At 69.9% G+C, this 227,978-nt stretch carries 209 protein-coding genes, 8 tRNA genes and 1 other RNA gene (2 of these 218 cut by a window edge); 67 read left to right on the top strand and 151 right to left on the bottom strand.

All coding sequences use genetic code 11. The annotated features are described in order from the left end of the window. Both AC2DGY_RS09050 and lnt read left to right on the top strand, forming a co-directional pair. Positions 1 to 2,438, top strand: partial view of a DEAD/DEAH box helicase gene (locus AC2DGY_RS09050; RefSeq protein WP_484509358.1) — the 3' portion only. Its footprint begins 49 nt before the window's first position; the window shows 2,438 of its 2,487 coding nt (coding positions 50-2,487); the start codon falls outside the window, past its left edge; it ends in the stop codon at positions 2,436 to 2,438. 28 nt (positions 2,439 to 2,466) lie between these two features. After that, positions 2,467 to 4,017, top strand: coding sequence for an apolipoprotein N-acyltransferase (lnt, locus tag AC2DGY_RS09045; protein ID WP_484509357.1), 1,551 nt, complete (start codon positions 2,467 to 2,469; stop codon positions 4,015 to 4,017). Positions 4,018 to 4,096: 79 nt separating this feature from the next. On the opposite strand, the gene AC2DGY_RS09040 is transcribed toward lnt, so the two are convergent. The 4 genes from AC2DGY_RS09040 to AC2DGY_RS09025 form a co-directional block, all read right to left on the bottom strand. After that, a complete protein-coding gene (locus AC2DGY_RS09040) occupies positions 4,097 to 4,474 on the bottom strand; it encodes an RNA polymerase-binding protein RbpA (protein WP_484509356.1) in 378 nt (125 codons plus the stop codon). Positions 4,475 to 4,580: 106 nt separating this feature from the next. Beyond that, complete coding sequence (locus AC2DGY_RS09035) at positions 4,581 to 5,357, bottom strand: glycerophosphodiester phosphodiesterase family protein (protein ID WP_484509355.1); 777 nt, start codon at positions 5,355 to 5,357, stop codon at positions 4,581 to 4,583. Positions 5,358 to 5,363: 6 nt separating this feature from the next. After that, positions 5,364 to 6,422 (bottom strand): SPFH domain-containing protein, encoded by a 1,059-nt coding sequence (locus AC2DGY_RS09030; RefSeq protein WP_484509354.1) that lies wholly within the window; start codon positions 6,420 to 6,422, stop codon positions 5,364 to 5,366. Next, entirely contained in the window at positions 6,419 to 6,892 is a 474-nt protein-coding gene (locus AC2DGY_RS09025) for an NfeD family protein (RefSeq protein ID WP_484509353.1), read from the bottom strand. Before AC2DGY_RS09025 ends, AC2DGY_RS09030 begins: the two co-directional genes overlap by 4 nt. Positions 6,893 to 7,016: 124 nt before the next feature. Here AC2DGY_RS09025 and AC2DGY_RS09020 point away from each other — a divergent pair, with 124 nt between their 5' ends. Both AC2DGY_RS09020 and AC2DGY_RS09015 read left to right on the top strand, forming a co-directional pair. Beyond that, positions 7,017 to 7,781 (top strand): SDR family oxidoreductase, encoded by a 765-nt coding sequence (locus AC2DGY_RS09020; protein WP_484509352.1) that lies wholly within the window; start codon positions 7,017 to 7,019, stop codon positions 7,779 to 7,781. Between the two features lie 2 nt (positions 7,782 to 7,783). Then, complete coding sequence (locus AC2DGY_RS09015) at positions 7,784 to 9,772, top strand: S9 family peptidase (protein ID WP_484509351.1); 1,989 nt, start codon at positions 7,784 to 7,786, stop codon at positions 9,770 to 9,772. Between the two features lie 9 nt (positions 9,773 to 9,781). Here AC2DGY_RS09015 and AC2DGY_RS09010 read toward each other — a convergent pair whose 3' ends face one another. The 5 genes from AC2DGY_RS09010 to AC2DGY_RS08990 all read right to left on the bottom strand — a co-directional run bounded on the left by AC2DGY_RS09010 (position 9,782) and on the right by AC2DGY_RS08990 (position 13,578). Further along, complete coding sequence (locus AC2DGY_RS09010; protein WP_484509350.1) at positions 9,782 to 10,339, bottom strand: HdeD family acid-resistance protein; 558 nt, start codon at positions 10,337 to 10,339, stop codon at positions 9,782 to 9,784. Between the two features lie 94 nt (positions 10,340 to 10,433). Continuing rightward, entirely contained in the window at positions 10,434 to 11,351 is a 918-nt protein-coding gene (locus AC2DGY_RS09005; RefSeq protein ID WP_484509349.1) for an AEC family transporter, read from the bottom strand. Positions 11,352 to 11,414: 63 nt separating this feature from the next. Beyond that, positions 11,415 to 11,969, bottom strand: coding sequence for a hypothetical protein (locus tag AC2DGY_RS09000; RefSeq protein WP_484509348.1), 555 nt, complete (start codon positions 11,967 to 11,969; stop codon positions 11,415 to 11,417). Further along, positions 11,966 to 13,186 carry a serine/threonine-protein kinase gene (locus AC2DGY_RS08995; RefSeq protein ID WP_484509347.1) on the bottom strand — a complete coding sequence of 407 codons (1,221 nt, stop codon included), beginning with the start codon at positions 13,184 to 13,186 and terminating at the stop codon, positions 11,966 to 11,968. Before AC2DGY_RS08995 ends, AC2DGY_RS09000 begins: the two co-directional genes overlap by 4 nt. Before the next feature lie 131 nt (positions 13,187 to 13,317). Continuing rightward, complete coding sequence (locus AC2DGY_RS08990; protein WP_484509346.1) at positions 13,318 to 13,578, bottom strand: DUF6458 family protein; 261 nt, start codon at positions 13,576 to 13,578, stop codon at positions 13,318 to 13,320. A 173-nt stretch (positions 13,579 to 13,751) separates the two neighbouring features. On the opposite strand from AC2DGY_RS08990, the gene AC2DGY_RS08985 reads away from it, so the two are divergent. Next, positions 13,752 to 14,318: a dihydrofolate reductase family protein gene (locus tag AC2DGY_RS08985; RefSeq protein ID WP_484509345.1), complete on the top strand. Its 567-nt coding sequence runs from the start codon at positions 13,752 to 13,754 to the stop codon at positions 14,316 to 14,318. Here AC2DGY_RS08985 and AC2DGY_RS08980 read toward each other — a convergent pair. The 3 genes from AC2DGY_RS08980 to AC2DGY_RS08970 form a co-directional block, all read right to left on the bottom strand. After that, positions 14,299 to 15,060 (bottom strand): SGNH/GDSL hydrolase family protein, encoded by a 762-nt coding sequence (locus AC2DGY_RS08980; RefSeq protein WP_484509344.1) that lies wholly within the window; start codon positions 15,058 to 15,060, stop codon positions 14,299 to 14,301. The genes AC2DGY_RS08985 and AC2DGY_RS08980 overlap by 20 nt on opposite strands. 33 nt (positions 15,061 to 15,093) lie before the next feature. Then, a complete protein-coding gene (locus AC2DGY_RS08975) occupies positions 15,094 to 16,458 on the bottom strand; it encodes an MFS transporter (protein WP_484509343.1) in 1,365 nt (454 codons plus the stop codon). A 67-nt stretch (positions 16,459 to 16,525) separates the two neighbouring features. Continuing rightward, a complete protein-coding gene (locus tag AC2DGY_RS08970) occupies positions 16,526 to 17,569 on the bottom strand; it encodes an LLM class flavin-dependent oxidoreductase (RefSeq protein ID WP_484509342.1) in 1,044 nt (347 codons plus the stop codon). A gap of 116 nt (positions 17,570 to 17,685) precedes the next feature. On the opposite strand from AC2DGY_RS08970, the gene AC2DGY_RS08965 reads away from it, so the two are divergent. Further along, the gene (locus AC2DGY_RS08965) at positions 17,686 to 18,315 is read left to right on the top strand and encodes a phosphoribosyltransferase (protein WP_484509341.1); all 630 of its coding nucleotides are present in this window, start codon (positions 17,686 to 17,688) and stop codon (positions 18,313 to 18,315) included. Between the two features lie 7 nt (positions 18,316 to 18,322). Here the strand turns inward: AC2DGY_RS08965 and AC2DGY_RS08960 are convergent, their stop codons facing one another. Further along, a complete protein-coding gene (locus tag AC2DGY_RS08960; protein ID WP_484509340.1) occupies positions 18,323 to 19,996 on the bottom strand; it encodes a DUF885 domain-containing protein in 1,674 nt (557 codons plus the stop codon). Positions 19,997 to 20,051: 55 nt separating this feature from the next. Next, a complete protein-coding gene (polA, locus tag AC2DGY_RS08955) occupies positions 20,052 to 22,688 on the bottom strand; it encodes a DNA polymerase I (protein WP_484509339.1) in 2,637 nt (878 codons plus the stop codon). A gap of 56 nt (positions 22,689 to 22,744) precedes the next feature. Here polA and AC2DGY_RS08950 point away from each other — a divergent pair, with 56 nt between their 5' ends. Beyond that, on the top strand, positions 22,745 to 23,176 hold the full coding sequence (locus tag AC2DGY_RS08950; protein WP_484509338.1) for a hotdog fold thioesterase: 432 nt from the start codon (positions 22,745 to 22,747) through the stop codon (positions 23,174 to 23,176). 30 nt (positions 23,177 to 23,206) lie between these two features. Here the strand turns inward: AC2DGY_RS08950 and AC2DGY_RS08945 are convergent, their stop codons facing one another. From AC2DGY_RS08945 to AC2DGY_RS08840, 22 genes are all read right to left on the bottom strand, one after another. Then, positions 23,207 to 23,818 (bottom strand): ANTAR domain-containing response regulator, encoded by a 612-nt coding sequence (locus AC2DGY_RS08945; RefSeq protein ID WP_484509337.1) that lies wholly within the window; start codon positions 23,816 to 23,818, stop codon positions 23,207 to 23,209. 56 nt (positions 23,819 to 23,874) lie between these two features. Further along, positions 23,875 to 23,957: transfer RNA gene (locus tag AC2DGY_RS08940), tRNA-Leu, on the bottom strand. A 72-nt stretch (positions 23,958 to 24,029) separates the two neighbouring features. Beyond that, on the bottom strand, positions 24,030 to 25,478 hold the full coding sequence (pyk, locus tag AC2DGY_RS08935) for a pyruvate kinase (protein ID WP_484509336.1): 1,449 nt from the start codon (positions 25,476 to 25,478) through the stop codon (positions 24,030 to 24,032). A 55-nt stretch (positions 25,479 to 25,533) separates the two neighbouring features. After that, positions 25,534 to 27,000 (bottom strand): glutamate synthase subunit beta, encoded by a 1,467-nt coding sequence (locus AC2DGY_RS08930; RefSeq protein WP_484509335.1) that lies wholly within the window; start codon positions 26,998 to 27,000, stop codon positions 25,534 to 25,536. Continuing rightward, positions 26,993 to 31,570: a glutamate synthase large subunit gene (gene gltB / locus AC2DGY_RS08925; RefSeq protein WP_484509334.1), complete on the bottom strand. Its 4,578-nt coding sequence runs from the start codon at positions 31,568 to 31,570 to the stop codon at positions 26,993 to 26,995. Before gltB ends, AC2DGY_RS08930 begins: the two co-directional genes overlap by 8 nt. Before the next feature lie 55 nt (positions 31,571 to 31,625). Continuing rightward, a complete protein-coding gene (gene lgt, locus AC2DGY_RS08920) occupies positions 31,626 to 32,609 on the bottom strand; it encodes a prolipoprotein diacylglyceryl transferase (RefSeq protein WP_484509333.1) in 984 nt (327 codons plus the stop codon). 36 nt (positions 32,610 to 32,645) lie between these two features. Then, complete coding sequence (gene trpA, locus AC2DGY_RS08915) at positions 32,646 to 33,431, bottom strand: tryptophan synthase subunit alpha (RefSeq protein ID WP_484509332.1); 786 nt, start codon at positions 33,429 to 33,431, stop codon at positions 32,646 to 32,648. Beyond that, positions 33,428 to 34,690 carry a tryptophan synthase subunit beta gene (gene trpB, locus AC2DGY_RS08910; RefSeq protein WP_484509331.1) on the bottom strand — a complete coding sequence of 421 codons (1,263 nt, stop codon included), beginning with the start codon at positions 34,688 to 34,690 and terminating at the stop codon, positions 33,428 to 33,430. The genes trpA and trpB overlap by 4 nt, the downstream gene beginning before the upstream one ends. Continuing rightward, the gene (trpC, locus tag AC2DGY_RS08905; protein ID WP_484509994.1) at positions 34,687 to 35,496 is read right to left on the bottom strand and encodes an indole-3-glycerol phosphate synthase TrpC; all 810 of its coding nucleotides are present in this window, start codon (positions 35,494 to 35,496) and stop codon (positions 34,687 to 34,689) included. Before trpC ends, trpB begins: the two co-directional genes overlap by 4 nt. Before the next feature lie 32 nt (positions 35,497 to 35,528). Further along, on the bottom strand, positions 35,529 to 35,759 hold the full coding sequence (locus AC2DGY_RS08900) for a DUF6704 family protein (RefSeq protein WP_484509330.1): 231 nt from the start codon (positions 35,757 to 35,759) through the stop codon (positions 35,529 to 35,531). Between the two features lie 123 nt (positions 35,760 to 35,882). Further along, on the bottom strand, positions 35,883 to 36,467 hold the full coding sequence (locus AC2DGY_RS08895; protein ID WP_484509329.1) for a Trp biosynthesis-associated membrane protein: 585 nt from the start codon (positions 36,465 to 36,467) through the stop codon (positions 35,883 to 35,885). After that, a complete protein-coding gene (hisI, locus tag AC2DGY_RS08890) occupies positions 36,464 to 36,823 on the bottom strand; it encodes a phosphoribosyl-AMP cyclohydrolase (RefSeq protein ID WP_484509328.1) in 360 nt (119 codons plus the stop codon). The genes AC2DGY_RS08895 and hisI overlap by 4 nt, the downstream gene beginning before the upstream one ends. Beyond that, positions 36,820 to 37,584 (bottom strand): imidazole glycerol phosphate synthase subunit HisF, encoded by a 765-nt coding sequence (hisF, locus tag AC2DGY_RS08885; protein WP_484509327.1) that lies wholly within the window; start codon positions 37,582 to 37,584, stop codon positions 36,820 to 36,822. Before hisF ends, hisI begins: the two co-directional genes overlap by 4 nt. Before the next feature lie 16 nt (positions 37,585 to 37,600). Next, positions 37,601 to 38,443 (bottom strand): ATP phosphoribosyltransferase, encoded by an 843-nt coding sequence (hisG, locus tag AC2DGY_RS08880; protein WP_484509326.1) that lies wholly within the window; start codon positions 38,441 to 38,443, stop codon positions 37,601 to 37,603. 43 nt (positions 38,444 to 38,486) lie between these two features. After that, the gene (locus tag AC2DGY_RS08875) at positions 38,487 to 38,750 is read right to left on the bottom strand and encodes a phosphoribosyl-ATP diphosphatase (protein ID WP_484509325.1); all 264 of its coding nucleotides are present in this window, start codon (positions 38,748 to 38,750) and stop codon (positions 38,487 to 38,489) included. A gap of 35 nt (positions 38,751 to 38,785) precedes the next feature. Further along, positions 38,786 to 39,478, bottom strand: a complete 693-nt coding sequence (rpe, locus tag AC2DGY_RS08870; RefSeq protein ID WP_484509324.1) for a ribulose-phosphate 3-epimerase — start codon at positions 39,476 to 39,478, stop codon at positions 38,786 to 38,788. Between the two features lie 20 nt (positions 39,479 to 39,498). Then, positions 39,499 to 40,866 carry a transcription antitermination factor NusB gene (locus AC2DGY_RS08865; RefSeq protein WP_484509993.1) on the bottom strand — a complete coding sequence of 456 codons (1,368 nt, stop codon included), beginning with the start codon at positions 40,864 to 40,866 and terminating at the stop codon, positions 39,499 to 39,501. Positions 40,867 to 40,868: 2 nt separating this feature from the next. Continuing rightward, positions 40,869 to 41,789 (bottom strand): methionyl-tRNA formyltransferase, encoded by a 921-nt coding sequence (gene fmt, locus AC2DGY_RS08860; RefSeq protein WP_484509323.1) that lies wholly within the window; start codon positions 41,787 to 41,789, stop codon positions 40,869 to 40,871. An 8-nt stretch (positions 41,790 to 41,797) separates the two neighbouring features. Beyond that, on the bottom strand, positions 41,798 to 43,768 hold the full coding sequence (locus AC2DGY_RS08855) for a primosomal protein N' family DNA-binding protein (protein WP_484509322.1): 1,971 nt from the start codon (positions 43,766 to 43,768) through the stop codon (positions 41,798 to 41,800). 27 nt (positions 43,769 to 43,795) lie between these two features. Beyond that, complete coding sequence (gene metK, locus AC2DGY_RS08850; protein WP_484509321.1) at positions 43,796 to 44,989, bottom strand: methionine adenosyltransferase; 1,194 nt, start codon at positions 44,987 to 44,989, stop codon at positions 43,796 to 43,798. Positions 44,990 to 45,124: 135 nt separating this feature from the next. Then, positions 45,125 to 45,379, bottom strand: a complete 255-nt coding sequence (rpoZ, locus tag AC2DGY_RS08845) for a DNA-directed RNA polymerase subunit omega (protein WP_484509320.1) — start codon at positions 45,377 to 45,379, stop codon at positions 45,125 to 45,127. Positions 45,380 to 45,481: 102 nt separating this feature from the next. Continuing rightward, positions 45,482 to 47,068 (bottom strand): gamma-glutamyltransferase, encoded by a 1,587-nt coding sequence (locus AC2DGY_RS08840; protein ID WP_484509319.1) that lies wholly within the window; start codon positions 47,066 to 47,068, stop codon positions 45,482 to 45,484. Positions 47,069 to 47,246: 178 nt separating this feature from the next. On the opposite strand from AC2DGY_RS08840, the gene AC2DGY_RS08835 reads away from it, so the two are divergent. Beyond that, positions 47,247 to 48,230 (top strand): DUF418 domain-containing protein, encoded by a 984-nt coding sequence (locus AC2DGY_RS08835; protein ID WP_484509318.1) that lies wholly within the window; start codon positions 47,247 to 47,249, stop codon positions 48,228 to 48,230. 46 nt (positions 48,231 to 48,276) lie between these two features. Here AC2DGY_RS08835 and gmk read toward each other — a convergent pair whose 3' ends face one another. The 23 genes from gmk to AC2DGY_RS08720 form a co-directional block, all read right to left on the bottom strand. Then, positions 48,277 to 49,173 carry a guanylate kinase gene (gene gmk, locus AC2DGY_RS08830; RefSeq protein WP_484509317.1) on the bottom strand — a complete coding sequence of 299 codons (897 nt, stop codon included), beginning with the start codon at positions 49,171 to 49,173 and terminating at the stop codon, positions 48,277 to 48,279. After that, the gene (gene pyrF, locus AC2DGY_RS08825) at positions 49,166 to 50,014 is read right to left on the bottom strand and encodes an orotidine-5'-phosphate decarboxylase (RefSeq protein ID WP_484509316.1); all 849 of its coding nucleotides are present in this window, start codon (positions 50,012 to 50,014) and stop codon (positions 49,166 to 49,168) included. Before pyrF ends, gmk begins: the two co-directional genes overlap by 8 nt. After that, positions 50,011 to 53,298 (bottom strand): carbamoyl-phosphate synthase large subunit, encoded by a 3,288-nt coding sequence (carB, locus tag AC2DGY_RS08820; protein ID WP_484509315.1) that lies wholly within the window; start codon positions 53,296 to 53,298, stop codon positions 50,011 to 50,013. The genes pyrF and carB overlap by 4 nt, the downstream gene beginning before the upstream one ends. Beyond that, a complete protein-coding gene (carA, locus tag AC2DGY_RS08815) occupies positions 53,291 to 54,451 on the bottom strand; it encodes a glutamine-hydrolyzing carbamoyl-phosphate synthase small subunit (protein WP_484509314.1) in 1,161 nt (386 codons plus the stop codon). Before carA ends, carB begins: the two co-directional genes overlap by 8 nt. Beyond that, positions 54,448 to 54,945, bottom strand: coding sequence for a PH-like domain-containing protein (locus AC2DGY_RS08810; protein WP_484509313.1), 498 nt, complete (start codon positions 54,943 to 54,945; stop codon positions 54,448 to 54,450). The genes carA and AC2DGY_RS08810 overlap by 4 nt, the downstream gene beginning before the upstream one ends. Beyond that, positions 54,942 to 56,252 carry a dihydroorotase gene (locus AC2DGY_RS08805; RefSeq protein WP_484509312.1) on the bottom strand — a complete coding sequence of 437 codons (1,311 nt, stop codon included), beginning with the start codon at positions 56,250 to 56,252 and terminating at the stop codon, positions 54,942 to 54,944. Before AC2DGY_RS08805 ends, AC2DGY_RS08810 begins: the two co-directional genes overlap by 4 nt. Continuing rightward, a complete protein-coding gene (locus AC2DGY_RS08800; protein WP_484509311.1) occupies positions 56,249 to 57,217 on the bottom strand; it encodes an aspartate carbamoyltransferase catalytic subunit in 969 nt (322 codons plus the stop codon). Before AC2DGY_RS08800 ends, AC2DGY_RS08805 begins: the two co-directional genes overlap by 4 nt. Positions 57,218 to 57,221: 4 nt before the next feature. Then, on the bottom strand, positions 57,222 to 57,755 hold the full coding sequence (gene pyrR, locus AC2DGY_RS08795; protein ID WP_484509310.1) for a bifunctional pyr operon transcriptional regulator/uracil phosphoribosyltransferase PyrR: 534 nt from the start codon (positions 57,753 to 57,755) through the stop codon (positions 57,222 to 57,224). A 271-nt stretch (positions 57,756 to 58,026) separates the two neighbouring features. Next, the gene (locus AC2DGY_RS08790; protein WP_484509309.1) at positions 58,027 to 59,589 is read right to left on the bottom strand and encodes a Rieske 2Fe-2S domain-containing protein; all 1,563 of its coding nucleotides are present in this window, start codon (positions 59,587 to 59,589) and stop codon (positions 58,027 to 58,029) included. A 32-nt stretch (positions 59,590 to 59,621) separates the two neighbouring features. Then, on the bottom strand, positions 59,622 to 62,672 hold the full coding sequence (locus tag AC2DGY_RS08785) for a DEAD/DEAH box helicase (RefSeq protein WP_484509308.1): 3,051 nt from the start codon (positions 62,670 to 62,672) through the stop codon (positions 59,622 to 59,624). Positions 62,673 to 62,713: 41 nt separating this feature from the next. Next, a complete protein-coding gene (gene nusB / locus AC2DGY_RS08780) occupies positions 62,714 to 63,124 on the bottom strand; it encodes a transcription antitermination factor NusB (protein ID WP_484509307.1) in 411 nt (136 codons plus the stop codon). A 15-nt stretch (positions 63,125 to 63,139) separates the two neighbouring features. Continuing rightward, positions 63,140 to 63,700 (bottom strand): elongation factor P, encoded by a 561-nt coding sequence (gene efp / locus AC2DGY_RS08775; protein ID WP_484509306.1) that lies wholly within the window; start codon positions 63,698 to 63,700, stop codon positions 63,140 to 63,142. A gap of 85 nt (positions 63,701 to 63,785) precedes the next feature. Continuing rightward, complete coding sequence (aroQ, locus tag AC2DGY_RS08770; RefSeq protein ID WP_484509305.1) at positions 63,786 to 64,244, bottom strand: type II 3-dehydroquinate dehydratase; 459 nt, start codon at positions 64,242 to 64,244, stop codon at positions 63,786 to 63,788. A gap of 104 nt (positions 64,245 to 64,348) precedes the next feature. Next, on the bottom strand, positions 64,349 to 65,422 hold the full coding sequence (aroB, locus tag AC2DGY_RS08765) for a 3-dehydroquinate synthase (RefSeq protein ID WP_484509304.1): 1,074 nt from the start codon (positions 65,420 to 65,422) through the stop codon (positions 64,349 to 64,351). Further along, the gene (locus AC2DGY_RS08760; RefSeq protein ID WP_484509303.1) at positions 65,419 to 65,949 is read right to left on the bottom strand and encodes a shikimate kinase; all 531 of its coding nucleotides are present in this window, start codon (positions 65,947 to 65,949) and stop codon (positions 65,419 to 65,421) included. The genes aroB and AC2DGY_RS08760 overlap by 4 nt, the downstream gene beginning before the upstream one ends. Then, positions 65,936 to 67,165 carry a chorismate synthase gene (aroC, locus tag AC2DGY_RS08755; protein ID WP_484509302.1) on the bottom strand — a complete coding sequence of 410 codons (1,230 nt, stop codon included), beginning with the start codon at positions 67,163 to 67,165 and terminating at the stop codon, positions 65,936 to 65,938. Before aroC ends, AC2DGY_RS08760 begins: the two co-directional genes overlap by 14 nt. 4 nt (positions 67,166 to 67,169) lie before the next feature. Continuing rightward, complete coding sequence (locus tag AC2DGY_RS08750) at positions 67,170 to 68,024, bottom strand: shikimate dehydrogenase family protein (RefSeq protein ID WP_484509301.1); 855 nt, start codon at positions 68,022 to 68,024, stop codon at positions 67,170 to 67,172. Further along, positions 67,994 to 69,454 carry an endolytic transglycosylase MltG gene (mltG, locus tag AC2DGY_RS08745; RefSeq protein ID WP_484509300.1) on the bottom strand — a complete coding sequence of 487 codons (1,461 nt, stop codon included), beginning with the start codon at positions 69,452 to 69,454 and terminating at the stop codon, positions 67,994 to 67,996. The genes AC2DGY_RS08750 and mltG overlap by 31 nt, the downstream gene beginning before the upstream one ends. A gap of 1 nt (position 69,455) precedes the next feature. Further along, positions 69,456 to 69,929, bottom strand: coding sequence for a Holliday junction resolvase RuvX (ruvX, locus tag AC2DGY_RS08740; RefSeq protein ID WP_484509299.1), 474 nt, complete (start codon positions 69,927 to 69,929; stop codon positions 69,456 to 69,458). Further along, entirely contained in the window at positions 69,926 to 72,592 is a 2,667-nt protein-coding gene (gene alaS / locus AC2DGY_RS08735) for an alanine--tRNA ligase (RefSeq protein ID WP_484509298.1), read from the bottom strand. Before alaS ends, ruvX begins: the two co-directional genes overlap by 4 nt. 67 nt (positions 72,593 to 72,659) lie before the next feature. Further along, positions 72,660 to 73,166, bottom strand: a complete 507-nt coding sequence (locus AC2DGY_RS08730; RefSeq protein WP_484509297.1) for a hypothetical protein — start codon at positions 73,164 to 73,166, stop codon at positions 72,660 to 72,662. 76 nt (positions 73,167 to 73,242) lie between these two features. Beyond that, positions 73,243 to 73,872 (bottom strand): 30S ribosomal protein S4, encoded by a 630-nt coding sequence (gene rpsD / locus AC2DGY_RS08725; RefSeq protein ID WP_484509296.1) that lies wholly within the window; start codon positions 73,870 to 73,872, stop codon positions 73,243 to 73,245. 192 nt (positions 73,873 to 74,064) lie between these two features. Further along, on the bottom strand, positions 74,065 to 75,348 hold the full coding sequence (locus AC2DGY_RS08720) for a replication-associated recombination protein A (RefSeq protein ID WP_484509992.1): 1,284 nt from the start codon (positions 75,346 to 75,348) through the stop codon (positions 74,065 to 74,067). Positions 75,349 to 75,915: 567 nt separating this feature from the next. Here AC2DGY_RS08720 and AC2DGY_RS08715 point away from each other — a divergent pair. Next, positions 75,916 to 77,385, top strand: a complete 1,470-nt coding sequence (locus tag AC2DGY_RS08715) for a DUF349 domain-containing protein (protein ID WP_484509295.1) — start codon at positions 75,916 to 75,918, stop codon at positions 77,383 to 77,385. Positions 77,386 to 77,475: 90 nt separating this feature from the next. Next, positions 77,476 to 78,024, top strand: a complete 549-nt coding sequence (locus AC2DGY_RS08710) for a hypothetical protein (protein ID WP_484509294.1) — start codon at positions 77,476 to 77,478, stop codon at positions 78,022 to 78,024. Here the strand turns inward: AC2DGY_RS08710 and AC2DGY_RS08705 are convergent. From AC2DGY_RS08705 to AC2DGY_RS08670, 8 genes are all read right to left on the bottom strand, one after another. Beyond that, positions 78,003 to 80,258 carry a RelA/SpoT family protein gene (locus AC2DGY_RS08705; RefSeq protein ID WP_484509293.1) on the bottom strand — a complete coding sequence of 752 codons (2,256 nt, stop codon included), beginning with the start codon at positions 80,256 to 80,258 and terminating at the stop codon, positions 78,003 to 78,005. The two genes, AC2DGY_RS08710 and AC2DGY_RS08705, sit on opposite strands and share 22 nt — an antisense overlap. A 56-nt stretch (positions 80,259 to 80,314) precedes the next feature. Continuing rightward, positions 80,315 to 81,304 carry a protein translocase subunit SecF gene (gene secF, locus AC2DGY_RS08700; RefSeq protein ID WP_484509292.1) on the bottom strand — a complete coding sequence of 330 codons (990 nt, stop codon included), beginning with the start codon at positions 81,302 to 81,304 and terminating at the stop codon, positions 80,315 to 80,317. Continuing rightward, positions 81,304 to 83,025 (bottom strand): protein translocase subunit SecD, encoded by a 1,722-nt coding sequence (gene secD, locus AC2DGY_RS08695; RefSeq protein ID WP_484509291.1) that lies wholly within the window; start codon positions 83,023 to 83,025, stop codon positions 81,304 to 81,306. Before secD ends, secF begins: the two co-directional genes overlap by 1 nt. A 32-nt stretch (positions 83,026 to 83,057) precedes the next feature. After that, positions 83,058 to 83,504: a preprotein translocase subunit YajC gene (locus tag AC2DGY_RS08690; RefSeq protein ID WP_484509290.1), complete on the bottom strand. Its 447-nt coding sequence runs from the start codon at positions 83,502 to 83,504 to the stop codon at positions 83,058 to 83,060. A gap of 82 nt (positions 83,505 to 83,586) precedes the next feature. After that, complete coding sequence (gene ruvB / locus AC2DGY_RS08685; RefSeq protein WP_484509289.1) at positions 83,587 to 84,612, bottom strand: Holliday junction branch migration DNA helicase RuvB; 1,026 nt, start codon at positions 84,610 to 84,612, stop codon at positions 83,587 to 83,589. After that, positions 84,605 to 85,225, bottom strand: coding sequence for a Holliday junction branch migration protein RuvA (ruvA, locus tag AC2DGY_RS08680; protein ID WP_484509288.1), 621 nt, complete (start codon positions 85,223 to 85,225; stop codon positions 84,605 to 84,607). Before ruvA ends, ruvB begins: the two co-directional genes overlap by 8 nt. 9 nt (positions 85,226 to 85,234) lie before the next feature. Then, positions 85,235 to 85,837 carry a crossover junction endodeoxyribonuclease RuvC gene (gene ruvC / locus AC2DGY_RS08675; protein ID WP_484509287.1) on the bottom strand — a complete coding sequence of 201 codons (603 nt, stop codon included), beginning with the start codon at positions 85,835 to 85,837 and terminating at the stop codon, positions 85,235 to 85,237. Positions 85,838 to 85,886: 49 nt separating this feature from the next. Further along, on the bottom strand, positions 85,887 to 86,645 hold the full coding sequence (locus AC2DGY_RS08670) for a YebC/PmpR family DNA-binding transcriptional regulator (RefSeq protein WP_484509286.1): 759 nt from the start codon (positions 86,643 to 86,645) through the stop codon (positions 85,887 to 85,889). 239 nt (positions 86,646 to 86,884) lie between these two features. Between AC2DGY_RS08670 and AC2DGY_RS08665 the strand changes: the two genes are divergently transcribed. After that, positions 86,885 to 88,264 (top strand): pyridoxal phosphate-dependent decarboxylase family protein, encoded by a 1,380-nt coding sequence (locus AC2DGY_RS08665; protein WP_484509285.1) that lies wholly within the window; start codon positions 86,885 to 86,887, stop codon positions 88,262 to 88,264. On the opposite strand, the gene AC2DGY_RS08660 is transcribed toward AC2DGY_RS08665, so the two are convergent. From AC2DGY_RS08660 to pdxS, 3 genes are read right to left on the bottom strand one after another with little or no spacing between them, the layout of a single operon-like run. Beyond that, positions 88,248 to 88,781 carry a DUF1697 domain-containing protein gene (locus AC2DGY_RS08660; RefSeq protein ID WP_484509284.1) on the bottom strand — a complete coding sequence of 178 codons (534 nt, stop codon included), beginning with the start codon at positions 88,779 to 88,781 and terminating at the stop codon, positions 88,248 to 88,250. The two genes, AC2DGY_RS08665 and AC2DGY_RS08660, sit on opposite strands and share 17 nt — an antisense overlap. A gap of 28 nt (positions 88,782 to 88,809) precedes the next feature. Continuing rightward, positions 88,810 to 89,403 carry a pyridoxal 5'-phosphate synthase glutaminase subunit PdxT gene (pdxT, locus tag AC2DGY_RS08655; RefSeq protein ID WP_484509283.1) on the bottom strand — a complete coding sequence of 198 codons (594 nt, stop codon included), beginning with the start codon at positions 89,401 to 89,403 and terminating at the stop codon, positions 88,810 to 88,812. Between the two features lie 2 nt (positions 89,404 to 89,405). After that, positions 89,406 to 90,290 (bottom strand): pyridoxal 5'-phosphate synthase lyase subunit PdxS, encoded by an 885-nt coding sequence (gene pdxS, locus AC2DGY_RS08650; protein ID WP_484509282.1) that lies wholly within the window; start codon positions 90,288 to 90,290, stop codon positions 89,406 to 89,408. A 116-nt stretch (positions 90,291 to 90,406) separates the two neighbouring features. On the opposite strand from pdxS, the gene AC2DGY_RS08645 reads away from it, so the two are divergent. Beyond that, the gene (locus AC2DGY_RS08645) at positions 90,407 to 91,732 is read left to right on the top strand and encodes an aminotransferase class I/II-fold pyridoxal phosphate-dependent enzyme (RefSeq protein ID WP_484509281.1); all 1,326 of its coding nucleotides are present in this window, start codon (positions 90,407 to 90,409) and stop codon (positions 91,730 to 91,732) included. 7 nt (positions 91,733 to 91,739) lie between these two features. Next, positions 91,740 to 92,591, top strand: a complete 852-nt coding sequence (gene pdxY, locus AC2DGY_RS08640; protein WP_484509280.1) for a pyridoxal kinase PdxY — start codon at positions 91,740 to 91,742, stop codon at positions 92,589 to 92,591. Positions 92,592 to 92,594: 3 nt separating this feature from the next. On the opposite strand, the gene AC2DGY_RS08635 is transcribed toward pdxY, so the two are convergent. The 4 genes from AC2DGY_RS08635 to AC2DGY_RS08620 form a co-directional block, all read right to left on the bottom strand. Then, a complete protein-coding gene (locus AC2DGY_RS08635) occupies positions 92,595 to 93,164 on the bottom strand; it encodes a hypothetical protein (protein WP_484509279.1) in 570 nt (189 codons plus the stop codon). Positions 93,165 to 93,338: 174 nt separating this feature from the next. Beyond that, positions 93,339 to 93,908 (bottom strand): HIT family protein, encoded by a 570-nt coding sequence (locus AC2DGY_RS08630; RefSeq protein ID WP_484509278.1) that lies wholly within the window; start codon positions 93,906 to 93,908, stop codon positions 93,339 to 93,341. Then, positions 93,905 to 95,911, bottom strand: a complete 2,007-nt coding sequence (gene thrS / locus AC2DGY_RS08625) for a threonine--tRNA ligase (RefSeq protein ID WP_484509277.1) — start codon at positions 95,909 to 95,911, stop codon at positions 93,905 to 93,907. The genes AC2DGY_RS08630 and thrS overlap by 4 nt, the downstream gene beginning before the upstream one ends. Positions 95,912 to 96,134: 223 nt before the next feature. After that, entirely contained in the window at positions 96,135 to 96,821 is a 687-nt protein-coding gene (locus tag AC2DGY_RS08620; RefSeq protein ID WP_484509276.1) for a FadR/GntR family transcriptional regulator, read from the bottom strand. A 185-nt stretch (positions 96,822 to 97,006) separates the two neighbouring features. On the opposite strand from AC2DGY_RS08620, the gene AC2DGY_RS08615 reads away from it, so the two are divergent. The 5 genes from AC2DGY_RS08615 to AC2DGY_RS08595 all read left to right on the top strand — a co-directional run bounded on the left by AC2DGY_RS08615 (position 97,007) and on the right by AC2DGY_RS08595 (position 101,780). Continuing rightward, positions 97,007 to 98,272 (top strand): aminotransferase class V-fold PLP-dependent enzyme, encoded by a 1,266-nt coding sequence (locus AC2DGY_RS08615; RefSeq protein ID WP_484509275.1) that lies wholly within the window; start codon positions 97,007 to 97,009, stop codon positions 98,270 to 98,272. Positions 98,273 to 98,355: 83 nt separating this feature from the next. Next, a complete protein-coding gene (locus AC2DGY_RS08610; RefSeq protein ID WP_484509274.1) occupies positions 98,356 to 99,639 on the top strand; it encodes an ABC transporter substrate-binding protein in 1,284 nt (427 codons plus the stop codon). 5 nt (positions 99,640 to 99,644) lie between these two features. After that, positions 99,645 to 100,613 (top strand): carbohydrate ABC transporter permease, encoded by a 969-nt coding sequence (locus tag AC2DGY_RS08605; protein WP_484509273.1) that lies wholly within the window; start codon positions 99,645 to 99,647, stop codon positions 100,611 to 100,613. Next, positions 100,610 to 101,446, top strand: coding sequence for a carbohydrate ABC transporter permease (locus AC2DGY_RS08600; protein ID WP_484509272.1), 837 nt, complete (start codon positions 100,610 to 100,612; stop codon positions 101,444 to 101,446). Before AC2DGY_RS08605 ends, AC2DGY_RS08600 begins: the two co-directional genes overlap by 4 nt. A 181-nt stretch (positions 101,447 to 101,627) precedes the next feature. Further along, positions 101,628 to 101,780 carry a hypothetical protein gene (locus tag AC2DGY_RS08595; protein WP_484509271.1) on the top strand — a complete coding sequence of 51 codons (153 nt, stop codon included), beginning with the start codon at positions 101,628 to 101,630 and terminating at the stop codon, positions 101,778 to 101,780. Between the two features lie 16 nt (positions 101,781 to 101,796). Here AC2DGY_RS08595 and AC2DGY_RS08590 read toward each other — a convergent pair whose 3' ends face one another. Together AC2DGY_RS08590 and AC2DGY_RS08585 are read right to left on the bottom strand one after the other, a co-directional pair. After that, positions 101,797 to 102,291 (bottom strand): hypothetical protein, encoded by a 495-nt coding sequence (locus AC2DGY_RS08590; protein WP_484509270.1) that lies wholly within the window; start codon positions 102,289 to 102,291, stop codon positions 101,797 to 101,799. A gap of 104 nt (positions 102,292 to 102,395) precedes the next feature. Then, a complete protein-coding gene (locus tag AC2DGY_RS08585; RefSeq protein ID WP_484509269.1) occupies positions 102,396 to 103,292 on the bottom strand; it encodes a LysR family transcriptional regulator in 897 nt (298 codons plus the stop codon). Positions 103,293 to 103,397: 105 nt separating this feature from the next. Between AC2DGY_RS08585 and AC2DGY_RS08580 the strand changes: the two genes are divergently transcribed. Then, positions 103,398 to 104,642, top strand: coding sequence for an MFS transporter (locus tag AC2DGY_RS08580; RefSeq protein ID WP_484509268.1), 1,245 nt, complete (start codon positions 103,398 to 103,400; stop codon positions 104,640 to 104,642). A gap of 67 nt (positions 104,643 to 104,709) precedes the next feature. On the opposite strand, the gene AC2DGY_RS08575 is transcribed toward AC2DGY_RS08580, so the two are convergent. After that, positions 104,710 to 105,054: a hypothetical protein gene (locus AC2DGY_RS08575; RefSeq protein WP_484509267.1), complete on the bottom strand. Its 345-nt coding sequence runs from the start codon at positions 105,052 to 105,054 to the stop codon at positions 104,710 to 104,712. 108 nt (positions 105,055 to 105,162) lie between these two features. On the opposite strand from AC2DGY_RS08575, the gene AC2DGY_RS08570 reads away from it, so the two are divergent. Continuing rightward, positions 105,163 to 105,984, top strand: coding sequence for a zinc-ribbon domain-containing protein (locus AC2DGY_RS08570; protein ID WP_484509266.1), 822 nt, complete (start codon positions 105,163 to 105,165; stop codon positions 105,982 to 105,984). Between the two features lie 78 nt (positions 105,985 to 106,062). On the opposite strand, the gene AC2DGY_RS08565 is transcribed toward AC2DGY_RS08570, so the two are convergent. From AC2DGY_RS08565 to AC2DGY_RS08550, 4 genes are all read right to left on the bottom strand, one after another. After that, the gene (locus AC2DGY_RS08565) at positions 106,063 to 106,410 is read right to left on the bottom strand and encodes a hypothetical protein (protein ID WP_484509265.1); all 348 of its coding nucleotides are present in this window, start codon (positions 106,408 to 106,410) and stop codon (positions 106,063 to 106,065) included. A gap of 265 nt (positions 106,411 to 106,675) precedes the next feature. After that, a tRNA-Val gene (locus tag AC2DGY_RS08560) sits at positions 106,676 to 106,747 on the bottom strand. Positions 106,748 to 106,773: 26 nt separating this feature from the next. Then, positions 106,774 to 106,847 (bottom strand) — tRNA-Cys (locus tag AC2DGY_RS08555). Between the two features lie 63 nt (positions 106,848 to 106,910). Next, positions 106,911 to 106,983, bottom strand: a tRNA-Gly gene (locus tag AC2DGY_RS08550). 147 nt (positions 106,984 to 107,130) lie between these two features. Between AC2DGY_RS08550 and AC2DGY_RS08545 the strand changes: the two genes are divergently transcribed. Further along, positions 107,131 to 107,206, top strand: a tRNA-Val gene (locus tag AC2DGY_RS08545). Between the two features lie 56 nt (positions 107,207 to 107,262). Here AC2DGY_RS08545 and AC2DGY_RS08540 read toward each other — a convergent pair. The 4 genes from AC2DGY_RS08540 to zapE form a co-directional block, all read right to left on the bottom strand. Continuing rightward, positions 107,263 to 107,631: a hypothetical protein gene (locus tag AC2DGY_RS08540; RefSeq protein ID WP_484509264.1), complete on the bottom strand. Its 369-nt coding sequence runs from the start codon at positions 107,629 to 107,631 to the stop codon at positions 107,263 to 107,265. A gap of 307 nt (positions 107,632 to 107,938) precedes the next feature. Continuing rightward, positions 107,939 to 108,331, bottom strand: a complete 393-nt coding sequence (locus AC2DGY_RS08535) for a type II toxin-antitoxin system PemK/MazF family toxin (RefSeq protein WP_484509263.1) — start codon at positions 108,329 to 108,331, stop codon at positions 107,939 to 107,941. Positions 108,332 to 108,536: 205 nt separating this feature from the next. Continuing rightward, positions 108,537 to 109,805 (bottom strand): ammonium transporter, encoded by a 1,269-nt coding sequence (locus AC2DGY_RS08530; RefSeq protein ID WP_484509262.1) that lies wholly within the window; start codon positions 109,803 to 109,805, stop codon positions 108,537 to 108,539. Positions 109,806 to 109,982: 177 nt separating this feature from the next. Beyond that, positions 109,983 to 111,023: a cell division protein ZapE gene (gene zapE / locus AC2DGY_RS08525; RefSeq protein ID WP_484509261.1), complete on the bottom strand. Its 1,041-nt coding sequence runs from the start codon at positions 111,021 to 111,023 to the stop codon at positions 109,983 to 109,985. 119 nt (positions 111,024 to 111,142) lie between these two features. Here zapE and AC2DGY_RS08520 point away from each other — a divergent pair, with 119 nt between their 5' ends. From AC2DGY_RS08520 to AC2DGY_RS08510, 3 genes are all read left to right on the top strand, one after another. Next, a complete protein-coding gene (locus AC2DGY_RS08520) occupies positions 111,143 to 112,048 on the top strand; it encodes a sulfurtransferase (protein ID WP_484509260.1) in 906 nt (301 codons plus the stop codon). A gap of 69 nt (positions 112,049 to 112,117) precedes the next feature. Further along, complete coding sequence (locus AC2DGY_RS08515) at positions 112,118 to 112,558, top strand: SufE family protein (protein ID WP_484509259.1); 441 nt, start codon at positions 112,118 to 112,120, stop codon at positions 112,556 to 112,558. Positions 112,559 to 112,565: 7 nt separating this feature from the next. Next, the gene (locus AC2DGY_RS08510) at positions 112,566 to 113,294 is read left to right on the top strand and encodes a dihydrofolate reductase family protein (RefSeq protein WP_484509258.1); all 729 of its coding nucleotides are present in this window, start codon (positions 112,566 to 112,568) and stop codon (positions 113,292 to 113,294) included. Here AC2DGY_RS08510 and AC2DGY_RS08505 read toward each other — a convergent pair. Continuing rightward, entirely contained in the window at positions 113,236 to 114,459 is a 1,224-nt protein-coding gene (locus tag AC2DGY_RS08505; protein WP_484509257.1) for an alpha/beta hydrolase family protein, read from the bottom strand. The genes AC2DGY_RS08510 and AC2DGY_RS08505 overlap by 59 nt on opposite strands. Before the next feature lie 25 nt (positions 114,460 to 114,484). Between AC2DGY_RS08505 and AC2DGY_RS08500 the strand changes: the two genes are divergently transcribed. The 4 genes from AC2DGY_RS08500 (at position 114,485) to AC2DGY_RS08485 (ending at position 119,693) form a co-directional block, all read left to right on the top strand. Next, complete coding sequence (locus AC2DGY_RS08500; RefSeq protein WP_484509256.1) at positions 114,485 to 115,075, top strand: DUF3000 domain-containing protein; 591 nt, start codon at positions 114,485 to 114,487, stop codon at positions 115,073 to 115,075. Further along, on the top strand, positions 115,068 to 116,264 hold the full coding sequence (locus AC2DGY_RS08495) for a ribonuclease D (protein ID WP_484509255.1): 1,197 nt from the start codon (positions 115,068 to 115,070) through the stop codon (positions 116,262 to 116,264). Before AC2DGY_RS08500 ends, AC2DGY_RS08495 begins: the two co-directional genes overlap by 8 nt. A 72-nt stretch (positions 116,265 to 116,336) precedes the next feature. After that, the gene (locus AC2DGY_RS08490; protein WP_484509254.1) at positions 116,337 to 117,542 is read left to right on the top strand and encodes a thiolase family protein; all 1,206 of its coding nucleotides are present in this window, start codon (positions 116,337 to 116,339) and stop codon (positions 117,540 to 117,542) included. A 6-nt stretch (positions 117,543 to 117,548) separates the two neighbouring features. After that, positions 117,549 to 119,693: a 3-hydroxyacyl-CoA dehydrogenase NAD-binding domain-containing protein gene (locus AC2DGY_RS08485; RefSeq protein WP_484509253.1), complete on the top strand. Its 2,145-nt coding sequence runs from the start codon at positions 117,549 to 117,551 to the stop codon at positions 119,691 to 119,693. Positions 119,694 to 119,764: 71 nt separating this feature from the next. Here the strand turns inward: AC2DGY_RS08485 and dxs are convergent, their stop codons facing one another. From dxs to dut, 5 genes are all read right to left on the bottom strand, one after another. Then, positions 119,765 to 121,723 carry a 1-deoxy-D-xylulose-5-phosphate synthase gene (gene dxs, locus AC2DGY_RS08480; RefSeq protein WP_484509252.1) on the bottom strand — a complete coding sequence of 653 codons (1,959 nt, stop codon included), beginning with the start codon at positions 121,721 to 121,723 and terminating at the stop codon, positions 119,765 to 119,767. A gap of 168 nt (positions 121,724 to 121,891) precedes the next feature. Next, positions 121,892 to 124,759 (bottom strand): aconitate hydratase, encoded by a 2,868-nt coding sequence (locus tag AC2DGY_RS08475; protein ID WP_484509251.1) that lies wholly within the window; start codon positions 124,757 to 124,759, stop codon positions 121,892 to 121,894. Between the two features lie 131 nt (positions 124,760 to 124,890). Then, a complete protein-coding gene (locus tag AC2DGY_RS08470; RefSeq protein ID WP_484509250.1) occupies positions 124,891 to 125,661 on the bottom strand; it encodes a DUF3159 domain-containing protein in 771 nt (256 codons plus the stop codon). Continuing rightward, positions 125,658 to 126,254 (bottom strand): DUF3710 domain-containing protein, encoded by a 597-nt coding sequence (locus AC2DGY_RS08465; protein WP_484509249.1) that lies wholly within the window; start codon positions 126,252 to 126,254, stop codon positions 125,658 to 125,660. Before AC2DGY_RS08465 ends, AC2DGY_RS08470 begins: the two co-directional genes overlap by 4 nt. Then, positions 126,251 to 126,706, bottom strand: a complete 456-nt coding sequence (dut, locus tag AC2DGY_RS08460; RefSeq protein ID WP_484509248.1) for a dUTP diphosphatase — start codon at positions 126,704 to 126,706, stop codon at positions 126,251 to 126,253. The genes AC2DGY_RS08465 and dut overlap by 4 nt, the downstream gene beginning before the upstream one ends. Before the next feature lie 12 nt (positions 126,707 to 126,718). Between dut and AC2DGY_RS08455 the strand changes: the two genes are divergently transcribed. Further along, the gene (locus AC2DGY_RS08455) at positions 126,719 to 127,210 is read left to right on the top strand and encodes a DUF3093 domain-containing protein (protein WP_484509247.1); all 492 of its coding nucleotides are present in this window, start codon (positions 126,719 to 126,721) and stop codon (positions 127,208 to 127,210) included. Here AC2DGY_RS08455 and AC2DGY_RS08450 read toward each other — a convergent pair. After that, complete coding sequence (locus AC2DGY_RS08450; protein WP_484509246.1) at positions 127,185 to 127,478, bottom strand: DUF4193 domain-containing protein; 294 nt, start codon at positions 127,476 to 127,478, stop codon at positions 127,185 to 127,187. The two genes, AC2DGY_RS08455 and AC2DGY_RS08450, sit on opposite strands and share 26 nt — an antisense overlap. A gap of 221 nt (positions 127,479 to 127,699) precedes the next feature. Between AC2DGY_RS08450 and sepH the strand changes: the two genes are divergently transcribed. Beyond that, entirely contained in the window at positions 127,700 to 128,719 is a 1,020-nt protein-coding gene (gene sepH / locus AC2DGY_RS08445; protein ID WP_484509245.1) for a septation protein SepH, read from the top strand. A 4-nt stretch (positions 128,720 to 128,723) separates the two neighbouring features. Here sepH and AC2DGY_RS08440 read toward each other — a convergent pair whose 3' ends face one another. After that, positions 128,724 to 129,851, bottom strand: a complete 1,128-nt coding sequence (locus AC2DGY_RS08440; RefSeq protein WP_484509244.1) for an alkaline phosphatase family protein — start codon at positions 129,849 to 129,851, stop codon at positions 128,724 to 128,726. 84 nt (positions 129,852 to 129,935) lie between these two features. Here AC2DGY_RS08440 and AC2DGY_RS08435 point away from each other — a divergent pair, with 84 nt between their 5' ends. Continuing rightward, complete coding sequence (locus AC2DGY_RS08435; protein WP_484509243.1) at positions 129,936 to 132,395, top strand: DNA gyrase/topoisomerase IV subunit A; 2,460 nt, start codon at positions 129,936 to 129,938, stop codon at positions 132,393 to 132,395. A gap of 276 nt (positions 132,396 to 132,671) precedes the next feature. On the opposite strand, the gene AC2DGY_RS08430 is transcribed toward AC2DGY_RS08435, so the two are convergent. Next, on the bottom strand, positions 132,672 to 134,741 hold the full coding sequence (locus AC2DGY_RS08430; RefSeq protein ID WP_484509242.1) for a DNA gyrase/topoisomerase IV subunit B: 2,070 nt from the start codon (positions 134,739 to 134,741) through the stop codon (positions 132,672 to 132,674). 167 nt (positions 134,742 to 134,908) lie between these two features. Here AC2DGY_RS08430 and AC2DGY_RS08425 point away from each other — a divergent pair, with 167 nt between their 5' ends. Next, on the top strand, positions 134,909 to 135,133 hold the full coding sequence (locus AC2DGY_RS08425; RefSeq protein WP_484509241.1) for a DUF7455 domain-containing protein: 225 nt from the start codon (positions 134,909 to 134,911) through the stop codon (positions 135,131 to 135,133). A gap of 61 nt (positions 135,134 to 135,194) precedes the next feature. On the opposite strand, the gene AC2DGY_RS08420 is transcribed toward AC2DGY_RS08425, so the two are convergent. Genes AC2DGY_RS08420 through AC2DGY_RS08410 form a run of 3 tightly spaced genes read right to left on the bottom strand, consistent with a single transcriptional unit; the run spans position 135,195 to position 137,940 of the window. Further along, a complete protein-coding gene (locus AC2DGY_RS08420) occupies positions 135,195 to 136,244 on the bottom strand; it encodes an alanine racemase (RefSeq protein ID WP_484509240.1) in 1,050 nt (349 codons plus the stop codon). Next, the gene (locus tag AC2DGY_RS08415) at positions 136,232 to 136,882 is read right to left on the bottom strand and encodes an alanine racemase (RefSeq protein ID WP_484509239.1); all 651 of its coding nucleotides are present in this window, start codon (positions 136,880 to 136,882) and stop codon (positions 136,232 to 136,234) included. The genes AC2DGY_RS08420 and AC2DGY_RS08415 overlap by 13 nt, the downstream gene beginning before the upstream one ends. A gap of 26 nt (positions 136,883 to 136,908) precedes the next feature. Then, a complete protein-coding gene (locus AC2DGY_RS08410; protein ID WP_484509238.1) occupies positions 136,909 to 137,940 on the bottom strand; it encodes a sugar-transfer associated ATP-grasp domain-containing protein in 1,032 nt (343 codons plus the stop codon). Between the two features lie 89 nt (positions 137,941 to 138,029). Here AC2DGY_RS08410 and AC2DGY_RS08405 point away from each other — a divergent pair, with 89 nt between their 5' ends. Beyond that, positions 138,030 to 139,064: a sugar-transfer associated ATP-grasp domain-containing protein gene (locus AC2DGY_RS08405; protein ID WP_484509237.1), complete on the top strand. Its 1,035-nt coding sequence runs from the start codon at positions 138,030 to 138,032 to the stop codon at positions 139,062 to 139,064. A gap of 39 nt (positions 139,065 to 139,103) precedes the next feature. On the opposite strand, the gene murJ is transcribed toward AC2DGY_RS08405, so the two are convergent. From murJ to AC2DGY_RS08385, 4 genes are all read right to left on the bottom strand, one after another. Then, positions 139,104 to 140,702: a murein biosynthesis integral membrane protein MurJ gene (gene murJ, locus AC2DGY_RS08400; protein WP_484509236.1), complete on the bottom strand. Its 1,599-nt coding sequence runs from the start codon at positions 140,700 to 140,702 to the stop codon at positions 139,104 to 139,106. A gap of 56 nt (positions 140,703 to 140,758) precedes the next feature. Continuing rightward, positions 140,759 to 141,457, bottom strand: coding sequence for a coenzyme F420-0:L-glutamate ligase (locus tag AC2DGY_RS08395; protein WP_484509235.1), 699 nt, complete (start codon positions 141,455 to 141,457; stop codon positions 140,759 to 140,761). Positions 141,458 to 141,469: 12 nt separating this feature from the next. Then, positions 141,470 to 142,822, bottom strand: a complete 1,353-nt coding sequence (locus tag AC2DGY_RS08390; protein WP_484509234.1) for an RNA polymerase sigma factor — start codon at positions 142,820 to 142,822, stop codon at positions 141,470 to 141,472. 213 nt (positions 142,823 to 143,035) lie between these two features. Beyond that, the gene (locus AC2DGY_RS08385; protein WP_484509233.1) at positions 143,036 to 143,971 is read right to left on the bottom strand and encodes a proteasome assembly chaperone family protein; all 936 of its coding nucleotides are present in this window, start codon (positions 143,969 to 143,971) and stop codon (positions 143,036 to 143,038) included. Between the two features lie 84 nt (positions 143,972 to 144,055). Here AC2DGY_RS08385 and AC2DGY_RS08380 point away from each other — a divergent pair, with 84 nt between their 5' ends. Genes AC2DGY_RS08380 through sucB form a run of 3 tightly spaced genes read left to right on the top strand, consistent with a single transcriptional unit; the run spans position 144,056 to position 148,742 of the window. Continuing rightward, positions 144,056 to 145,525: a leucyl aminopeptidase gene (locus AC2DGY_RS08380; protein WP_484509232.1), complete on the top strand. Its 1,470-nt coding sequence runs from the start codon at positions 144,056 to 144,058 to the stop codon at positions 145,523 to 145,525. Beyond that, complete coding sequence (lpdA, locus tag AC2DGY_RS08375; RefSeq protein ID WP_484509231.1) at positions 145,522 to 146,895, top strand: dihydrolipoyl dehydrogenase; 1,374 nt, start codon at positions 145,522 to 145,524, stop codon at positions 146,893 to 146,895. Before AC2DGY_RS08380 ends, lpdA begins: the two co-directional genes overlap by 4 nt. A 56-nt stretch (positions 146,896 to 146,951) precedes the next feature. Then, the gene (gene sucB / locus AC2DGY_RS08370; protein ID WP_484509230.1) at positions 146,952 to 148,742 is read left to right on the top strand and encodes a 2-oxoglutarate dehydrogenase, E2 component, dihydrolipoamide succinyltransferase; all 1,791 of its coding nucleotides are present in this window, start codon (positions 146,952 to 146,954) and stop codon (positions 148,740 to 148,742) included. On the opposite strand, the gene AC2DGY_RS08365 is transcribed toward sucB, so the two are convergent. Beyond that, entirely contained in the window at positions 148,743 to 150,017 is a 1,275-nt protein-coding gene (locus tag AC2DGY_RS08365) for a hypothetical protein (RefSeq protein WP_484509229.1), read from the bottom strand. 121 nt (positions 150,018 to 150,138) lie between these two features. On the opposite strand from AC2DGY_RS08365, the gene AC2DGY_RS08360 reads away from it, so the two are divergent. Next, complete coding sequence (locus AC2DGY_RS08360; protein ID WP_484509228.1) at positions 150,139 to 150,849, top strand: DUF4191 domain-containing protein; 711 nt, start codon at positions 150,139 to 150,141, stop codon at positions 150,847 to 150,849. Between the two features lie 51 nt (positions 150,850 to 150,900). Here the strand turns inward: AC2DGY_RS08360 and AC2DGY_RS08355 are convergent, their stop codons facing one another. After that, entirely contained in the window at positions 150,901 to 151,302 is a 402-nt protein-coding gene (locus tag AC2DGY_RS08355; RefSeq protein WP_484509227.1) for an RDD family protein, read from the bottom strand. Between the two features lie 136 nt (positions 151,303 to 151,438). Between AC2DGY_RS08355 and glnA (AC2DGY_RS08350) the strand changes: the two genes are divergently transcribed. Further along, positions 151,439 to 152,863 (top strand): type I glutamate--ammonia ligase, encoded by a 1,425-nt coding sequence (glnA, locus tag AC2DGY_RS08350; RefSeq protein WP_484509226.1) that lies wholly within the window; start codon positions 151,439 to 151,441, stop codon positions 152,861 to 152,863. Positions 152,864 to 152,980: 117 nt separating this feature from the next. On the opposite strand, the gene AC2DGY_RS08345 is transcribed toward glnA (AC2DGY_RS08350), so the two are convergent. Beyond that, complete coding sequence (locus AC2DGY_RS08345; RefSeq protein ID WP_484509225.1) at positions 152,981 to 153,868, bottom strand: glycerophosphodiester phosphodiesterase; 888 nt, start codon at positions 153,866 to 153,868, stop codon at positions 152,981 to 152,983. Between the two features lie 248 nt (positions 153,869 to 154,116). Between AC2DGY_RS08345 and AC2DGY_RS08340 the strand changes: the two genes are divergently transcribed. Further along, on the top strand, positions 154,117 to 154,461 hold the full coding sequence (locus tag AC2DGY_RS08340) for an avidin-fold protein (RefSeq protein ID WP_484509223.1): 345 nt from the start codon (positions 154,117 to 154,119) through the stop codon (positions 154,459 to 154,461). Positions 154,462 to 154,465: 4 nt separating this feature from the next. On the opposite strand, the gene AC2DGY_RS08335 is transcribed toward AC2DGY_RS08340, so the two are convergent. Beyond that, entirely contained in the window at positions 154,466 to 154,999 is a 534-nt protein-coding gene (locus AC2DGY_RS08335; RefSeq protein WP_484509222.1) for an Lrp/AsnC family transcriptional regulator, read from the bottom strand. 172 nt (positions 155,000 to 155,171) lie between these two features. On the opposite strand from AC2DGY_RS08335, the gene AC2DGY_RS08330 reads away from it, so the two are divergent. Genes AC2DGY_RS08330 through AC2DGY_RS08310 form a run of 5 tightly spaced genes read left to right on the top strand, consistent with a single transcriptional unit; the run spans position 155,172 to position 160,419 of the window. Next, a complete protein-coding gene (locus AC2DGY_RS08330; RefSeq protein ID WP_484509221.1) occupies positions 155,172 to 156,758 on the top strand; it encodes an ABC transporter substrate-binding protein in 1,587 nt (528 codons plus the stop codon). 1 nt (position 156,759) lies between these two features. Beyond that, a complete protein-coding gene (locus tag AC2DGY_RS08325) occupies positions 156,760 to 157,824 on the top strand; it encodes an ABC transporter permease (RefSeq protein WP_484509220.1) in 1,065 nt (354 codons plus the stop codon). Then, positions 157,821 to 158,753, top strand: coding sequence for an ABC transporter permease (locus AC2DGY_RS08320; protein WP_484509218.1), 933 nt, complete (start codon positions 157,821 to 157,823; stop codon positions 158,751 to 158,753). The genes AC2DGY_RS08325 and AC2DGY_RS08320 overlap by 4 nt, the downstream gene beginning before the upstream one ends. After that, positions 158,750 to 159,574 carry an ABC transporter ATP-binding protein gene (locus AC2DGY_RS08315; RefSeq protein ID WP_484509217.1) on the top strand — a complete coding sequence of 275 codons (825 nt, stop codon included), beginning with the start codon at positions 158,750 to 158,752 and terminating at the stop codon, positions 159,572 to 159,574. Before AC2DGY_RS08320 ends, AC2DGY_RS08315 begins: the two co-directional genes overlap by 4 nt. Beyond that, complete coding sequence (locus tag AC2DGY_RS08310; RefSeq protein ID WP_484509216.1) at positions 159,571 to 160,419, top strand: ABC transporter ATP-binding protein; 849 nt, start codon at positions 159,571 to 159,573, stop codon at positions 160,417 to 160,419. The genes AC2DGY_RS08315 and AC2DGY_RS08310 overlap by 4 nt, the downstream gene beginning before the upstream one ends. A 3-nt stretch (positions 160,420 to 160,422) precedes the next feature. Here AC2DGY_RS08310 and AC2DGY_RS08305 read toward each other — a convergent pair whose 3' ends face one another. Genes AC2DGY_RS08305 through AC2DGY_RS08290 form a run of 4 tightly spaced genes read right to left on the bottom strand, consistent with a single transcriptional unit; the run spans position 160,423 to position 166,020 of the window. Beyond that, positions 160,423 to 161,403, bottom strand: coding sequence for an epimerase (locus AC2DGY_RS08305; protein WP_484509215.1), 981 nt, complete (start codon positions 161,401 to 161,403; stop codon positions 160,423 to 160,425). Further along, the gene (locus tag AC2DGY_RS08300; protein WP_484509213.1) at positions 161,396 to 164,392 is read right to left on the bottom strand and encodes a bifunctional [glutamine synthetase] adenylyltransferase/[glutamine synthetase]-adenylyl-L-tyrosine phosphorylase; all 2,997 of its coding nucleotides are present in this window, start codon (positions 164,390 to 164,392) and stop codon (positions 161,396 to 161,398) included. Before AC2DGY_RS08300 ends, AC2DGY_RS08305 begins: the two co-directional genes overlap by 8 nt. Positions 164,393 to 164,404: 12 nt before the next feature. After that, on the bottom strand, positions 164,405 to 165,745 hold the full coding sequence (glnA, locus tag AC2DGY_RS08295) for a type I glutamate--ammonia ligase (protein ID WP_484509212.1): 1,341 nt from the start codon (positions 165,743 to 165,745) through the stop codon (positions 164,405 to 164,407). Between the two features lie 20 nt (positions 165,746 to 165,765). Continuing rightward, complete coding sequence (locus AC2DGY_RS08290) at positions 165,766 to 166,020, bottom strand: SPOR domain-containing protein (protein WP_484509211.1); 255 nt, start codon at positions 166,018 to 166,020, stop codon at positions 165,766 to 165,768. Between the two features lie 46 nt (positions 166,021 to 166,066). Here AC2DGY_RS08290 and ppgK point away from each other — a divergent pair, with 46 nt between their 5' ends. Next, positions 166,067 to 166,861: a polyphosphate--glucose phosphotransferase gene (gene ppgK, locus AC2DGY_RS08285; RefSeq protein ID WP_484509210.1), complete on the top strand. Its 795-nt coding sequence runs from the start codon at positions 166,067 to 166,069 to the stop codon at positions 166,859 to 166,861. Between the two features lie 365 nt (positions 166,862 to 167,226). Here the strand turns inward: ppgK and AC2DGY_RS08280 are convergent, their stop codons facing one another. The 5 genes from AC2DGY_RS08280 to AC2DGY_RS08260 all read right to left on the bottom strand — a co-directional run bounded on the left by AC2DGY_RS08280 (position 167,227) and on the right by AC2DGY_RS08260 (position 171,388). Beyond that, positions 167,227 to 167,988, bottom strand: a complete 762-nt coding sequence (locus AC2DGY_RS08280; RefSeq protein WP_484509209.1) for a hypothetical protein — start codon at positions 167,986 to 167,988, stop codon at positions 167,227 to 167,229. A gap of 106 nt (positions 167,989 to 168,094) precedes the next feature. Beyond that, positions 168,095 to 168,478: RNase P RNA component class A (gene rnpB, locus AC2DGY_RS08275), an RNA gene on the bottom strand. Between the two features lie 39 nt (positions 168,479 to 168,517). Further along, positions 168,518 to 170,233, bottom strand: a complete 1,716-nt coding sequence (locus AC2DGY_RS08270) for a bifunctional 3'-5' exonuclease/DNA polymerase (protein ID WP_484509208.1) — start codon at positions 170,231 to 170,233, stop codon at positions 168,518 to 168,520. After that, positions 170,220 to 170,660: a reverse transcriptase-like protein gene (locus tag AC2DGY_RS08265; protein ID WP_484509207.1), complete on the bottom strand. Its 441-nt coding sequence runs from the start codon at positions 170,658 to 170,660 to the stop codon at positions 170,220 to 170,222. The genes AC2DGY_RS08270 and AC2DGY_RS08265 overlap by 14 nt, the downstream gene beginning before the upstream one ends. Beyond that, positions 170,657 to 171,388, bottom strand: a complete 732-nt coding sequence (locus AC2DGY_RS08260; protein WP_484509206.1) for a zinc ribbon domain-containing protein — start codon at positions 171,386 to 171,388, stop codon at positions 170,657 to 170,659. Before AC2DGY_RS08260 ends, AC2DGY_RS08265 begins: the two co-directional genes overlap by 4 nt. A gap of 86 nt (positions 171,389 to 171,474) precedes the next feature. Between AC2DGY_RS08260 and AC2DGY_RS08255 the strand changes: the two genes are divergently transcribed. Then, entirely contained in the window at positions 171,475 to 172,971 is a 1,497-nt protein-coding gene (locus AC2DGY_RS08255) for a deoxyguanosinetriphosphate triphosphohydrolase family protein (protein WP_484509205.1), read from the top strand. Positions 172,972 to 172,992: 21 nt separating this feature from the next. Here AC2DGY_RS08255 and AC2DGY_RS08250 read toward each other — a convergent pair. Then, positions 172,993 to 173,065: transfer RNA gene (locus tag AC2DGY_RS08250), tRNA-Val, on the bottom strand. Positions 173,066 to 173,125: 60 nt separating this feature from the next. Here AC2DGY_RS08250 and AC2DGY_RS08245 point away from each other — a divergent pair. Both AC2DGY_RS08245 and AC2DGY_RS08240 read left to right on the top strand, forming a co-directional pair. Next, positions 173,126 to 173,749: a bifunctional 4-hydroxy-2-oxoglutarate aldolase/2-dehydro-3-deoxy-phosphogluconate aldolase gene (locus tag AC2DGY_RS08245; protein ID WP_484509204.1), complete on the top strand. Its 624-nt coding sequence runs from the start codon at positions 173,126 to 173,128 to the stop codon at positions 173,747 to 173,749. Beyond that, positions 173,746 to 174,699: a sugar kinase gene (locus tag AC2DGY_RS08240; RefSeq protein WP_484509203.1), complete on the top strand. Its 954-nt coding sequence runs from the start codon at positions 173,746 to 173,748 to the stop codon at positions 174,697 to 174,699. The genes AC2DGY_RS08245 and AC2DGY_RS08240 overlap by 4 nt, the downstream gene beginning before the upstream one ends. A 9-nt stretch (positions 174,700 to 174,708) precedes the next feature. Here the strand turns inward: AC2DGY_RS08240 and AC2DGY_RS08235 are convergent, their stop codons facing one another. Genes AC2DGY_RS08235 through AC2DGY_RS08215 form a run of 5 tightly spaced genes read right to left on the bottom strand, consistent with a single transcriptional unit; the run spans position 174,709 to position 180,027 of the window. Next, a complete protein-coding gene (locus AC2DGY_RS08235; protein WP_484509202.1) occupies positions 174,709 to 175,461 on the bottom strand; it encodes an IclR family transcriptional regulator in 753 nt (250 codons plus the stop codon). A 30-nt stretch (positions 175,462 to 175,491) separates the two neighbouring features. Then, a complete protein-coding gene (locus AC2DGY_RS08230; protein ID WP_484509201.1) occupies positions 175,492 to 176,256 on the bottom strand; it encodes an SDR family NAD(P)-dependent oxidoreductase in 765 nt (254 codons plus the stop codon). Next, the gene (locus AC2DGY_RS08225) at positions 176,253 to 177,611 is read right to left on the bottom strand and encodes a mannitol dehydrogenase family protein (protein ID WP_484509200.1); all 1,359 of its coding nucleotides are present in this window, start codon (positions 177,609 to 177,611) and stop codon (positions 176,253 to 176,255) included. The genes AC2DGY_RS08230 and AC2DGY_RS08225 overlap by 4 nt, the downstream gene beginning before the upstream one ends. Continuing rightward, positions 177,608 to 178,963, bottom strand: coding sequence for an MFS transporter (locus AC2DGY_RS08220; RefSeq protein WP_484509199.1), 1,356 nt, complete (start codon positions 178,961 to 178,963; stop codon positions 177,608 to 177,610). The genes AC2DGY_RS08225 and AC2DGY_RS08220 overlap by 4 nt, the downstream gene beginning before the upstream one ends. After that, positions 178,960 to 180,027: an Ldh family oxidoreductase gene (locus tag AC2DGY_RS08215; RefSeq protein WP_484509198.1), complete on the bottom strand. Its 1,068-nt coding sequence runs from the start codon at positions 180,025 to 180,027 to the stop codon at positions 178,960 to 178,962. The genes AC2DGY_RS08220 and AC2DGY_RS08215 overlap by 4 nt, the downstream gene beginning before the upstream one ends. Positions 180,028 to 180,292: 265 nt before the next feature. Here AC2DGY_RS08215 and aceE point away from each other — a divergent pair, with 265 nt between their 5' ends. The 6 genes from aceE to AC2DGY_RS08185 all read left to right on the top strand — a co-directional run bounded on the left by aceE (position 180,293) and on the right by AC2DGY_RS08185 (position 187,866). Beyond that, positions 180,293 to 183,019: a pyruvate dehydrogenase (acetyl-transferring), homodimeric type gene (gene aceE, locus AC2DGY_RS08210; RefSeq protein WP_484509197.1), complete on the top strand. Its 2,727-nt coding sequence runs from the start codon at positions 180,293 to 180,295 to the stop codon at positions 183,017 to 183,019. Positions 183,020 to 183,026: 7 nt separating this feature from the next. Next, positions 183,027 to 184,247: a PucR family transcriptional regulator gene (locus tag AC2DGY_RS08205; RefSeq protein ID WP_484509196.1), complete on the top strand. Its 1,221-nt coding sequence runs from the start codon at positions 183,027 to 183,029 to the stop codon at positions 184,245 to 184,247. A gap of 82 nt (positions 184,248 to 184,329) precedes the next feature. Further along, positions 184,330 to 185,250, top strand: coding sequence for an ACP S-malonyltransferase (locus tag AC2DGY_RS08200; RefSeq protein WP_484509195.1), 921 nt, complete (start codon positions 184,330 to 184,332; stop codon positions 185,248 to 185,250). Beyond that, the gene (locus AC2DGY_RS08195) at positions 185,247 to 186,248 is read left to right on the top strand and encodes a beta-ketoacyl-ACP synthase III (protein ID WP_484509194.1); all 1,002 of its coding nucleotides are present in this window, start codon (positions 185,247 to 185,249) and stop codon (positions 186,246 to 186,248) included. The genes AC2DGY_RS08200 and AC2DGY_RS08195 overlap by 4 nt, the downstream gene beginning before the upstream one ends. A gap of 75 nt (positions 186,249 to 186,323) precedes the next feature. After that, positions 186,324 to 186,572, top strand: a complete 249-nt coding sequence (locus AC2DGY_RS08190) for an acyl carrier protein (RefSeq protein WP_124293295.1) — start codon at positions 186,324 to 186,326, stop codon at positions 186,570 to 186,572. A 55-nt stretch (positions 186,573 to 186,627) separates the two neighbouring features. Then, on the top strand, positions 186,628 to 187,866 hold the full coding sequence (locus AC2DGY_RS08185; protein ID WP_484509193.1) for a beta-ketoacyl-[acyl-carrier-protein] synthase family protein: 1,239 nt from the start codon (positions 186,628 to 186,630) through the stop codon (positions 187,864 to 187,866). A 138-nt stretch (positions 187,867 to 188,004) separates the two neighbouring features. Here the strand turns inward: AC2DGY_RS08185 and AC2DGY_RS08180 are convergent, their stop codons facing one another. The 3 genes from AC2DGY_RS08180 to AC2DGY_RS08170 all read right to left on the bottom strand — a co-directional run bounded on the left by AC2DGY_RS08180 (position 188,005) and on the right by AC2DGY_RS08170 (position 189,711). Continuing rightward, the gene (locus AC2DGY_RS08180) at positions 188,005 to 188,508 is read right to left on the bottom strand and encodes a DUF3145 domain-containing protein (RefSeq protein ID WP_484509192.1); all 504 of its coding nucleotides are present in this window, start codon (positions 188,506 to 188,508) and stop codon (positions 188,005 to 188,007) included. Positions 188,509 to 188,671: 163 nt separating this feature from the next. Beyond that, complete coding sequence (locus tag AC2DGY_RS08175; protein ID WP_484509191.1) at positions 188,672 to 189,196, bottom strand: DUF1269 domain-containing protein; 525 nt, start codon at positions 189,194 to 189,196, stop codon at positions 188,672 to 188,674. Next, the gene (locus tag AC2DGY_RS08170; protein ID WP_484509991.1) at positions 189,193 to 189,711 is read right to left on the bottom strand and encodes an Hsp20/alpha crystallin family protein; all 519 of its coding nucleotides are present in this window, start codon (positions 189,709 to 189,711) and stop codon (positions 189,193 to 189,195) included. The genes AC2DGY_RS08175 and AC2DGY_RS08170 overlap by 4 nt, the downstream gene beginning before the upstream one ends. A gap of 379 nt (positions 189,712 to 190,090) precedes the next feature. On the opposite strand from AC2DGY_RS08170, the gene AC2DGY_RS08165 reads away from it, so the two are divergent. Together AC2DGY_RS08165 and AC2DGY_RS08160 are read left to right on the top strand one after the other, a co-directional pair. Further along, complete coding sequence (locus tag AC2DGY_RS08165) at positions 190,091 to 190,516, top strand: Hsp20/alpha crystallin family protein (RefSeq protein WP_484509190.1); 426 nt, start codon at positions 190,091 to 190,093, stop codon at positions 190,514 to 190,516. A gap of 40 nt (positions 190,517 to 190,556) precedes the next feature. Continuing rightward, the gene (locus tag AC2DGY_RS08160) at positions 190,557 to 190,700 is read left to right on the top strand and encodes a hypothetical protein (RefSeq protein ID WP_484509189.1); all 144 of its coding nucleotides are present in this window, start codon (positions 190,557 to 190,559) and stop codon (positions 190,698 to 190,700) included. Positions 190,701 to 190,777: 77 nt separating this feature from the next. On the opposite strand, the gene AC2DGY_RS08155 is transcribed toward AC2DGY_RS08160, so the two are convergent. After that, complete coding sequence (locus tag AC2DGY_RS08155; protein ID WP_484509188.1) at positions 190,778 to 191,551, bottom strand: hypothetical protein; 774 nt, start codon at positions 191,549 to 191,551, stop codon at positions 190,778 to 190,780. A 217-nt stretch (positions 191,552 to 191,768) separates the two neighbouring features. On the opposite strand from AC2DGY_RS08155, the gene AC2DGY_RS08150 reads away from it, so the two are divergent. From AC2DGY_RS08150 to AC2DGY_RS08130, 5 genes are all read left to right on the top strand, one after another. Next, complete coding sequence (locus tag AC2DGY_RS08150; RefSeq protein ID WP_484509187.1) at positions 191,769 to 193,784, top strand: DUF262 domain-containing protein; 2,016 nt, start codon at positions 191,769 to 191,771, stop codon at positions 193,782 to 193,784. Positions 193,785 to 194,111: 327 nt separating this feature from the next. After that, entirely contained in the window at positions 194,112 to 194,408 is a 297-nt protein-coding gene (locus AC2DGY_RS08145; protein ID WP_484509186.1) for a putative quinol monooxygenase, read from the top strand. Next, positions 194,405 to 195,160: an SDR family oxidoreductase gene (locus tag AC2DGY_RS08140; RefSeq protein WP_484509185.1), complete on the top strand. Its 756-nt coding sequence runs from the start codon at positions 194,405 to 194,407 to the stop codon at positions 195,158 to 195,160. Before AC2DGY_RS08145 ends, AC2DGY_RS08140 begins: the two co-directional genes overlap by 4 nt. A gap of 36 nt (positions 195,161 to 195,196) precedes the next feature. Beyond that, on the top strand, positions 195,197 to 196,024 hold the full coding sequence (locus AC2DGY_RS08135) for an SDR family oxidoreductase (protein ID WP_484509184.1): 828 nt from the start codon (positions 195,197 to 195,199) through the stop codon (positions 196,022 to 196,024). Positions 196,025 to 196,123: 99 nt separating this feature from the next. Further along, complete coding sequence (locus tag AC2DGY_RS08130) at positions 196,124 to 197,041, top strand: LysR family transcriptional regulator (protein ID WP_484509183.1); 918 nt, start codon at positions 196,124 to 196,126, stop codon at positions 197,039 to 197,041. A gap of 32 nt (positions 197,042 to 197,073) precedes the next feature. On the opposite strand, the gene AC2DGY_RS08125 is transcribed toward AC2DGY_RS08130, so the two are convergent. From AC2DGY_RS08125 to AC2DGY_RS08110, 4 genes are all read right to left on the bottom strand, one after another. After that, positions 197,074 to 197,631 (bottom strand): TetR/AcrR family transcriptional regulator, encoded by a 558-nt coding sequence (locus AC2DGY_RS08125; protein WP_484509182.1) that lies wholly within the window; start codon positions 197,629 to 197,631, stop codon positions 197,074 to 197,076. A gap of 145 nt (positions 197,632 to 197,776) precedes the next feature. Beyond that, complete coding sequence (locus AC2DGY_RS08120) at positions 197,777 to 198,526, bottom strand: SDR family NAD(P)-dependent oxidoreductase (protein ID WP_484509181.1); 750 nt, start codon at positions 198,524 to 198,526, stop codon at positions 197,777 to 197,779. A gap of 234 nt (positions 198,527 to 198,760) precedes the next feature. Further along, positions 198,761 to 198,834: transfer RNA gene (locus tag AC2DGY_RS08115), tRNA-Ile, on the bottom strand. A 65-nt stretch (positions 198,835 to 198,899) separates the two neighbouring features. Next, on the bottom strand, positions 198,900 to 199,889 hold the full coding sequence (locus AC2DGY_RS08110) for a DMT family transporter (protein ID WP_484509180.1): 990 nt from the start codon (positions 199,887 to 199,889) through the stop codon (positions 198,900 to 198,902). Between the two features lie 42 nt (positions 199,890 to 199,931). Here AC2DGY_RS08110 and def point away from each other — a divergent pair, with 42 nt between their 5' ends. From def to AC2DGY_RS08095, 3 genes are all read left to right on the top strand, one after another. Beyond that, complete coding sequence (gene def / locus AC2DGY_RS08105) at positions 199,932 to 200,498, top strand: peptide deformylase (RefSeq protein WP_484509179.1); 567 nt, start codon at positions 199,932 to 199,934, stop codon at positions 200,496 to 200,498. Between the two features lie 107 nt (positions 200,499 to 200,605). Then, positions 200,606 to 201,256 carry an HAD family hydrolase gene (locus AC2DGY_RS08100; RefSeq protein WP_484509178.1) on the top strand — a complete coding sequence of 217 codons (651 nt, stop codon included), beginning with the start codon at positions 200,606 to 200,608 and terminating at the stop codon, positions 201,254 to 201,256. Positions 201,257 to 201,309: 53 nt separating this feature from the next. Next, a complete protein-coding gene (locus AC2DGY_RS08095) occupies positions 201,310 to 201,567 on the top strand; it encodes a hypothetical protein (RefSeq protein ID WP_484509177.1) in 258 nt (85 codons plus the stop codon). A 28-nt stretch (positions 201,568 to 201,595) separates the two neighbouring features. Here the strand turns inward: AC2DGY_RS08095 and AC2DGY_RS08090 are convergent, their stop codons facing one another. From AC2DGY_RS08090 to dusB, 6 genes are all read right to left on the bottom strand, one after another. Continuing rightward, a complete protein-coding gene (locus tag AC2DGY_RS08090; protein ID WP_484509176.1) occupies positions 201,596 to 201,805 on the bottom strand; it encodes a hypothetical protein in 210 nt (69 codons plus the stop codon). A gap of 185 nt (positions 201,806 to 201,990) precedes the next feature. After that, positions 201,991 to 202,063: transfer RNA gene (locus tag AC2DGY_RS08085), tRNA-Asn, on the bottom strand. A gap of 62 nt (positions 202,064 to 202,125) precedes the next feature. Next, positions 202,126 to 202,899 carry an ATP-binding cassette domain-containing protein gene (locus AC2DGY_RS08080; RefSeq protein ID WP_484509175.1) on the bottom strand — a complete coding sequence of 258 codons (774 nt, stop codon included), beginning with the start codon at positions 202,897 to 202,899 and terminating at the stop codon, positions 202,126 to 202,128. A gap of 33 nt (positions 202,900 to 202,932) precedes the next feature. After that, positions 202,933 to 204,798: a DNA primase gene (gene dnaG / locus AC2DGY_RS08075; protein ID WP_484509174.1), complete on the bottom strand. Its 1,866-nt coding sequence runs from the start codon at positions 204,796 to 204,798 to the stop codon at positions 202,933 to 202,935. Further along, on the bottom strand, positions 204,798 to 206,138 hold the full coding sequence (locus AC2DGY_RS08070) for a deoxyguanosinetriphosphate triphosphohydrolase (RefSeq protein ID WP_484509173.1): 1,341 nt from the start codon (positions 206,136 to 206,138) through the stop codon (positions 204,798 to 204,800). Before AC2DGY_RS08070 ends, dnaG begins: the two co-directional genes overlap by 1 nt. Then, positions 206,128 to 207,312: a tRNA dihydrouridine synthase DusB gene (gene dusB / locus AC2DGY_RS08065; RefSeq protein ID WP_484509172.1), complete on the bottom strand. Its 1,185-nt coding sequence runs from the start codon at positions 207,310 to 207,312 to the stop codon at positions 206,128 to 206,130. Before dusB ends, AC2DGY_RS08070 begins: the two co-directional genes overlap by 11 nt. A gap of 53 nt (positions 207,313 to 207,365) precedes the next feature. On the opposite strand from dusB, the gene AC2DGY_RS08060 reads away from it, so the two are divergent. Next, positions 207,366 to 207,866, top strand: coding sequence for a glutathione peroxidase (locus tag AC2DGY_RS08060; RefSeq protein ID WP_484509171.1), 501 nt, complete (start codon positions 207,366 to 207,368; stop codon positions 207,864 to 207,866). Position 207,867: 1 nt separating this feature from the next. Here AC2DGY_RS08060 and AC2DGY_RS08055 read toward each other — a convergent pair whose 3' ends face one another. The 3 genes from AC2DGY_RS08055 to recO form a co-directional block, all read right to left on the bottom strand. Then, positions 207,868 to 208,581, bottom strand: a complete 714-nt coding sequence (locus tag AC2DGY_RS08055; protein WP_484509170.1) for a DsbA family oxidoreductase — start codon at positions 208,579 to 208,581, stop codon at positions 207,868 to 207,870. Positions 208,582 to 208,661: 80 nt separating this feature from the next. Further along, the gene (locus AC2DGY_RS08050) at positions 208,662 to 209,465 is read right to left on the bottom strand and encodes an isoprenyl transferase (RefSeq protein ID WP_484509169.1); all 804 of its coding nucleotides are present in this window, start codon (positions 209,463 to 209,465) and stop codon (positions 208,662 to 208,664) included. Continuing rightward, positions 209,462 to 210,190 carry a DNA repair protein RecO gene (gene recO, locus AC2DGY_RS08045; RefSeq protein ID WP_484509168.1) on the bottom strand — a complete coding sequence of 243 codons (729 nt, stop codon included), beginning with the start codon at positions 210,188 to 210,190 and terminating at the stop codon, positions 209,462 to 209,464. The genes AC2DGY_RS08050 and recO overlap by 4 nt, the downstream gene beginning before the upstream one ends. Before the next feature lie 73 nt (positions 210,191 to 210,263). Here recO and AC2DGY_RS08040 point away from each other — a divergent pair, with 73 nt between their 5' ends. After that, positions 210,264 to 210,953, top strand: a complete 690-nt coding sequence (locus AC2DGY_RS08040; protein ID WP_484509990.1) for a trimeric intracellular cation channel family protein — start codon at positions 210,264 to 210,266, stop codon at positions 210,951 to 210,953. Positions 210,954 to 211,091: 138 nt separating this feature from the next. On the opposite strand, the gene leuA is transcribed toward AC2DGY_RS08040, so the two are convergent. The 14 genes from leuA to AC2DGY_RS07970 all read right to left on the bottom strand — a co-directional run bounded on the left by leuA (position 211,092) and on the right by AC2DGY_RS07970 (position 226,841). Next, positions 211,092 to 212,852 carry a 2-isopropylmalate synthase gene (leuA, locus tag AC2DGY_RS08035; protein ID WP_484509167.1) on the bottom strand — a complete coding sequence of 587 codons (1,761 nt, stop codon included), beginning with the start codon at positions 212,850 to 212,852 and terminating at the stop codon, positions 211,092 to 211,094. Between the two features lie 222 nt (positions 212,853 to 213,074). Next, positions 213,075 to 214,433, bottom strand: coding sequence for an FAD-binding oxidoreductase (locus AC2DGY_RS08030; RefSeq protein ID WP_484509166.1), 1,359 nt, complete (start codon positions 214,431 to 214,433; stop codon positions 213,075 to 213,077). A 157-nt stretch (positions 214,434 to 214,590) separates the two neighbouring features. Then, on the bottom strand, positions 214,591 to 215,484 hold the full coding sequence (gene era / locus AC2DGY_RS08025) for a GTPase Era (RefSeq protein ID WP_484509165.1): 894 nt from the start codon (positions 215,482 to 215,484) through the stop codon (positions 214,591 to 214,593). After that, the gene (locus AC2DGY_RS08020) at positions 215,477 to 216,820 is read right to left on the bottom strand and encodes a hemolysin family protein (protein ID WP_484509164.1); all 1,344 of its coding nucleotides are present in this window, start codon (positions 216,818 to 216,820) and stop codon (positions 215,477 to 215,479) included. The genes era and AC2DGY_RS08020 overlap by 8 nt, the downstream gene beginning before the upstream one ends. Beyond that, positions 216,817 to 217,284 carry an rRNA maturation RNase YbeY gene (gene ybeY / locus AC2DGY_RS08015; protein WP_484509163.1) on the bottom strand — a complete coding sequence of 156 codons (468 nt, stop codon included), beginning with the start codon at positions 217,282 to 217,284 and terminating at the stop codon, positions 216,817 to 216,819. The genes AC2DGY_RS08020 and ybeY overlap by 4 nt, the downstream gene beginning before the upstream one ends. Continuing rightward, on the bottom strand, positions 217,281 to 218,387 hold the full coding sequence (locus AC2DGY_RS08010) for a PhoH family protein (protein WP_484509162.1): 1,107 nt from the start codon (positions 218,385 to 218,387) through the stop codon (positions 217,281 to 217,283). Before AC2DGY_RS08010 ends, ybeY begins: the two co-directional genes overlap by 4 nt. Further along, positions 218,362 to 218,712 carry an HIT domain-containing protein gene (locus tag AC2DGY_RS08005; protein ID WP_484509161.1) on the bottom strand — a complete coding sequence of 117 codons (351 nt, stop codon included), beginning with the start codon at positions 218,710 to 218,712 and terminating at the stop codon, positions 218,362 to 218,364. Before AC2DGY_RS08005 ends, AC2DGY_RS08010 begins: the two co-directional genes overlap by 26 nt. Positions 218,713 to 218,753: 41 nt before the next feature. Beyond that, complete coding sequence (locus AC2DGY_RS08000) at positions 218,754 to 219,485, bottom strand: 16S rRNA (uracil(1498)-N(3))-methyltransferase (protein WP_484509160.1); 732 nt, start codon at positions 219,483 to 219,485, stop codon at positions 218,754 to 218,756. A 3-nt stretch (positions 219,486 to 219,488) separates the two neighbouring features. Beyond that, on the bottom strand, positions 219,489 to 220,613 hold the full coding sequence (dnaJ, locus tag AC2DGY_RS07995) for a molecular chaperone DnaJ (RefSeq protein WP_484509159.1): 1,125 nt from the start codon (positions 220,611 to 220,613) through the stop codon (positions 219,489 to 219,491). Between the two features lie 51 nt (positions 220,614 to 220,664). Beyond that, a complete protein-coding gene (hrcA, locus tag AC2DGY_RS07990; RefSeq protein ID WP_484509158.1) occupies positions 220,665 to 221,705 on the bottom strand; it encodes a heat-inducible transcriptional repressor HrcA in 1,041 nt (346 codons plus the stop codon). A gap of 82 nt (positions 221,706 to 221,787) precedes the next feature. Next, positions 221,788 to 223,005 (bottom strand): radical SAM family heme chaperone HemW, encoded by a 1,218-nt coding sequence (hemW, locus tag AC2DGY_RS07985; protein WP_484509157.1) that lies wholly within the window; start codon positions 223,003 to 223,005, stop codon positions 221,788 to 221,790. Beyond that, complete coding sequence (locus AC2DGY_RS07980) at positions 223,005 to 223,655, bottom strand: DUF1990 domain-containing protein (protein WP_484509156.1); 651 nt, start codon at positions 223,653 to 223,655, stop codon at positions 223,005 to 223,007. The genes hemW and AC2DGY_RS07980 overlap by 1 nt, the downstream gene beginning before the upstream one ends. A gap of 162 nt (positions 223,656 to 223,817) precedes the next feature. Then, a complete protein-coding gene (gene lepA, locus AC2DGY_RS07975) occupies positions 223,818 to 225,674 on the bottom strand; it encodes a translation elongation factor 4 (RefSeq protein WP_484509155.1) in 1,857 nt (618 codons plus the stop codon). A gap of 12 nt (positions 225,675 to 225,686) precedes the next feature. Continuing rightward, entirely contained in the window at positions 225,687 to 226,841 is a 1,155-nt protein-coding gene (locus tag AC2DGY_RS07970) for a pyridoxal phosphate-dependent aminotransferase (protein ID WP_484509154.1), read from the bottom strand. A 218-nt stretch (positions 226,842 to 227,059) separates the two neighbouring features. Here AC2DGY_RS07970 and AC2DGY_RS07965 point away from each other — a divergent pair, with 218 nt between their 5' ends. Then, on the top strand, positions 227,060 to 227,978 hold the 5' portion of the coding sequence (locus AC2DGY_RS07965; protein WP_484509153.1) for an ExeM/NucH family extracellular endonuclease. The gene runs 3,734 nt beyond the window's last position; the window shows 919 of its 4,653 coding nt (coding positions 1-919); it begins with the start codon at positions 227,060 to 227,062; the stop codon falls past the right edge of the window.

Genomic DNA, 227,978 nt, shown 5'->3' with positions numbered 1-227,978 from the left:
CGCAGCATCCCCTCACCACCGCGTTCGCCGCCGCCCAGCGGTTCGACCTCGACGAGTTCCAGATCGCCGCATGTCAGGCTCTCGAAGAGGGCCGGAGCGTTCTCGTCGCCGCCCCCACGGGTGCGGGGAAGACCATCGTGGGCGAGTTCGCGGTGCACCTGGCGATGAACGAGCCGGGGGAGAAGGCGTTCTACACCACGCCCATGAAGGCGCTGTCGAACCAGAAGTTCCGCGAACTGGTCGAGGTCTACGGCGCCGACGAGGTGGGCCTTCTCACCGGCGACACCAACATCAACGCGTCGGCGCGGATCGTGGTGATGACCACGGAGGTGCTCCGCAACATGCTCTACGCCGATTCCTCGGCGCTGCGGGGCCTCCGCTACGTCGTGATGGACGAGGTGCACTATCTCGCCGACCGATTCCGCGGCCCCGTGTGGGAAGAGGTCATCCTGCACCTCCCGCCCTCGGTGCGGCTCGTCTCGCTCTCGGCGACGGTGTCCAACGCCGAGGAGTTCGGCGACTGGCTCGACACGGTGCGCGGCGACACGCAGGTGATCGTGTCGGAGGTGCGTCCGGTGCCGCTCGAGCAGCATGTGCTCGTCCGGGGCGACCTGCTCCCGCTGTTCGACGACCGCGCGGGTGTCGCCACCGCACAGGTCAACCAGGAGCTGATGCGGATCCGGTCGGGGTCGGGGTCGACGTACGAGAACAACCGGCGGGCGCAGTCCTACCGGTCGGCACAGCAGACCGGCTCCGCGCCGCACGGCCGGCGCCCGCCGCGGGGCGGACAGCGTCCGGTGCGCTCGGCCAACGTCCAGCGCGTCGAACGTCTCGACCGCCCGGAGGTCGTCGGGCTCCTCGAACGCGCCAACCTGCTCCCGGCGATCTTCTTCATCTTCAGCCGGGCCGGGTGCGATGCGGCGGTGCAGCAGATGCGCCGGGCGAAACTGCGGCTGACCACGGAGGAGGAGCGCCGGGAGATCCGCGAGATCGTCGAGGAGCGCACGCGGACTCTCCGTGACGAGGACCTGGCGGTGCTGGGGTTCTGGGAGTGGCGGGAGAACCTCGAGCGGGGCGTCGCCGCCCACCACGCGGGGCTCCTCCCGGCCTTCAAGGAGGTCGTCGAGTACCTCTTCCAGCGCAAGCTCGTTAAAGCCGTCTTCGCGACCGAGACCCTCGCGCTGGGCATCAACATGCCGGCCCGCACCGTGGTGCTGGAAAAGCTGGAGAAGTTCAACGGCGAAGCCCGGGTGGCGATCACGTCGGGGGAGTACACGCAGATCACCGGCCGCGCCGGTCGCCGCGGCATCGACGTCGAAGGTCACGCCGTCATCCAGTGGACCGAAGGTCTCGACCCGCAGGCGGTCGCGGCTCTCGCCTCGCGCCGCACCTACCCGTTGAACTCGAGCTTCCGCCCGACCTACAACATGGCCGTGAACCTCCTCGACCAGTTCGGCCGGCCACGCTCGCGCGAAATCCTGGAGTCGTCGTTCGCGCAGTTCCAGGCCGACCGGTCCGTGGTCGGCCTCGCCCGCCAGGTGCGCGAGAACGAAGAATCCCTCGCGGGGTACGAGAAGGCGATGACGTGCGACCGCGGGGACTTCCGCGAGTACTCCGCCATCCGCCGCGACCTCTCCGAAGCCGAGAAGCTGAACCGCCGCGACGCGACGGCATCCCGTGCCACCCGCGAGCAGCGCCTGCGCGAGATCGCGTCGCTGCGCAAGCGGATGCTGCGGCACCCGGCCCACTCGTGCCCCGACCGGGAGAACCACGCGCGGTGGGGCGAGCGGTACTGGAAGCTCAAGCGCACGACCGACAAGATCCGCGCGCAGATCCAGACCCGCACCGGCACGGTCGCCCGCATCTTCGATCGGGTCGTGGACGTTCTCACCGAACTGCAGTACGTCGCGGTGGATGAGGACGGCGCCACGCACCTCACGCCCGCCGGACGGACGATGCGGCGCATCTACGGCGAACGCGACCTGCTTGTGGCCGAATCGCTTCGCCGTGGCCTGTGGACCGGACTGGATGCCCCGGCCCTCGCGGCGATCGCGTGCTCGCTGGTCTACGAGCCGCGCCGCGACGACGCCGGCCCGGGGGAGTACGGGCTGCCGCGCGGCGCGTTCCGTCCCGCGCTGGATGCCACCCAGACGCTGTGGCAGGAGCTCGACGACCTCGAGCGCGAGCACCGGCTCCCCGGCACCGAGCCGATCGCGGCGGGGCTGGCCAGCGCCATGCACCAGTGGACCCGCGGCGCACCGCTTGACCGGGTGCTCGCCGACGCCGATATGGCGGCGGGCGACTTCGTGCGCTGGGCCAAGCAGACCATCGACCTGCTCGACCAGCTGTCGCTGGTCGCCGACGCCCCCGTAGCAACGGTGGCCCGCCGCGCGCTGGACGGCGTGCGCCGGGGCATCGTGGCCTACTCCACCGTGTGACACAGCCGGTAGTCAGCATCCCGAAGCTATGGTCGAATCCGTGCCCGCCCCCCTCCCGCTGCTGCCGCTGTGGGCAGCGGTGCTCACGGCGGGCGTGGGCGGTCTCGCGCTGGATGCGGCCTTCCCCGACATCGGCTGGTGGCCCCTCGCGTTCGTCGGAGTCGCGTTCGCCCTCGCGTCGCTGATCGGCCGGAGCGTCGGCGGTGCGCTGCTGGTGGGAGCCGTCTTCGGCGCCGCCTTCTGGTTCGTCCACGTCTCGTGGACCACCCGCTACCTCGGGGTCATCCCGTGGTTCGGTCTGGCCGGGGCAGAGACCGTGTTCTGGGCGGTGGGCTCCGTGCCGATCACCCTCGCGTACCGGTGGCTTCCGCGGGTCCTCCCGGGGCGGTGGTCGCGTCTGCTCCTCCTGCCGGTGCTCGTGGCCGGTCTGTGGACGATGCGCGAGCTCGTGATGGGCTCGTGGCCGTACACGGGATTCCCATGGGGGCGCATCGGGATGACCCAGTCCGAAAGCCCCCTGGGCTCGCTCACGTCCTGGGTCGGTGTGACCGGGCTGACCTTCCTCATGGTCGCCTTCGCCGCGGCGGTGCTGGAATGGGCCCGGATCGGGCGGTTCCGCGATGTGCGGACGGCCCTCCCCGCCGTGGCGCTGGCCGTCGTCCTCGTCGCCGTCCCCTCCTTCCCGACCGCGGCGGCCGGGACGCTCCGGGTAGGAAGCGTCCAGGGGAACGGACCGACGGGGTACTTCGACCCGCGCGGACCGGGAGACGTCCTCAACGCGCAGCTGGAAGCGACGTCGCCGCTGTTCGGCGAGGAGCTGGATCTCCTGGTCTGGCCGGAGGGGGGCGTGGATGCCGACCCCCTGACGAACGCGGGAACGGAGCGCACGCTGGACGCTCTGGCCGAACGCGTCGGCGCGCCGTTGCTGGTCAACGCCGCCACGGCCCGTGGCGACGACGTCTTCAACACCTCGATGCTGTGGACCGCGGGCGAAGACGCCCCGCAGCTCCACGACAAGACGCATCCGGTGCCCTTCGGCGAGTATGTGCCCGACCGGTGGTTCTTCCAGGCGGTCGCGCCCGACCTCGTCGGTCTCATCGGTCGGGAATACTCGCCGGGGACCAACCCGCCGGTGGTCGATCTCGGCGGGATCGCCATCGGCCTGGCGATCTGCTTCGACGTCATCTACGACGACGTGCTGTGGGACGGCGCGCGCGAGGGCGCTCAGCTCTACGTCTTCCAGACGAACAACGCCGACTTCCGCGATACGGACGAGAACCTTCAGCAGCTGGCCTTCGCACGGATGCGGGCCATCGAGACGGGGCGGGCGGTGGTAAACATCTCCACGGTCGGCACGAGTCAGGTGATCGCCCCGGACGGCAGCGTCATCGACGCTCTCCCGGCGGGTGAGGCGGGCACCATGCTCACCGAGGTGCCGCTGCGGGAGGGGCTGACGCCCGCCGTGGTCCTCGGATCCGCCCTGCAGGCGATCATCGGGTGGGGGAGTGTGCTCGCCCTCGCCGCCCTCGGCGTCGCCGCCACGCTCCGGTCACGTCAGCGGGTGGCCCACCACCGATGACCTCGCCGGGGAGCGGAACACCGGCGGAGACACGACGACGCCGACCCCGAAACGGGGCCGGCGTCGGTGGTGCCTGGACTCAGGCTGAGATCTTTTCCGTGGCATCTCCGCCACCGCGGCGCGCGCGGATGTAGGCGAGACGCTCTTCGAGAAGCTCTTCCAGCTCGGGCATCGTGCGCCGCTCCAGGAGCATGTCCCAGTGCGTGCGGGCGGCCTTGTCTTCGCTGTGGTCGACGGTGGCGGTGCCCTCACCGATGCGAAGCAGCGCCTCGGCGCCGCACGTGCGGCACTCCCAGGACGGGGGTACTTCCGCGTCGGCGGCGAACGTCAGTGTCGTGTCACGTCCACAGGACGTGCAGGTGTAGATGTGCTGTGCGCGGTCGTGGAACACGACGCCCTCTTCGCTTTGTAGGCTCTGGGCGCCGAGTCGGACTCCGCGCAGACTGCGGTCTGCCATTTTATGGTCCTCTCGTCGCTGTCCAGGTATAACGTTCTGACCTGGGCGATCCATCCGAACGGGCGCGCGTCGTCGCGCATTCACAGAGGATGCTCAGCGGGAGCGGTCACGCGACGAGCGTCAGCGCCACATCGGCGCGATCGGTCACGAGGCCGTCCACACCGGTCGCGAGCAGACGCTCCATGTCCGACAGGTCGTTCACGGTCCAGACATGGACCTCCACGTCCCTCGCGTGGGCGGCGTCGATCAGGCGGGGAGTGAGGACCCGTCTCCCGCGGTGCCGCTCCGGAATCTGCAGGGCGTCCACTCCGCGCAGCGCGGCATCCACGCCGCGGCGGCTGCGTACGGCGAGCGCCGCGAGAAGCTGTGCGAGCACGCGGGATCCGGGTGCGGTCGCCGGGAGGATCGGGGCACCGGCCCGTTCGGCGGCGGCGAGCGCGGCACGGCGACGCGCGTCCGAGAAGCTCGTGAGCAGCACCCGCTCGGCGTGCGGGGCGACCAGACGTCCGACCGCATCCTCCGTACCGGCGACCTTCACGTCGAGGTTGAACCGCAACGTCGGGAACGACTCCAGCGCCTGCTCGAGCGTGAGCAGCCCGCCTCGCTCCGCGAGCATCTCCATCAGTTCGGGCAGGGCCACCTCCGCCACGCGGCGGGGATCGTGGGCCACGCGGGTCAGATCCTCGTCGTGCAGGAGCACCACGACGCCATCGGAGGTGAGGTGGCAGTCCGACTCTATGTACTCCACCCCCGTGGCGTGAGCCGCCGCCACGGCCGCGAAGGAATTGTCCACGACGCCGGAGGCGGCAGCATCCGCGGTGAGCAGTCCTCGGTGAGCGAGGATCCGCGGCGTTCGGGTGCCGCGGAGGTAGGGATGGGTCACGACGATTCACGCCCCGCCGAGATCGCCCGACCCGGCGGGCATCGTGGAGCGCGCCTGCGCCGCGATGTCATCGGCCGCTGCGGCCGCTTCGCGCGCGGCCTCGACGGCCTCGTCCGCTCCGCCGCTTCGGGGCGGGGGAGTACGCGGCGAACGGCGGAGATCCGCTCCGCTCTGCCGCCCGCCGAAGGCGTCCCCGATCCCCTTCAGGGCCTCCGTCAGTTCGCTCGGGATGATCCACAGCTTGCTCGACGGGCTCTCGCTGATCTTCGGGAGGGTCTGCAGGTACTGGTAAGCCAGGAGCTTCTCGTCCGGGTCTCCGGCGTGGATCGCGGAGAAGACCATCTGGATCGCTTCGGACTCTCCCTGCGCGCGCAGCACGGCGGCCTGCTTGTCGCCTTCGGCTCGGAGGATCTCGGCCTGCCTGCGGCCCTCGGCCTCCAGGATCTGCGACTGCTTGGATCCCTCGGCCGTGAGGATCGCCGCCCGCCGGTCGCGCTCGGCGCGCATCTGCTTCTCCATCGAATCCTGGATGGAGTGCGGTGGGTCGATGGCCTTGAGCTCCACGCGGCCGACGCGGATGCCCCATTTGCCGGTTGCCTCATCCAGCACCACGCGCAGCTGGCCGTTGATGTTGTCTCGGCTGGTGAGCGCCTCTTCGAGGTTCAGCCCGCCGACGACGTTGCGCAGCGTCGTGGTGGTCAACTGCTCCACCGCACCGAGGTAGTTGGCGATCTCGTAGGTGGCGGCCCGTGCGTCGGTCACCTGGAAGTAGACGACGGTGTCGATCGAGACGACGAGGTTGTCTTCGGTGATGACCGGCTGCGGGGGGAAGGAGACCACCTGCTCGCGCATGTCGATGAGCGGACGGACGCGGTCGATGAAGGGGACGAGGAGGTTCAGGCCCGGCTGGAGCGTCTTGTGATAGCGGCCGAGACGCTCCACCACCCCCGCCCTGGCCTGCGGGATGATGCGGATGGCGCGGAAGAGCACCACCACGACGAAGACCAGGACGGCGACCGCCAGCGCCCAGCCGATGACGGCCGGGATGACCTCTTGTGCGGTCATTCGGGGACCTCCTCAGGTCGGGGGTGGACGTACGCGGTCGCGCCGTCGATCCGCGCGACGCGCACCGGCGTGCCCGGCTCGATCTCACCCCGTGCGTCGCTGCGTGCCGTCCAGACGTCGCCGTTGGCGAGCTTCACCTGACCGGTGACGGTCGTGACGGTGGCGAGCACCCGGCCCTCCAGGCCCAGGAGCGCCTCCATGTTCGACGGGCTCGCGTCGGATGCGCGGTGGAGTCGTCGCAGCAACGGGGGCCGGAGGGCGAACAGCAGGACCGCCGCGACGCCGGCGGCCACGATCACCTGCAGCCAGAGCGGGGCGCCGAGGAGATCGGCGCCGAGGCCGGCCAGTCCGCCGACCGACAGCATCAGGAAGGTCAGGTCGAGGGTGAGCATCTCCACGACCAGGAAGATCAGCATGAGCACCACCCATCCGATCCATGCCCACTGGCCGATGGTCTGGAGCAGCTCCATGGTGCGCCTCCTTGCCCGCAGACGGTCCCACGCACGGTCGTGCGCGAGCACGGATTGGTAGGGTCGAACAGCCCGCGCGAACGGCCGCCGCGGTGCAGGAAACCGCCGACTTCAGGAGCTCCCCGTGTCCCAGATTCTCCCGCCCGACTCGCTTCGCGGCAAGACCGCCCTCGTCACAGGGTCGTCCCGCGGGATCGGCGCGGACACCGCGCGCTACCTCGCCGAGGCCGGTGCGAACGTCGTGATCAACTACCGCAACAAGGCGCCCCGCGCCGAGAAGCTCGCCACGGAGCTCCGCAGCCTCGGGGTGCAGGTGCTGGTGGTGGGAGCAGACCTCACCGATCCCGCCTCCGTCGAGGCGATGGCCTCGGAGGTGGAGCGGGCGTTCGGAGCCCTCGATGTGCTCGTGCTCAATGCGTCCGGCGGCATGGAGGCGGGGATGGGCGAGGACTACGCGCTCCAGCTGAACCGCGACGCGCAGGTGCGGGTCCTCGAGGCGGCTCTGCCGCTCCTCGGGGACGGCGCCCGCGTGGTGTTCGTCACGAGCCACCAGGCCCACTTCATCCGGACCACCCCCACGATGCCGGAGTACGAGCCGGTCGCCCTGTCCAAGCGTGCCGGGGAGGACGCCCTGCGCGAGTTCATCCCCGAGCTCGCCGAGCGCGGCATCGGATTCGTCGTGGTCTCGGGAGACATGATCGAGGGGACCATCACGGCGACCCTGCTCGAGCGCGCGAACCCCGGAGCCATCGCCACGCGCCGCGAGTCGGCGGGGCGGCTCTACAACGTCGCGGAGTTCGCCGCCGAGGTCGCGCGCGCGGCGATCGAGCCGATACCGGCTGACAACACGCGTCTCATCGGCGACACCTCGTCCTTCGAACCCGAGTGAGCATGCGCCCGACGGACATCGACGCACTGGTCCGGGTGGGCCGGCCCGCCATCGCGAGCGACGGTTCGTTCGCGGTGTTCGCCACGTCGCGCCCGGATGTCGCGGCCAACCGCAATGTCGGGCAACTGTGGCGGATCGACCTTCCCGGGGGAAAGCCGCGCCGGTTCACGCGCGGCACCGCCGACGCGAGCCCGGCACTCACCCGCGATGACGCGCACGTCGCCTTCCTGCGCGCCGATGCCCAGGGCCGCACGCAGGTGTTCGTCGTCGGAGCCGGGGGAGGGGAACCCGTGCAGGCCACCGACGCCCCCTCCGGTGTGGAGGACTTCGCGTGGTCACCCGACGGCACGCGGATCGCGTACACGGCGCGGATCGCCGAGCCGGGCCGGTACGGCACCGTCAAGGGCCTCGACGCCGCCGCCGAGGCGCCCCGGCACATCACCGGCGTCCGCTGGCAGGCCGACGGCCTGGGCTACCTCGCCGATCGGCCCGCCCAGCTCTTCCTCATCGACGCGCCCGCCGTGGACGGCGAGCCGTTCTATGAGCCGGCCTCGCGCGTGCTGGCCGAGGGGGAGGACCAGCCGACGACCACCGTGGTGGCTGCGGAGGCCGTCGCCCTCACCGAGGGACCGGCGAGCTGGCACGGCGCCGTGTGGACCTCCGACGGCCGGGAGATCCTCGTCGTGCCGGACGTGATCGAGCACGACATCCGTGACCTCCGCAGCCGCGTCGTGGCCGTCGCCGTCGACGGCGGGGGGATGCGGGAGGTGCTCCCCAGGTCCGCCAACCTCTCGGTCGGCGACGTGGCGGTCGCCGATGACGGCACCGTGTTCCTCCTCGCGAACGACGTGGGGCCGCGCGGGACCGACTTCGTGGCCCCCGGCGTCGCCCTGTGGATGCTGGGGCCGGCTGGTCCGCATCTTCTCACCGAGCCCGAGACGATCGACCTGGGCGAGGTCGGCAGCCGGGCCACCCCGGTCGGCGACGACGTGCTGGTGCAGGACCGCACCCGCGGCCGCATGCGGATCCTCCGTGTCACGAGGGACGGAACGGTCTCTGAGCTGCTCGGCGGCGACGTCGGGGCGAGCGGGGTGGCGGCCGCCGGGCAGCGGATCGTCGCATCCGTCAGCACCCCGGACTCGTACGGCGAGCTGGTGCTGCTCGAGCCCGGCGCGCCCGCGCGCGTCCTCACGCACTTCGGCCGCGCACTGGGGGAGACGGGCATCACCACCCCGCAGGAGCGGGAGGTTCCGGGCCGGGACGGCTACCCCGTCCATGGCTGGGTGGCCGTGCCCGAGGGCGAGGGACCCTTCCCGGTGATCCTGCAGATCCACGGCGGACCGTACGCGACCTACGGGGTGCACGTCTTCGACGAGACCCAGGTGCTCGTGGACGCCGGGTACGCCGTGGTCTACTGCAACCCGCGCGGCAGCGCCGGGTACGGACGCGCCCACGGCCGCGCCATCCGGGGCGCGATGGGCACCGTCGACTACACCGACATCATGGACTTCTTCGACGGGGCGCTGGTCGCGGACGCCCGCCTGGATGCCGAGCGCGTGGGTGTCATGGGCGGCTCGTACGGCGGTTACATGACGGCGTGGGTCATCGCGCACGACACGCGGTTCGCCGGCGCGATCGTAGAGCGCGGGTTCCTCGATCCGGTGTCATTCCAGGGCACGAGCGACATCGGCAGCTTCTTCGGCGACGAGTACGTCGGCACCGACCCGGACGCGGTGCGCGCGCAGAGCCCGCTCGCGGTGGTGGATCGTGTCACGACACCGACCTTCGTGATCCACTCCGAGCTCGACTTCCGGTGCCCGCTGGAGCAGGCCACGCGGTACTACACCGCGCTGAAGCGTCAGGGGACCGAGGCGGAGATGCTCATCTTCCCCGGCGAGAACCACGAACTCTCGCGAGCAGGTCAGCCGCGGCATCGCGTCGAGCGGTTCACCGCCATCCTGGACTGGTGGCGGCGATACCTGCCCGCTTGAGGAGCGCCGTCAGACGATGCCCCGCCCGATGGTGACCGCACGCACGATCCCGACGATGCCGAGGACGATCAGCGCGATGCCGAGGAACACCCACAGCAGCCCCACGTACATCGGCGTGAACAACAGGATGAGGCCGGCGACGATGCTGAGGACGCCCGAGAAGATCGCCCAGCCCTTCGACCCCGACGCGCCCAGGGTCGTCAGCGTCACGATCCCCTCCACGATCCACAGGGCTCCCACGATCACCCCGAGGACGATGGTGAAGCCGACGGTGGCGGCCGCGAGGTTGACCAGCGCCACCACCCCGGCGATCACGAACAGGGCACCCAGGACGACATAGCCGACGCGGACCCAGCCGGAGAACACGCGGACCAATATGCCCACCCCGGCATACACCAGACCGGCCGCGACCGCCCACACCGCGATGATGGCGACCGCGACTTCGGCCGTGCGCCCCGGCCAGAAGACGATGAGGAGCCCGACGATGAGGGACAGCGCGCCCGAGACCCCGAGCGCCGTCCGGATCGTCGTGAGGGCACCGCGCGCGAACGACTGGTCCACGGACATGGCGTCTGCCTTCCTGGGAGCAGGCTGAGTGCCGCCCGGGGCCCACTGTAGGGCACAGGGCGGGAGGAGACGAGGGACCTTGGACCCGGTCGGATCAGTGCAGGAGCGCCGCGGCGAGGAACAGGACGGGGATGCAGCCGAGGGTCGTGACGAAGATGGTGTCGCGGGCGATGATCTCGCCGACGCCGTAGCGCTGAGAGAACAGGAAGGCGTTCTGCGCCGTCGGCAGGGCGGCGAGCACGACGACGATCCGCGTCTGCTCGGGGGAGAGGCTGAACGCGGTTGCCAGAAGCCACGCCACCAGCGGCATCGCCACGAGCTTCAACGCCGACGCCAGGAGGACATCCACCCGCCGACCGGCGGCCGTGAGGACCCGCTGGCCATGCAGCGTCATCCCGTAGGCGATGAGCATGACGGGGATGCACGCGTCGGCGAGGAGGGAGAGGGGATCGAGCACGATGGGCGGCAGTTCGAGTCCGCTGAGTGCGACGAGCACTCCGAGGGCGGCACCCCACAGCATCGGATTTCTCACGGTCTGAGCGGCGATGCGCCGCCACGACCGGGTGCCCGCGGTGGCCGCATCCAGCAGCGCGAGGGTGACCGGCATGAAGACGAGGAGCTGGAAGAGCACGACGGGAGCCGAGTAGGCGGCGTCGCCGAGGATGTACAGCGACAGCGGTATGCCGATGTTGTTGGCGTTGACGTAACCGCTGGAGAACGAACCCACCACGGTCTCGCCGAGCCCTCGCCGCAGTACGAGCGCACCGATCAGCGCGTAGACGGCGAACATCGCCAGGGCGGTGAGCGCCGACACCGGCAGCAGGGCCGAGAAGAGGGTCTGCACGTCGGCGCCGGCCAGGATGACGAACAGCAGGAACGGCGAGAGGACGAAGAAGGTGAGGCGGCTCAGCACGCGCTGGCCCGCCGCACCCAGCAGGTCGGTCCGGCCCAGGACGTAGCCGACAACCACCGCCAGGCCCACGACGGCGAAGCCGGTGAGAACGCCGGTCATGCGTGCGCGCGCGGGGGAAGCGAGGGGCGGGGGCGCGTCGTCACGGAACGAGCTTAGGGGGCCTCACCCGTGCGACTTGCCTTTGCCCGGGCCCGGGCCGCTTCCCTCGTTCCCCTTGCCGCCGCCGGGGCCCTTCTCCTTGTCCTTCTCTTTGTCTTTCTTCTCCTCCGGGCCCCCGCCGTCGTTGCCGCTGTCTTCGCCGTCGGGGGAGTCGACCGGGGTCTCGACGGGGGTGTCGTCGACGGGGGCCTCGACGGGAGTGTCGTCGACGGGGAGCGGCTCTTGCGGGGCCTGTTCGGCGGGCTGCTCGGGCTGGGGCGTCGGCGCCGAGGGGGGCGCGAGTGCGGCCAGCTCGGCTCGGATGAGCGAGATCGTCTCGAGGATCGCCTCGGCCTCCTGGGCTGTCAGATCGCCGGCGGTCTGCTCGGCCGCCACCTGTGTCTCGATCTCGTCGATCGATGCGGATGCCCCGGTCAGGTCGCCCGCGGCGGCGGAATCGGCGGCCGCCACCACGAGGGTGCGCAGATCCGGTTCGGACGGGGGAGTGCTCGCGCATCCGGCGAGCGCGAGGGATGCGGCCACGGCGAGGCCGACGAGGGCCGGGGTGCGCCGGTTCACGGCCGCACCTGCTCGAGGAGCCGGCGAAGATGCTCGCCCAGGGGCTCGGGGAGCGCCGGGAGAGTGGGATCGGGGGTCGGAGACCCTCCGGGCAGCACCATCAGCGCGAACACCAGCCCGATCGCGGCGGCCAGGACCACGGCGCCGAGACCGATCCACCAGCCGCGATGCGACCGGGACGCAGGTGCCGGGTCGCCCGGCGTGTCCGACAGGATGGCCGTGGGCGCGGCGGGGCGCAGCTCCACCGTAGGGCGATCCGAGGTCGAGGCGCCGGTGGCAGCGGGCATGGTGATCGCCGCACCGTCGGGCATGGTGATCGCCGCACCGTCGGGCATGGTGATCCCCGCGGGGTCGTACCGTGCCGCGGCGGGCTCGGTCTGGAGGAGGAGGGCGGCGCGCCGGACGGCGTGAGCATCGGGCCGTTCGGCGGCGTCCATCGACGTCATCGCCCCGAGGAGCCTGCGCCATCCTTCCGGCAGCGTCGAGGGGATCTCCGGCGCGCGGAGGAGCCGAGCCACGAGCGCCTCGTGCGGCGTGTTCTGTGCGTAGGCCCGACGCCCCGTGATCGCCTCGAGCAGCACGAGACCCAGGGAGTAGATGTCGGCGGCGGGTGCGGGTGGTGCGCCGCGGGCCTGCTCGGGGCTCAGGTACGCCGCAGTGCCGATGAGCGTCCCGGTGGCCGTGACGCGGGCGGAGTCGATGAGGTATGCGATGCCGAAGTCGGCCAGCGTGGCGCGCGGGGGCTCGAACGGCAGCGGCGCCGGACGCAGCAGCACGTTGGAGGGTTTGAGGTCGCGGTGGACGATGCCGCGCGCGTGGATGACGTGCAGAGCCTCGGCCAGGTGCGCCGCGAACGTGGCGGTCAGAACCGGGTCCACCGGGCCCTCGGTGAGGCGCTGCGTGAGGGTCGGCCCCTCGATGAGCTCCATGACGAGGTACGGCGGGTCCTCGTCCAAGCGGGCGTCGAAGAGCGTGACCAGCGACGGGTGGGTGAGGGACGCCAGCACGCGGGTCTCGGAGGCGACGCGTGCGCTGTCGGATTCTCCGGTGGCGTTGGCCGCGAAGATCTTCAGGGCGACCGAGCGCTCGAGACGCTCGTCGGTGGCTCGGTACACACTGGCGTATCCGCCGCGCCCGATGACTGTCTCCAGGCGATAGCGTTCGCCCAGGACAGCGCCGTCGGCGGGGACGGCGGGAGGATCGATGACACCTGTCATCGTGCGCCTCCCGCCCACCCGGAGCAATTGCCGATAATGCACATTATGTCAGTTTGCTCGTTGCTTATGTCAGTGTGATCGTTGCTTATGTCAGTTTGACCGCTCCTCCACCGAGGAGCGCGCACGTGGCGTCAGACGACGTCGTCGCCGCTGGTGCGCGTGGACTGACGGGTGACGCGCTCGCCCGCGGCCGGGTCGACGGCGGTGCGCGTGACAGTGTCGCTGGACCGGCGGCGCATCATCAGCACGAGTCCGATCACGAAGACGACGACGCCGGCACCCATGAGGATGTAACCGATGAGGTCGAGGTTGATGACATCGAGCTGCACGTTCACGGCGAACGCCAGGATGGCTCCGATGACGAACAGCGCGATTCCTGCTCCGATGCTCATGGCTCTCCCCTTTCCGGACGCCGGACACGTGCGACGTCCTTGCGGCACGGTGCCGCGGTCCCATGATGGTCTCACGCGTGGAGGGGTCCTGAGGGCTTGACATCCGGCCGGTCCCCCGGACCTGTTATGGAACCGGTTCCATGGGTGTCGCCGGCGCCGCCTAGTCTCGACGCATGGGTGCCACCGTCTTTCACACGGCCGTCACGCTCAATGGCTTCCTGGCGGACGAGAACGATTCGCTCGCGTGGCTGTTCGCCGTGCCCGGCGCCGATGACGCCGAGAACGACATGGCGTCGTTCCTGGCGACGGTGGGTGCGTTCGTGATGGGCGCGGCCACGTACGAGTGGGTCCTGAACATGGAGGAGCACGAACGGCCCGGCATGTGGGCGGAGTCCTACGGAGCACTCCCCTGCTTCGTCGTCACGCACCGCGACCTGGCGGTGCCTGCCGGAGCCGACATCCGGTTCGTGCAGGGTGATGTCGCCTCCTTCTGGCCGGAGGTCGCCGACGCCGCCGGCGACGGTGTCATCTGGCTCGTCGGCGGCGGCGACCTCGTCGGTCAGTTCGACGACGCGGGCCACCTGGATGAGATCCGTCTGTCGGTGGCGCCGGCTCTTCTGCCGGCAGGAAAGCCGCTCCTCCCCCGCCGGATCGGCCCTGAACGTCTTCATCTGGAGTCCGTGCGGCGGGCCGGGCAGTTCGCCGAGCTGGTCTACCGTGTCACGCGGAGGCCGGCGTGACGGTCACCGGAGTGGGGAATTTCGCCGTGCGGCCGTCTCCGGAGGAGGTGCCGGTGAGGCGACGACGCACCCACGGCCCCACGTGCGTGCGGTAGTAGGCGGCGCCGGCAAGGCGTTCCTGCATCGTGTCGGGAAGCGACCACCACCCGGCGGGTACGTCCAGACCGAGAGCTTCGAGGACGCGGGCTGCGACGCGATGGTGACCGCGCGTGTTCATGTGCAGCCGATCCACCGCCCAATACGCGGGAGACGACAGCTCGCGGTCAGGCCAGTTCAGCGCGCGCGCGACGTCCGGCCACTCCTCGAGGCGGCCGTCGACGGCGGCTGAGAGTGCGTCGCCGCGCCGCTGCACCATGCGGCCGAGCGGCAGTTGCGCGGATGGATTCGCCCCCGAGAGCAGGATGAGGCGGACGCCTTCTTCGTCGCAGCGGCGCAGCACCGTGGTGAAGGCGTCGGCGATGCGCGGGATGTCCGGGCGCGGGCGGATCATGTCATTGCCGCCGCCGTTGAACGACAGGTGCGTGGGCTTCAGTGCGAGGGCGGGCTCGAGCTGCTCGCGGATTATCGGCCACACGAGTTTGCCCCTGATGGCGAGATTGGCGTACTCGATCGGCTCGTCGATCGCCGTCGCCCACTGCTGGGCAACGAGGTCGGCCCATCCGCGGACGGTCCCGTCCGGCAGCTCATCGCCCACCCCCTCGGTGAAGGAGTCGCCGATGGAGACCAAGCGTACGGATGCCACCCCGCTACCCTACGGGTCGCGGGGGCGAGGACCTCACCGCTCGTCCAGCGCGCGCCCCCGCCGGTCGGCGAGACCCCACGTCGCGACAACGGCCACCGCGAAGAAGCCGGCGAAGACGATGAACAGGACCGGCGCGCCGCCGGCGGCGAGCAGGGGCGGCACCGCGAGCGGCGCGATGATCGACGCGATGCGTCCCACTCCGGCTGCCCATCCGCTTCCGGTTGCGCGCACGGACGTGGGATAGGTCTCCGGCGATACGGCGTAGAGAGCTCCCCAGGCGCCCAGGTTGAAGAAGGACAGGGCCATGCCGGTGAGGATGACCATTCCCTCACTCGTCGCGGTACCGAACAGGACGGCCGACACGGCGGAGCCGGCGAGGAACGCCGCCAGCGTTGCGCGGCGTCCCCACACCTCGATGAGCCAGGCAGCGACCGCGTATCCGGGGAGCTGTGCGAGGGTGATGATCAGCGTGAAGCCGAACGAGCGGACGAGGTCGTACCCGGACGCGACGAGGATCGTGGGAATCCAGATGAACGCTCCGTAGTACGAGAAGTTGACGCAGAACCACACGATCCACAGGCTCGCGGTGCGGAGCCGGAATTCGCGCGACCACAGGGTGGCCAGGCGCTCCCCCGCTCGAGCGGCCGATGGCGGCGCGGCCGATGCCGGCGTGGGAGGTGCCGGCGAAGCCGCTGCCTCTCCCCTGCCGGCGCCGCCTTCGAAGGCCGTCAGGATGCGCTCCGCCTCCGCGGAACGGCCCTGGCGTGCGAGCCAGCGGGGGGACTCGGGAAGGCCCCAGCGCACGACGAGCGCGTAGACGGCCGGGACCGCGCCCAGCGCGAACGCCCATCGCCATCCGTCGGCCGACGCCGGGATGACGAAGTAGCCGATCAGCGCCGACGCGGTCCATCCCACCGCCCAGAACGCCTCCAGGATCACGATGAGCCTGCCGCGGATCCGCGCGGGCGCGAACTCGCTCACGTAGGTGGAGGCCACCGGAAGCTCAGCGCCGAGCCCGAGGCCGACCACGAAGCGCAGCACGATGAGCACGGCGAGCCCGCCGGCCAGGGCGCTCGCGCCGGTAGCGACCCCGTAGATCAGGAGGGTCACCGCGAACACCTGGCGCCTCCCGAAACGGTCCGCGAGGAGTCCGCCGATGGTGGCGCCGACAGCCAGGCCGACGAATCCCGCCGATGCGATCCATGCCGTCTGCCCCGGTTGCAGCGACCACTGCTGCGCGAGCACGGCGATCACGAAGGAGATGAGCCCGACGTCCATGGCGTCCAGGGCCCAGCCGATCCCCGATCCGGTCAGCACACGCATGTGGCCGCGGCCGAGGGGCAGCCGGTCGAGGCGCTCCGACACAGTGGTGGGCGAGGTCGTGGCCGCGTCGGTCATGACGCCATGTTAGAGAGCGCGGGAGGGGTGTCGGGTCGCACGCGCGTTCTCGTACGCGCGGCGCCGGTCAGGCGGTTTCCGCAAGCATGTCGTGGACCAGGGGCAGAACGCGCGTGCCGTACAACTCGATGCTGTGGAGCACCTGTTCCTGGGGCAGTCCGCCGGTGCCGATCTTCATGTCGAACCGGTCGGCGCCGAGCGTGCGGACGGTGTCGGCGATCTTGCGCGCCACCGTCTCGGGAGACCCCACGTACATCGATCCGTCCGGACCGACGTCGTGCTGGAACCGGAGACGGTTGTAGGCCGGCCACCCCCGCTCACGTCCGATGACGGTGTAGTTGTGCTCTACGCCCGGGTAGGCCTGCTCCCACGCCTCGGCGTCGGTGTCGGCGACGTGCCCGGGCGAATGGACGCCGACGGGGAGCCGACCGCGCTCGAACGAGTCCAGCGCGCGGTGGTACAGATCCACCAACGGGCGGAACCGGTGGGCCGGTCCGCCGATGATCGCGAGCATCAGAGCGAACCCGTGTCGCGCGGCGCGGACGACGGATTCGGGGCTCCCCCCCACGCCCACCCACGCGGTGAGCCCCGATTCCGTCTTGGGATACACGTCGGCGCCGTCGAGCGCGGCGCGGGTCGTTCCCGACCAGGTCACCGGCCTCTCATCCAGAAGCTGCCGGAACAGCGCGAGCTTCTCGTCGAACAGCACCTCGTAGTCGGCGAGGTCGTAGCCGAACAGCGGGAACGACTCGATGAACGACCCCCGCCCGAGGATGACCTCCGCCCGCCCGCGGGACACCGCATCCAGCGTCGCGAATCGCTCGTACACTCGCACGGGATCATCCGAGGACAGCACCGTCACGGCGGTGCCGAGATGGATGCGTTCGGTGCGGGCCGCCGCGGCGGCCAGGACGATCTCCGGGCTCGACACCGCGAATTCCGGACGGTGGTGCTCCCCCACCCCGAAGAACGACAGACCCACCTCGTCGGCGCGAACGGCCTGCTCCACGACGTCCCGGATGGTTTCGGCGTCGCTGGATCGTGACCCGCCGGTGGCGATCGCGACGTCTCCGAACGTGTCGAGGCCGAGTTCCACCTGCTGTGCGCTCATGAGCGCCTCCCGTCTTTTTATTCAGTCGCATGCAACGGCCCCGTGTCCGTTGATATTCCGCCCCGGTGAACGCGTGCGGACGAGGGCGGCCGGAGCGGCCAGAGTATCCTCGCGGCATGGCGTTGTTCGCCGACCGGGTCGACGCAGGCACGCAGCTCGCGGCATCCCTCCGCCCGTGGCGGGGGCGGGATGCGGTCGTGCTCGGCATCCCGCGGGGCGGTGTCGTCGTCGCGGCCGTCGTCGCGTCGGCGCGCGGCTGGCCGCTCGATCGGGTCCCGGTGCGCAAGCTCGGGGCGCACGGCAACGCCGAGCTCGCCGTGGGGGCGATCGCCGAGAACGTGCGGGTCGTCTCGGAGCGGGCGCTGCGGCTCAGCGGTACGACGCCCGCCGAATTGGAGCGGGTGGAGGAGGCCGAGCGCGCAGAGCTTGCGCGGCGGACGGCGGCGTACCCGTCGCCGGGGATCGACCTGACCGGTCGCGTTGCGATCGTGGTCGACGACGGGATTGCGACCGGGTCGACGGCGCGGGCCGCGTGCCGCGCGGTACGCCGCCGGGGTGCCGGCGAGGTCGTCCTGGCCGTCCCGGTCGCGCCCTATGACTGGGCGCCGGAGGAAGGCGTCGCCGACGCCTTCGTGTGTCCGCACCGACCGCGCGACTTCCGCGCGGTCGGGCAGTTCTACGCCCGCTTCCCGCAGACGACCGACGGGGAGGTCGCGCGCCTGCTGGCGCCCGACCTCCCCGCCTGAGGCCGCGTCAGGGCAGGAGCGCTTCCCGCAGCGTATCCAGGCCCACTCCCCCGAGGTCCAGCGCCTGCTTGTGGAACACCTTGATGTCGAAGGCGTCGCCCTGTGCCTCGGCGTACCCGTCGCGGATCTGCTCCCAGATGCGCTGACCGACCTTGTACGCGGGCGCCTGGCCCGGCCACCCGAGGTAGCGGTTGACCTCGAAGCGGACGAACTCCTCGGGCATGTTGACGTTGCGCAGCATGAACTCCAACGCGTACGCGTGATCCCACGTGCCCTCGCCGTCCAGGCGCGGCTTCTCCAGGTGCACGCCGATGTCGAGCACCACCCGGGCGGCACGCATCCGCTGGCCGTCCAGCATGCCGAGCCGGTCGGCCGGGTCATCGAGGAACCCGATCGACTGCATCAGGCGCTCGGCGTACAGCGCCCAGCCCTCGGCGTGCCCCGACGTCCCCGCCAGAAGGCGCCGCCACGAGTTCAGCTGCGCGCGGTTGTAGACCGCCTGGGCGACCTGGAGGTGGTGCCCGGGGACGCCCTCGTGGTACACGGTGGTCAGCTCGCGCCAGGTGTCGAAGTCGTCGACGCCCTCCGGCACCGACCACCACATGCGCCCGGGGCGCGAGAAGTCGTCGGTGGGGCCGGTGTAGTAGATCCCGCCTTCCCGCGTGGGCGCGATCATGCACTCCAGCCGGCGGATGGGGTCGGGGATGTCGAAGTGCGTCGCTCCCAGCTGCTCGATCGCGCGGTCGCTGGTGGTCTGCATCCACTCCTGCAGTGCATCGGTGCCGTGGAGACGGCGCGCGGGGTCGGCCTCGAGGTGCGCGACGGCCTCTTCCACGCTCGCACCGGGGAGGATCTCGTTCGCGATGGACTCCTGCTCGGCGACCATGCGCGCGAGCTCCTCGACGCCCCACTCGTACGTCTCATCCAGGTCGATCGTCGCGCCGAGGAAGCGGCGGGAGTGCAGTGCGTACAGCTCGCGCCCGACGGCGTCCCTGTCGCCGGCTGCCGGGCCGAGCTCGCTCGTGAGGAAGGATCCCAGCTGGCCGTACGCGACCCGTGCGGCGTTGGCGTGGTCGGCGAGCTCGCGCGCGAGGGATGCGGGAAGCTGGCCCTGCGCCGGTGCGGCGTCGGCGGCGAACTGGGCGAAGAACCCGCTGTCGGCGGTGTAGCGGCCGATCTGCGTCGCCACTTCGCGCACCTGCCGGCGGGCGGGGACGATGCCCTGGGCGATCCCCTCCCGGAGGGTCGCGGTGTATCCCTCGAGGGCGGCGGGCAGAGCCTTCAGGCGCGTGGAGATGACCGCCCAGTCGTCCGCCGTCGCGGTGGGCATCAGGTCGAACACCATGCGGATGTCCTGGGCGGGCGAGGCGATGACGTTGAGGTCGCGCAGGTGCCAGCGCGCGTCGTACAGGTCCAGGCTGAGGCGCAGTTCCCGCGCGAGGTCGGCCTTCGTCACCTCGTCGATCTCGTCGGCCGGTTCGGCCGCCTCGAGGGCACTGAGCGTGTCGCGCACGGCCGAGGCCATCCGATCGTGCCCGGCCGGCGAATAGTCCCCGAACCGGTCGTTGTACTCGGAGCGGCCGATGTAGGTGGCGGCGGTCGGCTCGAGTTCGGCGAGGGTGTCCACCCACGCATCGGCGATCTGGTCGATCGACGTAGGAGTGCGGGATACGTTCGTCATACGTCGAGCCTACGGACGCCCCCGCCGCGCGACCAAGCCCGCGGCGCAGGCGGCGTCAGTGGCCCGCGACGGACCAGTCGGGACCGCGGCCGATCTGCACGTCCAGCGGCACCGTCAGCTCGGCCGCGTCGCCCATCCGGGTGCGGACGATCCGCTCCGCAGCATCCCACTCCCCCGGTGCGACCTCGAGCACGAGCTCGTCGTGGATCTGCAGCAGCACGCGCGAACGCAGGTCGGCGGCGGCCAGGTCGTGGTGGATGTGGAAGAGCGCGATCTTCATGATGTCGGCCGCGCTTCCCTGGATGGGGGCGTTCAGGGCCGCGCGCTCGGCATTCTCGCGCAGCACGCGGTTGGGGCTGACCAGGTCGGGGAACGGGCGCCGCCGTCCGAAGATCGTCTCGGTGTACCCGTCGACGCGCGCCTTCTCCACCGATGTGCGCAGATAGTCGCGCACCGCCCCGAACCGGGCGAAGTACTCCATCATGAGTTCGCGGGCCTCGGTCTGCTCGATGCGCAGCTGCTTGGACAGGCCGAATGCCGAGAGCCCGTAGACGAGGCCGTACGACATCGCCTTCACCTTCGTCCGCATCGCGGGGGTGACCTCTTCCGGGGCGACGCCGAACACGCGGGCACCCACGAAGCGGTGCAGGTCTTCCCCGGAGTTGAAGGCCTCGATGAGGCCGGGGTCACCGGACAGGTGCGCCATGATGCGCATCTCGATCTGCGAGTAGTCCGCCGTCAGGAGCGTCTCGTACCCCTCACCGACTTCGAAGGCGGCACGGATGCGGGTGCTCTCCTCGTTGCGGATCGGGATGTTCTGCAGGTTCGGGTCGGTGCTGGAGAGCCGCCCGGTCTGGCTGCCGGTCTGCAGGTAGGTGGTGTGGATGCGGCCGGTGTCGTCGATCGCGACGTCCAGCGACTCGATGATCTGCCGGAGCTTGGTGGCCTCGCGGTGCTGGAGGAGAAGCGCGAGGAACGGATGCGGGTGGGTCTCCTGCAGATCGGCGAGGGCTGCCGCATCCGTGGAGTACCCCGACTTGGTCTTGCGGGTCTTCGGAAGCTCCAGCTCGTCGAAGAGGACCTCCTGGAGCTGCTTGGGTGAGCCGAGGTTCACCTCGCGGCCGATCGCGGCGTACGCCTCCTGCGCGAGGCCTTCGGCCCGGGCGGCCAGTTCGCCGGAGAACGTCGAGAGCTTGTCATGCGAGACCGCCACGCCGGCCAGCTCCATCGCCGCGAGCGCCGTCAGGGTGGGCAGCTCGATGTCGGTGAGCACGGTGGCGACCGGTGCGGGCAGCTCGGCTCGGAGCGCGTCGGCGACCCGCAGCAGGAACCAGGAGATCTGTCCGGGGGTGGCCCCTTCGGTCTCGGGGACGAGCTGGGTGGGGTCGGCCTCGGGCAGCTTCTCACCGAGGTAGCGCGCGACGAGGTCGGCGAGCGTCTTGTCGGGGAAGCTGGGGCGAAGGAGCCAGCCGGCGAGGATGACGTCCAGCGCGAGGCCGCCGACCTCGATCCCGTCGCGCAGCAGCGCCTTCACCTGCGGCTTGGCGTCGGCGAAGGTCTTCGGCCGGTCCGATGCGAACCAGTTCGCGAGGGCGTCGCGAACCCCCGGCGTCCAGTCTGCTTCGACCGCGCCGGATGCGGTGGCCAGCCCGACGCGCGTCGGGACCCCGCCGGCGAGGACGAGCGTGACGCCCACCTCGCCGTCGGCGGATTCGGCGAACGCGGCCAGGGCGGCAGGATCGGATTCGGCGGCGGCCGGCGCCTCGGCGACGGGGATGCTGGCGTCCGAACCGGTCGCGTCGGCGCCCGCGGCTTCGAACACGCGCGGGAGGAGCGTCCGGAATTCCAGGCGGGCGAAGATGTCGCGGACCGCCTGAGCGTCGATGGGACGTACGACCAGGTCGGCGGGCGTGACCGGCAGCTCGACGTCTCGCAGCAGCCGGTTCAGCGTGCGGTTGCGGCGCACGTCGTCCAGGTGCTCCCGCAGGTTGTTGCCGACGACCCCGGTGACCTTGTCGGCGTTGTCGAGGAGGGCCTCGAGCGACCCGTACTGGGTCAGCCACTTCACCGCGGTCTTCTCGCCGACCTTGGGCACACCGGGGAGGTTGTCGCTCGTCTCCCCCACGAGGGCGGCGATCTCGGGGTACTGCGCCGGCGGCAGCCCGTACTTCTCCACGACGGCGGCCGGGTCGTAGCGCTTCAGCTGAGACACGCCCTGCACGTTGGGGTACAGGAGCGTCACGTCGTCGGTGACCAGCTGGATGGTGTCGCGGTCGCCCGAGCACACCAGCACGTGGAAGCCCTCGGCTGCGCCCTGGGTGGCGAGGGTGGCGAGGATATCGTCGGCTTCGATGCCTTCCTTCTGCAGCACCGGGATGCTCATGGCGGCCAGGCAGTCCTGAAGGATGGGGATCTGCCCCTTGAACTCGCTCGGCGTCTCGGACCGGTTCGCCTTGTACTCGGGGTACTGATCGGTGCGGAACGAGTGCCGGGCCATGTCGAACGCGACGGCGATGTGCGTGGGCTTCTCGGCCTTGATCAGGTTCACCAGCATCGACAGGAAGCCGTAGATGCCGTTGGTGTGCTGCCCGTCCTTCGTGGAGAAGTTGTCGACGGGCAGCGCGAAGAACGCCCGGTAGGCGAGCGAATGGCCGTCGACGACGAGAAGGGTAGGCTTTGCGGAGTCCGTCACCTGTTCAGCCTAACGACGGGAGCGGACATCATTTCCCGCTCGAGACGAAGGCGACGATGACGACCACTCCCCCCCACGCCGCATCCGGAGTCGACTGGGCGATCCAGCGGGGCATGGGCGCGCTGGCGGAGAAAATGGGCATCCAGTGGGTCGAGTTCTCCGTCGACCGCGCCGTGGCGACGATGCCCGTCGAGGGCAACACGCAGCCGGTGGGGCTCCTCCACGGCGGCGCCTATGTCGTGCTGGGTGAGTCGCTCGGGTCGATGGCGGCGAACCTCTACGCGGGACCGGGCCGCCTCGCCGTGGGCGTGGACATCAACGCCACGCATACGCGGTCGGCCACCTCCGGGGTGGTGACGGGCGTGTGCACGCCGATCCACCTCGGACGGTCGCTCACCGTGCACGAGATCGTCGTCACCGACGAGCAGGGCCGGCGATGCTCGACCGTGCGCATCACCAACCACCTCAAGGATGCGCCGGGCGCGTGACGCCCCGCAGCCGGTCGCCGCGGGCGCCGGTCAGGACTTCTTCGGGGCCAGCTGCTCGATGATGGCCTTGGCGACGTCCTGCATGGTCAGGCGGCGGTCCATCGACGCCTTCTGGATCCAGCGGAACGCCTCCGGCTCGGTGAGACCCATCTTCTCGTTGAGGAGGCCCTTCGCGCGGTCGACGAGCTTACGCGTCTCGAAGCGCTCGACCATGTCGGCGACCTCGGCTTCGAGCGTGATGATCTGCTCGTGACGGGCCAGCGCGATCTCGATCGCGGGAAGCAGGTCGTTGGGCGTGAAGGGCTTGACGACATACGCCAGCGCCCCGGCCTCGCTCGCTCGCTCGACGAGCTCCTTCTGGCTGAACGCGGTGAGGAGCACGACGGGTGCGATGTGGTTCTTGCTCAGTCGCTCGGCGGCGCTGATTCCGTCCAGCTGCGGCATCTTCACGTCCATGATCACGAGGTCCGGGCGCAGCTCGGTGGCCAGCTGCACGGCGGTCTCGCCGTCACCTGCCTCGCCGACCACGTCGTACCCGTTATCGCGGAGGATCTCCACGATATCGAGGCGGATCAGCGACTCGTCCTCGGCCACGACGACGCGGCGAGGGGCGGATGCGGCGGGGGGTTCTTGCTCGGTCACGTGTCCATCCTAGAACTGGGGGGTCAGGTTCCCGCCGACTCGGGGGAAAGAGTTCGTGCCGGTGGTGGGATTCGAACCCACACGCCCTTGCGGACAGAGCATTTTGAGTGCCCCGCGTCTGCCATTCCGCCACACCGGCCTGCACGTCCGATCGACCCTAGCGCACGCGCCCGAACGCCTCCTCAACCGCGACGCGCTCGCGCGCGGGACGTCAGAGGTCGGCCTGGTAGATGGGAGCGGCGCCGTGCACGGCGTCGCCCACGAGGTGCACGCGCAGGTCGTTGGTCGAGCCGGCGATCCCGGGAGGGGATCCGGAGATCACGACCACCTTGTCGCCGACCTTGGCCAGGTCGCGTCCGAGGAGGTAGTCGTCGACCTGGATGAACATGCGGTCGGTGTGCGACACGTGCTCCACGAGGGTCGCGCGTACGCCCCACGTGAGAGCGAGACGCCGGCGGATGCCGGGCTCGGGGGTGAAGGCGAGCATCGGGATCATCGAGCGCAGGCGCGCCAGGCGCCGTGCCGAATCGCCGGACTCGGTGAACACGCACAGGAACTTCGCTCCGACGAAGTCGGCGACCTCGACCGCGGCCAGGGTGATCGCCCCGCCCTGCGTGCGCGGCTTGTTCGTCAACGGCAGGATGCGCTCGAGCCCGTGCTCCTCGGTGGAGGCGACGATCCGCGCCATGGTCTCCACGACGGTCACCGGGTATTCGCCGACACTCGTCTCGCCGGACAGCATGACCGCGTCCGCGCCGTCCAGCACGGCGTTGGCGACGTCACTGGTCTCGGCACGCGTGGGGACGGGGCTGGAGATCATCGACTCGAGCATCTGCGTCGCGACGATGACGGGCTTGGCCATCCGGCGCGCCAGCTCCACGGCGCGCTTCTGCACGATGGGAACCGCCTCCAGGGGGAGCTCGACGCCGAGGTCGCCGCGGGCGACCATGATCCCGTCGAAGGCGTCGATGATGCTCTCGAGGTTGTCGACGGCCTGCGGCTTCTCGATCTTGGCGATGATCGGGACGTGGCGTCCCTCCTCCCCCATGATGTCGCGCGCCCGGTCGGCGTCCGCGGCGGAGCGGACGAAGGACAGCGCGATGAGGTCGGCCCCGATCCGCAGACCCCAGCGGAGGTCCGCCTCGTCCTTCGCGCTGAGCGCGGGAACGTTCACGGCGACGCCGGGAAGGTTGATGCCCTTGTTGTTGGACACGGGGCCGCCCACGACCACCTCGGTCGTGACCGTGGTGTCGTCCGCGGCGATGACGCGCACCCGCACCTTGCCGTCGTCGATGAGGAGGAAGTCGCCGGCCTTCACGTCCTGGGGCAGGCCCTTGAACGTCGTGGAGACGAGATCCTTCGTGCCGATCACGTCGTCGACCGTGATCCGGAAGATGTCGCCCGGCGCCAGATCGTACGGGCCGTTCTCGAAGCGACCCAGCCGGATCTTCGGCCCCTGCAGGTCCACCAGGATGGCGACGGGCTTGCCCGCGTCATCCGCCGCCTTCCGCACGTTGGCGAAGTTCGCCTCGTGGACGGAGTAGTCGCCGTGGCTGAGGTTCAGGCGGGCCACGTCCACCCCGGCGTCGATGATGGCGCGAACCATCTCGTACGACGAGGTCGCGGGGCCCAAGGTGGCGACGATCTTGGCGCGTCTCACTGTGTGTGATCTCCAGGAGGAAGAAGGGGAGGGTGGCCGGGCGGCCTCGGCAAGCCTACGCGGGCTGCAAGCCGATCGCGACATCGACCGGGCGCACCGGAGACGGCAGCGCGGTGGTGCCCATCAGGAAGCGATCGACCTCCGCGGCAGCGGCGCGACCCTCGGCGATCGCCCACACGATGAGCGACTGGCCACGGCCCGCGTCGCCCGCCACGAACACGCCCGGAGCGGTCGTCGCATAGGTGTCGTCGCGCTCGACGATGCCGCGCCCGGTGAACTGCGCGCCCAGCTGCTCTTCCAGCAGCGTGCGCTCGGGGCCGGTGAAGCCCAGGGCGATGAGCACGAGGTCCGCCGGGATCTCGCGCTCGGTTCCGCTCTTGGGCACGCGTCGTCCGTCGAGGAACTCGGTCTCGGCGACCCGCAGCGCCCGCACTTCGCCGGCGCCGTCGCTGAGGAACTCCACCGTCGAGGCGAGGTAGGTGCGCTCGCCACCCTCCTCGTGCGCCGTGGACATCTCGAACAGGGTGGGGGTCATCGGCCACGGCTGGTGCGAGGGACGCACCTCGGGCGGCTGCTGGCCGATCGCGAGGTTGGTGACGCTGAGCGCGCCCTGTCGGTGTGCGGTGCCGATGCAGTCGGCGCCGGTGTCACCGCCGCCGAGGACGATGACGTGCTTGCCGTGCGCGCTGATCTGGGAGGGCACCTGGTCGCCGGCGACGGCCTTGTTCGACTCCACGAGGTACTCCATCGCGAAGTGCACTCCCGCGAAGTCCCGTCCCGGGATGGGCAGGTCGCGCGGCACGGTGGCGCCGATGGCGACGACGACCGCGTCGTAGCGGTTGCGGAGGTCTGCCCAGGAGATGTCCACGCCGATCTCGACGCCGGCGCGGAATCGCGTGCCCTCGTCGCGCATCTGCCGCAGTCGGGCCTCGAGGTGGCGCTTCTCCATCTTGAAATCGGGGATGCCGTAGCGCAGAAGTCCGCCGATGCGGTCCTCGCGCTCGTACACCGCCACGGTGTGCCCGGCGCGCGTCAGCTGCTGGGCGGCGGCGAGGCCGGCCGGTCCCGATCCGACCACCGCGACGGTCTTGCCCGTCAGGCGCTGGGGAGGCTCGGGCTCGACCCAGCCGTGGGAGAAGGCCTCGTCGATGATCGAGACCTCGACCTGCTTGATCGTGACCGCGGGCTGGTTGATGCCCAGCACGCACGAGCTCTCGCACGGGGCGGGGCACAGGCGCCCGGTGAACTCGGGGAAGTTGTTCGTGGCATGCAGGCGCTCGATGGCTGCGCGACCCTCGCCGCGCCACATGAGGTCGTTCCACTCGGGGATGAGGTTCCCGAGGGGGCAGCCCTTGTGACAGAACGGGATGCCGCAGTCCATACAGCGGCCCGCCTGGCGCCGGACCATCGCGGGGTCCGCGGCCTCGTAGACCTCTTTGTAGTCCATGATGCGCACGGGCACGGGTCGCCGTGGTGGCAGTTCGCGCTGCGTGGTCTTGAGAAAACCCTTCGGGTCAGCCACCGGTCACCTCCATGATGCGGTTCCAGACGACGTCGCCGTCCGGGTCGAGTCCCTCGTCCAGCGCTGCCCGACGCGTTTCCAGCACCGCGGCGTAATCCCGCGGCACGACGCGGACGAAGTTCTCCGACTCGACGTCGAATTCCTCCAGCAGCCGCTGCGCGAGAGCGGATCCGGTTTCGGCGACGTGCTCGGCGAGCAGGTCGCGGAGGATCTCCGCATCCCCCGATCCGAGGGGTCCGAGGACCAGTTCGCCGGAGGCGAGCGCCTCGCGGTTGACCAGCGCGCGGTCGAGCTTGTACACGTAGGCGGTTCCGCCGGACATCCCGGCGCCGAAGTTGCGTCCGGTCGCACCCAGGATCACCGCGAGACCACCGGTCATGTACTCCAGAGCGTGGTCGCCGACACCTTCGACGACGGCGGTCGCCCCGGAGTTGCGGACGAAGAACCGCTCCCCCACGGCGCCGCTGAGGAACATCGAGCCCTGAGTGGCGCCGTAGCCGATCACGTTCCCGGCGATCACGTTCTCGGATGCGGCGAAGGTCGACGCCCGCGGGGGCCGGATGACGATCTTGCCGCCGGAGAGCCCCTTACCGACATAGTCGTTGGAGTCGCCCTCCAGACGCAGCGTGATGCCGGCGGGCATGAACGCCCCGAAGGACTGCCCGGCCGAACCGGTCAGCGACACGTCGATCGACCCGGCGGTCAGCCCGTTCTCGCCGTGCGCACGGGTGACGCGGTGCCCGAGCATCGTGCCCACGGCGCGCGCGGTGTTGCGGATGGGCATCTCGATCGACACCGTCCCCCCGTGCGCGATGACGTCCTGCGCGCGCTCGATGAGGGCGACGTCGAAGTGCTCGTCCAGTTCGTGCTTCTGGGGGCGCAGCGAGCGTCGCGGCTCGTCGTCGGCGAACCGAGGACCCTCCAGGATCGGGCTGAGATCCAGCCCGCCGGCCTTCCAGTGCTCGATCGCCCCGTCGATGTCGAGGAGTTCGGCGTGGCCGATCGCCTCCTCCAGCGAGCGGAACCCGAGGGCGGCGAGGTACTCGCGCACCTCCGTGGCGATGAACTCCATGAAGTTCACGACGAACTCCGGCTTGCCGGTGAACCGGGCGCGCAGGACGGGGTTCTGCGTCGCCACTCCCACCGGGCAGGTGTCGAGGTGGCACACGCGCATCATGACGCAGCCGGAGACCACCAGCGGTGCGGTCGCGAAGCCGAACTCCTCCGCGCCCAGGAGCGCGCCGATGATGACGTCGCGGCCGGTCTTGAGCTGTCCGTCGACCTGCACGACGACACGATCGCGCATGCCGTTGAGCATGAGCGTCTGCTGCGTCTCGGCCAGGCCCAGTTCCCACGGGGTGCCGGCGTGCTTGAGCGAGTTGAGCGGGCTGGCACCGGTTCCGCCGTCGTGACCGGAGACGAGGATGACGTCCGACAGCGCCTTGGCGACGCCGGCGGCGACGGCGCCGATGCCCGACTGGCTCACGAGCTTGGTGTGGATGCGAGCGCTGGGGTTGGCGCGCTTGAGGTCGAAGATCAGCTGCTTGAGGTCTTCGATCGAGTAGATGTCGTGGTGCGGCGGGGGCGAGATGAGGCCGACGCCGGCCGTCGCGTGGCGTGTGCGGGCGACCCACGGGTACACCTTCGCCGGCGGCAGCTGGCCGCCTTCGCCGGGCTTGGCGCCCTGGGCCAGCTTGATCTGGATGTCGTCGGCCTGCGTGAGGTACAGGCTCGTGACCCCGAACCGGCCCGAGGCGACCTGCTTGATCGCGCTGCGGCGCTCCGGGTCCAGGAGCCGGTCGACGTCCTCGCCGCCCTCGCCCGTGTTGGACTTCCCGCCGATCCGGTTCATCGCGATGGCGAGCGTCTCGTGCGCCTCCTTCGAGATCGAGCCGTAGCTCATCGCCCCGGTGGAGAAGCGCTTCACGATCGACGAGATCGGCTCGACCTCGTCGATCGGCACGGCGGGGCGCGCGTCGGTGCGGAGGTGGAACAGCCCGCGGAGGGTCTTCAACTCGTGCGCCTGGTCATCGACCAGCCGCGTGTACTCGCGGAAGATGTCGTACCGGCGCTCCCGCGTCGCGTGCTGCAGCCGGAAGACCGTGTCGGGGTTGAACAGGTGCGGGGAGCCGTCGCGGCGCCACTGGTACTCGCCGCCGGTCCACAGCCGCTCGTGCGCGCGCACCGCCTCATCCTCGGGATAGGCGAAGTCGTGGCGGGCCTGGTTCTCCGCGGCGACCTGCTGGATGCCGATGCCGCCGAGCTTGGTCTCGGTGCCGGTGAAGTACTTCTCGACGAACTCCTCCGACAGCCCGACGGCCTCGAAGACCTGCGCTCCGGCGTAGGACGACACCGTCGAGATTCCCATCTTCGACATGATCTTCAGCACGCCCTTGCCCAGGGCGTAGATGAGGTTCTTGACGGCCTTCTCGGGGGAGATCCCGGTGATGAAGCCCGCGCGCACGAGGTATTCCACGGTCTCCATGGCGAGGTAGGGGTTCACCGCGGATGCGCCGTACCCCAGCAGCGTCGCGACGTGGTGGACTTCGCGTACATCACCGGCCTCGACCACGATGCCCACCTTCAAGCGGTTCTGCCGCCGGATGAGGTGGTGGTGCACCGCGGAGAGGAGCAGAAGCGACGGAATCGGGACCTGGTCCTTGTTCGAGTCGCGGTCGCTCAGGATGATGAATTCCGCGCCGTCCGCGATCGCCTCGTCGGCCTCGGCGCAGATGGCGTCGAGACGCTTTTCGAGCGCGCGGCGTCCCTGATCGAAGTGATAAAGACCCCTGATCGTGACGGAGCGCCGCCCGGGAAGCGCCTTGTCGATGTTCTGGAGCTTCGCGAGCTCGTCGTTGTCGATGACCGGGAAGTCCAGGGTGACGACGCGCGTGTGATCGGGGCCCCAGTCCAGCAGGTTGCGCTCAGGGCCGAGACCGAGGCTGAGCGAGGTCACGACCTCTTCACGGATCGAGTCCAGCGGCGGGTTCGTCACCTGCGCGAATTGCTGCACGAAGTAGTCGAACAGCAGGCGGGGTCGCTCGCTCAGGACGGCGACAGGCGTGTCGCTTCCCATGGCGCCCAGAGGTTCGGCGCCGGTCTGGCCCATGGGGGTGAGAAGGATCCGCACCTCCTCCTCGGTGTAGCCGAACGTGCGCTGGCGGCGCGTGATCGAGGCGATCGGGTGCACGATGTGCTCGCGCTCGGGCAGCTCGCTCAGCTGCACGCGCCCCGCATCCAGCCACTCCTGCCACGGCTGCATCCCGGCGAGGTCGGCCTTGATCTCTTCGTCCTCGATGATCCGCTGCTGCGCGGTGTCGACGAGGAACATCCGTCCGGGGCGCAGGCGCCCCCGCCGCTTGATGCGGGCCGGCTCGAAATCGAGCACCCCCGTCTCGCTGCCGATCACGATGAGACCGTCGGTCGTCTCGGTCCAGCGGCCCGGGCGCAGGCCGTTGCGGTCGAGCGTGGCGCCGACGAGCGTGCCGTCGGTGAAGATGAGGGCGGCGGGGCCGTCCCACGGCTCCATCTGCATCGAGTGGTATTCGTAGAACGCCCGCAGCTGCCCGTCCATGTCGGGCTGCTTCTCGTACGCCTCCGGGACCATCATCATCATCGCGTGCGGGAGACTCCGCCCGGTGAGGGTGAGGAGCTCGAGGACCTCGTCGAAGGAGGCAGAGTCACTGGCCCCTGTCGTGCAGATCGGCAGCAGCGGCGAGATGTCGCCCAGCAGCTCGGACTCGAGCTGCGACTGGCGGGCGCGCATCCAGTTGCGGTTTCCGTTGACGGTGTTGATCTCGCCGTTGTGTGCGAGCATGCGCAGAGGCTGCGCGAGCGGCCACGACGGGAACGTGTTCGTGGAGTACCGCGAGTGCACCACGGCGAGCTCCGACGCGAACCGCTCGTCCTGCAGATCGGGGTAGAACGGCTCGAGCTGGAGCGTGGTGACCATGCCCTTGTAGCCGAGCGTGCGGCTGGACAGCGACACGAAGTACGCGTTCAGCTCATGTCCCGCGCGCTTGCGGAGACGGAACACCCGGCGATCCAGGGCGATCCCCGACAGCGCCGGGGCGTCGCCGACGGCGGGGCGGGAGACGAACAGCTGCTCGAACGCGGGCCGCGCCTGGAAGGCGAGCTTGCCGAGGTGATCGGCGTCGACGGGGACCTCGCGCCAGCCGAGGATGACGAGGTTCTCGCTCTGGGCGAGCTGCTCGATCCCGGCCTTCTGCGCGGCGCGCTCTTGCGCATCCAGCGGCAGGAAGGCCATGCCGGCGGCATACTCCCCCACCGGCGGCAGGTCGAAGTCGACGACCTCGCGCAGGAAGGCGTCGGGCATCTGCGTCAGGATGCCGGCGCCGTCGCCGGTTCCCGCGTCGGAGCCGATCGCGCCGCGGTGCTCGAGGTTGCGCAGCGCCGTCAGAGCGAGGTCGATGATGTCGTGACCCGGCTCACCGCGCAGGGTCGCGACCATCGCCAGGCCGCAGGCGTCCTTCTCGAACGCCGGGTTGTACATGCCCTGCCGGGGAGGCAGAGCTCCTCCGACGGTGCCGGAACGGGGGCTCGAAGCCATACCAACCGTCCTCACGTTGATGCTCAAGATGGGACGACGTCGGCCCAGGTGTTTCCTAACTCGTGGCGGTGGTGCTTGTGGCAGTGCCGACGCGGGTCTCCGTCGCGGGCGGCTCGCTCACGTCGACGAAGTCGTTGGGGTCGGTCGATTGTACAGCCGCTTTGCCCTGAGCTTGCCGACCGGGCACGTACGGCGACGGTTCGAGGCCGGGATGACGGCGCCGCTGGACGAAGAAGATCACCAGCCCCAGGATCACGCCGGCGATCGCTGCCCACACGTTGGTGCGGAGGCCGAAGTAGATCTCGCTGGGGTCGATCCGGATCGACTCCCACACGATGCGCCCCGCGCTGTACCAGATGAGGTAGACCGCGAACAGGCGTCCCCACTGCAGGCGGAACCGTCGCCCTGCCCACAGGAGCACGGCGACTCCCAGAAGGTTCCAGATCACCTCGTACAGGAAGGTGGGGTGGAACAGGGTGCCGGGCTCGAGCCCGGCGGGGAACGCGGCGTTGTCGCTGTCGATCTCCAGCCCCCACGGTAGGTCGGTGGGAACGCCGAACAGTTCCTGGTTGAACCAGTTGCCGAACCGACCCAGGGCCTGCGCGAGGAGCAGTCCCGGCGCGATCGCGTCGGCGAGGGTCCAGAATCGGATCCCCGTCCAGCGGCATCCGAGCCACGCGCCGACGGCGCCGCCGATGAGCGCACCGTAGATCGCGATGCCGCCCTCCCAGATGCGGAAGACGGCCCAGATGTCGGCGCCCTCCCCGAAGTAGAACCCGGGGTGGGTGAGCACGTGGTAGATCCGCGCGCCGATGATCGCGAGCGGCACGGCCAGCAGCGCGATGTCGATGACGATCCACGGCTCGGCCCCGCGGCGGGTCAGGCGCGCGTTGGTGAGCAGGGTCGCCGCGATGATTCCGGCGATGATGCACAGGGCGTAGAAGTGGATGCGCACCGGGCCCAGATCGATGAAGCTGATCTCGGGGCTCGGGATGCTGCCGAGCACGCCACTGAGGGCGCTCGAGGAGGCGAACGTCATGCGACCGAGTCTAAGCGTGCCGCGGGAAGGTCCGCGTCAGCGGGCGGTGCCGGCCGAGAGGGCGCGGGCCGTCTCGGCCAGGCCGTCCAGGCCGTTGTCGCGCAGGGCGCGGACCAGGGCGGTGCCGACGATGGCCCCGTCGGCGTAGTCGAGGACGGCGCTCACCTGGTCGGGAGTGGAGATGCCGATGCCCACGCACGCGCGCTCGGCGCCGTGCGCGCGCAACCGTCCGACGAGCGTACGGGCGGCAGCATCCAGCTGTGCACGCTCGCCGGTGATGCCCATGGTCGAGACGGTGTAGACGAAGCCGGTGGATGCGGCGGCGATCATCTCCAGGCGCTCGTCGCTCGAGGTGGGCGCAGCCAGGAACACGCGGTCCAGGCCCGTTCGCCTGCTCGCGGCGATCCAGTCCTCCGCCGATTCGGGGGTGATGTCGGGCGTGATGAGCCCCGCGCCGCCGGCGGCGAGGAGGTCGTCGGCGTACCGGTCCACGCCGTACTGCAGCACGGGGTTCCAGTACGTCATCACCAGCACGGGCACATCCACGCGGCTCGTGATCTCCGCGATCGCGGGGAAGAGATCGGGCAGGCGGAAACCACCGGCCAGCGCCGCCTGCGTGGCCTCCTGGATGATCGCACCGTCCATGACGGGGTCGCTGTAGGGCGGGCCGATCTCCAGCACGTCCGCGCCGTTCTCCGCCAGGGTCACCGCCGCTTCGATGCCGGTGCGCAGGTCGGGGAACCCGGCGGGAAGATACCCCACGAAGGCCCCGCGCCCCTCGGCGTGGGCGGCATCGATGGCCGCAGCCACGCGCGAGGTCACAGCTCCACGCCCTCTCCGCTGGCGGCGTCGTCGGCCGGCGGTACGTTCACGATCTCGGCCTGCTGCGCGTCGTACAGCTCGAAATAGCGCGCGGCGGTGTCCATGTCCTTGTCGCCGCGTCCGGAGAGGCAGACGGCGATCACGGCGTCGGGGCCCAGCTCCCGGCCGATCCGCAACGCCCCGGCGAGGGCGTGTGCAGACTCGATCGCGGGGATGATGCCCTCGGTCTCCGACAGCAGCCTCAGCGCCTGCATGGCCTCATCGTCCGTGGCCGGGATGTACTCGGCGCGGCCGATCGATGACAGCCACGCGTGCTCCGGTCCCACGCCGGGGTAATCGAGTCCCGCCGAGATCGAGTGCGACTCCGTCGTCTGGCCGTCCTCGTCCTGCAGCACGAACGTGCGGGCGCCGTGCAGAACGCCCGGGCGGCCCCGTTCGATGGATGCCGCGTGGCGGGGGGTGTCCACCCCGTCCCCGGCGGCCTCCACGCCGTAGAGGCGCACGTCGGCGTCGTCGAGGAAAGCATCGAACATGCCGATCGCGTTGGATCCGCCCCCCACGCACGCGAAGACGGCGTCGGGGAGCCGCCCGGCCTCGTCCAGGAGCTGCGCGCGCGCTTCCTCGCCGATGACCTTCTGGAAATCGCGCACCATGGCGGGGAACGGGTGGGGGCCGGCGGCGGTGCCGAAGATGTAGTTGGTGGTCTCGACGCTCGCGACCCAGTCGCGGTAGGCGTCGTTGATGGCGTCCTTGAGGGTGCGTGAGCCCGTGCGGACGGGGATGACCTCGGCACCGAGGAGGCGCATGCGCGCGACATTCAACGCCTGGCGCTCGGTGTCGACCTCGCCCATGTAGATCGTGCACGCGAAGCCGAACAGCGCCGCGGCCGTCGCCGTGGCGACCCCGTGCTGCCCCGCGCCGGTTTCGGCGATCACGCGCGTCTTCCCGAGCCGCCGGGTCAGCAGAGCCTGGCCGAGCACGTTGTTGATCTTGTGCGAGCCGGTGTGGTTGAGGTCCTCCCGCTTGAGGAAGACGCGTGCGCCGCCGGCGTGCGCGGCGAAGCGCGGCACCTCGGTGATGGGAGACGGGCGGCCGGCGTAGCTGCGCAGCAGGTGATCGAGCTCGTCGTGGAAGGCGGGGTCGGCCATGGCCGACTCGTACTCCGCCGTGAGTTCGTCGATCGCCGCGATGAGGGATTCCGGCATGAAACGCCCGCCGAAATCGCCGAAGAACGGACCGGATTCTGCACGAAGGCTCACATCGTCCCCCTGGGGCCGGCGGACGGGTGGTTCGAGGCGGCGGCGAGGAATCCGCGGAGCGTCGCCACGGGGTCGCCGGTGACCAGCGCCTCCCCCACGAGCACCGCGTCGGCGCCGGCCGCGCGGTAGTGTGCGACGTCCGCGGGGCTCAGCACGGCGGACTCGGCGACCTTGACCGCGTCGGCGGGGAGGGAGTCCGCGAGCCGCCCGAACAGGTCGCGGTCCAGCTCGAAGGTCGACAGGTCACGGGCGTTGACGCCGACGAGGCGCGCGCCGAGGTCGGAGGCCCGCGCGACCTCGACGGCGGAGTGCGTTTCCACGAGCGGAGTCATGCCCAGGTCGAGGACGAGGGCGTGGAGCTCTGCCAGTACGCGCTGCTCGAGAGCGGCGACGATGAGCAGGACGAGGTCGGCGCCGGCGGCCCGCGCCTCGAGCACCTGGTACGGGGTGGCGATGAAGTCCTTGCGCAGTACCGGGAGGGAGACGGCATCCTTGACCGCCTCGAGGTCGGCGAGGCTTCCCTTGAAGCGACGCCCCTCGGTCAGCACGGAGATCACTGACGCGCCGCCCTCCTCGTAGAGCGAGGCCTGGCGGGCAGGATCGGGGATCTCGGCGAGGTCACCGCGCGAGGGGCTCGCCCGCTTCACTTCGGCGATGATCTTGACCCGGTCGGCCGGGGCCAGGGCGGTGAGCGCGTCGCGCGCGGGCACCTGGCTGAGGGCGGTCCGTTCGACCTGCGCCAGCGGCCGGCTCAGCGCGCGTTCCGCGGCGTCTTCCACCGCGCCGGCCGTGAGGTCGGCCAGCAAGTTCCGGCTCGGCGCTCGCTCGGAACCCGTGCTCAATGTTCTTTCGCGACGGTTTTCGCGCCGCCCACGCCATATCCGGCGCGGGACATGCCCCAGCCCACGAGCAGACCGACCACCAGCAGACCGGCGGAGGCCCACACCAGCCACTGGGCGTCGAAGAAGAACGCGGTGGTTCCGATCGTGACGGCGACGAGCATGATCGTCACGGCCGTCCACGCGGCCGGCGAGTGTCCGTGGCCGGGGTCGCCGATGTTGCTGCTCATGGGTCTCCTTCGGGGCGGGCACGACGTGTCGTGTGCGGTGTCCAGTCTATCGGTGACCCCGTCGGCTCCGAATCACCGCCGCGGCCCCGTCACCGCGTCGGCCCCGTCAGCGCGTCGGCCCCGTCAGCGTGTCGGGTCGTCGCCTCGCGAGAGGTCGTCCCAGGAGTCGACCGCGTCGGCCGGGCGCGATCCCGCCGCATCCGGCGCCGTCCGGTACCGGCGGTCCGCTCCCCCGCGCCATCGACGGGCGGTGACGAGGACGAAGGCACTGACGAGGGCAAGCAACACCTCGGCGACGAGCGTGACCCACGGCCACGGGGTCGACCCGATGTTGTCGACCAGCCCCGAGACGGCGTCCACCCCGGCGATCCCGGTGGCCGCCGTGACGGTGGAGGCCACCGCCGATACCGGAGGAGCGAACGCGAGGGGGGCGGTGAACCACGCCAGGACGACGGCGAGGCACAGGCCCAGGGCGCCGAAGATCACGCGCACCACCGTGCCCACGATCGACAGGGCCGCGCCGAGGGCGAGCACCGCGAGGCTGAGCGGAGTCAGCACGGGCAGGGCGGCCGTCCCCGGCACCAGGAGAGGTGCGCTCGCGCCGTCCGAGAGCACCACGGCGAACCAGGTCTGGGTGCCCGAGATCACGCCGATCGCGCCGGCGGCCAGGGTCGTGACGACAGCGAGCAGGCGTGCGCGGCGGATCATCGCGTGGCGTCGGTCACGGGGTCGAGGTCGTCCGCGTCGAAGCAGGTGCGCGTTCCCGTGTGACAGGCCGGGCCTACCTGCTCGACCCGGATGAGCAGGGCGTCGCCGTCGCAGTCCAGGCGGGCTCCGCGAACGAGCTGGATGTTGCCGGAGGTGTCGCCCTTGCGCCAGTACTCCTGTCGCGAGCGCGACCAGAAGGTGACCCGACCGCTGGTGAGGGTGCGGCGCAGGGCTTCGGCATCCATCCAGCCGAGCATCAGCACCTCACCGGTGTCGTGCTCCTGGATGATCGCGGGCGCGAGCCCCTCGGGGGTGAACGCCACCCGCGCGATCCGCTCCTCGACGCTCTCGCTCATGCGCGCACCTCGATCCCGTCGGCCCGGAGGGCCGCCTTGACGTCGCCGACGGAGAGCATGCCGGAGTGGAACACCGAGGCCGCCAGGACGGCGTCGGCTCCCGCGCGGATCGCGGGGGCGAAGTGCTCGACGGCACCGGCACCGCCAGAGGCGATGACGGGGACGCGGGCGACCTCGCGCATGAGGGAGACCAGCTCCAGGTCGAACCCCTCTTTCGTCCCGTCGGCGTCGATGGAGTTCACCAGCAGCTCCCCCGCTCCCCGTTCGATCGCTTCCGCGGCCCAGGCCAGAGCATCCAGCGTCGTCTCGGTCCGGCCGCCGTGGGTGGTCACGACGAATCCGGATTCCGTCGCCGGGGAGCGCTTGACGTCCAGCGACAGCACGAGCACCTGGGCGCCGAACCGGTCGGCGATCTCGTTCAGGAGGGCCGGACGCGCGATCGCGGCGGAGTTCACCCCGATCTTGTCGGCTCCCACCGCGAGCAGCCGCGCGACGTCGTCGACCGTGCGCACGCCCCCGCCGACGGTGAGCGGAATGAACACCTCTTCGGCCGTCCGCCGCACGACGTCGTAGGTGGTGGCCCGCTGGTCGACCGTGGCGGTCACGTCGAGGAAGGTGATCTCGTCGGCGCCCTGGTCGAAGTACAGCCGCGCGAGCTCGACCGGGTCGCCCATGTCGCGGAGGTTCTCGAAGTTCACTCCCTTGACCACGCGCCCGCCGGCGACGTCGAGGCACGGGATGACACGGCGTGCGAGAGACATCGTCACCACCCCTTCGTCACAGGCGTGCCGCGTGGATCTCGGTCACCAGGATGGCGCGCGCACCGATCGCGTACAGCGCGTCCATCACCTGGTTGACGCCGCGGCGCGGGCTCATGACTCGCACCGCCACCCACTCGGGGTCGCGCAGCGGCGAGATCGTGGGCGACTCGATGCCCGGCGCCACCGCCACCGCGTCATCGACCAGACGCGCAGGCAGGTCGTAGTCGATGAGCACGTAGCGGCGGGCCACGAGCACACCGCGCAGGCGCCGGAGAAGGGTATCGGTGCCGTCCACATCGTGCGGCCCGGCGATGAGCACCGCCTCGGACTGCAGCAGCGCCGGCCCGAAGACCTCCAGGCCCGCTTGGCGCAGCGTCGTGCCCGTCGAGACCACGTCGGCGACGGCATCGGCCACGCCCAGCTGCACGGCGGATTCGACGGCACCGTCCAGCGGCACCAGATCCACGGCGATCCCGCGCTCATCGAGGAAGGCGTCGACGAGGCCCGGGTAGGCCGTGGCCACGCGGACGCCTTCGAGGTCGGTGAGTTCGGTGAAGCGCCCGGCCGGCGCGGCGAAGCGGAACGTCGAGTCGGCGAAACCCAGTGCCTCGATCTCACGGGCGCCGGGCATGCGGGCATCCAGCAGCAGGTCGCGGCCGGTGATGCCGACATCCAGCGCGCCCGAGCCGACGTAGGTGGCGATGTCGCGGGGGCGCAGGTAGAAGAACTCGACCTCGTTGGCGGGGTCGATCACGTGGAGGTCCTTGGGGTCTCGCCGGCCGGTGTATCCGGCCTCGGAGAGCATCTCGGAGGCGGTCTCGGCGAGCGAGCCCTTGTTCGGCACGGCGATGCGCAGCATGGCGGGGCTTTCGTGTGGGGCGGCGAACGGGCGGGTGGGTCGCTCAGAGATGTCGGTAGACGTCCTCGAGGCTGAGCCCCTTCGCGAGCATGAGCACCTGCAGGTGGTACAGCAGCTGGGAGATCTCCTCGGCGGTCGCGGCGTCGGACTCGTACTCCGCAGCCATCCACACCTCGGCGGCCTCTTCCACGACCTTCTTGCCGATGGTGTGGATTCCGGCGTCCAACTGCGCGACAGTGCCTGAGCCGGCAGGGCGCTCGATCGCCTTCGCACTCAGCTCGGCGAACAGGGCGTCGAACGTCTTCACTCAGCCAGGGTATCGAACCTCGGGCGGCCGCCGGGTCAGGCCACCGAATAGTGGCGGCGTGCGAGGGAGCGCAGGTGCGCGATCGCCGCATCCGGGTCGCCCGAGCCGAACACCGCGGAACCCGCGACGAACGTGTCCGCTCCGGCCTCGGCGGCCTCGGCGATCGTGGATTCGGAGATGCCGCCGTCGACCTGGAACCACACCGACGACCCGCGACGGCGCGCCTCGTCGACGAGCGCGCGGAGTTTCGGCATCGTCTCCGGGCGGAAGGACTGTCCCCCGAACCCGGGCTCGACGGTCATCACGAGGACCTGGTCGAACTCGTCGAGGACTTCCAGCAGACCCTCGCCGGGGGTGTCGGGTTTGATCGCGACGCCGGCGCGCGCCCCGATGTCACGCAGACGCCGGGCGAGGGTGACCGGCTCGGCGGATGCTTCGAGATGGAACGTCACGGACGCTGCCCCGAGCTCCGCGTACGCCGGTGCCCAACGCTCGGGCTCGTCGATCATGAGGTGCACGTCCAGCGGCACGGGGCTGGTGTCCTGGATGCGGCCCACCATCTGCGGGCCGAACGTGAGGTTCGGGACGAAGTGGTTGTCCATGACGTCCACGTGCACGAAGTCGGCCCCGGAGATGCGCGCCAGCTCCGACTGCATGTTCACGAAGTCGGCGGCGAGGATGCTGGGGTTGATCCGGACGATATCGCCGGAGTCGCGGGGAGGGGCCACGGCTCCATTATGACCAGCGCTCATCCGGCCGTCTTGCGCAGGAGCGCGATCGACATCGCGTCGGTGCCGTGGCGGTGCGGCCACAGCTGCGCGCGACCCGATCCGTCGGTCTGCTCCGGCAGCTCGATCGGCGAGCGGGAGATCGCCCGGAGCACCTCTCGCGCGTCGAGTTCCTCGACGGTGTCGCCGAGCTCGCGGCGGACGTCGGCGAGAACTCCGGCCGTCTCGGCGAGGTGCGGCGAGCACGTGACGTACGCGACGATGCCCCCGGGCTTGAGGCCAGTGACGGCGGCGAGGACCAGCTCACGCTGGAGGGCGGCGAGCCCGGGCACATCGGCGGGGCTCTTCCGCCACCGCGCCTCCGGACGACGCCGGAGGGCGCCGATGCCCGTGCACGGCGCGTCCACGAGGATCCGGTCGTAGGAGCCGGGCGCGGATGCGGCGCGGACACGGCCGTCCTCCTCCGACACGGGCACGTCCAGCGGGATGCCGGCGACGGCGCGGCGCACGAGCTCTGCCCGGGCCGGTGCGACCTCGTTGGCCTCCAGGGACGCGCCGGTGGCGAGCGCTTCGGCTGCCAGCAGCGCGGTCTTACCCCCCGGCCCCGCGCACAGATCGAGCCACCGCTCCCCCGCCTGCACCGGGGTGGCACGGCTGAGAGCGAGGGCAGCCAGCTGCGACCCCTCATCCTGGACGCGGATGGCGCCGCCACTCCCGCTGACGGTCGCCTCCGGGTCGCCTCCGGCCAACGGATAGGCGTAGGGCGAGTAGCGGCCGACCGGGGCGTCGCGGGGCACGTCCGCCAGGCCCGGGAGCGCCGCCAGCGTCACCCGCGGGGCGTCGTTGTCGGCCAGGAGAAGGTCGCCGAGCTCGTCGGCGCGGCCCTCGGCGGCGAGGGCACGCCGGAGCGCCCGCACGATCCACACCGGATGCGACGAGGCCAGCGAGATCCGCTCGTCGTTGGAGCGCGCGGCCTCGCTCACCCGCGCGAGCCAGGTCCCGGGGGTGTCGCGGGCCACGCGGCGGAGGACCGCGTTGCCGAATCCGGCGGGGCCGCGCCCGGCGACGCGGCGGATGAGCTCCACGGATTCGTTGACGGCGGCGTGGGACGCCACTCGCGTGGAGAGGAGCTGGTGGACCCCCAGCCGCAGCGCGTCGCGCACCGGAGGATCGATGTCGTCGGCGGGGCGGTCGGCGGCCAGGGCGATGACGGCGTCGTAGGTCCCGCGGCGCCGGAGCGTGCCGTAGGTCAGCTCCGTCGCCAGCGCCGCATCCTTCGTGTCCAATCCGGCGCGCTGGATCGCGTGCGGCAGGAGCAGGTTGGCGTACGCGTCAGCCTCATCGACGGCGCGCAGCACGTCGTAGGCGACCTGCCGCGCTTTCTGCACGCTCACGCTCCCGCCCTCGGCCGGTCTGCGCGCAGCCCGCGCCACCAGTCGGGAGCGGCCATGGCGCCGCGTCCGGCGGGCTGGACGGTGATCAGTTCGACCGGGTCGGTGCCGGTTCCCACCAGCACCCGCCGGTCCACCAGCGCGATGTCACCGGCCGGGAGGGGCGGCACGTCGGCGGGCGGTGAGGATGCCCGCGCGACCTTCACCCGCGCACCGTCCACGGTCGTGTGCGCACCCGGCTCAGGGGTGGCTCCACGGATGCGGGCGAGCACCGCGGCCGCGTCCGCGGTCCAATCGATGACGCCGTCGGCGAGGGTGAGCTTGGGGGCGAAGGTCGGCTCCCCCGCCTGCGGCACCGCGGTCGCGCGTCCCGCGGCGATGTCGTCCACGACGCGGGCGAGGAGGCTCGCGCCCGAGGAGGCGAGGGCATCGAGCGCCTCGCCGGCGGTCGCCTCCGCCGCGGGGAAGGGCTCCTCCGCGAACACGGGACCCGCGTCCAGCTCCGGGACGAGTTGGAACACGCTGGCACCCAGTGTGTCGTCACCGGCGAGCAGCGCACGCTGCACGGGAGCGGCACCTCGCCAGCGCGGCAGGAGGGAGAAATGCAGGTTGATCCAGCCGTGCGCGGGCGCGGAGAGCAGCGGTTCGCGCACGAGCGCGCCGTACGCCACGATCACGCCGAGATCAGGGGCGAGCTCGGTCACCGTGCCGGTGACCTCGTCGTCGAGACGGTCGGCCTTCACGACGGGGAGGCCCAGCTCGACGGCGGTCTGAGCCACCGGCGATGGCGTGAGGACGCGTTTACGGCCGAGCGGTGCGTCCGTCCGCGTGAGCACCGCGACGACGTCGTGCGGCCCGGCCGCGAGGGCGCGCAGGGAAGGGACGGCCGCCGCAGGCGTGCCGGCGAAGACGAGGCGCATGGTTCTCCTCACAGGTCCGGCTCGGGGATGTCGAACCGGACTCTGAGTGTATTGCGGGCACGTGTGCCTTTGCCGCGCGCACGGGCACGCGCCTGGACGGCATCGGCGATGACGCTCGCCCGCAGGCTCTCGGCCACGGCGCGCCCCGCCGCGTAGTCGAACCGCACGAGAGCGCGGGCGGCGGGCGCGTCGGCGTCGGCGGTGCGGATGACGGGGCCGAGGATCGCGTCGGCAACGAGATCGGGGACGTCGGCGCGGAGCCGGTCGAGCGCGGTGTCGACGGCCTTCGGCGGACCCTCCACCGAGGCCAGCCGGGACGCGGGAGGCATGTGCAGCGGCGCCCGCTCTGCCAGCTCCCCCCGCGCGTAGGAGGGCTGAGTCCACGTCGCCAGTGCCCGGGCGACCGGGCCGGTCACCCCCACCAGGTGCACGGGCGCCCCCGGGGAGGCCTGGGCGGCCGCGTTGGACCACCACCGCAGGCAGTCCTCGCCGATGTGCAGAGCCTCGGACATCAGCATCCGCTCGCCGTCCAGCAGGACCACCGCGGCGTATCCGCCCGGGGCGAAGGGCTCGGCACCCCGCGTGGCCACGACCAGCGCGGGCCTCCCGTCGACCTCGGCGACGGGATGCGCACCGTCGGAGACGATCACCCGCACCCCCGGGAAGGCACGGCCCAGCTCGTCGGCCGTGCGCTCGCTGCCCGAGGAGGCCATCCGTACGGTCTTCGCCTCGCAGTGCGGGCACACCCACCCGTGGGCGCTGCGTCCGCACCACGCGCAGGTGGGCGTGGCCCCGGGGCGCGCAGCGCGCAGCGGCCCGGCGCAGAACGCACAGCGGGCGGGGCGGCGGCACTCCCCGCACACCAGCGACGGGGCGTACCCGGGGCGGGAGACCTGGATGAGCACCGGCCCGTGCGCGACCGCATCCCGGGCCGCCTGGAACGCCGCAGAGGGAACGCGGGATCCTCGTTCGCCCTCGCGCATCGCGCTGAGGACGACGCGGGGCGACGCGCGCCGGCTCGCGGTGATCTCCCGCACCCAGCGCACCTCCACCAGACGCTGCACGTCGGTGGTGCGCGTGTGCCCGGCCAGCAGCAGGGCGGAGCCTTCCAGCTCCTGCCGCACGAGGGCCGCGTCGCGAGCGTGCACACCGGGGCTGAGCGGTTCCGACAGCAGCGGGTCGCCGTCGTCCCACACGGCGACGAGTCCTGCGCGAACCGGCGCGTACACCGCCGAGCGGCGCCCGATCACGATGCACGGTGCATCGTCGAGCATGCGCAGGAACTGCGCGTACCGCGCCGGGCCCGACTGGTCGGCATCGTCGCGGACGACCGCCTCGGCGGAGACGAAGGCCGCCAGTGCCCGTTCGAGCTCGGCCTGGTCGCGGTAGTCGGGCACGACGAGGATGGCGCTCCGCCCCTCCGACAGGGTGCGGGCGGCGGCGGCGGCCAGGAGCACCGCCCACGCACCGGCCGCGATGGTGCGAGAAGGTCGTGGCGGTGCATCCACGGCCATGCGTTCGCCCGCGGCGATGCCGGCGACCAGGCCGGGATACTCGCCGAGGGCGAGGTCGGCGCGGGCGAGGGCGTCCGCGTCCGGTGCGGCGGCGACCGGGGCGTCGGCGGCCAGCCACGCCTTCTCCGCCCGCACCATGCGTTTGGGGATCGTGAGGCGCAGGATGTCGGCGGCCGACCCCGCCGCGCGGTCGGCCACGCGTCGCGCGAGAGCGTAGAGCGGGGCGGGCAGTACGCGGACCGGGGAGACCACCGCGTCGATCTCCGACAGCGGCCGGTCGCCGTCGTCCTCGTCGTCGATCTCCACGACGTAGCCGTCGATGATCCGCCCGGCCGAGCGCAGCGGCACGCGGACGCGGACGCCGGGGGCAACGTCCGCGTCGCCGGGGATCGCGTAGTCGAACAGGCGGTCCAGCTGCGGCAGCGGCGAATCCAGCAGCACGCGCGCCACGCGCCGGGTGGTCATCCGGCCGGCCCGCCGAGCGCGGTCACGTCACATCCCGGCGGCGGCACGCAGCTCGTCGACGCGGTCGGTGCGCTCCCACGTGAAGTCGGGGAGCTCGCGGCCGAAGTGCCCGTACGCGGCCGTCTGCGCGTAGATGGGGCGGAGCAGGTCGAGGGAGTCGATGATCGCCTTGGGGCGGAGATCGAAGACATCCAGGATCGCTCGTGTGATCGCCTCGTCGTCGATGCGGCCCGTGCCGAAGCTCTCGACGTACAACCCCACCGGGCTCGCCTTGCCGATGGCGTAGGCCACCTGCACCTCGAGACGGTCGGCCAGGCCCGCCGCGACGGCGTTCTTGGCGACCCAGCGCATCGCGTACGCGGCGGAGCGGTCGACCTTGGAGGGATCCTTGCCGCTGAACGCTCCCCCGCCGTGGCGGGCCGCTCCCCCGTACGTGTCGATGATGATCTTGCGGCCGGTGAGCCCGGCGTCGCCCTTCGGTCCGCCCACGACGAAGGGGCCGGCCGGGTTGATGTAGTACTTCACATCCGGCAGGTCCAAGCCCGTGTCGGCCAGCACGGGGTCGATGACCTCCGCCCGCACGCGCTCGCGCAGGTCTTCCTGGGAGATGTCCGGGTGGTGCTGGGTGGAGAGCACGACCGACTCCACGGTGCGCGGCGTCTGACCGTCGTAGCCGAGGGTGATCTGCGTCTTCCCGTCGGGGCGGAGGAACGGCAGCCGCCCGTCGCGCCGGACTGCCGCCAGGCGCTCGGCCATGCGGTGCGCCGTCCAGCTGGCCATCGGCATGAGCTGAGGGGTCTCGGTGGTGGCGAAGCCGAACATGATGCCCTGGTCGCCCGCGCCCTGCTCGTCCCGCGGGTCGATCGACCCGCGCTCGCGCTGCTCGAAGGCGCGATTGACGCCCGCGGCGATGTCGGAGGACTGCGCGCCGATCGATACGCTGACCCCGCACGACTCCCCGTCGAAGCCGGTGTCGCTCGAGGTGTAGCCGATGCGGTTGACGACGTCCCGCACGATCGCGGGGATCTCGACGTACGCCCGGGTGGAGACCTCCCCCGCCACGTGCACGAGACCCGTGGTCACGAGCGTCTCCACCGCGACGCGGCCCGTCGGGTCTTCGGTGAGGATGGCGTCGAGGATGCTGTCGGAGATCTGGTCGCAGATCTTGTCGGGGTGCCCCTCGGTGACGGACTCGGACGTGAACAGCCGAAGCTCGGTCATGCATGCTCCCTCGGGGGCAGAAGCTGATTCGGGTGAGTGGAACGGACACGAGTATGCCCCGGAGGGCGGACACCGGCTGAGCGAACGTCAGCGTGGCGAAACGCCCGTCCGGGGCGACTCATGCCCCGCGCGAGGTCACTCGACGTGACGCAGGCGCAGCTTGTCTTCGTGGATCTCGTGCAGCGCGATGGTGAGGGGCTTGTCCTCGACGGTCGAGTCCACGAGGGGGCCGACGTTGTCGAACAGGTTGCCCTCGTGCAGGTCCGAGTAGTAGTCGTTGATCTGACGCGCCCGCTTGGATGCGTAGATGACGAGCTGGTACTTGGAGTCCACCTTCTCGAGCAGGCTGTCGATGGGGGGATCGATGATGCCCTGGTTCGTTCCGGCCATGGCGAAACCTCCTGATTAAGCGACGGTCGTCGCGCAGTGAAGCGGCGCGATCGGCGCCGAAGCGTCCCCCCAGTGTACCGTGCCCGGTTGGGAGCCGGCGTGTCATCCGCCCTGTTCGAGGAGGGCGAATCCCGCGGTGCGACGGTCGTCGGCGTGACCATGCACGGTACGGGTGTTCCAGTCGACGGCGAGCGCCTGAACCGACCCGAACCGCGCTTGTCGCCCGACCGAGGTCGCTGAGTAACCCAGCGCCCGCAGGTCCGCGGCGAGCGCGGCGTCCTCCGTCGTGATGGAGCCGTCCGGTTCGCCGTGGAATCGCCCGCTCTGCACCGCCTGGTCGAGGGGGAGCCTGTGCAGCGCCCACAGCGTCGTGACCTGGGCGACCGCGTTGAGGATCTGCCGTCCCCCGGGCGAGCCGACGACGAGGGCCACGCGCCCTTCGTCGTCCAACAGGATCGTCGGAGTCGACCAGCTCACCGGGCGTGCGCCCGCGCGAGCCGGATCGGGCGTCTGCCCGAATCGGATCAGCTGATTGTTGAGGAAGAATCCGCCGACCCGGGTGCCCGAGCCCCAGAAGTCCATGATCGTGTTGGTCATGGAGACCGCGCGGCCATCGGGGTCGACCACGGAGATGTGCGTGGTATTGCCCGTCGCATCCGGACCCGACGCGATGGCCGACGCGGCGGCGGGTGCGGCGGCCAGAGCGGCGTTCGCCGCGGGATCGGTCAGGTGGTCGGTGGGAACCGGACCGAACGCCGGGTCGCTGAAGGCGCGCACGGACTGTTCCGCGACCCGCCAGGCCCGCGTCTGCGCATCGGCGAACGCCGCGGATCCGGCCGGGACGTCGCCGATCCCCCGCGCTTCGGCGATCTGCAGCTGCTGGATGAGCGCGGCGCCCGCCAGCGCGGGCGACGCGGAGACGACCTCGTACCCGGCGAACGGGCCGCGCGGAGGGTCGGTGCGCTGAACGCGGTACGCGGCGAGGGATTCGGCGTCGATCCCGTCGACCCCGGTGAGAGCCAGGACGAGCGAACCCGTGTAGAAGGCGGCGGGGCCTTCGGACTGCAGCGTGCGGAGCGTCGCGGCGAGCTCAGGCTGGACCAGCACGTCTCCCTCGCGCACGCGAAGGTCGGCGGTCGGCGCCTTCGCGAGGTAGGACGCCACGTACGCGGTCACCACGGCGCCCTCCTCGGCGAGCCGAACGGCGGGTTCGAGGACGTCCGCCCACGGCAGCACGCCCCCGTTCGCGTGCAGGTCTGCCATGCCTGCGACGAATCCGGGGATCCCCGTGAGGCTCGAGGGCATGCGTCCCGACATGCGCAGAGTCTCGCGGAAGTCGACGTTGACCACCTGATCCCCATCGACGACGACCGCGTTGCCGCCGCCGCCGATGCCGGACGCGAAGGGCTGGACGACCGCGTCGGCGAACGCGGCCGCAACGGCCGCGTCCAGCGCCGTCCCACCCGCCGCGAGGACATCGCGTCCGGCCTCAGCCGACAGGGGATGCCCGGCGCTCACGCCGCCCGCGCCCAGCGCGGGCGCCGCCGAGGGCGTTGCCGTGGGCGTGGGTTCTGGTGGCGCGGTGGTCATCGGCGTCGGGGTGGACTGCGGCGCGGCGGCGGTGCAGCCCGACAGCGCCAGGGCGAGGATCGAAAGCACCGCGAGAACCGGTGCGCGTGAGGAGGCCATCGACGGAAGATAACCGCCCTGAGATGGGCCCGCCTGCGAATTCCCCGGTAGAAGCGCGAGACGCACCCGTTTCACAGATCGCGCAAGGTCGACACGCAGGGTCGCCGCTTTCACTGTGGCCGTGCATCTCGAAATGGACGTCCAAGAGCGGTGGCACCGGCAGGGGCATCGAACGAGGATGTCGGCGATCGACGCGGTCCGAGGGCTCGCGGTGATCGGGATGCTTCTGGTGAATGTCCATCCGACCCCCAGCGACGTTCTGCTGTACGAGCTGTACATGCTGCCGGCGGGCCGTGCTTCCGTGCTGTTCGTCGTGGTGGCGGGAATCGGCATGACCCTGGCGCTGCAGCGCGGGATCCAGACGCGGATCGTGCTGTGGCGCGTGGCGGTCCTGCTGGTCCTGGGTGCCGCGCTGCTGCCCCTGCCTCACGACATCAACATCATCCTGCCCGTCTACGCTGCCGCGTTCGTGGTCGCCCTCCTCCTGCGCGGGCTCTCCACCCGAGTGCTCATCGTGTTCGCATCGGTGCTCGCAATCAGCGGCCCGACGCTGCTCCTCAGCGAGCGCATCTCAGGCGCGGCTACGGTGCGTCAATTCGTCGCGAACGACAATCCGTTGCACGCCGTCCTCTTGAGCGGCCCCTACCCGCTCGTGATCTGGCTGGTGCCGTTCGTGGTCGGAATGATCGTGGGGCGGTTGAACCTGTCGGACCACCGCGTGCCTGAGCGCATGGTCACCGCAGGCGCGGTGGCCACGATCCTTCCGCTGGCCGTCGATGCGCTGGCGGGCGACTGCCAAGAAGGCTGGGGGCTCCTTCTGACCGCAGCCGCCCACGGCCAGATGCCCCTGTGGATCATCAGCGCCGTCGGCAGCGCGATCCTGCTGACCGGTGCTCTGCTCCTGGTCCGTGAGCGCGGGCAGAGGCTGCTGGCGCCGCTCGGTATGCTCGGGCGGATGTCGCTGACGATGTACGTCCTGCACGTGCTCCTGCTGGTGCTGATCCGCCCGTTCGGAGATCTCGACGTGCACGGCGCGATCGTCGTCTCGGCTGCGATCCTCGCGGTGATGTTCACCGTGGCAGCCCTGCTGCAGAGCAGGAGCCCGATCGGCCCGCTGGAGTGGCTGAGCCGCGGCAGGTGGCTGCGACCTTCGCCGAGGTGATCATCACGGCGCGGCCAAGGTGGCGACGCCTCGGCCGCGCGGGGGCTCAGCGCGCGACGGCGACGACCTGCTCCGCCGCGGAGGCGACGTCGTCGTTGACCACGTGGTAGTCGAACTCGTTCTGGGCAGCGAGCTCGGTGCGGGCAGTCCGCAGACGCCGCGCACGTTCCTCGGCGTCCTCCGTGCCGCGTCCGACCAGGCGGTTCACCAGCTCGTCCCAGCTCGGAGGCAGGAGGAACACCAGCAGCGCCGACGGGTCGGCGGCGCGCACCTGCCGCGCCCCCTGCAGATCGATCTCCAGGAGTGCCGTGCCGCCGTCGGCGAGCACCTTCTCGATCGGCTCGCGCGGCGTTCCGTAGCGGTACCGGTTGTGCACCGTCGCGTGCTCCAGCAGCGCGCCGGTCTCCACCAGCCGGTCGAACTCGGCGTCGTCGACGAAGTAGTAGTGCTCACCGTCGACCTCGCCCGGCCGCGGCGGGCGCGTCGTCGCCGACACCGACAGATGGATGTCGGGGTGGTGCTCCTTGATGTGCGCGGCGACCGTGCCCTTGCCCACGGCGGTGGGACCGGCCAGCACGATGAGGCGGCTCCGGCCCGGGCGGGGCTTCGGCTCGGGCCACCGGGTGTCCAGGAACTCCTGCAGCGCGCGCCGCTGACGGGCCCCGAGCCCGCCCAGGCGCTTGACCGGCGAGATCGCCAGGTCGGTGAGGATGCGGTCGCGCTTCCCCTCCCCGATCGCCGGGATGGCGGTGAGGAACTCCGGTACGCGCATCGCACCGGCAGCGGAGTCCGGTTCGGCGAGGGCCCGGCGCAGCAGCTCCTGCGGCGTGATCACCCGGGTGGTGACATCCCTTTTCAGCGCCGCGCGCTCGCGCCGCGCCGCCACCGCGCGCCGGGAGGCTGCGGCGCGGTCGACCTCGGGTGGACGGCGGGCGTCAGACATCGATCGCCTCCCGGTAGAGCGCCGACCGTTCGTCGATGCGCTCCGCGAGGCCGGCGGGGCCCGCCGAGAGGATGCTGCGGCTCTCGCTGGCCAGCACCGCCGCAGAACGCGGTCCGAACAGGCTCGGGAGGTCTTGCGGACGAGCACCCTGCGCGCCGAACCCGGGCGCCAGGATCGGCGCGACGGGATGTTCGGTCCCCAGGCCCAGGCCCGCGGCGACGAGGTCGACGGTCGCGCCGATGACGACGCCGATGCTTCCCCACTCCCCCTCGGGCGTCGTCGCGGCGTTGAACGCGGTCACCTGGTCGACCACGAGCGCCGACACGGTGTCGTCGTCGACGTCAGCCCGCTGCAGTTCGCGCGCTTCGGGGTTGCTGGTGGCGGCCAGGACGAAGACGCCCTTGCCCTCAGCGACGGCCTGGCGGAGCGTGCCGGTGAGGGCCTCGACGCCGACGTAGGGGCTGACGGTCAGCGCATCGGCCTCCAGCGGCGCTCCCGCCGTGAGCCACGCGGCGGCGTAGCCGTCCATGGTGGAGCCGATGTCGCCGCGTTTGGCGTCGGCGATGACGATGAGCCCGGCGTCACGGGCCGCCCGGAGGACGTCCTCCAGGGCCGCGAACCCCGCCGAGCCGTAGCGCTCGAAGAAGGCCACCTGCGGCTTGACGATGCCGACCCGTCCCGCCGCCGCGTCCACGACGCGCAGCCCGAACTCGCGTGCCGCGGCCGCCGTGGCATCCATCCCCCACCCGTCCAGCAGGTGCTCGTGCGGGTCGATCCCCACGCACAGCGGGCCATAGGTGTCGCGCGCCGCGCGCAGGCGCGAACCGAAGCTCGCGCTCACGAGCGTTCTGCCCGATCCGCGGCGTACTCCTGGAGGCTCCGCACGCGGAAGCCTTCGCGCAGAACCCCGAGGGCGCTGACGGCGGCTCCCAGCACGGCCATCGTCGTGAACAACGCCTTGTCGGCGGCGACGGCCGCGGCGCGGATCTCGTATCCGTCGGCGCGGGCGAGGCCCCCGCTCGGGGTGTTCACGATCATGTCGATCTCGCCGGTGTTGATGAGGTCGACGATGTTCGTCTCACCCGAGGCCTGCGTCGCGGAGTACTTGTTGACGACGGTGACGGTGATGCCGTTGCGGGCGAGGATCTCGGCTGTGCCCTCGGTGGCCACCAGCGAGAACCCGAGTTCCTGCAGGCGGTGGGCGGGCAGGATGACCGCGCGCTTGTCGGCGTCGGCGACGGAGATGAACACCGTGCCCTCCAGCGGCATGCCGCCGTACGCGGCCTCCTGGCTCTTGGCGAAGGCGGTCGGGAAGTCGCGGTCGATACCCATGACCTCTCCCGTGGAGCGCATCTCGGGGCCGAGCACGGAGTCGACGATCTGCCCGTCCTTCGTGCGGAACCGCTTGAACGGCAGCACCGCCTCCTTCACGGCGACCGGGGCGTCCAGCGGCACCCGCGAGCCGTCACGGGGCGGCAGCATCCCCTCGGCCTTGAGCTCGGCGATCGTGGACCCGGCCATGATGCGGCTCGCCGCCTTCGCGAGCGGGATGCCGAGGGCCTTCGACACGAACGGCACGGTGCGGCTCGCGCGCGGGTTGGCCTCGATGACGTAGAGCACCCCGGCCGAGATCGCGAACTGCACGTTCAGGAGGCCGCGCACCCCCACGCCCTCGGCGATCGCGAGCGTCGCCACGCGCACCCGGTCGATGTCGGCGCGGCCGAGGGAGATCGGCGGGAGGGTGCAGCTGGAGTCGCCGGAGTGGATGCCGGCCTCCTCGAGGTGCTCCATGACCCCGCCGATGTACAGCTCCGACCCGTCGTACAGCGCGTCCACGTCCAGCTCGATGGCGTCGTCGAGGAAGCGGTCGACCAGCAGCGGCATGCCGGGGCCGATGATGGCCTGGTCGGCGATCCGGACGAAGTAGTCGCGGAGGCTCGCCGAGTCGTACACGATCTCCATGCCGCGCCCGCCGAGCACGAAGCTCGGGCGCACCAGCACGGGATAGCCGACCTCTTCGGCGATGATGACGGCGCCGTCCACGTCCACGGCCGTGCCGCTGCGGGGGGCGACGAGGCCCGCCTCGTCCAGGACGCGCGAGAACTGCTCGCGTTCCTCGGCGAGGTCGATCGCGGCCGGGCTCGTGCCGAGGATGCGGTAGCCGGCGGCCTCGATCCCGCGGGCCAGCCCCAGCGGCGTCTGTCCGCCGAGCTGGCAGATGACGCCGAGGATCTCGCCCGAGGCGGATTCGGCGTGGAGCACCTCGAGCACGTCCTCCAGGGTGAGCGGCTCGAAGTACAGGCGATCGGACGTGTCGTAGTCGGTGGAGACGGTCTCCGGGTTGCAGTTGACCATGATGGTCTCGTACCCGGCGTCCGACAGCGCGAACGACGCGTGCACGCACGAGTAGTCGAACTCGACGCCCTGACCGATGCGGTTAGGGCCGGAGCCGATGATGACGACCTTGGTGCGCTCCGACGGGGCGACCTCCGTCTCCACGTCGTAGCTGGAGTAGTGGTAGGGCGTGAGGGCGGGGAATTCGCCGGCGCACGTGTCGACGGTCTTGTAGACCGGGCGGACGCCCAGCGCCGTGCGGACGCCCCGGACCTCGGTCTCGGTGTCGCCGCGCAGCTGCGCGATCTGCACGTCGCTGAAGCCGTGCTCCTTCGCCAGGCGCAGGGTGTCGGCATCCAGTTCGTCCGCCGTGCGCACCGTCTCGGCGACCTCGTTGATCAGCACGATCTGATCGAGGAACCAGGGGTCGATCGCGGTGGCCTCGAAGGCCTGCTCGATCGTCGCGCCCTTGCGCAGGGCCTGCTGCAGCACGACGATGCGGCCGTCGGTGGGGGTCTTCGCGACCTCGAGGAGCTCCTCCATCGAGCGCTCCTCGTCGCCCCAGTGGAAGCTCGATCCGCGCTTCTCGAGGGAGCGCAGCGCCTTCTGCAGCGCGGTGGTGTAGTTGCGTCCGATCGCCATGGCCTCGCCGACGGACTTCATGGTCGTCGTGAGGGTCGTGTCGGCGGCGGGGAACTTCTCGAAGTTGAACCTCGGTACCTTCACGACGACGTAGTCCAGCGTCGGCTCGAAGCTTGCCGGCGTCACCTTCGTGATGTCGTTGGGGATCTCATCCAGCCGGTAGCCGATCGCGAGCTTCGCGGCGATCTTCGCGATCGGGAAGCCCGTGGCCTTGGAGGCCAGCGCCGAGGAGCGCGAGACCCGCGGGTTCATCTCGATGACGATGATGCGGCCGCTGGCGGGGTCGACGGCGAACTGGATGTTGCACCCTCCGGTGTCCACGCCCACCGCGCGGATGATGTCGATGCCGATGTCGCGGAGCTTCTGGTACTCGCGGTCGGTGAGGGTCAGGGCGGGGGCGACGGTGATCGAGTCGCCCGTGTGGACGCCGACCGGGTCGACGTTCTCGATCGAGCACACCACGACGGTGTTGTCGGCCGTGTCGCGCATGAGTTCGAGCTCGTACTCCTTCCACCCGAGGATCGACTCCTCCAGGAGCACCTCGTGCGTGGGCGAGTCATGAAGGCCCGCGCCGGCTATGCGGCGGAGGTCCTTCTCGTCATAGGCGAAGCCGGAGCCGAGTCCGCCCATCGTGAAGGAGGGGCGCACGACGAGCGGGTAGCCCAGTTCGTCGGCGGCAGCGAGCACCTCGTCCATCGTGTGCGCGATCCGGGAGGCCGCGACATCCGCCCCGGCGTCGATGACGAGCTGCTTGAAGATCTGACGATCCTCGCCCTTGTTGATCGCCTCGAAATTCGCCCCGATCAGCTCGACGTCGTACTTCTCGAGGATGCCGTGGTTGTGGAGCTGAATGGCGGCGTTGAGCGCCGTCTGCCCGCCCAGGGTCGGCAGGATCGCGTCGGGGCGCTCCTTGGCGACGATCGTCTCGATGACCTCCCACGTGATGGGCTCGATGTAGGTGGCGTCGGCGAAGTCGGGGTCGGTCATGATCGTCGCCGGGTTCGGGTTGACCAGGATGACTCGCACGCCCTCTTCGCGGAGGACCCGGCACGCCTGGGTGCCGGAGTAGTCGAATTCGGCGGCCTGACCGATGACGATCGGGCCGGAGCCGATGACCAGGACGGAGCGGATGTCGTCGCGCTTAGGCATTGGTTGCTTTCTTGCTCAGGTCGTCGCGGACCATCTCGGCGAAGCGGTCGAAGAGGTAGTTGGCGTCGTGGGGGCCGGCGGCCGCTTCGGGGTGGTACTGCACGGAGAACGCCGGGATGTCCAGTGCTCGCAGCCCCTCGACGACCTGGTCGTTGAGGCCGACGTGGCTCACCTCGACCCGCCCGTAGCCGCTCGGGCTGTCGGTGGGGCCGTCCAGCGGCGCATCGACGGCGAAGCCGTGGTTGTGCGCGGTGATCTCCACGCGCCCGGTGCTCTTGTCCAGCACCGGCTGGTTGATGCCGCGGTGGCCGAAGGGCAGCTTGTAGGTGCCGAACCCGAGGGCGCGCCCGAGGAGCTGGTTGCCGAAGCAGATGCCGAAGAAGGGCACCCGGTCATCCAGCACCGCTCGCAGCAGCTCGACGTGCTCGTCGGAGGCGGCCGGGTCGCCCGGTCCGTTGGAGTAGAACACCGCGACCGGTTCTAGCGCGCGCACCTCCGCGATCGTGACGTCCTGCGGGAGCACGTGCACATCGAACCCGCGCGCGGCGAGGTTATCGATCGTGGACTGCTTGACACCCAGGTCGAGCACGGCGAGGTTGCCGATCCGCTCCCCCACCGCCGGCGTCACCTGTGCTGCAGGGACCGACACCTCGCTGGAGAGGTTGCGGCCGGACATCTCGGGCGCGTCCTGCACGATGCGCACCTGCTCGGCCGGGTCGATGGCTGCCGCGTCTCCGGAGAAGATGCCGCCGCGCATACTGCCGGTCGATCGGATGCGACGGGTCACCGCGCGGGTGTCGATGCCGCTGATCCCCACGACCCCGTCGGAGACGAGCGCGTCATCGAGGGACTCCTCCGCGCGCCAGTTCGACACGACGCGGGAAGGGTCGCGCACGATGTACCCCGAGACCCAGATGCGGCGCGACTCGGTGTCTTCGGCATTCATGCCGGTGTTGCCGATGTGCGGGGCGGTCTGCAGCACGATCTGCCCGGCGTAGGAGGGGTCGGTGAGGGTCTCCTGGTAGCCGGTCATGCCGGTGGCGAAGACGACTTCGCCGAGCGTCGTGCCGCGGGCGCCGTACGCGCGCCCGGGGTAGCGGGTGCCGTCCTCGAGGACTAGGACGGCGGGGTCTAGAGAAAGACGGGAGGTCATGCGTTTCCTGTCGGCAGAAGGGAGCGGATGGTGTCGGTGAGGGTGCGTGCGGACGCATCCTGAGGCCGGAGATAGGTGTCCACGATGGTGTCGTCGTCGATCTGCCACGACACGCGCGCCAGCCCGTCGCGCTCGACGACGCGGTCGATGGCGACGGTGGCCTGCGCGGCGTCGACGATGCGGTCGGTGGGAAGAAACATCCGGGGCTGGCCTGGGAGATCGAGGATGACGCCCGCGTCGGTCACCGTGATGTCGGCGCGCGACCGGAAGCCGAGCCCGCGGATCGCGAGGCGCTCCAGCGGCTGGCCGGCGCGCGTGGTGGCGACGTACAGTCCCGGGAAGGTCCCGAGCACCGCCGCGCCGCCGGGCGCCTCGCCGATCGGCGCCGCCAAGCCGGCGTCGCGGCGCGTACGCCGCATCCACGCCCACACCAGCAGCGCGAGGGCGAGGACGGCCACGCCGATCATGATCGTCAGCGCGCCTTCACGGCTCACGAGTGCACCCCCGGCGTATCCAGAACGCGACCGTCGCCGACCGTGGGAGTGCCGGCGTAGAACGTCCAGCGCACCTCCCCGGGAAGTTCGCGTCCCAGGTACGGCGAGTTGGTGCTGCGCCCATGCAGGTCGTCGCGGCCGAAGGTGCGGTGCGGGCGCGGGTCGTACAGCGTCAGAGAGGCCGGCTGCCCCGCCGCCAGCGGCGTTCCGGCATCGGCACGTCGTCCGATGCGGGCCGGCACGCGCGACATCACCCGCGCGACATCCGCCCACGTGAGCAGGCCGGTGTCGACCATCGCGAGTTGCACGACGCGCAGGGCGCTCTCCAGGCCCACCATGCCGTTGGCCGCGGCCGGCCATTCGCACGCCTTGGCCTCGGCGGGATGCGGGGCGTGGTCGGTGGCGACGATGTCGATCGTGCCGTCGGCCAGGCCCGCGCGGACGGCCATCACGTCCTCCTCGCGCCGCAGCGGCGGGTTGACCTTGAAGCGCGGGTCGTAACCGCGCACGAGCTCGTCCGTGAGGAGGAGGTGGTGCGGGGTGACCTCGGCGGTCACGTCGACGCCGCGCTTCTTGGCCCAGCGGATGATGTCGACCGATCCGGCGGTGGAGAGGTGGCACACGTGCAGGCGCGACCCGACGTGCTCGGCGAGGAGGACGTCGCGGGCGATGATCGACTCCTCGGCGACGGCCGGCCACCCGGCCAGGCCCAATTCCGCGGAGACGGCGCCCTCGTTCATCTGCGCGCCCTCGGTCAGGCGCGGATCCTGCGCGTGCTGGGCGACGACGCCGTCGAAGGCCTTCACGTACTCCAGTGCTCGGCGCATGATCAGCGGGTCCCACACGCAGAATCCGTCGTCGCTGAAGACGCGCACGCGGGCGCGGGAATCGGCCATGGCGCCCAGTTCGGCCAGGCGTTCGCCCTTCTGCCCGACGGTGACCGCGCCGATCGGCTGCACCGACACGTAGCCGGCGGCCTCACCGAGCGCCAGTTCCTGCTCCACGACTCCGGCCGTGTCGGCCACGGGCGAGGTGTTCGGCATCGCGAAGACCGTCGTGAACCCGCCCGCCGCGGCGGCGCGCGACCCGGTGAGGATCGTCTCGGATGCCTCGTACCCGGGTTCGCGCAGATGGCTGTGCAGATCGACGAGCCCGGGGAGGGCGATGAGCCCGTCCGCGTCGATCACCGTCGCGCCGGCGCGGGTCAGGCCGGTGCCGACCTCGGTGATCACGCCGTCGGCGATGACGAGGTCGGCGGTCGCGCCCCCGTCGATGGCGGCGCCGGTGAGGACGAAGGTGTCTGTCATCGGTCGTCCTCTCGTTCGCTTGCGGCGCGCTCGCCTGCCAGCAGCAGGTACAGCACGGCCATCCGCACGGACACGCCGTTCGCGACCTGCTCGAGCACCGTCGAGCGATCGGAATCGGCGGCTTCGGCGGAGATCTCCAGACCCCGGTTCATGGGTCCGGGGTGCATGACAATGCTACCGGGCGGCAGCGACGCCAGCCGCCGCGCATCCAGTCCCCACCGGCGGGAATACTCCCGCTCAGTGGGGAAATACGCGGCATTCATCCGCTCCAGCTGGATGCGCAGCATCATCAGCGCGTCGGGAGCCTGCGCGATCGCCTCATCCAGATCGAACAGCACGCGCACGGGCCAGCGCGACATGTCCTGCGGCACGAGGGTGGGCGGGGCGACGAGCGTCACCTCCGCACCGAGGGTGGTCAGCAGCCACACGTTGGACCGGGCCACGCGGGAGTGCAGGACATCGCCGACGATCGTGACGCGGAGCCCGGCGAGGTCGCGGCCGCGGCTGGCGTCGCCGTGCGTGCGCTTGCGGATCGTGAAGGCGTCCAGCAGCGCCTGGGTCGGGTGCTCGTGGGTGCCGTCGCCGGCGTTGATCACACCCGCGCTGATCCAGCCGCTCGTGGCGAGGGTGCGGGGCGCACCGGAGGCGCCGTGGCGGATGACCACCGCATCCGCGCCCATCGCCTGCAGCGTCTGGGCGGTGTCCTGGAGCGACTCGCCCTTGGAGACGCTGGAGCCCTTGGCGGAGAAGTTGATGACGTCGGCCGAGAGCCGCTTGGCCGCGGCCTCGAACGAGATCCGCGTGCGCGTGGAGTCTTCGAAGAAGAGGTTCACGACCGTCTTGCCGCGGAGGGTCGGGAGCTTCCGCACCTCGCGGCGCTGGGTGTCGGACATGTCCTCGGCCACGTCGAGGATGCGGAGCGCGTCGTCGTACCCGAGGGTCTGCGTGTCGAGCAGATGCTGCATCCGCTCAGTTCCCTTCGATGGTGACGGACTCGGCGCCGTCGGTCTCGGCCAGGCGCACGAAGACGCGCTCCTCGCGGGAGCTCGGCAGGTTCTTGCCCACGAAGTCGGGCCGGATCGGAAGCTCGCGGTGGCCGCGGTCAACGAGCGCGGCCAGGCGCACGGCGGCGGGGCGGCCGATGTCTTGCAGGGCGTCGAGGGCGGCGCGGATGCTGCGACCGGAGAACAGCACGTCGTCCACGAGCACGACGGTCTTGCCGTCGATGCCGCCGGGCGGGATCTGCGTGGGGTGCGGGGCGCGGGTGGGGTTGCGGTGCAGGTCGTCGCGGTACATCGTGACGTCCAGCGCCCCGACCGGCACCTGCACGCCGCTGAAGTCGCTGACCAGGGACGCGATGCGCTGGGCCAGCGGAACGCCGCGCGTCGGGATCCCCAGGATCACCAGGCCCTCCGGCCCGCGGTTGGACTCGAGGATCTCGTGGGAGATCCGAGTCAATGCTCGGGCGATGTCTGCCTCGTGCAGCACGGTGCGCATGCTCATGCCGCTCCCTTCTCCGCCTCACAGGACGGTGTTAAAGGTTGCTCGTCGTCCCCCACCCTACCGCGCCCGCGCGCCCGACCCGCGCCCAGCCCGCGCCCGCCGCCCCACCCCCGCGATACTGCAGCCCCGCGACGAGACCGCGGCTTTATGTCGCGGTCTCGTCGGCTGCGTGCAGTGTCGCGGATGCGGACGCGGGTGACGCGGATCCGCGGTGACCCGGGCGGGGACCCGGACGCGGACGCGGGGGGACGCGGACGCGGCGGCGGGTGGGTCAGGCGGCGGGGGCCGCGGCGGCCGGCTCGGCCTGGGACGAGCGGATGGGGTGGCCCTGGGTCGTCAGGCACTTGCCCGAGGTCAGGTCCCACTTCCAGTCGTGGAGGCTGCACGTGAGCACGCCGTCCTCGATCTTGCCGGTCTTGGAAAGGTCGGCGCGCAGGTGCGGGCAGCGGCGCTGCACGACCCACTCGTCGAGCTGGATGTCTTCGGTCTGGTCGGACTGCTCGGAGTACCAGTTCTCCACGTACTCGATGCGGTCGCGCGACAGGCACTTCAGGAACGTGGTGAGGAACTCGTTGAACTTGCCGCTGCGGCCCACTTCGAACTGCATGGACAGGAAGATCGAGTTCGACCAGTCGATCTCGTGGTCGCGGATGTTCGTCGACACGAGATCGGCGGGGATCGTGTACCAGTAGATGCACTCCTCCCCCGCGTACTCCCGCACCTTGGCCTTGGGGAAGTCGACCACCATGTCGAGGTCGCCGATGCGGAAGCGCACCGCTCCCCCCACACCGTTGCGGATGGTGCGGGCGCGGCGCAGGAGCGGCTCCCACCACTCCTTGATGGCCGCGAGCATCTCCGCCGGCGGCAGCACCTCGGCGCGGGAGGCCTCCTCGGCGCGGATCTCGTCCTGGCGCGTGTCGCTCTGCTCGGCGAGGTAGGCCCACTTGTCGCCGAAGATCCGGTCGATCTCCGCGTCGCTGAAGAGCGTCTGCGTCACCTCGACGGCGCTGCCCCGAACGTCGACCTGCGTGCCGGGAAGGAACAGGTAGCCCTTCTGCCCGGGGCGCTGCTGGGCCATGTGCTCGAGGAACTGGCGCTGGTCGGTGAAGATCGAATCGTTTTCCTGGCCGACCCCGTTGTAGCGGAAGAGCTCCTCGCGCAGGAACATCGGCGGCCCGGCCATGGGGAAGACGTGCTCGGCGTCGACCTTCTCGATGTAGTACATGGCCCGCTTGTTCTGCGCGTCGCGCTTGAGCTGCGCGAAGTTCTGCTTCGCCTCCAGCGGCAGGTCGTAGACCATCGGCCACCAGATCGCACCGGATACCTGCGTGAAGTACGCGTCCGGTTTGCTGAAGCTCAGCAGCTTCTCCAGATCGAGCGGGTGCGAGTCGTTCTGGTTCAGGATGCTGGCCGTGCCGTCGTCCACGCTGAGGGACGAGTCGCCGATGGGTCCGTCGCTGGGGGCACGCAGCGGCGTGACCATGAGCTTCAGTTCGCCGTACTGCAACACCTCGCCGGTGTGCGTGTAGATGATGTTGTCGTAGCCGAGCGCGCGGAGGTCTCGCTCGAGGTCGTCCGTCGGATAGTCCGGCAGCAGTACGCGGATGTCCTTCGAGACGTACTTCTCCAGCAGCGCCGGGTCGAAGTGGTCGCGATGACGGTGCGAGATGTAGAGGAAGTCGGCTTTTCCGAAGCGTTCCCAGTCGAGCCCGCGATTGTCCGGGAAGGGGAACCAGGAGCCGAAGAAGCTCGGCCCGAGAACGGGGTCGCAGAGGATGCTGCCGCCGGCCGTCTCGATGAACATCCCCGCGTGGCCCAGGCCCGTGATCCGCATGTCGCTCCCATCTCCTCTCGAACCCATCGAGTCTACGCGGGGCGTGCCTGGACGTCCGGTGGGCGGGCCGGGGAAACCGATCGGGGTTCGAGGAGGCCGCGGATGTCGTCGGCGTCGAGGGGCTGAGCGAGCGCGTCGGACTCGTCCAGCACCGAGCGGAACAGCTCCGACTTCCGCCGCTGCAGCGCGCCGACCTTCTCCTCGATCGTCCCCGCCGAGAGGAGCCGGTAGACGAAGACGCTCCGGGTCTGGCCGATCCGGTGCGTGCGATCCACCGCCTGGGCCTCCGCCGCCGGGTTCCACCAAGGATCCAGCACGAAGACGTAGTCGGCCTCGGTGAGGGTGAGTCCGAAACCGCCCGCCTTGAGGCTGATGAGGAACACCGGTGCGTCCCCCGTGCGGAAGGCGTCCACCACCTCTCCCCTGCGGGTGGTCGACCCGTCCAGAGACGCGTAGGCGATGCCCGCAGCATCCAGGCGCGCCGCCGCGAGAGCGAGGAACGAGGTGAACTGGCTGAACACCAGGGCACGGTGACCCTCGGCGACGACCTCGGCGAGCCGGTCCAGCAGCGCATCGAGCTTCGCGGAACCGATGTGCGCGTCGCCGGCGGATACGAGGCCCGGGGCGAGGCTGAGCAGGCGGAGGAGCGTGAGCGAGCGGAAGACCACCATGCGGTGGCGGTCGAGGTCGTCCAGGAGGCCCAGTACCTTCTGCCGCTCGCGCTGGAGCACCGCGTCGTACAGCGCCCGGTGCGCCGGCGCGAGCTCGACGTGAACGTCCTGCTCCTGGCGGGGCGGCAGGTCGGGGGCGACCAGTTCCTTGGTTCTGCGCAGCAGGAAAGGGCGGATGCGGCGGCGGAGCCGTTCGAGACGCTCGGCGCGGTGACGGGTCGCGGAAGCGACCGCCAGATCGGTGTTCGCCGCCTCGGGTGCGCGTTCGATGGGACGGACGTACTCCTCGCGGAACCGTCGCGCCGACGGGAGGAGCCCGGGCGCGGTCAGCGAGAGGAGCGCCCACAGGTCGGTCAGGCTGTTCTCCAACGGCGTGCCGGTGATCGCCACCCGCACGTCCGAGCGCAGCGCGGCGACGGCCTGATGGAGTTTGGTCCGCGGGTTCTTCACGAACTGCGCCTCATCCAGCAGCACCCCCGCCCACTCCTGGGCGGCGAAGTCCTCCGCATCCAGGCGCAGGACGGCGTAGGACGTGACGAGGAGGTCGGCGTCCGCGGCGATGTCGGCGACGCGAGCCCCTGTGCGACCGCGTGTCGCGCCGACCGTGCGCACCGTCAGGTGCGGGATGAACCGCGCGGCCTCCTCGGCCCAGGTCGGGAGCACGGAGGTGGGAGCGACGACGAGGAACGGCCGTCGTTCGCCCTCGGCGCGGGCGTGCGCGACGAGCGCGAGCGCCTGAAGCGTCTTTCCGAGTCCCATGTCGTCGGCGAGGATCCCACCGAGGCGGTGGCGCCACAGGAAGGCGAGCCAGCTGAAGCCCGCCTGCTGATAGGGCCGGAGCTGCGCGCGGAGGCCGGCGGGCGGCGGGAGGAGCTCCACCGCGCCGGCGTCGCGGAGCCCTTCTACCAGCCGGCGCCACGCGAGGACCGGCTCGGCCTGGTCGGCGAGGTCTTCGAAGTCGTCCCACAGGCTGATCTGCGTGCGCGCGATGCGAGGACCGGTCTCCCATTCGGCGAGGGCCGCCGCCTCCTCCAGCAGATCCTTGAGCCGGTCCAGCGCCGGATGCCGCAGCGAGAAGTAGGCGCCGTCCGAGAGCATCATCCGGCCGCGCCCCCGGGCCAGCGCCGCGAACAGCGGGCGGAACGGGATCGAGCGCCCGTCGATGGTCACGATGATCCCCAGGTCGAACCAGTCGGGGTCGGGGCTCTCCACCGTCGTGACGGTGATGGCGGGGTCACCGGCCAGCTCGCGGTACGCCGGACGGTTCCCGGTGGTCTCCACGCGGACGCCCTCCACCGCTTCCAGGACGGGCAGGACGCTCGCCGAGAACTCCGCCGCGTCGGCGCCTTTCAGCGTGGCGGCTCCGGCGAACGCGAGGGACGTCGTGCGCGTCCATGTCGCACGCACCAACTCGGCGATCCGGCGTGCGTCGCGCTCGCCCTCGTCACCGTCACCGTGGACGTCGTCGCGCTCGCCACCGTGGGCGTCGTCGCGCTCGCCACCGTCGTCGGCGGGGAGGAAACGGACCGGATGCAGCCCGGGACGGACCCACCACATGTCGTAGGCGACCGTGTGCCCCGGCCGATACGCGACGGCGACCCGGAGCGTGGGGCGCTCCAGCGACGGAAGGACGAGGCCGGGCTCGGCTGCCACCGGGGTGCGCCGGGCCAGTACCGGGTACAGATCGCGGAGGAACTCCGCGGTCTCCTCTGCCGGCACCACGATCCCGGCCGACCCCAGCAGCGCCGGCAGTGGGTCGGGAAGGCGTCCCGGCGCGAGCACCACGGGGATCGGGTCGCGGTCGAGGGTGAAGGAGTAGATGCCGGAGGATCCGAGCGGACGCACCGTGGCCGCATCCACGTCGCCCCCCGGAAGGCTCACACGGGCGCGGAGGTGCAGGCCCCCGTCCGGGGCGGCAGCGAGGAGCACGGAGACCTGCGCGTCGTCGGCGAGGGTCACCTGCTGCTGCGGGTGCGTCGCGACCAGTGCGATGCCGTGCGTTGCCGCGATCCTCAGATGCGGCCACAGGTGCGGGGAGGTCACCGGGTCGAGCGGGATCCAGTCGGGAGCGGTCGAGAAGGCGCCCGTCAGGCGTGGCGAGGAGGCGAGGGCCTGGAGCTCGGTGAACCAGCGTGCCTGTGCGGGACGGAAGCGATCGGGGAACCGGCGGACGACGTCCCACGAGACGTCGCCCTTGATCCATGCGCCGCGCGTGCCGGCCGTCAGCGGGCGGACGGCGAGGGAGAGGTCGTCCTGCCGCTGGGCGAGGGAGCGCGGGGTGACGGCCGAGATCCCGCGGGGGTCCCATCGCGCCGGATCGTACGCGTCGCGCTGGCGCAGCTCGACGCCGAGCGCCAGCGGCGGGCGCTCCGCGTCGCCGGGGTCCGGGATCAGATTCCGCCAGGACGACATCGCCTCATCCTCTCCGAGGCTTCCGACGTCGGTCGCCGCCCTCAGCCGGCGCGGGCGATCCGGCCGAGCACGCCGTGCACGAACGGGCCGGAGTCGTCGGTGGAGAACTCCTTGGCCAGTTCGACCGCCTCGTCGATGGCTACGGCCGCGGGGACGGCGTCGTTGTAGAGGATCTCCCACGCACCGATCCGCAGCAGTGCGCGGTCGACCGCAGGCATCCGTGCGAGGGACCAGTCCTTCGCGAACGTCGTGATCTGCTCGTCGATCTCGTCGTAGTTGTCGATCACGCCGTCGACGATCTCCCGCGCGTAGAGCCATGAGGCCTCGCGCGCCGGCTCGTTGGCCGCTCGCTTGGCCTCAGCGGCGAGGACGGTGGGGAGGTCTTCGCCGCGCACATCGGCGGAGAACAGGATGTCCAGGGCGCGCTTGCGCGCCTTCGTGCGCGCACTCATCGAATCGACGCCACGTCAGTTGACGCGGCCGAGGTAGTCGCCCGTGCGCGTGTCGACCTTGACCTTCGTGCCCGTCTCCAGGAACAGCGGCACCTGGATCTCGTAGCCCGTTTCGACGGTGGCGGGCTTCGTACCCGCCGACGAGCGGTCTCCCTGGAGGCCGGGCTCGGTGTAGGTGATCTCCAGCACGACGGATGCGGGCAGCTCGACGTAGAGCGGGTTGCCGTTGTTGAGCGCGATCTGCACCTGCTGGTTCTCCAGCAGGAAGTTGGAGGCGTTGCCCACGACGCTGGCGGGGACGGTCAGCTGGTCGTAGTCCTCGACGTCCATGAACACGAAGGCTTCGCCGTCGTTGTACAGGTACGTGAAGTCGCGGCGGTCGACGTTTTCGATCTCGATCTTGGCGCCGGCGTTGTAGGTGCGGTCCACCGTCTTGCCGGTGACGACGTTCTTGAGCTTGGTGCGCACGAAGGCGCCGCCCTTGCCGGGCTTGACGTGCTGGAACTCGATGACGTTCCACAGCTGTCCGTCGATGCTGAGGACGACGCCGTTCCTGATGTCTGCGGTGGAGGCCATGGGAAAAGAAGGTCCATTCGTCGGGGAGCCGGGCCGAAGACGGCCCGACAGCATTCTACGGGATGGCGTGTGCCTCGCCGGGGCGTCAGCCCTCGGCCTGACCGGCGATGATGTCGCACAGGAGCGCGACGGCTCGCGCGTAGCCGGGAACCCCTTCGCCGCTCACGTGGACGACGGCGACATCGGCGATGTAGGAGTGCTGGCGGAACGGCTCGCGGGCCGACAGGTCGGAGATGTGCACTTCGGCCACCGGCAGTGCCACGCCCGACAGCGCATCGCGAAGCGCCACGGAGGTGTGGGTGTAGCCGCCGGCGTTGATGACGATCCCGGCGCAGTCCTCGCGCGCGTCATGGATGGCGTCGATGAGAACGCCCTCGTGGTTGCTCTGGACCGCACGCACGTCGAAGCCGCGCTCGGCGGCGGCGTCGGCGGTGACCTGTTCCACGTCGGCGAGGGTCGCGGTGCCGTAGATCTCCGGTTCCCGCGTGCCGAGCAGGTTGAGGTTGGGGCCGTTGACCAGGAGCAGGCGGCGGGCGGTCGTCACCGCTGCACACTACCAGCGGCCCGAGAAACGACGATGCGGACGAGACGGGACGCGGCGCGGCATTTCTCGTCCGCATCGTCGTTTCTCGGCGCTGGGACGCGGCGCTAGGCGGCGACCTCCTGATAGGCGGCGAACAGCAGCGACTCGTCGGGTGCCTGCAGCACGGTGGGGCGGGCGAGGTCGTCCAGGACGATGAAGCGCAGCATCCCGCCGCGGCTCTTCTTGTCGCGCTGCATGGTGGCCAGCAGCTGCGGCCACGCTCCCCCGCGGTAGGTCATCGGCAAGCCGAGGGCGCCGAGGATGTCGCGGTGCCGCTGAACGATCGCATCGGGAAGCCGCCCGGCGAGGCGGGAGAGCTCTGCGGCGAAGACCATGCCGACCGAGATCGCGGCGCCGTGGCGCCACCGGTACCGCTCGGCGTGCTCGATCGCGTGTCCCAGCGTGTGACCGTAGTTGAGCACTTCGCGAAGACCCGCCTCACGGAGGTCCTCGCCGACCACGCGGGCCTTCATGTCGATGGCGAGCTCCAGGGTGCGCCGGAAGGCCTCGCTGCGCGGGTCGACGACGGCGACGGGGTCGGCCTCGATGAGATCCAGGATCTCGGGGTGCCAGATGAACCCGGCCTTGACGACCTCCGCGTATCCGGCGACCCGCTCGTTGGGCGACAGGGAGTCGAGCAGATCGAGGTCGCACACCACGGCCGTCGGGGGCCAGAACGCACCGACGAGGTTCTTCCCCTCGGCCGTGTTGATGCCGGTCTTCCCGCCCACGGCGGCATCCACCATCCCGAGGACGGTCGTGGGCACCTGCACGAGGGCGACCCCGCGCAGCCACGTGGCGGCGACGAAGCCGGCGAGGTCGGTGACCGCTCCCCCGCCGAATCCCACGATCACGTCGGTCCGGGTGAAATCGGCCTGCCCGAGAATCTGCCAGCAGAATGCCGCCACCTCGACGCGTTTGCCCTGCTCGGCGTCCGGAATCTCCGCCAGGAGCACCTCGCGATCGGCCAGGAGCACCTGTCGCAGCTGCTCGGCACGCTCGGCGAGCGTCGGCGGGTGAACGATGAGCACCTTGCGCGCGGCGGCGGGCAGGACCTCGCCCAGCGAGGCGACGAGGCCGTGGCCGACGGTCACGTCGTACGCCGTGGCGCCGGTGACGGGGATGGTCGTGGTGCTCATGCGGGGCTCGATCCGGTCGGGGTGGAGGCGCGCGCCCAGCGGGCGACATCGTCGACGACATCCTGCAGCGGGCCGCGCGACGTGTCGAAGGTCACATCGGCCAGCGTCTCGTACAGGGGGCGGCGGCTCTGGAAGATCTCGGTCCATCGGCCGAGCGCATCATCGCCGCTGAGCAGCGGGCGTGACCCGTCGCGGATGCGGCGGATCACGACGTCCGGCTCGACGGTGAGGTAGACCACGCGACAGGCGGCGAGGTCGGCGCGGGTGTCGGGATGGAGCACCGCTCCCCCGCCGAGCGACACGACGCCGCCGGAGCCGAGGCTTTCGCGGACGACCTCGCGCTCCAGGACGCGGAAGCCGTCCTCCCCGTGCTCGGCGAACAGGGCCGGGACGGGGGCGTGGGTACGCGCGAGGACCGAGTCGGTGTCGGTGAAGCCGAGATCGAGCTGCGCGGCCACGCGACGGCCGATGCTGGATTTGCCCGCCCCCATCGGGCCGATGAGGGCGATGGTGTCAGAGTGCGCCATCGGAGGCGGCCAGCGTGGCGTCGCTGGCGGGTGTCGTCGGCAGCGACGCGGAGACGGCATCGAGGTAGGACAGCAGGTTGCGACGCGTCTCGCCGACGCTGTCACCGCCGAACTTCTCCAGGACCGCCTCGGCCAGCACGACCGCCGTCATGGCCTCGGCCACGACTCCCGCGGCGGGCACCGCGCAGACGTCGGACCGCTGATGGTGGGCTGCCGCGGCCTCACCCGTCTCCACGTCGATCGTGCGCAGTGCATGCGGGACGGTGGCGATCGGCTTCATGCCCGCTCGCACACGCAGGACTGTGCCGGTGGACATCCCGCCCTCGGTGCCGCCGGCGCGATCGGTGGCGCGGGCGATGCCCTCGGGGGTGGCGAAGAGCTCATCGTGCGCCTGGGAGCCCCGTCGCGTGGTGGTGAGGAAGCCGTCTCCGACCTCGACGCCCTTGATCGCCTGGATGCTCATCAGCGCCTGGGCGAGCTTGCCGTCCAGTCGGCGGTCCCAGTGGACGTGCGACCCGAGACCCGGGGGCAGACCGTACGCGAGCACTTCGACGACACCGCCGAGGGTGTCACCGTCCTTGCGGGCGTCGTCGACCTCCGCGACCATCCGCGCGCTCGTCGGAGCGTCGAAGCAGCGGAGCGGATCGGCGTCGAGCGCGTCCACGTCGTCGGGCGCGGGGAGCGGAGCGCCCTCGGGCACGCGGATCGGACCGATCGAGAGGGTGTGGCTGACCAGGCGGATGCCGAGTTCGGAGAGGAACGCGCGTGCCAGGGCGCCGAGCGCGACCCGGGCTGCGGTCTCGCGGGCGCTGGCTCGTTCCAGGACGGGGCGGGCTTCGTCGAAGTCGTACTTCTGCATGCCGACGAGATCTGCGTGCCCGGGGCGGGGGCGGGTCAACGGCGCACCACGTCCGCGGGACTTCTCGGTGAGCTCGACCGGCTCCGCGCTCATGACCTCGACCCACTTGGGCCATTCGGTGTTGCCGATGCGCAGGGCGATCGGGCTGCCCAGACTCAGGCCGTGCCGGACGCCCGAGGAGATCGTGAGCTCGTCCTCCTCGAACTTCATCCGCGAGCCCCGGCCGTAGCCGAGCTTGCGACGCGCCAGGTCGGCGCGGATCGCGGAAGACGAGATCGGCACACCGGCGGGAAGACCCTCCATGATGGCGACGAGTTCGGGGCCGTGCGATTCGCCGGCCGTGAGCACGCGGAGCATTGCCCTAGTCTCCCATGACGGCCTGGCGCATGGCCGCCAGCACGGCGGGCTCGTCCGGGAGGGTCGCCCGCGGGTCGCCGGAGACGAAGATGCGCACCTGCAGCAGGGCCTGGTGCAGCAGCATCCCGAGCCCGGAGCACGCCGTTCGCCCCGCCACCTCCCACGCCCTCCCGAGAGGCGTGGGCCAGTCGCCGTACACGACGTCGACGAGCGTCCCGCCGGTGGCGGCGAACCGCTCGGCCGCCGCCCCGATGTCGGTCCCACCCGGAAGGGTCGCCACCGTGACATCGACGTCGGCGAGCCGGCCGTCGTCGAAGCCGGTCGATGTCACGACCACGCCGAGGTCGGCGCCGAGGCCGGTCAGTCGCGCGACGGCGCCGGGGCGGCGCGCCACGATCTCCACCCGACGCGCGCCCAGCTCCGACAGGGCGACGAGCGCCGACGTGGCCGTCGCACCGGCGCCGAGTACTCGACCGGTGACGACCTCCGCCACGCCCCGCTCGGTGAGGGCACCCACGAGTCCGCCGACGTCGGTGTTGAACCCTCGCGTCTCTTCGCCGAGGAGCAGGGTGTTCACCGCGCCGGTGAGGGCTGCGGGGCGATCCATCGACGCGGCTGCGCGCGCGGCGGCCGTCTTCAGCGGCATCGTGAGGGACAGCCCCCGCCATGTGCTGTCGAGCGCCGCGAGGGCGGTGTCGAAGTCGTCCTCGCCGACGCGCCGGCGACCGTACCCCCAGTCGAGACCGAGGGCGCGGTACGCCGCCGCGTGCAGGCGCGGCGACCGGCTGTGCTGGATCGGGTCGCCCCAGACCGCCAGGCGCGTACCCGTCAGCATCCCGAGTCGGGGTGGTCCTGACACCACTCGATCCACTGGTCCACGGCCTGCTGATGCTCATCGGCAGTGGTCGTGAAGACCGTCTCACCGGTGTCCAGGTTCACGGTCACGAAGAAGAGCCACGGGCCCTCCGCCGGGTGCATGGCGGCGTCGATGGCCTGGTCTCCCGGGTTGGCGATCGGCCCCGCCGGGAGTCCGTCGACCACGTAGGTGTTCCACGGGTTGTCGTCGAACTGCGCTTCGCCCGATGTGCTCGCCGAGCCCTCATGCAGCTCTCCGTAGCCGTATTGCGCGGTGGAATCCATCTGCAGCTGCATGCCCTGGTCGAGCCGGTTCTGGATGACGCGGGAGACCCGGAAGAAGTCCTCCTCGGATCTCGCCTCACGCTGGATGATCGAGGCGACCGTGAGGACGCGCTGCCGCTCCTCGGCGGGCACGCCGGCGGCGTCCAGCGACTCGACCGCGCGATCCACCATCCGTGCGACGACGTCGGTGGCGGTCATCCCCGGGTCGAACGTGTAGGTGGCCGGGAACAGCCAGCCCTCGAGCGAGTCGGCGGCGACGTCGTACGCCGACGGATCGGCCACGGCGGCCTCCAGGTCTTCCAGCGGCATCCCCATCTGCTCGGAGATCGCCTCGATCGACTGCTGCACGGTGAGACCCTCCGGCAGTTGCGCGGTGTTCTCGAGCTTGTTGGCGGGGTCGCGGAGGGCCTCGAGCACGGCCGGTGACGTCATCTCCAGCTGCAGGCGGTACACGCCGGGCTGGAACGTGAAAGCCACCGAGTTCTCCACCATGTAGTCGTAGAGGGACGTCGGGGTCTTGGTGACGCCGGCGTCGTACAGCTTCTGCGAGACCGGCACACCCGTGTCTCCGGCCGCGACCGTGAGCTGCGCCTCCCCGTGCGCCTGACCGGCCTCGAAGTCGTCGGCGCTGCTGCCGGCGAAGAAGCCCTCGATCCGCTCACCGAAGGTGTTCCAGGCCCACACGCCGCCGCCCACAACGCCCCCGATGAGCGCGAGCACGACGATGAGGGCGATCCATCCGCCCGTGCGGCGGCGCTTGTTCGGGCGCGGCGGCGGGGTGCCGAGGTCGTCGGCGGTGCGGGCGCCGGTGAAGAGGTCTTCCAGCGTGCCGGAGGAGGCGCGACGGGCAGGCTCCGCCGCGCGCGAGGCGTGCGCCGACGCGCCCACGCGCGCCGGCTCGCGAGCGCCGACGCGCTCGAGCTCACCGACGGGGTCGGACGGGTGCACCGCCGCAGGCGCGCCGTCGGGTGTATCGCTGCCACGGACAGAGCGTGCGGCGCGCCGGGACGTCGGCGTGGACGCGGGCGTCGGCGTGGACGCGGGCGTCGGCGTGGACGATCCCGCGTCGGACTCGCGGCGGCGCGAATCGGGAAGCTTCGAGTAGAGATCGGCGAACGGGTCGTCGAATCCGGACGTGTTGTCGGGCATATCAGGCGGGCTCCTGTCCCGAAGGTACGGCTGCCCCGGCCGGGTTGCCGGAGCGCCTCTCGACGTCGAGTGCCTGCTGCAGCAGCACCACAGCGGCGACTTGGTCCACAATGCTACGAGACCGACGCTGGGAACGCCCGGCAGATCGCAGCACGTCGTGCGCGGTCACCGTGCTCAGCCGCTCATCCACGAGGCGCACGGGCGTCGCGGATGCGGCGGCAAGCTCCGCCGCGAAGCCCCGCGCGTCGGCGGTGGAGAGGGTATCGGCACCGCTCAGACTCGTCGGCAATCCCACCGCGAACTCCACCGCCTCGTACTCGGCGGCGAGCTCCAACAACCGCGCGATCGTCTTCTCCGATCGCGCAACCGTCTCCACCGGCACCGCGAGCAGTCCATCCGGATCGCTGCGGGCGACACCGACCCGGGCCTTGCCCACGTCGATTCCGAGCCGGATGCCGCGGCGGATGGCGGTCACTCCCCCGTCGTCGCCAGCTCCGCGACCACGGCGTCCAGCGCGCCCGGAAGGGCCGCCGCATCCGTGCCGCCGCCCTGGGCCACGTCGTCGCGACCGCCGCCGCCGCCGCCGAGGCGGGCAGCGGCCGCCCGGGCGAGCGTGCCCGCCTTCGCCCCCACCGCACGGGCGGCGTCGTTGGTGGCCACGACCACGGTCACCCGGTCGCCGAGCGTCGCACCGAGGGCGACGACGGCGGGGCCGTCGCCCATCCGGTCGCGCACCTGCAGAGCGAGCGAACGGACGTCGTCGGCGGATGCGACCGCGCCGAGCGACTGCGCCACCACGCGTACGCGGCCGGCGCTCGCGGCCGTGCCGGTCAGCTGCGGGACGCGGTCGGCCAGCGCGCGCGCCTCGTACTGGGCGATGCGCTTCTCGGCGGCCTTGAGGTTGGCCGTGAGTTCCGCGATCCGAGCGGGCAACTGGTCGCGGGGCGTCTTCAGCGAGGAGGTCAGCTGCGACACGATCGCGCGCTCCGCGGCGAGGTCGCGGAACGCATCCAGGCCCACGAGTGCCTCGACGCGGCGGTTGGATGCTCCGACCGACGACTCGCCCACGAGGTTGATGAGCCCGATCTCGGCGCTCGAGGAGACGTGGGTTCCGGCGCACAGCTCGCGCGACCACGGGCCGCCGATATCGACCATCCGCACGGTGTTGCCGTACTTCTCGCCGAACAGCGCCATGGCGCCGAGCTCCCGGGCCTGATCCAGCGGAAGCACGCGGGTGGTCACCTCGAGGTTGTCGCGCACGGCGTTGTTGGCGATCTCCTCGATCTCCGACCGGGTCTCGGGCGACAGCGACTGACCCCACGAGAAGTCGAAGCGGAGGTAGCCCGCCCGGTTGAGCGAGCCGGCCTGGGTGGCGGTCTTGCCCAGCGTGTCGCGGAGGGCCGCGTGCACGAGGTGCGTGGCCGAGTGCGCCTGCCGCGCGGCGCGCCGGTTCGCGGCATTCACCACGGTCGTGGCCGTCTCCCCCACCGCGACCTCGCCGGTGGCGACCTGCACGGTGTGGCTGACCAGCCCCGGCACGGGCTTCTGCACGTCGAGGACGTCCAGCTCGTACCCCGGGCCGACGATGACGCCCTTGTCGGCCACCTGGCCGCCGGACTCGGCGTACAGCGCCGTCTCGGCGAGGATGACCTCGGCGACCTGCCCCGCGCGGGCGCGGTCGACCGATACGCCGTCCACGAGCACCCCGAGCACGCGGGATTCCGTCTCCAGGTCGGTGTACCCGGTGAAGACGGTCTCGCCGTGAGCGCGGAAGGCGCTGTAGACGCTCTGGTCGGCGATCGTGCGCTTGCGCGACTTCGCGTCGGCCTTGGCCCGGTTGCGCTGCTCGAGCATGAGGCTGTCGAAGGCGGTGCGGTCGACGGAGAGGCCGGCCTCCTCGGCGATCTCGAGTGTCAGGTCGATCGGGAACCCGTAGGTGTCGTGCAGCAGGAACGCCTCGGGACCCGAGAGCGTCGTCCCGCCGGTCTTCTTGGTGTCTTCGACGGCGAGGTCCAGAATCGTGGACCCCGACGCGAGGGTGCGCAGGAAAGTCTCCTCCTCCGCGACGGCGTACTGCGAGATCCGCTGCCAGTCGGTCTCCACCACCGGATAGGCGTCCTTCATCGCGTCGCGGGATGCGGCGAACAGCTCGGGGAAGCTCGGAGCATCCACGCCCAGCAGACGCATCGCGCGCACGCTTCGGCGCATCAGCCGGCGCAGGATGTAGCCGCGGCCGTCGTTGGCGGGGGTGACGCCGTCCGACAGCAGCATGAGCGAGGAGCGGACGTGGTCGGCGATGACGCGGAAGCGCACGTCGTCTTCGGGGTCGGCACCGTACCGCCGGCCGGAGAGCTCCACGGCACGGTCCAGGACCGGTCGCACCTGGTCGGTCTCGTACATGTTGTCGACGCCCTGCTTGATGAAGGCGACGCGCTCGAGGCCCATCCCGGTGTCGATGTTCTTCGCCGGCAGATCGCCGATGATGTCGAAGTCGATCTTGGAGCGCACGTTGTTGATCGCGTACTGCATGAACACGAGGTTCCAGATCTCGGTGAAGCGGTTGTCATCCACCGCCGGTCCACCGTCGCGGCCGTACGCCGGGCCGCGGTCGAAGTAGATCTCCGAGCATGGGCCTGCGGGGCCGGGCTGACCGGTCGACCAGTAGTTGTCCTCGCGGCCGAGGCGCTGGATGCGCTCCACCGGGAGCCCGGCGACCTTCTGCCACAGCTCCGCGGCCTCGTCGTCGTCCTGATAGACCGTGACCCACAGGTCGCGCTCGGCGAAACCGAGGCCGCCGTCGGCCTCCGACGAGGTCAGCAGCTCCCACGCGTAGGAGATGGCGCCTTCCTTGAAGTAGTCGCCGAACGACCAGTTGCCGAGCATCTGGAAGAACGTGCCGTGGCGGGCCGTGTGGCCCACCTCCTCGATGTCGTTCGTACGGATGCACTTCTGCACGTCCGCCGCCCGCTGGAAGGGAGCAGGAACCACCCCGGTCAGGTAAGGGATGAAGGGGACCATCCCGGCGACGGTGAACAGCAGCGACGGATCGTCGGTGACGAGCGATGCCGACGGGACGATGGTGTGGTCGTTCTTCTCGAAGTAATCGAGGTAGCGCTGGGCGATCTCAGCGGTCTTCATGTATCGGGTCTTTCGAGAGGCGCGGTCATCCGGCCCGGCCGAGCCGGGCGGGTGGCGGAGGTGGGGGTCAGTCGGAGGTTCGGGGTGTGGCCGTGGGGGCGCCCTCGGGCGCCGGGTGAGCTGCGGCGACCTCGGCGGGCGTCGGGATGTCGGAGGCCGGTGCGGCGGTCGGGCGAGCGGATGCGTCGTCCGCGGGGGCATCCGAGGTGTCGGTCGCGTCCTGCGTCGCGGCATCGACGGTGTCGGTGGCCGCGGCCGCGGTCGAGGTGGCCACGTCCTTGGCGGCCTCGACCACAGAGGCGGCGGCATCCCTCGCGGTGCTCACGGCGGTTGCGGCCGCTTCCTTGACCTCGGACAGCGGACCGGCGAAGCGGGCCTCCTGCTCGCGGTAGGCCGAGCCCATCCGGTCGGTGAACTCGCTGATGCGGGCGTCGACCTGCGCGAGCACCTGGTGCCCGCGGGGGTCACGGTTCACGAAGTGGGCGGCGACGACGCCGCCGGTGATGCCGAGCAGAAACCAGAGCAGGTTCTTCACGATCGTCACTTCCTCGGATCGGGGCCGCGCGTGCGGCATCCCTTCATCGTAGACGGCATACGACGAAGGGCGCCGGGATAGCCCGACGCCCTTCGTGCGTGCTGTACCGCGTCGCTTAGCGCGCCGCGTAGTACTCGACGACGAGCTGCACGTCACACGTGACGGGCACCTCTGCACGCTTCGGGCGACGCACGAGGCGTGCCTGCAGCTTGTCGAGCTCGACTTCGAGGTAGCCGGGAACGGGGGGCAGCACGTCCGCATGCCCACCGGCGGCGGCGACCTGGAAGGGCTCGAGGCCCTCGCTCTTGGGCTTGACGTGCACGACCTGGCCCGGCTTCACGCGGAAGGACGGGCGGTCCACGAGCTGGCCGTCGACGAGGATGTGGCGGTGCACCACGAGCTGGCGCGCCTGAGCGGTCGTGCGGGCGAGACCCGAGCGGACCACGATGGCATCCAGTCGCATCTCCAGCAGCTCGACCAGGTTCTCACCGGTCAGGCCGTCGACGCGGCGGGCCTCGTTGAAGGCGATGCGCAGCTGCTTCTCGCGGATGCCGTACTGCTCGCGCAGACGCTGCTTCTCGCGCAGACGGACGGCGTAGTCGCTGTCCTGCTTGCGCTTGGTGCGACCGTGCTCACCCGGAGCGTACGGGCGCTTTTCGAGGTACTTGGCTGCCTTGGGGGTCAGCGCGATGCCGAGCGCCCGCGACAGGCGGACCTTACGGCGGTCCTGGGACTTCGTTGCCACGAAGAGTTCCTTCCGAATACGTGGCCGCGCACTTCGCGGCTCACGGACGTATCAACCCCTTCCGCCCGTCCGGTTCGCACGCCGGGGCGCACCGTACGGTGGTTCAGGAAGAGGGGGATGCCCGAAAACTCTGTTTCGAGCCGATCCAGTCTAACAGAGGCCCCCCGCGGCCCGTTTCCGGGCAGGCAGGCGTCACTGCCCGTCGAGGATGCGGCGGATCTTCTCCAGGCGCGCCGCCACATCGCGTTCCTGTCCGTGGTTCGTCGGTTCGTAGTAGCGCCGCCCCCGCAACTCGTCGGGCAGGTACTGCTGCGTCGCGATCCCGATGTCGCTGTCATGCGGGTACTGATACCCCTTGCCGTGGCTGAGTCGCTTCGCGCCGGGGTAGTGCGCGTCGCGCAGGTGCACCGGCACCCGTCCGAAGCCGCCCGATTTGATATCGGCGATCGCCGCGTTGATCGCGTTGTAGGCCGCGTTCGACTTGGCCGTCGTCGCCAGGTACGCCGTCGCCTCGGCCAGCGGGATCCGGCCCTCCGGCATCCCGATGAAGGCGACGGCGTCGGCGGCGGCCACCGCGATCTGCAGGGCCTGCGGGTCGGCGAGCCCGATGTCTTCGGCGGCCGAGATGACCAGCCGCCGGGCGATGAAGCGCGGGTCCTCGCCCGCCTCGATCATGCGCGCGAGGTAGTGGATCGCAGCATCCACGTCGGAACCGCGGATGGACTTGATGAATGCGCTGATGACGTCGTAGTGCTCGTCGCCCTGCCGGTCATAGCGCAGCAGCGCGCGGTCGACGGCCTGCGCGATGTGGTCGGCGCTCACGACCGGCGGCGCCGCATCCTCGGCATCGTCGGCGGCGACGGATGCGGCCGCCTCGAGGGCCGTCAGTGCTCGGCGGGCGTCGCCGGAGGCCAGCCGCACGAGCGCGGCGCGGGCCTCGGGCTCGAGCGTCACCGCGCCGTCCAGCCCGCGGGGGTCGGCGACGGCCCGGTCGATGAGGAGTCCGAGGTCGTCGTCGCCGAGCGGCCGGAGGGTCAGCAGGAGCGACCGCGACAGCAGCGGAGAGATCACGGAGAACGAGGGGTTCTCCGTCGTCGCGGCGATGAGCACGATCCATCCGTTCTCCACCCCGGGCAGAAGCGCGTCCTGCTGGGCCTTGGTGAAGCGGTGGATCTCGTCGAGGAACAGGATCGTGGACTGTCCGTACAGGTCGCGCTGGTTCAGGGCTTCCTGCATCACCTCGCGGACATCCTTCACGCCCGCCGTCACGGCGGACAGTTCGACGAATCGCCTTCCCGAAGAGCGGGCGATCGCCTGCGCGAGGGTCGTCTTGCCGGTGCCGGGCGGCCCCCACAGGATGACCGACACCGACGACGCGGACGCGCTCCCGTCGGAGGACGCCAGCGCGACCAGGGGCGAACCGGGGCGGAGCAGATGGCCTTGACCGGCCACTTCGTCCAGAGAGGTCGGTCGCATCCGCACCGCGAGGGGGGTCTGCCCCCGGAAGAGTGCGGCGGGAGAGGTCACTCCCCCAGGCTATCCGTGCACGCCGACATCGCGGTCGCGCTTTTGGCCGTTGGCGTCGCGGCTGCGTAGGATGCTTCGCGCCCGGGATCACCGGGCCGAGGAGGATGCGGTGGCCGCTGGCGGCAAGGGACGCGACACGCGCGAAGCACGGGAACGCGCGCGGGTTTATCAGGCGCGCCGAGAGCTGCACGAGGGGCAGTCGCGCCGCAGACGACGCGACAATGTGCTCGCGGGCGTGGTCGGCGGGCTCGTCATCCTCGCCGCCATCGGAGGACAGGTCGCGTACTTCACCGCCGGCCCCGGCGCCCCCGAGCCCTCGCCGGCTTCCAGTCCCAGCCCGACGACGTCTCCTGCGCCATCGACCCCGCCGGCGCCGGCCGAGACTCCGGCGCCTACCGACACTCCCCCGCCCGCTCCATAACGACTCGGTCGGTGCCCTGCGCCGTGACCGGGTCAGGTACTAGGCTCGTCCCCGTCCCCAACCGAGGCGGCCCGAGCCGCGATGAGGTGCATTCCGTGACTGCCGACGCCGATACTTCTGACGCCGAGACTTCCGACGCCGCGACCGCCGAGATCGAGACCGCCGAGATCGAGACCGCCGAGATCGTCGAGACTTCCGACAGCGAGACCGCCGAGATCGAGAGCGCCGAGACTTCCGACAGCGAGACCGCCGGGACTCCCGACGCCGAGACCGCCGAGACTTCCGACAGCGAGACCGCCGAGACTCCCGACGCCGAGACCGCCGAGACGAGCCGCGATCTGCAGACGGCGTGGGGCCGCGTCGATGACGACGGCACGGTGTCGGTCCGCGAGGGCGAGACCTGGCGTGTCGTGGGGCAATACCCCGACGGCACCCCGGAAGAGGCGCTCGCCTACTTCCAGCGCAAGTTCACCGACCTCGCCAGCGAAGTGACGCTCCTCGAGGCACGCGTGCGACGGGGTGGTGCTCCGGCAGCCGACCTCCGCTCGACCGCCAAGACCCTGCGCGCGCGCACCGTGGATGCCGCCGCCGTCGGCGACCTCGAGAACCTTCGAACCCGCATCGACGCCCTCACCGAGAAGCTGGCCGAGGCGACCGAGGCCGAATCGGCCGCGGCCAAGGAGGCGGTCGAGGAGGCCGTCCGTGAGCGCACGGCGATCGTCGAAGCGGCCGAGGCTCTGGCCGCCCGCGACCCCGAGACCGTCCAGTGGAAGCAGGCATCCACCGAGTTGACCGCGCTGTTCGACCGCTGGCAGTCCCACCAGCAGAACGGCCCTCGCCTGCCGCGCTCGGTGGGCCAGCAGCTGTGGCGCCGCTTCCGCGACGCGCGGTCGACGGTTGATCGGCACCGCCGGGAGTTCTACGCGAGCCTCGACCAGACGCACAAGGCCGCGCGCGACACCAAGACCCGTCTGGTCGAGCGCGCGGAAGCCCTCGCCCCCCGCGGCGAGGACGGCATCGGCGCCTACCGCGACCTGCTCGACGAGTGGAAGGCGTCCGGCCGGGCCGGCAAGAAGCTCGACGATGCCCTCTGGGCCCGCTTCAAGGCCGCCGGCGACGCCCTGTACGGCGCACGAGCCGAACGGGAAGCCGCCGACACCGAGGCCTCCAAAGAGAAGATCGAGGCCAAGCGCGCCCTGCTGGTCGAGGCAGCGCCGATCGTGGACGAGCGTGACCTCACCCGCGCCCGGTCGCTGCTGACGAACGTGCAGCGTCGCTGGGACGACATCGGCCGTGTGCATCCCCGTGACGTCGAACGCGGGCTGGATGACGACCTGCGCAAGATCGAGCAGAGCGTTCGCACCCGTGAAGAAACCGAGTGGAAGCGCAACAACCCCGAGACCAAGGCCCGCGCCAACGACATGACGCGCCAGCTGACGGAGGCGATCGAGAAGCTCGAAGCCGAACTCGCCGATGCGCAGTCGCGCGGCGACGCGCGTGCCGTCAAGGAGGCCGCCGACGCCCTCGAGGCGCGGCGTACGTGGCTCCGGGCCGTCGGGGGCTGACCCGCCCTCCCCCGCTCGGAAGCAAAACCGGTTGTCCACAGTCCGTCGGGCCCGGCGTGCGCGCCGACGCGCGTGGGTGAGACTGCGGGGATGACCTCGCCCTTCGTGTACTTCGCCGGCGGCCGGCTCTCTCAGGCCGAGCTCACGGCGGCGTGCCTGGACGGTGACCTCATCGCCCTCGGCGAGGGTTTCGTGCCCGCCGACATCGTCGAGTCGGTCGCGCTGCGCGCCGCGAGCCTGGCGCGGATGCTCGGCGACTGTCTCGCGGCGTCGCACGTGAGTGCGGCGTGGGTCCTCGGCGGCATCGACCAGCCGCCGCTCCGGCACAGTGCGCAGCGGGCCGTGCCGCGACGGCTGCACCACATCATCGACCGGCGCCTGATCTACCACGATCCGTGCGTCGCCCCCGAGGATCTGCTGCAGGCCGGAAGCGTCTGGGTGACCACGCGCGCCCGCACCGCCGCCGATCTCGCCCGCACGCCCGGCGCGCCTCACGAGACCGCGCTGCGGTCATGGGTGCACCGCGACCCGGGCATCGCCGACGAGGCGGCGTCGTGGTTCGCCCGGCGCGACCGCATCCCCCATCGGCGGCGTGCGGAGGCGCTGCTCGCGGCGATTCAGGACGAGGTGACGCGGTAGACGTCGTAGACCGCGTCGATCCGCCGCACCGCGTTGAGCACCCGGTCCAGGTGCACCGTGTCGCCCATCTCGAAGACGAAGCGGCTGAGGGCGAGCCGGTCGTTGTTGGTCTGCACGGTCGCGGAGAGGATGTTCACGTGGTGCTCGCTGAGCACGCGGGTCACGTCGCTGAGCAGCCCTGAACGGTCGAGGGCCTCGACCTGGATCTGCACGAGGAAGACGCTCTTGGACGTCGGGGCCCACTCGACCTCGATCATCCGCTCGGGGTCGGCCTCGAGCGACTTGACGTTGGTGCAGTCCGCGCGGTGGACGGAGACACCGCTGCCGCGTGTGACGAACCCGATGATGGCGTCGCCGGGAACGGGCGTGCAGCACTTGGCGAGCTTGACGAGGATGTCGGGCGCGCCCCGCACGAGCACGCCGGAGTCGCCGCCGCGCGGCGCGCGGCTCCGGCCCACCTGGGGCAGCTCGATCGGGCCGGTGGAGGTGTCCTCGGCGGCGCTGACGAGCGCGGTGACCTTCTCGATCACCGATTGCGTGGAGACGTGCCCCTCGCCGACGGCCGCGTACAGCGCCGAGACGTCCTCGTAGCGCAGCTGATGGGCGACCTCGGTGAAGGAGTCCTGGCTCATCAGCTTCTGCAGCGGCAGGTTCTGCCGGCGCATCGCCCGCGCGATGGACTCCTTGCCCTGCTCGATCGCCTCTTCTCGGCGCTCCTTCGTGAACCACCCGCGGATCTTGTTGCGGGCGCGCGTGCTCTGGACGAAACCCAGCCAGTCCTGACTGGGACCGGCGTCGGGATTCTTCGAGGTGAAGACCTCCACGACGTCGCCGCTGGTCAAGGTCGACTCCAGCGGCACCAGGCGCCCGTTGACCTTCGCACCCATGGTGCGGTGGCCGATCTCGGTGTGCACCGCGTACGCGAAGTCGACCGGGGTCGCACCGGCGGGGAGTCCGATGACGCGCCCCTTCGGCGTGAACACGTAGACCTCTTTGGCGCCGATCTCGAAACGCAGCGCGTCCAGGAACTCGCCCGGGTCGGCGGTCTCGGCCTGCCAGTCGGAGATATGCGCGAGCCAGGCCATGTCGGTGTCAGCCGACTTGCCGTCGGCCTTGCCGCCGTTCATCCGTTCCTTGTACTTCCAGTGCGCGGCGACGCCGTACTCGGCCTGCTGGTTCATCTCGTGCGTGCGGATCTGGATCTCCACGGTGCGGCCGCCGGGGCCGATCACGGTGGTGTGCAGCGACTGGTAGAGGTTGAACTTGGGCGTGGCGATGTAGTCCTTGAAGCGGCCCGGCAGCGGAGTCCATCGTGCGTGGATGGCACCGAGCACGGCGTAGCAGTCGCGGACCGTGCTCACGAGGACGCGGATGCCGATGAGGTCGTAGATGTCATCGAACTCACGACCGCGCACGACCATCTTCTGGTACACGGAGTACAGCTGCTTCGGGCGGCCCATCACGCGGCCGCGGATCCGGAGTTCCCGCAGGTCGGCGTCGACGGAGGCGATCACGTTCTGCACGTACTGTTCGCGCTGGGGGGTGCGCTGCTTGACGAGGCTCTCGATCTCGGCGTACAGCTTGGGATGCAGCACCGCGAACGAGAGCTCCTCCAGCTCCGACTTGATCGCCTGGATGCCGAGGCGATGCGCGAGCGGCGCGTAGATCTCGAGCGTCTCGGTGGCTTTCTTCGCCGCCTTCTCCGGGGGCACGAAACCCCAGGTGCGCGCGTTGTGGAGACGGTCGGCGAGCTTGATGACGAGAACACGGATGTCGCGCGACATGGCGACGATCATCTTGCGGACGGTCTCGGCCTGTGCGCTCTCGCCGTATTTGACCTTGTCGAGCTTGGTGACGCCGTCAACGAGCATCGCCACCTCGTCGCCGAACTCCGCCGCGAGCTCGTCGAGCGGGTACCCGGTGTCTTCGACGGTGTCGTGGAGGAGCGCTGCCGCGATCGCCTTCGGACCGAGCCCGAGGTCTGCGAGGATCTGCGCCACCGCGAGCGGGTGCGTGATGTACGGCTCGCCGCTCTGACGCTTCTGACCGGCGTGCTGGGTGTCGGCCACGGCGTAGGCCCGCTCGATGATCCCGAGGTCGCCCTTGGGATGGTGCGTGCGTACCGTGCGGAGGAGCTGATCGACGCCGTCGCGCTTGGCGGAGCGGGAGAAGATCCGCGGCACGAGACGGCGGAGCGACGAGGTCTGGGCGACCGGAGGCGCTGTTTCCGTCATCCGGGCACCTCCTCTGTTCGTTTGGTCGCGATCATCCTACGCCCGCGCCGACGCGCTCAGACCGGCGCGCCGGCGCGCTCGCGAGCCTGGAGCACCCGCGCGTCGCGCTGCTTGATCGCCGGTTCGTTCTCGCGGAGGAGGGAGAACAGCGGGGCGGCGACGAACAGCGTCGAGTATGCCGCGACGATGGTCCCGACGAAGATCGACAGCGAGATGTCGCTGAGCGTGCGCGCGTCGAACCAGATCGCGCCGATGAACAGGATCGCGCCCACGGGGAGCACCGCCACGACGGTCGTGTTGATGGAGCGGATGAGCGTCTGGTTCACCGCGAGGTTGACCGACTCCCCGAAGGTGCGCCCGGAGATCTCGCCGTCGTCCCTGGTGTTCTCGCGAACCTTGTCGAAGACGACGGTGGTGTCGTACAGCGAATACGACAGGATCGTGAGGAACCCGATGACCGCGGCCGGGGAGATCTCCAACCCGGCCAGCGCATACACGCCGACGGTGATGATCAGGACGTCGACGAGTCCGACGATGGCGGCGACCGACATCTTCCACGTGCGGAAGTACAGCGCGAGGATGAGGAAGGTCAGCGCGAGGAAGATCGCCAGGCCCCACAGCGACTGCCGCGTGACGTCGGCGCCCCAGCTCGGACCGATGAAGGACGCGGTGACCTCCGACGTCGACACGCCGTAGACGTCGGCGAGGGCGGCCGAGACCTGGTCGGTCTCGTCGGCGCTCATCTGATCGGTCTGGACGCGGACGGCGGAGTCGCCGACCGTGGTGACGCGCGAGACCGCCTCGGGGACCACGGTCTGCACGGCTTCGGATGCCAGCGTCTGGTCGGGTGCGGTCAGACCCGACACGGTGAACTGCGAACCGCCCGTGAACTCGATCGAGAGCTGGACGGGCCGGATGAGGGGCACCAGCGCCGAGCCGATCACGAGGATGGCGGCGATGATGAACCACAGCCGGCGTCGCCCGACGAAGGGGAACGACGTCTTGCCGGTGTAGAGGTCGTTGCCGAGCTGACCCATGGTGCGCATCAGTCGTCGCCCTTCTTCACGGCGGTGAGCGTATCGCCGCTCGCTCCCTGGGATGCGGCCCGTTCGGCCTGCTTGCGCTCGGCGATCGTCTGACGCCGCTGCGCCTCACCACGCGACCGCGCCGAGCGTCCTCGGTCGGTGGTGACCGGCGCACGGAACTCCGCGCGGCCGCGGTACACCGCGCCGAGCGCCTGCGGGTCCATGCCGGAGAGCGGGTGCCCCGAGCCGAAGAACCGGGTGCGGGCGAGCAGCTGCATCACCGGGTGGGTGAACAGGATGAAGATGAGGATGTCGATGGCCGTCGTCAGCCCGAGGGTGAAGGCGAAACCCTTCACCGTGGCGTCGGCGAGGATGTACAGCACCACGGCGGCGAGGATGTTGATCGACTTCGAGATGTAGATCGTGCGCTTGGCGCGCGCCCACCCGTCTTCGACGGCGCTCGTGATCGACTTGCCGTCGCGGAGTTCGTCGCGGATGCGCTCGAAGTAGACGATGAACGAGTCGGCGGTGAAGCCGATGGTGACGATCAGGCCCGCCACGCCCGCCAGGGACAGGCGGAAGCCCATCCGCCACGCCAGGATGCACAGCGTCACGTAGGTCAGCACCGCCATCACCGCGAGCGAGGCGATGATGACCGAGCCGAGGGCGCGGTAGACCACGAGCGAGTAGATCGCGACGAGGGCGAGCCCGATGAGGCCGGCGATGAGACCGATCTGCAGCTGCTGCGACCCGAGGGTCGCCGAGATGGTGTCGGAGCTGACGACGACGAAGCTCAGCGGGAGGGCGCCGTACTTCAGCTGGTCGGCCAGGACCTGCGAGGTTTCCTGGTCGAAGGACCCGCTGATCGACGGGTTGCCGTCGAGGATGACGCCGTTCATCTGCGGCGCGGAGAGCACCGAGCCGTCCAGCACGAAGGCGAACTGATCCAGCGGCGGCGTCGCGCCGAACATGCGCTCGCTGATGTCGCCGAAGACGCGCGTGCCCTCGTCGTTGAAGTTGAGGTTGACCACCCAGCGGCCGTTGTTGGGGTCGACGCCGTTCGTGGCGTCGTCGATCGAGGTGCCGTCCAGTTCCACGGGGCCGAGGATGTACTTGACCGTCTGCTCGGCGTCGCACGTGATCAGCGGCTGGTCCGCCGGCGCGTTGGCCGGGTCGTTGGCCGGATCCGCGCAGTCGTAGGCGAGGAACTGCGACTGCAGCGCCGGGGTGATCCACGCCTGGTCGCTGCCGTTGGTCGGCGCCACGGTCGGGGTGGCCGGCAGGGCGGGGTCGGCGGAGGGGTACGGGGTCTCTTCGCCGTCCTCCCCCACGAAGGTGGTGGCCGGCGCGCCCGCGAACAGCACGGCTCGGAGTTGCAACTGCGCGGTCGCCTCGATGCGCTCGCGCGTCTCGGCGTCTGCTTCCCCGGGGATCTGCACGACGATGTTGCGGCCACCTTCGGTGGTGATGTCCGCTTCGCCGACGCCCGTCGCATCCACGCGCTGGCGGATGATCGTCACCGCCTGCTGCATCTGCTCAGCCGACGGCTCGGCGCCCTCTGCCGCCTGGGCCTCCAGGACGATCTGCGTGCCGCCCTGAAGGTCCAGTGCGAGTTCGGGAGTCCACGAACTCTGCTGGAAGACGTACACGCCCAGCGCGTTGATCCCGAACAGGATGGCCGTGATGGCCACGAGTCCGGTCAGGGCGCGCCAGGCATGGCGAACGGGGGTGGAAGGCGCCACGTATTCGGCTCTCTGTACGGCGAACGGGGGGATCAGGCCTGGGGCTTGTCCTTGGACTCGCCGTCGAGGTCGTGCGAGCGCTTCTGGTCGTCACTGATCGAGGTGATGTCACGGTCGGCAACGCCGGCGATGTACTCGGCCTCGCTCTCCTCGGACTCGATGAAGTCGTCCTCGGTGACGAAGCCCTCGGTGGGGTTCACGATGCGCAGCACGGCCTGGCTGTGCACCTTGATCTCGACGCCCGGAGCGATCTCGACGCGAGCGGGCTTGTCCAGGTCGTCGGCGTCGTACTCGACGATCGTGCCGTACAGGCCGCCCTGGAGGAGGACCTCGGCGCCGGGAACGGTCTGGCGTGCCTTGGCCTCCTGCTCCTCTTTCTGCTTCTGCATCCGGCGGCGGGAGCTCCAGAACATGAAGACCAGGAGGAGTACGAGCAGGATGATGAGCCCGTAATTGGCGAAGAATTCCGCAAGTTCCATGAGTCGGGGCACCTTTCGGTTTCGGCGCGCCGCTGCGGCACTGCCTTCGAGGAGGGAAGAGGGCGGCGATAGCCTTCAGCGATTATAGGTCATGCAGTCGAAGCGCACCGTCGTCCGCGCGCACTCCCAGATGCGCGGCAGCAGCCGGGGTCGCGACACGACCGCGGGGCGTTCGGCCCATGAAACCGATGCGGACGAGGTAGGGCTCCACCACCGATTCGATGGTCTCCGCCTCCTCGCCGACGGCCACGGCCAGGGTCGACAGCCCCACCGGGCCGCCGCGAAACCTCCGCACGAGAGCGTCCAGCACCGCGCGATCGAGGCGGTCCAGACCGATCGAGTCCACGTCGTACAGGTCGAGCGCGGCGCCCACCGCTGCCAGGTCGGCATCCAGGGCGTCGTGGACGACCAGGTAGTCGCGCACGCGGCGGAGCAGCCGGTTCGCGATGCGGGGTGTGCCCCGGGAGCGCTGGGCGATCTCGGCGCGGGCGCGCGGAGGGAGCGGGACGCCGAGCATCGCCGACGAACGCTCCACAACCCGCTCCAGCTCGGCGGGCTCGTAGTACTCCAGGTGTGCCGTGAACCCGAAGCGATCGCGCAGCGGATTGGGCAGGAGGCCCGAGCGGGTGGTTGCGCCCACCAGGGTGAAGGGCGCCAGATCGAGCGGGATGCTGGTGGCGCCGGCGCCCTTGCCGACCATGATGTCGATGCGGAAATCCTCCATCGCCAGGTACAGCATCTCCTCGGCCGAACGGGCCATCCGGTGCACCTCGTCGATGAAGAGCACCTCCCCCGGTGTGAGGCTCGACAGCAGGGCGGCCAGGTCGCCAGCGTGCTGGATCGCGGGGCCGCTGGACAGTCGCAGCGGGCGGTTGCTCTCATGGGCGACGATCATCGCCAGGGTGGTCTTGCCCAGCCCCGGAGGGCCGGAGAGCAGGATGTGGTCGGGGGAACGCTGCTGGATGCGGGCGGCGTCCAGCAGCAACTGCAGCTGCCCGCGCACCTTGTGCTGGCCGACGAAGTCGGCGAGCGACGTGGGCCGCAGCGCTCCCTCGATCGCGAGTTCGCTGTCGTCCTCCGGCGTCCCGGCGTCATGCACGTCAACCACCGGCGGGCTCCCTGCGCGCAGGTCCCAGCATCCCGAGCGTCAGGCGCAGGAGCGCCTGAACCGACGCGCGGTCGGTGTCGGATGCTCCGTCGGACACGCTCGCGACCGCCTCGATCGCGACTCGCTCCGACCAGCCCAGCCCGACCAGGGCCTGGGCGACCTGCGCCGGGACGGTACCGCTCGGGCGTGCGGTGGCGGGTGCGGCGGTGCGCGGCGCGAGGAGCTTGCCCGCCAACTGCACGACGATGAGTTTCGCCGTCTTCGGGCCGATCCCCGACACGCGCCGGAACGGCGCGTCGTCGTCTGCCGTCACGGCCTCGGCGATCTGCGGCACGGTGAGGGACGACAGCACGCCGAGGGCCGACTTCGGACCCACGCCGGTCACGCTCAGGAGCTGGCCGAACACGAGGAGCTCCTCGCGGGTTTCGAATCCGAAGAGCGACAGGGCGTCTTCGCGGACGATGAGGGTGGTGTGCAGATGGATGTCGGAGCCGATGGCCGACGCGCGAGCCAACTGCGGGACGACGGCGACCGTGAAGCCGACCCCACCCACGACGACGACGATCGCGTCGTCGTCGACGTGCGCGACCGTGCCGGTGACGGAGGAGATCATGCAGCGAGCCTACGGGCGGGTTCGCATCTTTGTTCGACCGACACGCACGGTGCGCTGCTCCGCGTCGCGCCAGGCCTTCTGGGCGGGGGTGAGGGCACCGGTCGTCGTCGACGCGCTTCCCGGTCCGGATCGCCAGGCGTGGCAGAGGGCCAGGGCGAGGGCGTCCGCCGCATCCGCGGGTTGCGGGAGCTCGTCCAGGCGCAGCACGCGCGCCACCATCGTCTGCACCTGTCGTTTGTCGGCGGAGCCGTAGCCGGTCACCGCGGCCTTCACCTCGCTCGGGGTGTGGGTGGCCGCGCGGAGCCCGCGTTCGCCTGCCAGCATGAGGGCGATGCCGCTGGCCTGCGCCGTTCCCATGACCGTGTGCAGGTTGTCCTGGGCGAACACCCGCTCGACAGCCACGACATCGGGCGAATGCGCATCGAGCACCTCGCGGAGGCCCGCGGCGATCGCCGCGAGCCGGAGTTCGATCGGCAGGTCGGGGGCGGATCGGATGACGCCGACATGCACGAGTCGTGCCGAGCGGTCGGGTGCGACGTCCACGATCCCCACGCCGCACCGGGTCAGCCCCGGGTCGACGCCGAGCACGCGGAGGGACGGGCGGGAGGTCACTCCCCCACGCTAAGCGCGGGGGAAGACGGCGGGTGGCAGGCGCGCCTGCTCAGTCGTCTTCTTCGAGCTCGGCCTGCACGTCGGACGTGAGGTCGAAGTTGCTGAAGACGTTCTGCACGTCGTCGCTGTCTTCGAGGGCGTCGATGAGGCGGAAGACCTTCCGGGCGGTGTCGGCGTCGATCTCGACCTTGAGGTTCGGGACGAACTCGACGTCTGCCGACTCGTAGTCGATTCCCGCGTCCTGCAGAGCTGTGCGCACCGTCACCAGGTCGGAGGCCTCCGTGACGACGGCGAATCCGTCGCCGTGGGGCTCGACTTCCTCCGCGCCGGCGTCCAGCACCGCCATCATGATGTCGTCCTCGCTGGTGGCCTCGCCGGAGACGACGATCACGCCCTTGCGGGTGAAGTTGTACGCGACGCTCCCGGGATCGGCGAGGTTCCCGCCGTTGCGGCTCAGCGCCGTGCGCACCTCCGCGGCCGCGCGGTTCTTGTTGTCGGTCAGACACTCGATCATGAGCGCCACGCCGTTCGGGCCGTAGCCCTCATACATGATCGAGGTGTACTCGACCGCTTCGCCGCCGATTCCGGCACCGCGCTTGATGGCGCGGTCGATGTTGTCGTTGGGGACGGAGGTCTTCTTCGCCTTCTGTACGGCGTCGTACAGCGTGGGGTTTCCCGCGAGATCGGCGCCGCCCATCTTGGCGGCGACCTCGATGTTCTTGATGAGCTTGGCGAACGACTTGGCACGGCGAGAGTCGATGACGGCTTTCTTGTGCTTGGTGGTCGCCCACTTGGAGTGGCCGGACATGGAGCCAATTCTACGCGTGGGCCCTCTCGCCTCGCACACACGCGGTGTCCTCGGCCCGGGTCGCGGGTCCCGGCGAGTCGTCGACTGCACGGGTTCCTGCCGAGCGCACGGGGTTTCTGCGCCGATACGCCGTGCGCTCGGCAGGAGGTCGTGCACTCGGCGGATGCGGCGGGGATGCGGCGGCCGGGGCCGCGGGGACGGGTCTTGCTGCCCGGGCGAGGTGGGTCCACACTGTCGGCGTGGACGAACGCGATGAAGCGTTGCACGCCGCGCACGCAGCGGCCTCCGCCTTCCTGGCGAGCCTGCCCGAGCGGGCGGTGTGGCCTCGGGCGACCCTCGACGACATGCTCGCCCGATTCGGGGGCGCCCTCCCGGACGAAGGGATGCCGCCCGCGGCCGTCGTCACCGACCTGGCGGAGGGGGCCGAGCCGGGGCTGGTCGCCATCCCCGGCGGCCGGTTCTTCGGCTTCGTCATCGGTGGCACGCTGCCGGCAGCTCTCGCGGCCGACTGGCTCGTGTCGACGTGGGATCAGAACTCCGGATCGAGCACGATGACGACGGCGACGGTCGCCCTCGAGCGCGTGGCAGGCGAGTGGATCCTCGACCTCCTGGGGCTGCCGCCGGGCGCTTCCGTCGGGTTCGTTACCGGCGCACAGATGTCGAACTTCGTCTGCCTGGCCGCCGCCCGCGCCGCCGTGCTGCGGCGGCGGGGATGGGATATCGCCCGGCACGGTGTGCATGGTGCGCCGCGGGTGCGCCTGGTCGTCGGCGCAGACCGGCACGGCTCGGTCGATCGCGCCGCGCGGTTCCTCGGCATCGGCGAGGACGACATCGTCGTGGCCGCCGGGGACGACCAGGGTCGGATGCTGCCGGATGGGCTCGAGCAGTCGCTCACGCTGTGCGGCGGTGACCCCGTGGTCGTCTGCGTGCAGGCCGGGGAGGTGCACTCCGGCGCGTTCGACCCCTTCGCGGAACTCATCCCCCTGGCACGAGCGCGCGACGCCTGGGTGCATGTGGATGGTGCGTTCGGGGCGTGGGCGGCAGCATCCCCTGCGCTGGCGCACCTGACCGCGGGCATGACCGATGCGGACTCATGGACGACCGACGCGCATAAGACCCTGAACGTGCCGTACGACTGCGGCATGGCGATCGTGCGGAATCCCGCCGACTCGATCGCGGTGTTCCGCACCGGCGGCGACTACCTCATGTACTCGAGTCTCGACCCGTGGGATGTCACCCCTGAGCTGTCGCGCCGCGCGCGCGGCGTTCCGGTGTGGGCCGCGCTGCGGAGCCTCGGCCGGTCGGGGGTGGCTGACCTGGTCGAGCGACTGCACACCCGCGCGCGTGCGCTGGAGGCCGGGCTTCGCCGCATCCCCGGCGTGACGATCATGAATGACGTTGCCTACACGCAGGTGATGTTCCGCCTCGACGATGACGCGGACACCCGGGCGCTCGGAGCGGCGATCCTCGCGGAGGGAACCGCCGCTGTGACCGGAGCGGTGTGGGCGGGGCATGCGGTGCTGCGCTGCTCGATGTCGTCGTGGGTGACGACGCAGGACGACATCGAACGCACTCTCGAGGCGTTCACGCGTCTGGTGGCGCTCACGCGAGGATCTTGAGCACTGTTCGGAGGTTCCGGTTCGTCGTGCGCTCCTTATAGGTGCGCTTGGCGATGAGTTTCGCGAACGCCGTATCGGTGCTGGAGCCTTTCGGGGGGTTCCAGTAGACGACGCCGGGGCCGCCGGCGACGGGGTCGATGGCGGAATCGAGGGATGCGGCGGCGGCGACGAGCTCGTCGCGCGTCGCGTCATCCGCGCAGAAGAGCAGCCACGGCTGCCGGGCGTCGTCGGTCGCGTCGAACGGGAAGTCCTCCGCGGCCGCGGCGAGCGCCGGGCGGGTGAACAGCAGCACCCAGGCCTCATACGCGAACCGGTCGCGGAGCGCCCGTTCGACCCGCCTCTTCAGCGTGTCGCGCTCGCTCGGTCGGTCGCTGCTCGTGAACGTCGCGTTGCCGCTGGCGAGGATCGTGCGGACCCCGGAGAGTTCGAGATCCTCGAGGGTCTCGCGCAGGTCGGCGCTGCGCACCGTGATCCCGCCCACGTTGACGCCGCGCAGCAGCACCGCCCACTCGGTCATGCCGCGAGCCTAGGACGCGCCGCCGACGTCATCCGCGCGCCCGGACGTGCACGAGGAACCGCTCATGGAACCGGGTCTCCCCCGACACCTCCGGGTGGAATGCCGTCCCGAGGAGAACACCCTGCTCCACGGCCACCACTCGGCCGTCGGGAAGGGCGGCGATCGGACGCGCCCGCTCCCCCACCCGCTCGACGATCGGCGCACGGATGAAGGCGGCATGGACGGCCCCGTTGAACCCTTGCACGTCCAGATCGGTCTCGAACGACTCGACCTGACTCCCGAAGGCGTTCCGCGCGACCACGACGTCCAGTCCGCCGAAGGTCTCCTGCCCGGCGATCCCGCCGGTGATCCGGTCGGCGAGGAGGATCAGTCCGGCGCAGGTGCCGTATACCGGCATGCCTCCGGCGATGGCGTCGCGAATGGGCTGCTGCATCCCGAAGGTGCGCGACAGCTTGTCGATGACGCTCGATTCCCCGCCGGGGATGACCAGGCCGTCGACGACGGAGAGTTCCTCGGGCCGGCGCACGAGTGCGACATCTGCGCCCAGGCCGGTCAGGACGCGGGTGTGCTCGCGGACGTCGCCCTGCAGCGCGAGGACGCCGACGCGAGGCCGGTGCGCCACCGTTACCAGCCGCGCGTGGCCAGGCGGTGGGGTGCGGCCAGGTCGGCGACGTTGATGCCGACCATGGCCTCGCCGAGTCCCCTCGACACGTCGGCGATGACCGACGGGTCGTCGAAGAACGTCGTGGCGCGGACGATGGCCGCCGCGCGCTGAGCGGGGTTTCCCGCCTTGAAGATGCCGGATCCGACGAACACGCCGTCTGCGCCGAGCTGCATCATGAGTGCCGCGTCCGCGGGCGTGGCCACGCCTCCCGCGGTGAAGAGGACCACGGGCAGGGCGCCGGTCTCGGCGATCTCGGCCACCAGCTCGTACGGCGCCTGCAGTTCCTTCGCTGCGACGTAGAGCTCGTCCTTGGTCATCGAGCGCAGTTTGTTGATCTCGCCCGTGATCGTGCGGATGTGCTTGGTCGCCTCCGACACGTCGCCGGTGCCCGCCTCGCCCTTGGACCGGATCATCGCCGCGCCTTCGGTGATGCGTCGGAGCGCCTCGCCGAGGTTCGTCGCGCCGCAGACGAACGGAACCGTGAAGCCCCACTTGTCGATGTGGTTGACGTAGTCGGCGGGCGAGAGCACCTCCGACTCGTCGATGTAGTCCACGCCGAGCTCCTGGAGCACCTGCGCCTCCACGAAGTGGCCGATGCGCGCCTTCGCCATCACCGGGATGGATACCGAGGCGATGATCTGGCCGATGAGGTCGGGGTCGCTCATCCGTGCGACGCCGCCCTGCGCGCGGATGTCGGCGGGTACCCGCTCGAGCGCCATGACGGCGACCGCGCCGGCGTCTTCGGCGATTTTCGCCTGGTCGGCGGTGACGACGTCCATGATGACGCCGCCCTTCAACATCTCCGCCAGTCCGCGCTTCACGCGCGAGGTTCCGATCGAGCTCACGACGAGATCCTTTCGAGGGGCCCTGTCCTGGAGCGGCCGGGTGCCGCGGGACGCTGATTGACCTAGGCCAGAAAATAGCATGTTCCACGTCTTAGGATCAGTACCGGAGGACACGCATGGACACGCAGATCGCCGGGAGGTCGGCGGCCGACATCGCCGAGAGCATCCGCGGCCTGCGCGAGCGCGGGTCACTCCGCGCCGGCGATGCGCTTCCTCCCGTTCGCACCCTCGCCGCCGAACTCGGTGTCAACCGCAACACGGCGGTCGCCGCCTACCGGCTGCTGGTCTCCGCCGGCATCGCCGTGACGCGGGGGCGCGGTGGGACCCGCATCGCCGACCCCGGCCCCATCGCGCAGGAGGGTTTCGCCGCCGACACCGTGCTGCGCGACGTGGGTACGGGAAACCCCGACCCCGCGCTCATCCCCGACCCGACGCCGGCGCTGAGCCGCATCGTCGGCCGCCCGGTGCTGTACGGCGAGCCGGTCGTCGACGCCGACCTGGAGAAGTGGGCCGCAGGATGGCTCGCGGCCGACCTGTTGCCGGAAGACCTCCGGGTGACCGTCACGAACGGCGCGGTGGATGCGGTGGAGCGCCTGCTGTCGCAAGCGCTGACCCGCGATGACGCGGTGGCGCTGGAAGACCCCTGCTTCCTCTCGGCGATGCACACGGTGCGCGTCGGTGGCTACCGCCCCGTGGCCGTACCCGTGGACGAGGAGGGGATGACCGTCGAGGGCCTCCGTGCCGCCGTGGACGCCGGCGCGCGGGCCGTTCTGTGCACGCCGCGCGCGCAGAACCCGACGGGGGCGAGTCTGTCACCGCAGCGCGCGGAAGAACTCCGCGGCGTGCTGGCAGAGCATCCCTACGTCCTCGTCATCGAGGACGATCACTACGCGATGCTCTCGCGGCGGCCCTACACGTCGCTGATCGGTCCCGGTCACCGGCGCTGGGCGCTCGTGCGATCGGTGTCGAAGTTCCTGGGTCCCGACATGTGCCTGGCCGTGACGGCGACCGACCCGGAGACGGCGGAGCAGCTCGCGCTGCGGCTACGACCCGGGACCACGTGGGTCAGCCATCTCCTGCAGCGACTGACGCACGCTCAGGTGACCGACCCCGACGTCTCGGCGGCCATCGAGCGCGCGGCCGAGCACTACGCCGAGCGCAACAGAGCGTTCGCCGCGCGGCTGCGCGCGCACGGCATCGCGTGCGAGGCCGGAGACGGGCTGAATCTGTGGGTCGACGTGCAGGCGCCGGCCCGGGCGGTCTCCGAGCAACTCATGCGCCGCGGCTGGCTCGCCCGCACCGGCGACGAGTTCTCGCTCTCCCCCGGCCGTGTCAGCACCCACCTACGACTGACCGTGCACGATCTCGACGACGGCTCGGCCGCGACGCTGGCGAGTGACCTCGCCGCTGCCGCGCGCGCCGCGTCCCCATCCAGAGGATGATGTTCCCGTGAAGATTCTCTCCATCCAGTCCGCCGTCGCGTACGGCCACGTCGGCAATTCGGCTGCTGTTTTCCCGCTCCAGCGGATCGGCGTCGACGTGCTGCCGGTGTACACCGTGAACTTCTCCAACCACACCGGGTACGGCGCCTGGCGGGGCCCGCTGATCGACCCGTCCGATGTCGCCGCGGTGATCACCGGTGTCGAGGAGCGGGGCGTGTTCCCGCAGATCGACGCCGTCCTCTCGGGGTACCAGGGCGGCGAGGGCATCGGAGACGTCATCGTCGATGCCGTGCGCCGCGTGAAGGCCGCGAACCCGGAGGCGCTCTACGCGTGCGACCCGGTGATGGGAAACGCCAAGTCGGGATGCTTCGTGGCCCCGGCCATCCCGGAACTGCTGCGCGAGCGCGTGGTGCCGGTGGCCGACATCATCACGCCGAACCAGTTCGAGTTGGGCTTTCTCACCGGCACCGAGCCCGACACGCTGGAGTCCACACTCGCCTCGGTGGACGCGGCGCGCGCGATGGGACCGCGGACGATCCTCGTCACGAGCGTGGAGCGCCCCGACCGCGAGCCCGACACCATCGAGATGCTCGTAGCCGATGACGCGGGCGCATGGATCGTGCAGACGCCGCTGCTGCCGATGAAGGCGAACGGGTCGGGCGACGTGACCGCCGCGCTCTTCACGGCACACTACGTGCGCACCCGGGATGCCGCGGACGCCCTCGCGCGCACCGCATCCAGCGTGTTCGACCTGCTCCAGCGCACGCTCGATTCCGGAGAGCGGGAACTGCAGCTCGTCGAGTCGCAGGAGGCCTACGCGCACCCGCGGATGCAGTTCACCGTGCGGCAGGTGCGCTGAGCCTCAGCCGTACAGGGTGTCGAACGCGGCCTCCCACTGGGGCGCGTCGGTGGGGCAGATGAACGCGGTGCCGAAGACCATGATGCTCGCCAGCCCCTGGGTGGCGGCGGGGTCTCCACCGGCGATCTCCGTGATCAGCGGGGAGCTGTCGATGTGCATGCGCGCGGTCTCGGCGTCGACCTCGTGGCCGTTGAGGATCGACGTCTCGCAGGCGTCGAGCGTCACGGCGAGGGCGACCCCGTCGTAGACCTCGTCCCACGTGCCGCCCTGGGATTCGATGTAGGCACGCTGCTGCGCGAGAAACTCCTGCTGCTCGGGCGTCTGCGGGGTGGGGAGCGAGCCATCGCTGGGCTGTCCCTGTGCGGCGAAGAACTCGTCGCGCTCGGCCAGGGCGTCGGCGGCGGGTGCCGAGGTGGCCGTCGCCGGGGCCGTCTCCTCCGCCACCGGCTCCCGCGTGTCCGAGGGCTCTGGAGCGGGCTGGACGGCCGTGCACGCGGAGACGCCGAGGGCCGCGGCCGCGGCGAGGACGAGAAGGCCGGCGGCACGCGTGCGGCGGGGCGAGAGGGAGCTCATGCCCTCACGCTAACCCCACCCCCCGACTCGCCCCCGGCTCATCGAAGGGACCCCACGCGGTCCGTGGCTCCGGGCGCTTCGACAGGCTCAGCGACCGGGTTCGTCCAGGGGCTCAGCGACCGGGTGCGCCGAGGGCCTCAGCGCAGACCGGTCCCTGAGCTTGTCGAAGGGACCCTACGCGACTGGGTCAGGGGTGGGCCAGGCGTCGGCGACGGCTTGGCGGACCTCTCCGAGCAGCTGCGGCAGCGCCTTGGTCTTGGCGATGATCGGAAAGAAGTTCGCATCCGTCGCCCACCGCGGCACGACGTGCTGATGCAGGTGGGCGGCGACGCCGGCGCCGGCGACCGCACCCTGGTTCATACCGATGTTGAACCCGTCGCACCGCGACACCGACCGCAGCACGCGCATCGCGGTCTGCGTCATCGCGCCGATCTCGGCCACCTCCTCCGTCGTCGCCTCGTCGTACGTCGCGATGTGGCGGTACGGGCAGATCAGAAGGTGCCCCGAGTTGTACGGAAACAGGTTCAAGAGCGCGTACGCGGTCTTCCCGCGCGCGACGATCAGGCCGTCTTCGTCGCTCTTGAGCGGCGCCTCATCGAAGGGGCAGACCTCGCGCAGCGGCTCCGGGCCCGCCTGGATGTACGCCATCCGATGCGGTGTCCACAGCCGCTGGAACTCGTCGGGCACGCCGGGCAACTCGGCGGCAGCCACGAGCCGCCCGTCGTCATCCGGCGTCGTGCTCACGCGAGGTCCTCCGCGGTGTTCACGAGCGCGTGCGTGTCGATGGCCTCGCGGATGCGGCGGACCGCATCGTCGACCGGCACACCGTTCTCCTGGCTTCCGTCACGGAAGCGGAACGACACCGTACCGGCGGCGCGGTCCTGCTCACCGGCGATGAGCAGAAGCGGCACCTTGTGGGTGGTGTGCGTGCGGATCTTCTTCTGCATGCGGTCGTCGCTGTGGTCGAGTTCGGCACGCACGCCATCGGTGCGAAGGCGATCGACGATGTCCCCGAGATAGTCGGCGTACTCGTCGGCGACGGGGATGCCCACCGCCTGGACGGGGGCCAACCACACCGGGAACGCGCCGGCGTAGTGCTCGAGCAGGATCGCGAAGAACCGCTCGATCGAACCGAAGAGGGCGCGGTGGATCATGATCGGGCGGTGCTTCTCACCGTCCGGTCCGGTGTACTCCAGGTCGAAGCGCTCCGGCAGGTTGACGTCGACCTGAACGGTCGACAGCTGCCACGTGCGTCCGATGGCGTCCTTGGTCTTCAGGTCGATCTTCGGCCCGTAGAAGGCCGCCTCCCCCGGCACCTCGGTCACCTTGAGGCCACTCGAGTGAGCCACGTTCCGCAGCGCGCCGGTCGAGTACTCCCAGAACTCGTCGGTGCCGATCCACTTCGACTTCTCGTCGTCGCGCATCGACAGCTCGAGTTCGAAGTCGTCCAGACCGAAGTCGCGCAGCATCGAGATGACGAACTCGAGCACGCGGGTGGTCTCCGCCTCGAGCTGGTCGGGGGTGACGAACAGGTGCGAATCGTCCTGCGTGAACCCCCGGACGCGAGTGAGGCCGTGCAGCGCACCCGAGAGCTCGTTGCGGTAGACCGTCCCGTTCTCGGCGAGGCGCATGGGCAGGTCGCGGTAACTGCGTGCGCGTTCCTTGTAGATGAGGATGTGCATCGGGCAGTTCATCGGCTTGAGGTAGTAGTCGACGCCCTGCTTCGTGATCTCCCCCGCCGCGTCGCGCTCCTCGTCCAAGGTGATGGGCGGGAACATGCCCTCCTTGTACGTGACGAGGTGGTTCGACTGCAGGAAGAGGTCCTGCTTGGAGATGTGCGGCGTGTACACGTAGGTGTAACCGCCCTGGATGTGGCGGCGTCGTGCGTGCTGCTCCATCTCGCCGCGGACCACCCCGCCCTTGGGATGCCACACAGACAGGCCGGAGCCGATCTCGTCGGGGAAGGAGAAGAGGTCGAGCTCCTTGCCGAGCTTGCGGTGATCGCGCTTGCCCGCCTCTTCGAGACGGTGCTGATAGGCGCGCAACTCGTCCTTGGTCGGCCACGCGGTGCCGTAGATGCGCTGCAGCTGCGGGTTCTTCTCACTGCCGCGCCAATAGGCTCCGGCGACGCGGGTCAGATCCCACCCGTTGCCGATCATGCGCGTGCTCGGCACGTGAGGGCCGCGGCAGAGGTCCTTCCACACGGTCTCGCCCTCGCGGTTGACGTTGTCGTAGATGGTCAGCTCGGTGCCGCCCACCTCCACGTCCGCGCCCTCGGCGGCGGATGACCCGCCCTTCAGGCCGATGAGTTCGAGCTTGAACGGTTCGCCGGCGAGTTCCGCGCGCGCTTCGTCATCGGTCACCACACGGCGGATGAAGCGCTGTCCTTCGCGGACGATGCGCTCCATCTCCTTCTTGATGGCCTTGAGGCTCTCGGGCGCGAACGGCTCGGTGACGGCGAAGTCGTAGTAGAACCCGTCGGTGATCGGCGGCCCGATCCCCAGGTTCGCCTGGGGATCGATGCGCTGCACCGCCTGGGCCAGCACGTGCGCCGTGGAGTGGCGGAGGATCGCGAGCCCGTCAGGACTGCCGATGGTCACCGGTTCGACCTCATCCGAGGCCGTCACGACCGTGGCGAGGTCTTTCAGCTCGCCGTTGACGCGCAGAGCGACGACGGAGCGGTCGGGGAACAGGGCGAACCCGTCGGCGGGATAGGACACATCCGGCGCAGAGGCGGCATCAGTCAAGGGACTCTCCTGGGGTGGCTCGGATCAAGGCTACCGGGCCACTCATCGGGTGCCCGCGCCGGGGAATGTCTCAGCTTCGGGCGCACGTGCGCCCCGCCCGCTCAGGCGCCGGACGTTCGCTTTTCGGCACGCGCGGATGCGGCAGCGCCAGGGGCACGCAGCATCCGGGGTTCCATGGCGCGAGTCTACCGCCGTGCGCCGGGCGAATCGACGCCGAGGTGCGTCACGTCTCCGGGGCGGGCTGCAGGCGCGAGAGCCAGTACTCCGTTCGGGCGACGTGGGAGGCCGCCGCCGCCGTGGCCGCCGCGGGATCGCGCCGCGCGAGGGCTTCGACGATGGCGCGGTGCCCCTCGTCACTGGCCCGCTTGGCGGGCGCGGCGGGTCCGGAATCGAAGATCCGGTAGTGACGTCCACGCGAGCGGACGACGCTGATGAGAGAGGTCACCGTCGGGTTGCCCGCCGCCATGCAGATGGCTTGGTGGAACGCGTCGTCCAGCTCCGCGATGACATCACCGTCGGCGCTGACCTCCATCTCGTCGCACAGCTGGGACAGGCGCGCGACGAGATCGTCCGGGCCGCGGGCTGCAGCCTGCGCCGCGGCGTTTCCCTCCAACGCCCGCCGGATCTCGAAGAGCTGCAGCAGCCCCTCGAGTGGGAGGAGGTCGACCGTCAACGAGAACCCGCGGATGATGTCGGCGGGGTTCAGCCGCGACACATAGGTTCCGGATCCGTGCCGCACCTCGATGACGCCGAGGGTGGCCAGGACCCGGACCGCCTCGCGCAGGGAGCTGCGGGACACGTCGAGTTCGCGGCAGAGCTCTGCCTCGGGCGGGAACTGCTGCCCGGGCGCGAGCGAGCCGGACGAGATCATCTGCCGAAGCCCGTTGAGGGCCGTCATCATCACTGTCATGGGCAACCTCTCTGCGGTGCTCACAGCCAGTCTCCGGCGATAGTCATCAGATGACTAGCCCTATGTCAAATTGGCACTGAAGTTCGATATGGCCGAAAGCAGCGGTTTACACGGTCAGCTCCGTCGCCCTAATGTTTGCGTGAGACCCCTGAGGTCTTATGACTTGTGAAAGTGCGGTGCATGTGATGAAGCCCGACCCGCTGGTGGCGCTTGACGGGCCGCTGTCGGCGAGCGGCGTGCCGGCGCGTGACCTGTGGCCGCTCGACAGGGACGCCGTCCATCTGAATCACGGGTCGTACGGCGCCGTCCCGACGGCCACCACAGACCACCAGCTGGCGCTGATCCGGCTCATGAACGCCGCGCCGGGCCGATGGTTCACCCGCCTGCCGACTCGCGTGGGGGAAGCGCGCCAGAGCATCGCGGAGTTCCTGGGTACGAATCCCGAGCAGACGGCGCTCGTGCCCAATGCCAGCGCCGGGGTGTCCGTCGTGCTCCAATCCCTCGACCTGCCGCGCGGAGCCGAGATCCTCGTCACGGATCACGCCTACGGGGCCGTTCGGATGGCGGCCGAGCGCACCGCCCGGCGGGCCGCCGGCGTCGTGACCGAAGTGTCCATCCCCCTGGAGGCATCGGACGACGACGTCACGGACGCGCTGGTGGACGCCCTCTCCGAGCGCACAGCGCTCGTCATCGTGGATCAGATCTCATCCGCCACCGCCCGGGTGTTCCCCGTGGGCGACATCGCCCGTCGGTTGCGCGGGCACGGCGTTCCGCTCCTGGTGGACGCCGCGCACGCCCCAGGGATGCTGCACAGGCCCGCGGACGACGAAGACGTCGACTACTGGATCGGAAACCTGCACAAGTGGGCCTGCGCCCCCCGCGGCACGGCGGCGCTCGTCGCGTCGCCGCGCATCTCGGACGCGCTCTTCCCGATCATCGACTCGTGGGGCGCGCCGCATCCCTTCCCGATGCGCTTCGACACGCAGGGAACCGTCGACCTCACCTCCTACCTCGCCGCGCCGCACGCCCTTCACCTCGTCGAAGAGGAGTTCGGCTGGGATCAGGTGCGCGACTACGCGACCCGGCTCGCCACCGAGGCGCAGGCGAGCGTCGCCGCCGCCCTGGAAGAGGCCGTGGATGAATCCGCTGCCGTGGACGTCGCCGCCCCCGCGCCGATGATGCGCCTCGTCGCCCTGCCGCCCGGTCTCGTGGCCAGCGCGAGCGACGCGCACGTACTGTCGGCCGCCCTCGCCCGCCTCGGCTTCGAGACGGCGATCACCTCGTGGGGAGGCCGCGGGTTCCTGCGCCTGTCCGCTCACGTGTACAACACCGCGGACGACTACGCCCGCTTCATCGAGCGCGGCGTGCCCGTCATCGCCGCCGGCCACCAGGCCAGAACCGCCACCGGTGGCAGCCTCGAGCAGGCCGTGGCCGATCTCTCCCCGTCTTAACCCGCCGATCGCCGTGACACGGCGATCAACCCTTGAGTGCAACGAAGCCCTAACGACAATCGGAGGAACAGATGAATAAGCGGATGAGTGCGGCGATAGCCGTCACCGCGGCCAGTGCCCTGGCCCTGACAGGATGCTCGGGGTCGTCCGGAGATGACACGGTCAACCTGCGCATGGTCGAGACGCTGACCAACCCGGTACGGCAGGAGATTCTCGGAGAGCTCATCACGCAGTTCGAGGAGGAGAACCCCGGAGTCACCGTGGAACTCGTCTCGCCCCCGAACGAGCAGGCCCTCACCACCGTGCAGCAGATGCTGCAGGCGGGCGACGGCGTCGACGTGCTCGAGGTGCAGGACTCGACCGTGGGCCCGTTCACGGCCAACGACTGGATCTACGACATGAGCGCCGACCTCGAGGACTGGGAGGGCTGGGACGAACTCACCCCGAACGCCGCCTCCTTCGCCAACGAGGGGGGTCCGACCTATCTGATCCCCTATGGCTTCTACGGGCTGAGCCTCTTCTACCGCACCGACCTCATCGCCGAGGCAGGCTTCGACGAGCCGCCCCACAGCTGGGAGGACATGATCGAGATGGCCGCGGCCATCAACGACCCGTCGTCGAACACGTACGGCTACGCGTTCCGCGGCGGTACGAACGGTGCCTCCAACGCCGCCGCCATCATCACCGCCTACGCAGCGGACCTGATCGACCCGGAGAGCGCGTTCCTTCTCGAGGACGGGTCCACGGTCTTCTCGACGCCCGAGGCGCAGCAGGCGATGGACGACTATGTGCAGCTCTTCCAGACCGGTTCCCCGCCCTCGTCGATCGCGTGGGGTTACCCGGAGATGGTGCAGGGCTTCGCGTCCGGCTCGACGGCGTTCCTGTTGCAGGATCCCGAGGTCATCGCGACGATCCGCGACGACTCGACACTCACCGAAGACCAGTGGAGCACCACGCCGCTGCTGGTCGGACCCTCCGGCAAGGCGGCACAGCCGCTCGCCTCGGCCGGATGGGGTGTCGCCGAGAGCAGCGAGCACAAGGAAGAAGCCGTCGAGCTGGTGAAGTTCCTCTCCTCCGGCGAGGCTCCCCTCACCTTCGCGAAGGGCAACTCGCTCATTCCGATCGTGACCTCGGCGCAGGACGACCCGTTCTTCAGCGAGGGACCGTGGGCCACGTACGTCGCGATGAACGAGCAGCCGGACACGTACATGACCGTCATCCAGCCGCGTGGCGTCGCGTGGTGGACCGAGTGGGAAGAGAAGGCCGACCGGGAACTGCAGTCGGTGCTGCTCGGTGACCTCACCACGGAGGACCTGCTGGCCGGGTGGGATGTCTTCTGGTCTGAGAAGTACGCGTCCGAGAGCTGACACGCGTGGTCGACACACTCCGGGAGCGGCGTCCCCCCGCGGACGCCGCTCCCGAGCGCCCCTCGGGTGATCGCGGTTCGCGGCGGCGGGCGTTCACGCGCCGCCGCGCGGGGACGATCGCTCTGTTCCTGGCGCCCGCATTCCTGTTCGTCGCCGTCTTCACCTACTACCCGATGGTCTCCGGCAGCCTCGGGGCATTCCGCACCTGGACGATCTACAACGTCACCGAGCAGCCCTGGACCGGCCTGGAGAACTTCCGCGCCGTCCTGTCCGACCCGCTGTTCTACAACACCGTCGGCAACACGATCGTCTGGGTCGTCGGGTCGATCGTGCCGCAGTTCGTGATCGGCTTCGCACTCGCCCTGTGGATGCGGCGCAAGTTCCGTTTCCGCGGTGTGTACCAGGCGCTGGTGTTCTTCCCGTGGGCGATCTCGGGCTTTCTCATCGGCATCCTCTTCCGCTGGATGTTCAACAGCGAGTTCGGCGTCATCAACGACCTGCTGATGCGGTCGGGCCTGGTCGACAGTCCGCTGCCCTGGCTGGCGACGCCGGCGCTGGCGATGCCCGCGGTGATCATCGCCAACGTCTGGTACGGCGTCACCTTCTTCGCCATCATGATCCTCGCCGCGTTGCAGTCGGTGCCCGATGAGCTCTACGAGGCGGCGGCGCTGGACGGTGCGGGGAAGCTGCGCGTCTTCTGGAACGTCACCATCCCCTACATCCGCACCACCTTGGCGCTGACCGTGCTGTTGCGAACGATCTGGATCTTCAACTTCCCGGATCTCATCTTCGGGATGACCGCCGGGGGTCCCGGGGGTCGCACGCACATCGTCACGAGCTACATGATCGCCACCACACAGCAGGGAGAGTTCGGGCGCGCCAGTGCCCTGGGCCTGATCGTCATGCTCGTCCTCGCGATCTTCGCGGTGTTCTACCTGCTGGCGACGCGGGAGAAGAAGGAGGTCTCCCGGTGATCACCACACAGTCCCGGACCAGCAAGATCGTGCGCTTCGTGGCGCTGGGGATCTGGTTGGTCATCACCCTCTTCCCCCTCTACTGGATCGTCGTGACGGCGCTGAAGCCCCGCAACGACATCTACGCCTTTCCGGTGGAGTACTGGCCGCAGACGTTCTCGTTCGAGAACTTCGAGAACCTGTTCCGGGTGTCGAATTTCGGCACGTACCTGCTCAACAGCATCATCGTGTCCGTCGTGGCCGCGATACTGGTCACTCTGATCTCGCTGTTGTCGGGGTACATCCTGGCCCGCTTCGAGTTCCGTGCGAAGACGACGGTGCTGATGGCCTTCCTCGTCACCCAGATGATCCCCGGCTTCATCGCACTCGGTCCGCTCTACCAGCTGATGGTCGACCTGAACCTCGTCAACGACCGGACGGGACTCGTGCTGGTGTACATCGCCATGTGCATACCGTTCTCCACGATCCTGCTGCGCGGGTTCTTCGAGAACGTTCCCGACGCCCTGGAAGAAGCCGCCATGATCGACGGATGCAGCCGCATCACGGCGCTGTTCCGGGTGATCGTGCCCGTCATGACCCCGGGGATCGTCGCCGCGTTCATCTTCAACTTCGTCAGCTGCTGGAACGAGTTGTTCCTGTCCGTCACGCTGCTGACATCGGACGCGAACAAGACGGTGCCGACGGCGCTGAACGGGTTCATCACCAGTTACAACATCGACTGGGGTTCGATGACCGCCGCCGCCGTGCTGACGATCATCCCGACCATGGTGCTGTTCGCCTTCGCCAGCAAGTACATCGTCCAGGGGCTCACGTCGGGGGCCGTGAAGGGCTGAGAGGGCGCCTCGGCGGTCTGGTCGGCTGCCGTGGTACTGGGCGGTGACGTCACCGTCCGGAACCCGCGGCGCGGGTGATCGCGTCCGCACCGGCGCGATGTGTGCGGGGGCCGTGGACGCCGGGTGTGACGCTGTGGCTGGACGTTCACGGCGCCGTACGCGACCTGTGCGCGGCGCTCGGATGGGGGTCAACGCCCTGGCGTACCGGTTGCGTGGCACGGCGCTGTTCCTCTCCATCGACCCCGCCTCGCGCAGCGACGCGGTGGACGAGGACGTCACCTACCGCTGGGAGCAGCCCTGGGGCGCCACCGACCGGCCCGACGACGCGGAGTGAGCACCCGCATCGCCGCTCAGCCGCAGATGTCGCGCATGCCCTCCGCGGATGTCTGCAGGTCGGCGGCGGCCGTCTGCATTGCGGCGACCTGCTCCTCGGTCGGTGTGCCTGACTGCAGGGCCACCAGCTGATCGGCGAAGGACGCGAACTGAGCCTGGAAGGCGCTGAGGGCCGTTCCCACCTCGTTATTCGTGATCTGCCCCGCGGCGTCGCCGAGGCCGGTCTCGATGGTTTCCAGCGCTGACATCACGGCGGCCTGGTCCGACGGATCGGTGAGCGCGGCGTTCACGTCCTCCTGGACCGACGCCATGGTGTCGTTCGCGATGAGGCATGCCTCCTCGACGGTCTGCTCCCCGGCGGCGGGCGCCGAGCTCTCCGTCGTGGGCTCCTGGCTGGCCGACGTGCTCGGCGTCGGGGTCGGGCTCGGTTCGGCGGGTCCGCCGCATCCGGTCAACGCGAAGACAGCCGCGGCGGCGAGAAGAGTGAGCGTCGGGATCATCGGCTTGCGCATCGGGGGTTCCGTTCGGGGTCTGGGGGGCACGCGTGTACCCCCCACGACTCTGCCAGACCCGGCGGCGCCGCGAAGCGCGTGCGCGTCGGAGAGGGATGCAGCCCTCAGCGGGTGTCGGCGAGCGTTTCTCGGATGAGCTCGATCAGGGCCGCCGCTGCCGCGCTTGGACGACGATCTGCCGGACTGGCGAGCGACATCGGCCACAGGAGTTCGGCGTCGAGGAGGGGAACAGTGCTCACCGCCGCGTCGGCGCGGATGGCGAACCGCGGGAGCAGGGCGATTCCGAGCCCATGCCCGACGAAGTCGCTGATGGTCCCCACGTCCGCGACCTCGATGGTCACCCGGCGGGACACTCCGGCGTCGCTGAAGGCCCGATCGACCAGCGTGCGATTGCCGTAGCCGACGGGAGAGTCGATGAAGTCGAGACCAGCGAGGTCGCCGAGCCGCGCGGAGCCGTGCGCCGCCAGCGCGTGCCCGGTCGGCACGATGAGGTCGATCGGTACCCGGGCGACATCGACCAGCTCGATCGAGGCCGGGCGACCTCCGGGCATCGACACGAGTGCGAGGTCGAGTCGCCTCTCCCCCAGGGCTTCGACGAGCCCCTGCGAACCCCCGCTCGGTGCCGCCGTCACCTGCACCGAGACGTGAGGGTGCCGCACACGGAACCGCCCGAGGATGGCAGCCAGATCGACGATCCCGACCGACGTCATCGTCCCGATCCGGACGGTGCCGCGGATTCCGCCCTGCACAGCGCCGACCGCATCCCGCGCATCTGCGGCAGCCTGCAGGGTCTTGCGCGCCTCCACGAGGAGTGCTGCCCCGGCCTCCGTGAGCTCCACGCGCTTGGTGCTGCGCTCCAGCAGCACCGCGCCCAGCTCTTTCTCCAGCGACTTGATCGCCGCTGAGACCGCCGACTGCACGACGTGCACCCGCGCCGCGCCCCGGGTGAAGCTGCGCTCCTCGGCGACGGCGACGAAATACTCCAGGTGGCGTAACTCCATTCGTCAATTATCGCCGATCGCGATCATCCTCACCGGGATTAGGCGTTGGACTTGATCGGAACCGAAGCGCAGGCTGGTGATCCCACCACTTTTCTGGAGCCCCGCGTGTCCGCTGCCACCGCACCCGTCCCGATCCACCCTGCCCTCCACCGACGGACGCGTACGCACGTGCGCCATCACGCCGGGTTCTGGATGATCGCGTTCGCGTTCTTCGTGGCGATGGCGTTCTCGGCCGTGCCTGCGCCGCTGTATCCCCTGTACCAGGAGCGCGACGGGTTCTCCACGTTCACGATCACGATCATCTTCGCGGCGTACGGGGTGGGGGTCATCGTCAGCCTGATCCTCGCCGGACATGTCTCCGACTGGGTCGGGCGGAAGAAGATCCTCCTTCCCGCCCTCGCGCTGGAGTTGGCCGCTGCCGTCCTCTTCCTCACGGTTCCGGACTTGTGGGCGATCCTCGTCGCCCGCCTCCTCTCGGGACTCGGGATCGGGATGCTGACCGCCACCGCGACGGCGCACCTGCACGACCTGCACGCGAAGCACCGGCCCGATGCGTCCAAGCGCCGCTTCGAGATCGTCTCGACGGCCGCCAACCTCGGTGGCATCGGCTCGGGGCCGCTCATCGCGGGCCTGCTCGCACAGTACGTCGACGCCCCCTTGACCACGCCGTACGTGGTCTTCGCCGTCTTGCTCGTGCTCAGCGTCATCGGGGTGCTGCTCACCCCCGAGACGGTCGAGGAGCGCCTCGTGAAGCCGCGCTACCGTCCGCAGCGGGTGAGCGCGCAGCACGGTGATCGCGTGGCGTTCCTGGGCGCGCTGGCCTCGGGATTCGTCGCGTTCGCCCTGCTCGGACTCTTCACCTCGGTCGCGCCGGGGTTCATCGCCGGGTCTCTGGATGAGTCGTCCCGCGCGGTGGCGGGAGGCGTCGTCTTCGTCGTCTTCGCCACTGCTGCGGTGGCCCAGACCGCGACGACCCGGATGGCGCTCGCGAGCCGACGGCTCTATGGACTCGCCGCCCTCGCGGCCGGCCTCGTCGTGCTCGTCGTCGGAATGGCGGCCGTCAGCCTGCCGGCCTTCCTCGTCGGCGGCATCCTCTCCGGTGCGGGCGCCGGCATGCTCTTCACCGCCGCGGTCGGCACGGTATCGGCGGGGGCGGCCTCGGAGAGGCGGGGCGAGGCGCTCGCGGGGCTCTTCCTGGTCTCCTACCTCGGACTGAGCGTGCCCGCGGTGGGAATCGGCGTGGCCACCCTCGTGGTCACCCCGCTCGCCGCAATGGGCGGGCTCGCGGTCATCCTGCTCCTGGTCATCGTCGGTCTCGGCGTGCTCACCGTTCGCGGCCGACGCGCGTGAGGCGAACCCGGCCGCGAGGCGAACCCGGCCGTGGCGCTGAACCGCCCGTGTGAAACGAATCTCGCTCTCAGGCCGGCGGGTTCGAGCCGGCCGGGCGTTCGACCGCCGAGGCCCATACCCACGTCCGCATCTGCGTCTCGCCCACCCGGAACCGGATGCCGATGGCCCGCGGCGTCCATCGCAGGGCCTCGGCATCCACCCGCACCGGGCTGTCGCCGAAGCGCACCCACGCCCGCACGGGTTCGGGGATCGGCGTGATGGTGAGCGGATGCCGGTCGAGTTCCAGCTCCCCCTGAGACAGCGTCTGCAGCGGCCCATCGCGTGAGACGCGCTCGAGGATGCGGTCATCCATGCGCGCGTCGACGCGATGCGCGTATCGCCGATTCGTCCCCACCGCCCTGCCTCCTGCCACCCCGACCCTAGGTGTGAGCGACGACATGGCCACCGCATCCCGAAGCGTCTGCGGCGACGTCGAGCCGGAGCCGCGTGCCTGGGGGTGGTTGGCGTTATGGTCACGCGCATGGCGGAGCGCGTCGAGCTGTGGTGGGCGCGTCGGCAGCTCTCCAAGGGCGCCGACGTGCCCTATCCGGTGGGGACGTATTGCGAGGCATGGGCGCCCTACCCGATGTTGATCCGGCAGTACCACCCCGACCTGAACGCCGGGATCACTCTCACGCAGATCCCTCCGGCCGCCGATGTGCTGCTGTGCTGGGAGTGCGATGCCGGTCACCGATTCGCCGCGACGCCCGCCGAGCAGCGCTGCCGGCCGGGGCGGGAACGCCGCCGGTCGGCCTGGTGCCCGGACTGCGCCGCGCTGGCCAGGCCCGTGCCCGTCCGAACGCCGGACTCCCCGCCCCGGCCGCCCAAGGCGAAGAGAGTGCTCTGCGCGAAGACGCCGGAGCTGCCCGCCGGTGATGCGTTCGTGAGCGAATGCGCACCGAAACCCGCGTCGGCCGTTGAAGCACGCCTGCGTGCCGAACTGTTCGCGCGCCTCGCTCTCACCCCAGGGCTCAACGCGGTCCGCACCGCGCGACCCTTCTTCGAGCACCTCGAGGTCTGGCCCGACATCCTCCTCCCGGAGCTGCACATCGCCGTGGAGTACGACAGCACCGGCCGCCACGGGCTCGAGCACGTCGGCGCTCGCGAGCAGTCCGACCGGAGGAAGGATCGGCTGCTGCGCACCGCGGGATGGGAGGTCGTGCGCATCCGGACGGGGAAGCTGGAGAAGCTCGGCCCCTACGACCTGCAGCTGAACGCGCTCGGGCAGCGCGGCGTCGATCGCGTCGTGGACACCCTCCGCGACATCCGCGGCCCTCTCGTCGTCGACGCGTACCTGCGGTGACCGCGACGCCGCATCCGGAGGGACGTGGTCGGCTCAGCTTGGTGTGTCAGCCGTGCCATTGCGGAGCGCTGAGGCTCCCTAGAGGTCTTCCTGACGCTCAGATCTCGCCGCGGCCCTCACCTTCCGGCCGTGGATGAAGAGGAGGAGGACCTTTCGCCAGTACGGTTCGCCGACCGGCAATGGGCTGGACCCATGCTCCGCCACGGCGGACAACAATGCCGTGACACCTAGCGCGACAACGAACAGTGGGCCAGCCCACACCGCCTGCGTAAGGTACGGCCAGATCAGAGCGAGGAAGACGACAAAGACCAGAACGAAGCCCACCCACGCCCGGCGGGACTCCGCCTTGATGAGGAGGCCCAGACCGATGCCGAAGACGAGAGACGCCAGGTAGACACCCGCCTCACTCGTCAGAAGTTCACCCATTTCGATTCCTGTTTCAGTGGTCGGTCGAAGGCTGCATACGGCTAGCACTGGGTGTGGCTCATCGCTCCCGGGAGCGATGAGCCACCATGACGTGGAGGGCCCTCTCGCGACAGGTTGTTCGCGGTGGCGGCCTGAACCTGAAGGTAGCCCAACCACGCGCCGCGCGCGATAAGGAGCGTGTGATCTTCACCAGCGCTGCCCCGAACCGGGGGGCGGACGCACGCCGACAACGCAGAAAACCCCCGGAAATCCGGGGGTTTTGTTGTGCGCGATACTGGGATCGAACCAGTGACCTCTTCCGTGTCAGGGAAGCGCGCTACCGCTGCGCCAATCGCGCCTAAGAAGGCTGTTCAGTTGTGTGAGTGGAGGTGGCGACGGGATTCGAACCCGTGTAAACGGCTTTGCAGGCCGGTGCCTAGCCGCTCGGCCACGCCACCGTGTGTGGTTCGACCCACGTGTCGTGATCGGCTTTCGGGTTTCCCCGGGTGGCGATCCACTCGAGCGGATGACGAGACTCGAACTCGCGACCCCAACCTTGGCAAGGTTGTGCGCTACCAACTGCGCTACATCCGCGTATCCAGGTTTCCCCGGGCACTCGAATGACTTTATCCCATCCCGACCCCTCCTTCAAACCAGCACGCCCCGAGCGTGTCGCCGGGCCACGCGGTCAGCGGCGGACGCGGCATCCGGTAATATCGACCACGGCCCTGCGGGGCCGACGGGCGATTGGCGCAGTTGGTAGCGCGCTTCCTTCACACGGAAGAGGTCATCGGTTCGAGTCCGGTATCGCCCACCACCGAGTATCCGCAGGTTGAACCCGCGCGTCGCCGCCAGAACCGCCAGCTATCAGGCTCACTGGTTGAGTCGGTCGACCTCCGCAACCAGTTCGAGGCGGGTCAGCAGAAGCTCGCCGTCAGAGGCCATACCGCCGAGCGCGTAGAAGGCCACCAGGACAGCGACGAACGCAAACAGCGGGACTTGCCGCCATCGCCTCTCCCAGAGTGTGACGCCGAGTGCGGCGGCGGCGGCGAGGATTGCGATGGTCCGGCCGGCGACAGCGGCGAACGCCATTCGAACCGCTGTGTCCTCGGTGAGGGGCCCCCAGCTGTTGCATGCGAGCACGAGCGCGAACGGGATGATGAAGATCCCCAGCGACAGGATGAGCGTCCGGCTGACGCGGCGGCGGCGGTGAGTGGACGGCTCGGCGACGGCAGCGCTCATGCGGCGACCATATCCGGCCCCGGCATACGTAGTGAAGCCCCCGGCTGGCATCCTTGCGGATGTCGGCCGGGGGCTTGGTTGTTCCCGGGTCACCCCGGTCACAGCTCGGTCTGCCGCACGCGCTCAGCTTCTCCCGCAACCCCCAGGCGGTTCGAATCCGATTGCGTGCATTCGGCAGTCCGTCTTTGCCGTTCTCGCCACTCCCCAGTGGCCCGAACGCATTTGCAACGCTAGCGGTCAGCTGGCGCTCATTTGGGCGTCTTCAGGGTTACTTCAGGAAGCATCGCGGATACCTTGCGGAACGCGCTCAGGCGCCGGTGCGCCAGCCGTACCGACGACGCAGACCCTCCGCCACGCGCGCGAAGCGGGCGGCGTCGAGGGCGGATGCTTCGCGACGCATGCCGTGCTCGTGCACGCTGTAGAGCTGGCTGATGTCCACCCAGGAGGGCCGGTGCCGGGCGTCCCACTCCCCCGGGCCGAGCGCCACGTAGTCGGCAGAGCCGTCATGCGCGGTGCTCGTGAGGCGAACGGCGTAGACGCGGTCGGGGCTCTGCCGTCCGATGACGAGCACGGGGCGATCCTTGCCGCGACCGTCGCGCTCCTCGTAGGGAACCCAGGTCCACACGATCTCGCCCGCGTCCGGCGCACCGTCCGCATCAGGGGCGTAGGCGATGACCAGGCCCTGCGCGCCTGGTGGCACCAGCTCCACTGTGGCGGTCGTGCCCGACCCTCCGGGGTCGCCACCTGAAGCCGGCTTCGGCCCCACGGCGCGCCGCGTCGAAGGGCGGAGGAGACGGGTGAGCGCGGAGACCAGTCGAGACGGCACACGCACACCTTAGCGAGCGTGCAGGCACGGCGAAGGGGCGCCGCGGATCACTCCGCGACGCCCCTTCGGACGGTGTGGGTCAGTCCCGGCTGTCGGCCAGAACGTATCCCGCTTCACCGTGGACGATGGTGTCGATGCCGGCGACCTCGTCCTCGTTCTTCACGCGGAAGCCCATGGTCTTCTCGATCGCGAAGCCGATGATGTAGGCCAGGACGAAGGAGTAGACGAGAACCGCGATGGCGGCGATGGCCTGCACGAGCAGCTGCGTGAACTCGCCGCTGTAGACCAGGCCGGTGCCGTTGGCGAAGAAGCCCAGGTAGAGGGTTCCGATCAGACCACCGACGAGGTGGATGCCCACCACGTCCAGCGAGTCATCGAAGCCCCACCGGTACTTCAGCTCCACCGCGAGGGCGCACGCGGCGCCGGCGATCAGGCCCAGCACGATCGCCCAGAACGGCGTCAGCGACGCGCAGGCCGGCGTGATGGCGACGAGGCCCGCGACGGCACCGGATGCGGCACCCACCGACGTCGGCTTGCCATCCTTGAGCTTCTCGACCAGGAGCCAGGCCAGCAGAGCGGCAGCGGGAGCGGCGATCGTGTTGACGAAGGCGAGCGCGGCGGTGCCGTCGGCGGCGAGCTCGGAGCCGGCGTTGAAGCCGAACCATCCGAACCAGAGCAGGCCGGCACCGAGGAGGACGAACGGCGGGTTGTGCGGGACGTGCACGCCCTTCTGGAACCCGACGCGCTTGCCGAGCACCAGCGCGAGGGCGAGGGCTGCGGCGCCGGCGTTGATGTGGACGGCCGTGCCACCGGCGAAGTCGATCGCGCCGACGCCGAACCACTCCTGCATCCCGTAGGTGATCCAGCCGCCGTAGGCGAAGGAGCCATCGTCACCCAGGCCGAAGTTGAACACCCAGCTGGCGACGGGGAAGTAGACGATCGTGGCCCACAGCGCGGCGAAGACCATCCACGCCCCGAACTTGGCGCGGTCGGCGATGGCGCCCGAGACGAGTGCGACGGTGATGATGGCGAAGGTGGCCTGGAAGGCGACGAAGGCCAGCGGCGGGTAGGCCGCGTCCTCCGGAGTCTCCAGCAGGCTCGACAGGCCGAGAGCCGACCAATCGATCGACCAGGGTGCGATGATCCCCTCAGCTCCGGGGAAGGCGATGGCGTAGCCGTAGAGGACCCAGATCACGCCGATGAGGCCCATCGCCCCGAAGCTCATCATCATCATGCTGATGACGCTCTTGGCCTTGACCAGGCCGCCGTAGAAGAACGCGAGTCCTGGGGTCATCAACAGGACGAGTGCTGCCGCTATCAGGATGAATGCTGTGTTGCCTTGATCCATCTTGGAGAGAACCTCTCTGCAGGGACGCAGGTGTCGCGTCGGGTGCCCCCAGTGTCCCCACCGCGGGTTACCACCGCCTTCCGTGCGCTGTTTCCGGCGTGTTACGGGCAGCGCGTGCGGGTAAACATCGTGTTTCGGCGCACCCCGAGGATCACCCGGATCCTTGACCGGCCGGACTCACGCGTGGGTCAGGGCGACCAGACGCGAGATCGCGCGAAGGTACTTCTTGCGGTAGCCGCCCGCGAGCATCTCAGCACCGAAAACCGCGTTCAGCGGGACGCCGGTGGCCCGGAGCGGGATCTGCGCGTCGTAGGCGCGGTCGATGAACGCGACGAGGCGGAGCGCGGCCGATTGGTCCTCCAGCACGGTGACGTCGCGGATCCCGATCAGGGTGACGTCGTCGAGGAGACGGATGAACCGCGAGGGATGCACGCGCGCGAGGTGGGAGACCAGAGCGGCGAACTCGTCGTCGGACGCGACACCGGTCGCGCTGGCCGCCTCGAGCTCGGCCGCGTACTCGTCGGGGGTGCGCACGACGGCCGTGCCGTCGATCGCGCGCTGGCGGTAGTCGGTGCCGTCGATGCGCATCGTGTCGAAACTGGACGCCATCGCGTGGATTTCGCGCAGGAAGTCCTGCGCGGCGAACCGTCCCTCCCCGAGCGCGTTGGGCGGGGTGTTGGATGTCGCGGCCAGACGGGTCCCCGAGGAGACCAGCTCCCCCAGCATCCGCGTCATCACCATGGTGTCGCCCGGGTCGTCCAACTCGAACTCGTCGATGCAGAGGAGGTCGGCGCCGCGGAACAGTTCGACGGTGTTCTGGTAACCCAGCGCCCCCACCAAGGCCGTGTACTCGATGAACGAGCCGAAGTACTTCCGGCGAGCCGGCAGGGCGTGGTAGATCGATGCCAGCAGGTGCGTCTTGCCGACGCCGAACCCGCCGTCCAGGTACACCCCGGGCTTCGTCTGCGGCGCCTTCTTGGCGCGGCGGAAGAATCCGCCGCGGGCCGCGGGCGCTCCCGCGCCGGAGAACGCCATCAACGTCTCCTTCGCCTCCCGCTGCGACGGGTAGGCGTCGTCAGCGCGGTACGAGTCGAACGTCGCCTGGTCGAACTGGGGCGGGGGGACCAGCGCTGCGACCATGTCCGAGCCGGTCACTTCGGGAGTCCGATCCGCCAGATGGACGATCCCGGTCGCGGTGGAGGTGCCTGTCGAGGTCATTCGCCGTCCTGTGTCGCCGTCTTAAGAACGTGGAGCGCGCCCCCCGGAGCGGATCTAGAGTCGAAGGAGGCGTGTCCAGCCTACGCCGAACCACCCACCGTCCCGCCCGAGGAGCCACCATGACCGTCGAGTTCGACACCACGTCCGAGAAGTTCGCCGAGTACGCCGCGCCCGGGCGGCTGGTCACCGGCGAATGGCTCGAGGCGCACCTGGGCGAGCCCGGCCTGGCGGTGGTGGAATCCGACGAAGACGTCCTCCTCTACGAGATCGGCCACATCCCGGGTGCGGTCAAGGTCGACTGGCACACCGAACTGAACGACCCCGTCGTGCGCGACTACATCGACGGCGCGGGCTTCGCCGAACTCATGAGCCGCAAGGGCATCTCCCGCGACGACACCGTCGTCATCTACGGAGACAAGAACAACTGGTGGGCCGCCTACGCGCTGTGGGTCTTCTCGCTGTTCGGTCACGAGGACGTGCGGCTCCTGGACGGCGGACGCGACAAGTGGATCGCCGAAGGACGCCCGATCACCACCGACGCGCCCGCCCCCGCCCCCACCGACTACCCGGTGGTCGAGCGCAACGACGCGCTGCTGCGGGCCTACAAGGAGGACGTGCTCGCCCACCTCGGCCAGCCGCTGGTCGATGTCCGCAGCCCCGAGGAGTACTCCGGCGAGCGGACTACGGCGCCGGCGTACCCCGAAGAGGGCGCTCTGCGGGCCGGTCACATCCCGACCGCGCAGAACGTGCCGTGGGCCAAGGCCGTGGCCGCGGACGGCGGATTCAAGCCGCGCGCAGAACTCGACAAGATCTACCGCGAAGACGCAGGGCTGACGGACAGCGACTCGATTGTGGCGTACTGCCGCATCGGTGAGCGCTCCAGCCACACGTGGTTCGTGCTCCGGCACCTCCTCGGGTTCGAGAACGTGCGCAACTACGACGGCTCGTGGACCGAATGGGGCAGCGCTGTGCGCGTGCCCATCGCCACCGGGAGCGAGCCGGGGGCGCTGCGGCAGGCGCCGTGACCGTCGACGAGGCCGTGGCGTGACGGCGATCCCGTCCGCCACCATGCGGAGCGTGGGATGATAGCGGGGATGTCCGAAACCGCCCTTCCCGCACCGCTGGCCGCCATCCGTGACGAGTTCCTCGAACTCGAGGAGCCGGACCGGCTTCAGCTGCTGCTCGAGTATTCGCAGGAGCTGCCGTCCGTCCCCGCGCAGTACGACGGGCACCCGGAGATGTGCGAACGGGTCGTGGAGTGCCAGTCGCCCGTGTACATCGTGGTGGACGTGGACGCCGACGATCGCGTCGCGATGCACGCCACCGCGCCCGCCGAGGCGCCGACCACCCGCGGATTCGCCAGCATCCTCGTGCAGGGCATGAGCGGGCTCAGCGCGGACGAGGTGCTCGCGATTCCGGACGACTTCCCCCGGAGCATCGGGCTCACCCGTGCGGTCAGCCCCCTCCGCATCGCGGGGATGACCGGAATGCTGCTGCGCGCCAAGCGCCAGGTGCGCGCCAAGCGCGCGGCCTGACATGCGGGTGAGGGAGGTCGTCCCCTCCGCCTCGGGCGACCACGATATCTCCGACGCCGACGGCCGCGCCTGGCTCGAGTCGGTGTACGCGCGGGACGATTCCCGCTACGTGCGTCTGAACATGATCACCTCCCTCACCGGCGCCGCAGCCGGCGCGGACGGCACGAGCAACACCCTCACCAGCCCGACCGACCGGGCGCTGCTCGGAATCATCCGTGCGCATGCGGACGTCGTGGTCGTGGGGGCGGCCACCGTGCGAGCCGAGGGATACCAGGTTCCTCGCCTCGCCCGGCTGGCGATCGTGACGTCGAGCGGCGATCTGGCCGGTCACCGCCTCACGGGCGCCGCCGACCGGGTGCTTCTCGTGTGCCCCGCCGGCCGAGCGGATGAGGTGCGCGCGCGAGCAGATGTCTCCGAGGCCGTGGTTGTGCCTGTCCCCGGCGATGCCGGCGACCTGCACCCGCAGGCGATCGTCGAGGCGTTGGCGGCCCGCGGAATGGGACGGGTCGTCTGCGAGGGCGGGCCGTCACTGGCCGAACGCTTCGCCGCCGCCGGGGCGATCGACGAATACTGCGTTACCGTCGCTCCCGTGCTGGAGGCGGCCAGCACGCCCTTCCTGCCCGTCGCGGCTCGGCTGGACACCGACGTGGTCGGGATGCTCGTCGACGAGGCGGCGTTCAGCTATCTGCGTCTGCGCCCTCGGACGTCAGCCCCTGGCGGCGCAACCACTCCGTGATCGCGGTGGACCACCGTTCCTGGTCGTAGTTCCACAGCTTGGTGTGCCGCGCGACGGAGAAGGTGTGCATCTCCACGAGATCGGGTCGCGCGGCGGCCAGCAGGTGGGATGCGTCGGAGGGCACGAACCCGTCGTCATCGCTGTGCAGCAGGAGGATCGGGTGGTGCAGCTCGGCCGCGCGCGCGACGCCGTCGAGACGGTCGAACGGAATCGCCGTCCCGGTGCGGGCGACAGGAGCTGCCCATTCCGACCCCAGCGCGCTCAGCGCGAGTCCGGTCACGGGAGCCGGGAGGCGCAGCTGACGGGCCTGATACCCGAGCACGACGCGCCAGTCGACCACTGGCGACTCCAGAATCAGTCCGACGATGACGTCCTGGTGGGGCGAGTTCAGTTCCACCTGGAGCGCGATGGCCCCGCCCATGGACCAGCCCATCACCACCACGCGGCGCGCGCCGGCACGGCGCGCGTACCCGATCGCCGCATCCACGTCGCGCCACTCGGTGGCGCCCAGGGTGTAGGTCCCGGTCCGGCTGCGCGGGGCCTCTCCGTCGTTGCGATACGACACCAGCATCGAGGTGTAGCCGAGCGAGTGGAAGAGCGCCACGGCGCGCAGGCCCTCGGCGCGCGTCGTGCCGCGGCCGTGCACCTGGATGACCCACAGGTCCGATTCCTCGGCCGCCGGGAAGATCCACGCGGGGCACGGCCCGACCGAGGCGCCGATCAGTTCACTCCGAAACGGCAGCTGCAGGTCTTCCGGACGATCGAAGTACCAGCCGCTGAACGACGCATCCGGAGACAGGCGAGCCCCGATGCTCACGTGCGTCAGCAGCTTGCGTTTGACGGTGCGCGCGTCTTCGGAGAGCACCGAACCGAGCTTGACGTAGGGCAGCGTGCCGGTCGTGAACAGCCCGTAGCGGCCGGGCAACTCGGTGTCGGGGCTGCGCTCGAGCGTGATGGTCTGCGCGGCCGTGTCCAAGTCGACGATGCGGGTATCGGGCACGCGTGTGGCCGGGGTGACCACTCGACGGGCGACCCGCAGCGAGATCGCCCCGATCGCGGTGGCCACAACGCCGAGCGATAGCGCCGCCAGCGCGATCGAGGTGCGGAGGACGCCCGCGTACCGGGGTGAGGCGCCGGGGCTCGCGGCGCGCCTGGAGGCGTTCATCGAGGCCTCACTCTAGTCTGTCGCCGTGACCGACCTTCCTCCCGACGGGTCTTCGTCGGCGTTCGCGCACGCAGCCGAAGAACTGCGATCCCTCGCGTTCCGCTCCGACTTCGCCGTCCGGGAGATCCCCGCGCCCGCAGGCCTCGCACCCGACGCCCTCGCGCTGGCCGGTGACGTGCGCCCGGAGGACGGAGTCACCGACTCGCCGTACGGCACGGGGCGCTTCATCCTCCTCCACGACCCCGACGAGCCCGAGCCGTGGGAAGGGGCCTGGCGCATCGTGTGCTTCGCGCAGGCGCCCCTGGAGACGGAGATCGGCACCGACCCGCTGCTGGCGGATGTCGCGTGGTCATGGCTGACCGACGCACTGGCATCTCGCGGTGCGGTGTACCACTCGGCGTCGGGGACGGCGACCAAGACGCTGTCGAAGGGCTTCGGGTCGCTCGCGGCCCAGGGCGACGGCGCGCAGATCGAATTGCGTGCGTCCTGGACCCCACAGGGTTCGTTCGGGCCGCACGTGCAAGCATGGGCGGAGCTCGTATGCATGCTGGCCGGTCTACCGCCGGGCTCAGAGGGAATCGCCGTGTTCGGCGCGCGGAGGTCTGTAGGTGACTGAATATGCCGTGATCGCCGACGCGGACGGGTTCTCGGCGGCTGTCGCCGCGCTTCGTAACGGAACCGGGCCCGTGGCCGTCGACGTCGAGCGGGCTTCGGGCTTCCGCTACTCGCAACGCGCCTACCTCATCCAGGTCTTCCGCCGGGGGGCTGGGATCTATCTGTTCGACCCGTCCGAGATCGAGGACTTCTCGCCTCTGCAAGAGGCGATCAGTGATGCGGAATGGGTCTTCCACGCCGCGAGCCAGGACCTGCCGTCACTCCGCGAGCGGGGCCTTGACCCCAGCGAGATCTTCGACACCGAGCTGGCCGCACGCCTGCTCGGACACGAGCGCGTCGGCCTCGGCGCCGTCGTGGAGTCGACTCTCGGCATCTCCCTCGCCAAGGCGCACTCCGCCGCCGACTGGTCGACCCGTCCGCTGCCGCAGTCGTGGCTCGAGTACGCGGCGCTGGACGTGGCGCACCTCGTCGACGTGCGCGATGCGCTCGTGGCTCAGCTCGCCGAGCAGGGCAAAACCGAGTATGCCGCCCAGGAGTTCGCAGCGGTGCGCGAGCGCACGCCCAAGCCGCCTCGGGAGGACCCCTGGCGGCGTCTCAGCGGGCTGCACGCCGTGCGCGGGCGTCGCGCTCTCGCCGTCGCCCGATCTCTGTGGCAGGCGCGCGAGGACTTCGCGCGCGACCAGGATGTCGCGCCTGGGCGCCTCGTCCCGGATCGGTCGCTCGTGGCCGCCGTACTCGGCGATCCGCAGTCCAAGCAGGAACTCGCGAGCATCAAGGAGTTCAACGGTCGGGCCAGTCGCTCGCAGATCGACCGGTGGTGGAACGCCATCGTGGAGGGGCGTGCCGCGACCGAGCTCCCGCCCGACCGCGTGCCCTCGGACTCCCTTCCGCCACCGCGCGCGTGGGCCGATCGCAACCCGGAAGCCGACGCGCGCCTGCGGGCGGTGCGTCCGGTGGTGGAGGCGCGCGCGGAAGAGCTGGGCATGCCGACGGAGAACCTGCTGACGCCGGAGTCGCTGCGGCGCCTCGCGTGGGCTCCCCCGCGGGAACTCACCGCTGAGGAGATCGGCCTCGCCCTGCGGGAGCTCGGGGCCCGGCCCTGGCAGATTGAGCAGACCGCACAGCTAATCGCCGATGCCTTTGTTGATTCCGTCAACGAGCCGGAGGAGGCCGCGGCGGACGCTTCGTAGGTTCGATCCAACCGATTCGGGGCGCCGCGGGGCCCCTCCTAGGCTGGCGGCATCCCTACTTTTGGAGGCAGAGTGGCCGAGATCTCGGACGTCTTCTTCGTCGATGGCATGCGCACCCCGTTCGGACGCGCCGGCGAAAAAGGCATGTACTGGAACACCCGCGCCGATGACCTCATCGTCAAGGCGATCATCGGGCTGATGGAGCGCAACGACGCCGTTCCGAAGGACCGCATCGACGACGTGGCCATTGCTGCGACATCGCAGACCGGTGACCAGGGTCTGACCCTGGGACGGACGGCAGCGATCCTCGCGGGGCTGCCGATGACCGTGCCGGGCCTGGCCATCGACCGGATGTGCGCGGGCGCGATGACCGCGGTGTCCACGATGGGAGCCTCGATCGGCTTCGGTCAGTACGACGTGGCTCTGGCCGGCGGTGTCGAGCACATGGGCCGTCATCCGATCGGGGCCAACTCCGACCCGAACCCGCGGTTCGTCGCGGAGAAGCTCGTCGACCCCGGCGCGCTGAACATGGGTGTCACGGCTGAGCGCATCCACGACCGCTTCCCGCACCTGACGAAGGAGCGCGCCGACCGCTACGGGATGCTGAGCCAGCACAAGCTGCAGGCGGCGTACGAGGCCGGCAAGATCCAGCCCGACCTCGTCTCCGTCGCCGTCAAGGATGCCGAGGGCGCGTGGGGCCTGGCCACCGAGGACGAGGGCCGCCGTCCCGAGACGACGATGGAGGGCCTTGCGACGCTCAAGACGCCGTTCCGCCCGCACGGGCGCGTGACGGCGGGTACCTCGTCGCCGCTGACCGACGGCGCGACCATCTCCCTCCTGGCCGGCGGAGACGCCGTCAAGGAACTCGGGCTGAAGCCCAAGATGCGCATGGTCTCGTTCGGTTTCGCCGGTGTCCAGCCGGAGATCATGGGGATCGGTCCGATCCCCTCCACCGAGAAGGCGTTGCGCAAGGCCGGCCTCACGATCGATGACATCGGGCTGTTCGAACTGAACGAGGCGTTCGCGATCCAGGTGCTCTCCCTGCTGGACCACTTCGGCATCGCCGACGACGACCCGCGCGTGAACCCCTGGGGCGGCGCGATCGCCGTCGGACACCCCCTCGCGGCGTCCGGTGTGCGTCTCATGATCCAGCTCGCCTCCCAGTTCCGGGAGCGCCCGGACGTGCGCTACGGCCTGACGGCCATGTGCGTCGGCCTCGGCCAGGGCGGCTCCGTCATCTGGGAGAACCCCTACTTCAACGGAAAGAAGCGGAAGTAAGCGCCAATGACCAACTACGACGACATCGATTTCACCGTCCTGGAGTCCCTGTCCGCCGATGAGGTCATCACGCACTCGCGTGTGCGCGACATCCGGCTCGCCTCGGGCAGGGTGCTCGCCCTGATCACCCTCGACAACGGTCGTGACCACACGCGCCCCAACACGCTTGGTCCGGCGACGCTGGCAGAGCTCGGCGCCACGCTCGCCCAGCTGAAGGCACGCGCCTCTGCCGGCGAGATCCACGCGGTCGCCATCACCGGGAAGCAGTACATCCTGGCAGCGGGAGCCGACCTCTCCGAGGTGGCCAACCTGCCGTCGAAGGATGTCGCGCGGCTCATCGCACAGCGCGGACACCAGGTGCTCGGCTCGCTCTCCGAGCTGGGCGTTCCCTCGTTCGCGTTCGTGAACGGCCTCGCTCTCGGCGGCGGCCTCGAGATCGCGCTGAACTCCACGTACCGCACCGTGGATGCCTCGGCCGCCGCGATCGCGCTGCCGGAGGTCTTCCTGGGCATCATCCCCGGCTGGGGCGGGGCGTACCTCCTGCCGAACCTCATCGGCATCGAGAATGCCCTCGAGGTGGTCATCTCCAACCCGCTCAAGCAGAACCGGACGCTCAAGCCGAAGCAGGCGTTCGACCTGGGGATCATGGACGCCATCTTCCCCGCCTCGAACTACCTCGAGGATTCGCTGCGCTTCGCCGACGGCGTGCTGACCGGCGCGATCAAGGTCACGCGCAAGAACGAGCCCGGCAAGATCGAGCGCCTCACCAAGTGGCCCATCGCGATCAAGATGGCGCGCGGCATGCTCGAAAGCCGCATCGGCACCGTCCCCCGTTCGCCCTACGTCGCACTGGATCTGCTCGACAAAGCTCGCAGCGGCACGAAGGCGGACGGTTTCGCACGCGAAGACGAGGCGCTGGCAGACCTCATCGTGGGCGACCAGTTCGCCGCATCCATGTACGCCTTCGACCTCGTGCAGAAGCGCGCGAAGCGACCCGTGGGCGCCCCGGACAAGGCGCTGGCGAAGAAGGTGACGAAGGTCGGGATCATCGGGGCCGGTCTCATGGCCAGTCAGTTCGCGCTGCTGTTCGTGCGCAAGCTGCAGGTCCCCGTGCTCATCACCGACCTCGACCAGGCGCGGGTGGACAAGGGCGTGGCCCACATCCACGAGGAGATCGGCAAGCTCGAGGCGAAGGGGCGACTCGACTCCGACGGTGCGAACCGCCTGCGGGCCCTCGTGCGCGGAACGACCGACAAGAGCGAGTACGCCGACTGTGATTTCGTCATCGAGGCGGTGTTCGAGGAGGTCGGCGTCAAGCAGCAGGTCTTCGCCGAGATCGAATCCCTGGTGGCCGACGACGCGATCCTCGCGACGAACACGTCCTCACTGTCGGTCGAGGCGATCGGTGCGAACCTCGCGCACCCCGAGCGCCTGGTCGGCTTCCACTTCTTCAACCCGGTCGCCGTCATGCCCCTGATCGAGATCGTGCGCACCCCGAGCACGTCGGATGCCGCACTGTCGACGGCGTTCGTCGTTGCCAAGAACCTCGGCAAGAACGCCGTGCTCACCGCCGACTCACCCGGTTTCGTCGTGAACCGCCTGCTGGCCAAGGTCATGGGCGAAGCGGCGCGTGCCCTGTATGAGGGCACCCCCATCGTGGACGTGGAGAAGGCGTTCGCTCCGCTGGGTCTGCCGATGGGGCCGTTCCAGCTCATCGACCTGGTCGGCTGGAAGGTCGCCGCCCATGTGCAGGACACGATGGTGCGCGCCTTCCCTGACCGGTTCTACGCGAACGAGAATTTCCACACCCTGGCCGAGCTGCCCACCGTGGTGGAGAAGGACAAGGGCGGCCGCGTGACCGGCTGGACCAGGGCCGCAGAGAAGCTTCTCAAGCCGGCGGTCGGCTCATCCCCCGCCTCGGCCGACGTCATCCTGCGCCGTGTGCAGGAGGGGTTGGCGGAGGAGATCAAGATCATGCTCGACGAGGGCGTGGTGCCCGCGGTCGAAGACATCGACCTGTGCCTCATCCTGGGCGCCGGCTGGCCGTTCATCGACGGCGGGGCCTCGCCGTACCTCGACCGGGAGGGCGCATCGGAGCGGGCGTTCGGCGACACGTTCCACCACCCGCCCATCCGCGGCATCGGCGCCTGACGGCAGCAGGCAGAAGAGGGCGGCTCCCTGTGGGGCCGCCCTCTTCGCGCTCGTGCGGGTTCGGGCTGCAGTCAGCGATCCTGGTCGTCGCGACGGGCGGCGACGTCCACGAGCCAGGCCGGCTGCTGCTCCGTCGGGCGGGCGACGGGGATGCGGGTGCCGAGCACCTGCGACACCACATCCTGCGCGATCTTCGCCGGTGTCAGGCCCGCGTCCTCGAGGATCTCGTCGCGAGAGGCATGCGGGATGTACTCATCCGGCACACCGAGCTCGTCCACGGCGGTGTCGATGCCGGCCTCGCGCAGCACCTGGCGGATGCGAGTGCCGACGCCGCCGACACGGATGCCGTCTTCGATCGTGATGACGAGGCGGTGACGGCCGGCCAGCGCAACAATCGACGGCTGGACCGGGATCACCCAGCGCGGGTCGACCACCGTGGCCCCGATGCCCTGTGCCCGCAGCCGGTCGGCGACGTCGACCGCGACATGCGCCATCGGCCCGATCCCGATGAGGAGGACGTCCTCCGCCTCAGGCCGGACCAGGACGTCGACGCCGTCCGGCAGCCGTTCGATCGCGGGAAGGTCGGGGGCGGCTTTGCCCTTCGGGTAGCGCACCACCGTCGGCGCGTCATCCACACCCACCGCCTCGCGCAGCTCCTCGCGGAGGCGCGCCGCGTCGCGGGGCGCGGCGATGCGGATGTGCGGCACGAGCTGCAGCATCGCCAGGTCCCAGATGCCGTGGTGACTGGGGCCATCGGGTCCTGTCACTCCGGCGCGGTCGAGCGCGAAGGTCACCCCGGCACCGTGGAGTCCCACATCCATCAGCATCTGATCGACAGCGCGGTTCATGAAGGTGGCGTACATCGCCACGACGGGGTGCAGTCCGCCGAAGGCCAGTCCCGCGGCCGACGCGACGGCGTGCTGCTCGGCGATGCCCACGTCGTACACCCGCTCAGGGAACCGCTCCGCGAACAACTGCAAACCCGTCGGGCGCAGCATCGCCGCAGTCATCGCGATGACGTCCTCGCGCTCGGCGCCGATCTCGGTGAGCTCCCGCGCGAACACGTCGGTCCAGTCGTCTCCGCCGCTGAGGGACAGCGGCTCCCCCGTCACCGGGTCGATGCGTCCCACCGCATGGAACTGGTCGGCCTCGTCACTGAGCGCCGGCGCGTAGCCGCGGCCCTTCTCCGTGATCGTGTGGACGATGACGGGAGCGCCGTAGGACTTGGCCAGCTCGAGTGTCTCCATCAGCACCTTGAGGTCGTGGCCGTCGACCGGGCCCAGATACTTGATGTCGAGGTTCGAATACAGCGCGGCGTTGTTGACGAAGCGCGAGAGGAACCCGTGCGTGCCACCGCGCACCCCGCGGTACAGCGCACGCGCCGCGGGACCCAGGCGCCGGAACAGCGAATCCGATCCGCGGTGCAGCGTGCGGTACGCGTCGTTGGTGCGCACGCGGTTCAGATAGCGCGCCATCCCGCCGATGGTCGGCGCGTACGAGCGGCCGTTGTCGTTGACGACGATGACGAGGTTGCGATCGTTGTCGTCGCTGATGTTGTTGAGCGCCTCCCACGTCATTCCCCCCGTCAGCGCGCCATCGCCGACGACGGCGACGACGTGCCGGTCGCGCCGACCGGTGCGGCTGAATGCGCGGGAGATGCCGTCGGCCCAGCTGAGGGAGCTCGACGCGTGGGAGGACTCCACGACGTCGTGCGGGCTCTCCGACCGCTGCGGGTAGCCGGCGAGGCCTCCGCGCGAGCGGAGACTGGAGAAGTCCTGCCGGCCCGTGAGCAGCTTGTGGACGTAGGACTGGTGGCCCGTGTCGAAGATGATCGGGTCGGCCGGGGAATCGAAAATGCGGTGCAGGGCGATGGTCAGCTCCACGACACCGAGATTCGGACCCAGGTGGCCGCCGGTGCGGGAGACGTTCTCCACCAGGAACGCACGGATCTCGGCGGCGAGCTGCTGCAGCTGGCTAAGGCTCAGCGCGTCGATGTCGCGCGGAGTCCGAATTGTCGGCAGCAGCTCCATGAGACCCCTCTTCGGCCGGTCGGGGCGCCTGGGCGCCGTGCTGTCGAGTTTAGCCGGGCGGTACTGGACGGTGTCTGCACGCGCGCAATCAGCTCGCCGTGTGTGGGTGCCGCACACAGTAGCGGCCCGCGGGGGTGTCTCCCCGCGGGCCGCTGGTGCTGATCGGCCTCAGACCAGAGAGCGCAGCACGTACTGCAGGATGCCGCCGTTGCGGTAGTAGTCCGCTTCACCGGGCGTGTCAATGCGGACGATCGCGTCGAACTCGACGGTCTGCTTGCCCTCCGCCGAGAACTCGCTCGGCTCGGCGGTGACGCGCACGGTCTTGGGCGTGACGCCGTCGTTGAGCTGCTCGAGGCCGTGGATGGAGACGATCTCCGTGCCGTCCAGCCCGAGCGATGACCAGCTCTCTCCCGCCGGGAACTGCAGCGGAACGACGCCCATGCCGATGAGGTTCGACCGGTGGATGCGCTCGAAGCTCTCCGTGATCACGGCCTTCACGCCGAGGAGGCTCGTGCCCTTGGCGGCCCAGTCACGGGATGAACCGGAGCCGTACTCCTTGCCACCGAAGACCACCAGCGGGGTGTCCTGTGCGGCGTAGTTCTGGCACGCGTCGTAGATGAACGACTGCGGTCCGCCCGGCTGCGTGAAGTCGCGGGTGTAACCGCCCTCGACGATCGCCCCGTCGTTGACGGCGCGCACCAGCTCGTTCTTGAGGCGGATGTTCGCGAACGTGCCGCGGATCATCACCTCGTGGTTGCCACGGCGCGATCCGTAGGAGTTGAAGTCCTTGCGCTCGACGCCGTGCTCGGCGAGGTAGCGCCCCGCGGGGCTGTCGACCTTGATGTTGCCGGCCGGGCTGATGTGGTCGGTGGTGACGGAGTCGCCGAGAGCGGCCATGACCCGGGCACCGGTGATGTCGCGCACCGGAGTGAGCTCCATGGTCATGCCGTCGAAGTACGGGGGCTTCCGCACGTAGGTGGACGACTCGTCCCACTCGAACACGTCGCCGGTCGGGGTGGGAAGGTTCTGCCAGCGCTCGTCGCCATCGAAGACGGTCGCGTACTGACGCGTGAACATCTCCTCGTTGATGGACGAGTCGATCGTCGCCTGCACCTCGGCAGCATCCGGCCAGATGTCCTTGAGGAACACGTCGTTGCCGTCGGAGTCGGTGCCCAGCGGATCGGTCTCGAAGTCGAAGTTCATCGACCCGGCGAGCGAGTAGGCGATGACCAGGGGCGGCGAGGCCAGGTAGTTCATCTTCACGTCGGGGTTGATGCGGCCCTCGAAGTTCCGGTTACCGGAGAGCACCGCGGTGACGGCGAGATCGTTGTCGTTGATGGCCGCGGAGACCTCTTCGATGAGCGGCCCCGAGTTTCCGATGCACGTCGTGCAGCCGTAGCCGACGGTGTAGAAACCGAGGTCTTCGAGGTCCTTGGTGAGGCCGGCCTTCTCGTAGTAGTCGGTGACGACCTTCGATCCCGGCGCGAGCGTGGTCTTGACCCACGGCTTCGCCTTGAGGCCCTTCTTCACCGCGTTGCGGGCGAGCAGGCCCGCCGCGAGCATGACCGACGGGTTGGAGGTGTTGGTGCACGACGTGATGGCCGCGATCGTGACGGCGCCGTGGTCGAGCATGAAGGACTCGCCACCCTCGAGGGTGACGGGGGTCGGCTTCGACACCGCCGAGGGGGCGTGGTCCAGCGATGCTGCTGCGTGCTCGTGCTGGTGGGTGACCTCGGTGGGCGGCTCGCCCTGGCTCGTCTCGTCCTGGGGCGTGAAGCCGAGCGGGTCGGAGGCAGGGAACGTGGCCTCCACCGCCGCATCCACCGCGGTGTGCGCGCTCGGGTCGGCGTAGTCGAGGAGGTCGTGCTCGAACTGCTCCTTGGAGCGCGACAGCTCGATGCGGTCCTGCGGGCGCTTCGGCCCGGCGATGGAGGGGACGACCGTGGAGAGGTCGAGCTCCATGTACTCGCTGAACACCGGCTCGGTCGCCGGGTCGTGCCACAGGTGCTGCTCCTTGGCGTAGGCCTCGACCAGTGCCACCTGCTCGTCGCTGCGTCCGGTCAGACGCAGGTAATCGAGGGTGACGTCGTCGATCGGGAAGATCGCGGCGGTCGAGCCGAACTCGGGGCTCATGTTGCCGATGGTGGCGCGGTTGGCCAGTGGCACGGAGGCCACGCCCTCACCGTAGAACTCCACGAACTTGCCCACGACGCCGTGCTTGCGCAGCATGTCGGTGATCGTCAGCACGACATCGGTCGCGGTGACGGCCATCGGGATCGAGCCGGAGAGCTTGAATCCCACGACCTTCGGGATGAGCATCGACACGGGCTGGCCGAGCATGGCCGCCTCGGCCTCGATGCCGCCCACGCCCCACCCGAGGACGCCCAGGCCGTTGACCATGGTGGTGTGCGAGTCGGTGCCCACGCACGTGTCGGGGTAGGCGCGGAGCACGCCGTCGACGGTGCGGTCGTACACGACCTTCGCGAGGTGCTCGATGTTCACCTGGTGCACGATGCCGGTCCCCGGGGGGACGACCTTGAAGTCGTCGAAGGCGCCCTGCCCCCAGCGGAGGAACTGGTACCGCTCGCCGTTGCGCTCGTACTCGATCTCGACGTTGCGCTCGAGGGCGTTCTCCGACCCGAACAGATCGGCGATCACCGAGTGGTCGATGACCATCTCGGCGGGCGAGAGCGGATTGATCCGCGACGGGTCTCCCCCGAGCGCGGCCACGGCCTCGCGCATGGTGGCGAGGTCGACGATGCACGGGACGCCGGTGAAGTCCTGCATGACCACGCGGGCGGGAGTGAACTGGATCTCGGTGTCGGGTTCGGCCGCAGCATCCCACGATCCGAGGGCCTGGATCTGTCCGCTCGTGACGTTGGCGCCATCCTCCGTGCGCAGCAGGTTCTCCAGGAGGACCTTGAGGCTGAAGGGGAGCTTCTCGTACCCGGCGACGGTGTCGATCCGGTAGATCTCGTAGTCGGTGCTGCCGACCGTCAGGGTGCTCTTGGCACCGAAGCTGTCAACCGTGGACACGATCGTCTCCTTCGTCGGCGAATACGGGCCGGGCCCGCTCTCTCATCTTCCCCGCCGTATCCGGCGGCGGCTAGGAAGGTTGCCCTAACCGGGAAGACGCGAGAATTTATCTCGATGTCAAGATAAATGTATCAGGTCTCGCGCGACGGGTAGAGCGCGCGCACGGCGAGCCATGTGACGGCCAGGAGCGGCGCGAACAGCGGCAGGCCCATCAGGATCTTGAGGGTTCCGAGCGCCGTGACGTTCTCGGCGAAGTACAGGGGCAACTGCACCACCAGGCGCGCGGCGAACAGCGCCGCCCATGCGATGGAGAGCCAGAAGAACACGCGACGCTTGCGGGCGTTGCGCCGCCACTGCGTCCCCTCGTTCATGAGGAAACCGACGGCCAGGCCGATCAGCGGCCACCCGACGAGGGCGGAGATGAGGAACGCGGCCCCGTAGGCGCCGTTCGTGAAGAATCCGAAGACGAAGTTGTCCTGGCCGCGACCGGTGAGCAGGGTGAGCGCGGCCGCCGCGGCGGTCGCCAGAAGCCCGCCGATGGCGGCGCTGGCCGGGGATCGCTGCACCAGACGCAGCACGGTGAACACCACCGCGATGCCGACCGATACGCCCAGGCTCACCCAGAGGTTCCCCTGCTCGGTGGCCTGGTCGTAGGTGAGCGTGAACAGGATCACGAACGCGAGGCTCGGCAGGACCGATTCGAGGATGCCGCGCCAGCCGCCCATCGCGGTCCATACGGCCGCACCGGTGGAGGAGCCTGCCGCAGGGTCGAGCCCCGCGCGGCGGGCTGCGGCGCCCAGCGCCGCTCCCAGTGCCTCGGAGGCGGGCGGCGGCACCTCCGGCGTGCCCGAGGTGCGCGCGGCGTCCGGCGGCGTGGCCCGCGGGGCGTCGGGATCGCTCACGCGCTGCCCGGTGTCGCGGGCATTTTGAGCGGAATGAGATCGCGAGGGGGCATGGGCGCCGTGCCGCGCACCACGACGATCGAGCGGAAAAGGTCTTCGACCTTGGCCGCCGCATCCGTATCGCCGGTAGCTGCTCCCCCGATGACGCCGCGCAGGAACCAGCGCGGTCCGTCCACACCGACGAAGCGGGCGAGGCGCTTGCTGGCGCCCTCCGCCCCGGCGACCACGGGCACCTCGGCGAGGAGCTCCGGGCCGAGGGGACCTTCTCGTTCCTCGACGCGGCCACCCTGCTGACGTACCTGCTGACGGATCTGCTCGCGTGTCTCGGTCCACAGGCCGGTGGTGCGCGGTGCCGCGAACGGCTGCACCTGCAGCGTGGAATCGGCGTAGTCGAGTCCGACGGCCACGATGCGCTTGGTCTGCTCCTCGACCTCCAGGCGGAGGTTCAGACCCTCCCGCGGAAGCACCTTGATGCCCCCCAGGTCGATGTAGGGGCGGACGGGGTTGGCCTCGGACTCGTCGAAGGGGCCGGTGACCGCGCGGTCGTTGGGCGACTCCTTGGCGGCAGGTGTCTGCGGGGGCAGATCGGTCATGCCCGGCTCCCTTGCTGGTTCGAATAACCCGTCGACCCGAATCCGCCCTCGCCCCGAGCGCTGTCGGGAAGGGTGTCGACGGGGAGGAAGCGGACGGGGGGCACGGGCATCACGATGAGCTGCGCGATGCGATCTCCCACCGCGACGTCGAAGGCCTCGCGGGCGTCGGTGTTCAGCAGCGCGACCTTGATCTCGCCGCGGTACCCCGCGTCGACGGTGCCGGGGGCGTTGACGATCGTGATCCCGTGCTTGGCGGCCAAGCCGCTTCGCGGAACGACGAAGGCGACGTGACCGTCCGGGAGCGCGATGCGCACACCCGTGGCCACCAGGGCGCGCTCTCCCGGCTCGAGGCGAACGGCCTCGGCAGCCATCAGATCCGCTCCGGCATCGCCGGGGTGCGCGAACACGGGAGCCGCGGCGGCGATAATGGGCACGTCGACGGTATCGGTCACCCCACGAGGGTAATGCAGATGGGAAGGTGCAGCATCCGCGACCCAATCACCTATCGCGAGCGGCTGAGCCCATCCCTGTGGGCGTTGGCGGCCGCCGCCGTGTGCGGTCCGATGGCGGCCCTCGTTCTCGCACCCATCGACCAGACGGTCGCGCTGATCGCCGGTGCGGTGGTCGGCGTCGGCGTCGTGGCCGCTCTCATCGCCCTGTCTCCCGTGGTGGAGATCCGGGACGGGGTCCTGCACGCGGGACGGGCGCACATCGACGCGGAGTTTCTCGGAGAGCCCGTCGCGGTGACGGGCGAGGACGCCCGCCAAGCGCGTGGGGCGCGCCTGGACGGGCGGTCATGGATGCTGCTGCGAGGCGGGATCGACGGGGTCGTCACGGTTCCCGTGACCGACCCCGACGATCCCATTCCGGCGTGGGTGATCTCCACGCGCACGCCGGATCGGCTGGCGGCGGCGATCCGCCGCGCTCAGGTCAGGCCGCGCACTCCACGCAGATAGGGCCGGAGCCGGCCTCGTGGTCGAGCTGCGAGCGGTGCTTCACGAGGAAGCAGTTGGAACAGGTGAATTCGTCCTCCTGCGGGGGGAGGACGACGACATCGAGTTCGAGGTCGGAAAGATCCGCACCCGGAAGTTCGAAGCCTGAAGGGTTGTCGGCGTCTTCAACGTCGATCGCACCCGACGTCTTGTCCGGCACGCGCTCCTTCAGGGCCTCGATCGACTCGCTGTCGTCCTCGGTCTTGCGGGGTGCGTCGTAATCGGTGGCCATGCGTGAACGTCTCTTCTTTCGGATAAATCAGGGGGTGCCTTCGCCCGATCGGGCGGCCACAGTTTGCATGACCCACCGGCGATTAGCAAATACGCGGGGGGCTGGGGCACCGGGGTGGTTCGGGATATGGGCGAAACGCGCGGCGCGCCCGCGATATTCCCGGTGGCGGGCGGCGCCTGTGTCAGCATGGGCGCTGACCGCAGATCGAAGGGGTGTTTCGCATGGAACAGCTCAAAGTCATCGGCACCGAGGAGAACCTCCTGGTCCTGGCGACGGACTCCGGCGAGCGGTTCACGCTCGCCGTCGATGAGGTGCTGCGCGGCGAAATGCGCCGCGCGCGTCGCGAACGGACCGCAGAAGAACGGGGCCCTCGGCCGAGCCCGCGCGAAGTGCAGGCCCATATCCGAGCCGGAATGTCGGCGCAGGAGGTGGCCGCGCTCATGGGCGCCCGCCTCGAGGACGTGGTGAAGTTCGAGCGGCCCGTCCTGGCAGAGCGCGAGCACATCGCGGGGCAGGCCCTCGCCGTGCCGGTGCTTCTCGGCGGTGAGCTGGAGCACGAGCACGTGACCTTCGGAGCCGCGGTGCGCGCCAAGCTCGCCGAGGCGCACGCAACCGGTGAGCGCTGGACCAGCTGGAAGGAATCGACCGGCTGGATCGTCAAGCTCGAGTTCACCGCCAACTCCATCGACCACGATGCCCGCTGGGGCTTCGACCCGCGCCGGAGCACGCTGTCGCCGCAGAACGCCGACGCGATCCAGCTGTCGCGGCAGGGCTCACTCCCGGACGGGCTCATCCCGCGCCTGCGGGCTCTGGACGTTCCGCTCGCCAAGGACGACACGCGCTTCGACAGCGGCGCCTTCGGCCCGCGCCGGATGGAAAACGACACAGAACCGTTGCCCGACTCGCCGTTCGCGGGGTCGGTCGCCGACGGGGCCAAGCGTGCGCCGGAGGCGCCGGTGACCTCGACGGAGACGGCCGACCTGCTCGAGGCGCTGCGCCGGCGGCGCGGCCAGCGCGAGCCGCTGCCCGGCACCGACTCCGAAGCGGAATCACGACGCCCCTCCGCGCCGGTCGCGCTGTTCGATGCGCTCGAGCCCGGGTACGACGAACCAGCCTCTCAGCCGGATTCTGCACCGTCGGGATCCGCCCCGTCCGAAGGAGGAGGCGGCCGCCGCAAGGGGCGCACGTCGATGCCGTCGTGGGACGAGATCGTCTTCGGCGCCCGCGGCGACGAGAACTGACGCGTCAGGCGAAGGCGCCCAGCCGCAGGAGCGGCACGATGCGCTCCTCGATCGTGAGCGAGCCGTGCTGGCCCACCATGCGCTGGGCCCCCTTCTCGACCTCGCGGTCGTCGTAGTAGGCCACTCCCGCGCGCGCGGCGACCAGCACGTCGCCGATGCGTTCGCGCACCGCCGGGTCGACAGCGCCGAACACACCCGCCTCCAGGGCCTCCTCGCGCGAGAACACCCACGCCCGGCCCGACTCGGCGGCCTGCCAGGCCGCGTGGACGTCGGCTTCCCGGCCGGGGTCGGCGTAGAGGTGCAGCATCCTCGGCTCTCCCCCGACGACGGCGACCCCGTCCCAGAGGGGGGAATCGGCCCCGAACAGCAGTCGCCGGTGCGCAGGGACGTCGACCATGCCGTGATCGGCCGTGACGAGCGCCCCGGTGGCGGGGTGGAGTACGTCGGACAAACGCTGGACGGCGGCATCCACCCGTTCCAGCGCGGATGACCACTGATCGGACTCCCAGCCGTGTCGGTGGCCGACGCTGTCGAGGTCGGGGGCGTAGAGGTAGACCAGGGCGCCGGGATGCTCCGCCGTCAGCCGCGCGGCGGCTTCCACCCGCTCGACGAGATCCTCGATCCCGAGGATCTCCGCTCCCCGCAGCGTCGCTTCGGTGAACCCCGTCCCCCGATACTCGGGCCGCGAGACGACGAAGGTGCGGCGTCCCCCTGCGGCCTCGCGCTCGAGGATCGGGCGGGACCGCTGCCACGTCAGCGGGTCGAGTCCGTCGGTCTCCCACCCGCGGAGCTGGTTCGGGGCGGCATCGGTGCCCGGGATGCGCACCTTGTACCCGACGATCCCGTGCTGCCCCGGATCGGTTCCGGTGAGCAGGCTCGTGAGAGCCGCCGCCGTCGTCGAGGGGAACACGGTGCGGGCGACCGCGGACCGCGAGGCGAGCGAAGACAGGAACCGGGCGTGCCCGCGCCGGGCAGCCAGGTTGTGCGCGCCGAGCCCGTCGAGGACGAAGACGATGGCGCTTCGCGCCGGCGGCAGCGTGTCGGAGCCGCCTTCCAGGGCGGCCACCACATCGGTCAGCACGCCGGTGAGGCTCCGGGCGCGTGGCGGGTACGCCGGTAGGCTGAGGGACATCCGGGTCAGTCTCGCACAGGCGAGCGGCCCTGCGTCCAGGCGCAACCGCCGCGACCGACACCGCCGACCCGAGGCCCAACGGACATGCCCTCTTCCCGCCCCTCCCCTGCCGTCGAAGAACGCATCGAAGACGTCGACCTCTCCGCCGAGATGCAGGGGTCGTTCCTCGAGTACGCGTACTCGGTGATCTACTCGCGGGCGCTTCCCGACGCCCGAGACGGCCTCAAACCCGTGCAGCGCCGCATCCTGTACCAGATGGCGGAGATGGGGCTGCGGCCCGATCGCGGCCACGTCAAGAGCGCCCGCGTCGTCGGCGAGGTCATGGGAAAGCTCCACCCGCACGGTGACGCGCCCATCTACGACGCGCTGGTGCGCCTCGCCCAGTCCTTCTCGCTCCGGGTGCCGCTCGTGGACGGGCACGGCAACTTCGGCTCGCTCGATGACGGCCCCGCTGCGCCGCGCTACACCGAAGCACGCCTGGCGCCTCCCGCGCTGGCTCTGACCGCAGACCTCGACGAGGACGTCGTCGACTTCATCCCGAACTACGACGGACAGTTCCAGCAGCCCGAGGTGCTGCCGGCGGCCTTCCCGAACCTGCTCGTCAACGGCGCCTCCGGCATCGCCGTCGGTATGGCCACGAACATGGCACCCCACAACCTCATCGAGGTGGTCGCTGCCGCGGTGCACCTTCTGCAGAACCCCGAGGCCACGCTCGAAGAGCTCATGGAGTTCGTCCCCGGGCCCGACCTCCCCTCCGGCGGCATCATCGTCGGACTGGACGGCATCCGCGACGCGTACGCCAACGGGCGCGGATCCTTCCGCACCCGGGCGAAGGTGTCGGTCGAGCCTCTCGGGCCCCGCCGCACCGGCCTCGTCGTGACCGAGCTGCCCTACCTCGTCGGCCCCGAGCGGGTGATCGAGAAGATCAAGGACGCCGTCACGAGCAAGAAGCTCACCGGGATCGCGGACGTCACCGACCTGACCGATCGCAACCATGGGCTGCGCCTGGTGATCGGCATCAAGACCGGGTTCGATCCGAGCGCGGTGCTCGAGCAGCTCTACCGACTCACGCCGATGGAGGACTCCTTCGGCATCAACAACGTCGCACTCGTCGACGGTCAGCCGCAGACGCTCGGGCTGCGGGAGCTGCTGCGGGTGTACCTGGACCACCGCATCCGGGTGGTCACCCGCCGGAGCGAATACCGGCTCGCTCGTCGCCGCGAGCGGCTGCACCTCGTCGAGGGCCTGCTCATCGCGATCCTCGACATCGACGAGGTCATCCAGGTCATCCGCGCCTCGGATGACGGCGAGCAGGCCCGTGGGCGACTGATGGACGTCTTCGACCTGAGCCAGCTGCAGGCCGAGTACATCCTGGAGCTGCGTCTTCGACGTCTGACGAAGTTCTCGCGCATCGAGCTGGAGGCTGAGCGCGACTCCCTCAAGGCCGAGATCGCCGCGCTCGTCGAGTTGCTCGGCGATCCCGCGCTGCTGCGCGCTCAGGTCGCGCGGGAGCTGGAAGCCACCTCGGACGCGCTCGGCACGCCCCGCCGCACCCTGCTCCTCAACGGCGGCCCGGTCACTCCGCGCTCCTCGCGGGGGTCGGCGGCCGCCGCCGATCTGCAGATCGCGGACGCCCCCTGCCGCGTCTTCCTGTCGGCGACGGGCCGGATGGTGCGCGCCGAACGCTCCCCCGACGCGCCGAACGAGGGCATCGTCACGCCGGCCCGGCGGTCCAAGCACGACGCGATCCGCTCGGCCGTCGACACCACGACCCGCGGCGACGTCGGCGCCGTCACCAGCGCGGGGCGCCTCATCCGGTTCTCCCCCGTCGATCTGCCCTCCGTTCCCGGCAACGCCGTGCAGCTGGCCGCCGGCACGCGAGCCGACCAGTACCTCGGGCTCTCCGGTGGAGAGCACGTCGTCGCCGTCGTGCCCCTGGTGGCCGATCCCCCGATCGCGCTGGGCACGGCCCAGGGCGTGGTCAAGCGCGTCGCGGCGACCGAGTTGCCGGCGAACAAGCACGACGTGTCGGTCATCGCCCTCCGCGAGGGCGACCGGGTGATCGGAGCGGCGCCGGCAACCGACGGCGCAGAGCTCGTCTTCGTCGCCGCCGACGCCCAGCTGCTGCGGTTCGACGCCTCGTCCGTTCGTCCCCAGGGGCGTGCGGCGGGCGGCATGGCCGGGATGCGCCTGACCGACGGGGTCGAGGCGATCGGCTTCTCCGTCGTCGGGGCATCCGCGTTCGATGCCGTCGTCATCACCGTCGCCGGTTCCAGCGCCGCGATCCCCGGCACCGACGCGGGCAGCGCGAAGGTTTCGGCGTTCACCGAGTACCCGGCCAAGGGGCGCGGCACGGGCGGCGTGCGAGCCCACCGGTTCCTCCGCGGCGAAGACGTGCTCACTGTCGCGTGGGTCGGTTCCGACCCGCGTGCGGTCGGGCCCGACGGTGCCGTGCGCCAGCTGCCGCCCTCCGGGGCGAAGCGCGACGCCTCCGGGTCACCCGTCGACGGCGTGATCGGCGCCGTCGGCACGACGGTCCGCTGACGCGTCGACCGCCTCGACCGCCTGAACCGCCTGAACCGCGAGAATCCAACTGCGCGGCGAGAATCCGGCGGCCTGCGGCATCCTCGTCGGGCACATGGATTCTCGAGGAACCCCCGGCGGGCGACCGCGTGCGGGGGCTCGGACGCTTCTACGAGCTCAGCGACCGAGCGGCAGCACGTCGCACAGGGCGGTCCCTGAGCGTGTCGAAGGGTCCGCCCGGGCCACGGCGCGCGGGTGACGCAGGGCGGTGCCTGAGCGTGTCGAAGGCCGCGCGGGTCAGGCGTCGATGCGCTCGCGCGCGAGCCGGTCGCTGGCCTCGACGATGAACTCGCGCCGCGGCGCCACGTCGTTGCCCATCAGCAGCTCGAACACGCTCGCGGCCACTTCGGCGTGCTCGACGCGCACCCGGCGGAGCGAGCGGCCGGCGCGGTCCATCGTGGTGGTCGCCAGCTGGTCGGCATCCATCTCCCCCAGCCCCTTGTAGCGCTGCACCGGCTCTTGCCAGCGCTTGCCCGCCTTGGTGAGCTTGGTGAGCAGGGCGTGCAGCTCCTGCTCGCTGTACGTGTAGATCGTCTCGTTCGGCTTCGTGCCGGGGTTCATGACCACCACGCGATGCAGCGGCGGAACCGCGGCGAAGACGCGCCCGGCTTCCACGAGCGGTCGCATGTACCGGAAGAACAGCGTCAGCAGCAGCGTCCGGATGTGCGCGCCGTCGACATCGGCGTCGCTCATCAGGATGATCTTGCCGTAGCGCGCGGCGTCGAGATCGAAGGAGCGTCCGGATCCGGCACCGATCACCTGGATGATCGAGGCGCACTCGGCGTTGGACAGCATGTCGCTGACCGAGGCCTTCTGCACGTTCAGAATCTTGCCGCGGATGGGCAGCAGCGCCTGGTATTCGCTGTTGCGCGCGAGCTTGGCGGTGCCCAGGGCGGAGTCTCCCTCGACGATGAACAGCTCGGAGTCGGAGACGTCGTTCGAGCGGCAATCGACGAGCTTCGCCGGAAGCGACGACGACTCCAGCGCGTTCTTGCGGCGCTGCGTCTCCTTGTGGGTGCGCGCCGAGATGCGCGACTTCATCTCGGAGACGACCTTGTCCAGGAGGAGGGCCGTCTGCGCCTTGTCGTCGCGCTTGGTCGAGGCGAACCGGGCGGCGAGCTCTTTCGTGACGACCGACGAGACGATCTGGCGCACCGCGGGTGTGCCGAGGATCTCCTTCGTCTGCCCCTCGAACTGCGGTTCGGGAAGGCGGACGTTCAGCACGGCGGTGAGGCCGGCGAGGATGTCGTCCTTGTCCAGCTTGTCGTTGCCCACCTTCAGGCGACGGGCGTTCTGTTCGACCTGGGTGCGGAGGGTCTTCATGAGCCCCTGCTCGAAGCCCTGCTGGTGCGTGCCGCCCTTGGGAGTCGCGATGATGTTGACGAACGAGCGCATCACCGTGTCGTAGCCCGTGCCCCACCGCAGGGCCACGTCGACCTCGCAGGTGCGTTCCACCTCGGTGGGCACCATGGCACCGGTCGGCTGGAGCACGGGCACCGTCTCCGTGAACGTGCCGGAGCCGGTCAGGCGCCACGTGTCGGTGAGGCCGGAGTCGGGGGCGAGGTATTCGGCGAACTCGGAGATCCCGCCGTCGTAGCGATAGGTCGTGTCGACCGGCTCTGCGGTGCGTTCGTCGCGGACGACCAGCTCCAGCCCCGGAACCAGGAACGCCGTCTGGCGCACGCGCTGCTCGAGCTCGTCGAGCCCGAAGGCGGCGTCCTTGGTGAAGATCTGCCGGTCGGCCCAGTAGCGGATGCGCGTTCCGGTGACCCCCTTGGGGGCCTTCCCCACGACGCGCAGTTCGCTGCTGTTGTCGAACGGGGTGAACGGCGAATCCGGCGACGGCCCGGCGAAGATTCCCGGCTCACCGCGATGGAACGACATCGCGTAGGTCTTGCCGCCGCGGTCGACCTCGACGTCGAGGCGCTCCGACAGGGCATTCACGACGGATGCTCCGACACCGTGGAGACCGCCGGATGCGGCGTACGAGCCGCCGCCGAACTTGCCCCCGGCGTGCAGCTTCGTGAAGACCACCTCGACGCCGGAGAGCCCGGTGCGCGGTTCGATGTCGACGGGGATCCCGCGGGCGCGGTCGCGCACCTCCACGCTGCCGTCGGTGTGGAGCACGATGTCGATGCGGCTGCCGTGGCCGCCCAGCGCCTCGTCGACGGAGTTGTCGATGATCTCCCACAGGCAGTGCATGAGACCACGGGAGTCGGTCGAACCGATGTACATTCCGGGGCGCTTGCGGACCGCTTCGAGCCCTTCAAGCACCTGAAGGTGGTGGGCAGAGTACTCGGCGATCACAATTTCCCACGATAACCGCGCGCGGAGGCGTGGGACTGCAGACACACGGCACCGGAGGGCCGCCGTACGCGCTGAGCGAAATGCGGGGGCATGCGGGCATCGTGGGTGGAGCCCCGTGGTTGTATGAGGTGACCGAAGCACCGCGAGCACCGGAGGAGGGTACCGATATGAATACGCTTTCGACACCGACCGACAACGGCGCCGTCCTCGAATACCGTCTCACCGCCGCTGATCGGTGTGACTCGTGCGGGGCACAGGCGTACATCGCCGCAGAGGTGAATGGCAGCGAGCTGCTGTTCTGCGCGCACCACGGACGCAAGTACGAGGAGAAGCTGCGCAGCATCGCCACCTCGTGGCACGACGAGACCGCTCGCCTCAGCGAGTCGGTCTGACGACGACCGAGTCGTTTCGAGCCGCGATCCGCTCATAAGACGGGTCGCGACTCCGCCGTTTTCAGGCGGTTGCGACCCGTCTCACCGACGGGGTCAGTCGTGTGACGATCTCTTCGCCGACCGTGTCGATCCGTACGGCGAGGGCCGTCGCATCAGATTCGCCCTGCTCGCCACGACCGAAGACGGTGACCATGTCGCCGACGGCCGCATCGGCCCATGACGCGACCGTCGTGCGGTGGTCGCCGATGTGGAGCACCTCGCGGGCCCCCTGGGGGGTGCCGATAGACGCACCCGTGAGCGTCGACGGCAGACCGTGCAGCGCGCCGATGGCGACGTCGACGCGGTTGCCGCGCACGCCGATCACGCGTGCTCGGAGGGCGGCCACGGGACGGATGCCGGGGATCTGAGGACCATCGGCCGAGCGGATGCCGTAGCAGAACGCGCCGATGCGGCAGACGGTGCCGCGCAGCTCCGGACGCCACCACGACGCCGCGGATGCGGTCAGATGGATGTCTTCCGGGTCGATGCCTGCCCGACGCAACACGCCGAGCGCATGGCGGAACTCGGCCGCCGCCGCGTCGTCCTCGCCGTCGCTGGCCTCCGCCAGGTGGCTCCAGATGCCGACTACTCGGAGGGCGCCGGAATCCTGCGCGCGGGCGGCCTCGGCCACGAACGCCGGCCAGTCCTCCGGGCGGACGCCGTTGCGGTGCAGACCGGTGTCGATCTTCAGGTGGGCGACCGCCGTACGGCCGCTGGCCCGCGCGATCGAGACCACGCGTCGCAGGTAGTCGTCACCGCCGATGCCGAACTCGAGGCCGGCATCCAACCCCCGCGCGACCTCCTCGTCCGTCGAGGTCGCCCACGCGAACACGCGGCCGTGCGGCCTGCGAGCCCGGATGCGCTCCCCCGTTTCGACGTCGTAGCTGCCGAAACGGGTCAGTGCCCCGTGGTCGGCCAGAGCATCCAGCACCCATTCGACGCCGTGTCCGTAGGCGTCGTCCTTCATGGCCAGCATCAGGGCGGACGGTGCGATGTGCGTGCTGACCAGCGACACGTTCCGGATCAGCTGTGACGCGGAGAGCTCCAGGACGGGGACCGTCAGTGGGTCCATTCGCGCACCGCCTTCGCGCCGGCGACGGCGACCAGTTCGGTCATCCGTAGACCGGTAGCCCGTGCCCACGCGGAGAGTCCGTCCACCGCCGGTCCTGCTCCGAAATACACGACATCCGGGCCCTCCGGAGCGTCGTGCGTCTGCAGGTCGATCACGCACACGTCCATGGCGACGCGCCCGACGATCGGCCGCAGCGCCGCGCCGATGCCGACAGATGCGCTGTTGCCGAGCGCCCGCACGATCCCCTGTGCGTATCCGCCCGTCACCAGCGCGATCGTGGTGTCGCGCTCGGCCCTGTGCGTGTACCCGTAGGACACCGCCTCCCCTGCGCGCAGCAGCTTCCGCGAGAGCATCCGACCGGTCAGGACCATCGCCGGCACGTGTCCTGAACCTGGCAGGCCGTACAGCAGGTTGCTATCGATGTCGGGCACCCCATCGCTCACGGCGTCGATGCCGGCGCCCCGCAGGGGCGCGAGCGACACCTCATCCACGACGACCCGTGAGACGCCGGCCGACTGGATGACGTGGGCCGCCTCGCGCACGCCGTGTCCGAAGGCGTCGGCACGCAGGTCGGCGACCGTGCCGCCGGCATCCACCGCCGCACGCGCCGACGCGCGCAGCGCGCTGCGCGAGATCACCGCGCGCGGGAGGCTGCCGGACGCCGTCACTTCCGGCTGGCCTCGATCACCGGGCGGTGCCGGGCGCGACTGCCGGTGCGGATGCCGGTGGCGCTCACCCGGGTCTCGTACAGCCCGGGCGTCCAGTTCCCTTCGATGAGCACCGGGCCGTCCGGGGTGACGGCGACATCCCACCCGATGTACGGCACGGTCGGGATCTCTCGGGCCGCTCGCGTGACGAGATCCACGACCTCATCCCACATCGGCACCTCGAAATCCACGATGGACTTGCCCGAATCCGGGTGCGTCTCGTACCGGGACTTGTGCTTGCCGGTGTGGCCGGGGCCGAAGGAACGACCGTTCTCGTCGATCATCGTGAAGAAGCCGCCCCAGGTGAACTGGTCGCTCACAGCGCCGCGGCCGAACTTCTGCGCAGCCATCAGGACATGCACCTTCTCGCCGTCGAAGAACGTGGTGACGCGGGTGGTGTTGACCGTGCCCTCGCAGTACTCGGCGAGATAGGGATGCTGCACGATGCGCTGCTCGATGAGCCGCTGGCCCTTGGCGCGCAGTTCGTCGCGGAACGTATTCCAGTCCTCGACCTCGGCCGCGTCGTAGCGGAAGACGCCCTTGCCCTCGCGACCGACGGGCGTCTTCGCGATGAACACGGGGTTCTTCTCCGCGAAGGCGCGAAGGCCGTCGGCATCCACCTCGTCGAGGTCCAGCCAGTCGCGACCGAGATAGTCGGCGAAACGGCGGTTAAACGTGAGCTTGTTCTCGAACTGCAGCGCATCGGTGCGATCGTTCAGCGCCTGCGCGAGGTGGTGCTGGATCAGCGAGGTCATGAAGGTCTTGCGCTCAGCCCTGCTGAGCAGCGCGAAGTCCGCCTCGTAGTAGTCGATGTAGGCGGTGTCGTGGAAGGCGGCCCACACGAGCATGTCGACGAAGGTGCGCGGGGCCCACGTGCCCTGCTCCTTCGCGATCTGTGACGCGAAGGACCACACCCGCCTGATGTCGAACGATCTCAGCCGCTTCAGGACATACTTCAGGCGCGCTCTGAGCGCGACGTCTTGAGACAAAACGACCCTTTCGAGGTGGACGGTCCGGCGTCCCATGGTAGTCGCTCGCCCCGTCCCGGCCCCGGGGAGCCGCGTGCTAGCCTGGCGGGGTGGACCAGAAGCGCCTACGCGTTCGGTATCTTTTCGACCGGGCACGGCGACTGGATCCTACGCAGCTGATCGAACTCGCCCGTCAGGTGAAGCGCGTTTCGAAGGCCCCTCTCCCGGTGATCATCGCCGACATGCTGTGGTGCTCCGTCCGCTACGAGATGGGATTCCGCGACTACGTCGTGTGGGACATCCGCATCCTGAACGCGCGCGAGCGGGCGACCTGGATGACGCACCCGAAGGCCTTCCGTCTGAACAAGACCCTCAACGGCCCGGACTCGAAGGTCATCCTGGGGGACAAGGCTCGGTTCCTGACCGATTTCGCCGATCTGGTCGGTCGTGAATGGATCGATGCGAAGGTCGCGACCGAGGACGAACTCTCGGCGTTCCTCGGCCGTCACCAGCGCGTGATCGCCAAACCGGCTGCGGGCGAGGGCGGTGCCGGGATAGCGATCTTCGACACCGCCGACATCGCCGATGTCGCCGCGTGGCGAGCGGAGCGGGTCGAGAAGGACCAGACGCTGCTCGAACAGGTCCTGACGCAGCACGATGACCTCAACGCCGTCTATCCGGACAGCGTCAACACCGTCCGCATGATCACCTACCGCGACCCGCACGGCGAGCTGCACGTGATCGCCTCTGTGCTGCGGATCGGCAACGGCGCCGTGATCGACAACTTCGCCTCAGGCGGGATGTTCACGATGCTCGACGATGACGGTGTCGCGCTGTATCCCGGCGTCGACAAGCAATCGAACATCTACCACAGGCATCCGATCTCCGGCGCCGCGATCAGGGGCGTGCGGGTGCCGTTCTACCCCGAGGTCGTGAGCATGATCGCCGCGGCAGCGGCTCGCCTGCCGACCGTGCCTTACGTCGGCTGGGACATCGCGATCACACCCGACGGGCCGGCACTCATCGAGGCCAACCACAACTCCAGTGTGTTCCAGATGAAGCCTTCGGCCTCCGGCATCCGCACGGGATTGCTGCACCGCTACCGCGACGCCATCGGCGCCGAGATCGTCGACAACCGGCGCTGAGCGGCCCGGTTCGGGCCAGCCCCGCCGTCCTGGGCACGATCAGGCGCGACGGCGGCGGATGGTGTCGACGGCGACCTTCAGCTCCGGCGCGCGCAGCAGCGCCAGGAGGCCGACATACACCAGGACGCTGACCACTCCGATGAGGGCGGCTCCCAGCGCTCCCTGGAGCATGCCCTCGAGCATCCAGCCGCCCACTCCCCCGCTGAGCACGAAGACGCCCCACCCTGCGGCACCGGCAGGTATCGCCGCGACAATGAACCGCGCGAGTCCCCACCACGTGGCGCCGAGGCCGAGTGGTCCGAGCTTGCGTCGGAGCAGCACGATCGCGATGATCGTCTGGACGATGCCCACCAGCGACTGCACGAGCGCGACGGCGGCCGCCAGATAGCCGACCGAAACGGTCGCGGCGACGGCGAGGGTCCCGGTCAGGACGAGTGCTCCCTGCACCATCGTGAACACGAACGGGGTGCGCGCGTCACCGTAGGCGTAGAACGTGCGCTGGATGATGAACAGCACGCCCATCGGGATCAGGCTCACGAGGTAGGCGATCAGCACGGGCGCCATCGCGCCCGCTTCCTCGGGGCTGTGCGTGAACACGCGCGACGCGGGCACCGCTGCGGCCGACACCGCGGCGACGGCGATGACGGTGAACAGGCCCAGGACCCGAATCGACTGCCCGACGTCGGCGCGCAGCTCGGTGTGCCGACCGGCGGCGGAGTGCTCGCTGATGCGCGTGAAGTAAGGCGTCCCGATGGCGAGGATGATCATCGAGTACGGCAGCATGTACACGAGCCAGGCGTACTGGGAGGCCGCCGCCGAAGCGTTGTCTCCCGCGGCGGTCGAGGCCGTCGTCACCGTGAGCGACTGCACGATTCCGACCGCCTGGCCGATGAGAGTGGTCAGGAAGGTCCACGTCGCGAGCTTGCCCATGTGGCTGAGACCCATGCCGCGCCAGCGGAAATCCAGCCGCAGCGGGATGCCGGCCTTGCGCCAGAAGAACACCAGCACCACCAGCTGTGCGATGACGCCCAGGGTCGCCGTACCCGCGAGGGTCATCACCATCGAGCTGTTCCAACCGTCGAGCGTGTTGCGGTTCTGCCCGAACAGCATGATGAAGACCACGAAGCCGGCGATCGAGACGAAGTTGTTGACGATCGGCGCCCAGGCGTACGGCGCGAAGATCTTGCGAGCGTTCAGGATCTCGCCGAGCAGCGCGAACATCCCGTAGAAGAAGAGCTGCGGGATGCACCAGTACGCGAACTGGGTGGCCAGGGCATACTGCTGCGGCGACTGGAAGTTCGAGTACAGGTCGATCAGCAGTGGAGCGCAGGCCGTCGCCGCTACGGTCACGACGCCCATGATGAGTGCGCCGAGGGTGAGCAGCTTGGCGAGGAAGTCGTGCCCTCCGTCGCGCTGAGCGCTGATCCGCACCACCTGGGGCACGATCACGCCGGTCAGGACGCCCGCCGAGATCACCATGTAGATGCTGTTGGGCAGTTGATTCGCGATCGCGAAGGCGTCCGGTGCCTGCCCGAACGAGTTGATCGCGACCACGAGCACGATCGTGCGCAGCAGCCCGGTGACCCGGGACGTGAGCGTCCCCGCTGCGATCGTCGCGCTGGCGCGACCAAGACTCATACGTGCCCTTCCTCGTTGGGGCGGCTCAGCGCCGCTGGGAACCCAGCGTCACAGCGTCAGAGCGCGCGGACGACGCCGAGAGGCGTCGACTCGTGTCCCTGGCCGAGCGGGTTGTCCTTGAGGATCGCCACGAGGCGGCGTTCGCCCGCCTTGTCCAGCGTCGAACCGAGGATGTTCCCACCCAGGTCGTTGATGTCGACCACGGCGACCTCCGCCACCCCGCCGAGCAGCGACTTAAGATGTTGGGCGACCTCGCGCGGCTTATCCGGACCGAGCACGACCGCCTTGTTGTACGGCGGGATCGTGCCGCTGGTGGGACCGTCGATGGCGCGGGCCTTGTCGCCGGCGATCCGGTAGAAGTCGCCCTTCCGGCCGAATGCCTTCGTCACGGCCGAGACGGCAGCCGCGAACAGGATGCGGGGAACCCCGCACTCGCGCAGCGCCATCTCCATCGTCTCGGGCATGCCCAGGCCGATGCCGTAGGGCGTCCGCACCACGAAGCGCGACAGGAACAGCGCGAGTCGGCGCGGGTGGATGTCTTCCACGAGATACGACCGGCCCTGCGTGATGGCGACGATCTTCTCCGTCACGAAGAAGATGTCACCCGGCTGGACGACGTCGGTCGCGTACTCGCGGATGAACGGGTCGAGCTCGTCGCCCGGCATCACGACCCGCGTACGGATCGGGATGCGGGCGTACGTCGCTCCGTCGACGGTGACCGTCAACGCCTTGCCGGCATTGGCCTCAGCGGTCATGAGCCGGACCGCTCACTCGAGGTAGTCGCGGAGCGACTGCGAACGGCTCGGGTGACGCAGCTTCGCCATCGTCTTGGACTCGATCTGACGGATCCGCTCGCGGGTCACGCCGAACGTGTCGCCGATCTGGTCCAGCGTCTTGGGCTGGCCGTCACCGAGACCGAAGCGCATGCGGATGACGCCCGCCTCGCGCTCGGAGAGCGAGTCCAGAAGCGACTCCAGCTGGCGCTGCAGCATCGTGAACCCGACGGCGTCCGCGGGGACGACCGCCTCGGTGTCTTCGATGAGGTCGCCGAACTCGCTGTCGCCGTCCTCGCCCAGGGGCGTGTGCAGGGAGATCGGCTCGCGACCGTACTTCTGCACCTCGATGACCTTCTCGGGGGTCATATCGAGTTCGCGGCTGAGCTCTTCGGGCGTGGGCTCGCGACCCAGGTCCTGCAGCATCTGCCGCTGAACCCGAGCGAGCTTGTTGATGACCTCGACCATGTGCACCGGGATGCGGATGGTGCGGGCCTGGTCGGCCATGGCGCGCGTGATCGCCTGACGGATCCACCACGTGGCGTACGTGGAGAACTTGAAGCCCTTCGTGTAGTCGAACTTCTCGACCGCGCGGATGAGGCCCAGGTTGCCCTCCTGGATGAGATCCAGGAACTGCATGCCGCGACCGGTGTAGCGCTTGGCGAGCGAGACCACGAGTCGGAGGTTCGCACCGAGAAGGTGCGACTTTGCGCGCTGACCATCGCGGGCGACCCACTGGAGGTCGAGCCCGAGCTGGTTGGTCTTCTCCGCCGCCGACATGTGCGAGAGCTTCTCCTCGGCGAACAGACCGGCTTCGATCCGCATCGCCAACTCGACCTCTTCGGCCGCGTTCAGCAGCGGCACCTTGCCGATCTGCTTCAGGTAGTCCTTGACGGGGTCGGCCGTCGCGCCGGTGATCTGGGCGGAGTAGACCGGTACGTCGTCTTCGTCGGTCGAGGAGATGACGATCGCGCCGGTGGGGAGGGGCTCGCTGAACGCGGGCTTGGTGGCGTCCTCGTCGTCCTCGTCGTCGGCGGCCTCGGGCGCGACCTTCGCTGCGGGGGCAGCATCCGGGGTCTCCTCGTCGGCGTCGACGACGTCGTCGGTCGACACCTCGTCGGTGTCTTCGATCACGACGTCCAGCTCGACCTCGTCCACCTCTTCGTCGGTGTCGTCATTGCTGGACGTACCCTTGGCGGCCTTGGCCGGGGAGGCCTTGGCCTTGCCTTTGGGTGCAGCCTTCTTCGCGGGCGTCTTCTTCGACGCTACCGGGGCGGTCGCCTCGACCGTCTCGACTTCGGTGTCCTCGCCGCTGCGGGAGCGGGTCTTGGTGTTCGTGCCTGCCACGTTTCGCCTTTCACCGGGGGAACGCGTTCCACGGCCACCGGTCGTTCTCGGACACTAGTAAGACCCTTGTCAAGTCGGCGGCGAGAAGCTGGTGCTTCCTCCGACGACCGACAACGGGTCAGGTCCTCTATTGTCTCATACCTTCTCCAGCGGCCTGACGCGCGCAGAGAATACACCAGAGAGAACGCGAGGGCCCGGGCCGGTATTCCCGGGTCAGCCGAGGCTGGGGCCGCCGCGCTTGTCCTCGTCCCCGCCGGGACGGCTCGCGAGGAACCGCTCGAGTTCGGCTGCCAGCTCATCAGCGCTCGGCAGATCCCCCGTGTGGATGATGGGGGTCGCGTGCGTGGAACCGGCCATGTAGGAGTCGTAGCGCTCCTCGAGCCCCTCGAGCATGCGGGTGAGCTCGTCGCTGCCGGCGACCTGTTCCTGCACCTTCTCGAGGTACTCGCGGTTCTCCTCGCGGACCGTGTCGCCGTCGAAGACCAGCCCGGTCGCCACCGTGATGCTGTCCATGCCGGCGAGAGCAGCGGCCGGATACTCCGTGTCGCCGAGGTAGTGCGGAATCAGGAGAACGAACCCCGCGACCTTCGCGCCGGCCTCTGCGAACCGGTACTCCAGGAGGTGCCCCACGGTGGCCGGCACGCGCGTGTGCGGGCGCCATACCGAGTGGGCTTCGACGAGGTCGCCGCGGGTACCGCTGACGGTCGTGCCGATCGGACGCGTGTGCGGAACGGGCATCGGGATGGCGTGAACCCACGTCACCGACGACACCTGCAAAGCACCGCTGAGTTCGAGGATCGCCTCGGCGAAGGCGTCCCAGGCGAAGTCGGGCTCGTACCCGGCGAGCAGCACGAACGGCTGCCCCAGGGCATCGTGCGCGAGCGACAGCTCCAGACGCGGAGGACGGTAACCGGTCAGGTGGTCCTGATCGAAGGAGATGATCGGACGCCGGGCACGGTAGTCCAGCAGCACGTCGTTCGAGAAGACGAACAAGGGGGTGGGCTGCAGATCGTCGCGGAAGTAATCGATCAGCCGCGAGACGGCAGAGCCGGCATCGGTGAAGCCGGTGAGTGCGATGACCAGGGGGAGCCCGGACGGCACCGGCGGCGCCGAGACGGCGCGGTCGAACAGCGACGCGGGGAAGGGCATACGTCAACTCTACGAGCGCATCGCCCCAGGAGGCGCCGGGACCGGTCCCGCTCACAGCGAACACGCGAACCTAGGATGGGACGCATGCCGTTCCCCTCTGTGTCTCACAGCAGCGCACCCCTGCACGAGATTCCCGCCGACGCCGTCCTCCTCGTCCTGCCGTCACTGGAGGAGGGTGTCGAGATTCCGGGCTGGCCGGGGCTCCGCGAGACCCTTGCCGCGGTGGGATTCACCGGCACCTCCGGTTCGTTCCAGCGCGTCGCCGTTCCCGATGCGGCCACCCCGGTGGCCGTCGCCGGAGCGGGCTCCGACCCGCAGCCCGCCGCGCTACGGGCTGCTGCGGGCACCGGCATCCGCCAGCTCACCGGGTTCGCTCGCGTGGCGCTCGGCGCGCCGTCCACGCCGGATGCGGCGTGGCGGGCGCTTGCCGAGGGCGCAGCCCTGGGGGGCTACCGCTTCGCCGGTTACAAGAGCACGGCTCCCCCCTCGCGAGCCGCAGAGGTCGTGGTCTCGGTCTCCAGCGAGCCGGAGACCGCCGACCTCGAGGCGGTGACCGCCATTGCCGACGCCGTCGCGCTCGTGAAGGATCTGGTCACCACTCCGGCGGAATGGCTCGGACCGGCAGACCTGGCCGAGCGGGCAGCCGAATCGGTCGCCGACCTGCCCGTGACCGTGACCGTCCTGGATGAGGACGCCCTCCGCGAAGGCGGATATGGCGGCATCCTCGCCGTCGGCCAGGGATCGGACCGGCCGCCGCGCCTGGTGAAGCTCGACTACTCCCCCGAGGGTGCCGAGCGCACCGTGGCCCTCGTCGGCAAGGGCATCACCTTCGACACGGGTGGGCTCTCGCTCAAGCCCGCCGCCTCCATGGTGGGGATGAAGTACGACATGTGCGGCGCCGCGACCGTGCTCGCGGTGGTCCGTGCGGCCGCCATGCTGCGCCTCCCCGTCCGCGTGACCGCGTGGATGTGCATCGCGGACAACATGCCGTCGGGCCGGGCGACGCGTCCGGGCGACGTGGTGCGGACGCTCGACGGCACGACGGTCGAGGTGCTCAACACGGACGCGGAGGGGCGGGTGGTGCTGGCGGACGGATTGGCCGCGGCCAGCCGCGAACGCCCCGACCTTCTCGTCGACGTCGCCACCCTGACCGGGGCGATCACGGTGGCGCTGGGAACGCGCCATGCCGGCGTGATGGGCGACGAGGAAGCGGTGGCGCGGTACCTCGAGGCCGCCGCCCGCGTGGATGAGCCGGCCTGGCCGCTCCCCCTCCCCGACCACATGGTCGACGACCTGGACTCCCCCATCGCCGACCTTCAGAACGCCAAGATGGGCGACCCCGCCGGTGGCTCGCTGTTCGCGGGCCTGTTCCTGCGGCATTTCGTCGGGCGCACCTCGGATGCCGATGATGCCCCGCGCATCCCGTGGGTGCACCTGGACATCGCCGGGGTTGGTATGAACAAGGGTGCCCCGCACGGATTCACCGACAAGGGCGTGACGGGCGCGACGGTTCGCGCGTTGATCGAACTGCTCACCGTGGAGGCCACGGCATGACCCTGCACACCGCCGACCTGGTGATCCTCGGTGGCGGGAGCGGAGGCTACGCCGCAGCCCTTCGGGCGGCCGAGCTCGGATCTTCCGTGGTGATCGTGGAGAAGGACAAGGTGGGGGGCACCTGCCTGCACCGTGGGTGCATCCCGACGAAGGCGCTCCTGCACTCGGCCGAGGTGGCCGACACCGCGCGCGATGCCGCCGCGGTGGGCGTGCGCGCGAGCCTGGACGGGATCGACCCCCTCGCCGTGCGGGCGTATCGCGAAGGCATCGTGAGTAAGAAGCATCGCGGACTCGAGGGGCTCCTCTCCGCGCGCGGCATCACCGTCGTCTCCGGCGAGGGGCGTCTGGAAGAGGGGCCCGCCGTCCGCGTCGGGGAAGACGTGTACCGCGGAACGGACGTCGTCATCGCGACCGGCTCGTATAGCAGGACCCTTCCCGGCCTCGACATCGGCGGTCGCGTGATCACCAGCGAGCAGGCCCTCGAGCTGGACGAGATCCCCGGCCGGGTCCTGGTGCTCGGCGGGGGCGTGATCGGTGTCGAGTTCGCGAGTGTCTGGCGCTCGTTCGGAGCCGAAGTGACGATCATCGAGGCCCTCGACCACCTGGTCCCCGCGGAGGACGCCACCTCCAGCAAGATGCTCGAGCGGGCTTACCGGAAGCGCGGCATCGACTTCCGCCTGGGCACCCGGTTCTCCTCCGCATCCCAGACGTCGGAGTCGGTGACGGTGCAGCTGGAAGACGGCACGGCCCTTGATGCCGATTACCTCCTCGTCGCGGTCGGCCGTGGGCCCGCCAGCGCGGGACTGGGCTTGGAGGAAGGCGGTGTCGTGCTGGAGCGCGGCTTCGTGCGCACCGACGAGCGCCTGCGCACCGATGCCGCCCATGTGTGGGCCGTCGGCGATGTCGTTGCGGGACTGCAGTTGGCGCACCGCAGCTTCCAGCAGGGAATCTTCGTCGCCGAGGAGATCGCCGGGCGAGCGCCGGTGCGCGTGCCCGAACACCACATCCCGAGGGTGACCTACTCCCACCCCGAGGTGGCGTCCGTCGGGTGGACGCAGGTGCAGGCCGCGGAGCAGCACGGCGCGGACGCGGTCGTGGTGACCGAATACAACCTCGCCGGCAACGCCCGGAGCGAAATCCTCGGCACGTCGGGCGTCGCCAAGGTCATCCGGCTCAAGGATGGACCGGTCGTCGGAGTGCACCTCGTCGGCGATCGCGTGGGCGAACTCATCACCGAAGCGCAGCTCGTGGTGGGCTGGGAAGCGCACCCCGAAGACGTGGCTCCGTACATCCACGCGCACCCCACACAGAGCGAAGCGCTCGGGGAAGCATTCCTCGCTCTGGCGGGCTCGCCGCTGCACACGCTCTGAGGCGCGCGGCGCGTCACTAAGCTAGATACGAATCCGCTTCTGAAGGAGACAAACTCATGAGCACTTCCGTCGTCCTCCCCGCGCTCGGTGAGAGCGTCACCGAGGGAACGGTCACCCGCTGGCTCAAGAAGGTCGGTGACACGATCCAGGAGGACGAGGGCCTGCTGGAGATCTCGACCGACAAGGTCGACACCGAGATCCCGTCGCCCGTCAGCGGAGTGATCGAAGAGATCCTCGTCCAGGAGGACGAAACCGTCGAGGTCGGCGCCGTGCTCGCGAAGATCGGCGATGGCTCCGGCGCGTCGAGCGACGACGCACCGGCCACAGAAGCCGCACCCGCCGAGGCCGCAGCCCCCGCGGCTGCGGCGCCCGCACCTGCCGCCGAGCAGCCCGCCCCGGCAGCCGAGCAGCCTGCAGCGGAGCAGCCCGCGCCGGCAGCCGAGCAGCCCGCGCAGAGTGGCGGCGAGAGCCGCGAGGTCGTGCTCCCCGAGCTGGGTGAGAGCGTCACCGAAGGCACCGTTACCCGCTGGCTGAAGCAGGTCGGCGACGAGGTCGCCGTGGACGAACCGCTCCTGGAGATCTCCACCGACAAGGTCGACACCGAGATCCCGTCGCCGGTGGCCGGTGTCCTGCAGGAAGTGCTCGTCGCCGAGGACGAGACCGTGGCGGTGGGCGCGGCACTCGCCCGCATCGGCAGTGGATCCGCACCGGCTCCCGCCGCGGAGACCGCACCGGAGGCGCCGTCGGTCGACAAGCCGGCTGAGGCCGACCAGGCACCCGCGCAACCGCAGCCCGACGCAGCCCCCGCCGAAGCCGCCCCGGCCGAGGCGCCCGCCGAGCCGGAGAAGCCCGCACCGACGCCCCCCGCATCGACTCCGGCTCCCGAGCCCCCGGCGACGTCGTCGGAGCCCCTCGCCGCATCCAACGATGAGATCACCTACGTCACGCCGCTCGTGCGTCGCCTCGCGCAGCAGCAGGGTGTCGACCTGTCGACAGTGACCGGTACCGGCGTGGGTGGCCGCATCCGCAAGGAAGACGTGCTGAAGGCCGCCGAGGCTGCCGCGCAGGCGCCCGCTCAGGAACCCGCTGCCGCGCCGGCTGCCCCCGCGCCGGCCGCTCTCGAGGTGTCGCCGTTGCGCGGTACGACGCAGCCGATGTCTCGCCTGCGGAAGGTGCTCGCCGAGCGCGCGGTCGCATCGATGCAGGCGACCGCTCAGCTCACGACGGTGGTCGAGGTGGATGTCACGAAGCTGGCGTCGTACCGCGACCGGGTCAAGGCGGAGTTCCAGGAGAAGACGGGCGACAAGCTGTCGTTCCTCCCCTTCTTCGTGCTGGCCGCCGCCGAGGCGCTGCAGGCGTACCCCGTCATCAACTCCACGGTGGACGGCGAGAGCATCGTGTACCCGCCGACGGAGAACATCTCCATCGCAGTGGACACCGAGCGTGGACTGCTGACCCCTGTGGTGCGCGATGCAGGCACGAAGAATCTCGCGCAGGTCGCACATGAAATCGCCGACCTCGCCGCACGCACCCGTAACAACAAGCTGAAGCCGGATGAGCTTGCCGGAGGCACCTTCACCGTCACCAACACCGGGTCGCGCGGCGCCTTGTTCGACACTCCCCTGGTGTTCCTGCCCCAGTCGGCGATCCTCGGTACGGGAATCGTCGTGAAGCGACCCGGCATCGTGAGCGTCGACGGCAAGGACGCGATCTCCGTGCGGTCGTACGTGTACCTGGCGCTGTCCTACGACCACCGCGTGGTCGACGGGGCGGACGCGGCGCGGTTCCTCTCCGCCGTCAAGTCCCGCCTCGAGGCTGCCCAGTTCGAGGGCAACCTCGGCATCTGATCAGGCAGGCGGATCCGCGACATCGAAGGCGTCGCGGATCCGCCACCCCTCGGGGGTCGTGACAACGGTCACGAGCTGCGAGGGTGCTTGCGGGGCATCCACCCGCAGCACCGCGATCCCGCCGAAGTCGTCCAGCAGCGCGATCGAGCGCTCCGGCGCATCGATGGCGCCGCCGGGGAGCTCCTTGTCGGCATCCTCCTGGGAGGTGGCGCGGCACTGCGCGTCCGCGCACGATTCGCGCGTCTCCAGCAGGAGCCGCAGCGCCTCGGATGCGTCGACCGGACCGGCTTCCGGCGGGATCGATGCGCCCGGGGCGGGCGTCTCCGGCACGGGCGACGGCGCGGCAGATGCCGGGGCGGCCTCCGCACCGATGGCCGCTGTCGAGCCCGAGGCGTCGGGCCAGCTCAGCCCCACCACCAGGACAACGGTCGCCAAGCCGCCCGCCCAGAGGACCGGGCGGAGCCTGCCGCGACCCGGGCGCTTGCCGCGCACCCGTAGTCGGTGCAGGACGTCGGAGACCGCATCGCTCAGTCCCGCGTCGGCGGCGAAGGCGAGACCGCTCCACCAGGTGCGGCGCGGTTCTTCGCTCTCGGGGGCGCCTGCCTCCTCCGGCGGCACCTCCCTTCGCGCCCGAACCGGGCCGATCACCTCCGTCATGAGCGGTTCCGGGTCGGCGGCGGCGAACAGGGCGTCCTCGTAGCGCTCGGCATGGCGTGGCAGGACCCTCGACTCCGTCAGTGCGCCGTGCACCTCGGCCAGCGCGTCGCGCAGGGTGGCGCCGCGTACGTCATGCACGAGCATCTCCACGATGTGTACCGAGGCCCGCGTGGCGTCGGTGTCTCCGGGGCCGCAGACGAGAACCGGCATCCCTTCGGCGGTGACCCACCACGACGCGGTGACGCTCTCCAGCTCCCCCGACAGTGCGGAGACCAGCCCGCGCAGCACGCTGACGCCCACCGTGAGCGCTTCACCGTCCGAGAGGGGCGCTCCCGCGCTCCGTCGGCGGGCGATCAGCCGATCGAGCCGATCGGCCACCGCGGGAAGGACGATGTCGTGCCCGTCGGGCCGGCGCACCACCTCCAGCGGCGCGAGCACGTGGGTGCCGGGCGGCGTGCGCCAGGCCGGCCAGTCACTCAGCAGGGTGCGGTCGACGAGGAGAACCGTCCCGCCGTCGGGCGACCGGGCCAGGGTTCCCTCGAACGGGGCCTCGGGCGGCCCGACCGCGCGGATGCCGGGATACGCCGTGTAGGCGGACGGGATGGCGGGTGATCGCACACGTCCACCATCGTCGTACGGATGGGTTCGTGTGCTGCTGCACGGCGGAACCGGGGACAACGCCGCGCGAAGATCGGTTGTGCAGGACGGATGATGCGGACGCGGAAGCTAGAATCGAGGCATGGCCGCCCGCAGTTCCGCCCCCGAGAAGCGCCCCGGCTTCTTCTCGCAGCTTCGTACCCTCTTCCGGTTCACGCGCGAGGCCTACCGCTGGCTTCCTTTCGCCCTGATCGGCATCGTGCTGGCCGGCATCGGGCTCGGCATCCTGATCGGTTTCCTGATCCAGCCGGTGGCCGTGTGGAGCGTCATCCTGTGGGCCGTCACCGGCCTGATGGCCGGCATCCTGGGCGCGATGATCACCATGACGCGCCTGTCGACCAAGGCCATGTACAAGAAGATCGACGGCATGCCCGGCGCGGCCGGCCACGTCCTGTCGACCGGTCTCGGCCGCAGCTGGAGTGCCTCGGACATGCCGGTCGGCGTGAACCCCCGGACGCAGGAGGCCGTCTACCGTGCGGTGGGCCGCGGCGGTGTCGTCATCATCGGCGAAGGCGCCCGCGGCCGTCTCACTCGACTCGTGAACGACGAGCGCTCGAAGGTGCAGCGCGTCGCGTCGGGGGTTCCGGTGACCGTCTTGTATGTCGGGCACGGTGAGGGCGAGGTCCCGATCGGAAAGCTTGCCGCGACGATCAAGTCGCTGCCCAAGAAGATCGACCGTGCGACGATGGCCGCCGTCATGAAGCGCATCGACTCGGTGTCGCAGTCGGTGACGTCACTCCCGATCCCCAAGGGCGTGGACCCGACGAAGGTGCGCGCGCCGCGTCCCCGCTGATCCACGCATCCCGCCGCCCGGGTACAGGCGGCTGCTGAGCCTGCTGACGGGTCAGGCCCGCACCAGTACGGTGCCGGCTGCCTTGTCGTGAAGACCGCGGTTGTCGGCATCCCAGATCACCGCCGGGATGACCAGGACGAGAAGGACCGTGCGGACGACCGGTCGCCACAGCCCGGGCCATCCTCCGCCGACGCGCTGCACCCGCATCCCGAAGAGGCGGTGGCCGGGGCTGCCGCCGATCGTGGGGATGAACAGGATCTGCACGATCACGAAGATCACCGTGGTGGCGAGGGGGTCGTAAGCGAAGAACGCGATCGAGATGACGACCGCGCACGCCCAGTCCACGATGAGGGCGCCCACTCGTCTGCCGAGCGTCGCAAGGCTCCCGCTGCCCTGCGCGGGAAGCCCCAATCGCTCACCGGGATAGGAGTCGGCGGGAAATTCCTCGGGCATTTCCTCAGCCTAATGACGCACGCGTAACATGCCGGAAACATAGGAGACACTGCCGGGCAATGCCCTCTGGGTAGGTTCGACGGGTCAGCCCTGGCAGGCTTGGCGTATCCCGATGCCCTACCTCTGGAGTCTTCACATGTTCAAAGATTCATCCGAGGTGCTGAAGTTCATCCAGGACGAGGACGTCAAATTCCTCGACATCCGGTTCACGGATCTCCCGGGCGTGCAGCAGCACTTCAACATCCCCGCCTCCACCGTCGACGAAGACTTCTTCACCGTCGGGCAGCTGTTCGACGGCTCCTCGATCCGCGGGTTCGCGAACATCCACGAGTCCGACATGCAGCTCATCCCGGATGTGACCACGGCCTACCTCGACCCGTTCCGCGAGGCCAAGACGCTCATCATGGTCTTCGACATCTACAACCCGCGCAACGGCGAGATCTACTCGAAGGACCCGCGTCAGGTCGCCAAGAAGGCTGAGAAGTACCTCGCCTCCACCGGCATCGCCGACACCGCCTACTTCGCCCCGGAGGCGGAGTTCTACATCTTCGACGACGTCCGCTACGAGGTGAAGCAGAACACGAGCTTCTACGCGGTGGACTCCGAGGAAGGCGCGTGGAACACCGGACGCGCCGAAGAAGGCGGCAACCTGGCCAACAAGACGCCCTACAAGGGCGGCTACTTCCCCGTCTCCCCCGTCGACAAGCAGGCCGACCTGCGCGACGACATCAGCCTCAAGCTCATCGATGCCGGTCTCATCCTCGAGCGCGCGCACCACGAGGTGGGCACGGGCGGTCAGGCGGAGATCAACTACCGCTTCGACACGATGGTGCACGCCGCCGACGACATCTTGAAGTTCAAGTACATCGTGAAGAACACGGCGCTCGAGTGGGGCAAGGTCGCAACCTTCATGCCCAAGCCGCTGTTCGGTGACAACGGTTCGGGCATGCACACCCACCAGTCGCTGTGGAACGACGGCACGCCGCTGTTCTACGACGAGACCGGCTACGCCGGCCTCTCGGATCTCGCGCGCTGGTACATCGGCGGCATCCTCGCCCACGCCCCCGCCATCCTGGCCTTCACCAACCCGACGCTGAACAGCTACCACCGTCTGGTGAAGGGCTTCGAGGCGCCGGTGAACCTGGTGTACTCGGCGGGCAACCGCTCGGCGGCCATCCGCATCCCGATCACGGGCTCCAACCCCAAGGCCAAGCGCATCGAGTTCCGCGCTCCGGATGCCTCGGGCAACCCGTACCTCGCCTTCGCGGCGCAGCTGATGGCGGGCATCGACGGCATCAACAACCGCATCGAGCCCCACGAGCCGGTGGACAAGGACCTGTACGAGCTGCCGGCCGAGGAGGCCAAGGGCATCCCCCAGGTTCCGAACTCGCTGCTGGACTCGCTCGAGGCCCTCCGCGCCGACCACGAGTTCCTTCTCGCCGGTGGCGTCTTCACCGAGGAGCTCATCGAGACCTGGATCGAGTACAAGATCGAGAACGAGATCCAGCCGATCGCCCAGCGTCCGCACCCGTTCGAGTACGAGCTGTACTTCGGGGTGTAGCGACTCCGACAGGCTCCACTCCTCCGAACTCCCGTCGCCGGCACGGGAGTTCGGAGGAGTTTCGGCTTCCGAGAACATCCGCGACAATGTGCGGTGCTGCCCGCAAGCGGAGGATCGTTAGCGCTTCTCGCGGTTGCGCTGGGCGAGCAGGTCTTCCAGCACGTCGGGACGGTTGGTAATGATCCCGTCGACACCGTAGTCGAGCAGGCGCGCCATATCGGCGGCCTCATTGACCGTGTAGGGGTTGATGACCATGCCGGCCTCGTGCACCGCGTCGACGTAGTCGGCCGTCACGGCACCGTAATTGGGGTTGACCTGGTCAGCCCACTGGCCGAATGTGGCGAGGTCGGCGACGGGCACCGTGCCCAGGAGGCCCACCGGCACCTCAGGCAGCAGCTCGGTGAAGGTCGCCATCGACTCCCAGTTGAAGCTCTGCACCGCGAGACGCTCGCTCGCGACGGCGGATGTGAGGTAGCCGGGGAACGAGTCGAAGACGTCGGCGACCACCTGCTCGACACCCGGGTACCGCTCGGGTGCCTTGAGCTCCATGATGATGCCCGAGCGGCTCGACCGCACCTGCTTCACCATCTCCGCGAGCGTGGGGACCGGCTCGCCGGCGAACTCCTCGCCGAACCAAGACCCGGCATCGAGCTGCTTGATCTCCTCCAGTGTGAAGTCCACGACGTTCCACGGCGCGCGGTCGGGGAAGACCTCCTCGACGTTCGTGGTGCGGTTCAAGGTGGTGTCGTGCATCAGAACGGCCACGCCGTCCTTGCTGAGCTGCACATCCGACTCGATCCAGGTTGCCGCCTGCCGGATCCCGACCTCGAACGCGGCGAGCGTGTTCTCCGGCGCGTAGGCCATGGCGCCGCGGTGAGCCGTGGTGATGACCGAGACCTTCTCCGGCTGGGCGGCGAGGGCCGGGGAGGCGAGGGCCGGGGCGGCGACGAGCGACAGCCCGACGATGCCGGCCGCGGTGGCCAGCGTGAGCGTGCGAGTACGCATTGTTGTTCTCCTTGGGGGGTGGGGGGATCGAACGCCCCCACGCTCCCGTCCACGCGTAACGTGACCGTGTCGTCGAGGTGAACGATCACGGAAAGGTGCGACCGGGTACTCGCGTCGCGTGAGGCGTCATCAGGCCCGCTCCACGGGGAGCCACGCCCCGGACCATCGTTCGCCGGGATGGCGTCCTCCCGTGCGGGCTCGGTCCTTCGGTTTGACAGCGGTCGCCCGACTCGGGCGATACTCGTGGGGTGTCTCCCTCCGTGATCGACCTCGACGGACTCCGCTTCGCAATGGTGTCCTCCACCGCCAGCGTCGTCGACCCCCAGTCCCCCACCACCTTCACCTACCACCAGGACGGCCGGCTCGTCTGGGGCGAATACACCGGCGACACCGTCACCGAGGGGCGCTTCGTCGGCGGTGTCGAGGGCGACATCGTCGGAATCTCCTTCGCCCATGCACTGGTAGCCGATGGCTCCGTGGTCCGTGGCAGCGCGGACAGCCGCATCGAGCTCGACGACGACGGCCGGATGCGGCTCGTCGAGAGCTTCGCGGTGGGCGACGTCGCCCACGAGAGCATCTGCATCCAGCTCTGAGCGTTCAGCCGGCGGGCCGGTCGGTGCTCGTCGCAACGAAGCGCATCAACCCGCGCTCGGGGAGCACCTGCTCGCGCGCGGGGATGTCGGTGGGCAGCACGTACGGTCGCTCGAACACCTCGTTGAGGATCAGGACGGTCTCCACCCGGGCCACCTGCGGCAGCGAGCCGATACCACCCACCACGAGCGAATGGATGCCTTCGACGTCGACGCTGCGCACGAGGAGCATGATGTCGTGCTCGCCGGTGGTGATCTTGGCCGACTCCACCTCCGGCAGCCCGCGGACGGCAGCGAAGAACTCCTCCCAGCTCTGCGGATGCACCGAGCAGAACACCAGCGCGCACACCCCGAGGCCGGCCCTCGCGGGATCGACGCGGGCCGCGTACCCGGTGATCACCCCGGCCCGCGTGAGGGCCTCCACCCGGCTGTAGGCGCTGGCGCGCGAAATTCCCACGGATGCCGCCAGTGCGGCAATCGAAACACGACCGTCACGTCGCAGCTCGCTGAGGATGTCATAGCCGATTTTGTCGATCTGCACGGCTGATCGTCCAGCCGGATCCGTGCGCGGTTCGCTCATATTGGACATAATGCCCGCACGCTTCCCGCTGGTCAACGGAACGTGGAAGGGGGGCGGGTATTGTCGGATACAGTGCCCGAAAAGCTCCTGGACAGTCTCGAGGTGTCCAGCACCCGACCCAGGAGGACCCACCGTGGCCCGACCCCACCCCCGTGCCGCCGCAGCGCTCATCGCGGTAGCCGCTCTCGCCCTCGCCGGCTGCTCCGGCGGGAACTCGGCCGACAACGGCTCCGCGGGCGACGACGCATCCGCCACGCTCGTCGTCGACACCGCCTTCTCGCTCGAGACCGGCGACCCGGGCCGCAACTACGTGCCCACGGGCAACATGGTGCTGCACGCGGTGTATGACACGCTGCTGACGCTCACGGGCGACGACACCACTCCGCAGCCGTCTCTGGCGACGATGGAGCAGAACGAGGAGGCGACGGAGTTCACCTTCACGCTGGATGAGGACCGCGTCTTCTCGGACGGTTCCCCGGTGACCGCGGACGACGTGGTGTTCTCCCTGAACCGCGTCGCGGGCATGACCGATTCGAAGGCGAACTTCCTCATGGCCGGCATCACGGTCGAGAAGGTCGACGACACCACCGTCGTGCTCACGACAGAGGAGCCCTCGCTGCAGCTTCCGGCGATCGTGACCAACCCGTCGCTGTCCATCCTCAACGCCGAAGAGGTCGAGGCCAACGGCGGCACGACGGACCCCAGCGACGCGGCTCAGTCGTTCCTGGACGGCGCGTCGGCGGGGTCGGGCCCGTACCTTCTGGAGTCGCTCGACCTGACGACCCAGGTCGTTCTGGTGGAGAACCCCGAGTACAACGGCCCCGCCTCGGCCGAGTACGACAAGATCGTCGTGCGCAACGTGACCGAGAGCGCCACCCAGCTGATCAACCTGAAGGGCGGGGACTCGAACGTCGCCGTGGACCTCAGCGGCGACCAGGTCGAGGGTCTCGACGACGGTTTCGTGGTCGACTCGGTGCCGTCGGCTGAGACGATCTTCCTCCTGATCAATCAGAACCCCGAGGTCGCTCCCGCCACCGCCAGCCCCGAGTTCGCTGAGGCGGTGCGCTACGCGCTCGACTACGACAAGATCCTCGAGCTCGCCGGCGCCGGCGCCGCGCAGGCAACCGGCGTCATCCCGCCGATGTTCGCCGGTGCGGTGGAGGACGGCGTCACCCAGGATCTGGAACAGGCGCAGGCCGCTCTGGCAGAGTCCGGCTACGCCGGCGAGACGGTGACGCTGCAGTTCCCGAACGACAACCCGGTCGGTGGCGTGGAGTTCACCCCGGTCGCCGAGCGGGTGCAGGAGCAGCTGAAGGCTGTCGGCATCACCGTCGAACTCGCTCCCGCCCCCTTCGCCACCGAGATCGACCCGTACGTCAATGGCACGGGCGCCTTCTCGATGTGGTACTGGGGCCCCGACTACGCCGACTCCTCCTCGTTCCTGCCGTTCGGCCCTGGCGAGAAGGTGGGCCTCCGCGCCGGATGGGATGCTGAGGCAGCCGCCGAGATCGCGGAGCTCGTGACAACGGCCCGCAACGCCACCTCCGTCGACGAGCGCGAGCAGGCCTTCAGCTCGTTCGCCGCCGCCATGCAGGAGGCGGGCCCGTTCGTGCCGCTGATCGTTCCGGGTAACAACATCGCCAGCGACGACTCCGTCACCGGCCTGACGTACAACCCGACCTGGACGCTCGACCTCACGGCGCTCGCCCCCGCACAGTGACGTGACGTCGTCCACCTCGCCCGCTCGTCGCATCGGAGCAGGCCGGCATTCGCTGGCCCGGTTCCTGGTGCGGCGAGCGGGCACCTCCGTCATCCTCCTGCTCGGCGTCGTGCTGGTCACGTTCCTGCTCACCGTGATGGTGCCGGGCGATCCGGTACGTGCCGCGCTGGGTGAGGGCGCTTCTTCCAACCCGGCCACGGTCGCGGCATACGAGGCCAAGTACGGGCTCGATAAGTCGGTGCCTGAGCGCTTCGTGCTGTATCTCGGCAACCTCCTGCAGGGCGATCTGGGAACCTCGATCAGCACGGGCCGCCCCGTCGCCGCCGACCTGGCCAAGGCCGTCCCAGCCACGGGTGAGGTCGCGTTCTACGCGATCATCCTGAGCCTCGGCGTGGCCATCGTCCTCGGCACACTCGCCGCGTACCGCCGCGGCAAGGCGACAGACCAGGTGGTGCGCGTGGTCTCGCTCGTGGGACTGAGCATCCCGACCTTCTGGATGGCGATCCTCGCGTACAACTTCTTCTTCCTCGAACTGGGCTGGGTGCGCGGCTCGGGCCGACTGTCGCCCACCATCACTCCCCCACCCGGCGTCACGGGCTTCTACACGATCGACTTCCTCCTCAATGGGGACTCGGTCGGGTTCTTCGACGCCGTCAGTCATCTGGCACTCCCGGTGCTCGTCCTCAGCCTGTTCACGATCGCGCTGCTGACCCGCTTCATCCGCACATCGGTCCTCGAAGTCCTCGACGCCGATTACGCGCGCGCAGCCCGAGCCAAGGGACTGACCGGCACCCGCGTCGTGTTCGGCTACGTGCTGCGCGGGGCGGCACTTCCCATCCTCACGATGGTGGGGATCGCGTTCGGCACGCTGCTGTCGGGCACCGTGCTCGTCGAAGCCGTGTTCGCGTGGCCCGGGCTGGGCACGTATGCGTACAACGCCGCCAAGGGCCTGGACCTGCTCGCCGTCACCGGCGTCGGCCTGGTCATCGGCGTGATCTATCTCGTCATCAACCTCGTGATCGACATCCTGTACGGCGCGCTGGACCCCCGGGTGAGGCTGTCATGAACCTGTTGCTTCCGGTGAGCGTCGCGCCCAGGCGTCGACGACGCCTCCCCGCGGCGTGGCGCACCCCGTTGGCGGTGATCGGCGTCGTCATCGCCGCCGGGTGGATCATCGTGGCGCTGCTCGCGCCGTGGATCTCGCCCTACGACCCGCTCGCGCAGGAACTGCCGCGCCTGACCGCCCCCAACGGCGAGGCCATCATGGGAACCGACGCGAACGGCCGCGACGTGTTCTCGCGCCTCATCGCCGGGGCTCAGACCACGATCCCCCTCGCGCTTGTGCTCGTCGTGTGCGCGATGCTCATCGGCACGATCCTCGGCGCGGTCGCCGGATACGTCGGCGGCTGGGTGGACGAGGTGCTCATGCGGGTCACCGACATGGTGATGGCGTTCCCGACCGTGATCCTCGCGATGGTGATCGCCGCGGCCCTCGGCCCGTCGATCATGAACGCGGTGATCGCCGGCATCATCGTCGCGTGGCCGCAGTACGCCCGCATCACGCGTTCGCTCGTGCTGAGCCTGCGGAACCAGAACTACGTCGTCGCCGGTCGCCTCCTGGGTTACTCGCCGCTGCGGTCGCTCCGCGTGGACATCCTGCCCAACATCGGCGGCCCGGTGCTGGTGCTGGCCGCCCTCGACATCGGAACGGCGATCCTTCTGCTCTCCGGGCTGTCGTTCCTGGGGCTGGGGGCGCAGCCGCCCACCCCGGAGTGGGGCGCGATGATCTCCGCCGCCATGCAGCACATCGACGCCTGGTGGCTGGGACTCTTCCCGGGCCTGGCGATCCTCACGGTCGTGATGGCGTTCAACTTCATCGGCGACTCGCTGCGGGACGCCCTCGACCCCCTCGCGGCCCGGGAGCGCCCCGCCGAGAGCGCGACGCCGGATGCTGTGGGCACCGCCCCCTCCGGTGCGAAGGAGGCGGTGCGGTGAACGCCCTGACGATCAGCGATCTGCGGGTCGAGCTCGGCCCACGCGGCGCACGCACCGAGGTGGTGCGCGGCATCGACCTCACGCTGCGCCCGGGCGCGATCCAGGGCCTGGCTGGCGAATCGGGGTCGGGCAAGAGCATGACCGCACTGGCCGTGCTCGGATTGCTCCCCGCCGCCGGCACGGCATCGGGCTCGATCCGGCTCGGAGACGAGGAGCTCGTCGGCATGCCGCGGCGGCGGTACCGCTCCGTGCGCGGCCGGCGGATCGGGATGGTGTTCCAGGACCCGTCGGCGAGCCTGCACCCCCAGCTGACCGTGGGTGCCCAGCTGACCGACGTCATGCGCACCCACCTCGGGCTCTCCCGCGCCCAGGCCCGGACACGGGCCGCCGAACTGCTCGATCGCGTCCGGGTCCCGGAGCCGGATGCGGCGCTGAAGAAATTCCCCCACCAGTTCTCCGGCGGTCAGCGCCAGCGTGTCGCCATCGCCATCGCGCTGGCGTGCGACCCCGAGGTGCTGCTCGCCGACGAGCCCACGACCGCGCTGGACGTGACCGTGCAGGCGGGGGTCCTCCACCTGCTGCGCGACCTCGCCACCGAGCGGGATCTCGCCGTGCTGCTGGTCACCCACGACCTCGGCGTCATGAGCGCCGTCGCCGATGATGTCGCCGTCATGCGCGACGGGCGCATCGTCGAATGGGGAACGCGGGCGCAGGTGTTCACCGCGCCTCGGCACCACTACACGCGCGAGCTGCTGGCTGCCATGCCCGACGCGCAGGAGCCGCTCGTGGACATCCGGATCACGGGAGAGGACGACCGATGACGGGACCGATCCTGGACGTCGACAACCTGGTCGTGGAGTACGGCGGCCGCGCGGCCGTGCGCGCGGTGGACGGTGTGTCGTTGCGCATCGCCGCCGGCGAGGTTCTGGCGCTGGTCGGCGAGAGCGGCTGCGGCAAGTCGTCGACCGCGAGAGCCGTCGTAGGCATGGAGCGCCCCCGCGCAGGCACCGTGTCGTACCGCGGCGCCTCGGTGCCGCCGCTCGGCTTGCGTACGCGACCCAGCGCTCTGACGGCCATCCAGATGGTCTTCCAAGACCCCAACTCGTCGCTGAACCCGCGCACGCGCGTCGCGCAGCAGATCGCCGACGGCGCCCGGGCGGCGCGCATCCGCGGCGTGTCCTCCCCCCGCCCGGAGGAGTGGCTCGAGGCGGTGGGCCTGACCGCATCCTTCGCAACCCGCTATCCGCACCAGCTCTCCGGCGGGCAGCGTCAGCGCGTGGCGATCGCCCGCGCCCTGGCGGCCCGGCCCGACCTCATCGTCGCGGACGAGCCCATCTCCGCCCTCGACGCCTCGGCGCAGGCATCGGTGGCCGGGATGATGCGCACCCTCTGCCTGGAGTCGGGAGCGGGGATGCTGTTCATCTCGCACGACCTGTCGGTGGTGCGGCTCATGGCCGACCGTGTCGCGGTGATGTACCGGGGCCGCATCGTGGAGTCCGGTCCGACGCCGCTGGTCTGGTCCGACCCCGTGCACCCGTACACACGCGACCTGCTCGCCGCCATCCCCCACCCGGACGGCACGGGGACGCTCCCCGCCGCGCCCGCCGCGGAGGCACCCGAGGCATGGTCGTCGCTGATTCCGGCAGCACTCGACCGCGCTGCGTAAGGCTCAGCGCCTCACCAGATCCGCGACCGCGTCGTCGAGGAACGGATGCTGGAAGGTGAAACCGGCGTCCGTGAGCCTCTGGGGCAGCACCCAGCGGCTCTTGAGCACCAGTTCGGGCTCGGTCCGCAGCGCCCACATCGCCGGCTCCAGCATCCACCGGTAGGCGGGAAGACCGACGGGCATTCCCACGGCACGACGGAGCGTCCGCATCAGCGCACGGTTGTCGACCGGATGCGGACTTGCGAGGTTCACCGGCCCGGAGATCTCGTCGTGCTGCACCAGGAAATGCACGGCGGCGAGCACGTCGTCGAGGTGGATCCAGCTGAACATCTGGCGGCCGCGGGTGCGGCGGTTCGGTGGCTGCCCGTCACCGCTGCGGGAGAGGCCGATGCCGCGATATCGCCTGTGCGGGAACCACCATCCGTCCCGTTGCGGGCCGCCCAGTCCGGTGCGGGCGAGCCGTAGCAGCGTCCGCGTGGCCGGCCCATTGCCGAGCACGATCGCCATCCGCAGCGCGACGCGCCGGGTCTCCGGCAGCAGTCCCGCGAAGAACTCCCGCTCCCACGCGGTGGCGACATCCACGGAGAATCCGGTGCCCACCTCTCCCCCGCGCTCGGTGTTCGGCCGGTCGAGAGCGTGCCGGTAGATCGTCGCGGTGGACGCGTTCAGCCATACCCGCGGCGGTCGGGTGGCAGCGCCCACCGCTTCACGGAGGTCGCGGGTCGTCTGCACCCGCGACCGGAGGATCTCGTAGCGGTTCGCGTCGGTATAGCGGCAATTCACCGATCTGCCGGCGAGGTTGATGAGGATGTCCGCACCGTCGACCAGCGCGGCCAGTCGCTCCTGCTCCCCCCACACGGCGTCGCCGCGGCGACCGATCGTCTGGACCCGGTAGCCGCGGGCGGTGAGCGACCGGCTGAGCGCCTGACCCACGAAACCGCTGGCGCCGGCGATGACCGCTCGGCGTTCGTGCGCGTCAGCCATAGAACAGCTTCTCGAAGACCCGTCGCGCGCGGCGCGTGGTGGCGAGGTAGTCCTCCTCGATCTGCGTCGCCGAGCGGGGCGGATACTCCAGGATCCGCCCGATGCCGTCGAGCTTGGCGCGATCGACGGGGAGCACGTCGCTCGTCTGCCACGACAGCAGTGTCGCGGCAGAGCGCAGGCGGCTCGCCAGGCGCCACGCGGCCACCAGCCGCGCCGCCTCGGGGTCGCCCACCAGCCCGGCCTGGCGGGCCGCCTCCAGCGCATCGAGCGTGGACGTGGTGCGCATGGCCGGCACCGCGTGGGCGTGCTGCAGCTGCAGGATCTGCACCAGCCACTCGACGTCGCTGAGCGACCCAGGGCCGAGCTTCAAGTGCCGCGCCGGGTCGGCGCCCTGCGGGAGGCGCTCGTTCTCCACGCGCGCTTTGATGCGCTTGATCTCACGGAGGCCATGGGGGTCGACCTGCGCGGGGTAGCGCACCTCATCGGCGAGGGCGGTGAACTCCGCGATCAGCGTGACGCTCCCGGCCACACCCCGGGCGCGCAGGAGCGCCTGCGCCTCCCACGAGAGGGACCAGCGCCGGTAGTACTCGGCGTAGGCCTCCAGCGAGCGCGCCATCGGACCGTTGCGTCCTTCCGGGCGCAGACCCGCATCCAGATCCAGCGGCAGGCGATGATCCTCGGAGTATCTGCGCAGCCCCGCCACCAGCTGGAGCGACAACTCGTGGGCGCGCTGCGGGTCGACGCCGTTGGCCCGGTACACGTACATCACGTCGGCGTCGGAGCCGAACCCGAGCTCGCGGCCGCCGAAGCGGCCCATGCCGATCACCGCGAAATCCAGTGTCTCGTCCTCGGGCGGCACGACCTCGCGCCACACGGCACGGAGGGTCGCCTGGATGGTCGCCTCCGTGATCGTGGTGAGGGCACCGGCCAACTCGTCGATGGTCAGCACGCCGAGCACGGCCGCCATGGCCGTTCGGAGCATCTCCCGCCGGCGCAGGGTGCGCACCGAGCGCATCGCGTCCTCGATCGAGGTGTGCCGGGTCTGGATGGCCCGGGCCTCCTCCTGGAGGGCGATACCGCTACGCGGGCGGAGGAGCGCGTCGTCGTCGAGCCACGCGGCCGACTCGGGGATCCACTCCATGAGCTCGCCGACGTACCGCGACCCCGAAAGGAGGCGGGTGAGCCGTTCCGCCGCACCCGCGGAATCCCGCAGCATCCGCAGGAACCAGGGCGTGTCGCCCAGGCGCTCACTGATGCGCCGGAAGGCGAGGAGCCCGTAGTCGGGATCGACGCCCTCGGCGAACCACCGGATCATGATCGGCATGAGGTGGCGCTGGATCGTCGCCTTCCTGCTCAGCCCGGTCGTGAGGGCGGCGATGTGACGCAGCGCCCCGGCCGGATCGCGGAACCCGATGGCCGCCAGGCGGTCGTGCGCCTGCTCCGGCGAGAGCGTGCGTTCCTCCTCGCCCAGTCCCGCGACCGCACTCAACAGCGGCCGGTAGAAGAGCCGCACGTGGATGTCGCGGACCTCGCGCTTGATCGCCTCCCAGCGCTCCTGCACGCCCTCGCCGCTATCGGCGATGCGCGTGGCCCGCGCGAGCACCCGCAGCTCGTCCGGGCGCGACGGCATGAGGTGGGTCCGGCGCAGGCCGCGCAGCTGAAGACGGTGCTCGATCACCCGGAGCAGCCGGTAATCCGTCGCGAACGCCCCCGCCTCCGCGCGTCCGATGTAGCCCTCGGCGACCAGCGCATCGAGGGCCTGGAGCGTGCCGCGCTGCCGGATGCGGTCGTCGGTGAGCCCGTGCACCAGCTGCAGGAGCTGCACGGTGAATTCGACGTCACGGATTCCGCCCGGACCGAGCTTCACCTGACGGGCGACCTCGTCGGCGGGGATGTTGTCGGTGACGCGTTCGCGCATCCGCTGCACGCTGTCGACGAAGTTCTCGCGGGCGGCACTGGTCCAGACCTTGGGTTGCACGGCCCCGACGTATTCGTCGCCGAGGGCGGTGTCACCGGCGATGGGGCGCGCCTTCAGGAGGGCCTGGAACTCCCAACTCTTCGCCCACCGGTCGTAGTAGGTCAGGTGCGAGGCGAGGGATCGGACGAGCGCACCCTGCTTCCCCTCGGGCCGGAGGTTCGGGTCGACCTCCCACAGCGGGGGTTCGATCTCCGGACCGGAGATGCCGCGCATCGTCTGCACCGCGAGGCGGGTGGCGATGTCGATCGCCCGCGATTCGGCAACGGTCGCCTCATCCGAGGTTCCCCCGACGAAGATCACGTCCACGTCGCTGACGTAGTTCAGCTCCCGTGCTCCGGCCTTCCCCATTGCCACGATCGCCAGCCGCGAGGCCGCCACCTGCGCGCGGGGGAAAAGCGCCGGGGAGCCGCCGGCCCCCGCCACGCGGGCCCGGGCGACGGCGAGCGAGGCTTCCAGGGCGGCGCCGGCGGCATCGGCCAGTCGCGCGGCCACCTCGTCGACGACGTCGGCGGGATCGGGCTGCGAGAGGTCGAACGCCGCGATCCGCGCCAGCGCGCGGCGGTACGCCACCCGAAGCGCCACCCACGACTCGTCGGCTCCCGATGCGGCGAAACCCTCCGCGGCGCCGACGGCCGCCAGCATCCCGTCGCGAAGCTCGCCCTCATCCGGCAGGTGGTCGCCTGCCCCCCGCAGATGCGCGAGCTCGTCGGGATGCCGCTGGTAGAAGTTCGCGAAACCCGTGGATGCGCCCACCAGTCGCCAGAGCGCCGGCCACCCTTGTGCGTCCGCCGCGAGCGCGCGCACGGCATCCGCGTCGCGCCGGGCGATGCGCACGACGGCACTCAGTGCACCGTCGGGGTCGGCCCCCAGCGACGCCATGTCGGCGAGCTCGTCGCGGCTCCGACCGACCTCGTCCGAGAGTTCCGCGAGGAACTCGTCGGCCTCACCCAGCCGGGTGAATCCGCGGCGGGCGAGCGCTGTGAGCGCACCGGTGCGTTCCCCCGACGTCATCGCCGGCCTGCGTCAGAGCATCTCGAGGTTGCTGCGAAGCTCGAACGGCGTCACCTGCGAGCGGTACTCCTGCCATTCGCGGCGCTTGTTGAGCAGCACGTAGTTGAAGACCTGCTCGCCGAGCGTCTCGGCGACCAGCTCGGACTCCTCCATGTACCCCAGCGCGTCATCCAGGCTCTGCGGAAGCGGCGCGTACCCCAGAGCACGGCGTTCGGCGTCGGAGAGCGACCAGACGTTGTCTTCGGCCTCGGCGGGGAGTTCGTACTCCTCTTCGATGCCCTTGAGCCCGGCCGAGAGCATGAGCGCGTAGGCGAGGTAGGGATTGGCCGCCGAGTCCAGCGCCCTGTACTCCACGCGTGAGGACTGGCCCTTGTTCGGCTTGTACAGCGGAACGCGCACGAGGGCCGAGCGGTTGTTGTGGCCCCAGCAGATGAAGCTCGGTGCCTCGTCGCCGCCCCACAGCCGCTTGTAGGAGTTGACGAATTGATTCGTCACCGCCGAGATCTCGTTGGCGTGACGCAGCAGACCGGCGATGAAGTGACGGCCGACCTTGGACAGCTGGTACTGCGCACCCTCCTGATAGAAGGCGTTCAGGTCGCCCTCGAACAGCGACATATGCGTGTGCATGCCGCTGCCGGGCTGACCGCTGAGGGGCTTCGGCATGAACGTCGCGTACACGCCCTGCTCGATGGCGACCTCTTTGATCACCGTGCGGAAGGTCATGATGTTGTCGGCGGTGGTCAGCGCGTCGGCGTACCGCAGGTCGATCTCGTTCTGTCCCGGACCGCCCTCGTGGTGGCTGTACTCCACGGAGATGCCGAGGTCCTCCAGCATCCGCACCGAACGCCGACGGAAGTCGTGCGCGGTACCGCCGGGGACGTTGTCGAAGTAGCCGGCGGAGTCCACCGGCTCGGGCCGGCCGTCGGGTCCGACGGTGGAGGACTTCAGCAGGTAGAACTCGATCTCGGGGTGGGTGTAGAACGTGAACCCGGCGTCGGCCGCTTTGGCCAGCGTCCGCTTCAGCACATGCCGCGGGTCGGCGACTGCCGGTGCGCCGTCGGGCGTGGTGATGTCGCAGAACATGCGCGCGGTGGGGTCGATCTCTCCCCGCCACGGCAGGATCTGGAAGGTCGTGGGGTCGGGGTGGGCGAGCAGGTCCGACTCGTACGACCGGGTCAGCCCCTCGATCGCCGATCCGTCGAATCCGAGCCCCTCGGCGAAGGCGCCCTCCACCTCGGCCGGCGCGATGGCGACGGATTTGAGTGTGCCGATGACGTCTGTGAACCACAGGCGCACGAACTTCACGCCGCGCTCCTCGATCGTGCGCAGTACGAAGTCCCGCTGCTTGTCCATGTCTCCCCTTCGTTCCCGGACTAGTTCCGGGAGCCTTCGGCGCCCCAAGTGTCGTCTCGCGCCTCGTCCTCGCTCCACGCGCGCGCCCGTTCCTTGAACAGCTCGGGCGCTCGCGCGGCCTCCTCGGCCGTGTCGAACGGGCCCGCACGGTCAACCGCCGGAGACGCGAACCCGCGCTCGACCGAACCGGTCGTGAGGTTGTACCAGTACTTTTCGCTGTCGCCGCTCACCGTGACTCCCTGCGTTCGCGTGCGCCCCGGATCGGCCGGTGCCACATTCGATCCTACTGATGCGCGCCGCGACGCTGGATAGGCTGGACGCATGGCATCCAAGGCGTCGCGCGCGGTCGGAGTGGACATCGGCGGAACCGGCATCAAGGCGGGGGTGGTGGACCTCGAGGCCGGTGAGCTGGTCAGCGACCGCATAAAGGTGCCGACGCCCGCCGGTGCCGAGCCGACAGACGTCCTGGCCGCCGTCACCGAGGTGCTCGACCGGCTGGGGGTCGCCGACGACGATTCGCTCGCGCTCGGGGTCGCATTCCCGGCGATCGTGAAGAACGGGCGGACCCTGTCGGCGGCGAACGTGTCGGAGAAGTGGATCGGCTTCGAGGCCGAGAAGTTCTTCGAGGACGGGCTCGGCCGCGACATCCACTTCGCCAACGACGCCGACGTCGCCGGCATCGCGGAAGTCCGCTTCGGTGCGGCGAAGGATGTCGACGGCCTGGTGATCCTCACGACGCTGGGCACGGGGATCGGCTCCGCGATGATCTACGACGGCGTGCTCATCCCGAACAGCGAACTCGGACACCTCCAGCGCGCGAACCACAAGCGCGACGCCGAGGGGTATGCCGCCTACTCCGCGATGGAGCGCGAGGGCCTGTCGTGGGAGAAATGGGCCGCTCGCCTGCAGTGGTACTACGACTACGTCGAGTTCCTCTTCAGCCCCGATCTGATCATCGTCGGCGGCGGGGTCTCCAAGAACGCGGACGACTTCTTGCACCTGCTGAAGGTGAAGGCCCCCATCATCCCGGCGGTGCATCGCAACAACGCCGGCATCATCGGGGCCGCAGCGCTCGGACTGGCGGTGCCCGAGGCGCTGCCGGCGGTCGGCGCGTAGCGGAGGCGATCCTCACGGCGAGGAGGCGCACACGGCGTTGGCCGCTCTACGATCGAGGTATGAGCAGGCAACGCTAGCCCCATCCGGGGGCGGCGACGACGAAGGGGACACCCCTGTGCGTGGCATGCTCTGCGACCTTTTGTTCCGCCTGTTTGGGCACCGCGTCTGCTGCGGACGCATCCCGGCCTGGACGGCTCGGGTGGGCCAGCGGTGGGACACCTATGACCGTGCACCCCTGAACCTGTACAACGTCATCTGGTGCATGCAGAACTGGATCCGGTCCGGGATGACGAACTAGCGCCGGCCTCGGCGAGGGCCGTCTTCCGAGTTCGGCAGGCCCGCGAGCTTCGGTGGTCTCTGGAGAGCTACGCGAACATCTGGCGCAGCACGTTCAGGTCTCCCGCGTCGAGCGCCTGCGCGATCACGTCGGCGTGGGCCGGGTTCGGGAACAGGCCCGACAGACCGTCGGCGAAGATCGTGCGCATGGTGTCGATGTCACCTGCAGCGGCTGCAGCGCTCATCGCCTCGACGGCGAGCTGGTAGGGAATCTGCTGGTATCCGGCGGGCGCGTTGTCCGGGCTGAAGTATGGCACCCACGGGATCGAGCTGTCCGGGTGAAGCAGCAGCACCTCACCCGGCTGGATCATTCGAGTGTGGTTGAGCATCGCGATGGCCAGCGCGTTCGCGATGCAGAACCGGTCACCGATGGCGTACAGCGCGTCGCCGGGCGCGACGGTGTAGGTCACGATCCGGCCGCCGTCGTCCAGGCCCGCGGTGCCCGCGGCGAGGTCGCGTGCTCCTCGGTCCACCAGGTCCCCGCTCAGGCTCGCGCTCATCCCGCCGACGTGGAGCCATTCCGGGTCCTCGCACCCGGCAGGACTGCCCTTCGGGATCGCGGTGCCGTTCCCGACGTACACATAGCCGTCGCCCAGCTCATCGGTCATGCTCTTGCCGGGCAGGTCCTCCCCCGCGGTCGCCAGTTCCTCGCTCGGCTCCTCCGTCGGCTGGAAGATCGCCCAGGACGACGCCTCGGCGTAGACGGCCGATACGGTCGGCGCAGCGAGGGCGACGAGGCCGCCGACGACGAGCACCGTGACTCCGGCGGCGACCTTGGCGGCGGCGTGCATGTGGACGACGGTACTGGGCCCAGGTACTCCGAAGCCAGAGCCGATCATGTGCCCGCCGGCTCGGTTGGGGCGGACCGGGGCGAGGTGCGGACCTCACCGAACTAAGCGAATGGGCCGGCCTGTACGCCGGGTTCTGTCCGGGAGCCGAAGCTCCGTGGACGGTCATCTCTCTCGGCGACACGTTGCCGTGCCGCTCCAGCGGTCTACCCGAGGACTCGGCGAGCCGCGTCAACATCCTCTGTCTGACCTTGCTCCGGGCGAGGTTTACCTTGCGAGCCGTGTCACCACGGCCCCGGTGGTCTCTTACACCACCGTTTCACCCTTACCGCGGCCGACCCTTCGATGAACTGAGGGACCGGTGCGGCGGTCTGTTTTCTGTGGCACTGTCTCGCGGATTGCTCCGGGTGGGTGTTACCCACCGCCCTGCCCTGTGGAGCCCGGACGTTCCTCGGCGCGGGAAACCCCGCTACGCGACCGTCCAGCCGACCCATTCGCACCGCCGACTATAGCCGGGTGCGCTGTGCGAGGCTCAGTCCTTCGCGGCGCTGTCGGCGATGCGCAGGTCCAACGGGAAGTCCACCGGAAAGTCACCGAACAGCAGACGGCCCGCGGATGCGGCGGCCTCGGTCACGCACGTGGCGACCTCATCGGCGTATCCGAGGGGGGTGTGCACGATGATCTCGTCGTGCAGGTAGAAGGCCAGATGCGGGCGACGGGCGAATCCCGGACCAGATCGAGGCGCCCCGTCCTCCTCGGCCACCTCGGGAAGCGCCGCCAGTCTGCCGCGCAGGTCGGCGAGCCACGCGAGGGCCCACTCGGCGGCCGTGCCCTGCACGACGAAGTTGCGCGTGAACCTCCCTCGGTCGCGCGCCGACCGCCGGGCCTGCGCCTGGTCGGCCTCGCTCGCCTCGGCACCGGTCGCCCGCGACTGCGCCTGCGCCCATCCCCCCGACGGCGACGGCGACGTGCGGCCGAGCCAGGTGGAGACCGACCCGCCGTCCTCACCGATGCGGGCGGCGTCATCCACCAACCGCATGGCACGCGGGAATGCTGTGCGCAGGCGCGGCACGAGGCGTCCGCTGTCGCCGCTGGTGGCGCCGTACATGGCACCGAGCAGCGCGACCTTCGCCTCCGCACGCGAGGCGAGCGCACCACGAGCCACGATCCCCTCATAGAGATCCCGGCCGCGCGCCGCCTCCGCCAGAGCGGTGTCACGGGCCATCGCAGCGAGAATCCGCGGCTCCAGCTGCGCGACGTCGGCGATGACCAGGCACCACCCCGGATCGGCGCGGACGGCCGCGCGCAGCTGGCGCGGGATCTGCAGGGCGCCCCCGCCGGACGACGCCCACCGGCCGGTCACCACTCCTGCCGGCACGTAGACCGGTCGGAAGCGCCCGTCGTGCACCCACTCCGCCAGCCACGCCCATCCGTTCGCGGTGTACAACCGCATCAGCTTCTTGTACTCGATCAGCGGTGCGATGGCGGGATGCTCGTGCCGCTGGAGTTCCCACCGGCTGGTGGATTCCACCAGGATGCCGGCACGGTGAAGAGCCCGCAGGAGCTTGGGCTGGGAGTCGAGGCTCGTCGCCCTGTCTCCGAGCGCGGCCCGAACATCGTCCGCGTGCCGCTGCAGCTGCTCGGGAAGCCCTCCGCCCGTCCGCTCCCCCAGCATCCGCCGCAGAATCGCGTCGTGCTCCGCCGGGTCCCACGGAAGACCGGCCGCGCGCAGCTCGCACGCCAGCAGCGCGCCGGCGGACTCCGCCGCGATCAGCAGGCGGAGAGGCCCGGGGGTGTGAGCACGCGCCAGAGCGTGCTGCTGGCGAGCGAACTCCGCCAGCACCGAGGTGAGGTCGCCGGGCACACCGTCCGCGCGCTCACCGATGTCGAAGAGGGCGGCGTCATCCGAGCGGTGCTCGGCCACCGGCGCATCCCATGCCCGCGCCGCGCGCAGGTCGGCGTCGTCGGTGACCGCCGCGGCGTCACGCAGGATCGCGTGTGTCAGTCGCAGGTCGTGTGCGCGGGCCACCCGCACCCCGGCGGCCAGGAGGGACTCGTACCACGCCGGGGTGTCGTGCCACACCCATCGCGGTGCGTCCGCTCGCTCCCGCGCCGCCACCCAGCTGCTCAGCCCGGCCTGGTCGACCTCGCTGCGCCGCTGTTCCGCGCCACTGTCGGCCAGCTCGACAGCGACGATGCGGTCGCCCGCGCGAGCGAGGACGACCCAGGCGGGCTCAGGCCTGTCCACCGGGCTCGACGTCGCGGCGGAAGCTCTCCCGGCGGTCCATGGCCTCGTTGGCCGCCTTGTCGGCGCGGGCGTTGGAGAGCCGCGGAACCCATTCGTAGGTCACGGGGCGGCCGGCCACGATCGCGTGCGCCTTCTGCACCAGCTGCTGCATGGCGGGATGCTTCACCTTCCAGCGCCCCGTCATCTGCTCCACGACGAGCTTGGAATCCATCCGCACGTGCACGGTGGCGTCCGGGTCGCGGTCATAGGCGGCAGCAAGGCCGGCGAGCAGCCCGTTGTACTCGGCGACGTTGTTGCTGGCGATGCCGACGTAGACGCCGAGCTCGGAGACGACACGGCCCTCGGCATCGATCACGACCGCACCGCCTGCGGCCACTCCCGGATTGCCGCGCGAGCCGCCGTCGGCTTCGACCACGAGGGTCGTCACAGACCCGATTCCTCCGTGCGCACGAGGATCGCCCCGCACTCAGGGCAGGTCACCACAGCAGTGGCCGCGGCCTGGCGCACCGCGCTGAGATCGGTGCCCGAGAGCACCATCCGGCACGACTCGCAGGTGCCGCGGAGAAGGAGCGCCGCGGCGGTTCCCCGGGTCGCGATGCGGTCGTACAGCGCGAGCAGGTCGGCCGGGACAGCGCCGGCGATGGCGGCCCGGTCGCGCTGAGCGGTGTCGAAGTCGCGCGTCGCCTCGGCGACGGCGGCTTTCGCTTCGGCGCTCAGCCGGCCGCCCTCGTCGTTGACCTCGGTGATCAGCTTCTCCGCCGCAGCGACGGCGCTGTCCGCCGCTTCGAGGCGTTCCATCACCGACAGTTCCGCGTCCTCGAGGTCGCTCTTCCGGCGAGCGAGCGAGGCGAGCTCGTTCTCCAGGCCCTGCGCCTCCTTGGCGTTGGCGCTCGTTGCCAGCCGTTGTGCGTCGCGTTCGGCCCGCGCATCCACGACGGCGACATCCGCTTCGATCCGAGCCAGCTCGGCGCGGAGATCGTCGCGGGTGCCGGCGAGGCGGCTCAGCTCCTGCGTGTGCGTCATGCGCTGGGCCAGCAGCTCCTGCACGCGCGCGGCCTGCGGCGGATTGGTCCGGGCCGCATCGGCGCGGCGGATGCGCACATCGAGGTCGGCGAGATCGAGCAATCGGCGCTGGTCGGCAGGGTCGGCGTTCACTCGACCAACCTACCTCCGCCCCGTGACACGCCGAGAGCCGCGGCCTCGCCCCTCCCTTCACAAGGCGACTGGCTACACTTCCGGCCATGACCGCCGACGACAACACCACGGGGCGTGTGCACCCCGAGCAGGACCGGAATCTCGGCGATCCGTTCGCGCTGGATCTTCAGCGCATCCAGTTCTCCCCCTATTTCTCCCGGCTGTCCGCGGTCACGCAGGTGGTGTCTCCGTCGATCTCCGGTGCACCGGTCCACAACCGCCTGACGCACACCTTGAAGGTGAGTGCGATCGCCCGTGCCGTGGCGTTGCAACTCAACGACCGTTCCCGCCGAACGGGCGGGAACGATATCTGCGACGTCACCGTCGTGGAGTGCGCTGCCCACGCGCACGATCTCGGACATCCGCCGTTCGGTCATCTGGGCGAGTCGGTGCTCAACCGTGTTGCCCGGGAGGACCTCGGGCTTCGCGACGGCTTCGAAGGCAACGCCCAGACCTACCGCATCCTGACGGCTCTCGACGTCACCGAACACGTTCCGCAGGGCCTCAACCTCACGGCGGCGGTGCGGGCCGCCACCGCGAAGTATCCCTGGACGCCCTCCGTCCGTCTCGCTCAAGGGGCAGAGCACGGCCTCCCCCGCGGGATGAGAGCTCGCTCCGACGGAGGCGTGAGCATCTTCAAGTACTCGGCGTACGACATCGACGGGGCCGACCTCGAGCAGGCCCGCTCCCACCTCGCGATCCCACCGCTCCGCCAGTCCGTCGAAGGCGCGGTTATGGATATCGCCGATGACATCGCCTACTCCGTGCACGACGTCGACGACTTCTATCGCGCGGGCATCCTGAACCATGCACCGATCGCGGCGGAGTTCGACGGCTGGTTGGCCGCGCCCGACCAGTGGCGACGGGCGGATGCCGCAGACCTCCGTGGCGACACCGCCCACGGGGCGGCCCTGGAGCGCGTCCGACGCAAGATGCGACGCGACGACGCGTGGATCGCGGAGGACGATGCCTTCCACGACGCGGTCGCGACGGTCCACAGGGAGCTCGTCGAAGAGCTCCTCGCGCGCCCGTTCGACGGCTCGCTGACGGCCGAACGCCAGCTTGCGACATTCACCGACCGCTGGATCCGAGCCCTCGAAGTCTCGGTGGTAGCGACCACGGCCGAGGACGCGCGGTCGGGCCCCGTGCGGTTGTCGCCGACGGCCTGGCACCACGTGGAGGTCTTGAAGTTCGTGCACAAGCACTTCGTCCTGAGCAGACCCGACCTGACGATCTACCAGCGGGGGCTCGGCCGCGTGCTCACCCGTTCGGTCCATGCACTCGTCGAGTGGCTGGAGGACGAGCGCGATCGCGACCGGGCGCCTCGGCGTCTGCGCGAACTCATCGAGCTCGCCCGCCACGGGTATGAACGCGCACAGAGCGACGAGGACACGCGCCTGCCCGGCGACGAGGTGCACCGTCTGTCGCAGGCGCGAGGGATCCTCGACTACGTCGCATCGTTGACCGATGCTCAGGCGACGGCGTTCTCGGAGGCGATCTCGGGCCGGACCGATCGGCTGTGGTCGCTCGGTCAGGGTCTCTGAAGAAGACGGGAAATCGCGGTGTGGGCCCTGCCGGGATCGAACCGACGACATCCACGGTGTAAACGTGGCGCTCTACCAGCTGAGCTAAAGGCCCGCCCTTCGAGTCTATGGGCACCCCGTCGACATGCCGCGCGAAGCGTCCTAGGCTGGTTTCGTGGAACGATACGACATCCCGCCTGACGGAACCAACGTGTTCGGAGCGCTGGAGGCCGCGTGGGCGACGACGCCGTTGCTCCCCGTGCTCAGGACCGCAGACGCCGCCCAAGCGGTCGCCCATGCGCGACTGCTGGCCGATGCCGGACTTCGAACCATCGAGCTCACCGCCACCACCCCGGAGTGGCGAAGCGCCCTGGAGGAACTCCGCTCGCTGGACATCCTGCTGGGCCTGGGCACGGTCGTGGATGCGGAGACCGCTGAGGCCGCGCTCGACTCCGGGGCGGATTTCCTCGTCTCACCCCGTCTGGCCCCCGACGTCCGCGCCATCGCGGCCGGGCGGGGCATCCCGTTCATCGAGGGCGGATTCACCCCGACCGAACTGGCCACGGCGCTGGAGGGCGGGATCGCCAAGCTCTTCCCCGCACACGTGGGCGGACCGGAGTACCTGCGCAGCGTGCTCGCCGTGGTCCCCGGGTCGCGAATCGTTCCGACCGGCGGCATCGAGATGGACGAGGTGGACGAGTGGCTCGCGGCAGGGGCCGTGGCCGTCGGGGTGGGGTCCGCTCTCATCCGCCGTCTCACCGACGACCCGAACGCGGTATCGGGGCTCGTGAACCGATGAGCGGAGCCATCGAGGTGCTCGTCATCGGAGAGCCGCTGGTGGAGCTGTCCGCAGCCTCGCCACTGGACACCGCAGACACCTTCTCGCTGTCGTTCTCGGGTGATGCCCTCAACTCTGCCGCCGCCGCGGCTGCCGCGGGTGCGCACACCGCCGTCCTCACGCGCCTCGGCGAGGACGAGGTGAGCGGTCGCCTCCGGCGGTACATGGGCGCCCTCGGCATCGACACCCGGCATGTCATGGCGGCCTCGGAGCACACCGGGGCCTATCTCGTCGGAGCAGACCCGCAGGGCACTCGCGACTTCGTCTACCTGCGGGCCGGGTCCGCGGCATCCCGGCTGTCGCCGGGCGACCTGGATCGGCTGGTGCTGTCCGAGGTGAAGGTGCTCCTGGTCAGCGGCATCACGATGGCGATCTCCGAGTCGGCAGCGGCGACGGTTCTCCGCGCCGTGCGGGAGGTCTCGGAGGCCGGGGGCCGGGTCATCTACGACCCCAACTTCCGCCGTCGCCTGACGAGCGTCGACGCCGCACGCGAGGCGTTCCGGGCGATCGCACCCCACTGTCATCTCGTCCTCCCGTCGTGCCCCACCGACAGCGGCGCCCTCCTGGACACCGATGATCCCCTCACCGCCGCCGAGCGAGCCCTCGAACTGGGAGCAGCCAACGTCTGCGTCACCCAGGGGGCGGCGGGCGTGCTCTATCACGATGGAACGCGCGTGCGCCGGGTCCCGCCCTCGGCCGCTCCGGTCATCGTCGACGCGACAGGCGCCGGGGACGTCTTCGCCGGGACGCTCGCGGCGTGCCTGTCACGCGGCCCCCTCGACGAGGACGTCATCACGCTCGCGGGCGCCGCTGCGGCGCTCTCACTGCGCGGGCAGGGCGGAACCGGGCACCTGCCGACCCTGGCCGAGACGCAGGAGCACGCGGCGACCGCGGCACGCTCGGCGTCGTGAGCGCGGGGCTCAGGACCAGCCGATGCTCTCGGATACTTCCCGCGCCGTTTGGGCGACCAGCGGGCCGGCCAGCTCGGGCGGCATCTCCTCGAGGTCGCTGACCAGCTGGGAAACGCTCACGGCGGCGACGACGCGGCCCGTCGCGTCTCGCACGGCAGCACCGACGCACACCACCCCCATCTCGTTCTCCTCGTCGTCGAGGGCCCACCCGCGACCCGCGGAGACATCGAGATCCGTGGCGAGCGCGTCCAGCGTGGTGCGCGTGTTCGGGGTGCGCTTGGCCTGCCCGGTACGGGTCACGATCTCTCGCACGTCCGGACGCGGGAGACCGGCCAGGAGCGCTTTGCCGATGGCGGTGCAGTGGAGCGGAATCGACATTCCGATACGCGACGCCATCCGATAGGGCTTGCTGGCTTCGAGCTTGCGCACGTAAATAGCCTCGTCGCCGGCGAGCACCGCGAGATGGACGGTGGCCCCGGTTCGAGCCCGCAGGCGCTCCAGAGCCGGATCGGCGCTGGAGAAGGTGTCCAGGCGACCGAACACCCGCCCAGCCAGACCCATCAGTTTCGGGCCGGGCAGGTAGCCGCCGGCGTCGTCGATGGTGCAGAATCCCGATCGCACCAGATCCTGCAGGATGCGGTGCACGCTCGATTTCGGCAACCCGGTGGCGTTCACCAGGTCCGCGAATCGGCGGTGATCGCCTAGGGCTTCGAGGACGGCGAGCACCTTGGAGGTCGCGTTGCCGCGCTGCCCATCGTCCACTACTGCCTCCCCCGACACTCTAGAACGGTGTCAGTACGTTACGTGCTTGCCCCCGTCGACGATGACATCGACCCCGGTCACCCCTCGTGCGCCGACGAGACCCACGACCGCCTCGGCCACGTCCTCCGGGCCGAGCGTCCGCGCGAGCGGCGCGACGGCGCGCTCGCGCGCGGCTATTTCGGCGAAGGCGTCGCCATGGTGATCGAGCTGCCACCGCGTCGACACGGTGCCGGGCGATACCGAATTCACGCGGATCTCCGGACCGAGGGTGGCGGCCAGGGTGCGCGTCAGCTGGAGGAGCGCCGCCTTGCTGACCCCGTAGGGGATGGATGACCCGATGCCGCGATAGGCGGAGATCGAGGCGATGTTGATGATGACGCCGTCACTGGCCCTCAGCAGACCGGCGAACGCACGGGCGGTGCGGAAGGCGGCGATGACATTGACGCTGAGCAGTTCGCTCCAGGTGTCCTCGTCCAGCGCGTCGAGGTCATCCATCGGGATCCACCGCGTCGTGCCGGCGTTGTTGACGAGCACGTCGCAGCGGCCGAACTCCTCCTCGCAGCGCTTCGCCAACTCCCGCACCTGCGCGTCGTCACGCACATCGGTGCGTACCGCGATGATCTGCGCCCCCGCCTCCTGGAGCCGGCTCACCGTCTGCTGAGCAGCGTCGGCGGAGCCGTTGTAGGTGATGACGAGCCGCGTGAAGCCCGCCGCGTGAAGACCCTCGGCGATCGCTGCGCCGATGCCCGTCCCGCCGCCGGTGATGACCGCGACGCGGTCGGAGTTCTCGGTCATGATTCTCCTTGGTCGAGCAGTTCGGTCACGGCGGCATGCGCCCCCCACCGCGTAAGTGTGTCCCGTCTGTCCGCCACCGCGGCGATGAATGCGGCCGGGGCGGCGTTGTCCAGACCCGCTGCTTCCACGATCGTCCGCGCCTGGTCCAACGGAGTACCGGGCCTGAGCAGGCCGGGCTCCCGCACGAGTCCGCGCGTGGCGCACTCCGCCCAAGCGGCGAGGCAAAGGGCGAGCCACTGGCCGCCGCGCCCGCGCTCGGAGGCGTATTCCAGCGGAGCGGCCAGACGTTGGGCGAGCTTATGGGCACCCCCGGCGGCGATCTGGTCGAGACGGTGGTCGATGCGCGGGTTGGCGAAGCGCCGTACGGATGATTCCGATTCGGCGGCGGGCGAGATGCCGGGACTCTCGGGGATGGCGGGAATGAGGTCGTCCGCGAAAGCGGACTCCAGCCCTCGGCGGAGCACCGAATCCTCGACGGCGGCGTGCGTGGTGGTGTGGCCGACGAGGAGGCCGAGGTAGGCCAGGAGAGAGTGCGGCGCATTCACCAGGTTCAGCTTGACCGCCTGCCACGGCGCGATGTCGTCCACGAACAGCGCGCCCGCGCGCTCCCACCGCGGGCGGCCTGCGGCGAAGTCGTCCTGCAGGATCCAGCGGAAGAAGGGCTCCGTGGCCACCAGCGCCCCGTCGTCCGCACCGGTGGCGCGCTGCGCCTCGCGCACGATCTCGTCCGTCGGTGCGGGGACGATCCGGTCGACGACGGCGTTGGGGAACGCCGCGCTCTCCGCGAGCCACTGGGCCGCGCGCGCCTCGCCGCGCGCCTCGGCGAACTCCACGGCGAGGGAGCGGAGCACCTCGCCGCCGTTGAGGATGTTGTCGCACACGACGAAGCTGACGGCTCCGGCTCCCGTGCGCTCGCGTTCGCGCGCGGTGGCCACGACCTGCCCGATAAGGCTTCGCGTGCCCCCATCGTCCAGGTCGTCGGCGATGACGTTCCGGTCGAGTGCCCCGTCGGGCGTCCGCGGGTACCCCGCTTCGGTGGCGGTGATCGTGACGACCTCCGTGCGGCGGTCGGCGAGGGCGGCGAGAAGCGCCTCCGGCTCACGCCGGGCGACGATGCCGCCGGTCACGACCTCCACCCGCTCCGCCCTGGCGCCCTCGGCATCGGCCTCCACCACCGTGTACGCCCAGTGGTTGTCGCGCAGCGATCCGATCACTTCCTCGGATCGCTGCGCGACGGCCACCACCCCCCAGCTGTCGGGGTCGCCCGCCTGCCCGGCACGCGCGGTGCCCACCCAGGTGTGGGCGCGGGCGAACGCACCCGCCCCCAGGTGCACCTGCGTCCGTGACGGCGTCATCGCGGCTGGGGGTCGCCCGGTCCGAGGTCCTCGATGTCGACGTCCTTGCCCTCTTTCGCAGCGGCGAACGCCACGAGCGAGACCAGGGAGAGGAAGACGAACAGCCCCGCGATCAGCCACGGCTCCCCTCCGAGTTGCGCCTGGAGCCCGGCGGCCACAAGCGGCGTGAACCCGGCGAGGGCGGCACCGATCTCCCGCGACGTCGCGAACCCGGAGTAACGCACCCGAGCGCCGAACAGCTCGGCGTAGAACGCCGGCTGCACCGCGATCATCGGTGCAAGCCCGAGAGACGTGGCCAGCAGAAGCGCGAGCCAGATCAGGATGGGCTCGCCGGTCTCGATGAGAAGCCAGAACGGGAAGGCGAAAGCCGCCGTGAAGATGACGCTGAAGAGGTTCAGGGGCTTTCGGCCGATGCGGTCGGAGAGCGCGCCGTAGACCGGCTGCAACGCGATCACGACCACCGAGAAGATGATCACGCCCGTCAGGGCCGTCGACCGCGGGAGCCCCAGGGTGCCGGTGACGTAGCTCACGACGAAGGTCGCGCAGAGGTAGACCAGGGCGGTGTCGGCGATGTGTGCGCCGATGCCGATGAGCATGTTCTTCGGGTACTGGCGCACCGCATCCAGGACGGGCAGCTTGACCATCTTCTGCGTCTTGCGCATCTCGAGGAAGATCGGCGACTCCTCCACCCGCAGGCGCACGTACAGGGCGACGCCGATGAGCGCGAAGCTGAACAGGAACGGGATGCGCCACCCCCACGACAGCAGCACGTCGTCGGGCATCGTGCCGACGATCAAGAAGACGACGGTGCCGAGCAGGAGCCCGATCTGCACGCCGGTCTGCGCGAACGACGTGAAGAACCCGCGCCTCGCGTGCGGCGCGTGTTCGGCGAGCAGAGTGGATGCTCCGCCGAACTCCGCGCCGGCACCCAGACCCTGAGCGACCCGGAGGATCACGAGGAAGAGCGGGGCCAGCAGGCCGACCGACTCGTAGGTGGGAAGCAATCCGATGACGCCGGTGGACACCCCCATCACGAGGGTGGTGATGACCAGGGTGGCGCGGCGCCCGATCCGGTCGCCGATGTGCCCGAAGAGGATGCCGCCGAGAGGGCGGAAGACGAACCCGACGCCGAAGGTGGCGAAAGCGAGGATCGCCCCGATCGCAGGGTCGCTGTCGGGGAAGAACAGCGGCGCGAACACCAGCGCGGACGCGGTGCCGTAGATGAAGAAGTCGTACCACTCCAGTGCGGTTCCGACCACGGATCCGAAGACCACACGGCGCAGGTCGCGTGGGCTGGTCGGTGTGGTCCGTGGCGCGGTCGCGGCAGCATTGCCGCTGGGTGAAGAGCTCATGCTCGGTTCTCCTCGTTGAGGGTGGACAGGGGGGAGACGTTCTGCTCGCCGGCGAGTTGATCGAGCGCGTCGACCGTGCCGGGGGCAATGGTTATTCCGGAGGCGAGGCGCTGCCCGCGGGTGTTCCATTCGGGCTCGCCGGGCATCAGGATGCCGGAGGATCCTTCGGCGGGTTCCGACCCGTGGACGCGCTCGCGGAGCTGTTCCACCTCGGCGGAGAAGGTGTCCACGTCGACGAACGCCGCGACATCCAGGGCGATCAGGACGGTGCCGAACGTTCCGTCGTAACCCGCGGAACTGCCGCTGCCCGTCCCGCTCAGCAGCCCGGCGACGATGTCGGCGATGAGGCCCAGTCCGTACCCCTTGTGGCCGCCGAACGGAAGGAGGGCGCCCCCCGCGTAGAAATCCCGGGGGTCGGTGGTGCTCCGGCCTTCGGAGTCGACGATGAGCCCCTCGGCGATCGGCGCACTGTTGGCCACCGAGACGGCGAGCTTCCCCTCGGCCGTCGCCGACGTGGCGAAGTCGACGACCACGGGCGCGGTACCGCCCGCGCCCGGGACGGCCCATGCGAGCGGATTGGTGCCCAGCAGGCGGGTGCGACCACCCCACGCGGCGACGGTCGGGTCTGCATTGGCGAGTGCGAATCCGACCAGACCTCGCGCCGCCATCCGCTCGACGTACTCCCCCAGCCGCCCCACGTGCTGGCAGCGGCTGAGCACAGCGGTCGCGATGCCGTAACGGGCAGCGCGGTCGGCGGCCTCGTCCGCTCCGAGGCGGGCGGTCACCTGCCCGAACGCGTTCGCCCCGTCGATGCGCGCGGCGGCAGGTGCCGAAGACTCGAGCACCACGGGAGCGGCCGCGGGGTCGAGTTTGCCCTCCCGGATGAGGCGCGCGTACGGGGCGAGGCGACGGACTCCATGAGAATCGTGACCGCGTAGGTCGGCTTCGACCAGCGAGCCCGCGACGGTGTCCGCCGTGTCTGCCGGCGCACCGAGCGACTCCAGGAGCGCGCGGGCCCAAGCGGCCAGCCGGTCGGCGTCGAGGACCACTGCGTTCTCGTTCACGGGGGACACCTTCGTCTATCGCGGATGTGATGTTCCGTGAGGCAGAACTCGGTTCCGTCTCACGTAGGACGTTACCGGTCTCCACCCGCCAGGTAAAGGGGCGACACGGCGCGATCCGTCAGCGGTGCGCGGTGTCGGGCCATGCCGTCCGGATCTCTCCCGACTCGCTAGGCTGGGAGAGGTGCGTTGTACACCGCGGACAACGCCTTGCGCGCACCCTTGGCGATTCCCTGGCATGATCTGCCAGCCGTAGAAAGGCCTTCCCGTGACTGTTCACGATCAGGATCCGTACTCGCAGGATGCGCTCGACAGCGACCCCGATGAGACCGCCGAGTGGCAGGAGTCGCTCCAGCAGCTGGTCAAGGCCAAGGGACACGGCCGTGGTCGCGAGATCATGCTGAGCCTGCTGAAGGCCTCCAAAGACCTTCACCTCGGCGTGCCGATGGTCCCCACCACCGACTACATCAACACCATCGCGCCCGAGAACGAGCCCGAGTTCCCCGGGGACGAGGAGGTCGAACGCCGCTACCGTGCGTGGGTCCGTTGGAACGCCGCGATCACCGTCCACCGTGCACAGCGGCCGGGAATCGGAGTCGGCGGCCACATCTCGACCTACGCGTCATCCGCCGCCCTCTACGAAGTGGGCTTCAACCACTTCTTCCGCGGGCACGATCACCCCTCCGGCGGCGACCAGATCTTCATCCAGGGCCACGCCTCCCCCGGCACCTACGCACGGGCATTCCTCGAGGGCCGTCTCAGCGAAGCCCAGCTCGACGGATTCCGTCAGGAGAAGTCCGCGGCGCCCAACGGCATCCCCTCCTACCCGCATCCGCGCCTGATGTCGGAGTTCTGGCAGTTCCCGACCGTGTCGATGGGGCTCGGCCCCATCAACGCCATCTACCAGGCGATGACCAACAAGTACCTCACCAACCGCGGCATCAAGGATGCCGGTGACTCGCACGTCTGGGCGTTCCTCGGCGACGGCGAGATGGATGAGGTGGAAAGCCGCGGCCAGCTGCAGGTCGCCGCCAACGAGGGCCTGGACAACCTCACTTTCATCGTCAATGCGAACCTGCAGCGCCTGGACGGCCCGGTGCGCGGTAACGGCAAGATCATCCAGGAGCTGGAGAGCTTCTTCCGGGGTGCCGGCTGGAACGTCATCAAGGTCGTGTGGGGCCGCGAGTGGGACGACCTGCTCAAGCGTGACACCGACGGCGCACTGCTGAACCTCATGAACGTGACGCCCGACGGCGACTACCAGACCTACAAGGCCGAAAGCGGCGCGTACGTCCGCGAGAACTTCTTCGGCCGCGACGAGCGCGCCGCCGCTCTCGTCAAGGACTACACCGACGAGCAGATCTGGAACCTCAAGCGCGGCGGCCACGACTACCGGAAGGTGTACGCGGCTTTCAAGGCCGCCGTCGAGCACAAGGGCCAGCCCACCGTCATCATCGCCAAGACCATCAAGGGCTACGGTCTGGGTCCGCATTTCGAGGGCCGCAACGCGACCCACCAGATGAAGAAGATGACCCTCGATGACCTCAAGCTCTTCCGCGACGCGATGCACATCCCCATCAGCGACGCCAAGCTCGAGGAGAACCCCTACCTTCCGCCGTACTACAACCCGGGTGCGCAGGACGAGACGATCCAGTATCTCCTGGAGCGGCGCCGGTCACTCGGCGGCTTCCTCCCCGAGCGTCGCTCGCACCACGTCGGGCTGACCCTCCCCGGGGACGACGCGTATGCGCTGCCGAAGAAGGGGTCGGGCACGCAGGAAGTGGCCACCACCATGGCCTTCGTGCGTCTGCTCAAGGACCTGCTGCGAGCGAAGGACTTCGGCCACCGCATCGTGCCGATCATCCCCGACGAAGCGCGCACCTTCGGGATGGACGCCTACTTCCCGACCGCGAAGATCTACAACCCCAACGGTCAGCACTACACCTCCGTCGACCGCGAGCTGCTCCTGGCGTACAAGGAGAGTCCGCAGGGCCAGATCATCCACGTGGGGATCAACGAGGCGGGCGCCCTCGCCGCCTTCACCGGGACCGGCACGTCGTACGCGACGCACGGCGAGCCGCTCATCCCGGTCTACGTCTTCTACTCCATGTTCGGGTTCCAGCGCACCGGCGATGCCCTGTGGGCCGCCGGCGACCAGATGGCGCGCGGCTTCCTGATCGGGGCCACCGCCGGGCGCACGACGCTGACCGGCGAGGGGCTGCAGCACGCCGACGGCCACTCGCCGCTGCTGGCATCCACCAACCCCGCCGTGGTCACCTACGACCCCGCCTACGGGTACGAGATCGCCCACATCGTCCGCTCCGGTATCGAGCGGATGTATGGCGGCAACCACCCGGATCCGAACGTCATGTACTACCTGACGGTGTACAACGAGCCCATCGTGCAGCCGGTAGAGCCCGAGGGTGTGGATGTCGACGGGATCGTCCGCGGCATCCACCGCATCTCCGCCGGCGAGGGCGACGGCGCGCGCGCGCAGATCCTTGCGTCGGGTGTGGGTGTGCCGTGGGCGCTCGAGGCGCAGAAGCTCCTCAGGGAGGACTGGGGCGTCGGAGCGGACGTGTGGTCGGTCACCTCGTGGGGTGAACTGCGCCGCGACGGTCTGGCCGCCGACGAGCACAACTTCCTCCGCCCCGAGGATGCGCCGAAGACGGCGTACATCACGGACAAGCTCGCGGGAGCCCCCGGCCCGGTCGTCGCCGTGAGCGACTTCGAGCACGCGGTGCAGGAGCAGATCCGCCCCTGGGTGCAGCACAACTTCCACACCCTCGGCGCCGACGGTTTCGGATTCTCCGACACCCGTCCGGCGGCCCGTCGGTTCTTCAACATCGACGGCCCCTCCATCGTGGTCAAGACGCTCCAGGCGCTGGCGGCCGAAGGGGCCGTTGACGCAGGGCTGTCGGCGCAGGCCATCGAGAAGTACCGTCTGCACGATGTGACGGCCGGCACGAGTGGGAACGCCGGCGGGGAGAGCTGACCTCGGGATGGACGCGCGCAGCGCCACCCCGGCGGACAAGGCCGAGACGCTCGCGTGGTTGCGTCGTATTTCGGGCGATCTCGCTACAGCGACGATCAACCGGCTGCAGGAGTCGCTCCCCTGGTACGCCGAGATGCCACCGGCCCGCCGCTCCGCGGTGGGCCTGGTGGCACAGGCAGGGATCACGTCGTTCATCCAGTGGTACGACGACCCGACGTCCACTCCCTGGATCGCCGCCGACATCTTCGCCGCGGCGCCTCGTGAGCTGCTGCGCAGCGTCAGCCTGCAGCAGACGCTGCAGCTGATCCGGGCGACGGTCGAGGTGACCGAGGAACGCGTCAAGGGGCGAAGCGGCAATGTCCGCGACGCGATCCTGCTGTACTCCCGCGAAGTCGCCTTCGCCGCCGCCGACGTCTACGCGCGCGCAGCCGAAGCACGCGGCCTGTGGGATGCGCGCCTGGAGGCGCTCGTCGTCGACTCGATCCTCACCGGGGAGGCCGACGAGGAGCTCCCCAGCCGCATCGCCGCCCTCGGCTGGCACGGCCATGGCGAGGTCGCCGTCCTCGTGGGTACCACTCCCCCACAGCTGGACGTGGATCAGTTGCGCCGCACGGCACGCAAGCTCGGCGTGGACGTCCTCATCGGCGTGCAGGGGATCCGCCTGGTCCTGGTCGTCGGCCGGGCCCAGGCCGCCCGTACCGAGGACGCTGCGCCGGAGCTGCCATTCCCCGAGATCGCCCGACGACTGGAACCCGGCTTCGGTGAAGGCCACCTCGTGCTGGGGCCGACCGTTCCCGCCCTCGTCGACGCCGGCCAGAGCGCCCGTGCGGCCCTCGCCGGGTTCGCGGTGGCGAGCGCCTGGCGCGGCGCCCCCCGGCCCGTCGATGCCGACGACCTGCTTCCCGAGCGGGCGCTGGCGGGCGATCCCCTGGCCAAGCAAACCCTGGTCGAGCGGATCTACCGACCGCTCCATACCCACAGCACCGACCTGGTCTCGACGCTGTGGAGCTACCTGGACAATGGCCGGTCGCTGGAAGCGACCGCGCGCGAACTGTTCGTCCACCCCAACACCGTCCGCTACCGCCTCAAGCGGGTGTCGGAGGTGATCGGGTGGGATGCGACCGGTCCTCGCGAGGCACTCATCCTCCAGACCGCGCTCATCCTGGGCGCCATCGGCACCGACGCCACCCGTCGCCGCCCCACCACCCTGCGTCGGGCGGCGCACTGATGTGGGTTAGGCACAAAGGTTCTGCCGATTCTTGTCCGGCGATCTCCGAAGGTCGCCCTCCGATCCTTGACAGGATGGAACGATGATCATCGCCGTCTTCCCCGGACAGGGTTCGCAGACTCCCGGCTTCCTTGCTCCCTGGCTCGAGGTGGACGGGACGCGCGACCGTCTCGAGCGCTACTCGGACGCGGCCGGAATCGACCTCGTGGCCGCCGGTACGCAGTGGGACGCCGACCAGATCCGCGACACGAAGATCGCTCAGCCCCTCATCGTCGCCGCGAGCCTGGTGTCGTGGGCGACCGTGACCGCGTCCGCCGGCACTCGCCCTGATGGCGTCGCCGGTCACTCCGTGGGCGAGATCGCCGCACTCGTGGCGTCGGGGGTGCTCTCGGACGATGAGGGGATGCGCCTGGTCGCCCTCCGCGGACGGGCGATGGCGGACGCTGCCGCTCTCGAACAGACCGGCATGAGCGCGATCGTCGGCGGCGACGCGGACGAGGTCACCGCCCGCCTCCAGAACCTCGACCTCACCCCGGCCAATCACAACGGCGGCGGACAGATCGTCGCGGCGGGGAGCCTGCCGGCATTGGCCGAACTCGCCGACACGCCGGTCGCGGGCAGCCGCGTCATCCCCCTGCGGGTGGCCGGCGCCTTCCACACCCGCTACATGGAGCCCGCCGTGGCGGCCCTGCGCTCCGCCGCGAACGGCCTGTCCCCCGCCCACCCGGACACGACCCTGTGGACGAACGCCGACGGCTCGGTCGTCTCGGACGGCCGTACCGCCCTGGACCTCCTCGTCGCCCAGGTGGCCTCCCCGGTGCGCTGGGACCTGTGCATGGAGTCGTTCGGCGCGCACGGCGTCACCGGCATCATCGAACTCGCGCCCGCCGGTGCCCTCACGGGGCTCGCGAAGCGCGGCCTCCGTGGCACACCCACCGTCGCGGTGAAGACACCCGACGACATCGCTGCAGCCGTTGCGCTGCTGAAGGGAGAGGCAGCATGACCGCCGTCCTCACGCAGCCCCAGGGTCCGGCGCACACCCGGATCTACTCCTACGGTGCCGCCCGCGGCGAGCGGGTCGTGCCCAACGACGACCTCGTCGGGCCGATCGACTCCAGCGACGAGTGGATTCAGCAGCGCACGGGGATCATCACGCGCGTGCGCGCCGAGGCGACCACCTCGGCGATCGATCTCGCCGCCGATGCGGCGGCGGAGGCCATCGAGCGGTCCGGGGTCCCCGCGTCTGAGATCGACGCCGTCATCGTGGCCACGGTCAGCAACCCCAAGCAGACGCCGTCGGTGTCGGCCATCGTCGCAGACCGGATCGGGGCCACCCCCGCCGCCGCATACGACGTCAACGCCGCCTGTGCGGGATTCGCCTACGCCGTCGCCCAGGCCGACGCCCTCATCCGCGGGGGCATCATCCGCCACGCGGTCGTGGTCGGCGCCGAGAAGCTCAGCGACATCGTGGACCCCACCGACCGCAGCATCTCCTTCCTCCTCGGCGACGGGGCGGGCGCCGTCGTGATCGGCCCCAGCGACACGCCCGGGATCGGCCCCACGGTCTGGGGCTCCGACGGGTCGAAGTCGGACGCGGTGGGCATGAACCACACCCTCATCGAGTTCCGCGACGGCCTCGCCCCCTGGCCCACCCTGCGCCAGGAGGGACCCACGGTGTTCCGCTGGGCCGTCTGGGAGATGGTCAAGGTGGCGCGCCAGGCGCTCGAGGCCGCCGGCGTCGAGGCCTCCGATCTCGCGGCGTTCGTGCCCCACCAGGCCAACATGCGCATCATCGACGAGTTCGCCAAGCAGCTCGGCCTTCCCGACACGGTCGTCATCGGCCGCGACATCGCCACGACGGGCAACACGTCCGCGGCGTCGATCCCGCTGGCCACGCACCGCCTCCTCGAGGAGCACCCCGAAGTCAGCGGCGGCCTGGTGCTGCAGATCGGCTTCGGAGCCGGACTCGTCTTCGGCGCGCAGGTCGTCGTCCTCCCGTAGCCCCCGCGACCCGGACCCTAGACTGAACAGGGCCCTGCGGGGCTCGCGAACCCGAAGAACGAACAGGAGAAACCCATGGCATTCACCAACGACGAGGTCCTCGCCGGACTCGCCGAACTGATCACGGACGAGACCGGAATCTCGGCCGACGAGGTCGCGCTGGAGAAGTCCTTCACGGATGACCTCGACATCGATTCGATCTCGATGATGACGATCGTCGTGAACGCCGAGGAGAAGTTCGGTGTGACCATTCCCGACGACGAGGTCAAGAACCTCAAGACCGTCGGCGACGCGGTGACCTACATCACGTCGAACCAGGCGTAACCGTTTCCTCCGGTGGGGGCTCGCCCCCACCGGCTCCCCCCTGAGGATCCTTCATATGAGCACCTCCCGCATCGTCGTCACCGGCATCGGCGCGTCCACCCCCATCGGCGGGACCGCACCGGAGAGCTGGTCCGCGCTGCTCGCCGGGGAATCCGGCGCGCACACCCTCGAGCACGACTGGGTCGATGAGTACCAGCTCCCGGTCACCTTCGCGGCAGAGGCGATGGTGCGCCCCGACAGTGTGCTCGAACGCCCCGTCGCCAAGCGACTGGACCCCGCGTCGCAGCTGGCTCTGGTGGCCGCCATGGAGGCCTGGGCCGACGCGGGGAGCCCCGAGGTGGACCCCGAGCGCCTCGGTGTGGACTTCGCCACCGGCATCGGCGGCGTCTGGACCCTGCTGGATGCCTGGGACACGCTGCGCGAGAAGGGCCCGCGCCGCGTCATGCCGATGACGGTGCCCATGCTCATGCCCAACGCCGCTGCCGGCAACCTCTCCCTGCACTTCGGCGCGCGCGCGTATGCACGCACGGTCGCCAGCGCGTGCGCCTCCAGTACCGAGTCGATCGTCAACGCCCTCGAGCATCTCCGCGCCGGCCATGCCGACATCGTGATCGCCGGTGGGACGGAGTCGGCGATCCACCCGATCACCCTGGCCGCGTTCTCCTCGATGCAGGCGCTGTCGCGCCGCAACGATTCGCCCGAGACCGCATCGCGTCCCGGCAGCATCGATCGCGACGGTTTCGTGATGGCCGAGGGAGCCGCCGCGCTGATCCTCGAGACGGAAGAGCACGCCCGGGCACGCGGCGCACAGATCTACGGCGTGCTGGTCGGCGGCGGCGTCACCGCCGATTCCTACCACATCACTGCGAACGACCCGGAAGGCCATGGCGCAGCCCGGGCCGTGCGTCTGGCCCTCGAGATGGCGGATGCATCGCCGGACGACGTCACGCACATCAACGCGCACGCCACTTCCACCCCGGTGGGTGACCCGAACGAGTACCAGGCGCTGCGCTTGGTGTTCGGGTCTCGCGTCGATGACATCCCGCTTTCCGCGACCAAGGCGTCGACGGGTCACCTGCTCGGCGGAACCGGCGCGCTGGAGGCGATCTTCACGGTGCTCGCTCTGCGCGACCGGGTGGCACCGCCGACGATCAACCTCACCGAGCAGGATCCGGACGTGCCCTTCGCCATCACCGGCACACCGGTTGAACTGGGCGGCGGAGACCACCTCGCCATCAGCAACTCCTTCGGTTTCGGCGGGCACAACGCCGTGGTGGCGTTCGCGAGCGTCTGACACCCCGCCTCACCACGAAGACCCCGCGCCTTCGGGCGCGGGGTCTTCGTGATATCGGGCGAGGACACGATGTCCCGGCCGCCGGGAAGACTCACCGGCGTCCGGTACCCACGCGTCGCTCGGCCCGAAGCCTGCGGGTCACCCCACTTTGTGCAACCAGACCACGGATGCGTCGTCGCTGGCGTGGCGGAACGGCTCGAGCTCCTCGTCCCACGCCGCGCCGAGGGCGACCTCCAGTTCGTGGCGGAGTTCCATGGGGTCGCCGGCAGCCACCTCCATCGCGTACCGGAGGCGGTCCTCCCCGATCACCACGTTTCCCGCGGAGTCGGTCTGGGCATAGTGGATGCCGAGCCCGGGCGTGTGCATCCAGCGTCCGCCGTCGCTGCGCGGGGTCGGGTCCTCTGTTACTTCGAACCGCAGGTGCTCCCACCCGCGGATCGACGTCGCCAGAGCGGCGCCGGTTCCCACCGGGCCCTCCCAGTAGAACTCCGTCCGACGGGCGCCGGTGAGTACCGGCTGATCCGTCCACTCGAAGTTCACGGCGCGGCCCAGGCTGCGGCCCACCGCCCACTCGAGGTGTGGGCACAACGCGCGCGGCGCAGAGTGAATCAGAATCACCCCGCGCGAAAACGTGCTCGCCATCGTCTCTCCTTCGTCAGGTACGTCTTCCCCTACGACCTGACCGGGATACCGGCGTTTTCAGTTGTGCTGCCGCCATTATCGCCGTCCGGTGCCGGAATCACAAGGACGCGCGCCGAAGCCGTCGGAGACGGCCACGTTCCACACTCCGCGCCGATGTGCGCGGTCAGCAGGTGACTGGGATCGCCTCGACGATCATCTCGTCGCCGCTGTGGACCGCGTCCACCACCCGCTCGTAGGCGCCCTTTTCGATGGCCGTGCTGGCGGTCTTGCTCGCGCCCTGCAATCCTGCGTCGGAGCGGTGCAGGTAGACGTCGTCGACGACGGCGACGATCGCGGACGACCCCGCCGGCAGCCACTCCGCGGCGTCCATCCCGAACTGCTTCTCCTCGTGGCTCTCGTCGACCGCGCCCGCGTCCGCGTCGAGGGGTACGCCGACGCCCGCCGAGGGCAGGAGCCCCGGGGCGAACAGGCCCACCACCAGGCCGGCGACAGCCGTAGGCGCAGTGCCGTACACAGCGAGCCTCCCTCCGTGCTCTGTCACTTCGACCCGGCCCCCCGGGTCGCTCGTGAGCACCACCGCGGCGACCACGTTGAGGTCGTCGGCTGACTTCATCTCCGCGAAATCACCCTGCGCCGACGCTTCGTCGTCGAAGCAGGCGACGAGCAGTGAGTAGCTGGGGTCCATCATGCGTCCTTTCCGTGGACCCACCTTCCGCCGCGTTCGCCGGGTTCGGCCAGAGCAAAAGGTCCTGGCCCCTGAGGGACCGGGCTGGACGCCGGGGGTGCGTCGCCGTTGTAGCCGACCGCGATGTCACGAGCCGCCGCGCCGCCGGCCAGTGGCACTCGGATCCGCAGGATGCCGTCGGCGAAGACGGCATCCAGCGCTCGGAGATCGAAGTGGTCGGGAAGGGAGATCGCGTGATACAACTCCCCCGCCGACTCCCGCGTCACGTAGCGACGGTGCCGATGCTCGCCTTCCCGCTCCTCCGCCTCGACCACGACTCCGCCGTGGTGGACCCGCACGGTGATCTCCCGCTCCCGGAAATGGGGCAGGTGGATCTCGATCACGAGAGACTCGTCGCTCCCCGTGTAGATGTCGGTGGTCGGCGGCTGCGCGCACGACTGCGCGGCGTCGTGCCGCGCTTCGCCGTCGCCTTCCCACCGCACCCGCACTCCCGACTCGCATCGTTCGCATCCGCGCATGCGGAGCACAGCACCACTGTCTGCGACGGACGACGCGGGAGCCAGGGGCCTTGGTCCTTCCGGCGTTCACCTACCAGGCCGTCGCGGGCGCAGGTGCCGCGCAGCTCGTTCGGGCGGGGTCGGGTATGCCCGCCAGGAGGGGCGGGTGCGGGGGGTGCGCCATGGTGCTCATCCTCAGGCGCCCACTATCGGCCCGCAAGGGCGCCCGGCTCAGGTCGATCGCGAGGGTTGCGCCCGGCCCCGGCGTCGAGGTGTGGCCCGTGGGAGGACCAAAGACACTACCCGCCGAACGGCTTCAGGCGGAGTGTGGCGGTGCGCCCACCTACCGGTGGCGCGGCAGGGCTCACCACGTTCTGCACACGGTGAAAGGACTGAGACGATGGCTCGCAGTGTGACGAAGTTCGACCCCTTCATGGGCCTCGACGCCCTCCGCAGAGGGCTTTTCAATGACCTGTCGCCCTCCCCGCGCGCGACGCTGCCCACCACCGACGTCTACACCGAGGGTGACAAGACACTGGTCGTGGATGCGTACCTCCCCAACTTCGAGGAGAAGGACATCAACGTCACGGTCGATCAGGGCGCCCTGGTGATCCAAGCGGAGCGGCGTGAGAAGGAGGAGGACAAGGACAAGAAGTACGTCGTCCGGGAGAGCAGCACGAGCTTCTACCGCAGCATCCTCCTTCCGGAGCAGGCGGACGAGGACGGGATCGCCGCGAACTTCGACAAGGGCGTCCTGAAGGTCACCGTCCCCCTCACCGGTGGTGCATCCCCCCGGAGCATCACCATCGGCAAGAGCACCTCATAACCGTTGTCCCCGGGCACCCGGGGACCCGCGAAAGATCGCCATGAACCAGTACCGAGCCACACGGCTACCCATGGCCGGCGAGGACCCCCTGTTTCCCGGCAGCGCGGTGCTGCCCACGACGGAGCCGATCGACATGGCGGCGATCATCGCAGCGGCCTCCGCAGCATCCCACCTCACCCGGTGACGCGTCAGCGGTCGCCGCAGACGAGAGAGGGGCGCCCCGGTCCGACCGGAGCGCCCCTCTCATCTGTCGGGCGAGGCTCAGGCCTCGCTCATGACCGTCTGCTCGACCTGACCACGCGCGGCGAGGGCCGCCGCGCGGGCAGCGAGGCGGCGGGTCTGCTCAGCCTGGCCTGCATCCAGGAGATCCTGGGAGACCTCGTAGTTGGGCACGCGGGGGCGGCCGTTGTGCTTCTCGATGTAGGCGTCGAGCTCCGGACCCGACTCCCACGAGGTGATGAGGCAGTAGCGCGGCTCGTCACCGGGGTGCGTGGCGGCGTGCCACAGACGCTGCGTGTCGACGATGAGCTGCGCGCCGGCCGGAAGCGCGATCCGATATTCCACGCTCGGGTCGGTGCGGTTGTCGCGCAAGACGAAGTAGCTGTCCTTGTCGTCGGTCAGGTTGAAGAAGCCGCGCACGACCCACCCCGTGCCGTCCGGGTTCAGGCGGTTGTTGTCATCCTGATGGAGGTTGTACAGGCAGTCGGCGTACGTGTTCGGCTGCAGCTCGATGATGCGGCAGCGGCCGACGTTGGCGCCCGGCTCCAGCGCCCGGCGAACGAGGTTCGGGGCCTTCTCGACCTGAGAAGGAATCCAGATGCCGTCCTTGTCGGTGCGGGGCGTCTTTCCGCTCCAGAACCCGCCGCACTCGATCTCGCCGTCTTTCGACGCGAGCGGGGCGAACCGGGTGTCACCGGACGACTTCCAATCGACGTACTCGAGGTCCAGCCACTCCTTGGGGTCGAGTTCCTGGTTGTAGCGGTCGAGGACGACGTAGCCGGTCTCTTCGAGAGCGGCGGACTTGATGTAACCCATGAGGTGAGTCATGCCTTCCGTAGGGGGCCAGTACGTTTTTCCAGGCCCTGGTAAGGCAAGCCTACCTGCGGCACCCGATCCTTCCCGGGGAGGCGAGCCGGGGAAGGGCCCGGCGCCCCGAACGCCCAGGCGGCCTCGGTTAGACTCTCCGGGGCTTTCGTGCGCCGACCTCGGAGAGCACGCGGGCTTTCTCGCGGGTGGAGGTCGGAACGGGATGATGGTCAGCGCCACGAACGTCGATGCCAAAGCGGTCAACACGGTGGGCTGGCTCTCCTCCCCCGAGACGAACATCGTCGTGCCGGTGTATCAGCGCCAGTACCGCTGGGACATCGGCGGGTGCGAACAGCTCCTTGCCGACATCCGTGCCGTCGCCGATGCCGACGACCGCACGATGCACTTCATCGGCTCGATCCTCTCCGCAGCCAACACCGACGGCGCGGACGGCGCCTCCGAGCTCGTCCTCATCGACGGCCAGCAGCGGATCACGACGTTGATGCTCCTCGTCGCGGCCCTTCACCACACCGTACGAGCCAGCGACGCCGACCTCGCCGCGCAGCTGGAGCGCGTGCTGGTGCGCGCCGCCGACCCCGCGCGCACCAAGCTCCGCCCGCACCGGGCGTGGGCTGCCCTGTTCGAAGCGGTCGTCCTCGACCGGCATGGCGACGGCGCCGACCGCGACTCTCGCTTCGACGACAACTACTCGTTCTTCCGCAGCCAGGTGAGCCTCGAGGAGGCCCCCCGCATCTGGCGAGGGCTGCAGAAGCTCGAGCACGTTGCGATCACCCTCGGTGCAGGCGCGAACGCGCAGCAGATCTTCGAGAGCTTGAACTCGACCGGGGAGCCGCTGCGCGACCACGAGCTCATCCATAACTACGTCCTGATGGGTCTCACGCACGCGGAGCAGATCGAGATCGAAGACGAGTACTGGTTGCCCATCGAGCAGAACACGGGCCAGTCCATCGCCGCGTTCTGGCGTCACTACCTCGTCATGCGCACGGGACGCGAAGTCAGCAGCGTCGGCGAACGCGGCGTCTACGACGCCTTCCGCGCCGAGTTCCCCCGGCTGGAGCGCGAGCAGTTGCTTGTGGCGGCGGCGGAGTGGAAGGCGTACTCGGAGATCTACCGGGTGCTTCTGGAGCCTGCGCACGCTTCGGATGCGGAGATCTCGCGCGAGCTGGAGTATCTGAACGTCTTCGGACGGGGGATGTACCCCCTGGTCATGCAGGCCTATGGCGACTTCACCGCCGGGTCGCTGCCGAAGGCCGAGCTCCTCCGCACCATCCTGTACGTGCAGGCGCTGCTCCTTCGCCGCACGGTGTCCGGTCTCAGCAACGAGCGGCTGGTCGCGCGCCTGTGCCGTGCCCGCGCGGCCGGCAACGACGCCCTCGAGCGAGCGATCTCGCGGATCACTCCGTCGGACGAGCGCGTGCGGGTCGGGCTGAAGTACAGCGATCTGCCGCATCCGGCCTACGTGCTCAGCCGTCTCGCCGACGTCGACAACCCCGCCGACCTCGAACTCGAGTACATCTTCCCGCTCGCCCCGGGCGACGCCTGGACCGGCGACGGGACACGTGCCTGGTCGGAGTACAGCGACGACGAGCAGAACAGTCATCGCGCGCTCGCCAAGACTCTGGGTAACCTCACGCTCCTGGAGGAAGGGCTCGCCGAAAGGGCTGCCGACCGCTCCTTCCCCGAGAAACGGGATGCGGTGTACCCGCGCAGTTCCGTGGTCCTGGCCCGGGAGCTCGCCGATGTCGATGCGTGGAACACCGCCGCGATCTCGGCCCGTTCCGCCGCTCTCAGCGAGCGGTTCCTCGACATTTGGGCCAAGCCCCCGGTGGTCGCCATCGACGACGACGACCTGACGCCGATCCTGGATGCCAAGCGCCGTCGTGGCTGGCCGCGAGGATGGCAGCGCGAGTGGGACTACGTCGAGTACCGGGGTGAGCACTGGGAGGTCTACGACGTCAAGTACCTCTTCAACCGGGTCTTCAAGCGCCTGTGGGCGGACTCGCGGGAGTCCGTGATCGCCTTCAGCGCTCGACGGGGCGGCCCGGTCTACGCGGCGCAGTCCTGGAACGGCCAGTGGGACGCGCTCGATGAGAACCACTACCTCTACATGGGGTGGGATTCCCGCTACATGCTGGGCGCCGTGCAAGGCGTCCTCGAGGAAGCCGGCCTCGCGTCGGAGGTCTTCGTCAAGTATTCCTACATCGGCAATGCCATGCCCTGACCGCTGTCGCAGCGGTCAGGAGTTCAGCGGCGAAGTATCGGGATCGCCACCCCGGCGTGGACGTGAGCCCCGCCTGCGGCCGGCGACGCACCGCCCGGTGACGCTGCCGGGCGCCCGCTGAGGTATGCGGTCTGCGCATGTCTGGCGTGCGAAACCCTCGCTTGTGCGGGATTCCGAGGAGAGCCAGATTGGAGGCGCCCCTCCACGGACCCGAACGAGCTGGAGATTCGCATGGACCGTTCGCGTGACCAGAACGATGCCCGGACCCACATCCGGCCATCGACACGGGGGGCGAGCGGGCCCGTCGTGTTATTGACGCGGTTCGCGATGAGAGACGCCGAGGCGGCAGAGGCGATGACACAGCGCCTGAAGACCGCCGCCCGCGCTGTGACCGAAGAACCGGGCGTCATCACCTACGACGTGTACGCCGACGACTCCGACCGCTCGACGCTGTACGCCATCGAAACCTGGGCGACCGTCGAGGATGCGCGGCGTCATCAGCAGGTCGCGGTCGACAACGGCAGTGTCGAGGAGGCCCGTCCGCTGCTCGAAGAGCCACTCGCCACCATTACCCTCCGGCCGCTGTTCGCAGCCGACATCGAGAAGGACGGGAACGAAGCGTGAAGACGAATCGGAAGAAGGTCCTCGTCACCGGCGCGGGGACCGGGATGGGCCTGGAGGCCGCACGGCGGTTCAGCCGGGAGGGTGCGGCCGTCGTGATGGTGGCCCGCAACGCCGAACGCCTGCAGCGTGAGGCGGAGAAGCTGCCCGGGGCCGTCCCGTTCGCCTCCGACATCTCCGATGCCGCCGCGCTTGCCGACCTCGTCACGTTCCTCACGACCGAGCATTCCGATCTCGACACCGTTCTGCTCAATGCCGCGGTCACCCACACCTATCGCCTGTTCCATGACGTGCAGGAGATGGTCGAGCATGCGGAAATCGAGATGCGGACGAACTACCTTTCCGCTGTCCGCTTGATCGGCGAACTCGTCCCGCTGCTGGACAGACAGCCGGACCCCGCGCTCATCGTCACGACGTCAGCAGTGGCGTTCGCGCCGGACATCACCAACCCGACGTACAGCGCGACCAAAGCGGCCCTCCACTCGCTGACCCAGTCGGTGCGGCTGCAACTGGAGCAGAACGGGTCGCACGTCAAGGTCTTCGAGTTCATGGCCCCGTTGGTCGACACGCCCTTCTCCGCGGGAGTGAAGTCAGACGCGAAAGTGTCTGCCGCAGACGCGGTCGCCGAGCTCTTCACGGCACTGGCCCGTGACGAGCTCGAGCTGCACGCCGACACGACGGAGGACGTGTACCAGGCCCTCCGCGTCTCGCCGGACGCGGCCACCCGCGCTGTCAACGCTGCGACCGGGGCCTGACCCGACGGCCGCACTCACGTTCGAAGGAGTCACACCATGAAGACCTGGTTCATCACCGGCGCCTCGCGCGGAATCGGACGGGAGCTCGCGGAGCAGATCCTCGCCCGCGGCGACCGCGTCGCCGCCACGCTGCGCCGACCCGAACAACTGGACGACCTCGCGCTCGCGTATGGAGACCGCCTCTGGAGACAGGCCCTCGATGTCACCGACACAGCGCAGATGGAGGAGGTGGTCGGCAACGCCTTCGCGGACCACGAGCGCATCGATGTGGTCGTGTCGAATGCCGGCTACGGTCTGTACGGTGTCGCGGAGGACCTCAGCGACGACGACGTGGAGCGGGCGATCGCCACCAATCTCACCGCTTCGATCCACCTCGTCCAGCGAGCGGTCCCGCACCTGAGGGACCAGGGCGGCGGCGTCTTCGTGCAGATGTCGAGCATGGGCGGACACATCACCTTCCCGGGGCTGTCGATCTATCACGCGACGAAGTGGGGGGTGGAGGGATTCCTGGAGGCGGTGGCGGCGGAGATCGCCCCCTTCGGGATCAAGACGATTCTCGTCGAGCCCGGAATGGTCCGGACCTCCTTCTACGACACCGCGCAAAGGGTTCCGGTCAGCCAGCCGTACGTCGGCGGCCCCGCCGACGTGCCGCCCATTCCGGTCGAAACCATGCCGGCCAGCCAGTCGGGCGTGGCCCACGCCACCATCGAGGCCGCGCTTTCGGAGGACCCGCCTCTTCGCCTGCTCATCAACTCCGACGCGTACGAGGCAGTGACCTCCACCGTGCGGGCGCGCCTGGCGACCCTCGAGGCGCGGCGGGACGCTGCGTACGCCGCTGACGCGGAGTTCCGGCCGGCTCCCTGAGACGACAGTGGGTGCCCCGCCGGACCGCCAGCAGCCGCTGGGGCACCCACTGTGCTCTCCATCTCCTCGACGAGCAGCGACCGGTACTAGAGTTCCCCCGTGTCCGACCTGACGCTGACCGGCCTGCGCGTGCTCGTCGAGGTCGCGCAGCGCGGGTCTTTCACCGCGGCGGCGGAGGCTCTCGGGTACACGCAATCGGCGGTGTCGAGGCAGATCAGCGCGGCCGAGGACGCCGTCGCAGCGCCCCTCTTCGAACGCCGGCCCCGCGGCGTGCGGCTGACCCCGATCGGTGAAGCCCTGGTCCGTCATGCTCGTCGCGTCCTGGCCGAGGTGTCCGCGGCCGAGCTCGAGGTAGCCGGCCTCCGCGACCGCATCGCCGGCCGACTCGTCGTCGGCGCCTACCCGACCGCTGCGGCCGTTCTCCTCCCCCGCGCGATCGCCGTCGCTCAACGGACGCACCCGGCCCTGACCGTGGCGCTGTGGGAATCGGGCAGCCCCGTTCAACTCCGACGGCTGCGCGCGGGCCGGATCGAGGTGGCGGTGGTGGCTGTCGGCGATGGACTGCCCGCATACGATTTGACCGGATTGCGGACCGAGGCCATCGGTCCACTGGGGGGAATGGGCATCGCGGTCGGCTCGGCGCACCCGCTCGCCGCACGGGACGAGGTCGACATCGATGACATCGCGGACGAACTCTGGATCGTCGGCGCCGGTAGCGAGAACGAGCCGCAGTTCGGCGCCTGGCCCACTCTCCCCGACCCGCGGATCGCTCACCAGGTTCGAAGCTGGCAGACCCGGTTAGGGTTCGTCGCCGCAGGACTCGGCATCTCGCTCCTTCCGGGATTCGTGGCGGAGAGCGTGCCGCAAGGCGTGAAGCGGCTGCGCGTCAACGATCCTGGAATGGAGATGGATCGGACGACGCTCGTCGTGACCGAGACGGAACCGACCCCCGCTGTGAGCGCCTTCGCCTCCGCGCTGAGGGAGGTGGCGTCGGGCTGCCCATCGGCGCCCCGCTAGCAGACCCGGCTGGGGGCGCAAGGCGGCAGGGGTCATGCAGGAAAGGCACGGAGCATGCGCTCTGCGACCGCTGCGAGCTGCCCCCGGGAGGCGCCGCCGGCCGCCTGGACCGCCAACCCTGCTGATGCCGTTGACAGGTATTTGGCCAGTTCGGCGGGGTCTTCGGCCTCGGAGAGATCTCCTTCGGCGATCGCTCGTTCGAATCGTTCGGCCAGTCTTGTCTCGCCTGCGCGACGACTGTCGCTCAGAAACGCCACGATGGGCTCGTCCTCCGGTCTCCCCGACAGCCCACCCTGGATCGACAGGCATCCGGCAGGCCGCCCCGGCGTGGTGATGGCAGCCACGTTGCTTCGCAGATAGTGCTCCGCAACCGCCCTCGCCGTCCGCTCCGCAAGCGCCTCGCCGACGTACGCCATGTCGACCTCTGCATAGCGCGAGACCGCCCGCTTGAAGGTGCTCTCCTTATTGCCGAACGCCGCGTAAAGGCTGGGCCGAGTGATGCCCATGGCGTTGGTGAGATCATCCAACGTCGTTCCCTCGTAGCCGTTCCGCCAAAAGACTTCGATCGCTCGGTCGAGTGCGTGGTCCATGTCGAACTCCCGGGGTCTCCCCCGCATCACCATGTGATCGCCTCGCCCGAGTTTTTCATACTGTCCAGGATAAAACGCAGGAACGATCACCGAGGCCCACAGAGTGCCCGGCCTCCCCATCGAGAGGCCGGGCACTCTGCATGGGTTAGATATGGACCTCGCCCCCGTCCACGATGAGCTCTCCGCCCGTCATGAAGCTGCTTTCATCCGTCGCAAGGAAGAGCGCCGCATTCGCGATCTCCTCCGGCTCGGCGAGACGGCCCATCGGCACCGAACCGGCGATGAACTCCAGGAGCGCGGGCGCCTCCTCTTCACTGGAAGCCAACCCACGAAGGCCCGGGGTATTGGTCGGGCCCGGGATGAGGGTGTTCACTCTGATCTTGCGATCCTTCAGTTCCGCCGCCCATGTTCGGCCGAACGAGCGAACCGCCGCCTTGGACGCCGCGTACACGCCGAATGCCGGCGTGCCCCCGAACGTCACCGAGGATCCCAGGAGAATGACGCGGGCGCCGTCCTTGAGGAGTGGAAGCGCCTCCTGCACCGTGAAGAGAGTGCCGCGGACATTGCTGTCGAACGTATCCGAATAGTGTTCCGCGGTTATGCCGCCCAGGGCTGCGAACGCGCCCCCGCCGGCGCCCGCGTACAACACGTCGATCTCCCGCCCGTCACGAGCGAGCGCGGTGAACAGTCGAGCAACCTGCTCGAGGTCAGCGACGTCTGTCTGGACGCCCGTCGCCGCGGGGCCGAGGTCGCGCACGACTTGCTCCAGCTCGGCGGGGCGCCGCCCCGTGATGATGACGCTCGCGCCCTCGGCGACGAATCGCTTCGCGGTGGCGAGTCCGATGCCCGCAGTTCCGCCCGTCACCAATGCGGTCTGTCCAGTGAGTTTTCCCACGGTCTTCTCCTTCGACACGAAGAACGGTGGATCCGTCCGTGGGTAATTCTATATCGGCCAGTACAGAATGCGGCCCGCGCCCGAACCCGGCATCCTTCGCGACCGCGGACCACCCAGGACCGAGGGGTCGGGAACCACGTGTTCGTGTCATGCCGATGACATGCGCGGTCCATGGGTGCGCGATTGCCTGCAACTGCCGGGGACGGTTCTGACGCGGAAACCGGGCATCTTTTGTAGGGCGGGTGGGACTTGAACCCACGATCGTCGGGTTATGAGCCCGCTGCCTTCACCAGCTTGGCCACCGCCCCCTGGCCCTAGAGCCTACCGGCCCGGGCCCGGCGACACCCGCCCGGCTGCGCACCGATGGGCGCGATCAGCCCTGTCGGTCTTTGCCGCCGCCACCACGGGGAATGGGAAGATCCTGCGAGGCGCTCACGATCTGGGGGTGGTGCCGGGTCAGCTGAATGACGCCCCAGACCGCCACCGCCCCGGCGATCGCGAATCCGATGAGGGCCCACAGCGGCGCGCTCGACGCCTCCCCGAGCACCAGCAGACCGATCAGGACCGCGACGAGCGGATCGATCACGGTGAGGCCGGCGATGACGAGGTCGGGCGGGCCGACTGAGTACGCCGTCTGCACGAAGTACGCGCCGATTCCCACGGCGGCCAGCATCGCGATGACGCACAGCAGAGTCAACCACTCGAAGTCGCCGCTCTGGATGCGGCTGATCACAACCTTTGCGAGGGTCGCGACGAAGCCGTAGATCACACCCGCGGCTGTGATGTAGAACAGCGCCTGCATGCGCTTGCGCAGCCACACCCACAACACCGCGAACGCGACCAGAACGACGGCGAGGATGGCGAGGATGATCAACAACTCGCGGACCGTGACCGCATGCTCCGTGGCGAAGAATGCTGCGATCACGACGAAGGTGAAGATGCCACCGATGCAGGCGACGATCGCGATGATCGACTGCCGGGTCGGCCTGTGGCCCGACAGCCGCGAATTCAGCAGAGTGGTCACGACGAGGGCCACCGCGCCCAGCGGCTGGACGAGGATCAAGGGTGCCAGCGAGAGCGCAGCGAGCTGGCAGATGATCGCCAGCGCGAGCATAACCGTGCCGACCACCCATGACGGTCGCCGCAGAAGTCCGAGCAGCTGCGAGCCGTTGAGACCGGACGTGCCGGCCTGGCCGGACAGACGCTCCACCTTGGCCACGCCACGGTACTGGTACTGCGCGCCGAACGACATGAAAACCGCACCCAGCAGCGCCAGCGGGATCCCGAGCAGGATCCGGGGATTGCCGAAAATGCCGACGAGTTCGTCGGTGACACCGCCCAGCGATACGTCCACGCCGATCATGGTTCGACACTAACCGGCCGAGCCCGTCGGTAGGCTCAAGGCGTGGCCGTTCTTCCGATTCGCATCATGGGCGACCCCGTCCTCCACGCTCCCGCCGTCCGCGTCGACGAGATCACCGACGAGGTCCGCCAACTGGTCGCCGACATGTTCGAGACCATGGATGCCGCCCCCGGCGTCGGGCTTGCCGCGCCGCAGGTGGGCGTCGCGCTGCGTCTCTACGTCTACAGCTATCGCGACGACGACGGCGCGCCCTGGCGCGGCGTGGTGATCAATCCGGAGTTGTGGATGCGGCCGATGGAGCCGGGTTCGCCCGATCCCGAAGACGAGGCCGAGGGTTGCCTGTCGTTCCCGGGCGAACGGTTCCCGCTGCGGCGCTCCGAGGAGGTGCTCGTGACCGGCACCGACCTGGACGGCCAGCCCGTCCGCATCGAGGTGTCCGGCTGGCGGGCACGCATCATGCAGCATGAGTTCGACCACCTGGACGGCGTGCTGTACATCGACCGCCTCGACGACAGCGACTGGAAGACCACCCAGAAGATCGCCCGCAAACGGGGCTGGGGGCGCCCCGGACAGTCGTGGCTACCCGGAGTCGACGACCTCGACGCCTAGGGCAGAGGTGGTCGCCACCCAGGTGCATGTCACATCCCGCCTGCGTGCGCCACCCCGTCGCTCGGCCGGCACCGGCACGGTTAGCTGTCGGCATGTCCGATACGCCGATGCCCCAGACCGTCCTGTTCGACATCGACGGGACTCTCGTCGACTCCAACTACCTCCACGTAGACGCCTGGTCGCGCGCGTTCACGGAAGCGGGGCATCCCGTGGATGCCTGGCGGATCCACCGCGGCATCGGCATGGATTCCTCCATACTCCTCGACGAGCTCCTCGGCGACCAGGCCGAAAGCGTCGGCCCCCGCGCGAAGGAGGCGCACGCGCGCATCTACGCCGGCATGTCCGACCGGCTGCGCCCGTTCGAGGGCGCGCGGGAGGTGCTGAGAGAACTCGCCGAGCGTGGCCACACCGTGGTGCTTGCCACCTCGGCCCCCGAGGAAGAGTTGAAGCCGCTGCTGCGGGTGCTGGACATGGGTGACACCCTCGACGTGGTCACCTCGGCCGAAGACGCCGAGACAGCCAAGCCGGCGCCCGACATCCTGCAGGTAGCGCTGGAACGGGCAGGAACGTCAGCGGAGAACGCCGTGATGATCGGCGACGCCGTATGGGATGTGGAGGCCGCCGGCCGCGCGGGCGTCCGGTGCATCGGCGTCCTCACCGGCGGCACCGGCCGGGACGAACTGCTCGCCGCCGGTGCTGTCGCGGTCTACGACGGCGTCGCCGACCTTCTGCAGCACGAGGGCTCCCTCCTCCGCTAAGCGACGGAATACCGGGCTGACCTGGCGTGTTTTACAGCCAGAGAGGAGATCGCATGAAAGGTGATCGAGTAGAAATCGTCGTGGATGCCGGAGGCGGCGCGGCGCGCACGTACGAGATTGAGGCGAGCCGGGCGGGGCGCCGGCTGGACGTGACCCACGGTCGCGGCCTCGTGGAGGTGTCGGAAGTGACCCGTGGCGGTACGCCCGTGCGGTCTGCCCGGTTCATGGCGAACCGGGTCATCGCGCTCGTCGAGCATCCGGCCGACGAGTCGCCCCGAGCCGGGGAGATCCTCCCGCTGCGCGCAGCGTGACATCGGCGCCGCCTGAACGCTCCTCGCGTCAGGCGGTGTGTGCGTCGCGGTGCGCAGCCTCCATGGCCGTGGATTGCAACTGCAAGATGGCGATGGCCTCGTGGAGGGCGCCCAGCGGCGCCTCGATCTCGTCGAAGTGATGCACGAACCCGTTCGCGTCACGCGCGGTGACGGCGACGAACGCGTGCCCGTGCCGCGGCACCCGAATGCCCTTCGTTCGCACCTTGCGTTCCCCCATGCGCCGCACCCCTTCCGCCGGTTCTCAGGGTACCGGGCAACCAGCCCGGCACTGAGAGGGACACACGAGGGGTTATCCCGATCGATCGCGGCCGCGGCGCAGTGAGGCGACGGGGCAAGAGGAAAGGCCCGGGGTGGAAGCCCGGGCCTTAAGTGAGAGCCACGTTAGATGACGCGGTACTCTCGCTCCCCGGCTTGGACTCGAACCAAGAACCTATCGGTTAACAGCCGATTGCTCTGCCAATTGAGCTACCGAGGAATATGTCCCGCGCTGCGCGCGCAACCCCACCATCCTAGCAAAGCATCGAAGGTGTTCCGCACTCAGCGCGGCACCGCGCGCCGCGGATCGGCTGCGTCGGGCGTCCACAGCAGTGCGTCGGCCCCGCGGCCGTACGCGACGGGATGTCCGCCGCGGAGCACCAGCACATCCGCCCCCAGTTCGCGCGTGGCCTCGGCGTCGTTCGTCACGATCAGAGTCGACATCCCGTACCCGTCCCGGCGGCGAAGGATCGCGTCGCGCGCGGCCATCCGCACCTCGAGGTCGAGGTTCGCATAGGGGTCGTCGGCCACCAGCAAGCGCGGGTCCGTGACGAGGGCGCGAGCGAGCGCGACGCGTTGACGCATCCCGGCCGACAGTTCGTACGGGTACTTCGCCGCCGCACCCAGGGGCAGCTGCATCTCATCCAGGAGCGTGGCCACCCGCACCGCCAGCGCACGCGCGTTGACGTGACGATCGCGACTGGTGATCGGCTCGCCGATCACCTCGGACACCGTCAGCCGCGAGGGCAGATCCGCACCCGCGCGCTGCGGCATATGACCCACCACGTACGTCAGCTGCCGGCGCGCGCGGCCGGGCCTGCGGGCGTCGATCCCCTCGACCCGGGCAGACCCGCCGACGGCGGTGATCCCGTCATCGGTGCGTCCGGCGAGGAACGATGCGAGCGTGGATTTGCCCGCACCGGTCGGACCCATCACCGCGAGAACCCCGCGTCGGGGCAGGACGATCGAGACGCCCTCCACGATGCGGACGCCAGCCCGAGCGACGGAGAGGTCGTCGGCGCGGACGGCGGTGTCCGCTTCGGTCAGGCGACGCATCCCCTCATCCTGCCGTGCCGGGCGCCCGCCGCGCTACTGCGCCTCCACGAGGCGCTGCCGCTCGCGGTCGATCTCGCGCAGCCGGATGCGCAGTCCGCGGCCCTCCTCGGAGTCGGCGGACACCCGCTGGATCGCCCCGAGAAGCTCGGTCTTCTGCCGCTCGAGCGATCGGGCGATCAGCCTCCGCGCGAGGTCGTTGGCCGATGCGACGGCGTGCTCCTCGTCTCGGGCGGGGAAGTCGGCCGTGAGGAGCTCGGCGGCCAGCGTGCGGAAGGGTTCTCGCACCGACCCGACGACATCTGCGGCCCACCCGGGGCGTGCGGCGCCCATGGCACCGGCGATGGCAGCCCGGACCGCCTCCAGGGCGGGCGAGCGGAACGTCACCGCGAGGGCTCGCGCGAGCATGTCGGGGTCCACCCGATGCCCATACTGCAGGAAGGCCATGAGCGAATCGCGTTCCAGCGCGGTGTCGCGATCGCGCGAGAGGGTCGCGATCGACACGCGCACCTCGACGGGCGGTGCGTCCGTGGCCGCCGCGCCGCGCTCGGTGGTCGCCTGCTCGGATGCTGCGGCCCGGGCCGCACCACGGGCCGCACGCTCGACAGCCGAAGACACCTCGGGCAGGTCCAGCCCCAGGCGGCGCGCCAGGACACGGGTGTAACCGGGCCGCAGCGACGGGTCGCGGATCTCGGCGACGATGGGAGCGGAGGCCCGCAGCGCCCCCGCCCGTCCCTCGACCGTGGCCAGGTCGAAGCCGGCCAGGCGGGAGTCGATCACGAACTCGTACATGGGCACCTTGGCATCCAGGAGCCCGCGCACCGCCCCGTCGCCGCGTTCCAGGCGCAGGTCGCACGGGTCCAGGCCTCCGGGCGCGACGGCGACGTAGGTCTGCGCGGCGAAGCGCTTCTCGTCGCCGAACGCGCGGAGCGCCGCCTTCTGACCGGCTGCATCCGGGTCGAAGGTGAACACGACCTCTCCCGAGGAGGAGTCGTCGCCCATGACGCGTCGCAGAACCGTGATGTGATCGGTGCCGAAGGCCGTACCGCACGTGGCCACGGCGGTGGTGACCCCCGCGAGATGGCACGCCATGACGTCGGTGTACCCCTCGACCACGACGACGCGGCGCTCCCGCGAGATCTCTCGTTTGGCCACGTCCAGCCCGTACAGCACCTGCGCCTTGCGGTAGATGGGCGTCTCGGGCGTGTTGAGGTACTTCGGTCCGTTGTCGTCGTCGTAGAGCTTGCGCGCGCCGAATCCGATGACCTGGCCGGTGACGTCCCTGATCGGCCACACGAGCCGCCCGCGGAAGCGGTCGTAGACCCCGCGCTGCCCCTGGGAGACCAGTCCTGCCTGTGTGATCTCCTCCCGGGTGAACTTCTGGGCCAGCAGGTGGTCGGTGAGCGCCGACCACCCCTTGGGCGCGTAGCCGACCCCGAAGTGCGCGGCGGCTCCGGAGTCGAAGCCCCGTTCGCCCAGGAACCGGCGGCCCGCCTCGGCGTCGGGATCGGACAGGCGGGCACGGTAGAACTCGGCGGCGGCGGCGTTGGCGGCGTAGAGCCGCGAACGGCCGCTCGTCCCCGGCGCGGCACCGCCGTCCTCGTAGTGCAGTGTGTAGCCCACTCGCGCGGCCAGCCGCTCGACCGCCTCGGTGAAGGAGACATGGTCCATCGCGCGCAGGAACGAGTAGACGTCCCCGGATTCGCCGCATCCGAAGCAGTGGTAGTAGCCCACCTGCGGGCGAACATGGAAACTCGGGCTGCGCTCGTCGTGGAACGGGCAGAGGCCCTTCAGGGAGCCGACGCCGGCCTGCTTGAGCGCGACCCGCTCCCCCACGACGTCGCCGATGTTCGTGCGGGCTTTGACCTCGTCGATGTCGCTCTGACGGATGCGGCCGGCCATCAGGGCCCCACCTCCGGTGCCGCGGAGAATCCGGGCGCCCAGATGCCGATGGACGCCGCGTCCACCTCGCCCACGAGGCGGCTGTGCCACGCGAGGGCGAGCTGGTCGGTCAGACTGGCGACCTGGTCGACGACGACACGCTTGCGCGCGCTCTCGTCGTCGGCCGCGGCGAAATCCGCCGCGTGCAACGCGTCCAGCGCATCCGGCTGGTCCCACAGGGCTGTCGCCAGACGCTTCAGCACGCGCCGCTGCTCCTTGTACAGGGATCGGCGCCCCTCGATCGAGACGACGGTGGCGCCGATGATGCCCTTGAGCACGGCCATCTCGGCCTCGATCACGCGCGGCACCACCACGTGCGCACGGTAGCGCGTGAGCGTGTCGTACGGGTAGGCCTCGCGCGTGGCGGTGGTCGCCGCGCGCGCGAAACGTCCGATGAGATCGCTCGTGAGGTTCTTCAGGCGTGCCAACGCGGGGCGGGTGCCGTCGAAGCTCCCGATCCACTCCGGCAGGCGCATGAGCCGGTACAGCGCATCCTCCAGCTCGTCGCGCGCGAAGTCGTACCCGACCCACGTCTGGATCGCCGTGAGGAGCGCCCGGTGCTCGCCGTTGTCGGCGAGGCGGGCCGGGTCCAGGTAACGGTTGACGATCGCGTCTTCGAAGTCGTGCACCGAGTACGCGATGTCGTCGGAGAGATCCATGACCTCCGCCTCCACGCATCGCACGCGCCCCGGAGCGCCCTCGCGCATCCAGCGGAAGACCTCCTCGTCCTCCGGATACACCCCGAACTTTAACCGTCCCCCCGGATCGGGCACGGGGTGGTCGGCCGTCCACGGGTATTTGCAGGCCGCGTCGAGACTCGCACGCGTGAGATTGAGACCGTGGCTGCGCCCGTCGGCGTCGACCGCCTTCGGCTCCAGCCGGGTGAGGATGCGCAGGGTCTGCGCGTTGCCCTCGAAGCCGCCGATGTCTTCGGCCCACTCGTTCAGCGCCCGCTCGCCGTTGTGGCCGAACGGCGGGTGACCGAGGTCGTGGCTCAGGCACGCGGTGTCGACCACGTCGGGCGAGAGTTGCAACGCAGTGGCGAGCTCGCGCCCGACCTGAGCCACTTCGAGAGAGTGGGTGAGGCGATTGCGCGCGAAATCGGCGGGGCTCGCGGGGCTCAGCACCTGCGTCTTGGCGGCGAGACGCCGCAGGGCCGCCGAGTGCAGCACGCGCGCCCGATCGCGGGCGAAGTCGTCGCGCTGCGAGCGATGCTCCTCGTACGAGACGCGCGCGGCGTCGGCGTCGTCGTAGCCGGCTGGTCGAGCGGAGCCGCCGACGACCCCGACTTCACCCGCCACTGGAATCGAGCTCCGCCTCGGCGAGGTCACGGGAGGCCGCGTCGCCGAGTTCTCGCGACTGCAGCCAGCCGTCCGGAAGAGCCGCCCGCTTGGGGCTTCCCGCGCGTCCCCGCTGACCCTCCGCCGCGGCCCCCGGGTAGGGGGCATCCGCGTCGAGCTGCGCGAGCAACTCGTCGATCTCGGCGAGGGTGGACACCGTGGCCAGGCGCGCGCGCAGCTCCCCGCCGACGGGATAGCCCTTCAGGTACCACGCGACGTGCTTGCGGATGTCGCGGCAGCCACGGGACTCGTCCTCGAAGAACTCCACGAGGAGCTCGGCGTGCCGGCGGAAGGCCTGGGCGACGAAACCGAGGGTCGCGTCCACCGGCGCGCCGGCAGCCGTCCCGGCGGTGGCCGACGGGCCGGCCAGCGCCCGGGCGAGGTCGCCGAAGAGCCACGGCCGGCCGAGGCATCCGCGCCCCACGACCACTCCGTCGCATCCGGTCTCGGTCATCATGCGGACGGCGTCCTCCGCCGACCATATGTCGCCGTTGCCGAGAACGGGGATGCTCGTGACCGCCTCCTTGAGCGCGGTGATCGCCGCCCAATCGGCAGTGCCGGAGTAGAACTGCGACGCCGTCCGCGCGTGCAGGGCGACCGCGGCGACCCCCGCGTCCTCCGCGATGCGTCCGGCTTCCAAGAACGTCAGGTGGTCGTCGTCGATGCCTTTGCGCATCTTCACCGTGACCGGGATGTCGCCACCGGCGCGCACCGCACGGGTGACGATGTCGCGGAACAGGTCGGTCTTCCACGGGAGCGCCGCGCCCCCTCCCTTGCGGGTGACCTTGGGCACCGGACATCCGAAGTTCAGGTCGATGTGGTCGGCCCGGTCTTCCTCCACGAGGATGCGGACGGCCGCCTCCACCGTCGCGGGGTCGACGCCGTACAGCTGGATCGAGCGCGGCGTCTCGGATTCGTGGTGGCGGATCAGCCGGAGCGTCGTGGCGTTGCGCTCCACCAGCGCGCGGGTGGTGATCATCTCGCTGACGTAGAGTCCGGCGCCGTACTCGCGGCACAGGCGCCGGAATGCGGTGTTGGTGATTCCGGCCATCGGCGCCAGCACGACCGGAGCGTCGAGCTCGAGGGGGCCGATGCGCAGCGGGCGCGTCGGGGCGAGGGCGGTAGTCACGTCCATATTCTCCCAGACGAACGGGGTGCCATGCCCCGAGGAGGGCATAACCTGAGGAGATGACGACGACGTCCACAGACGTGCGAGGCATCCCGTTCACCACCGCCGACGGGGGCACGGCCACCCTCGACGATTACGGCGACGGAGTCGTGCTGCTCGTCAACGTCGCGTCCCGGTGTGGCCTCGCGCCGCAGTACGAGAAGCTCGAGGAGCTGCAGCGGACCTACGGCGACCGGGGTCTGACGGTGCTGGGCTTCCCCTGCAACCAGTTCATGGGTCAGGAGCCGGGCTCCATGGAAGAGATCCTGGAGTACTGCTCGACGACCTGGGGCGTCACCTTTCCGATCCTCGACAAGATCCGAGTGAACGGATCGCGCGCGGCTCCCCTGTACAAGGCGCTCAAGAGCGCCAAGGATCAGGAGGGAAAGCGCGGACCGATCCTGTGGAACTTCGAGAAGTTCGTCGTGACGCCTTCGGGTGATGTCCACCGGTTCCGCCCGAACGTCACCCCGGATGATCCCACCATCGTCTCCGTCATCGAGGGCGCGCTCCCCCGCTGAGTCATCCCCGGCCCGCGGCCACCGGTGCGGGCTCGGCCGCCGGCTCCGCCGCGGAAGCTGTGCGCTCCGCCCACAGCTTCCGCACGATGTCCGTGAATGCCGCTGCCGGCTGCGCCCCGCTCACGCCGTACTGGCCGTCGATGACGAAGAACGGCACGCCCGTGATCCCGTAGGCGGCGGCCTGGTCCTGGTCTGCCCGGACGTCGGGGAGGTAGTGGTGCGAGGCCAGCGCCGCGCGAGCGTCGCCCGCATCCAGCCCGACGTCGGTGGCGAGCGAGACGAGCTCGTCGTCGCGTCCGAGGTGGCGCCCTTCGATGAAGTAGGCCGACATGAGGCGTTCGGCCAGTTCGAGCTGGCGGCCCTGTGCCTTCGCGAAGTGCAGCAACTCATGCGCCTTCACCGTGTTCGTGTGGTGGAGCAGGTCGAACCGGTACCCGAGGCCCGCCTCGGCGGCGACGCCGGTCACCCGCTCCATCATCTGCTGGGCCTGCACGCGGGACATGCCCTTGTGCTCGGCCAGGTAATCGACCTCGCTGCCCTCGAAATCGAGCGGTGTGTCCGGGGACAGTTCGAAGGAGTGGAACTCCACCTCCACCTGCGGCGCATCATCGTCGCCCGGGGTCGCCGCCAGACCCGTCTCCAGATTGCGCTTGCCGATGTAGCACCACGGGCAGGCGATGTCGCTCCACACGTCGATCTTGATGGGTTCACTCACACGGGGTGCAACCACGCCCCGGCCGATCACATTCCGCCCGGCGCATGCGAGACGCATCGCGCGCGGGCGGGGGCGCGATGTCAGGTGCCCGGAGCATCCACGGCGCCGCCGAACCGGCGATCGCGGTCGAGGTAGAGACCGATCGCCTCCCAGAGGTGGGTCCGCCGGAAATCGGGCCACAGGGTGTCGAGGAAGACGTACTCCGCATAGGCCGACTCCCACAGCAGGAAGTTCGACGCGCGCTGCTCACCGCTGGAGCGGACGAAGAGATCGACGTCGGGCATGTCGGGCTGGTACAGGTGACGGCGCACGAGCTTCTCGCTGATAGCCGACGGCTTCAGCCGCCCCGCCGCGATCTCCTCGCCCATCCGGCGCATGGCATCGACCAGCTCGATGCGGCCCCCGTAGTTCACGCACATGGTCAGGGTGAGCACGTCGTTGCCCGCCGTGAGCTGCTCGGCGAACTGGAGCTCCTTGATGACCGAGCCCCACAGGCGCGGCTTGCGCCCGGCCCAGCGCACCCGTACGCCCCACTCATTGAGCTGATCGCGGCGGCGGTGGAGCACGTCGCGGTTGAACCCCATCAGGAACCGCACCTCGTCGGGTGACCGCGACCAGTTCTCCGTGGAGAAGGCATACACCGAGAGGTGCTTGACCCCCGCCTGGATCGCCCCGGCGACGACGTCGAGCAGGGACGCCTCGCCGGCACGGTGTCCTTCCACACGGGAGAGCCCGCGCCGATTGGCCCACCGGCCGTTGCCGTCCATGACGATGGCGACGTGCTCCGGAACCGCACCCTTGCCGAACGCGGGCGGATACTCCCCCGTCCAGTCGAGGGGCCGGAACGGCACCGCGTCGCGATGCGTGTAGGGCTTGGGAGTCATCGTCCCGTTTCCACGTGGGCGAGCGAGCGGATGCCGCGTTCCAGGTGCCACTGCGCGTAGGCCGCGACGAGCCCGGATGCGGCCGAGGTGGCGGCCGGGGCGGCGTCATCAACCTGCGTCCAGTCGCCGCGCAGCAGCGCCCGCAGGAGGGAGGCGGTGGGAGGCGCGATGCGCGCGGAGCCCACGGGCGCGCAGTTCGCGCACACCATGCCGCCGAGTTGCGCCACGAAAGACTCGTGCTCGCCGGCCGTGCCGCACCGGGCGCACTCATCCAGGCCGGGCGCCCACCCCGACAGCGCCATGGCGCGCAGCATGTAGGAATCAAGCACGCTGCGCGACGCGTGCTCGCCGCGCGCGAGGGCACGCAGCCCGCCCACCAGCAGCAGGTACTGCTGCGGCGTGGCCTCGGCTTCGTTCAGGCGGTCCGCCGTCTCCACCATGGCGTTCGCCGTGGTGTAGCGGTCGTACTGAGTGACGATGTCGGCGCCGTACGCGCCGAGCGACTCGGCCTGCTGCACGATGTCGAGCGAGCGGCCCTCGTACAGCAGCACATCGGCGACCATGAACGGTTCCAGCCGCGAGCCGAATCGCGACGAGGTGCGGCGAACGCCCTTGGCGACCGCCCGGATCTTTCCGTGCCGCCGCCCGAGCATCGTGACGATGCGGTCCGCTTCCCCCAGCTTGTGGGTACGCAGGACCACGACCTCGTCGCGATAGGTGGGCACTCCCCCATTATCCGCCGTGGGTTGCTCCCCCGTCGTCGGCGCGCGCGGCCAGAATGGGACCGTGGACTCCCAGATGCTCGTCATCCCGTTGTGGGCCGACCTCACCGCCGTGGGGCTCGGCGGCGTTCAGGGCGCCCTCTTCGCCTCAGGCTTCCGGGGGCGCACCCGGCTGGATCTGCTGGGGGTCGCGATCATCGGCATCGTGATGGGGATGGGGGGCGGCCTCATCCGCGACCTCCTGTTGGGGACGGTTCCCACGACGCTCCAGAGCAACTGGTACCTCCTCACGGCAGCGGGCGCTGCCCTGGTCGGGATGCTGCTGGCGGGGATCTTCGCACGGCTGAACAAGGTCATCGTGGCCTTGGACGCTCTCGTCATCGGTCTGTTCGGTGCCTTCGGCACCAGCAAGGCTTTGGCACTCGGCCTTCCTCCGGTGCCGGCCGTGTTCGTCGGCGTCTGCTCCGCGGTGGGCGGCGGGGTGCTCCGCGACATGCTGATGGGCCTGCCCGTGGCGATCATGCACGTCGGTTCCCTCTACGCCGTCGCGGCGGGGGCGGGCTGCGCCATCCTGGTCATAGCCGTTGAGGTGGGCGCTCCTCTTCCCGTCGCCGCGATCGTGGGGGTCGTCGTGACCACGGTTATCCGGATCCTCGCCGTGATCTTCGACGTCTCGCTCCCCGAACAGCGGATGCTGCACCGGCGCAAGGTCGCCGTGGAGACCTCCGCGATCCCCGTCATCCGCCCCGGCGACTCCCCCGAGTAACCCCGCCCGCACGCACGCCCGCCGCCCCCGCCGCGCCGAGAAACGACATTCCGGCCCAGACGGACCGCGGCGCGGGGCGTCTCGCCGGAAATCCCCTGTCTCGCACCGTCGCCCCGCGCGGAGGTGCGGCGCGACGGGTCAGACGGCGGCGAGCGTCGGCGAGTCGCTGCGCGCGCGGATGGCGCGGTTCACGGCGGAGACGACGGCCTTGAGCGACGCCGTCGAGATGTCGCCGTCGATGCCGACCCCCCACAGGCGCTGGTCGTCGACCTGGAGTTCGACGTACGCCGCCGCCTGAGCGTCGCCGCCCGCGCTGAGGGTGTGCTCGACATAGTCGTAAAGCGAGATGTCCAAGCCCCGCTCGCGCAGGATGCCCAGGAAGGCCGCGATCGGTCCGTTGCCGTGGCCGGTGGCCTCCTCGACCTCGTCGCCGTCGCGCAGGCGGATGTTGAGTTCGACGTCACCGCTCAGATCGCTCGAGGTTCGCGTTCCGACCAGCTCGAACCGGCCCCACCGGTTGTCCGCGACGGAGGTGGGGAGGTACTCGTCCGTGAAGACGTCCCAGATCTGCGCGCTCGTGACCTCGCCGCCGTCCGCGTCGGTCTTGGCCTGGATGACACCGGAGAACTCGATCTGCAGTCGCCGCGGCAGATCCAGCGCGTGATCGCTCTTCAACAGGTACGCCACGCCACCCTTGCCCGACTGCGAGTTGACGCGGATGACGGCTTCGTACGACCTGCCGAGGTCCTTCGGGTCGACCGGCAGGTACGGCACCGCCCACTCGATCTCGTCGATGCTGACGCCGGCCGCCTGCGCGCGCGCCTCCATCGCCTCGAAACCCTTCTTGATGGCGTCCTGGTGCGACCCGCTGAACGCGGTGAAGACCAGATCGCCTGCCCACGGGCTGCGCTCGGGCACGGGCAGCTGGTTGCAGTACTCGACGGTGCGCTTGATCTGGTCGATGTCGCTGAAGTCGATCTGCGGATCCACGCCCTGCGTCAGCAGGTTCACGCCGAGCGCGACGAGGTCGACGTTGCCGGTGCGCTCCCCGTTGCCGAACAGGCAGCCCTCGATGCGGTCGGCGCCTGCCATGTAGCCCAGCTCGGCCGCGGCCACGGCCGTGCCGCGGTCGTTGTGCGGATGCAGCGACAGGATGACGTTCTCGCGGTGGTTCAGGTTCCGCGACATCCACTCGATGGAGTCGGCGTACACGTTGGGCGTGGCCATCTCCACCGTCGCCGGCAGGTTGATGATGACCTTGCGCTCCGGGGTGGGCTCGAAGACCTCGAGCACCTGGTTGCAGATGTCGACGGCGAACTCGAGCTCGGTGCCGGTGTAACTCTCCGGCGAGTACTCGTAGAAGATCTCGGCCTCGGGGACGGTCTTCTCGTACTGCCGGCACAGGCGCGCCCCCTCGAGCGCGATGTCGATGATGCCCTGCTTGTCGGTGCGGAACACGACCTCGCGCTGGACGACGCTCGTTGAGTTGTACAGGTGCACGATGGCGCGCTGGGCGCCGGCGAGCGACTCGTACGTGCGGGCGATCAGGTGCTCACGCGCCTGCGTCAACACCTGGATGGTGACGTCGTCGGGGATCAGGTCTTCCTCGATCAGCTGCCGGACGAAGTCGAAGTCGAGCTGGCTCGCACTGGGGAAGCCGACCTCGATCTCCTTGTACCCCAGCCGAACGAGCAGCTCGAACATGACGCGTTTGCGCTCGGGGGTCATCGGGTCGATGAGCGCCTGGTTTCCGTCACGCAGGTCCACCGCACACCAGCGGGGCGCGGTCGTGATCCGGGCATCCGGCCACGTGCGATCGGGCAGTTCGACGCGGATCTGCTCGTGGAACGGACGGTACTTGTGCGTCGGCATCCCCGACGGCTTCTGGGTGTTCTTCATGAGAGGGTCGCTTCCGGTTGTCGAGGAGTCGGGCCGACGAGAAGCTCCGCGACGAGGAAGGCCCTTAGAACGAGGCCTCGTCGCGGCGGCTAAGAAGAAGGAGCCCACCGAAGCGCATACCGGAATGCTAGCAGGGGTGCGCGAGCGAGTGCGCCCGCGAGCGGCTCGGCTGCCGCCTCGATGGCGGGTATCGAGCTGCTCGCGGGCGCAGGGCGTCGGGCCTCAGCGTGGGAGACCGGTGGGGATGCCGATGAAACGCCCGCCGGGATCCACGCGCTCTTTCACGCTCCGCAACCGATCGAGGTTGCCGCCGAAGTTCGCCGCTGCCCGGTCCGACTCCTCGTCGCCCAGAAGGTTGGGGTAGCCCGCATCGAGAGCGTACGGAGAAAGTCGCTCGAGAAGCTCATCGACCCAGGCGACCTGCTCGTCGTGCCCCTCCCGCTCCCCCGTGGTGGCGATGAGCTCGGCCATGAAATGCGGTTCACGCAGCCCCCACGCCGATGACTCCGCCGGCATGCGGGTCGCCGCTCCATGGAAGTGATGGATGTTGACGGCGCTGTACGGCGACGTGCGGCGACGCTCGGCGTCGGCCAGCACGGCGGAGATCTCCGGTGTGAAGCCCGGCAGAGAGACGGTTCGGAGGGTGTAATGCAGCCCCGCGGGGAAGAGTCCGTCCAGCGCGTGCGCCGCTTGGGCCGGGGTGGTCGAGTCGACCTGGACGAGCGCCGGGGTTCCCAGAGCCGAGATCCTCTCGACCCAGTCCTGCCCGCGGTCGGCGTCGCCGGCCCAGAGCAGCGACAGCAGCAAGGCAGAGCTGCCGTCCGGGCCGCTCCCGATCGTCGGCCGCACCCCCAGTTCGTCGGGCATCTCGGGCAGCAGGGAGTTCAGCCCGGTGAGCACCGGCTCCAGTTGGTCCGCGGGGAACATGACGATTCCGGCGAGCACGGAAGGAAGCTCGAACAGGCTCACCTCCAGCTCGGTGACGACGCCGAAGTTCCCACCGCCGCCACGGAGCGCCCAGAGCAGGTCGGCATCCGCGGTCTCGGATGCTGTCACCACACGCCCGTCGGCCAGTACGACCTGGGCGGCGAGGATGTTGTCCGCTGCGAGGCCCGCGATCCCGAGATACGGACCGTAGCCGCCGCCCAACGCGAGACCCGCGAAGCCCACCTCGCTGACGGGTCCGACAGCGACAGCGAGGCCGTGGGCCGCCGCGGCATCCACGACGTCCCCCAGCGTGGCACCGCCCTGCACCCGGGCTGTCCGCGCCTGCGGGTCTACGGTTACCTCGCGCAGCGCCGACAGATCGATGACGAGCCCGCCGTCGGCGATGGCCCGTCCGGCCCAGTCGTGGCCCCGTCCGCGAACGCTGAGGGGGACGTCGTCCGGTGTGAGTTGGAGGACGCGCTGCACATCGGTCGCGCTCGCGACGATCGCGATCGCGGCCGGTCTGACCGCCGGATGTGCGCTCCAGATGGCTGCGGCCTGTTCGAAGTCGGCGTCGCCCGGCACAAGGAGCCGGCCGTCGATCGCTTCCGCGAGGGGGGCGAGGGGGATAGGGGTGGGGGATTGTGCTGCCATAGTCGTTCCTTACAGTCGTCGTGTCGGCATGGCGGACGAGCGGCCTGCCGTCGGAGTCGGAGGGCGGATGACGGTGTGTCCCAAATCGTACGCATACGGACAGTCGGGTAGGAAGCATGCACAGCAGAGTCTCGGCTTACGCCCGGGTGCTGGAGCGCTAGAAGCCCAGGCGGCCGAGCTGCTTCGGATCCCGTTGCCACTCCTTGGCCACGCGCACGTGGAGCTGAAGGAAGACCCTGGTGCCCACGAGAGGCTCGATCTGCGCCCGCGCCCGAGCGCCCACGTCGCGTAGCCGTGAGCCCTTGTGCCCGATGATGATCGACTTCTGGCTGTCGCGCTCGACGACGACGTTGGCGAAGATGTCGGTCATCGAGCCGGTGTCGCGCTGGGAGATGTCCTCGATCGTGACCGCGATCGAGTGCGGAAGCTCGTCGCGCACTCCCTCGAGAGCGGCCTCGCGGATGATCTCGGCGATGCGGTCCTCCAGCGACTCGTCGGTGACGACGCCTTCCTCGTAGAGCGCGGGACCCTCCGGCATCAGCGGGAGCAGCTCGTCGGCCAGCACGTCGAGTTGATCGTTGGTGAGGGCCGACAGCGGGATGACCGCGTGCCAGTCCTCCCGCAACGCGTCGACCTCCAGCAGACGCTCGGTGATCTGCTCCCGCGAGGCGGCGTCGGTCTTGGTGACGATGGCGACTTTCCTCGCGCGCGGATAGTTGCTGAGCGATTCCGCGATCCGGCGGTCGCCGGGGCCGACCTTCTCGGTGGCGGGGACGCAGAACGCAATGACGTCGACATCGCCCAGCACCTGTTCCACGAGATCATTCAGTCGCTGACCGAGAAGCGTGCGCGGGCGGTGGATTCCCGGGGTGTCCACGATCACGAGCTGCCCGCCGGGCCGGTTGACGATGCCGCGGATGGCGCGGCGGGTCGTCTGCGGCTTGTCGCTGGTGATCGCGACCTTCTCCCCGACCAGGGCGTTGGTCAACGTGGATTTCCCCACGTTCGGCCGCCCCACGAACGTGACGAATCCGGATCGGGGTTCACTCATCGCGCTCTTCCTTCCGTGGCACGCGGATCTCTCCGGTGCGCGGTCGTCCGGGCACCTCATCGGCGATCTCCGGCTCCTCGGCGCGCTCGACGAAGACCGTCGCAATCCCCCGCCCGCGTCCGCGCGAGGCGCCGCCCGTCATCACGAGTCCGTCGTACTCGGCGGTGGCGCCGGGCTGCGGGATGCGGCCGAGCGCCTTACCCAGGAGTCCGCCGATGGAGTCCACCTCTTCGTCATCGAGCTCGAGGCCGAACAGGTCGCCGACCTCATCGAGCCCGAGGCGTGCGCTGACGCGGAAGCGCCCCGGCTCGAGTTCGGCGATCTCGGACGATCGCGCATCGTACTCATCGGAGATATCGCCGACGAGCTCTTCGATGAGGTCTTCCAACGTGACGAGCCCCGACACCCCGCCGTACTCGTCGATGACGAGGCACACGTGGACGGCGTCGCGTCTCATCTGCTGCAGAAGGGTCTCGGCGCGCATGGATTCGGGCACGAACACCGCCGGTCGCGCGATGCGGCGGATCGGAGCGTCGCGCCATCCCTGCTCGTCGCGGAAGCCGAACTGCACGAGGTCTTTCAGGTACAGCATCCCCACGACATCATCGGCCTCGTCGTCGATCAGGGGGATGCGCGAGATGCCCTTCTCCAGGAAGAGCGACAGCGCCTGCCGGGTCGTGGCGGCCGCATCCACCGAGACCATGTCGGTGCGCGGCACCATCACCTCGCGCACGTACCGGTCGGTGAAGTCGAACACCGAGTGGATGAGCTCGCGGTCGTCCTCCTCGATCAGTTCGTTCTCCGCCGCCTCGTCGATGATGCTGAGCAGCTGCTCCTCCGACGCGAACGACGACCCGGGTGCGACGCCGGGCGTCACCCGGCTGCCCAACGCGACCAGTGCGTACGCGAGGGGGCCCAGCAGGATCCGCAGGGCGCGGATGACCGGGGCGGTCGCGCGCAGCAGCGCGCGGGCGTGCTGGCGACCTACCGCGCGGGGGCTCGCCCCCACCGCGACGAACGAGACCCCGGTCATGATGACCGCGGCCGCGAGGGCCGCCCACCAGATGTTGTCGATCAGCACGACGAAGGCGGCGGTCACCAGCACCGCGGCCGTCGTCTCCGCCAGTACCCGGATGAAGGAGACCGCGTTGGCGTGGGCATCGGGATCGGCGGCGATGCGTCGGAGAGACAGCGCGCTGCGCCCTCCGGCGGCCAGATCGGCCAGATCGGCCAGGTCGGAGCGGGACGTCACGCCCAGGGCGGCTTCGACGGCCACCATGAGACCACCGAAGGCGACCAGCAGGAGGGCGGCGAGAAGAAGAAGCGCTTCGGTCATGTGCGGCGGCGACGCTCGGCCGACTGGAAGCCGATGATCAGATCCTTCTGCAGCGAGAACATCTCCCGCTCGTCCTCCGGTTCGGCGTGGTCGAATCCGAGGAGGTGCAGGAGGCCGTGGGTGGTCAGCAGGATGAGTTCGTCCTGGGTGGAGTGCTTCGCCGTCACGGCCTGACCCTCGGCCACCTGCGGGCACAGCACGATGTCGCCGAGGAGCCCGGCCGGGGTCGGCGCATCCTCGGTGCCGGGGCGAAGCTCGTCCATCGGGAAGCTCAAGACGTCGGTGGGACCGGGCTCATCCATCCACTGCACGTGGAGGGCCTCCATCGCTCCCTCGTCCACGAGCACGATCGCCACGTCGGCGTCGGGGCTCACATGCAGTTCCTCGAGGTTGTACTCCATCAGACGCAGCAGCACCTGCTCGTCGACGGTCATGCCCGACTCGTTGTTGATCTCGATCGTCATGAGCGTCCTCGCCTGGGCAGGTGGTCGCGCGGAGCCGGCGCGCGACCCGTGCGCCGCTCGGCGCGGTTGGCGAACTCCGTCGCCTCCTCGCGCTCCCGACGCGTCACGAGGCGCTTCTCGTCGTACTCGCTGTAGGCATCGACGATGCGGCCCACCAGGGTGTGGCGGACCACGTCGTCGCTGGTGAGATAGGAGAAGAAGATGTCGTCGACGTGCGACAGGATGCGGGTGACCAGTCGCAGGCCCGACGAGCCCTGCGGGAGATCGACCTGGGTGATGTCGCCGGTGACCACCATGCGAGTGCCGAACCCCAAACGGGTGAGGAACATCTTCATCTGCTCGGGGGTGGTGTTCTGCGCCTCATCCAGCACGACGAACGAATCGTTCAGCGTGCGACCGCGCATGTAGGCCAGGGGCGCCACTTCGATCGTCCCGCTCGCCATGAGCTTGGGGACGATCTCAGGGTCCATCATCTCGTTGAGCGCGTCATACAGCGGGCGCAGGTACGGGTCGATCTTGTCCGTCAGGGTTCCCGGAAGGAACCCCAGTCGCTCCCCTGCCTCGACGGCGGGACGGGTCAGGATGATGCGGCTGACCTCCTTGCGCTGGAGGGCCTGCACGGCCTTCGCCATGGCGAGGTAGGTCTTCCCGGTTCCGGCGGGGCCGATGCCGAAGACGATCGTGTTCTCTTCGATGGCGTCGACGTACGCCTTCTGGCCCATCGTCTTCGGCCGGATCACCTTGCCGCGCGACGACAGGATCGCCTCCCCCAGCACCTCCGACGGCCGCGGCCCGCCGCCGGCGTCCTCCGCGGAGCGCAGGATGCGGCTGGAGCTGGACACGTCGGAGGGGTCGAGACCTTGCCCGGCCTTGGCCATGGCAAGCAGCTCATCCACGAGAGCGCGCGCACGGGCGACGGCGTCGGCGAGGCCGGTCAGGGTGATCTCGTTGCCGCGGACGAGCACATCCACGTCGGGGTGTTCCTTCTCCACGACGCGGAGGAGCCGATCCTGGGGGCCCAGGAGTTGTACCATCGCCACGCCATCCGCGTACACGCGGTCGACGATCATGCCGGAATCATCGGCCACCGAGGCTCTTTTCATCGAGATCGCCCGCGAGCACGTGGGCGTGGACGTGGAAGACGGTCTGCCCGGCGCCCGGACCGGTGTTGAACACGAGCCGGAAGTCACCCCCGCCGTTCTCCGCTGCCACGGAGCTGGCAAGACCCACGAGTTCGGCCAGCAGCTGGGGGTCGCCGGCGGCCAGCTCCACGACGTTGCGGTACTGGGCGGTCTTGGGGATCACGAGCAGGTGCACGGGTGCCTGCGGGGCGATGTCGCGGATCGCGAATGCGTTCTCCGTCTCCGCGATGATCTCCGTGGAGAGTTCGCCCTGGAGGATGCGCGTGAAGATCGACGGTTCGGTCATTCATCCAGTCTATCGACGGGGCACCACGCCCAGGCGGGCGATCACCAGCGCCCCAGGGCGACGTTGGCCACCGACAGGGCGGCCGCGCCTGCCGTCGACGTGCGCAGGATCGTCGCCCCCAGCCGCACCGGCTCCGCTCCCGCGGTCGAGAGGGCACTGAGCTCCGCCGGGGAGACGCCGCCTTCCGGGCCGACGACCACGGCGATATCACGCTGTCCGGCACGCAGGTCGAGGCCGGTCAGCGCACGGGATGCGGAGGGTTCGAGCACCAGCATCCGCATCGACCCGGTCATCCGGGTCAGTGCGGCTGTGTCGACAGGGTCAGCCACCTCGGGAAGCCACGCGCGATGGGCCTGTTTGGCGGCCTCGCGCACGATCGTCCGCCACCGGGTGAGAGCCTTGTCGACCTTGCCGTCCCACCGCGAGATGCTGCGCTCGGCCTGCCACGGGATGATGCGGTCGACGCCGAGCTCGGTCGCCGCCTGCACCGCCAGCTCGTCCCGGTCGCCCTTGGCGAGGGCCTGGACGAGGGTGAGGGTCGGTGAAGGCGCCGCGACTTCGGTCCGGGTCGCCACGCGCACGACGACCTCCCGCGCCGACACCGCCGCGGCCGCGCCCTCGAGCCACGTGCCGCGCCCGTCGCCGACGGTCACCGTCTCGCCCGCCCGCAGACGCCGCACGTTCGCGGCGTGATGCGCTTCGGTGCCGCTGAGGACCACGTCGTCGCCGGGCTGCGCGTCGGAGGCACCCTCGGCCAGGAAGTGCAGCGCCACGGCTCAGCCGTTCCGGAAGCGGTCGCGCAGCTTCGAGAACAGTCCCTGGTGGAATTCGGCCAGATGCGGAGACGGCGACTTGGTGCGGCGCGCGAACTCCTCGATCAGGGCCCGTTCCTTCGCGTCCAGCCGGGTGGGTGTGACCACGTGCACGCCCACGCGCAGGTCGCCGCGCTGCGTTCCCCGGAGCGGGGTGACGCCACGGCCCTTGATCGTGAGCACGTCGCCGGACTGCACACCGGGGCGCACCTCGAGTTCGACCTCGCCGTCCAGCGCCTCGATCTTCGTCTCCGTGCCCAGGATCGCGTCGGGCATCGACACCTCCAGGGTCGCCAGAAGGTCGTCGCCCTCTCGGCTGAACACCTCGTGCGGGGCGACGTTGATCTCCAGGTAGAGATCTCCGTTGGGGCCACCCGCGGGGCCGACCTCACCCGACCCGGGCATCTGCAGGCGCAGGCCGGTCTCGACCCCCGCCGGGATGTCGACGGACACCGTGCGGCGTGCGCGCACGCGTCCCTGCCCCTGGCAGGTGGCGCACGGGTACGGGATGGTCGTCCCGTAACCCTGGCACGTGGCACAGGGCTGAGAGGTGACGACGTTGCCGAGGAGGCTCCGCACGGTGCGCTGCACGTTTCCGGTGCCGTGGCAGATGTCGCACGTCACCTCCGACGTACCGGGCTGACAGCACGACCCCTGGCAGGTCTCGCACAGCACGGCCGTGTCGACGTCGAGGTCGCGGTGCACTCCGAACACGACATCGCCGAGCTCGAGCGTGACGCGCACCAGGGCGTCCTGACCGCGCTCACGGCGAGACCGGGGACGCCCGCCCCGGCCTCCGCCGCCGGCGCCGCCGAAGAACGTCTCGAAGATGTCGCTGAACCCGCCGAACCCCGCCGCGCCCCCGGCACCCCCGAACGGGTTCGAGTCGCCGCCCATGTCGTAGCGGCGACGCTGGTCCGGATCGCTCAGCACGTCGTACGCGTGTGTGACGAGTTTGAATCGTTCGGCCGCACCCTCGCCGGGGTTGACGTCGGGGTGGAGTTCGCGCGCAAGCCGCCGGTAGGCGCGCTTGATGTCGTCCGCAGACGCGTCGCGCGCGACGCCGAGGACCTCGTAATGGTCAGCCACAATCGCCTTCCTGCCCGCGTACAGCGGGACCGTTCGAAGACCGGATGCGCCTCAGCGGCCGTTCTCGTCCTCTTCGAGCATCCGGGTCAGATAGTGCGCGACGGCGCGAACCGCCGCGAGGTTTGAGGGGTAGTCCATCCGCGTGGGGCCGAGCAGGCCCACGCGGGCGCCGCTGGCCGGCGCGTCGTAGTGGCCGATGAGCACGGATGCCTCGGGCAGCCCGAACGGCTCGTTCTCGCGCCCGATGCTCGCCGACAGGCCTTGATCGTCGGCGACCATCTCACTCATGAGGCGCAGCAGCGTCACCTGCTCCTCGATCGCCTCCAGGAGCGGGTAGATGCTGCCACGGAAGTCGGATTCGCGGCGCGCCAGCGTCGCCGCCCCAGCCATGACCAGACGGTCCTGACGGAATTCCTCGAGCTCTTCGGCGAGGACACGCAGGATCGGGTACGCCATCGCGTCCAGGCCGCCACCGGTCGGCGGCGCTTCGCTGAGGAGCCCGCCCAGTCGTTCGGCGCCGTCGCGTACCGATCGGCCGACCAGCAGGGCTCCGATCCGAGCGCGCAGCTGCACGAGATCGGCGTCGCTCGGCTCTTCCCGGGAGAAGGCGATGCGCTGGGTGACACGTCCGGTGTCGGTGACGACGACCACGAGCATCCGCCCACCGCCGAGACCCACCAGTTCGACGTGCGTCACATTCGCGGTGGCGAACGACGGATACTGCACCATCGCCACCTGCCCGGTCAGCCGGGTGAGGGCGCGCACCGTGCGCCCGAGCAGATCGTCGAGATCTCCGGAGTCGCCGAGGAACGACGCGATCGCCGCGCGCTGGGCCTGGGAGAGGGGCCGCAGGTCCGCCAGGTGGTCGACGAAGACGCGGTACCCCTTGTCGGTGGGCACGCGTCCGGACGATGTGTGCGGCGCGGCGATGAGGTCTTCGTCTTCCAGCAACGCCATGTCGTTGCGGATGGTGGCCGCAGACACCCCGAAGGCGTGGCGATCGACGATCGCCTTGCTGCCTACCGGCTCATGCGTATCGACGTAGTCCTGCACGATGGCTCGCAGCACCTGGAGCCCGCGTTCCGTGACCATGGCACCCCTCCCCCGCGACCGTTGGCACTCGTTGTCGTTGAGTGCCAATTCTAGCGGATGAGGCCGGATCTCAGCCTGAGGCTCACTGGGTGAGCGTGTGGACGACGGCGTCGGCGAGGAGCCGGCCCCGCCTGGTCAGCACGACGCGCCCGCGCACGGCGTCGGCGCCCTCGACGAGGCCGTCCGCCACGAGCCCGGCGACGGCGTGCCGGCCCTCTGCGAGCAACTCCGCGACGGGGATCCCCTCGCGGATGCGCGAGCGCAGCAGCACGGCCTCGAGCCGCTGCGCTTCGGCATCGGGACGCTCGCGCCCGGCCGCGGGCGATGCCCCCTGCGAGAGCCGCGCCGCGTAGGCGGCGGGGTGGCGCACATTCCACCACCGCATCCCGCCGACATGGCTGTGCGCACCGGGGCCATAACCCCACCAGTCGGTGCCGCGCCAGTAGGCGAGGTTGTGCCGGGAGCGGTGCTGCGGGGTGCGCGCCCAGTTGGAGACCTCGTACCACTCGAGTCCGGCGGCACCGAGCAGATCGTCGGCCAGCTCGTACATGTCGGCTTGCAGATCGTCGTCGGGCTGGGCGAGTTCGCCGCGCCGGATCTGCCGCGCGAGCCGCGTGCCGTCCTCGACGATGAGTGCGTACGCGGAGAGATGATCGGGTTCGAGGGAGATCGCCTCCTCGAGCGAGAGCCGCCAGTCCTCGAGCGACTCGCCCGGGGTGCCGTAGATGAGATCGACGCTGACGTCGAGCCCGGCGGCTCGGGCCGCGGCGACCGCGGTGCGGACATTGGCCGGGTTGTGCGTGCGATCGAGGGCCGCGAGGACGTGCGGGCGGGTCGATTGCATGCCGATCGACATCCGGGTCACCCCGGCCGATGCCAGCTCGTTCGCGACCGCATCGGTCACGGTGTCGGGATTGGCCTCGACGGTCACTTCGGCTCCGTCGGCCACCCCGAAGGCCCGGCGCACTCCCCCCAGCATCCGCGCCAGGTCACCGGGCGGCAGGAGCGTCGGTGTGCCGCCGCCGAAGAAGATCGTCGAGGCCGGCCGCAGCGGGCCCGTCGCGGCGAGGACGCCCACGGACTGGTCGATCTCCCGCACGAGCGTGTCGGCGTACTGGTCCTGCCGCGCCCCGCGCAGTTCGGACGCGGTGTAGGTGTTGAAGTCGCAGTAGCCGCAGCGCACACGACAGAACGGCACGTGCAGATACACGCCGAAGTCGACGGCCGGATCGGTACGGATGTCCGCGGGCAGTGCCCCGTCGAGGGGAGCGGGATCGCCGAGGGGAAGGGCAGCGCCCATCAGCGGGACGTCGCGTACAGCGGGGAGATGGCGCGCAGGTATCGCTGGAAGAGCTCACGCCGGCGGTGGCGGACGAGACGCGGGTAGAGGCGGTACACGAGCGCGGCGGGGGCGTCGAAGGCGCGGACGGTGAACCAGACCTCGTCGTTGTCGCGCCACTCCAGGAGGAAGAACTCCTCCCCGCTGACCACGGATTCGCCGACGGTTCCGAGGGTGAACCCCACCCGTCGTGGCTCCTCGATCACGGAGATGACGCGCAGCTCGCCTTCCGCGCTCATCCGGTTCACGCGACCGCGCAGGCGCACGGTGGTCCCGGGGGCGACGAACGGGGTGCCGTCGGCGTCGAAGTGCTGGTCGGTCTCGAGCCGGCTCGGAGCGACCGGGTTCCCCTCGGCGTCATACCCCACGCCGGTGTACATCGGTCCCTGAGCGGGGCGCACGTCGGTGAGCGTGAGGCCGCCCTCACGCTGCGCCGACCACGACAGCAGCGCCTCGCTGGCCCCGGCGAAGCGCTCCTGGCCACTCCCGATCCGCCAGCTCTCCTCGGCCGGAATCGACCGCTCCGGCGGGTACTGCATCAGATCGGACGCCTGCGTGCCCCCCACGGCGGCGTAGTCGACCGTCTCGTCTCGAAAGGTCCCACGGCGCATGAGTCCAGGGTACTTCGGCTTTCCGTGCGTTGCGCCCGAGCCGCCGCGCGGCCGCCATCGCCTCCGCGAGAATCCGGTGGCCCGGCGAGAATCCGGCCGGCTGCGGGATTCTCGCCGCGCGGGTGGATTCTCGGGGATTCGGGTGCGGAGGAGGGGGAACGGCTACTTGCCGTCGACGTCGCCGGAGAGCGCCGCGATGAACGCCTCCTGGGGGACCTCGACCCGGCCGACCATCTTCATGCGCTTCTTGCCCTCTTTCTGCTTCTCGAGGAGCTTGCGCTTGCGCGTGATGTCACCGCCGTAGCACTTGGCGAGCACGTCCTTGCGGATCGCGCGGATGTTCTCACGGGCGATGATGCGCGCGCCGATGGCGGCCTGGATGGGCACCTCGAACTGCTGGCGCGGAATGAGCTTGCGCAGCCGCTCGGTCATCAGCGTGCCGTACGCGTAGGCCTTCTCCCGGTGCACGATCGAGCTGAACGCATCCACCTTCTCGCCCTGGAGCAGGATGTCGACCTTGACCAGGTCGGCCTCCTGAGATCCGGCGGGTTCGTAGTCGAGGCTCGCGTAGCCCTGGGTGCGACTCTTCAGATGATCGAAGAAGTCGAACACGATCTCCCCGAGCGGCATGGTGTACCGCAGCTCGACGCGGTCCTCGCTGAGGTAATCCATGCCCAGCAGCGTTCCGCGTCGTCCCTGGCAGAGCTCCATGACGGTGCCGACGTAGTCCTTGGGCAGCAGGATGCCGACCTTCACGACCGGCTCGGACACCGAGGCCACGCGGCCATCCGGGTACTCGCTCGGGTTGGTCACCGTCACGGTCTCGCCGGTATCCGTCGTCACCTCGTACGTCACCGATGGGGCGGTCGTGATGAGGTCCAGGCCGAACTCGCGCGAGAGGCGTTCGGTGATGATCTCGAGGTGCAGCAGGCCGAGGAACCCGGCACGGAACCCGAATCCGAGGGCGACGGAGGTCTCGGGCTCGTACTGCAGGGATGCGTCGGAGAGCTTGAGCTTGTCCAGCGCCTCGCGGAGCTCGGCGTAGTCGCTGCCGTCGATCGGGTAGATGCCCGAGAACACCATCGGCTTCGGGTCGGTGTAGCCGGGGAGTGCATCGGTGGCGGGCTTGCGGTGCGTGGTGATCGTGTCACCGACCTTGGACTGGCGCACGTCCTTCACACCCGTGATGAGGTAGCCCACCTCCCCCACGCCCAGTCCCTGGGTGGGGACGGGTTCGGGGCTCGATACGCCGATCTCCAGCAGCTCGTGCGTGGCCTTGGACGACATCATCTGGATGCGTTCGCGCGGCCCGAGCTTGCCGTCGACCATGCGCACGTAGGTGACGACGCCGCGGTAGGCGTCGTACACCGAATCGAAGATCATCGCGCGGGCGGGGCCCTCGGGCTTGCCCTGGGGCGCCGGGATGTCGGCGACGATGCGGTCGAGCAATTCCTCGACACCCTGCCCCGTCTTCCCGCTGACCCGCAGCACGTCGTCGGGGTCGCCGCCGATGAGGCCGGCGAGCTCGGCGGCGAACTTGTCGGGGTCGGCGGCGGGCAGGTCGATCTTGTTGAGCACCGGGATGATGTGCAGGTCGTTCTCGAGCGCGAGGTAGAGGTTGGCGAGCGTCTGCGCCTCGATCCCCTGCGCCGCATCCACCAGCAGGACAGCGCCCTCGCAGGCGGCGAGCGACCGGCTCACCTCGTAGGTGAAGTCGACGTGTCCGGGCGTGTCGATCATGTTGAGCGCGTAGGTCTCGGTCGTGCCATCACCCCGGCTGAGGGCCCACGGCATGCGCACCGCCTGGCTCTTGATCGTGATGCCCCGCTCGCGCTCGATGTCCATGCGGTCGAGGTACTGCGCGCGCATGTCGCGGTCGGCGACGATGCCGGTGATCCCCAGCATCCGATCGGCCAGCGTCGACTTGCCGTGGTCGATGTGGGCGATGATGCAGAAGTTGCGGATCAGCTCGGGCGGGGTCGCGGACGGCGCGAGAGGCTGCAGGGCGAGGGGTGACATGTCCCCTTGATTCTACGGGCGCGCGGCGGCAGGCATGGGCAGACGCCGGACGCCCTCGACGAGCTCCTCGCGGTCGCTCGCGACGCACACGCGGATCCAGCCCTCCCCGGATGCTCCGAAGGCCGACCCCGGCGCGACGGCGACGCCACGCTCGTCGAGGAATCGTTCGCACCACGCAGCGACGTTCCCCTCGGTCGCGTGGGACATGTCGATCCAGAGGTAGAAGGCGCCGCTGGGCTCGAGATACGTGAATCCGCGCTCGTCGAGCACGGCTGTGGCGGCTCGGAGGTTTTCCGCGTAGTGCGCGCCGGCCTCCTCGACGCCGTCCTGCGGCCCGGAGAGCGCCGCCAGGGCCGCGTACTGCGCGGCGGTGTTGACGCAGCTGATCGCCGCCTCCTGCACGCGCAGCATCACCTCGGTCATCTCGGGCGGGGTGACGAGCCATCCGACCCTCGCGCCGGTCATGGCGTAGGTCTTCGACGTCGAGAACACCGTGAGCACGCGCCCGTCGGTGTCGAAGGTCGCCGCGCTGGCGTGCGGGGATCCCCACGTGAATCGCTCGTACACCTCGTCGCTGATGAGCCACAGGTCGTGCCGGCGGGCGAACGCGACGAGGTCGGCGATGAGCTCGGGCGCGTAGGTCACCCCGAGCGGGTTCGAGGGCGAATTGATCACGATCGCCCGGGTGCGGGGCGTGACCAGCCGCTCGAGCGCGTCGGAGTCGGGGGCGAAGCCCCGCGCGGCTTCCAACCGGTAGGGCACGGGTCGCGCCTGCAGCATGTGGGCGCTCATCGTGAAGGTGGTGTAACCCGGATCGGGAAGGAGAACCTCGTCCCCGGCCGCGAGGACGAGCGTCATCGCCTGGTGCAGCGCCTGCGTTCCACCGACCGTGACCCAGACCTGCTCGACGTCGACATCCAGGCCGTTCTCGCGTGCGAGCTTGGCGACGATCGCCTCGCGGAGCGGCCGGATGCCGCCGTTGGGCGTGTAGCGGGTCGCACCATCCGTCCACGCCTGCGCGCCGGCCGCGCGGATCCGCTCCGCGACGGCCTCCCCGGGCTCGCCGACGGACAGGATGATCGTCCCAGGCCGCCGCAGCGCGATCTCCAGAATCCGGCGTACGCCCGACCCCGGCATATCGTCGATGTGCGCGGAGACGTGCGGCATGCCGCCATCGTAGGGGGCGCCGCCCATCTCCGAACCCAGGCGCGGGCAACCCGCCGACGAGCATCATTTCGATGCCGGGAACGGACTGTTCACACCCCGGAAACCCGGTGTCCGCGGCCGTCCCTATGATCGGAGGCAGGTCCCCCCGACCTCCCCACGGTGCCCACCCCGGGCGCATCGCGATGCTCGCGTGCGCTCAGAATCTCGGAGAAGAGTCTGTGACGACGCATCCCTCGGTCCCGGTTCTGCGTGACTCCCACCGGAGGGGGACGATCCGCTCCCTGCTGTCGGCCGCGCTCGTCGGCGCGCTGTCGCTCGGCGCGGTCGGTCTCGGCGTTCCCGCCACGGCCGCGGTGAGCCCGGATGCCCCGGTGGTCATCAACGAGGTGTACGGCGGTGGCGGCAACAACGGCGCCACCCTGACCCACGACTTCGTCGAGCTGGTCAACGTCAGCGACGCACCGGCGGCGCTGACGGGCTGGACGCTGCAGTACGCCTCCGCCACGGGCGCGTTCTCCCAGCAGTTCCCGCTGACGGGCACCATCGCCGCAGGCGGCCACTTCCTCGTTCAACTCGCTGCGGGGGACGGCGGCACGACGCCGCTGCCGACGCCGGACGCCACCGGGTCGCTGGCGCTCGGGGGCACCGCGGGCAAGGTGGCCCTCGCGTCCGACACCACGGCGGTCAGCGGCCCGGATGCGGCGAACGTCGTCGACTACGTCGCGTGGGGATCGAACGCCACTCCCGCGGCGGGCACCCCCGCGACGGGGACGACGAACACGACGAGCGTCTCGCGGGATGCGGCGCACACCAACACCGCCGTCAACGCGGCGGACTTCACCGCGGGCACCCCCACCCCGCGGAACTCGCAGGGGGCCGCCGCACCCAGCCCTGAGCCGACCCCGGACCCCACACCCACCGAACCCGCACCTGAGCCCACGCCGACGGACCCGGCGGTCGTGACGATCGCCGGCATCCAGGGCACAGGACCGTCGAGTCCGCTCGTGGGTCAGACCGTGACGACCGAGGGTGTTGTGACGGCGCACTACCCCACGGGCGGTTTCAACGGCTACGTGATTCAGACCCCCGGCACCGGCGGCGCGCTGGATCTCGCCACGCACACCGCGTCCACCGCGG

Source organism: Microbacterium sp. Z6_144, from assembly GCF_057197625.1.
The sequence above is the reverse complement of the archived record's forward strand: the minus strand, read 5'-3'. Positions and strand labels throughout refer to the sequence as shown.

Coding starts and splice junctions, on each gene's coding strand:
- AC2DGY_RS08440 (WP_484509244.1), bottom strand. CDS start 129,851: ATGTCCCTCAGCCTACCGGCGTACCCGCCACGCGCCCGGAGCCTCACC.
- AC2DGY_RS08595 (WP_484509271.1), top strand. CDS start 101,628: ATGGGGGTCAACGCCCTGGCGTACCGGTTGCGTGGCACGGCGCTGTTC.
- AC2DGY_RS08690 (WP_484509290.1), bottom strand. CDS start 83,504: ATGGAACTTGCGGAATTCTTCGCCAATTACGGGCTCATCATCCTGCTC.
- AC2DGY_RS08835 (WP_484509318.1), top strand. CDS start 47,247: ATGTCGGCGATCGACGCGGTCCGAGGGCTCGCGGTGATCGGGATGCTT.
- AC2DGY_RS08060 (WP_484509171.1), top strand. CDS start 207,366: ATGACGACGACGTCCACAGACGTGCGAGGCATCCCGTTCACCACCGCC.
- AC2DGY_RS08050 (WP_484509169.1), bottom strand. CDS start 209,465: ATGACTCCCAAGCCCTACACGCATCGCGACGCGGTGCCGTTCCGGCCC.
- AC2DGY_RS08900 (WP_484509330.1), bottom strand. CDS start 35,759: ATGAGCAGCAACATCGGCGACCCCGGCCACGGACACTCGCCGGCCGCG.
- AC2DGY_RS07980 (WP_484509156.1), bottom strand. CDS start 223,655: ATGCGCCGTGGGACCTTTCGAGACGAGACGGTCGACTACGCCGCCGTG.
- AC2DGY_RS08175 (WP_484509191.1), bottom strand. CDS start 189,196: ATGATGGACCCCAGCTACTCACTGCTCGTCGCCTGCTTCGACGACGAA.
- mltG (WP_484509300.1), bottom strand. CDS start 69,454: ATGCCCGACAACACGTCCGGATTCGACGACCCGTTCGCCGATCTCTAC.
- dxs (WP_484509252.1), bottom strand. CDS start 121,723: ATGGAGCTGCTGCCGACAATTCGGACTCCGCGCGACATCGACGCGCTG.
- AC2DGY_RS08150 (WP_484509187.1), top strand. CDS start 191,769: ATGGTCAGCGCCACGAACGTCGATGCCAAAGCGGTCAACACGGTGGGC.
- AC2DGY_RS08960 (WP_484509340.1), bottom strand. CDS start 19,996: ATGACGAACGTATCCCGCACTCCTACGTCGATCGACCAGATCGCCGAT.
- gltB (WP_484509334.1), bottom strand. CDS start 31,570: ATGGCTTCGAGCCCCCGTTCCGGCACCGTCGGAGGAGCTCTGCCTCCC.
- AC2DGY_RS09040 (WP_484509356.1), bottom strand. CDS start 4,474: ATGGCAGACCGCAGTCTGCGCGGAGTCCGACTCGGCGCCCAGAGCCTA.
- AC2DGY_RS08805 (WP_484509312.1), bottom strand. CDS start 56,252: ATGACAGACACCTTCGTCCTCACCGGCGCCGCCATCGACGGGGGCGCG.
- AC2DGY_RS08165 (WP_484509190.1), top strand. CDS start 190,091: ATGGCTCGCAGTGTGACGAAGTTCGACCCCTTCATGGGCCTCGACGCC.
- AC2DGY_RS08895 (WP_484509329.1), bottom strand. CDS start 36,467: ATGATCCGCCGCGCACGCCTGCTCGCTGTCGTCACGACCCTGGCCGCC.
- AC2DGY_RS08100 (WP_484509178.1), top strand. CDS start 200,606: ATGCCCCAGACCGTCCTGTTCGACATCGACGGGACTCTCGTCGACTCC.
- AC2DGY_RS08610 (WP_484509274.1), top strand. CDS start 98,356: ATGAGTGCGGCGATAGCCGTCACCGCGGCCAGTGCCCTGGCCCTGACA.
- nusB (WP_484509307.1), bottom strand. CDS start 63,124: ATGAGTGCGCGCACGAAGGCGCGCAAGCGCGCCCTGGACATCCTGTTC.
- AC2DGY_RS08435 (WP_484509243.1), top strand. CDS start 129,936: ATGCCCTCTTCCCGCCCCTCCCCTGCCGTCGAAGAACGCATCGAAGAC.
- AC2DGY_RS08590 (WP_484509270.1), bottom strand. CDS start 102,291: ATGCGCAAGCCGATGATCCCGACGCTCACTCTTCTCGCCGCCGCGGCT.
- zapE (WP_484509261.1), bottom strand. CDS start 111,023: ATGACCTCGACAGGCACCTCCACCGCGACCGGGATCGTCCATCTGGCG.
- AC2DGY_RS08155 (WP_484509188.1), bottom strand. CDS start 191,551: ATGGGTTACATCAAGTCCGCCGCTCTCGAAGAGACCGGCTACGTCGTC.
- AC2DGY_RS08110 (WP_484509180.1), bottom strand. CDS start 199,889: ATGATCGGCGTGGACGTATCGCTGGGCGGTGTCACCGACGAACTCGTC.
- AC2DGY_RS08705 (WP_484509293.1), bottom strand. CDS start 80,258: ATGACGGAAACAGCGCCTCCGGTCGCCCAGACCTCGTCGCTCCGCCGT.
- AC2DGY_RS08520 (WP_484509260.1), top strand. CDS start 111,143: ATGACCGTCGAGTTCGACACCACGTCCGAGAAGTTCGCCGAGTACGCC.
- AC2DGY_RS08995 (WP_484509347.1), bottom strand. CDS start 13,186: ATGACAGGTGTCATCGATCCTCCCGCCGTCCCCGCCGACGGCGCTGTC.
- AC2DGY_RS08195 (WP_484509194.1), top strand. CDS start 185,247: ATGACCGCCGTCCTCACGCAGCCCCAGGGTCCGGCGCACACCCGGATC.
- lnt (WP_484509357.1), top strand. CDS start 2,467: ATGGTCGAATCCGTGCCCGCCCCCCTCCCGCTGCTGCCGCTGTGGGCA.
- AC2DGY_RS08205 (WP_484509196.1), top strand. CDS start 183,027: ATGGACGCGCGCAGCGCCACCCCGGCGGACAAGGCCGAGACGCTCGCG.
- AC2DGY_RS08220 (WP_484509199.1), bottom strand. CDS start 178,963: ATGAGCTCTTCACCCAGCGGCAATGCTGCCGCGACCGCGCCACGGACC.
- AC2DGY_RS09010 (WP_484509350.1), bottom strand. CDS start 10,339: ATGTCCGTGGACCAGTCGTTCGCGCGCGGTGCCCTCACGACGATCCGG.
- ppgK (WP_484509210.1), top strand. CDS start 166,067: ATGGCATCCAAGGCGTCGCGCGCGGTCGGAGTGGACATCGGCGGAACC.
- AC2DGY_RS08450 (WP_484509246.1), bottom strand. CDS start 127,478: ATGGCCACCGATTACGACGCACCCCGCAAGACCGAGGACGACAGCGAG.
- AC2DGY_RS08090 (WP_484509176.1), bottom strand. CDS start 201,805: ATGGGGGAACGCAAGGTGCGAACGAAGGGCATTCGGGTGCCGCGGCAC.
- AC2DGY_RS09015 (WP_484509351.1), top strand. CDS start 7,784: ATGCGCCCGACGGACATCGACGCACTGGTCCGGGTGGGCCGGCCCGCC.
- AC2DGY_RS07970 (WP_484509154.1), bottom strand. CDS start 226,841: ATGCCGCACGTCTCCGCGCACATCGACGATATGCCGGGGTCGGGCGTA.
- AC2DGY_RS08380 (WP_484509232.1), top strand. CDS start 144,056: ATGCCGTTCCCCTCTGTGTCTCACAGCAGCGCACCCCTGCACGAGATT.
- AC2DGY_RS08240 (WP_484509203.1), top strand. CDS start 173,746: ATGAGCGGAGCCATCGAGGTGCTCGTCATCGGAGAGCCGCTGGTGGAG.
- AC2DGY_RS08720 (WP_484509992.1), bottom strand. CDS start 75,348: ATGCGACCGACCTCTCTGGACGAAGTGGCCGGTCAAGGCCATCTGCTC.
- AC2DGY_RS08855 (WP_484509322.1), bottom strand. CDS start 43,768: ATGACCACCCGGCGCGTGGCGCGCGTGCTGCTGGATTCGCCGCTGCCG.
- AC2DGY_RS08485 (WP_484509253.1), top strand. CDS start 117,549: ATGACCAACTACGACGACATCGATTTCACCGTCCTGGAGTCCCTGTCC.
- era (WP_484509165.1), bottom strand. CDS start 215,484: ATGAGTGAACCCCGATCCGGATTCGTCACGTTCGTGGGGCGGCCGAAC.
- AC2DGY_RS08135 (WP_484509184.1), top strand. CDS start 195,197: ATGAAGACCTGGTTCATCACCGGCGCCTCGCGCGGAATCGGACGGGAG.
- AC2DGY_RS08005 (WP_484509161.1), bottom strand. CDS start 218,712: ATGACCGAACCGTCGATCTTCACGCGCATCCTCCAGGGCGAACTCTCC.
- AC2DGY_RS08030 (WP_484509166.1), bottom strand. CDS start 214,433: ATGGCAGCACAATCCCCCACCCCTATCCCCCTCGCCCCCCTCGCGGAA.
- AC2DGY_RS08385 (WP_484509233.1), bottom strand. CDS start 143,971: ATGCCCTTCCCCGCGTCGCTGTTCGACCGCGCCGTCTCGGCGCCGCCG.
- AC2DGY_RS09005 (WP_484509349.1), bottom strand. CDS start 11,351: ATGACCGGCGTTCTCACCGGCTTCGCCGTCGTGGGCCTGGCGGTGGTT.
- AC2DGY_RS08585 (WP_484509269.1), bottom strand. CDS start 103,292: ATGGAGTTACGCCACCTGGAGTATTTCGTCGCCGTCGCCGAGGAGCGC.
- AC2DGY_RS08615 (WP_484509275.1), top strand. CDS start 97,007: ATGAAGCCCGACCCGCTGGTGGCGCTTGACGGGCCGCTGTCGGCGAGC.
- AC2DGY_RS08465 (WP_484509249.1), bottom strand. CDS start 126,254: ATGACCGATCTGCCCCCGCAGACACCTGCCGCCAAGGAGTCGCCCAAC.
- AC2DGY_RS08785 (WP_484509308.1), bottom strand. CDS start 62,672: ATGTCGTCCTGGCGGAATCTGATCCCGGACCCCGGCGACGCGGAGCGC.
- aroB (WP_484509304.1), bottom strand. CDS start 65,422: ATGAGCACCACGACCATCCCCGTCACCGGCGCCACGGCGTACGACGTG.
- AC2DGY_RS08570 (WP_484509266.1), top strand. CDS start 105,163: ATGGCGGAGCGCGTCGAGCTGTGGTGGGCGCGTCGGCAGCTCTCCAAG.
- AC2DGY_RS08730 (WP_484509297.1), bottom strand. CDS start 73,166: ATGCCGCACGCGCGGCCCCGATCCGAGGAAGTGACGATCGTGAAGAAC.
- AC2DGY_RS08010 (WP_484509162.1), bottom strand. CDS start 218,387: ATGAAAAGAGCCTCGGTGGCCGATGATTCCGGCATGATCGTCGACCGC.
- AC2DGY_RS08660 (WP_484509284.1), bottom strand. CDS start 88,781: ATGACCGAGTGGGCGGTGCTGCTGCGCGGCGTCAACGTGGGCGGGATC.
- metK (WP_484509321.1), bottom strand. CDS start 44,989: ATGACCGAGCTTCGGCTGTTCACGTCCGAGTCCGTCACCGAGGGGCAC.
- carA (WP_484509314.1), bottom strand. CDS start 54,451: ATGACCTCCCGTCTTTCTCTAGACCCCGCCGTCCTAGTCCTCGAGGAC.
- AC2DGY_RS08965 (WP_484509341.1), top strand. CDS start 17,686: ATGGCGTTGTTCGCCGACCGGGTCGACGCAGGCACGCAGCTCGCGGCA.
- AC2DGY_RS08040 (WP_484509990.1), top strand. CDS start 210,264: ATGCTCGTCATCCCGTTGTGGGCCGACCTCACCGCCGTGGGGCTCGGC.
- AC2DGY_RS08425 (WP_484509241.1), top strand. CDS start 134,909: ATGAATACGCTTTCGACACCGACCGACAACGGCGCCGTCCTCGAATAC.
- AC2DGY_RS08950 (WP_484509338.1), top strand. CDS start 22,745: ATGACGACCACTCCCCCCCACGCCGCATCCGGAGTCGACTGGGCGATC.
- AC2DGY_RS08320 (WP_484509218.1), top strand. CDS start 157,821: ATGAACCTGTTGCTTCCGGTGAGCGTCGCGCCCAGGCGTCGACGACGC.
- AC2DGY_RS08395 (WP_484509235.1), bottom strand. CDS start 141,457: ATGACCGCTGAGGCCAATGCCGGCAAGGCGTTGACGGTCACCGTCGAC.
- AC2DGY_RS08670 (WP_484509286.1), bottom strand. CDS start 86,645: ATGTCCGGCCACTCCAAGTGGGCGACCACCAAGCACAAGAAAGCCGTC.
- AC2DGY_RS08125 (WP_484509182.1), bottom strand. CDS start 197,631: ATGGACCACGCACTCGACCGAGCGATCGAAGTCTTTTGGCGGAACGGC.
- hrcA (WP_484509158.1), bottom strand. CDS start 221,705: ATGGTCACGGAACGCGGGCTCCAGGTGCTGCGAGCCATCGTGCAGGAC.
- AC2DGY_RS08710 (WP_484509294.1), top strand. CDS start 77,476: ATGACCTCGCCCTTCGTGTACTTCGCCGGCGGCCGGCTCTCTCAGGCC.
- AC2DGY_RS08185 (WP_484509193.1), top strand. CDS start 186,628: ATGAGCACCTCCCGCATCGTCGTCACCGGCATCGGCGCGTCCACCCCC.
- AC2DGY_RS08635 (WP_484509279.1), bottom strand. CDS start 93,164: ATGAGCTCCCTCTCGCCCCGCCGCACGCGTGCCGCCGGCCTTCTCGTC.
- lgt (WP_484509333.1), bottom strand. CDS start 32,609: ATGACGTTCGCCTCCTCGAGCGCCCTCAGTGGCGTGCTCGGCAGCATC.
- AC2DGY_RS08145 (WP_484509186.1), top strand. CDS start 194,112: ATGAGAGACGCCGAGGCGGCAGAGGCGATGACACAGCGCCTGAAGACC.
- AC2DGY_RS08190 (WP_124293295.1), top strand. CDS start 186,324: ATGGCATTCACCAACGACGAGGTCCTCGCCGGACTCGCCGAACTGATC.
- AC2DGY_RS08280 (WP_484509209.1), bottom strand. CDS start 167,988: ATGCACGCCGCCGCCAAGGTCGCCGCCGGAGTCACGGTGCTCGTCGTC.
- dnaG (WP_484509174.1), bottom strand. CDS start 204,798: ATGGCCGGCCGCATCCGTCAGAGCGACATCGACGAGGTCAAAGCCCGC.
- AC2DGY_RS08160 (WP_484509189.1), top strand. CDS start 190,557: ATGAACCAGTACCGAGCCACACGGCTACCCATGGCCGGCGAGGACCCC.
- AC2DGY_RS08620 (WP_484509276.1), bottom strand. CDS start 96,821: ATGACAGTGATGATGACGGCCCTCAACGGGCTTCGGCAGATGATCTCG.
- AC2DGY_RS08020 (WP_484509164.1), bottom strand. CDS start 216,820: ATGACCGAAGCGCTTCTTCTTCTCGCCGCCCTCCTGCTGGTCGCCTTC.
- alaS (WP_484509298.1), bottom strand. CDS start 72,592: ATGAAGACCGCTGAGATCGCCCAGCGCTACCTCGATTACTTCGAGAAG.
- AC2DGY_RS08515 (WP_484509259.1), top strand. CDS start 112,118: ATGTCCGAAACCGCCCTTCCCGCACCGCTGGCCGCCATCCGTGACGAG.
- AC2DGY_RS08170 (WP_484509991.1), bottom strand. CDS start 189,711: ATGCGCGGATGCGAACGATGCGAGTCGGGAGTGCGGGTGCGGTGGGAA.
- AC2DGY_RS08985 (WP_484509345.1), top strand. CDS start 13,752: ATGGGTGCCACCGTCTTTCACACGGCCGTCACGCTCAATGGCTTCCTG.
- AC2DGY_RS08345 (WP_484509225.1), bottom strand. CDS start 153,868: ATGCGTACTCGCACGCTCACGCTGGCCACCGCGGCCGGCATCGTCGGG.
- AC2DGY_RS08230 (WP_484509201.1), bottom strand. CDS start 176,256: ATGACCGAGAACTCCGACCGCGTCGCGGTCATCACCGGCGGCGGGACG.
- lepA (WP_484509155.1), bottom strand. CDS start 225,674: ATGTCACCCCTCGCCCTGCAGCCTCTCGCGCCGTCCGCGACCCCGCCC.
- gmk (WP_484509317.1), bottom strand. CDS start 49,173: ATGTCTGACGCCCGCCGTCCACCCGAGGTCGACCGCGCCGCAGCCTCC.
- secF (WP_484509292.1), bottom strand. CDS start 81,304: ATGCGCACCATGGGTCAGCTCGGCAACGACCTCTACACCGGCAAGACG.
- AC2DGY_RS08840 (WP_484509319.1), bottom strand. CDS start 47,068: ATGGCCTCCTCACGCGCACCGGTTCTCGCGGTGCTTTCGATCCTCGCC.
- AC2DGY_RS08790 (WP_484509309.1), bottom strand. CDS start 59,589: ATGCGGATCACGGGCCTGGGCCACGCGGGGATGTTCATCGAGACGGCC.
- AC2DGY_RS08180 (WP_484509192.1), bottom strand. CDS start 188,508: ATGGCGAGCACGTTTTCGCGCGGGGTGATTCTGATTCACTCTGCGCCG.
- AC2DGY_RS08800 (WP_484509311.1), bottom strand. CDS start 57,217: ATGCAGCATCTGCTCGACACGCAGACCCTCGGGTACGACGACGCGCTC.
- glnA (WP_484509212.1), bottom strand. CDS start 165,745: ATGGACAAGCAGCGGGACTTCGTACTGCGCACGATCGAGGAGCGCGGC.
- aroC (WP_484509302.1), bottom strand. CDS start 67,165: ATGCTCCGCGTGCTCACGGCCGGCGAATCGCACGGCCCCGAACTCGTC.
- sepH (WP_484509245.1), top strand. CDS start 127,700: ATGGAACAGCTCAAAGTCATCGGCACCGAGGAGAACCTCCTGGTCCTG.
- AC2DGY_RS08990 (WP_484509346.1), bottom strand. CDS start 13,578: ATGAGCATCGGAGCAGGAATCGCGCTGTTCGTCATCGGAGCCATCCTG.
- AC2DGY_RS08645 (WP_484509281.1), top strand. CDS start 90,407: ATGGACACGCAGATCGCCGGGAGGTCGGCGGCCGACATCGCCGAGAGC.
- AC2DGY_RS08225 (WP_484509200.1), bottom strand. CDS start 177,611: ATGACGCCGTCACGGACGCAGGTGCACCTGGGGGCGGGTGCGTTCGCC.
- AC2DGY_RS08300 (WP_484509213.1), bottom strand. CDS start 164,392: ATGACGTCGGGGGAACGCACCGGTGCGCTCACAGCGCTCGCCCGCCGC.
- AC2DGY_RS08975 (WP_484509343.1), bottom strand. CDS start 16,458: ATGACCGACGCGGCCACGACCTCGCCCACCACTGTGTCGGAGCGCCTC.
- AC2DGY_RS08530 (WP_484509262.1), bottom strand. CDS start 109,805: ATGGATCAAGGCAACACAGCATTCATCCTGATAGCGGCAGCACTCGTC.
- AC2DGY_RS08420 (WP_484509240.1), bottom strand. CDS start 136,244: ATGGACCCACTGACGGTCCCCGTCCTGGAGCTCTCCGCGTCACAGCTG.
- lpdA (WP_484509231.1), top strand. CDS start 145,522: ATGACCCTGCACACCGCCGACCTGGTGATCCTCGGTGGCGGGAGCGGA.
- murJ (WP_484509236.1), bottom strand. CDS start 140,702: ATGAGTCTTGGTCGCGCCAGCGCGACGATCGCAGCGGGGACGCTCACG.
- AC2DGY_RS08970 (WP_484509342.1), bottom strand. CDS start 17,569: ATGAGCGCACAGCAGGTGGAACTCGGCCTCGACACGTTCGGAGACGTC.
- fmt (WP_484509323.1), bottom strand. CDS start 41,789: ATGCGCCTCGTCTTCGCCGGCACGCCTGCGGCGGCCGTCCCTTCCCTG.
- AC2DGY_RS08455 (WP_484509247.1), top strand. CDS start 126,719: ATGCAGATGGGAAGGTGCAGCATCCGCGACCCAATCACCTATCGCGAG.
- efp (WP_484509306.1), bottom strand. CDS start 63,700: ATGGCCTCCACCGCAGACATCAGGAACGGCGTCGTCCTCAGCATCGAC.
- hisG (WP_484509326.1), bottom strand. CDS start 38,443: ATGCTGCGCATCGCCGTGCCGAACAAGGGCTCGCTCGCCGAGACCGCC.
- AC2DGY_RS08355 (WP_484509227.1), bottom strand. CDS start 151,302: ATGCCCGAGGAATTTCCCGCCGACTCCTATCCCGGTGAGCGATTGGGG.
- AC2DGY_RS08255 (WP_484509205.1), top strand. CDS start 171,475: ATGACCGCCGACGACAACACCACGGGGCGTGTGCACCCCGAGCAGGAC.
- AC2DGY_RS09025 (WP_484509353.1), bottom strand. CDS start 6,892: ATGGAGCTGCTCCAGACCATCGGCCAGTGGGCATGGATCGGATGGGTG.
- leuA (WP_484509167.1), bottom strand. CDS start 212,852: ATGAAGAACACCCAGAAGCCGTCGGGGATGCCGACGCACAAGTACCGT.
- carB (WP_484509315.1), bottom strand. CDS start 53,298: ATGCCTAAGCGCGACGACATCCGCTCCGTCCTGGTCATCGGCTCCGGC.
- AC2DGY_RS08310 (WP_484509216.1), top strand. CDS start 159,571: ATGACGGGACCGATCCTGGACGTCGACAACCTGGTCGTGGAGTACGGC.
- ruvA (WP_484509288.1), bottom strand. CDS start 85,225: ATGATCTCCTCCGTCACCGGCACGGTCGCGCACGTCGACGACGACGCG.
- glnA (WP_484509226.1), top strand. CDS start 151,439: ATGTTCAAAGATTCATCCGAGGTGCTGAAGTTCATCCAGGACGAGGAC.
- AC2DGY_RS08305 (WP_484509215.1), bottom strand. CDS start 161,403: ATGGCTGACGCGCACGAACGCCGAGCGGTCATCGCCGGCGCCAGCGGT.
- AC2DGY_RS08200 (WP_484509195.1), top strand. CDS start 184,330: ATGATCATCGCCGTCTTCCCCGGACAGGGTTCGCAGACTCCCGGCTTC.
- AC2DGY_RS08360 (WP_484509228.1), top strand. CDS start 150,139: ATGGCCGCCCGCAGTTCCGCCCCCGAGAAGCGCCCCGGCTTCTTCTCG.
- AC2DGY_RS08505 (WP_484509257.1), bottom strand. CDS start 114,459: ATGAACGCCTCCAGGCGCGCCGCGAGCCCCGGCGCCTCACCCCGGTAC.
- AC2DGY_RS09030 (WP_484509354.1), bottom strand. CDS start 6,422: ATGACCGCACAAGAGGTCATCCCGGCCGTCATCGGCTGGGCGCTGGCG.
- AC2DGY_RS08565 (WP_484509265.1), bottom strand. CDS start 106,410: ATGGGTGAACTTCTGACGAGTGAGGCGGGTGTCTACCTGGCGTCTCTC.
- rpoZ (WP_484509320.1), bottom strand. CDS start 45,379: ATGGCCGGAACGAACCAGGGCATCATCGATCCCCCCATCGACAGCCTG.
- ybeY (WP_484509163.1), bottom strand. CDS start 217,284: ATGACGATCGAGATCAACAACGAGTCGGGCATGACCGTCGACGAGCAG.
- AC2DGY_RS08095 (WP_484509177.1), top strand. CDS start 201,310: ATGAAAGGTGATCGAGTAGAAATCGTCGTGGATGCCGGAGGCGGCGCG.
- AC2DGY_RS08540 (WP_484509264.1), bottom strand. CDS start 107,631: ATGAGCGCTGCCGTCGCCGAGCCGTCCACTCACCGCCGCCGCCGCGTC.
- AC2DGY_RS08760 (WP_484509303.1), bottom strand. CDS start 65,949: ATGGCGCACTCTGACACCATCGCCCTCATCGGCCCGATGGGGGCGGGC.
- AC2DGY_RS08080 (WP_484509175.1), bottom strand. CDS start 202,899: ATGCGTCGCCTGACCGAAGCGGACACCGCCGTCCGCGCCGACGACCTC.
- dusB (WP_484509172.1), bottom strand. CDS start 207,312: ATGGACGTGACTACCGCCCTCGCCCCGACGCGCCCGCTGCGCATCGGC.
- sucB (WP_484509230.1), top strand. CDS start 146,952: ATGAGCACTTCCGTCGTCCTCCCCGCGCTCGGTGAGAGCGTCACCGAG.
- hemW (WP_484509157.1), bottom strand. CDS start 223,005: ATGGGCGCTGCCCTTCCCCTCGGCGATCCCGCTCCCCTCGACGGGGCA.
- hisI (WP_484509328.1), bottom strand. CDS start 36,823: ATGAGCGAGAGCGTCGAGGAGCGGATCGCGCGGGTGGCGTTCACCCCC.
- pyrR (WP_484509310.1), bottom strand. CDS start 57,755: ATGAGCATGCGCACCGTGCTGCACGAGGCAGACATCGCCCGAGCATTG.
- hisF (WP_484509327.1), bottom strand. CDS start 37,584: ATGTCTCTCGCACGCCGTGTCATCCCGTGCCTCGACGTCGCCGGCGGG.